The sequence below is a fragment of the Acinetobacter sp. 10FS3-1 genome, assembly GCF_013343215.1.
GTDB classification, from domain to species: Bacteria; Pseudomonadota; Gammaproteobacteria; order Pseudomonadales; family Moraxellaceae; genus Acinetobacter; species Acinetobacter lwoffii_C.
Window position 1 is genome coordinate 115,343 of the sequence record NZ_CP039143.1, and the last position, 230,686, is coordinate 346,028.

At 43.3% G+C, this 230,686-nt stretch carries 194 protein-coding genes, 14 tRNA genes, 13 pseudogenes and 2 other annotated features (2 of these 223 cut by a window edge); of the genes and pseudogenes, 124 read left to right on the forward strand and 97 right to left on the reverse strand.

The window, feature by feature from the left end; all coding sequences use genetic code 11:
* The 4 genes from lldP to dld all read left to right on the forward strand — a co-directional run.
* Positions 1 to 77, forward strand: the end of a protein-coding gene (gene lldP, locus E5Y90_RS00500) for an L-lactate permease (RefSeq protein ID WP_174659101.1). The gene continues 1,588 nt to the left of window position 1, outside the view; only the last 77 of its 1,665 coding nucleotides appear in the window; its start codon lies beyond the left edge, outside the window; it ends in the stop codon at positions 75 to 77.
* Positions 78 to 94: 17 nt separating this feature from the next.
* Positions 95 to 838: a transcriptional regulator LldR gene (gene lldR / locus E5Y90_RS00505; RefSeq protein WP_174659102.1), complete on the forward strand. Its 744-nt coding sequence runs from the start codon at positions 95 to 97 to the stop codon at positions 836 to 838.
* 3 nt (positions 839 to 841) lie between these two features.
* Positions 842 to 1,996, forward strand: coding sequence for an FMN-dependent L-lactate dehydrogenase LldD (lldD, locus tag E5Y90_RS00510; RefSeq protein ID WP_174659103.1), 1,155 nt, complete (start codon positions 842 to 844; stop codon positions 1,994 to 1,996).
* A 206-nt stretch (positions 1,997 to 2,202) separates the two neighbouring features.
* Positions 2,203 to 3,903 carry a D-lactate dehydrogenase gene (dld, locus tag E5Y90_RS00515; protein ID WP_174660532.1) on the forward strand — a complete coding sequence of 567 codons (1,701 nt, stop codon included), beginning with the start codon at positions 2,203 to 2,205 and terminating at the stop codon, positions 3,901 to 3,903.
* 249 nt (positions 3,904 to 4,152) lie between these two features.
* On the opposite strand, the gene E5Y90_RS00520 is transcribed toward dld, so the two are convergent.
* The 5 genes and pseudogenes from E5Y90_RS00520 to E5Y90_RS00540 form a co-directional block, all read right to left on the reverse strand.
* Positions 4,153 to 4,899, reverse strand: a complete 747-nt coding sequence (locus tag E5Y90_RS00520; protein ID WP_174659104.1) for an ATP-binding protein — start codon at positions 4,897 to 4,899, stop codon at positions 4,153 to 4,155.
* A gap of 10 nt (positions 4,900 to 4,909) precedes the next feature.
* Positions 4,910 to 5,482, reverse strand: a pseudogene (locus tag E5Y90_RS00525) (DUF1376 domain-containing protein).
* A gap of 68 nt (positions 5,483 to 5,550) precedes the next feature.
* Positions 5,551 to 5,799: a hypothetical protein gene (locus tag E5Y90_RS00530; RefSeq protein ID WP_004895356.1), complete on the reverse strand. Its 249-nt coding sequence runs from the start codon at positions 5,797 to 5,799 to the stop codon at positions 5,551 to 5,553.
* Positions 5,789 to 6,822 (reverse strand): annotated as a pseudogene (locus tag E5Y90_RS00535) (tyrosine-type recombinase/integrase); the annotation flags it as partial. The pseudogene E5Y90_RS00535 and the gene E5Y90_RS00530, both read right to left, overlap by 11 nt.
* A 38-nt stretch (positions 6,823 to 6,860) precedes the next feature.
* Positions 6,861 to 8,109, reverse strand: a pseudogene (locus tag E5Y90_RS00540) (IS3 family transposase).
* Positions 7,718 to 7,834: a sequence feature (AL1L pseudoknot), on the reverse strand. (Overlaps the previous pseudogene by 117 nt.)
* Before the next feature lie 206 nt (positions 8,110 to 8,315).
* Here E5Y90_RS00540 and E5Y90_RS00545 point away from each other — a divergent pair.
* The 4 genes from E5Y90_RS00545 (at position 8,316) to E5Y90_RS00560 (ending at position 14,598) form a co-directional block, all read left to right on the forward strand.
* Complete coding sequence (locus tag E5Y90_RS00545; RefSeq protein ID WP_174659105.1) at positions 8,316 to 9,407, forward strand: ATP-binding protein; 1,092 nt, start codon at positions 8,316 to 8,318, stop codon at positions 9,405 to 9,407.
* A gap of 94 nt (positions 9,408 to 9,501) precedes the next feature.
* On the forward strand, positions 9,502 to 10,794 hold the full coding sequence (locus E5Y90_RS00550; protein ID WP_174659106.1) for a type II toxin-antitoxin system HipA family toxin: 1,293 nt from the start codon (positions 9,502 to 9,504) through the stop codon (positions 10,792 to 10,794).
* Positions 10,787 to 11,065, forward strand: coding sequence for a helix-turn-helix domain-containing protein (locus E5Y90_RS00555; protein ID WP_174659107.1), 279 nt, complete (start codon positions 10,787 to 10,789; stop codon positions 11,063 to 11,065). Before E5Y90_RS00550 ends, E5Y90_RS00555 begins: the two co-directional genes overlap by 8 nt.
* A gap of 185 nt (positions 11,066 to 11,250) precedes the next feature.
* Positions 11,251 to 14,598: a DEAD/DEAH box helicase gene (locus E5Y90_RS00560; protein WP_174659108.1), complete on the forward strand. Its 3,348-nt coding sequence runs from the start codon at positions 11,251 to 11,253 to the stop codon at positions 14,596 to 14,598.
* A gap of 17 nt (positions 14,599 to 14,615) precedes the next feature.
* On the opposite strand, the pseudogene E5Y90_RS00565 reads toward E5Y90_RS00560, so the two are convergent.
* Positions 14,616 to 15,905: pseudogene (locus tag E5Y90_RS00565) on the reverse strand (type II toxin-antitoxin system HipA family toxin).
* A complete protein-coding gene (locus E5Y90_RS00570; RefSeq protein ID WP_004282130.1) occupies positions 15,902 to 16,210 on the reverse strand; it encodes a helix-turn-helix transcriptional regulator in 309 nt (102 codons plus the stop codon). Before E5Y90_RS00570 ends, E5Y90_RS00565 begins: the two are co-directional and overlap by 4 nt.
* Before the next feature lie 381 nt (positions 16,211 to 16,591).
* Between E5Y90_RS00570 and E5Y90_RS00575 the strand changes: the two are divergent.
* Positions 16,592 to 17,220 (forward strand): annotated as a pseudogene (locus E5Y90_RS00575) (aconitase family protein); the annotation flags it as partial.
* Positions 17,221 to 17,224: 4 nt separating this feature from the next.
* Here E5Y90_RS00575 and E5Y90_RS17420 read toward each other — a convergent pair.
* The 5 genes from E5Y90_RS17420 to E5Y90_RS00595 form a co-directional block, all read right to left on the reverse strand.
* Positions 17,225 to 17,485, reverse strand: a complete 261-nt coding sequence (locus E5Y90_RS17420) for a helix-turn-helix domain-containing protein (RefSeq protein ID WP_004647603.1) — start codon at positions 17,483 to 17,485, stop codon at positions 17,225 to 17,227.
* Between the two features lie 283 nt (positions 17,486 to 17,768).
* The gene (locus E5Y90_RS00580; protein ID WP_034684109.1) at positions 17,769 to 18,137 is read right to left on the reverse strand and encodes an MbcA/ParS/Xre antitoxin family protein; all 369 of its coding nucleotides are present in this window, start codon (positions 18,135 to 18,137) and stop codon (positions 17,769 to 17,771) included.
* Between the two features lie 130 nt (positions 18,138 to 18,267).
* The gene (locus E5Y90_RS00585) at positions 18,268 to 21,453 is read right to left on the reverse strand and encodes a tyrosine-type recombinase/integrase (protein WP_174659109.1); all 3,186 of its coding nucleotides are present in this window, start codon (positions 21,451 to 21,453) and stop codon (positions 18,268 to 18,270) included.
* Positions 21,437 to 23,713 (reverse strand): hypothetical protein, encoded by a 2,277-nt coding sequence (locus E5Y90_RS00590; RefSeq protein WP_174659110.1) that lies wholly within the window; start codon positions 23,711 to 23,713, stop codon positions 21,437 to 21,439. Before E5Y90_RS00590 ends, E5Y90_RS00585 begins: the two co-directional genes overlap by 17 nt.
* Positions 23,713 to 24,387, reverse strand: coding sequence for a hypothetical protein (locus E5Y90_RS00595; RefSeq protein ID WP_174659111.1), 675 nt, complete (start codon positions 24,385 to 24,387; stop codon positions 23,713 to 23,715). Before E5Y90_RS00595 ends, E5Y90_RS00590 begins: the two co-directional genes overlap by 1 nt.
* Before the next feature lie 363 nt (positions 24,388 to 24,750).
* On the opposite strand from E5Y90_RS00595, the gene E5Y90_RS00600 reads away from it, so the two are divergent.
* Positions 24,751 to 25,014, forward strand: coding sequence for a hypothetical protein (locus E5Y90_RS00600; protein WP_174659112.1), 264 nt, complete (start codon positions 24,751 to 24,753; stop codon positions 25,012 to 25,014).
* Between the two features lie 69 nt (positions 25,015 to 25,083).
* On the opposite strand, the gene E5Y90_RS00605 is transcribed toward E5Y90_RS00600, so the two are convergent.
* Positions 25,084 to 25,398: a hypothetical protein gene (locus E5Y90_RS00605; RefSeq protein WP_039909086.1), complete on the reverse strand. Its 315-nt coding sequence runs from the start codon at positions 25,396 to 25,398 to the stop codon at positions 25,084 to 25,086.
* Between the two features lie 100 nt (positions 25,399 to 25,498).
* A complete protein-coding gene (locus E5Y90_RS00610; protein ID WP_068543919.1) occupies positions 25,499 to 25,828 on the reverse strand; it encodes a DUF4236 domain-containing protein in 330 nt (109 codons plus the stop codon).
* A 151-nt stretch (positions 25,829 to 25,979) separates the two neighbouring features.
* On the opposite strand from E5Y90_RS00610, the gene E5Y90_RS00615 reads away from it, so the two are divergent.
* Positions 25,980 to 26,570 (forward strand): class I SAM-dependent methyltransferase, encoded by a 591-nt coding sequence (locus E5Y90_RS00615; protein ID WP_155861433.1) that lies wholly within the window; start codon positions 25,980 to 25,982, stop codon positions 26,568 to 26,570.
* Positions 26,571 to 26,572: 2 nt separating this feature from the next.
* The gene (locus tag E5Y90_RS00620; RefSeq protein ID WP_174659113.1) at positions 26,573 to 27,622 is read left to right on the forward strand and encodes an HNH endonuclease; all 1,050 of its coding nucleotides are present in this window, start codon (positions 26,573 to 26,575) and stop codon (positions 27,620 to 27,622) included.
* A gap of 8 nt (positions 27,623 to 27,630) precedes the next feature.
* Here the strand turns inward: E5Y90_RS00620 and E5Y90_RS00625 are convergent, their stop codons facing one another.
* Together E5Y90_RS00625 and E5Y90_RS00630 are read right to left on the reverse strand one after the other, a co-directional pair.
* Positions 27,631 to 29,085, reverse strand: coding sequence for an oxidoreductase (locus E5Y90_RS00625; RefSeq protein ID WP_174659114.1), 1,455 nt, complete (start codon positions 29,083 to 29,085; stop codon positions 27,631 to 27,633).
* 12 nt (positions 29,086 to 29,097) lie between these two features.
* Positions 29,098 to 31,038, reverse strand: a complete 1,941-nt coding sequence (locus E5Y90_RS00630; protein WP_174659115.1) for a DUF4407 domain-containing protein — start codon at positions 31,036 to 31,038, stop codon at positions 29,098 to 29,100.
* 175 nt (positions 31,039 to 31,213) lie between these two features.
* On the opposite strand from E5Y90_RS00630, the gene E5Y90_RS00635 reads away from it, so the two are divergent.
* From E5Y90_RS00635 to E5Y90_RS00655, 5 genes and pseudogenes are all read left to right on the forward strand, one after another.
* Positions 31,214 to 34,330, forward strand: a complete 3,117-nt coding sequence (locus E5Y90_RS00635; protein ID WP_174659116.1) for a helicase-related protein — start codon at positions 31,214 to 31,216, stop codon at positions 34,328 to 34,330.
* A complete protein-coding gene (drmB, locus tag E5Y90_RS00640; RefSeq protein ID WP_174659117.1) occupies positions 34,330 to 36,117 on the forward strand; it encodes a DUF1998 domain-containing protein in 1,788 nt (595 codons plus the stop codon). Before E5Y90_RS00635 ends, drmB begins: the two co-directional genes overlap by 1 nt.
* A gap of 7 nt (positions 36,118 to 36,124) precedes the next feature.
* Complete coding sequence (locus E5Y90_RS00645) at positions 36,125 to 37,486, forward strand: AAA family ATPase (RefSeq protein ID WP_217485908.1); 1,362 nt, start codon at positions 36,125 to 36,127, stop codon at positions 37,484 to 37,486.
* A complete protein-coding gene (locus E5Y90_RS00650) occupies positions 37,486 to 38,949 on the forward strand; it encodes a hypothetical protein (RefSeq protein ID WP_174659119.1) in 1,464 nt (487 codons plus the stop codon). The genes E5Y90_RS00645 and E5Y90_RS00650 overlap by 1 nt, the downstream gene beginning before the upstream one ends.
* Before the next feature lie 191 nt (positions 38,950 to 39,140).
* Positions 39,141 to 39,473, forward strand: a pseudogene (locus E5Y90_RS00655) (transposase); the annotation flags it as partial.
* Positions 39,474 to 39,505: 32 nt separating this feature from the next.
* Here E5Y90_RS00655 and tnpC read toward each other — a convergent pair.
* The 3 genes from tnpC to E5Y90_RS00670 all read right to left on the reverse strand — a co-directional run bounded on the left by tnpC (position 39,506) and on the right by E5Y90_RS00670 (position 41,921).
* Positions 39,506 to 41,131, reverse strand: a complete 1,626-nt coding sequence (tnpC, locus tag E5Y90_RS00660) for an IS66 family transposase (RefSeq protein WP_160255506.1) — start codon at positions 41,129 to 41,131, stop codon at positions 39,506 to 39,508.
* A gap of 74 nt (positions 41,132 to 41,205) precedes the next feature.
* Positions 41,206 to 41,541 (reverse strand): IS66 family insertion sequence element accessory protein TnpB, encoded by a 336-nt coding sequence (gene tnpB, locus E5Y90_RS00665; protein WP_174659120.1) that lies wholly within the window; start codon positions 41,539 to 41,541, stop codon positions 41,206 to 41,208.
* Positions 41,538 to 41,921 (reverse strand): transposase, encoded by a 384-nt coding sequence (locus tag E5Y90_RS00670; RefSeq protein ID WP_001055589.1) that lies wholly within the window; start codon positions 41,919 to 41,921, stop codon positions 41,538 to 41,540. The genes tnpB and E5Y90_RS00670 overlap by 4 nt, the downstream gene beginning before the upstream one ends.
* 80 nt (positions 41,922 to 42,001) lie before the next feature.
* Between E5Y90_RS00670 and E5Y90_RS00675 the strand changes: the two are divergent.
* The 6 genes and pseudogenes from E5Y90_RS00675 to E5Y90_RS00700 form a co-directional block, all read left to right on the forward strand.
* Positions 42,002 to 42,226: pseudogene (locus tag E5Y90_RS00675) on the forward strand (transposase); the annotation flags it as partial.
* A gap of 46 nt (positions 42,227 to 42,272) precedes the next feature.
* Positions 42,273 to 43,015 (forward strand): annotated as a pseudogene (locus tag E5Y90_RS00680) (IS3 family transposase); the annotation flags it as partial.
* Positions 42,548 to 42,664, forward strand: a sequence feature (AL1L pseudoknot). It overlaps the preceding pseudogene by 117 nt.
* A gap of 504 nt (positions 43,016 to 43,519) precedes the next feature.
* Positions 43,520 to 44,761: a group II intron reverse transcriptase/maturase gene (ltrA, locus tag E5Y90_RS00685; RefSeq protein WP_163169929.1), complete on the forward strand. Its 1,242-nt coding sequence runs from the start codon at positions 43,520 to 43,522 to the stop codon at positions 44,759 to 44,761.
* Between the two features lie 79 nt (positions 44,762 to 44,840).
* A pseudogene (locus tag E5Y90_RS00690) lies at positions 44,841 to 45,326 on the forward strand (IS3 family transposase); the annotation flags it as partial.
* A 28-nt stretch (positions 45,327 to 45,354) separates the two neighbouring features.
* A pseudogene (locus E5Y90_RS00695) lies at positions 45,355 to 45,759 on the forward strand (IS5 family transposase); the annotation flags it as partial.
* A 144-nt stretch (positions 45,760 to 45,903) separates the two neighbouring features.
* On the forward strand, positions 45,904 to 46,350 hold the full coding sequence (locus E5Y90_RS00700; RefSeq protein WP_168406777.1) for a very short patch repair endonuclease: 447 nt from the start codon (positions 45,904 to 45,906) through the stop codon (positions 46,348 to 46,350).
* A gap of 75 nt (positions 46,351 to 46,425) precedes the next feature.
* On the opposite strand, the gene E5Y90_RS00705 is transcribed toward E5Y90_RS00700, so the two are convergent.
* Complete coding sequence (locus tag E5Y90_RS00705; RefSeq protein WP_168406787.1) at positions 46,426 to 47,961, reverse strand: DNA cytosine methyltransferase; 1,536 nt, start codon at positions 47,959 to 47,961, stop codon at positions 46,426 to 46,428.
* A gap of 160 nt (positions 47,962 to 48,121) precedes the next feature.
* On the opposite strand from E5Y90_RS00705, the gene E5Y90_RS00710 reads away from it, so the two are divergent.
* From E5Y90_RS00710 to E5Y90_RS00735, 6 genes are all read left to right on the forward strand, one after another.
* Positions 48,122 to 49,054 (forward strand): IS5 family transposase, encoded by a 933-nt coding sequence (locus tag E5Y90_RS00710; RefSeq protein ID WP_174659121.1) that lies wholly within the window; start codon positions 48,122 to 48,124, stop codon positions 49,052 to 49,054.
* 270 nt (positions 49,055 to 49,324) lie between these two features.
* On the forward strand, positions 49,325 to 50,194 hold the full coding sequence (locus E5Y90_RS00715) for an IS982 family transposase (RefSeq protein ID WP_174660531.1): 870 nt from the start codon (positions 49,325 to 49,327) through the stop codon (positions 50,192 to 50,194).
* Positions 50,195 to 50,297: 103 nt separating this feature from the next.
* Entirely contained in the window at positions 50,298 to 51,767 is a 1,470-nt protein-coding gene (locus tag E5Y90_RS00720) for an ATP-binding protein (RefSeq protein ID WP_174659122.1), read from the forward strand.
* Positions 51,760 to 53,085, forward strand: a complete 1,326-nt coding sequence (locus E5Y90_RS00725; protein WP_174659123.1) for a Z1 domain-containing protein — start codon at positions 51,760 to 51,762, stop codon at positions 53,083 to 53,085. Before E5Y90_RS00720 ends, E5Y90_RS00725 begins: the two co-directional genes overlap by 8 nt.
* A 193-nt stretch (positions 53,086 to 53,278) precedes the next feature.
* The gene (locus E5Y90_RS00730) at positions 53,279 to 54,211 is read left to right on the forward strand and encodes an IS5 family transposase (RefSeq protein WP_130149031.1); all 933 of its coding nucleotides are present in this window, start codon (positions 53,279 to 53,281) and stop codon (positions 54,209 to 54,211) included.
* Positions 54,212 to 54,213: 2 nt separating this feature from the next.
* The gene (locus E5Y90_RS00735; RefSeq protein ID WP_174659124.1) at positions 54,214 to 55,755 is read left to right on the forward strand and encodes an AIPR family protein; all 1,542 of its coding nucleotides are present in this window, start codon (positions 54,214 to 54,216) and stop codon (positions 55,753 to 55,755) included.
* A 635-nt stretch (positions 55,756 to 56,390) separates the two neighbouring features.
* Here E5Y90_RS00735 and E5Y90_RS00740 read toward each other — a convergent pair.
* The 5 genes from E5Y90_RS00740 to E5Y90_RS00760 all read right to left on the reverse strand — a co-directional run bounded on the left by E5Y90_RS00740 (position 56,391) and on the right by E5Y90_RS00760 (position 59,422).
* On the reverse strand, positions 56,391 to 57,137 hold the full coding sequence (locus E5Y90_RS00740; RefSeq protein ID WP_034682254.1) for an ATP-binding protein: 747 nt from the start codon (positions 57,135 to 57,137) through the stop codon (positions 56,391 to 56,393).
* Positions 57,138 to 57,147: 10 nt separating this feature from the next.
* Entirely contained in the window at positions 57,148 to 57,702 is a 555-nt protein-coding gene (locus tag E5Y90_RS00745) for a DUF1376 domain-containing protein (RefSeq protein WP_174659125.1), read from the reverse strand.
* A 65-nt stretch (positions 57,703 to 57,767) separates the two neighbouring features.
* A complete protein-coding gene (locus tag E5Y90_RS00750) occupies positions 57,768 to 58,019 on the reverse strand; it encodes a hypothetical protein (protein ID WP_174659126.1) in 252 nt (83 codons plus the stop codon).
* Entirely contained in the window at positions 58,009 to 59,193 is a 1,185-nt protein-coding gene (locus tag E5Y90_RS00755) for a site-specific integrase (RefSeq protein ID WP_174659127.1), read from the reverse strand. The genes E5Y90_RS00750 and E5Y90_RS00755 overlap by 11 nt, the downstream gene beginning before the upstream one ends.
* A gap of 13 nt (positions 59,194 to 59,206) precedes the next feature.
* On the reverse strand, positions 59,207 to 59,422 hold the full coding sequence (locus tag E5Y90_RS00760) for a hypothetical protein (RefSeq protein ID WP_004985715.1): 216 nt from the start codon (positions 59,420 to 59,422) through the stop codon (positions 59,207 to 59,209).
* 110 nt (positions 59,423 to 59,532) lie between these two features.
* Here E5Y90_RS00760 and E5Y90_RS00765 point away from each other — a divergent pair, with 110 nt between their 5' ends.
* Positions 59,533 to 59,751: a helix-turn-helix domain-containing protein gene (locus E5Y90_RS00765; protein ID WP_010588955.1), complete on the forward strand. Its 219-nt coding sequence runs from the start codon at positions 59,533 to 59,535 to the stop codon at positions 59,749 to 59,751.
* A gap of 390 nt (positions 59,752 to 60,141) precedes the next feature.
* Here E5Y90_RS00765 and E5Y90_RS00770 read toward each other — a convergent pair.
* Positions 60,142 to 60,217 (reverse strand) — tRNA-Gly (locus tag E5Y90_RS00770).
* Between the two features lie 45 nt (positions 60,218 to 60,262).
* Positions 60,263 to 60,338, reverse strand: a tRNA-Gly gene (locus tag E5Y90_RS00775).
* A 230-nt stretch (positions 60,339 to 60,568) separates the two neighbouring features.
* Between E5Y90_RS00775 and E5Y90_RS00780 the strand changes: the two genes are divergently transcribed.
* The 5 genes from E5Y90_RS00780 to E5Y90_RS00800 all read left to right on the forward strand — a co-directional run bounded on the left by E5Y90_RS00780 (position 60,569) and on the right by E5Y90_RS00800 (position 63,374).
* On the forward strand, positions 60,569 to 60,877 hold the full coding sequence (locus E5Y90_RS00780; protein ID WP_151203599.1) for a BolA family protein: 309 nt from the start codon (positions 60,569 to 60,571) through the stop codon (positions 60,875 to 60,877).
* Between the two features lie 9 nt (positions 60,878 to 60,886).
* Positions 60,887 to 61,279, forward strand: coding sequence for a SirB2 family protein (locus tag E5Y90_RS00785; protein ID WP_174659128.1), 393 nt, complete (start codon positions 60,887 to 60,889; stop codon positions 61,277 to 61,279).
* 67 nt (positions 61,280 to 61,346) lie between these two features.
* On the forward strand, positions 61,347 to 62,183 hold the full coding sequence (locus E5Y90_RS00790; RefSeq protein ID WP_174659129.1) for a ParA family protein: 837 nt from the start codon (positions 61,347 to 61,349) through the stop codon (positions 62,181 to 62,183).
* Between the two features lie 13 nt (positions 62,184 to 62,196).
* Positions 62,197 to 62,589 (forward strand): hypothetical protein, encoded by a 393-nt coding sequence (locus tag E5Y90_RS00795; protein ID WP_151203605.1) that lies wholly within the window; start codon positions 62,197 to 62,199, stop codon positions 62,587 to 62,589.
* Between the two features lie 191 nt (positions 62,590 to 62,780).
* The gene (locus E5Y90_RS00800; protein ID WP_174659130.1) at positions 62,781 to 63,374 is read left to right on the forward strand and encodes a threonine transporter RhtB; all 594 of its coding nucleotides are present in this window, start codon (positions 62,781 to 62,783) and stop codon (positions 63,372 to 63,374) included.
* 16 nt (positions 63,375 to 63,390) lie between these two features.
* Here the strand turns inward: E5Y90_RS00800 and E5Y90_RS00805 are convergent, their stop codons facing one another.
* On the reverse strand, positions 63,391 to 64,029 hold the full coding sequence (locus tag E5Y90_RS00805; RefSeq protein WP_151207236.1) for a DedA family protein: 639 nt from the start codon (positions 64,027 to 64,029) through the stop codon (positions 63,391 to 63,393).
* 273 nt (positions 64,030 to 64,302) lie between these two features.
* Between E5Y90_RS00805 and E5Y90_RS00810 the strand changes: the two genes are divergently transcribed.
* Both E5Y90_RS00810 and guaA read left to right on the forward strand, forming a co-directional pair.
* Positions 64,303 to 64,665: a NirD/YgiW/YdeI family stress tolerance protein gene (locus E5Y90_RS00810; RefSeq protein WP_174659131.1), complete on the forward strand. Its 363-nt coding sequence runs from the start codon at positions 64,303 to 64,305 to the stop codon at positions 64,663 to 64,665.
* 201 nt (positions 64,666 to 64,866) lie between these two features.
* A complete protein-coding gene (gene guaA / locus E5Y90_RS00815) occupies positions 64,867 to 66,435 on the forward strand; it encodes a glutamine-hydrolyzing GMP synthase (protein WP_174659132.1) in 1,569 nt (522 codons plus the stop codon).
* Between the two features lie 455 nt (positions 66,436 to 66,890).
* On the opposite strand, the gene E5Y90_RS00820 is transcribed toward guaA, so the two are convergent.
* Positions 66,891 to 68,237, reverse strand: coding sequence for a GGDEF domain-containing protein (locus E5Y90_RS00820; RefSeq protein WP_174659133.1), 1,347 nt, complete (start codon positions 68,235 to 68,237; stop codon positions 66,891 to 66,893).
* 506 nt (positions 68,238 to 68,743) lie between these two features.
* Here E5Y90_RS00820 and E5Y90_RS00825 point away from each other — a divergent pair.
* Entirely contained in the window at positions 68,744 to 69,691 is a 948-nt protein-coding gene (locus tag E5Y90_RS00825) for a pirin family protein (RefSeq protein ID WP_174659134.1), read from the forward strand.
* A gap of 160 nt (positions 69,692 to 69,851) precedes the next feature.
* Positions 69,852 to 70,502 (forward strand): glutathione S-transferase family protein, encoded by a 651-nt coding sequence (locus tag E5Y90_RS00830; RefSeq protein ID WP_174659135.1) that lies wholly within the window; start codon positions 69,852 to 69,854, stop codon positions 70,500 to 70,502.
* Between the two features lie 47 nt (positions 70,503 to 70,549).
* On the opposite strand, the gene phoR is transcribed toward E5Y90_RS00830, so the two are convergent.
* The 3 genes from phoR to E5Y90_RS00845 all read right to left on the reverse strand — a co-directional run bounded on the left by phoR (position 70,550) and on the right by E5Y90_RS00845 (position 73,590).
* On the reverse strand, positions 70,550 to 71,908 hold the full coding sequence (gene phoR / locus E5Y90_RS00835) for a phosphate regulon sensor histidine kinase PhoR (RefSeq protein ID WP_151205193.1): 1,359 nt from the start codon (positions 71,906 to 71,908) through the stop codon (positions 70,550 to 70,552).
* Positions 71,909 to 71,932: 24 nt separating this feature from the next.
* A complete protein-coding gene (gene phoB / locus E5Y90_RS00840) occupies positions 71,933 to 72,643 on the reverse strand; it encodes a phosphate regulon transcriptional regulator PhoB (protein WP_151205194.1) in 711 nt (236 codons plus the stop codon).
* 260 nt (positions 72,644 to 72,903) lie between these two features.
* Entirely contained in the window at positions 72,904 to 73,590 is a 687-nt protein-coding gene (locus E5Y90_RS00845; protein ID WP_151205195.1) for a TetR/AcrR family transcriptional regulator, read from the reverse strand.
* A 219-nt stretch (positions 73,591 to 73,809) separates the two neighbouring features.
* Between E5Y90_RS00845 and E5Y90_RS00850 the strand changes: the two genes are divergently transcribed.
* Positions 73,810 to 74,658, forward strand: coding sequence for an SDR family NAD(P)-dependent oxidoreductase (locus tag E5Y90_RS00850; protein WP_174659136.1), 849 nt, complete (start codon positions 73,810 to 73,812; stop codon positions 74,656 to 74,658).
* Positions 74,659 to 74,879: 221 nt separating this feature from the next.
* Here E5Y90_RS00850 and E5Y90_RS00855 read toward each other — a convergent pair whose 3' ends face one another.
* The 6 genes and pseudogenes from E5Y90_RS00855 to E5Y90_RS00880 form a co-directional block, all read right to left on the reverse strand.
* Positions 74,880 to 76,244 (reverse strand): MATE family efflux transporter, encoded by a 1,365-nt coding sequence (locus E5Y90_RS00855; RefSeq protein WP_151205197.1) that lies wholly within the window; start codon positions 76,242 to 76,244, stop codon positions 74,880 to 74,882.
* A gap of 101 nt (positions 76,245 to 76,345) precedes the next feature.
* Positions 76,346 to 76,966: pseudogene (locus E5Y90_RS00860) on the reverse strand (aminotransferase class I/II-fold pyridoxal phosphate-dependent enzyme); the annotation flags it as partial.
* 45 nt (positions 76,967 to 77,011) lie between these two features.
* On the reverse strand, positions 77,012 to 77,944 hold the full coding sequence (locus E5Y90_RS00865) for an IS5 family transposase (protein WP_174659137.1): 933 nt from the start codon (positions 77,942 to 77,944) through the stop codon (positions 77,012 to 77,014).
* Between the two features lie 44 nt (positions 77,945 to 77,988).
* Positions 77,989 to 78,339, reverse strand: a pseudogene (locus E5Y90_RS00870) (transposase family protein); the annotation flags it as partial.
* Between the two features lie 125 nt (positions 78,340 to 78,464).
* Positions 78,465 to 78,620: pseudogene (locus E5Y90_RS00875) on the reverse strand (peroxidase); the annotation flags it as partial.
* A 223-nt stretch (positions 78,621 to 78,843) separates the two neighbouring features.
* Complete coding sequence (locus E5Y90_RS00880; RefSeq protein WP_174659138.1) at positions 78,844 to 79,704, reverse strand: IS982 family transposase; 861 nt, start codon at positions 79,702 to 79,704, stop codon at positions 78,844 to 78,846.
* Positions 79,705 to 79,715: 11 nt separating this feature from the next.
* Between E5Y90_RS00880 and E5Y90_RS00885 the strand changes: the two genes are divergently transcribed.
* Positions 79,716 to 80,162 carry a hypothetical protein gene (locus E5Y90_RS00885; protein ID WP_174659139.1) on the forward strand — a complete coding sequence of 149 codons (447 nt, stop codon included), beginning with the start codon at positions 79,716 to 79,718 and terminating at the stop codon, positions 80,160 to 80,162.
* 660 nt (positions 80,163 to 80,822) lie between these two features.
* On the opposite strand, the gene E5Y90_RS00890 is transcribed toward E5Y90_RS00885, so the two are convergent.
* The 3 genes from E5Y90_RS00890 to E5Y90_RS00900 all read right to left on the reverse strand — a co-directional run bounded on the left by E5Y90_RS00890 (position 80,823) and on the right by E5Y90_RS00900 (position 81,784).
* Positions 80,823 to 80,898: transfer RNA gene (locus E5Y90_RS00890), tRNA-Thr, on the reverse strand.
* A gap of 199 nt (positions 80,899 to 81,097) precedes the next feature.
* Complete coding sequence (locus E5Y90_RS00895; RefSeq protein WP_151205090.1) at positions 81,098 to 81,325, reverse strand: hypothetical protein; 228 nt, start codon at positions 81,323 to 81,325, stop codon at positions 81,098 to 81,100.
* A 368-nt stretch (positions 81,326 to 81,693) separates the two neighbouring features.
* Positions 81,694 to 81,784, reverse strand: a tRNA-Ser gene (locus E5Y90_RS00900).
* Between the two features lie 120 nt (positions 81,785 to 81,904).
* Between E5Y90_RS00900 and E5Y90_RS00905 the strand changes: the two genes are divergently transcribed.
* A complete protein-coding gene (locus E5Y90_RS00905; protein ID WP_174659140.1) occupies positions 81,905 to 83,785 on the forward strand; it encodes a potassium transporter Kup in 1,881 nt (626 codons plus the stop codon).
* A gap of 104 nt (positions 83,786 to 83,889) precedes the next feature.
* Here the strand turns inward: E5Y90_RS00905 and E5Y90_RS00910 are convergent, their stop codons facing one another.
* Positions 83,890 to 84,363 carry a hypothetical protein gene (locus tag E5Y90_RS00910; RefSeq protein WP_151207574.1) on the reverse strand — a complete coding sequence of 158 codons (474 nt, stop codon included), beginning with the start codon at positions 84,361 to 84,363 and terminating at the stop codon, positions 83,890 to 83,892.
* Positions 84,364 to 84,622: 259 nt separating this feature from the next.
* Between E5Y90_RS00910 and E5Y90_RS00915 the strand changes: the two genes are divergently transcribed.
* Complete coding sequence (locus E5Y90_RS00915; protein WP_174659141.1) at positions 84,623 to 85,714, forward strand: DNA/RNA non-specific endonuclease; 1,092 nt, start codon at positions 84,623 to 84,625, stop codon at positions 85,712 to 85,714.
* Between the two features lie 73 nt (positions 85,715 to 85,787).
* Positions 85,788 to 86,033, forward strand: coding sequence for a hypothetical protein (locus E5Y90_RS00920; RefSeq protein WP_174659142.1), 246 nt, complete (start codon positions 85,788 to 85,790; stop codon positions 86,031 to 86,033).
* 139 nt (positions 86,034 to 86,172) lie between these two features.
* Here E5Y90_RS00920 and E5Y90_RS00925 read toward each other — a convergent pair whose 3' ends face one another.
* Positions 86,173 to 87,183, reverse strand: coding sequence for a helix-turn-helix domain-containing protein (locus E5Y90_RS00925; RefSeq protein WP_174659143.1), 1,011 nt, complete (start codon positions 87,181 to 87,183; stop codon positions 86,173 to 86,175).
* 109 nt (positions 87,184 to 87,292) lie between these two features.
* On the opposite strand from E5Y90_RS00925, the gene E5Y90_RS00930 reads away from it, so the two are divergent.
* Positions 87,293 to 87,895, forward strand: coding sequence for a hypothetical protein (locus E5Y90_RS00930; RefSeq protein WP_151205410.1), 603 nt, complete (start codon positions 87,293 to 87,295; stop codon positions 87,893 to 87,895).
* 332 nt (positions 87,896 to 88,227) lie between these two features.
* On the opposite strand, the gene hisF is transcribed toward E5Y90_RS00930, so the two are convergent.
* Positions 88,228 to 88,986 carry an imidazole glycerol phosphate synthase subunit HisF gene (gene hisF, locus E5Y90_RS00935; RefSeq protein WP_151205411.1) on the reverse strand — a complete coding sequence of 253 codons (759 nt, stop codon included), beginning with the start codon at positions 88,984 to 88,986 and terminating at the stop codon, positions 88,228 to 88,230.
* Positions 88,987 to 89,099: 113 nt separating this feature from the next.
* Here hisF and E5Y90_RS00940 point away from each other — a divergent pair, with 113 nt between their 5' ends.
* From E5Y90_RS00940 to E5Y90_RS00950, 3 genes are read left to right on the forward strand one after another with little or no spacing between them, the layout of a single operon-like run.
* On the forward strand, positions 89,100 to 90,047 hold the full coding sequence (locus tag E5Y90_RS00940; RefSeq protein ID WP_174659144.1) for a homoserine kinase: 948 nt from the start codon (positions 89,100 to 89,102) through the stop codon (positions 90,045 to 90,047).
* Between the two features lie 25 nt (positions 90,048 to 90,072).
* Positions 90,073 to 90,699 (forward strand): DUF1294 domain-containing protein, encoded by a 627-nt coding sequence (locus E5Y90_RS00945; RefSeq protein ID WP_174659145.1) that lies wholly within the window; start codon positions 90,073 to 90,075, stop codon positions 90,697 to 90,699.
* Positions 90,700 to 90,718: 19 nt separating this feature from the next.
* The gene (locus tag E5Y90_RS00950) at positions 90,719 to 91,120 is read left to right on the forward strand and encodes a DUF4870 family protein (protein WP_174660533.1); all 402 of its coding nucleotides are present in this window, start codon (positions 90,719 to 90,721) and stop codon (positions 91,118 to 91,120) included.
* Positions 91,121 to 91,224: 104 nt separating this feature from the next.
* Here E5Y90_RS00950 and E5Y90_RS00955 read toward each other — a convergent pair whose 3' ends face one another.
* The 6 genes from E5Y90_RS00955 to hisB form a co-directional block, all read right to left on the reverse strand.
* A complete protein-coding gene (locus E5Y90_RS00955; protein WP_174659146.1) occupies positions 91,225 to 92,142 on the reverse strand; it encodes a DMT family transporter in 918 nt (305 codons plus the stop codon).
* A gap of 70 nt (positions 92,143 to 92,212) precedes the next feature.
* A complete protein-coding gene (gene hisA / locus E5Y90_RS00960) occupies positions 92,213 to 92,947 on the reverse strand; it encodes a 1-(5-phosphoribosyl)-5-[(5-phosphoribosylamino)methylideneamino]imidazole-4-carboxamide isomerase (RefSeq protein WP_151204946.1) in 735 nt (244 codons plus the stop codon).
* Between the two features lie 341 nt (positions 92,948 to 93,288).
* Positions 93,289 to 93,951: a 3'-5' exonuclease gene (locus E5Y90_RS00965; protein ID WP_174659147.1), complete on the reverse strand. Its 663-nt coding sequence runs from the start codon at positions 93,949 to 93,951 to the stop codon at positions 93,289 to 93,291.
* Between the two features lie 122 nt (positions 93,952 to 94,073).
* On the reverse strand, positions 94,074 to 94,553 hold the full coding sequence (locus tag E5Y90_RS00970) for a DUF805 domain-containing protein (protein WP_174659148.1): 480 nt from the start codon (positions 94,551 to 94,553) through the stop codon (positions 94,074 to 94,076).
* 130 nt (positions 94,554 to 94,683) lie between these two features.
* On the reverse strand, positions 94,684 to 95,301 hold the full coding sequence (hisH, locus tag E5Y90_RS00975; RefSeq protein WP_174659149.1) for an imidazole glycerol phosphate synthase subunit HisH: 618 nt from the start codon (positions 95,299 to 95,301) through the stop codon (positions 94,684 to 94,686).
* Positions 95,301 to 95,894, reverse strand: coding sequence for an imidazoleglycerol-phosphate dehydratase HisB (gene hisB, locus E5Y90_RS00980; protein ID WP_151204950.1), 594 nt, complete (start codon positions 95,892 to 95,894; stop codon positions 95,301 to 95,303). Before hisB ends, hisH begins: the two co-directional genes overlap by 1 nt.
* A gap of 97 nt (positions 95,895 to 95,991) precedes the next feature.
* Here hisB and E5Y90_RS00985 point away from each other — a divergent pair, with 97 nt between their 5' ends.
* The 7 genes from E5Y90_RS00985 (at position 95,992) to tehB (ending at position 99,928) form a co-directional block, all read left to right on the forward strand.
* The gene (locus tag E5Y90_RS00985; RefSeq protein ID WP_151204951.1) at positions 95,992 to 96,369 is read left to right on the forward strand and encodes a GNAT family N-acetyltransferase; all 378 of its coding nucleotides are present in this window, start codon (positions 95,992 to 95,994) and stop codon (positions 96,367 to 96,369) included.
* Positions 96,370 to 96,536: 167 nt separating this feature from the next.
* Positions 96,537 to 96,612: transfer RNA gene (locus E5Y90_RS00990), tRNA-Phe, on the forward strand.
* A gap of 137 nt (positions 96,613 to 96,749) precedes the next feature.
* Positions 96,750 to 96,825, forward strand: a tRNA-Phe gene (locus E5Y90_RS00995).
* Positions 96,826 to 97,030: 205 nt separating this feature from the next.
* The gene (locus tag E5Y90_RS01000) at positions 97,031 to 97,522 is read left to right on the forward strand and encodes a hypothetical protein (RefSeq protein ID WP_151204963.1); all 492 of its coding nucleotides are present in this window, start codon (positions 97,031 to 97,033) and stop codon (positions 97,520 to 97,522) included.
* A 197-nt stretch (positions 97,523 to 97,719) separates the two neighbouring features.
* Entirely contained in the window at positions 97,720 to 98,469 is a 750-nt protein-coding gene (locus tag E5Y90_RS01005) for a hypothetical protein (RefSeq protein WP_174659150.1), read from the forward strand.
* Positions 98,470 to 98,579: 110 nt separating this feature from the next.
* Positions 98,580 to 98,852, forward strand: coding sequence for a hypothetical protein (locus tag E5Y90_RS01010; RefSeq protein ID WP_174659151.1), 273 nt, complete (start codon positions 98,580 to 98,582; stop codon positions 98,850 to 98,852).
* 212 nt (positions 98,853 to 99,064) lie between these two features.
* A complete protein-coding gene (gene tehB / locus E5Y90_RS01015) occupies positions 99,065 to 99,928 on the forward strand; it encodes an SAM-dependent methyltransferase TehB (protein WP_174659152.1) in 864 nt (287 codons plus the stop codon).
* A 92-nt stretch (positions 99,929 to 100,020) separates the two neighbouring features.
* On the opposite strand, the gene E5Y90_RS01020 is transcribed toward tehB, so the two are convergent.
* Positions 100,021 to 100,446 carry a hypothetical protein gene (locus E5Y90_RS01020; protein WP_174659153.1) on the reverse strand — a complete coding sequence of 142 codons (426 nt, stop codon included), beginning with the start codon at positions 100,444 to 100,446 and terminating at the stop codon, positions 100,021 to 100,023.
* Positions 100,447 to 100,673: 227 nt separating this feature from the next.
* Here E5Y90_RS01020 and E5Y90_RS01025 point away from each other — a divergent pair, with 227 nt between their 5' ends.
* Entirely contained in the window at positions 100,674 to 102,233 is a 1,560-nt protein-coding gene (locus E5Y90_RS01025; protein ID WP_174659154.1) for an SIR2 family protein, read from the forward strand.
* A gap of 50 nt (positions 102,234 to 102,283) precedes the next feature.
* Here E5Y90_RS01025 and fadA read toward each other — a convergent pair whose 3' ends face one another.
* Positions 102,284 to 103,456 carry an acetyl-CoA C-acyltransferase FadA gene (gene fadA / locus E5Y90_RS01030; RefSeq protein ID WP_174659155.1) on the reverse strand — a complete coding sequence of 391 codons (1,173 nt, stop codon included), beginning with the start codon at positions 103,454 to 103,456 and terminating at the stop codon, positions 102,284 to 102,286.
* Between the two features lie 12 nt (positions 103,457 to 103,468).
* A complete protein-coding gene (fadB, locus tag E5Y90_RS01035; protein ID WP_174659156.1) occupies positions 103,469 to 105,619 on the reverse strand; it encodes a fatty acid oxidation complex subunit alpha FadB in 2,151 nt (716 codons plus the stop codon).
* Between the two features lie 492 nt (positions 105,620 to 106,111).
* On the opposite strand from fadB, the gene lpxO reads away from it, so the two are divergent.
* Together lpxO and E5Y90_RS01045 are read left to right on the forward strand one after the other, a co-directional pair.
* A complete protein-coding gene (gene lpxO, locus E5Y90_RS01040; protein ID WP_174659157.1) occupies positions 106,112 to 107,029 on the forward strand; it encodes a lipid A hydroxylase LpxO in 918 nt (305 codons plus the stop codon).
* A 110-nt stretch (positions 107,030 to 107,139) separates the two neighbouring features.
* Positions 107,140 to 107,574 (forward strand): PH domain-containing protein, encoded by a 435-nt coding sequence (locus E5Y90_RS01045; protein ID WP_174659158.1) that lies wholly within the window; start codon positions 107,140 to 107,142, stop codon positions 107,572 to 107,574.
* A gap of 11 nt (positions 107,575 to 107,585) precedes the next feature.
* On the opposite strand, the gene E5Y90_RS01050 is transcribed toward E5Y90_RS01045, so the two are convergent.
* On the reverse strand, positions 107,586 to 108,647 hold the full coding sequence (locus E5Y90_RS01050; protein WP_174659159.1) for an AAA family ATPase: 1,062 nt from the start codon (positions 108,645 to 108,647) through the stop codon (positions 107,586 to 107,588).
* Positions 108,648 to 108,868: 221 nt separating this feature from the next.
* Between E5Y90_RS01050 and uvrC the strand changes: the two genes are divergently transcribed.
* The 3 genes from uvrC to pgsA all read left to right on the forward strand — a co-directional run bounded on the left by uvrC (position 108,869) and on the right by pgsA (position 112,271).
* Positions 108,869 to 110,668, forward strand: coding sequence for an excinuclease ABC subunit UvrC (gene uvrC, locus E5Y90_RS01055; RefSeq protein WP_174659160.1), 1,800 nt, complete (start codon positions 108,869 to 108,871; stop codon positions 110,666 to 110,668).
* Between the two features lie 113 nt (positions 110,669 to 110,781).
* Positions 110,782 to 111,576, forward strand: coding sequence for a thioesterase family protein (locus E5Y90_RS01060; RefSeq protein ID WP_174659161.1), 795 nt, complete (start codon positions 110,782 to 110,784; stop codon positions 111,574 to 111,576).
* A 107-nt stretch (positions 111,577 to 111,683) separates the two neighbouring features.
* Positions 111,684 to 112,271, forward strand: coding sequence for a CDP-diacylglycerol--glycerol-3-phosphate 3-phosphatidyltransferase (gene pgsA, locus E5Y90_RS01065; RefSeq protein ID WP_151205447.1), 588 nt, complete (start codon positions 111,684 to 111,686; stop codon positions 112,269 to 112,271).
* Positions 112,272 to 112,932: 661 nt separating this feature from the next.
* On the opposite strand, the gene E5Y90_RS01070 is transcribed toward pgsA, so the two are convergent.
* A complete protein-coding gene (locus E5Y90_RS01070; protein WP_151205448.1) occupies positions 112,933 to 113,205 on the reverse strand; it encodes an oxidative damage protection protein in 273 nt (90 codons plus the stop codon).
* Between the two features lie 29 nt (positions 113,206 to 113,234).
* A complete protein-coding gene (gene argH, locus E5Y90_RS01075) occupies positions 113,235 to 114,665 on the reverse strand; it encodes an argininosuccinate lyase (protein WP_174659162.1) in 1,431 nt (476 codons plus the stop codon).
* On the opposite strand from argH, the gene E5Y90_RS01080 reads away from it, so the two are divergent.
* From E5Y90_RS01080 to E5Y90_RS01225, 30 genes are all read left to right on the forward strand, one after another.
* Positions 114,656 to 115,798 carry a sensor histidine kinase gene (locus E5Y90_RS01080; RefSeq protein ID WP_174659163.1) on the forward strand — a complete coding sequence of 381 codons (1,143 nt, stop codon included), beginning with the start codon at positions 114,656 to 114,658 and terminating at the stop codon, positions 115,796 to 115,798. The two genes, argH and E5Y90_RS01080, sit on opposite strands and share 10 nt — an antisense overlap.
* A gap of 69 nt (positions 115,799 to 115,867) precedes the next feature.
* The gene (locus tag E5Y90_RS01085; RefSeq protein ID WP_151207594.1) at positions 115,868 to 116,608 is read left to right on the forward strand and encodes a LytR/AlgR family response regulator transcription factor; all 741 of its coding nucleotides are present in this window, start codon (positions 115,868 to 115,870) and stop codon (positions 116,606 to 116,608) included.
* 105 nt (positions 116,609 to 116,713) lie between these two features.
* A complete protein-coding gene (hemC, locus tag E5Y90_RS01090) occupies positions 116,714 to 117,637 on the forward strand; it encodes a hydroxymethylbilane synthase (RefSeq protein ID WP_151207596.1) in 924 nt (307 codons plus the stop codon).
* On the forward strand, positions 117,637 to 118,419 hold the full coding sequence (locus E5Y90_RS01095; protein WP_174659164.1) for a uroporphyrinogen-III synthase: 783 nt from the start codon (positions 117,637 to 117,639) through the stop codon (positions 118,417 to 118,419). Before hemC ends, E5Y90_RS01095 begins: the two co-directional genes overlap by 1 nt.
* Complete coding sequence (locus E5Y90_RS01100) at positions 118,416 to 119,252, forward strand: hypothetical protein (protein WP_174659165.1); 837 nt, start codon at positions 118,416 to 118,418, stop codon at positions 119,250 to 119,252. The genes E5Y90_RS01095 and E5Y90_RS01100 overlap by 4 nt, the downstream gene beginning before the upstream one ends.
* Before the next feature lie 6 nt (positions 119,253 to 119,258).
* Positions 119,259 to 120,452 carry a heme biosynthesis protein HemY gene (locus tag E5Y90_RS01105; protein WP_174659166.1) on the forward strand — a complete coding sequence of 398 codons (1,194 nt, stop codon included), beginning with the start codon at positions 119,259 to 119,261 and terminating at the stop codon, positions 120,450 to 120,452.
* An 8-nt stretch (positions 120,453 to 120,460) separates the two neighbouring features.
* On the forward strand, positions 120,461 to 120,889 hold the full coding sequence (locus tag E5Y90_RS01110; protein WP_174659167.1) for an acyl-CoA thioesterase: 429 nt from the start codon (positions 120,461 to 120,463) through the stop codon (positions 120,887 to 120,889).
* 149 nt (positions 120,890 to 121,038) lie between these two features.
* Positions 121,039 to 121,365 (forward strand): H-NS family nucleoid-associated regulatory protein, encoded by a 327-nt coding sequence (locus E5Y90_RS01115; protein WP_171478826.1) that lies wholly within the window; start codon positions 121,039 to 121,041, stop codon positions 121,363 to 121,365.
* Positions 121,366 to 121,545: 180 nt separating this feature from the next.
* Complete coding sequence (gene gspN, locus E5Y90_RS01120) at positions 121,546 to 122,289, forward strand: type II secretion system protein N (RefSeq protein ID WP_174659168.1); 744 nt, start codon at positions 121,546 to 121,548, stop codon at positions 122,287 to 122,289.
* Positions 122,289 to 123,149: a type II secretion system protein N gene (locus tag E5Y90_RS01125; protein WP_174659169.1), complete on the forward strand. Its 861-nt coding sequence runs from the start codon at positions 122,289 to 122,291 to the stop codon at positions 123,147 to 123,149. The genes gspN and E5Y90_RS01125 overlap by 1 nt, the downstream gene beginning before the upstream one ends.
* Positions 123,150 to 123,190: 41 nt before the next feature.
* On the forward strand, positions 123,191 to 125,446 hold the full coding sequence (gene gspD / locus E5Y90_RS01130; RefSeq protein WP_174659170.1) for a type II secretion system secretin GspD: 2,256 nt from the start codon (positions 123,191 to 123,193) through the stop codon (positions 125,444 to 125,446).
* Positions 125,447 to 125,508: 62 nt separating this feature from the next.
* The gene (locus E5Y90_RS01135) at positions 125,509 to 126,168 is read left to right on the forward strand and encodes an FHA domain-containing protein (RefSeq protein ID WP_174659171.1); all 660 of its coding nucleotides are present in this window, start codon (positions 125,509 to 125,511) and stop codon (positions 126,166 to 126,168) included.
* 79 nt (positions 126,169 to 126,247) lie between these two features.
* The gene (gene gph, locus E5Y90_RS01140; protein WP_151207613.1) at positions 126,248 to 126,916 is read left to right on the forward strand and encodes a phosphoglycolate phosphatase; all 669 of its coding nucleotides are present in this window, start codon (positions 126,248 to 126,250) and stop codon (positions 126,914 to 126,916) included.
* Between the two features lie 110 nt (positions 126,917 to 127,026).
* Positions 127,027 to 128,520, forward strand: coding sequence for an anthranilate synthase component I (gene trpE / locus E5Y90_RS01145; RefSeq protein ID WP_174659172.1), 1,494 nt, complete (start codon positions 127,027 to 127,029; stop codon positions 128,518 to 128,520).
* A 98-nt stretch (positions 128,521 to 128,618) separates the two neighbouring features.
* Positions 128,619 to 128,694: transfer RNA gene (locus tag E5Y90_RS01150), tRNA-Thr, on the forward strand.
* 54 nt (positions 128,695 to 128,748) lie between these two features.
* Positions 128,749 to 128,832 (forward strand) — tRNA-Tyr (locus E5Y90_RS01155).
* Positions 128,833 to 128,869: 37 nt separating this feature from the next.
* Positions 128,870 to 128,945, forward strand: a tRNA-Gly gene (locus E5Y90_RS01160).
* A 21-nt stretch (positions 128,946 to 128,966) separates the two neighbouring features.
* Positions 128,967 to 129,041 (forward strand) — tRNA-Thr (locus E5Y90_RS01165).
* Between the two features lie 151 nt (positions 129,042 to 129,192).
* Positions 129,193 to 130,383: an elongation factor Tu gene (gene tuf / locus E5Y90_RS01170; RefSeq protein WP_151203694.1), complete on the forward strand. Its 1,191-nt coding sequence runs from the start codon at positions 129,193 to 129,195 to the stop codon at positions 130,381 to 130,383.
* 49 nt (positions 130,384 to 130,432) lie between these two features.
* Positions 130,433 to 130,508: transfer RNA gene (locus tag E5Y90_RS01175), tRNA-Trp, on the forward strand.
* 75 nt (positions 130,509 to 130,583) lie between these two features.
* Positions 130,584 to 131,024, forward strand: a complete 441-nt coding sequence (gene secE, locus E5Y90_RS01180) for a preprotein translocase subunit SecE (protein ID WP_151207427.1) — start codon at positions 130,584 to 130,586, stop codon at positions 131,022 to 131,024.
* A 7-nt stretch (positions 131,025 to 131,031) separates the two neighbouring features.
* The gene (gene nusG, locus E5Y90_RS01185) at positions 131,032 to 131,565 is read left to right on the forward strand and encodes a transcription termination/antitermination protein NusG (RefSeq protein WP_151204493.1); all 534 of its coding nucleotides are present in this window, start codon (positions 131,032 to 131,034) and stop codon (positions 131,563 to 131,565) included.
* Between the two features lie 116 nt (positions 131,566 to 131,681).
* A complete protein-coding gene (gene rplK, locus E5Y90_RS01190) occupies positions 131,682 to 132,110 on the forward strand; it encodes a 50S ribosomal protein L11 (protein ID WP_151204492.1) in 429 nt (142 codons plus the stop codon).
* Positions 132,111 to 132,113: 3 nt separating this feature from the next.
* Positions 132,114 to 132,809 carry a 50S ribosomal protein L1 gene (rplA, locus tag E5Y90_RS01195; RefSeq protein ID WP_151204491.1) on the forward strand — a complete coding sequence of 232 codons (696 nt, stop codon included), beginning with the start codon at positions 132,114 to 132,116 and terminating at the stop codon, positions 132,807 to 132,809.
* A 325-nt stretch (positions 132,810 to 133,134) separates the two neighbouring features.
* Positions 133,135 to 133,641 (forward strand): 50S ribosomal protein L10, encoded by a 507-nt coding sequence (rplJ, locus tag E5Y90_RS01200; RefSeq protein ID WP_151204490.1) that lies wholly within the window; start codon positions 133,135 to 133,137, stop codon positions 133,639 to 133,641.
* A gap of 48 nt (positions 133,642 to 133,689) precedes the next feature.
* Complete coding sequence (gene rplL / locus E5Y90_RS01205) at positions 133,690 to 134,061, forward strand: 50S ribosomal protein L7/L12 (protein WP_151204489.1); 372 nt, start codon at positions 133,690 to 133,692, stop codon at positions 134,059 to 134,061.
* Between the two features lie 310 nt (positions 134,062 to 134,371).
* Positions 134,372 to 138,460, forward strand: a complete 4,089-nt coding sequence (gene rpoB / locus E5Y90_RS01210) for a DNA-directed RNA polymerase subunit beta (protein ID WP_151204488.1) — start codon at positions 134,372 to 134,374, stop codon at positions 138,458 to 138,460.
* 171 nt (positions 138,461 to 138,631) lie between these two features.
* Positions 138,632 to 142,831, forward strand: a complete 4,200-nt coding sequence (gene rpoC / locus E5Y90_RS01215) for a DNA-directed RNA polymerase subunit beta' (protein ID WP_151207423.1) — start codon at positions 138,632 to 138,634, stop codon at positions 142,829 to 142,831.
* 180 nt (positions 142,832 to 143,011) lie between these two features.
* Entirely contained in the window at positions 143,012 to 143,551 is a 540-nt protein-coding gene (locus E5Y90_RS01220) for a hypothetical protein (RefSeq protein WP_174659173.1), read from the forward strand.
* 151 nt (positions 143,552 to 143,702) lie between these two features.
* The gene (locus E5Y90_RS01225) at positions 143,703 to 144,065 is read left to right on the forward strand and encodes a DNA transfer protein p32 (protein ID WP_151207419.1); all 363 of its coding nucleotides are present in this window, start codon (positions 143,703 to 143,705) and stop codon (positions 144,063 to 144,065) included.
* Positions 144,066 to 144,136: 71 nt separating this feature from the next.
* Here the strand turns inward: E5Y90_RS01225 and E5Y90_RS01230 are convergent, their stop codons facing one another.
* Positions 144,137 to 144,628 (reverse strand): DUF4442 domain-containing protein, encoded by a 492-nt coding sequence (locus tag E5Y90_RS01230; protein WP_174659174.1) that lies wholly within the window; start codon positions 144,626 to 144,628, stop codon positions 144,137 to 144,139.
* Positions 144,629 to 144,744: 116 nt separating this feature from the next.
* Between E5Y90_RS01230 and E5Y90_RS01235 the strand changes: the two genes are divergently transcribed.
* From E5Y90_RS01235 to htpG, 5 genes are all read left to right on the forward strand, one after another.
* Positions 144,745 to 145,647 carry an alpha/beta fold hydrolase gene (locus tag E5Y90_RS01235; RefSeq protein WP_174659175.1) on the forward strand — a complete coding sequence of 301 codons (903 nt, stop codon included), beginning with the start codon at positions 144,745 to 144,747 and terminating at the stop codon, positions 145,645 to 145,647.
* A gap of 78 nt (positions 145,648 to 145,725) precedes the next feature.
* Positions 145,726 to 147,093: a Na+/H+ antiporter family protein gene (locus tag E5Y90_RS01240; RefSeq protein WP_151207413.1), complete on the forward strand. Its 1,368-nt coding sequence runs from the start codon at positions 145,726 to 145,728 to the stop codon at positions 147,091 to 147,093.
* A gap of 319 nt (positions 147,094 to 147,412) precedes the next feature.
* Positions 147,413 to 148,018, forward strand: a complete 606-nt coding sequence (locus E5Y90_RS01245; protein WP_151205013.1) for an OmpW/AlkL family protein — start codon at positions 147,413 to 147,415, stop codon at positions 148,016 to 148,018.
* A 177-nt stretch (positions 148,019 to 148,195) separates the two neighbouring features.
* A complete protein-coding gene (locus E5Y90_RS01250) occupies positions 148,196 to 148,540 on the forward strand; it encodes a lysozyme inhibitor LprI family protein (protein ID WP_174659176.1) in 345 nt (114 codons plus the stop codon).
* Positions 148,541 to 148,693: 153 nt separating this feature from the next.
* Positions 148,694 to 150,613: a molecular chaperone HtpG gene (gene htpG, locus E5Y90_RS01255; RefSeq protein WP_174659177.1), complete on the forward strand. Its 1,920-nt coding sequence runs from the start codon at positions 148,694 to 148,696 to the stop codon at positions 150,611 to 150,613.
* 311 nt (positions 150,614 to 150,924) lie between these two features.
* On the opposite strand, the gene E5Y90_RS01260 is transcribed toward htpG, so the two are convergent.
* The 5 genes from E5Y90_RS01260 to E5Y90_RS01275 all read right to left on the reverse strand — a co-directional run bounded on the left by E5Y90_RS01260 (position 150,925) and on the right by E5Y90_RS01275 (position 154,153).
* Positions 150,925 to 152,040 (reverse strand): hypothetical protein, encoded by a 1,116-nt coding sequence (locus E5Y90_RS01260; protein ID WP_174659178.1) that lies wholly within the window; start codon positions 152,038 to 152,040, stop codon positions 150,925 to 150,927.
* 93 nt (positions 152,041 to 152,133) lie between these two features.
* Entirely contained in the window at positions 152,134 to 152,820 is a 687-nt protein-coding gene (locus E5Y90_RS17425; protein WP_228723966.1) for a hypothetical protein, read from the reverse strand.
* On the reverse strand, positions 152,774 to 153,529 hold the full coding sequence (locus E5Y90_RS17430; protein ID WP_228723967.1) for a hypothetical protein: 756 nt from the start codon (positions 153,527 to 153,529) through the stop codon (positions 152,774 to 152,776). The genes E5Y90_RS17425 and E5Y90_RS17430 overlap by 47 nt, the downstream gene beginning before the upstream one ends.
* A gap of 9 nt (positions 153,530 to 153,538) precedes the next feature.
* Positions 153,539 to 153,718 carry a hypothetical protein gene (locus tag E5Y90_RS01270; protein ID WP_151205004.1) on the reverse strand — a complete coding sequence of 60 codons (180 nt, stop codon included), beginning with the start codon at positions 153,716 to 153,718 and terminating at the stop codon, positions 153,539 to 153,541.
* A 267-nt stretch (positions 153,719 to 153,985) separates the two neighbouring features.
* Positions 153,986 to 154,153: a hypothetical protein gene (locus E5Y90_RS01275; protein ID WP_174659179.1), complete on the reverse strand. Its 168-nt coding sequence runs from the start codon at positions 154,151 to 154,153 to the stop codon at positions 153,986 to 153,988.
* 392 nt (positions 154,154 to 154,545) lie between these two features.
* Here E5Y90_RS01275 and E5Y90_RS01280 point away from each other — a divergent pair, with 392 nt between their 5' ends.
* Complete coding sequence (locus tag E5Y90_RS01280) at positions 154,546 to 154,746, forward strand: dodecin family protein (RefSeq protein ID WP_151205002.1); 201 nt, start codon at positions 154,546 to 154,548, stop codon at positions 154,744 to 154,746.
* A gap of 80 nt (positions 154,747 to 154,826) precedes the next feature.
* Here the strand turns inward: E5Y90_RS01280 and E5Y90_RS01285 are convergent, their stop codons facing one another.
* The 4 genes from E5Y90_RS01285 to ompR form a co-directional block, all read right to left on the reverse strand.
* Positions 154,827 to 155,519, reverse strand: a complete 693-nt coding sequence (locus E5Y90_RS01285; RefSeq protein ID WP_174659180.1) for a DsbA family oxidoreductase — start codon at positions 155,517 to 155,519, stop codon at positions 154,827 to 154,829.
* Positions 155,520 to 155,699: 180 nt separating this feature from the next.
* Positions 155,700 to 157,217, reverse strand: coding sequence for an acetyl-CoA hydrolase/transferase family protein (locus E5Y90_RS01290; RefSeq protein WP_174659181.1), 1,518 nt, complete (start codon positions 157,215 to 157,217; stop codon positions 155,700 to 155,702).
* Between the two features lie 205 nt (positions 157,218 to 157,422).
* On the reverse strand, positions 157,423 to 158,883 hold the full coding sequence (locus E5Y90_RS01295) for an ATP-binding protein (protein ID WP_174659182.1): 1,461 nt from the start codon (positions 158,881 to 158,883) through the stop codon (positions 157,423 to 157,425).
* Positions 158,884 to 159,212: 329 nt separating this feature from the next.
* A complete protein-coding gene (gene ompR / locus E5Y90_RS01300; protein WP_151207397.1) occupies positions 159,213 to 159,977 on the reverse strand; it encodes a two-component system response regulator OmpR in 765 nt (254 codons plus the stop codon).
* 334 nt (positions 159,978 to 160,311) lie between these two features.
* Here ompR and E5Y90_RS01305 point away from each other — a divergent pair, with 334 nt between their 5' ends.
* On the forward strand, positions 160,312 to 162,660 hold the full coding sequence (locus tag E5Y90_RS01305) for a Tex family protein (protein WP_174659183.1): 2,349 nt from the start codon (positions 160,312 to 160,314) through the stop codon (positions 162,658 to 162,660).
* A 56-nt stretch (positions 162,661 to 162,716) separates the two neighbouring features.
* On the opposite strand, the gene E5Y90_RS01310 is transcribed toward E5Y90_RS01305, so the two are convergent.
* From E5Y90_RS01310 to E5Y90_RS01335, 6 genes are all read right to left on the reverse strand, one after another.
* Positions 162,717 to 163,034 carry a hypothetical protein gene (locus tag E5Y90_RS01310; RefSeq protein ID WP_151205673.1) on the reverse strand — a complete coding sequence of 106 codons (318 nt, stop codon included), beginning with the start codon at positions 163,032 to 163,034 and terminating at the stop codon, positions 162,717 to 162,719.
* Positions 163,035 to 163,095: 61 nt separating this feature from the next.
* Positions 163,096 to 164,172: a patatin-like phospholipase family protein gene (locus tag E5Y90_RS01315; RefSeq protein WP_174659184.1), complete on the reverse strand. Its 1,077-nt coding sequence runs from the start codon at positions 164,170 to 164,172 to the stop codon at positions 163,096 to 163,098.
* 586 nt (positions 164,173 to 164,758) lie between these two features.
* Complete coding sequence (locus tag E5Y90_RS01320) at positions 164,759 to 166,378, reverse strand: ABC1 kinase family protein (protein ID WP_174659185.1); 1,620 nt, start codon at positions 166,376 to 166,378, stop codon at positions 164,759 to 164,761.
* Positions 166,379 to 166,390: 12 nt separating this feature from the next.
* On the reverse strand, positions 166,391 to 167,068 hold the full coding sequence (locus E5Y90_RS01325; RefSeq protein ID WP_151205387.1) for a ubiquinone biosynthesis accessory factor UbiJ: 678 nt from the start codon (positions 167,066 to 167,068) through the stop codon (positions 166,391 to 166,393).
* Positions 167,069 to 167,080: 12 nt separating this feature from the next.
* Positions 167,081 to 168,025 carry a bifunctional demethylmenaquinone methyltransferase/2-methoxy-6-polyprenyl-1,4-benzoquinol methylase UbiE gene (gene ubiE, locus E5Y90_RS01330; RefSeq protein WP_151205388.1) on the reverse strand — a complete coding sequence of 315 codons (945 nt, stop codon included), beginning with the start codon at positions 168,023 to 168,025 and terminating at the stop codon, positions 167,081 to 167,083.
* Between the two features lie 255 nt (positions 168,026 to 168,280).
* Complete coding sequence (locus E5Y90_RS01335) at positions 168,281 to 168,985, reverse strand: FFLEELY motif protein (RefSeq protein ID WP_174659186.1); 705 nt, start codon at positions 168,983 to 168,985, stop codon at positions 168,281 to 168,283.
* A gap of 205 nt (positions 168,986 to 169,190) precedes the next feature.
* On the opposite strand from E5Y90_RS01335, the gene E5Y90_RS01340 reads away from it, so the two are divergent.
* Positions 169,191 to 170,618: a phosphate--AMP phosphotransferase gene (locus E5Y90_RS01340; RefSeq protein WP_174659187.1), complete on the forward strand. Its 1,428-nt coding sequence runs from the start codon at positions 169,191 to 169,193 to the stop codon at positions 170,616 to 170,618.
* A 49-nt stretch (positions 170,619 to 170,667) separates the two neighbouring features.
* Here the strand turns inward: E5Y90_RS01340 and E5Y90_RS01345 are convergent, their stop codons facing one another.
* Positions 170,668 to 171,171 carry a hypothetical protein gene (locus E5Y90_RS01345; protein WP_151205391.1) on the reverse strand — a complete coding sequence of 168 codons (504 nt, stop codon included), beginning with the start codon at positions 171,169 to 171,171 and terminating at the stop codon, positions 170,668 to 170,670.
* A gap of 180 nt (positions 171,172 to 171,351) precedes the next feature.
* On the opposite strand from E5Y90_RS01345, the gene E5Y90_RS01350 reads away from it, so the two are divergent.
* From E5Y90_RS01350 to E5Y90_RS01375, 6 genes are all read left to right on the forward strand, one after another.
* Positions 171,352 to 175,059: an exodeoxyribonuclease V subunit gamma gene (locus tag E5Y90_RS01350; RefSeq protein WP_174659188.1), complete on the forward strand. Its 3,708-nt coding sequence runs from the start codon at positions 171,352 to 171,354 to the stop codon at positions 175,057 to 175,059.
* Positions 175,060 to 175,061: 2 nt separating this feature from the next.
* Positions 175,062 to 179,177, forward strand: coding sequence for a UvrD-helicase domain-containing protein (locus tag E5Y90_RS01355; protein WP_174660534.1), 4,116 nt, complete (start codon positions 175,062 to 175,064; stop codon positions 179,175 to 179,177).
* Between the two features lie 71 nt (positions 179,178 to 179,248).
* The gene (recD, locus tag E5Y90_RS01360; RefSeq protein ID WP_174660535.1) at positions 179,249 to 181,030 is read left to right on the forward strand and encodes an exodeoxyribonuclease V subunit alpha; all 1,782 of its coding nucleotides are present in this window, start codon (positions 179,249 to 179,251) and stop codon (positions 181,028 to 181,030) included.
* Positions 181,031 to 181,928: 898 nt separating this feature from the next.
* Positions 181,929 to 182,198, forward strand: coding sequence for a 30S ribosomal protein S15 (gene rpsO / locus E5Y90_RS01365; protein ID WP_151204808.1), 270 nt, complete (start codon positions 181,929 to 181,931; stop codon positions 182,196 to 182,198).
* A 248-nt stretch (positions 182,199 to 182,446) separates the two neighbouring features.
* Positions 182,447 to 184,534 carry a polyribonucleotide nucleotidyltransferase gene (pnp, locus tag E5Y90_RS01370; RefSeq protein WP_171478832.1) on the forward strand — a complete coding sequence of 696 codons (2,088 nt, stop codon included), beginning with the start codon at positions 182,447 to 182,449 and terminating at the stop codon, positions 184,532 to 184,534.
* Positions 184,535 to 184,670: 136 nt separating this feature from the next.
* Positions 184,671 to 185,927 carry a magnesium transporter CorA family protein gene (locus tag E5Y90_RS01375; RefSeq protein ID WP_174659189.1) on the forward strand — a complete coding sequence of 419 codons (1,257 nt, stop codon included), beginning with the start codon at positions 184,671 to 184,673 and terminating at the stop codon, positions 185,925 to 185,927.
* A 90-nt stretch (positions 185,928 to 186,017) separates the two neighbouring features.
* On the opposite strand, the gene E5Y90_RS01380 is transcribed toward E5Y90_RS01375, so the two are convergent.
* The 6 genes from E5Y90_RS01380 to E5Y90_RS01405 all read right to left on the reverse strand — a co-directional run bounded on the left by E5Y90_RS01380 (position 186,018) and on the right by E5Y90_RS01405 (position 192,987).
* Positions 186,018 to 186,281, reverse strand: coding sequence for a YdcH family protein (locus E5Y90_RS01380; RefSeq protein WP_151204805.1), 264 nt, complete (start codon positions 186,279 to 186,281; stop codon positions 186,018 to 186,020).
* Positions 186,282 to 186,372: 91 nt separating this feature from the next.
* A complete protein-coding gene (locus tag E5Y90_RS01385) occupies positions 186,373 to 186,702 on the reverse strand; it encodes a chaperone modulator CbpM (RefSeq protein WP_151207372.1) in 330 nt (109 codons plus the stop codon).
* A 493-nt stretch (positions 186,703 to 187,195) separates the two neighbouring features.
* On the reverse strand, positions 187,196 to 187,657 hold the full coding sequence (locus E5Y90_RS01390; protein WP_151204803.1) for a DUF2147 domain-containing protein: 462 nt from the start codon (positions 187,655 to 187,657) through the stop codon (positions 187,196 to 187,198).
* Positions 187,658 to 187,914: 257 nt separating this feature from the next.
* Entirely contained in the window at positions 187,915 to 188,790 is an 876-nt protein-coding gene (gene hslO, locus E5Y90_RS01395; protein ID WP_151204802.1) for an Hsp33 family molecular chaperone HslO, read from the reverse strand.
* Between the two features lie 50 nt (positions 188,791 to 188,840).
* Entirely contained in the window at positions 188,841 to 190,694 is a 1,854-nt protein-coding gene (locus tag E5Y90_RS01400) for a cation:proton antiporter (RefSeq protein ID WP_174659190.1), read from the reverse strand.
* 70 nt (positions 190,695 to 190,764) lie between these two features.
* Positions 190,765 to 192,987, reverse strand: a complete 2,223-nt coding sequence (locus E5Y90_RS01405) for a primosomal protein N' (RefSeq protein WP_174659191.1) — start codon at positions 192,985 to 192,987, stop codon at positions 190,765 to 190,767.
* A 150-nt stretch (positions 192,988 to 193,137) separates the two neighbouring features.
* Here E5Y90_RS01405 and gspF point away from each other — a divergent pair, with 150 nt between their 5' ends.
* The 3 genes from gspF to E5Y90_RS01420 all read left to right on the forward strand — a co-directional run bounded on the left by gspF (position 193,138) and on the right by E5Y90_RS01420 (position 195,510).
* Positions 193,138 to 194,343 (forward strand): type II secretion system inner membrane protein GspF, encoded by a 1,206-nt coding sequence (gene gspF, locus E5Y90_RS01410; RefSeq protein ID WP_151204799.1) that lies wholly within the window; start codon positions 193,138 to 193,140, stop codon positions 194,341 to 194,343.
* Between the two features lie 79 nt (positions 194,344 to 194,422).
* Positions 194,423 to 194,890 carry a type II secretion system major pseudopilin GspG gene (gspG, locus tag E5Y90_RS01415; RefSeq protein ID WP_373688391.1) on the forward strand — a complete coding sequence of 156 codons (468 nt, stop codon included), beginning with the start codon at positions 194,423 to 194,425 and terminating at the stop codon, positions 194,888 to 194,890.
* A 284-nt stretch (positions 194,891 to 195,174) separates the two neighbouring features.
* The gene (locus E5Y90_RS01420; RefSeq protein ID WP_174659192.1) at positions 195,175 to 195,510 is read left to right on the forward strand and encodes a hypothetical protein; all 336 of its coding nucleotides are present in this window, start codon (positions 195,175 to 195,177) and stop codon (positions 195,508 to 195,510) included.
* Positions 195,511 to 195,567: 57 nt separating this feature from the next.
* Here E5Y90_RS01420 and lnt read toward each other — a convergent pair whose 3' ends face one another.
* Both lnt and E5Y90_RS01430 read right to left on the reverse strand, forming a co-directional pair.
* Complete coding sequence (gene lnt, locus E5Y90_RS01425; RefSeq protein ID WP_174659193.1) at positions 195,568 to 197,127, reverse strand: apolipoprotein N-acyltransferase; 1,560 nt, start codon at positions 197,125 to 197,127, stop codon at positions 195,568 to 195,570.
* Complete coding sequence (locus E5Y90_RS01430) at positions 197,124 to 197,963, reverse strand: HlyC/CorC family transporter (protein ID WP_151204796.1); 840 nt, start codon at positions 197,961 to 197,963, stop codon at positions 197,124 to 197,126. The genes lnt and E5Y90_RS01430 overlap by 4 nt, the downstream gene beginning before the upstream one ends.
* Before the next feature lie 201 nt (positions 197,964 to 198,164).
* Between E5Y90_RS01430 and tusA the strand changes: the two genes are divergently transcribed.
* The 4 genes from tusA (at position 198,165) to E5Y90_RS01450 (ending at position 204,004) form a co-directional block, all read left to right on the forward strand.
* A complete protein-coding gene (gene tusA, locus E5Y90_RS01435; protein ID WP_151204795.1) occupies positions 198,165 to 198,422 on the forward strand; it encodes a sulfurtransferase TusA in 258 nt (85 codons plus the stop codon).
* Between the two features lie 249 nt (positions 198,423 to 198,671).
* Positions 198,672 to 201,488 (forward strand): type VI secretion system Vgr family protein, encoded by a 2,817-nt coding sequence (locus E5Y90_RS01440; RefSeq protein ID WP_174659194.1) that lies wholly within the window; start codon positions 198,672 to 198,674, stop codon positions 201,486 to 201,488.
* Between the two features lie 9 nt (positions 201,489 to 201,497).
* Positions 201,498 to 203,030, forward strand: coding sequence for a hypothetical protein (locus E5Y90_RS01445; RefSeq protein ID WP_174659195.1), 1,533 nt, complete (start codon positions 201,498 to 201,500; stop codon positions 203,028 to 203,030).
* A 23-nt stretch (positions 203,031 to 203,053) separates the two neighbouring features.
* Positions 203,054 to 204,004 carry a hypothetical protein gene (locus E5Y90_RS01450; protein WP_174659196.1) on the forward strand — a complete coding sequence of 317 codons (951 nt, stop codon included), beginning with the start codon at positions 203,054 to 203,056 and terminating at the stop codon, positions 204,002 to 204,004.
* A gap of 154 nt (positions 204,005 to 204,158) precedes the next feature.
* On the opposite strand, the gene E5Y90_RS01455 is transcribed toward E5Y90_RS01450, so the two are convergent.
* Complete coding sequence (locus E5Y90_RS01455; RefSeq protein ID WP_174659197.1) at positions 204,159 to 205,871, reverse strand: electron transfer flavoprotein-ubiquinone oxidoreductase; 1,713 nt, start codon at positions 205,869 to 205,871, stop codon at positions 204,159 to 204,161.
* Positions 205,872 to 206,057: 186 nt separating this feature from the next.
* On the opposite strand from E5Y90_RS01455, the gene E5Y90_RS01460 reads away from it, so the two are divergent.
* The 5 genes from E5Y90_RS01460 to E5Y90_RS01480 all read left to right on the forward strand — a co-directional run bounded on the left by E5Y90_RS01460 (position 206,058) and on the right by E5Y90_RS01480 (position 210,486).
* Entirely contained in the window at positions 206,058 to 206,669 is a 612-nt protein-coding gene (locus E5Y90_RS01460) for a DUF1285 domain-containing protein (RefSeq protein WP_174659198.1), read from the forward strand.
* A 49-nt stretch (positions 206,670 to 206,718) separates the two neighbouring features.
* Entirely contained in the window at positions 206,719 to 207,588 is an 870-nt protein-coding gene (murI, locus tag E5Y90_RS01465) for a glutamate racemase (RefSeq protein WP_174659199.1), read from the forward strand.
* Between the two features lie 122 nt (positions 207,589 to 207,710).
* Positions 207,711 to 208,739, forward strand: coding sequence for a DUF4062 domain-containing protein (locus E5Y90_RS01470; RefSeq protein WP_174659200.1), 1,029 nt, complete (start codon positions 207,711 to 207,713; stop codon positions 208,737 to 208,739).
* Positions 208,740 to 208,804: 65 nt separating this feature from the next.
* Positions 208,805 to 209,818 carry a ferrochelatase gene (gene hemH / locus E5Y90_RS01475; protein WP_174659201.1) on the forward strand — a complete coding sequence of 338 codons (1,014 nt, stop codon included), beginning with the start codon at positions 208,805 to 208,807 and terminating at the stop codon, positions 209,816 to 209,818.
* A 23-nt stretch (positions 209,819 to 209,841) separates the two neighbouring features.
* Positions 209,842 to 210,486 carry an MBL fold metallo-hydrolase gene (locus E5Y90_RS01480; protein ID WP_174659202.1) on the forward strand — a complete coding sequence of 215 codons (645 nt, stop codon included), beginning with the start codon at positions 209,842 to 209,844 and terminating at the stop codon, positions 210,484 to 210,486.
* A gap of 396 nt (positions 210,487 to 210,882) precedes the next feature.
* Here the strand turns inward: E5Y90_RS01480 and E5Y90_RS01485 are convergent, their stop codons facing one another.
* Positions 210,883 to 211,056, reverse strand: a complete 174-nt coding sequence (locus E5Y90_RS01485; RefSeq protein ID WP_174659203.1) for a DNA gyrase inhibitor YacG — start codon at positions 211,054 to 211,056, stop codon at positions 210,883 to 210,885.
* Between the two features lie 84 nt (positions 211,057 to 211,140).
* On the opposite strand from E5Y90_RS01485, the gene E5Y90_RS01490 reads away from it, so the two are divergent.
* Both E5Y90_RS01490 and E5Y90_RS01495 read left to right on the forward strand, forming a co-directional pair.
* Positions 211,141 to 211,785, forward strand: coding sequence for an SAM-dependent methyltransferase (locus tag E5Y90_RS01490; RefSeq protein ID WP_174660536.1), 645 nt, complete (start codon positions 211,141 to 211,143; stop codon positions 211,783 to 211,785).
* A gap of 5 nt (positions 211,786 to 211,790) precedes the next feature.
* Positions 211,791 to 212,987 (forward strand): TIGR03862 family flavoprotein, encoded by a 1,197-nt coding sequence (locus E5Y90_RS01495; RefSeq protein ID WP_174659204.1) that lies wholly within the window; start codon positions 211,791 to 211,793, stop codon positions 212,985 to 212,987.
* A gap of 72 nt (positions 212,988 to 213,059) precedes the next feature.
* On the opposite strand, the gene E5Y90_RS01500 is transcribed toward E5Y90_RS01495, so the two are convergent.
* Positions 213,060 to 213,638 carry a hypothetical protein gene (locus tag E5Y90_RS01500; RefSeq protein WP_151205667.1) on the reverse strand — a complete coding sequence of 193 codons (579 nt, stop codon included), beginning with the start codon at positions 213,636 to 213,638 and terminating at the stop codon, positions 213,060 to 213,062.
* A gap of 15 nt (positions 213,639 to 213,653) precedes the next feature.
* The gene (locus E5Y90_RS01505) at positions 213,654 to 214,430 is read right to left on the reverse strand and encodes a class I SAM-dependent methyltransferase (protein ID WP_174659205.1); all 777 of its coding nucleotides are present in this window, start codon (positions 214,428 to 214,430) and stop codon (positions 213,654 to 213,656) included.
* 113 nt (positions 214,431 to 214,543) lie between these two features.
* Here E5Y90_RS01505 and E5Y90_RS01510 point away from each other — a divergent pair, with 113 nt between their 5' ends.
* From E5Y90_RS01510 to E5Y90_RS01520, 3 genes are all read left to right on the forward strand, one after another.
* A complete protein-coding gene (locus tag E5Y90_RS01510; RefSeq protein ID WP_174659206.1) occupies positions 214,544 to 215,815 on the forward strand; it encodes a hypothetical protein in 1,272 nt (423 codons plus the stop codon).
* Positions 215,816 to 215,937: 122 nt separating this feature from the next.
* Positions 215,938 to 216,129: a hypothetical protein gene (locus E5Y90_RS01515; RefSeq protein WP_151205637.1), complete on the forward strand. Its 192-nt coding sequence runs from the start codon at positions 215,938 to 215,940 to the stop codon at positions 216,127 to 216,129.
* A gap of 95 nt (positions 216,130 to 216,224) precedes the next feature.
* Positions 216,225 to 217,178: a 2-hydroxyacid dehydrogenase gene (locus E5Y90_RS01520; protein WP_174659207.1), complete on the forward strand. Its 954-nt coding sequence runs from the start codon at positions 216,225 to 216,227 to the stop codon at positions 217,176 to 217,178.
* A 70-nt stretch (positions 217,179 to 217,248) separates the two neighbouring features.
* Here the strand turns inward: E5Y90_RS01520 and E5Y90_RS01525 are convergent, their stop codons facing one another.
* From E5Y90_RS01525 to glyQ, 5 genes are all read right to left on the reverse strand, one after another.
* On the reverse strand, positions 217,249 to 217,728 hold the full coding sequence (locus tag E5Y90_RS01525; protein ID WP_151205130.1) for a hypothetical protein: 480 nt from the start codon (positions 217,726 to 217,728) through the stop codon (positions 217,249 to 217,251).
* Between the two features lie 221 nt (positions 217,729 to 217,949).
* Entirely contained in the window at positions 217,950 to 218,339 is a 390-nt protein-coding gene (locus tag E5Y90_RS01530; RefSeq protein WP_151205129.1) for a hypothetical protein, read from the reverse strand.
* 133 nt (positions 218,340 to 218,472) lie between these two features.
* Complete coding sequence (locus E5Y90_RS17370) at positions 218,473 to 219,570, reverse strand: HNH endonuclease (RefSeq protein WP_201798519.1); 1,098 nt, start codon at positions 219,568 to 219,570, stop codon at positions 218,473 to 218,475.
* A 70-nt stretch (positions 219,571 to 219,640) separates the two neighbouring features.
* Positions 219,641 to 221,710, reverse strand: a complete 2,070-nt coding sequence (glyS, locus tag E5Y90_RS01540) for a glycine--tRNA ligase subunit beta (protein WP_174659208.1) — start codon at positions 221,708 to 221,710, stop codon at positions 219,641 to 219,643.
* A complete protein-coding gene (glyQ, locus tag E5Y90_RS01545; RefSeq protein WP_174659209.1) occupies positions 221,710 to 222,699 on the reverse strand; it encodes a glycine--tRNA ligase subunit alpha in 990 nt (329 codons plus the stop codon). The genes glyS and glyQ overlap by 1 nt, the downstream gene beginning before the upstream one ends.
* A 675-nt stretch (positions 222,700 to 223,374) precedes the next feature.
* On the opposite strand from glyQ, the gene E5Y90_RS01550 reads away from it, so the two are divergent.
* A complete protein-coding gene (locus E5Y90_RS01550) occupies positions 223,375 to 224,487 on the forward strand; it encodes an HPP family protein (RefSeq protein ID WP_174659210.1) in 1,113 nt (370 codons plus the stop codon).
* A 182-nt stretch (positions 224,488 to 224,669) separates the two neighbouring features.
* On the opposite strand, the gene E5Y90_RS01555 is transcribed toward E5Y90_RS01550, so the two are convergent.
* The 3 genes from E5Y90_RS01555 to E5Y90_RS01565 all read right to left on the reverse strand — a co-directional run bounded on the left by E5Y90_RS01555 (position 224,670) and on the right by E5Y90_RS01565 (position 227,349).
* Positions 224,670 to 226,079 carry an SLC13 family permease gene (locus tag E5Y90_RS01555; protein WP_151205125.1) on the reverse strand — a complete coding sequence of 470 codons (1,410 nt, stop codon included), beginning with the start codon at positions 226,077 to 226,079 and terminating at the stop codon, positions 224,670 to 224,672.
* Between the two features lie 87 nt (positions 226,080 to 226,166).
* Entirely contained in the window at positions 226,167 to 226,949 is a 783-nt protein-coding gene (locus E5Y90_RS01560) for a sulfite exporter TauE/SafE family protein (RefSeq protein ID WP_174659211.1), read from the reverse strand.
* A gap of 190 nt (positions 226,950 to 227,139) precedes the next feature.
* Positions 227,140 to 227,349: a PspC domain-containing protein gene (locus tag E5Y90_RS01565; protein WP_151205123.1), complete on the reverse strand. Its 210-nt coding sequence runs from the start codon at positions 227,347 to 227,349 to the stop codon at positions 227,140 to 227,142.
* 243 nt (positions 227,350 to 227,592) lie between these two features.
* On the opposite strand from E5Y90_RS01565, the gene E5Y90_RS01570 reads away from it, so the two are divergent.
* On the forward strand, positions 227,593 to 228,279 hold the full coding sequence (locus E5Y90_RS01570; RefSeq protein WP_174659212.1) for a hypothetical protein: 687 nt from the start codon (positions 227,593 to 227,595) through the stop codon (positions 228,277 to 228,279).
* 157 nt (positions 228,280 to 228,436) lie between these two features.
* Here the strand turns inward: E5Y90_RS01570 and E5Y90_RS01575 are convergent.
* From E5Y90_RS01575 to E5Y90_RS01590, 4 genes are all read right to left on the reverse strand, one after another.
* Positions 228,437 to 228,512, reverse strand: a tRNA-Lys gene (locus tag E5Y90_RS01575).
* A 56-nt stretch (positions 228,513 to 228,568) separates the two neighbouring features.
* A tRNA-Lys gene (locus tag E5Y90_RS01580) sits at positions 228,569 to 228,644 on the reverse strand.
* Positions 228,645 to 228,667: 23 nt separating this feature from the next.
* A tRNA-Lys gene (locus tag E5Y90_RS01585) sits at positions 228,668 to 228,743 on the reverse strand.
* 190 nt (positions 228,744 to 228,933) lie between these two features.
* Positions 228,934 to 230,686 carry the 3' portion of a long-chain-acyl-CoA synthetase gene (locus E5Y90_RS01590; RefSeq protein ID WP_174659213.1) on the reverse strand. Its footprint extends 89 nt past the window's final position, so only the last 1,753 of its 1,842 coding nucleotides appear in the window; its start codon lies beyond the right edge, outside the window; it ends in the stop codon at positions 228,934 to 228,936.

Here is a 230,686-nt window from a genome sequence, read left to right on the forward strand (position 1 = left end):
ACAGCATTATCTTTACGATCATGATTGGTATTATTGTGACCTTACAAGCTTATATTTTCCCGTGGATGATTCCGTAAACGGGTCAAGGAAAAGAATGAAAGTCTCTGACAAAGTAGTACAGCGTTTACGTCTATTGATTGAAAAAAATAATGTGCAAATCGGAGAGCGATTGCCTGCTGAACGCCAACTCTGTGAACAGTTGGGTGTGTCTCGTAGCTCTTTACGTGAGGCGATTCAACAGCTGATTGCCGCAGGAATTATTCAGAGCAAAGCGGGTGCAGGTACCTATTTAAAGCAGTTGCCTGCACATTGGTCACAGCATCAAATCGTTGAGCCATTATCCGGTTTGATGGATCAAGATCCTGAATATCGTTTTGATGTACAAGAAGCTCGTATGGTGCTTGAAGGTGGTACAGCATGGTATGCGGCACAACGTGCTACCCCCAGTGATTTGATCAATATTCGTCAGTGTTTTGAGCAGATTAGCCATTTTCAGGCTTTAGGTGATGATGCTCATGCAGCAATAGCGGATGCAAAGTTTCATCTGGCGATTGCAGAAGCATCCCACAATCTAGTGTTGATCCAAATGATGCGTAGTTTGTTTGATTTATTACAAGACAATGTGATGTTGGGGCGACGTAAAGTTTACACCACACCACAACATTTTGAACAATTGTATGACCAACACTTTGAGGTGATGGACGCAATTGAACGTCAAGACTCAAAGGCTGCTCGTAAGGCAGCTTGTGGGCATATTGAATTTGTTGTTCAACGCGTACGTATGATCGATGAGGAAGAAGCACGTCGTCAACGTTCGAGTCGATTAAATAGGACATAAATTATGATTATTTCTTCTGCAAATGACTATCGTGAAGCTGCGAAACGTCGTTTACCACCATTTTTATTTGAATATATTGATGGTGGTGCCTATGCGGAATATACCTTAAAGCGTAATGTGGAGGATTTATCAAAAATCGCTTTACGTCAACGTGTGTTAAAGAACATGTCTGAGCTGAGCTTAGAAACGCAATTGTTTGGTGAGAATTTGGCATTGCCAGTGGCATTGTCACCTGTAGGCTTAACAGGTATGTATGCACGTCGCGGTGAAGTTCAAGCCGCTGTTGCCGCAGATAAAAAGGGCATTCCCTTTACCTTATCAACAGTTTCAGTTTGTCCGATTGAAGAAGTGGCACCTGCGATTCAACGTCCAATGTGGTTTCAACTGTATGTACTACGTGACCGTGGATTTATGAAAAATGCCTTGGAACGTGCTAAAGCAGCAGGCTGTTCTACCTTAGTATTCACAGTAGATATGCCCGTTCCAGGTGCGCGTTACCGTGATGCACATTCAGGGATGAGTGGTAAAAATGCTGCAATGCGCCGTTACATGCAATCATGTATGCATCCACACTGGGCTTGGAATGTCGGTTTATTAGGGCGTCCACATGATTTAGGTAACATTTCAAAATATCTAGGTAAGCCGACAGGTCTTGAAGATTATATCGGTTGGCTGGGCAATAACTTCGACCCTTCAATTTCTTGGAAAGATCTTGAGTGGATTCGTGATTATTGGGAGGGTCCTATGGTTATTAAAGGAATTTTAGATCCTGAAGATGCTAAGGATGCAGTACGTTTTGGAGCAGATGGAATTGTGGTCTCCAATCACGGTGGTCGCCAGCTTGACGGTGTGTTGTCTTCTGTTCGTGCACTTCCTTCAATTGCAAGTGCGGTTAAAGGTGACATTAAAATTTTAGCAGATTCAGGAATTCGTAACGGTCTTGATGTAGTACGTATGTTGGCTATGGGTGCAGATATTTGCATGCTTGGTCGTGCATTTGTATACGCACTTGGTGCTGCCGGCGGTGCTGGGGTAAGTAATTTACTAGATTTGATTGAGAAAGAAATGCGTGTAGCAATGACATTGACTGGTGCAAGAACCATTGCAGATATTACATCGGATTGCTTGGTTAAGTTAGAAAAAGAGCAAGCAATTTAATTACCCACTTTAGTAAATTCCTGCCAAACTTCCTTGGAAAAAAGAGATTCTTATCCGAATAATTTAGGTGAAAAGCTTCCTTTTAAAAAGGAGGCCTTAATAGTTTAGAAAGAATCTCGCCCAATCGTCACTTGAGCTGAATTTTAAAAGATACCTAGGTGAGAAAATTAAATTATTTGGGCATTTATAAAATAGAAGACTTAAAAATGATAAACATTCAATCCTCTTCTCAACAAACAATTCAAAAACTGATTGATGTTGTTGGTAAAAAAAATGTAATGACTTGCGAGAAAGATACTCGTTTGTATCGCCAAGGTCGCCGTTACGGTGCAGGGAATGTCTTAGCTGTCGTTATTCCTGGGACATTGGTAGAACAATGGAAAGTACTAAAAATAGCGGTTGACGATGGTTGTATCGTAATCATGCAAGCTGCGAATACAGGACTTACGGGTGGCTCAACCCCATTCGGCGATGATTACGACCGTCCAGTATTATTGATGAGTACTCGTCGTCTAAGTGGTATTCAAGTAATCAATGAAGGTAAGCAAGTCATTTGTTTACCAGGTGCGACTTTGGATCGTTTAGAAAAAGAATTAGCAGTTTTTAATCGTGAACCTCATTCAGTCATTGGTTCATCTTGTATCGGCGCTTCAGTCTTAGGAGGCGTGTGTAATAACTCTGGTGGAGCATTGGTGCGTCGTGGACCTGCTTACACAGAACTTGCATTATATGCAAGGGTGAATGATCAAGGCTCGCTTGAATTAGTCAATCATTTAGGTGTTAATCTGGGGCATTCCCCTGAGGAAATCTTATCGAATTTGGAACAACGAAAATATCAAATTACCGACATCGAAAATGAGAGTCAGTGCTATGCATCAGACCATCGTTATATTAAAGATGTGGCAAAAATTGATGAAAACACACCGGCACGTTTTAATGCTGATCCATCTCGTTTATTTGAAGCATCTGGTTCAGCGGGTAAAGTCTGTGTGTTTGCGGTACGTTTAGATACGTTTGAGAGAATTTCAAGTCAAGTGTTTTATGTGGGGAGTAATCGCCAAGAAGATTTAACCGAAATCCGTCGTTTTTTACTGAAAGATTTACCGCGTATCCCTATTGCTGGTGAGTATATTCATCGTGTTGCTTATGACATTGGTGCTGAATATGGTAAGGATACTTTTATGTTTATCGAGAAATTCGGTACAGCCAAAGTGCCTGCTGCATTTGCAATGAAAGATAAAATAGATGCTTATCTTGAAAAACTTAAAATACGTGGTCTTTCTGATAAATTTTTGCAGTTGCTGACAAAGTTTCTACCCTCGCACTTGCCGAAGCGTATGAATGCATTTCGAAATTTATATGAACATCATTTGATACTACGTATTGAAGATCAAGATGTGGCTGCGGTAGAGGCATTTTTAGAAAGCTACTTTGATCATCACGAAACTGGTGATTATTTCCTTTGTGATGAAGATGAAGGGCGAAAAGCATTTTTACATCGTTTTGCGGTCGCAGGTGCTGCAATTCGTTATCGAGATACGCATCGATCAGAAGTCGAAGATATTGTTGCATTAGATATCGCACTTCGCCGGAATGATCGTGAATGGGTAGAAACCTTACCTAAAGAAATGGATGAGCAGATTTTACATAAATTGTATTACGGACATTTTTTATGTCATGTATTCCATCAAGATTACATTGTTAAAAAAAATGTTGATCCTTTAGCTATGGAACATGCAATGTGGCGTTTATTAGATAATCGTGGGGCTGAGTATCCAGCAGAGCATAATGTTGGACATTTATATGTAGCTAAGCCTGCATTGAAAAATCATTATAAAAAACTTGATCCAACAAATACTTTTAATGTCGGAATTGGGCAGACATCTAAGCTTAAATATTGGAAGTAATAGGAATGATTTTTAATGCAAAGCATATTGTTAGTAAATAATCCAAGATAATGGTATCTAAGATATATAGCCGTGAACCAATTTTAAGCCAATGATTTCTTAATCTGAATGTTTATGCAACAAAGCCATTCAAACTTAATAGGATATTGATTGTGGAAACCGAGAGTTATCTACTGGGTTAGATGTTCTGAATCTTTAGAAAGAAAGCCAATTATCTCGGAAGATAATTGGCTTGAGTAAAGAGTTTGGCTATCCGCTTATTCGTCGATCATCCCAATAACACGGTACGACAATCAAATTGTTTTCATGTAATCGTGAACATAATCGGACACCTAAATCCCGCTGCATATTTTGGACTGTGAAATTGGAAATCAGCAGGGTAGATTTCATATTGTCATAACGACTATATAAGACCTTATGCACCATCTCCAAGCGTTTTTCATGCCGGTCATGCAGGCCATATTCATCAATCACCAATAAATCAAAACTGGAGAAATGGTCGATGACTTCTTTCTCAGAGCGTGAAGTATCTGACCAAGTATCCATCATTTTTTGAGCAATTTCTGCACTGGTATAGTAGCGTGCAGATTTTGTACTGTTATGCAGAATGTTGCGAATAATTGATGCACTCAGATGGGTTTTACCTGTACCCGGTGTACCAATCATCAACATGTTCGGGGTGTGACCAGAAATAATCTGCTGTGCAAAGGCCTGACATAGTTTGATGGCATTGTCTTGTGCAGGGCATGCAACTACATAATTCTTGAAGCCACGATCCAGGTAGCGTTTATTGAGGCCTGAATTTTTAATTTTCTGTTGTAGCAATCGCTGTTGCAGTTCATTCTCATAAGCTGCATGTGAGTGATGGACGGTTTCTTTGGCACACAATTTACAGAGCCTGTGACCAGCAATTTCCATCAGGGGTATACGGTGGGTAGGGCAAAGTGTTTCCGTTGATTCTGCGTCAAAATGAAGCATTCTAGGCATAGTATTCATTAAAACTTCCTCAAATCCATTTGGAATTTTGTGAAAAATCCTCATTTTTTTCTTCAAAATTTGAAGATGAAGATGAAGATGAAGATGAAGATGAAGATGAAGATGAAGATGAAGATGAAGATGAAGATGAAGGGCATGGTTCAAGCATGACTTGAGTAATACTCGGGCTCTTCTCAGGAGCTGCTTGAGCATTTACTTTTCGTTGCTTGCTTGATGCTTGAGCATTACTTGCGGATTTCCCCCAACGTGCTTGAGCTGCATTTTTAGCTTTATCAGATTTCATTTGCTGATTTTGCAATGCCTGGCTTTTTAAACTGCTTAAGAAACTTGAATGAATCTACTTAGATTCGACTTCAAACAATTCCAGGGCTATCAGCGTATTCAACAAAGTTTTAGCCTTGGTATGTTGCGATAATTTTGTGATGCTACATACAGTAGCTAGGTCATGAGGAATGGCACCATTTTTCCAGAAATCCATCATTAACAGTAGGGTGGCACCAATTTGTTCTGCTGTCATTCGTGCAAATTTCGCCTGTAGGTCGCCAATATAGAGTGGCATCCAAATTGAAATATCTTTATGCATGTGTTCACCTTTTTATAGGTATAAAGGGGTTAAGGTCATCGATTGGATGACCTTCTATGTTGGTTGTATTAGTGAGCGAGACTCATTAAGCGGAGACGGGCCTGTTGGGCCAAGTCATCGTAATGGGCTTGCCCTTCATCCAGCATTCGCTGCAGCCAGAGTCTCAATGCTTGGTGATCATCGAAGCATTTATTGATTTCCAGCAAAAAGGCCAGATTATGCAGTTTGGGAATGTGTAGCTCATGGATTAATTCACGAGCGACCATATCTGCTTCTGGGCTAACGACTACGCCGCCAAAGAAAGCTTTACTGTTCATGGGCAAGCTCCTCTGTATTGAGTCTCTCCAGCATGGCTTCAAAAGCACTACCATCGCGGCGCGTAACATTGGGGATGTAACGGCTATAGACCCGGAATAGCATTTCAGTCGTTGAATGTCCCAGCTGGCGAGCAATCCATTCCGGGTTCTCGCCTGCCGACAGCCAGAGCGTTGCTGCTGTATGACGTGTTTGATAGGCTCTTCTAGGCTTCAATCCTAGAAAGCGCAAGATCGGATGCCAGACACGTTTATTCACCAAACGATAATCGAGAGGTCCACCATCACGATTGCAGAAAACAAACTCTGATTTGCCATTATTTAAGCTTTTCTGTTGGAGAAAGGCCTGATAAACCCGATCACTCATTTGGATGGTACGGTCAGAACCATAAGTTTTGGTTCCACCAAAATACCATTCACTAATGCTTCTCTGATATGGATTTCACGACGTTGTAAGTCGATATTGTTCCATTGCAGACCATCGATTTCACTGGTACGCATACCCGTAAAAAAGCGAATGGTGTAATAGGGCTTAAAATCATCACGAACTGTGGCTAAAATTGCATGGACTTCCTTTAATGAAAAAGGTGTGACTTCAATTTTTCCTTGCTTTAAGTTCTTGATATTCTTATAAAGGCTATCAAAGTCATATCGTTCGGCAGCACTATCGAGTATCATACGAAGTGCTATCATAATCTGGTTGATTCTTGATGGTGAAAGGCATTCTTGGTTTTTCCCGTGAGTCACTTTGGCGAGGGATGAACGGAATCCAAGGATGTCTGACTTTTTGATATTAATAACCGGAATTGTGCCAAAAAAAGGGATTAAGTACTTTTTGATCACAATTTGAATTTTCTCCTTATAGCTTGTACGCCATTCTATTTCTTTATCAGTGAACCAAATTTCACAGAACTTAGAAAATAGAGGTGTTTTTGAGCTGATTTCATTTACTCTGTTTTCTGCATTTTTGATTTCTTTCAAACGAGAACTTTTTGGAAAGTATTTAGCATAGTCAAAAATACCCAATGAACCGTACCGGGTTTGTCGGAGACTTTTTATTTAAGTTAGGCCACCTGACCTAACGGATTAATCTTATCATAGTAGATTGCTTCAAACTCAAAAGGTGATACATAACCCAGTGCACTATGTACACGTTCTTTATTGAACCAATCTACCCAGTTTAGTGTCGCAAGTTGTACATCTGCTAAACCTTGCCAATCTGCTTTTAAATATTCAATCACCTCTGTTTTGTATAAGCCATTCACCGTTTCAGCCAAAGCATTATCGTATGAATCACCAGTCGTACCGACTGATGCTCGTAAATTTGCTGCTTCTAAACGATTGGTATAACGAATGGAAAGATATTGCACACCTCTGTCGGAATGATGAATCACATTCTTTGGCATGCCTCGGTCATGCAATGCTTGCTCCAATGCATCGAGCACCATGTCTGTATTCATACGTGTTGATACTTTCCATCCAACAATTGCTCGTGAGAACACATCAATAATAAAGGCGGTATAGACCCAACCTGAATTGGTTTGAATATACGTGAAGTCAGCGACCTGAGAAGCACTGCTTCGCAAGGGTCAGGTCGATCAGCACTAAAATTCCGTTTCACCAAGTCATCCGCTCGTTTTTGATCATCTCTGCTACGGGTCGTTTGTTTATTCTTCCCACGCCAAACACCTTGTATACCTAGCTTTTGCATCAATCGAGCAACTGTACAGCGCGCAATAACATAGCCTTCACGTTTCAGTTTTTGCCAGACCTTACGCACACCATATCGACCTGAACTTTCTCTCCAAATTCGTTTAATTTGTTCAGCATGATGCAAGTCATGTAAATCTCGTTTCGCTCGATGTTCCCTTGCGAAGCAATGCTTCTCATCCGCGAGATCTAAAGTCCGGTAATAGGTTGAAGGGGCGATCGGTAAAATCCTACAAATCGCATCAACGCCATACAGCTCTTTATTATTATGGATAAAATCCACCATTATTTGTGTGGGCGGTCGAGCTCCGCCTGGGCGAAAAAAGCAGCTGCTTTGCGTAGAATTTCATTGGCACGCTTTAATTCTTTGATTTCACGTTCCATTTGCTTCATTTTTTCTTGATCTGAAAGCTGCTGTACTTTGATTGGATTTTGTTGAGCCAAATGCTTCTGATGCCAGGAACGTAGTGTTTCAGGCGTACAGCCAATCTTGGGTGCAATTGCTGTGATTGCAGCCCAATTCGATGGATAATCTTTTTCGGATTCAATCAATAATTGAACCGCTCTATCTCTGATTTCAGGGGGATATTTGGGTTTTTTCATCGGAACATTCTCTCAAGAAAGTTGGTCTCCGACAAACCCGGTACGGTTCATAATGGAGTTATAAAATAAACCAGTTGATCTGTAAGAAGGTGCTTTATTGGCCTGATTAGATCCTATTAGATTAAAGAAATCTAATTAGACATTTACAATCTAATGGAATCTAATACAATCTATGGTAATAAATAAATCATTGCCGAGTAATTAAAATGATGACCATCTCCAATGACCCTTGGCACTTTCCACGTACAGAACTGGCGAAACAAATTTTAGGCATGTTTGAGACTGGACTAGCTAGTTCTCTGACTTTTTTTGCCCCACGCCGGATGGGAAAAACTGAATTTTTACGAAAAGATATTACGCCTCTAGCTGAACAGCTTGGATGGCGCGTTTTTTATTTCAGTTTTTTAGATGCAGGCCTGCATAGTGAAGGGCAGTTTGTAAAAGCTCTTGATGAGTTTTCAAAACAAAATAGCTTAATGGGGAAAGCCACACATTGGATTAAAAATATTGGTTCTTTAAGTACAGAGGTGGCAGGGGTAAAAGCTGAAGTGACACTTTTACAAGGACAAGTGAATTCCAGTATTTTGTCTAGCATTACTAAACTGGCTCAGCAGGGGAAACCTATTTTACTGTTACTTGATGAGATTCAGGCTTTAGCTAGTTCAAAATATAAAACCACGATTGCCAGTTTACGTACCGCTTTAGATATGCATAAAGAAACAATAAAGGTGATTTTTACTGGTTCAAGTCGAGAAGGCCTGAGACAAATGTTTTCTGTAAGTAGTGCTCCATTTTTTCATTATGGACAGAATTTACCTTTTCCAAATCTAACAAAAGCATTTACAGATCATCTGGCAGATGTATTTAATCAAACAACAGGACGTAGTTTGAATAAAGAAATTTTATGGCATGCTTTTTTAGATATGAAGCAAAGTCCTCAACTAGCAAGATCATTAGTGGAGCGTTTAGCCTTAAACCCAATGCTGGCTATAGATTTTGCAAAGGAACAGCTTATAGCCGATACAATGGGGCATCGTGACTTTTCGGGATTATGGGGAGAGTTTAAGTTATTAGAACAGCTAATTTTAAAAGCCATAGCGGAATCACAAGTTGAACTTTATAGTAGTCAATTTAGACAACATCTGGCTGATTCCATTGGTGTAGATAACATTGCGGTATCAAGTATTCAATCGGCCCTACGTTCTTTATCAAAAAAACAAATTATTTTTAAACCAGAAAATGGTACTTATGAAATCGAGGATGCTCTTTTTAAAGAATGGATTATGGATGAAGCATAATTTTGAAAACTCACTTGGATAAAAATAATACTTTACCACTATAATAAGTATATAATAGGCAAAACCGCCCATACTTTACTATTTAAATAGAATTATGAATGATTTTTGCTCTGTCCAAATATTTCTGAATAATCAATGGATCGATTGTGCCACTATTGAAGTAATAGGTGAAAAAGCTAAAGGTTGGAAAGCTAGCTGCGGAACATATTATTCAATGGATTATGCAATTGAACATATGGGTTTACGAGATGGTCATGCTGTTTCAAACCATTATCCGATTAATTTAGAAAGCAATATTGAGCCTACGTGGCCAGCTTTTCTAGTTGATCTATTACCTCAAGGTTATGGTCGAAAAGAACTATTAAAAAAACTTGGCCGCCCCGAGTATGAAGAAGAGTCAGCAGATTGGCAATTGCTTAAAGTAGGAGCGAGCAACCCTATCGGTAACTTAAGAATAAAAGAAGCTCATGAATGGCTTTTAACTCAATATGCAGATCAGTTAGTACAAGGATTTGCAATACAGGAAATTATCGAACGTAGTGAAGAGTTTCTCGAGTCATTATCATCTTTTGGATTATTTATCTCTGGATCATCGGGTGTTCAAGGCGAGTGGCCAAAACTATTACTCACACAAGGTCATGATGAGCTATTTTATCTTGATCATACCTTACCTGATGAAATGGCTAAACAGCACTGGTTGGTTAAATTTAGCCGAGGAACAGATCAACGTCTAAACAAAATTTTGAATCAAGAACCCTTATATATGCAAATAGCAGCATATTTAGGATTGCGAGTATTTAGACCTCTAGAATTACATGGAAGAACTTTATTTATTCCACGTTTTGATCGGCAAGTGGTTGATAACCGTGTTGAAAGAATAGCCCAAGAAAGTTTAGCTTCTTTCAGTGGTAAAGCGGGCTTCGGAGTAAAAATGTCTCATAACGAAGTCTGCAAAATTATAATGAATTGCTGTACGGATCCAGAAACAGAAATTCTTGAATATGTAAAAAGAGATTTAGCCAATATCGCTTTAGGAAATAAAGATAATCATACCCGTAATACAGCATTTCAAAGGTTTAACAATGGCGATATTCGATTAACGCCTTTATTTGATTTTGCCCCTATGTGGTTACATCCAGATGGAATCGCAAGATCTACTCGATGGGAAAAAGACGATAATAACTGGGCTTCAATTGCTCATCAAATTGTAGAATGCAGTTCTTTAACCATAGAACAAATAAAATCTTTATTTTCTGAACAGTTACCTTTGTATCAAGGGCTTTTAACCAAGATGAAATCTATCGGGATAGATGATGAAATTCTAGAAAATTGTGCATATCGCATTGAAGGTATTTGCGCACAATTAAAGGAGATTTGCTATGGATAAACGTTTTATTCCACTCTCTCAAATAGAGCAAATTAAAAAAAGACAATATGTCTTAGAACAGATTCAACTGAATCCCGATTGGCCGATACATGTCATTGCAAAATTCATTAGAACAGAGTTGCATCTGACTTTAAATGAAATGTCCAAGATCACTAAAATTTCGCTTCAAACTTTACAGAAGCTAGAGCGATCCGATGCAAATCCAACCTTAGAAACAATGCTAAAACTTTTAACCCCATTTGGTTTAAAATTAACGGTCGTGAAGAAATGATAACTTTCTATCAGGATATTTTCGACCTCAATGATCTGTTTAACTTCTCGGATTTGATTGTCTTTACTCACAATATTCCTATTGAGTGAGTCGAATCTGTGCTCAGGTTGAGCAGTTCGGCTACTGTTCTGAAATGAGAGCTTTGTCCGTTATAATTGTATAAACATTTTTAGTGTCTGGTAATTATGTCCTCATTGATCAATTTTCTATCTCGTTTTAGTACCGCAACTATTCAGCGCAGTCTGAGCTATGCTAAACACATTGATAGGGAAACGGTTGAGTTCTTTGAGGAAAAAGACGGTGTCACGATGTATGCCCAAATTGAAGGGACAGATTATTACGATACTGCGATTACCTATAATCCCCAAAAAGACCGTTTAATTGATGACGACTGCACTTGTCCGGTTGGATATAACTGTAAACATGCTGCGGCTTTAGCGCGGTTATTCTTTCAGGAATATCGCCAGGAATTTCAGCAGCGTTATGCTGACTCTCAATCCCCGCAGGGAATCACAAAACGCCAACGGGGGGATGATCAGGCGCAGCGCTGGTTGAATGATTTTAAACGGTATTTACAACAGACTGAACCAGAGCAATCTGTCAAAACAAACAATTATTTAATTTACCTGCTAGATCAGTCGGTCAGCTTAAAGAAATTGACAGTTGATGTTCAGAAGGCCAGACGCAATAAAAACGGCTCAATTGCAGGGGAAAGTTATTATACCCAATATGAAAATATCACCAGAAAGCATCTGACTTTACCTGAACAAAAACGACAATTATTTAACCAGATTTATTATTACGCCAAAATAAACAGCGACGAGCGTTTTTATCAAAGCAATCTTGATATCTCCGGAATTTCATTGGAGCACTTTAAATCTTTTATTCAAAGTGGCGATGTGTACTGGCAAAAAAAGAGCTATGCTGCACTTCAATGGTCAGAACAAGGCTATCACATCGAATTGATCTGGGAACAAGGTGTCAACAAACAGACGGAGCATTTAAACATTGAATTGGTCAATGGCGATATTCGACTCGATTTAAAATCAAATCCACATATCCAGATTCTCGCGAGCCAGCCACCATGTTATGTGGATATTCAACAGAACACGGTGGGCCAGTTATATGGTGAATATACGGCAAATCTGCTCTACCATTTTTTACAGATGCCTGATCTTCCAGCTAAGCTCTTGCCAGAGTTTGAGAAACTGACTCATCAATATTCAGATGTGAAAAATCTGCCTCAACCCGAGTTTATTCAGCATATTGATGTCTTTGAGGGTAGTCCCCAGCCAATTTTACGCTTCGGTGTTTTAGATAAATTTGATTGGAAATGGGAAGAGTCTGTTTGTGCTGAAATTGAATTCTCCTATGCAGGTGGGCGAATTAAAGCAGGTACATCAGGTGACAGTTTTATTGGTGAACAGCATGGCAAAATGGTGCGACAGCTTCGGGACTTAGTTCAGGAACAACAGTCAATCCAGCGTTTACAGCTATTGGTCGAATCACTGAAGTGGGTGAAAGATCTTAGTTATGACCAGCAATTAAAACTGGATAAACAACGTCTTGATTCTATGGTTTTTGCTTTCTATGGAGACTGGATCAAACAGCTCATGCCCATCAATCAAATTGAGTTGATGGGCTGGCAGATAGAGCATTTGGAAAACAGCCCCTTTAACCTGCAATATGTCGAAAATTTAAATATTTCTATCACTGAATCTGAAGGTCAGCAGGACTGGTTCAATATCGGGGCGACGGTTCAAGACAGTGCAGGTAATTCTTATAATTTGCTTGATGCGCTCGTAGCTTTGGTGCGAGTAAATCCTGATTTACTTGATCCGCGGACGTTTATTCATCTGCATGACAGTCAAATTTTCACCGTGAAAACTGCAGTTGATCAACCTGATTTGGCTCTATCCGCTAGGGATATTAAGCCGGTATTGTTACATCTGCAGAGCATTTTACAGCAAGAAGAGCGCAGTATTGATCGCTATGATGCGAGTCAATTATTAGAATTGCAGCATAATCTTGGGATGACATGGCAGGTCAGTGATCGCCTGCAGCAATTTGTACAGAAATTCAAACAAGGCTATCAGCAACAACTGCCGACACCACAAGGTTTTCAGGGGGAGTTGCGTCCATACCAGCAGCAGGGCTTAGGCTGGTTACAGTTTTTAAGGGAAACCCAGCATGGCGGGATTCTGGCAGATGATATGGGCTTGGGGAAAACAGCACAAACTTTAGCCCATTTACTCATGGAAAAGCAGGCTGGATATTTGCAGGACAGTCCCGCCTTAATTGTTGCACCCACATCGCTGATGCATAACTGGTTCAAAGAAGCGGAGAAATTTACCCCTGAGCTCAAGGTATTGCTGCTACAGGGGCCCGACCGCCATCAGAATTTTGAGCAGATTCCGCACTATGATATTGTGTTAACCACCTATCCGCTTCTAGCGAGAGATGAAGAACAACTAAAGCAATATGAATATCATCAACTCATTTTGGATGAGGCGCAGAATATCAAAAATCCACGTGCCAAAGCTGCACAGGTAGTACGCCAATTAAAAGCACGACATCGTTTGTGTCTAACAGGTACCCCGATGGAAAATCATTTGGGTGAACTGTGGGCACTATTTTATTTCCTGATGCCAGGATTTTTATATTCACAAGAAATTTTTAATAAAAAGTACCGTCATCCGATTGAAAAACGCGGTGATCAGCAGTTAAGGCAAAAGCTGGTCAACCGGATTAAGCCCTTCATTTTACGTCGCTTGAAAACTGACGTAGCCAAAGAATTGCCAGAAAAAACCACGATTGAAGTCAATATTGATATGAATGACCAGCAATCCAAGTTATATGAGGCTGTTCGTGCCACGATGCAGGAAAATATTCAGAAAATTGTGGCAGAAAAAGGCTTTAAACGTAGTCAAATTCAAATTTTAGATGCCTTACTGAAGCTACGTCAGGTGTGCTGCCATCCTAGCTTACTAAAGCTGGATTCAGTGAAAACCGGGCAGGCACACTCTGCCAAACTTGAACAGTTGATGGATATGGTCGTTCCAATGGTGGAGGAGGGGCGAAAAATTCTGATCTTCTCTCAGTTTACCTCAATGTTGGAACTGATTGAGCAACAGCTCCATCACGCAGAAATTGGCTATGTGAAGCTGACTGGAAAGACCAAAAAGCGAGATGAAGTCATTACAGCATTTCAGTCTGGACAAGTGCCAGTATTTTTAATCAGTCTGAAAGCAGGAGGAGTCGGTCTGAATCTAACTGCCGCAGATACGGTCATTCACTATGATCCATGGTGGAACCCTGCTGCTGAAGATCAAGCTTCAGATCGTGCATGGCGGATTGGACAGGACAAGCCAGTATTTGTGTATAAGCTGATTACCAATAAAAGCATAGAAGAAAAAATTCTTGCCTTACAGCAAAATAAAGCAGAACTGGCACAGTCTATTCTAAGTACCGATCATGAGGGCGAAGCGAAACTGACGGAAAATGACGTGATGAACTTGTTTGAGAAATTTTAGTTTGGTTTCAGATTACCCTAATCATCTGTAAGTATCTGAAAGTCTGGATGCAATTTTTTCCAATGTTCTCTTAATTTTTCTTTATGAACAGAAATCATAGGTAAGTCTAGTAATAGCACTGGCCATACTGACCGTGCTTTGTCCATGATCGCGTGAAGTTGTTTTTCAATAACACGCCATGGAACACCGACTTTTTCAGCCCATTGTTCAAAGTGTTTCATCTCAGCTAAATACCAATCTTTATTTTTGGTAAGATTCAATGCGAAATGACGTTCATTTTCAACATATACACTAGTCATCAATATATCGTATGCGGGAGATAATCTTGGTGTTCTTTTGTCCTGATAAATCATACTCCAGTTTTTTAAGTGTGCATCTCCATTGGCGAGCAAAATGTTGACAAGTAAGCGGCTGGCAAATTGCTGAATATCAAAAATTTTGTTATCTGAAAATTGATAAATGATCTTTCCTATCTGCTCATAATTTGTGGTGCTGTATTTCTGATGTGGATATGCGCCGAAGATCTGAGCAAAATCTTCGATGTGAATAAGCTCTGTAGTATCAGCAGTACTCTGTCTATCAAATCTTTTGATTGCGAAAGCATATTGCTCTAGGGGTAAATTTAATGGTGGAAGGTCTTGTAAAAGGGCCATATCCACCAAGCGAATCTCAGGGACATCTATTCCGACCGTTTTGGCAAGGGTCATCATAGAATATTCATTTAGCGGAACAAAAGCATGTCTGGAAGAAGGAGTTTTGATAATCCAGTCCCCGAGTAGAGTCGTTTCCGTTGCCTGTGCTAGTGTAAAACGCCCATCTTTGGCTTTCATGGAAAACTTCATTTGGACGCCGGCCAAGGAAAACTTATTATCTGTTCGAATCTCTTGCTTTAAAATTTGATCTGGATTCGAGATCTGCAGTTTGAATTTTATTTCATCTGGAATTTCTTCTGGATCTAATGGAGTCGCAATGAGTGCTCCAGGTAAATCATGACCTAAATCTGCCAATAACTGAAATTCATTGTCTATATGTACTTTGAGGCTTTGTGCAATCAGTTCACGTAATGCCCCTTCTGGTAGCAAGTTTGATAGCAAGGGGTGTAAGCGCTGATGTGTAACATAGGTCTTTTCTAAAATTTTATCCGCTTAAGGATACAAGGGGGAAGTTAGCAGGCTCAAGGTCGGACGTTGCTGATCAAAGCGGAAAGAATCTGTAAAAACCAGAATATTTTTTCCGCTCTGAAATCCTGCCAAGTATCCAACGATACCGTGATGTAATGTTAATTTCAGGACGGCAACAGTATTCATGGTTCCTCTCCTCCTAGAAGACCCTTCCATGGATTAGTCATTAAGTCATCCTGATCTTCAATAGTGACTTTAATTTCATCATTCAATAATTGTCTGATCAAATGAACCTTATCATCAGGGATGAGCATCAGTTGAGCATTTAATCCTGCCGCTATAATTTCTAAGGTCTCTAATCGAGGGTTGCCCTGACTTTCCAGTTTTTGGTACTGCTGTCTTGAAATGCCTGTACGGGATTGCATATCAACTTGCTTTAAGCCCAATTGGGTTCGTCTTTTTTTGATTTGCTGAAGTAAAGACTTATTCATTGTAGATACATTTATTGCTTTTAGGTTCTGTAAGAAACATATTAGTTTCTTTTTTTTTGAAAAGCAATTTATGACTTTATCATTTCGATCTATAAAAGCCTTAGCTACGTAGTGATCTGAAATCACTCTGAAAATACAGTTAAAATACGCGGTTCAATTTACCTTAATCTCCTTACGTAATTGGCAGCCAGATCTGAACTGTTGGCAACTCTCTGGCAAAATTTCCTGGCAGCCCTGCATTTAACTGCCTAGCGCAATCTGATAATAAATAATAACAAACCCGCCGTGCAGTTAGCATACAGTAAGTAAAGGAATGGTTGACTGTGATCATAAAAATAGCATATCAAGCCGGAGGGAAACTAGACGGCTAAGTATAGTAATATCAATAGTTTTAATACTTTAGAAATATTAACCGTCGGTTCAGAACACTATCAGATTTTCAACCTGTCTAAATTGCAAGTGCAGTTAGGTGACCTGTCCCGACTACCAAAAACTTTAAAAGTCTTGCTGGAAAATTTACTACGTTTTGAAGATCAGCTCACGGTGAAAACCGAGCATATTCATGCCTTGGCAGGATGGCTTAACGATCGAACTTCAGAACAGGAAATCCAGTATCGTCCGGCACGGGTCCTGATGCAGGATTTTACCGGTGTTCCTGCAGTGGTTGATCTTGCTGCAATGCGTGCAGCAGTGGCCAAAGCCGGTGGTGATCCGAAAAAATTAATCCGTTGTCACCAGTGGATTTAGTCATCGATCACTGGGCGATGGTCGATTACTTTGCTAGCCCGCAAGCTTTTGAGTAGAATATCGCCATTGAGATGCAACGCAATGGCGAGCGCTACCAGTTTCTACGTTGGGGGCAGGCGGCGCTCAATCAGTTTCGCGTGGTGCCGCCAGGAACCGGAATTTGCCATCAAGTCAATCTGGAATATCTGGCACAAGTGGTCTGGAGCAATGAGGTCGATGGGCAGGGCTTTGCCTTTTCTGATACCTTATTCGGTACCGATTCACAATTTATTCATCATATTCTGAAAATATTTCTTCAATTTCATCCCACTGCGGCAATTTATGCTTTTTTTTATTCACTTCGAATTGTAAACCAACACCATCAAGCACACGTTCAAATATGTCAAATGAACCTGTAAAATGGCCATTTTCCATCTCTGAAATTGTTGTTTTATTGACTTGAGTTTTTTCTGCAAGGCTTTTCTGTGTATAGCCTAACCCTTTTCTTGCCAAACGTATTTCTTTACCTATTTCACCTCGTGTAGCCATTTTTTCTCCCGAAATTTGTTAGCCATATAGCAAACTTTTAACTAATTATGGTTAATATTCGCTATATAGCAAACTTTTATAATGATTCTTGAATAGCTAAATTGAACTTATAAGATTCAATTTAGCCTCAAATTAGGTTAATAGAATCCATATATGTATGGTAGTTCTCAATAATGAGGCAGTTGTATACCTCTTGAGAAGAGAAACTTCTTATACCTTGAATTTGAATTATTAGACAAAATTATGACTTTTAATTTTCTGTGTAATGAAGCTTTATATATTCTTAATATTTACCCTGAAGCCGAAGTCCTTCGACTACGTTTAATACTGTAGCTAATCCCTGAGTAGTCTGAATCTGTTTTATCGGAATGCCTTTGGTTAGCTTATTTGGTGACTTCATAAAATGCTGCATCCATTTAGCCTCTCCACCTGTTAGAGCATCTAGTGATATCGCAATACGAATTAAAATAATTGCGAGTTCTCCCTGACTTGAATCGGGATCTAACTCAAGCGAATTTAAAGTTTCCACTGAATCTAAATTGATAACGATAGCAAGCTGGTCCAGTGTCAAACCAAGTTGTTTTGCAGATGATAAAACAGCTTTAGTTAATACTTTTTTTTGTTTTGCAATTTTTTCTGACGTTTTATGCATGACTGATCTCAGTTTCAGACGTTGCTGATACCTAGAGTTTATACTATTTGATTATCGTTTCTCAGACATCCAATTTTTACTGAAGATATATTAAATTTGGCTTTAGATAAGGAAGCAACGGTTAAATTATTTAACAGCATGTGGTTATTTTTAGACCTTCAGCTTTAAGTTCAAGAGATCGAGGTCTGCCGATACATGCTAGATGTAAGCAAAATTTAAATGCAGCAAGAGCATGACCATCTTTTACTGAGTAGAGTTGTAGACGAGGAAATTCCTCTTGAGTTGATGGATGTTTATCTGTTGATGCTTTTGCTAATTTGAATAGTTGAGGCTGTTGTTTAGCATCTAACTTTGTTTGCAAATCTTGTCCAAGTAAGTGCCAAAATTTGGCAGGAAATAAAGCCTTAACCTGGGAGTAAAAATGTTCGAGTTGATTGATATCCTTCCAGCGATAATGGATACCTGTGTGTGATGCGGTCACTCGACTCAAAAATACATTCAAAATGAATTCAATTTGTATTGGATTTTTGCGAGTTATTTTCTGTAGATGTTCAAAAAAATAAGTCACAGCGTGAAGCTCTTCAGCGGTATCAAGCATCGCTGGCTTTAAAAGGGTTGAGCTATCAATACTAAATAAACGAGGATTCCCTTTTTTTGATTTAATGTCTGCTAAATTTAGGGCATTTTCATACCAATAATTTACGAGCTCTTCTGGTAAGCATATACGTTGAGCTGCACTTTTAGGATCGTGAGTAGTCTCTAATAAGTTGAGTGTTTCATAAAAGCGTTGAAGTGAAATTTTAGAATCTTCTGTGCCGGCGAAGAAAGCAAAAAAGTCATGGGGTTGATTTGTTTGTACTGACAGTTCGTTAAGAATGTCAGTAGCATTACTTTGGAGCCAGTTTGTTTGATCGTTCAATAATATAGTTGCTAGAACTACCTGATTTTTCTCAAAATTAAAGTCTTCTTCATCCGTTGTTATTTTCAAATTTTTAAACGTTGCATTGTAGCCTATGATTTTTTTAGCCAGTTCATTTGGCATATCTGGATGATGTTTCAGTAGTTTTTGACCAGCAATGAGATAACTTAAGTGAATATAACTTTTGAAAGTTTCAACGGGTTCTATATGCCCTAAAAGATGGGCGATAACAAACCAATGGTTTTGTCCATGTTGATTTTGAAGAAGTTCAGTTCGAATTTTTTCATATTCGTTTTCACTATAGTCAGTCAGCTCTTGCACAAGTGGTGCATATTCACAGTTCAGTAAAAGCGATAAATGATTCGCTGCCGTGTGACGAAAAGAGTGAAAGGAGTAATGATGCTCTTTAAAGACCTGATTCAATATCAGTTTTAGGGGCACAGTGACAGTGTGTTTATTCAGTTTTTTATTTTCATTCAAGTTGCTGAATAAATATAGACTTTTCTTATTCTCTAAACGTTTTTCAACAATAAAATCGCTAAAGAATTGGTACTCATCATCTTTAAGCAAAGCGTAGGCAGGCACAATCCGTTCCGCACTATCAGTTTTGAGCAGATGTTGATTCCCTTGTTTTTTTGAACCATAAGGTTGAACCCAGATAGAAAATTGATCTAAACCCTCGATATCTTTTACACGTAATCCCAGTATTTCATTGATACGCATACCAGTTCGGTAAGCTAAAATATAAATGATTTTTAATAATCTATATTGATGGTCTGAGATGGATTGATCATGTAAGAACTGATTTAACTTCTTTAATATGACTTGGAAGGCTGTGTGACCTATGATGCGTGCCCGTGGTCGACTTTGCGATGCAATAAATTCAAGTTCGAAATCTTCTGCTTGAAAAACAATTTGCTGGAAGGTGTGAAAACGTTTCAACATGCGGATCGTTTGGTCTTTAGATTTTTTAAACTCAGGTTGATCTGCTTCATCAGCAAGTCGTGTATTGCTAATGATTTGTTGATAGATTTTGTTCAGTAGATCATTAATGTCATCATCGGCATCGACGTATTGCAAGGCATGAGTTAAAAACGGTTCTGCAATCCGGGTGTAATATGTATAGATTGAACTATCTGCGAGTTTTTGATTGTCTTGAGATGCCTTCGTGTACTGAGTTGTATCAAAATCAAAAGTGGCTGATAATTTTTTTATTTGCTCTGAATTTGGTCGATACAGACTGATGAGCCATAAGATAATACGCTTAGAAAACTTATTAAACTGCTCTTGGTGAAGCAGGCAAAAATCAATAATAAGTTCAGCAATGGGGTGTTCCGTTGATGGTGTGCGAATAATTTTCAGCAAGTTTTTATGAATAAATATGATATTTTCTACTGCTTCAGACGTATTGAGATCTGGTAGGGCTTTGGCGGTAGAAGAGACATTTTGTTCGATTTCATCACTTAATTGAGTTTTGAGTTTTGGGAATGCAAAATTTTCAAACTCATGTTCAGATAAACCACACGTGAGCGTGTTTTCTAACAAACATTGTGAGAGGGCAGGATCAATATCTGCATTGTGCAGTTGTACCCAATTAAAATTGGCGTAGTCACGTAGAAATTTGAAAGTCTTTTGGGTGTATGGATGTTTTATTTTTTGAAAAATGAGGTGTAGATAAGCATCCACGTCTAGACTGATGTCACGAATTTGCCTTGTGTTGAAATGAATGAGCCAAAGTTGTGTGAGTTGATCTGGAACAAAATTACGCGATTTTCGAATTGTTTTCTCATCGACAAATAGATCGCCATAGCTTGGAGAAAATGGCTCTAAAAAGATGATATTTAAATCGCAAATTTTTTGGATTTTTACGGGATTCTTTAAATGTTCAAGTAATGCATTTAATGTTGCTGTTTGACTTAGTCCACCATATAGCATTGAGCAAAGCAGAATATTTGCAATAATTTCTTCATCAGAAAACGTCGAGCTATCTTGAGCAAGAATCCAGTAGTGCCACAGTTTTTCGAGGATGATGTCAATTTCATGACCGGCCTGGATCCAATCCAAAGTGAAAATTGGTTCATCACGTTTCATCTCGAAGGTAAGATAAGGTAGTGGGAGGTCTAGGTTATTGCTCTTATTGAGGTCTTTGATATATGTTCGGAAGAATTCATGTGCATATTTATTCCAAGCCAAATTTGGTGCTTTACGTTTAATAAACTCATAAATCGCAGGATAAGCTTGAATTAAGTCTTCAGTTGAGAATTTTTGTTCATCAAAGTATTGGCGGAGCTCATGTTCTGCATCAGCTCGTAGATTCTTTTCTAATTCATTACGTTGAAGTTGACGTCTGTCTTCTGCATAGAGTTTTTTTGAGATTTTTTTATTGCGTGAGGACATCAACTTCAACACCTGTAATTTTAAAATACGTTTTCATTTGCTCTAAAACATCTGCAATTTTGGAAAATTGAGAGAGCGATAAACTGGAAAATGGATGGGCTGCTTCTTGTTGCATAAGCTCATGTCCAAAAAGTGCCAAAATTTCAGGTTCAGAAACTTTATGAGTTAAAAATGCACGAGCTGTGTGGCGATGCCAGTTTGCATGATCAAGACCTAATTCTGGATGAAATTTTTTTACTGAAGATGGGCTTAACGGTATCCAGTCATTATTCTGAATGATTCCCAAGAGGGGGAGCTTACTCATTTTGATTTGTTGTATGACCTCACTTAAAGCGGGTTGACTCATCATGATTTGAATCAAAAAATATTCTAAAAAATTAAGGAATTTTTTTATCTCTTCAACTAAAAATGGGCAAAGTGGAATGAGGCGTCCAAATCCATTACGGCCGCCTACTTCTTTGTCTGAAACCATCAAAATTTGGCGTTTTAAATTAAAGTTTTTAAGAAATCCAGGGAATTCAGCAACGGGGCGTGCTGCTGTAAAAAGAAGAAGGATATGCCATAACCAGATGTTGTAATGATTAAAGATTGAAATTAGGTCATCTTCGGCTTGTGAAAAAATATTAAATTTCAATACAGCAAAAATTTCTGTAATGACCTGTGGCTTGGGAGCTTTACGACTACCAAAATAAAGTGTTGAATCAGATGGTGAAGTGGTAACACCACTTTCATATTTACGCACTATATCCGTACAGAGTGATTTTAAAATATCGAGATATTGTGCGTGTAAACGCGGGATATTCTGATGACAATAAGAAATAGACGATGACTGATTTGCATCAATCCCTGTAACTAGGTCTGCAAGTTGTTTATTACCTGTTTTTTCAAGAACCGTGTGATGCAGTAGAGAACTCACCTTTACGACAGACAGTTTTGGAATCAGTAATTCTTGTCTTAATTTGCGTAAATATTGCTGTATATCATCGATACTAACCGAATCCATTTTGCGAAGATCCTCTATGAATAGATTCGGAATTGGAATGTCTAAATAGATAGTCTGATTGAGCAAGCTGTCCGAATACTTAAAATTGCGGTTCTCAAATATATTAAATTTACTGCGTAAGAAGAACTGATCATTTTTATGGAGCAATTCTTGGCGGTTATTTAATTTTTTAGCTCGCTTGCTTTCTATATATAACCACTCATTCACACTATTGCCTGTTAAAAATGCGAGTATCAGGATCAAAGCACTTTTATTTTGATGTTCAGAGTAGTCCATATGAAGTCTTTTCAGTAGATGGTTCACGCTAGATGGATTTGGGAAAAAACTACTCGACGTGAGTAAATGTTCTTTGCGTTGAATATGTTTTGCAACAAGCGGTAGAACATAGCTTTGACTCGTTTCTGAATATGCTGCGAGTGGTGTGACGTCAGTTGGATTGACAACAATTTGCCGATTAATCGGCTCATCGATTAAGGTTTCTATATTCAGTGCTTTAGATTTAGCCCCTTTTTTGATTTCGATACTTTCTTCAATGAATTGTTCTTCATCAAGAAACTGATGTTGAAGCTGCGTATCGATACTTGCACGTGCAATCTTCGCTTTGTTTTTTAAAATGTAGTTAAAAGTAATCCGAATATCATTGAGTAGATTGCGATCAAACTCAGGCAATTCATGCGTATCTAATGTGATCAGATGTTGAATGAATTGTTCTAAGCTCTGTGTTGGATCTTGAAGATAGGTACTCCAGAGACGTTGATACTCTTGTGTATTTTGATATTTTTTTTCAGTATCTAAATTTTTATTTGCAGTCCTAAAGCGCTGGAATAAGCGCTTTACGGTATTGAAGTGTTCTGTGTGTGCTTGTTTAAAAAGCTCTGGTTTAAGCTCAGGAAGAGCAATTAAATAAATTGCCGCTTTTAAAACTAGAATATTCCAATTTTTTGCATGCGTGTGTGATGCAGGTAATTGCGCAATTGAATTGATGTATGACGTAATGGATAAATCACTAACCTTAACTTTTTTCGTGAAAGGGATTACCGGAGGTGTCGGCAGCTGCGAATCAAACTCTATATCGATATCAAAGTAATCGAGATTGAGACCAACCAGAAAATTGTCAGTCTGTTGAGAAGACAATAGTTTAAGCACAAAGTTGATATGTTGCGTACGTTCAAATTGCTCATCACCAAACAGTTTTTCTAGTGTTTTTTGCAGTGAAATAACTGGCAAATCAATATACTCGTTTAGAGAGTTCGACACTATGATCTCCAAATTTTTTCTGTACTTAGGCAACTATCAGAGTGACCCATGAGTTCTTTTACACAGCTGCTGTTGAGTGATAATTCATTAAAAATATGTGTGCGCTGTTGTTCGATATTTTTAGTACGCTGATTCAGTTGATTTCGAGAACATGAAAGTAGTTGTGCTAGCAGTTCCAGACTCATTTGATGATGTGGCTTTAAAGATGATTCTTTGTTAAGGGTCAATAGTGTTTGACGTGAAAGATGTGTGTTAATTAAATGCAATGTTTTTCGTGGATTTAACGAACGAATATCAAATTTTGTAGATTTGATGAATTGAATAAATTCACGACTGCATAACTCCATCAGAAATGCTAACTCATCCTCTGAAAAAGATTGTTGATGATGAATAATTAAAGTGACTTCTTTGATATCATTCTTTAAGTAGCTAAGATATAAGTGAATATTATTAAAAACGGTGTAGCTATCAAATTCTGGAGTTTTCCAGACATGAAGTTCTTTTATACGATTAGAAATATCTAAATCTACTGCGAGATTTTTCCACATATTTAAGTAGCATAGATTGAAACCATAAGCGTGTGGATGAATGGTGATTCTGCTTTTTTTGAAATTTTTTACAGTACTTATCTGTGTTGCTGGAAACTTTAAAAGTAGTTCAGATGTCAAATCCATAAATGCCATTGAATAAAAATAATATAGTAATATTCAAGGATATTTAGAGTTTTTGAATATGGCAGGAGGCATCATTTTTTTCTTAATTTTAAAGTTTTTTATTATCGAAGGTTTCAAAATTTCCTACTGGATAGGATACTCACTATTAGTTAGCTATATTTGTGAATTGGCAAAAAATAACATGTTTTTATTATGATGTTCACATAGCAGATTACAATGAATACAGTAGGGATGAGTACAGTTAAATTATTACAATAACAATGCTCAAATTTGACCTTTTTTAATGGTAACTAAAATCAAGCAGGAATCAATTTTTGATAAGTATGTAGACAAATTTAATTTGATTGATATCGGGAGCCGTATATGGAAATTAAACAACTGAAACAGGTAGAAGTCGTTACAGATGTTGTATGTGATGTATGCAACCAATCAACGGAACTACAGTTCGGAACGCTATCAGCGCATTGGGGGTATGGCTCCAGGCATGATGGTGAAAAATATGAGTTGCAGTTATGTGAAAAATGTTTCTTTTATGCCCTAGCGACATTAAAAAAAGAGCGAGCAGATGAGTTTATGTTTGATGAAAATTTTGACCCTTCAACACTAGATGGGTTTGGGTTGAAGTGAACCTATCATCGCGACAGGTTCTAAGAATCCAGAAAATACTGACTCAGATCCAAGCCAGCAGCTTCATTTTTAATGGCGAGTAAGGGATTCAGGAAAAATATTGTTCTTTGCTTCAAGGTCACTGAGCTCTGAAAAGGCCTGAATACCGCCTGCGGCTTTAATTCCATCTAAAGCGACAGATAGAGCTTCCTGATCTGACGGGAATGTTTCATCCCATACCGTAGAAGTACCATTTTGGTTTACCACTTCCAGTGTCCAGTCACTATCAGGTAATCGATAAATTAGAACTTCAATTTGCTCATTATCCTCTTGTAAAATTTGAGATAAGGGAGAATCGATTAAATCATTTTCATCATAATCCAGAGTATTGTCATTATCAGACATTAGCGGCAGCCTTTATTGTATTTAACATCCGTCCATAGTAATGAATGAATTAAATTTTGCCTAGCGGAATGAATGTTATGGGTACAAAGGACGGCTAATTCTAAAAAATAATAGCCCCGACAATAAAACAAAATAATCCAAAAATTACCCAAATCCAGACATTCGATTTGGGTTTCTCAGTATGTGATGTATAGAGTGGTTGTTGTTCCTGAGTAAGATTCTCTTGGTTGCCAGCTCTGTTCTTATAGGGTTGGTGCTTGGAATAGGATAGGCCTGTGCCTGGAATACCAACGCTGGTTCGGGTGCCTTTTTTGCCAATATTTAAAGAAGCACCAGGTTTGCCAATGCTTGCACTGCTGATGCCTTTATGCGTCAGATTGATTTTTAATCCAGGTAATATTTTAATACTCTTGCGAAATCTGAAGCCCATTTTTTTTCCATTTACAAGAACCAGTTTGGTTTCTATCTCAGTTGTCGGGATACAGTGAAATAAAAGTTTGATTCATTCATAGGACTGATCATTTGACTTATCTAGTGAAATATCAGTATGTTCTTCAACATAAGATATTGGCTTTTAGGCAATGAATCAAACATCAAATTATTACAATCAGCATGCTCAAGCATTTTTTGAAAATACCTATCAGGTTGAAATGGCAAGTCTTTACGCACCATTTCTAAGATATTTGCCGGAACAGGCATTGATCCTGGATTTGGGCTGTGGCTCGGGGCGGGACACTTTGGCATTTAAGAAAAAAGGCTATCAAGTTGAGGCAATTGATTATTCTGCCGAGCTGGTTGAAAAGGCGAGAGAACTGACAGGCATCAATGTACGTCAGCAAAGTTTTTACGAGCTGAATGAAGTAGCTAAGTATGATGGTATTTGGGCCTGTGCTTCTCTTTTACACTGTGAAAGAGATCGCCTGACTGAAGTGTTGGGGCGCTTATTTAAAGCATTAAAGCCAAATGGTGTGTGTTACATGTCTTTTAAATATGGCAATACAGACCGTGAGAAAGAAGGGCGTAGCTTTACTGACTTGAATGAGCAGCAAGCTTACGACTTACTCAAACAAATAGATCAGGCTTTACTGTTACAGCAATGGATTACTGTAGATAAACGTCCAGACCGTACAGAAGAGTGGATCAATATCCTGATTAAAAAAGAGCAGGCTTAGATATGTTCAGTACAGCTGACATACCAACACCCAACGAGCAGCTGAAATTTTTGAAGCATATTCAGCAGATATTGCATTCTGGGACTTTTACTTCGACATATAAGTTTGCTTTGCTGATAAGTATCACGCGTCTGGCGATTGAACAGGGGCAAGATACTGGTGCTGCCTTGCATTTAGAATATCAAGATATTGCTGAAAAGTTTATTAACCTATACTGGAAACAGTCACTGCCGTTTCAGTTTAACCAGTATGAGCCTTTTACTATTCATCAAAGCACTGGTAAGCAGGCAAAGATCATCAGTGAAATCCAGAATGCACAGCAACAATTCAAGACCTTGGCCGCGCTGAGAAAGGAGGTGCTTTACTGGAACAAGCTAAAGCGAACAGTTGCAACAACGGTTAAGCAAATGCCGGTGGTATATTTGCAGAATCTGAATGGTCAAACCATAGAGTTTCTCTATAGTCTTGAAGATTCCAAGCAGTCCCTCAACTTGTTGCCCAAGGTGATGTATTGCTTAAGACAATTTAGTGAAATCATTGAAGAGTTGTGCCAGAAGCGCTGGATTGATTTTGTTCGGCTAAACAAGCAGAACCTGGTGGTACTGGATGGTTTGCCTGACCTAGATGAATTCATGTTTGCTCCAAGTCGTAATCAATTGGGGCAGGTCGCGGACTTCTTAATTGACTTACAGCAATGCCAGTGTTTTTACTGTGGAAAAAGTCTCAAAAATTCAAAATATGCCGTGGATCATTTTATTCCATGGTCATTATATCCTGCCGATACCGGACATAATTTTGTCCTGGCGGATGAAAAATGCAACTCACAAAAAAGTAATTATTTAGCATCACAGCAATTCTTACATCAGTGGCAGGAACGTAATCATCTGCATGATCAATCTATTGTTCGGGAAATTTCCCAATTGGGTTTTTTAACCGATATGCAGCGTTCGCATCGGGTTGCCGACTGGGCATATAAGCAGGCAATAGAGAATGAGTATTTAGTTTGGTTGGGTGCAAAAGATAAGCAAATTTTTCGATCTATTGGTTTATAAGAAAGACCTTAGGTCCCTTGGTTATATAGTTTATTGTAGTTGATGATATCTTGGGTCAATGGAAATTGATCAGGATATAATTTGTACCTTTCAATATATATTTTACGTTTCTGGTCATAAATTTTTTTAATTTGCACCAGATCTATATGAAGGAAATCACGTAAATAAATGCTGTTTAAGACTAAGATTGCCAATGCTTTTGAGTTTTTCTGATTTTCTATAGCCATAAGTGTATTTTCGATATTTTGAAATTTGGTAGAAGACTTATCTAAGTTGTTCTTACCTATTTTTTTTAGCTCATCATAAAAAATAAAATTTAAATCGGGGAAAAAATAATGTTTCCATTTTTGTGATGTTAGATATTGACTGTATCTCTGTTCGATGAGTTGAAAGGCTTGCTGTTGCTTTTGTAAGGGTATACTAGCTTGGTGTTTTAATTTTTTAATATACGGTAAGTATTGAAGACCAAATTTATCCAGCATTTGTTCCAAACGAAGCTTTTCTTTTTGTAATTCTAACTCTTTGATCTTTTTACCAAAGCCACCTCCCACTTTTGAACCGATTAATGCGCCGACTCCTGCTCCTATAACACCTCCAATAACTGGCATAAACACAAGACTCCCTAAACCAAGCCCGATGGATGCACCAACTTTTGCCATGGTCAGACTCCCTACAGTTTTGGAAGAAAAGTCGATAAGAACGTTCTTATTTATGGAATTTTCGTCTCCACCAGCTTTTAATAAACGTTGTCTTTCATTGAATGCAGCTATTCCGCTTGCAATAGGCAAATGTAGGTCGAATGAATCTAAGGCAGCATTACCATTTGCCTGTTCTATGGTGGAATCAAATTGTTGTGATATATCGGCATGACTCAAATCGTCTAATACCTGTATATTATCTATTCCAATATTTTGATAGGTATCTTCAGGCACTAAATAAGTTACATCTGGATGTGCCAAAGCTGTCATTTTAATGCTGTCTATATCTAGAATGGTTTTGATATTTACGAGATCGCCGTCAATTTTTAAGTCCCAGACTTCTTGATTGGATGTGCTAGCCCAGACAATTTCATGGGTTTGTCTATCTAACAGATCACTCACTTTTTGTTCACCAATATAACCGATTAGACGATTTCTAAAGCCTGATAAAGAAGTTTCATCTTTCTCCAACATATTCAACATTAAATAGTTTGAGACATCTAATGCTGAATTTAACTCTTCCTGGCTACTAAAATCGACGGCTTTAATTACGCTTGGATCAATACTGTAAACTTGCCATAAATACTCACCGATAGCTAAGCCTGCTGGAAAAAAACCTGAATAATCATTTTTCTGATTTTCTGTAGGTAAATGTAAACTTGCACGGATATGCTCACAGCGACTACGATGCATTTTTATCTTTCTTATAAAAATAAAACTGCTATAGCCTAAAATTGTCACCACGAAAAAAATTAACCAAATCATATAAATTTATTCTTAAGGTATATACGACGGTACTTGAGTCGAAAGCTGGCTTTTCAGTTTCTCTACCAACATCGGTATCTCTTCATCATGGTGTGGTTCATATGGCGTATCAATTAAGCCCTCAGCTCCTAATAGCTCCATTTTTCGTGCTTCAATTTTGGAACGAGAAGTAGAAATAATTTCTAAAGGTTCCTTGAGCTCAGTTAATGTAGCCCTAGTTTTACTTAATTGCTCACGAATACGAGCCATACTTTCTTGAAAATACTTTTGATCTGTTTCAAAAGTTAGTAATGAAGATTTAATGTTTTTAATATAGGCCTTTTGCTCAACGACCGCAGATTCTGCAGTAGTAAATGCTCGTAGACTTTCAATGGTATGATTTTCTTCTGGGCGCTGAAGTTTACGTGCTAGGTCTTGCATATCAGATAAATCTGCTTCAGCAATACTAATTCGTTTGTTGCGAGCCTCGATATTATCTTCATGGTTCTTATAAGTACGTTCAATATCATGGAGCTCTTCAATTAAGTTTTTCTCATCAATTTCTAGTTGATCTATTTTTTTAGAAAATTTGTTTAAATATTCTATTTCAGCTTCTTCTACTTCATTTAATGCTTTTAGAATTTGCCCTTCATAAAAAACACGAGCTTTTTCACGCATTTCAATCTCAGCTTTTTCTTTAGCAAGACGTTCAAAATGAATTTGTTGTGCTTTTTTTAGTTCAGCTTCCACTAATTCTTGGCGTTCTTGTTCCTGTTTAGCTTTAGCCAGTAAACGCTCTTCCTCTAACAATTGTTTCTGCTGCTTTTCTCGAGTAATTCTTTCTTTTTCTTGAATCATTAATATTTCTTGTTTTTTCCGTTCACGTTGGTCTTGAGCATATTGAACCATGATCTCCTCAAATTCTTCAGGAATAGACTGATTAGTTTGTAGAATAAGATCACTGCGTTCCTGTTCTGGCAAGTATTTATCGAATGTTCCGAGTTTATATAGCGCCCATTTCTCTTGTAAGCGACTTGAGAAATACATCTGCAAAGTACGAGGTTGCATAAGTTTTGCAGAGATTAATATCGTTCCGAGAATAATTAAAAAAACATCTACAGCATATTTTGTTTGATTAAAAGCTTTTTGATTTTCAAATTCTTCAATGGCTTGTTGCCTAAATATTGGGCTATCCTTTGTAATGGTAATCCCATATTTTTTTAACTCTTCTTCATTGCCACGATCTACCGCTTGATCAAATTTGGCTAAAAAACTTTCTCTTTCTATACGAGTTGATTTTAAATCTGATTGTAATGTTTCTAATTGCCTTTCAATACTTTGAGCAACGTAACCACGACCATATCCAGTGCCACTTTTACCACTGATTTCTACCTGTAATTTTTCATTAGTATTGTTGACTAACTGTTCAAGTTCCGCAATTTTCTTATCACGATTTTCCAGTCCATTTTTTTTCGCTAGAGCAATATTGTCTTTGTATTGCTCCATCATTTTATTATCAATATCTGCTTTAAAAACTAATTGAGTTAAAAAAGGTGCAGTAATATATAAAGATAAACAGACAATTCCAATCCTGATAGCAAATGGAAAATATTTTGCTATGAATGATTTGATACCCGACCGTGAATAAAAAGGTTCTTTTGTTAATTGCAAACCATTCAAGGTTTTTTCATGTTCATCTTTTAATAGATCAGCAGATGCCATTGATCGGTCGAAAAACCACATTAGAAGAAAAACGAATCCACCTACGATAGTCCAGCCGACGTAAGGTGAATTAGGAGTAAAAGTACTACCTAAAAACCCCCATGCGAAACCTTCCGACAAAGCAGCAAGAATCATGATAAATGAAATAACTGTAAGATAAGTCGAACCACCACTTGTCAATAAATTTTTATGGTAGGTTTTGAGTGTCAAAAAATCCCAGAATTTAATAAAAATATTTGGTTCTTTATTCATAATGTGACGTAGTTGGATTTAATTTGAATAGAAGTGTATCTTATTGTAAGTTTTTTGTGCATTATTGTTTCAATTTAAGTTTGAATTTTTGGTAAAAACTTATAAGAACACTGTAATAAGTCTATTATAAATAATAATATAGTTAGCTATAAGAATTAGACGGTATTTTAATTTAATGGAAGAGTTTAATAAGGCGAGAGCAGAAATAGCTGAATATTTGAAAACTCAGTTAATGGGCCCTGCAAATGGTGAAGAAGAGAAAATAACAGATGTTCCTCATAAGCGTTATTTGATGGGTATACTTTTTCCTCCAGCAGCTTGTGTTGATGAAACAGATGAAAGTTCAGGTGAGGACTCCACAACAGAAGCTTTGAGTAATGATTTTAAGCCATCTTCTATGGCTTTTTCTTTTGCTGTCCAAAAGCATACAAAAGTAAAGTTAAAGATATGCGCGGCTAAGTATGAAAAAAAGGATCAAGATACGGCATGGCAAAGAAAGCCCTTTGAGTATCTTGAAGAGATTAAGTTTGAAGAAAACATCAAAAGAAATATATTTGAAGAAAGTGCAAGAGTTGATGTTACTGTTCGACCATATACTAAAGGTACAATGGTTACTATTGCCCTTTCAAATCAAGAGAAATCTGGTGACCGGTTAAATCCAGCCCAATGTCTATATCAATGTAGTCTTGAAGTGACAGTAGTTGAGGGCGGTATCAAAGAATATCCTACGAGTGATCGATTTAAATTAGATGATGAGCAAAAAGAATTAGATTTGATTTATCGTAAACGTGTTCCTTGGGCAGTAGGCCATGGCGTTGCTGTGGATTGGGAATTAGGTGAATATAAAGTTCCTTTCCTAATTAAAACTGAAGTTATGCCTTTTCATGAGGTTAAAGATTTCAGTACTGAATTGGATACGTGCAGGTATTCAAGTCTTAATGATGAAATTCTTAGCATTTCAAGAATTGCAGATGAAGGAACGCCTCAAGAAGACTTGCTAGGTGATTATGAAAAATTAATTAGTGCATATGATTGTTGGATAGATGAACTTGACAGTGAAAATCTACCTGAGCGTTATAGTGCTGCAAAAGTTAGAGTTATAAATCGATTAAAGATCGCCTCGCAACGTATGCAAAAAGGTATTGCTTTATTAAGAAGATCAGAAGATGCATTTACGGCATTTCGATTAGCTAATAAAGCCATGCTAATGCAAATGATTCATACAAGTAAAAGCTATGCAGGTCAATCTAAGGGAAGAAATTGGGGGTATGTAAAACCTGAATATGATAATGAAGACATAAGAAAAAATTATAAATGGCGCCCTTTTCAGTTGGCTTTTCAGCTTTTGGTTTTGGAGTCTATGATTCCAGATCCTGATACTAATAAGTTTTCAGACTCCCATGCTGATGTGGATTTGTTATGGTTTCCTACTGGTGGCGGAAAGACAGAAGCTTATCTAGCTATTGCAGCTTGGGAAATGATCTACCGTCGCCTTACAGCAGGGAAAAAAGGAGGGGGTACTGCAGTAATTAAAAGATACACTCTTCGATTGTTAACTTCCCAGCAATTTCAGCGTGCAGGAACGTTAATTTGCGCTCTCGAAACTTTAAGACAAGAAGATAAGCGTTTAGGTAACGAAACATTTTCATTAGGGTTATGGGCAGGTCAAGATAGTACACCGAATGATTATAAAACAGCGTATGAAAAATTTAGTATTGCACGTCAGGATCAAGAACCACAAAATATTTTTCAGCTACAATCTTGTCCTTGGTGTGGTACAGAAATCATGCCAAAAACACATGAAGAGGAAAGTTCGGCTTATGGGATTAAATGTAATGAATTCGATAATTTTTATTTTTTCTGTCCGAGTTTAGATTGTGAGTTTCATGAGTTATTACCAATCCAAGTAGTTGATGAAGCGCTTTATAAAAAACCTCCTTCTTTATTGATTGGAACAGTTGATAAATTTGCGCGATTAACATGGAAAGAGAATGCTTATGTTTTTTTTGGTAATGAAAAGACTTTGCCTCCCTCTTTAATTATTCAGGATGAACTACATCTCATATCTGGTCCTTTAGGCACTATTGCTGGTATATATGAAGCTGGTTTTGATTCAATTATAGAATTACGTGGACAGCCTCCTAAAGTAATAGCAGCAACTGCTACTATTCGAGCAGCTCAGCAACAGTGTCGGCGTATATTTGGCCGTAATGTAAATATTTTCCCTCCATCTGGCACAGACCAAGCTGATTCTTTCTTTTCTAAAGAGGAAGAAAATAAACCAGGACGTTTATATGTGGGAGTTATGCCATCAGGTCATACATCCTCTACAGCCTTAGTCCATACAGCTGCTGCGACATTGCAAGCACCAAATGATTTAGGCTTTCAAGATAAGATTCTAGATAGCTATTGGACGCTTCCAATTTATCATAATAGCCGTAGAGAGCTAGGTAAATCTATGACTTTAGCTCGGGATGATATTCCTGAACGTATTAGGGTAATTGCTAAAGAAGCAAGGAGAATTGACTGGGTTGAAGAGCTGAGTGCTGGTATAAAAGGTTCAAAAATTCCAGAAGTATTAGCTAACCTGAACAAGTCAGTGCCAAATACAGTAGATGTATTGCCATGCACAAACATGATCTCTGTCGGAGTAGATATTGGTCGGTTAGGTATCATGATTGTAGCAGGACAGCCTAAGGCTACAGCTGAATATATACAAGCCTCAAGTCGTGTAGGGCGTGATAAAAAACGACCACCAGGGGTAGTAATCACACTTTACTCTGCAACGAAACCACGTGACCGGTCTCATTACGAAACTTTTAAGAGTTATCATCAGGCCCTATATCGTTATGTAGAACCAACAAGTGTGACGCCATGGGCTAAACCAGCACTTGAACGAGCTTTACATGCTGCCTTAATCGCTGTAGTCAGAGTAAATGGTTATCTTAGAAAAAATGAAAGTGCAAAATTCTTTGATCCAAGCCAAGAACAATTTAAGAGAATACGACAAGTATTTGAAAAAAGAATTGTATTAGCTATGCAAGGATTATCAGAGTGGGATCAGCAAGAAGTTAAAGACTATTTGCAAGAGTTGATTGATACTTGGGAAATTCGTGTAAATGCGACAGAAAATAAGTTAACCCATTATGAAACACAGCGCGCAGGCAAGCAATTTCAGCCATTGATTCAACCCTTTGAAAAAAATTCTCATAGTGAAGCGTGGAAAACTTTGAATTCTATGCGTAACGTTGATACAGAAACAAAATTATATATTCGTGGTGAGTTGGAATAATGTCATCAAATAATAGAGCATATCGTAGTTCCCAGTTAATTAGTCCATTTGGTCCTGGTTGTATTATTGAGCTAGGAGAGGAGTCACTAATTTTAGTGGATCCACAGTTATGGCCGAAAAAATTAGAAGAAATTAAGCTCGATAGATTAACCAAAGAGGCAGGTGTTTGGGCTTTAAAGAAACCACCTGTAATTAAAGGTATATCTGAGAAACTTACAAAAGATAATTCTTTAATGGCTGTAAGATTTCCTAAATGGATGTTCTGTCCACGTTGTAGAAAATTAGAGCTATGGCGAAAAGATATAGGGAAGACAAACTACGATGGGGTTCCTGTCTGTTCGAATGAAAAATGCAAAGACAAAGTATTAGTTCCTATGCGGTTCGTTGCAGCTTGTGAACATGGACATTTACGTGATGTTCCTTGGAACATTTGGGCTCATAGAAATAGTAAAGAAAGTTGTTCAAGCCCAGAGTTATATTTTAAATCATCTCCAGAAAAAGGAAGTGGATTGGATGCTCTTTATATTGAGTGCACAAACCCTAACTGTGGTGCTAAAAATGATCTAAAAAATCTAATGAGCAAAGGAGCTTTAGCTGGAATTAAGTGTTATGGAAATCAGCCTTGGGAATATGATAACAAAGAGTGCTCTGAGGAATTAAAGGTGCTGCAACGTGGTGCTAGTAACCTCTATTACTCCATAATCAGATCCGCGCTGGATATTCCATACGATGAAGTAAGTGTGGGTAACCCTACATACGATTTAATAAAAAAGTCACAAGATTTTGAAGATTTATTGCGTGCGATAGATCAAAACAGTGATAGAAAAATACAAAAATTTGCTGAATGGATTGCAGAAGAGTTTGGGTTAACTGAACAAGAGGTTATTCGTGCAGCTACTAGTCAAGAAAAGGAGCAGAGGACATTTAAAATACCTCAAGATAAGGATCTTCGAATAGCAGAGTGGGATATATTATCTTCAACAAATATTGAGCAAAAAAAATCTAAAACTTTTAAAGCTGAAATATTAGAGTGGAATACTCCTATTACTTTTGGGTTTGAAAAAATTATAGATAAAGTAGTACTACTACATAAATTACGTGAAGTAAGAGCATTTTGTGGATTTGAAAGAATTTCACCTAGTGACAATATTGTTAAACCAGAATCCGCTCAACAATCTTCCTCTTGGTTACCTGCTACAGAAGTTTATGGGGAAGGTATTTTCTTACAGTTTGATCAAACATACCTTGATGATTGGGAGTCTAATCTTTCTATAGAAATGAAAAAAAGAATCGAGGACTTCCTGAATCGTCACGCTAACGCCTCGTCTAATTATTTACCTATCCCTACTGCTAAGTTTTTAGTCCTGCATACATTTTCTCATTTACTCATTAGACAACTTAGTTTTGAAAGTGGATATTCGAGCGGCTCTTTAAGAGAACGTATTTATGCTGATGAGGGGCAAGCAGGGCTTTTAATTTACACTGCAGATGGTGATTCAGAGGGAAGTCTAGGCGGACTAGTGCAACAAGGTAAATTAAAAACCTTATTGCCATTAATATTAGCCACATTAGAAAACTCTCATTGGTGCTCAAATGACCCGATATGTAGTGAAATGGAAGCTCAAGGAGTGATGAGTCTCAATAAGGCTGCGTGTCATTCATGTACATTAGTTTCGGAAACAAGTTGTGAACACAATAACTTACTGTTAGATAGGAAAATATTAATAGATGAAGAAGAGAAAGGATTTTTCAGTCAGATTCTGATGAAAGCTAGAGAGTTAGACTAAAATGAGAATGCCTAATGCCCGTGAAATAAGTGAAGAACAACAAGACATATTTGAAGAAGCCCCTCTAGAAGGCTGTATATTAGTTTCTGGACCTCCAGGAACAGGCAAGACCGTTATTGCTTTTTTACGTGCACAGCTTATAGCTAAGAAGAAAATAGATGTAACGGTATTAATGTTTAATAGAGTATTAAAACGCTATACCGAAAATGTAGCTGAAGATCTTGGAGATTTAGTTGCAACCAATACTATGCATACTTGGTTTCCAGAGTGGTGGAATAAGCACAAAATTCAAAATCATTCATTTATCTTTCCAATTATTAAAGATAATAAGGTGTATTTAAATTGTCCTTATGAAGCGAAGGAAAATATCAAACACCTTGGAGGCAAATGGCAAAGTACTCATCCTTTGACTAATAAAAAGCCAGGAATGTGGTATGTAGACAAGACAAAGTATGAGTCCTCACCAGATAGCTATGAACAGTGGTGTAAATCGTATGATCCTCTAAAATTAGATGAATGGAAGTTTGATTGGGGACAAATGAAGGATATCTATGTTGAGCTAGAAGAAGATAAAATGATTGACTGGGGGCATATTATTATTGATGAAGGCCAAGACTTTGAAGCAGGTTTCTACTCATTTTTGCATATGGCCAGTAGACAATTAGAAAAGGGCGGGATTACAGTTTTAGCAGATGAAAATCAGCGTTTAGAAGAAGAACATCATTCCAGCCTTCAAGATATAAGACAAGCTCTACGCATTGCCAACAAGCCAGAGCGACAGTTTGTATTAAATAAAAATTTCAGAAATACTACAGCGATCGCTAAGCTAGCTGGATATTTTTATGTAGGATTAGAAACTGGGATACCAGATCTTCCTAATAAAATTGGAGTTAATCCCTTACTCTTGAAAAATATAAATGTTGAAGAACAAATTAAATATATTTGTAATACTCTAAAGTTCAGAGGTGCTCTGGAGGTCGGAATTATTGTTGATAATGAATCTGATAGGAAATTATTTTTTGAAGGTCTAACTTCCCAGCTGACAAACTATAGTGTACAAACTTATACCAGCAGAGATCCTCAACTGAGTAGAAATCTTGTATTTGATAAGCAAGGTATTGTTAGCATTCTAAATCGAAAAAGCTGTAAGGGTTTAGAATTTGACATGGTATTCGTGCCACAATTACAAAAGATAAAAGTTGATGATTCCAATTTGACAACTTTTAAAATGAATATGTATGTGATTTGTTCTAGAGCCCGATCAGAACTAGTGTTTATGTGTGATAAAGGAGAGACCGGTTCTCCTGAGATATTAAATCATTTTCCTTCACAAGATTCGCAACTAATTGAATATAGAGAGCTAGCTTAATGGAACCACTCTTAAATTCTTCTTCATACATTCTAGTACCCAAAAAAAATTTCGTTCGTTATGCATTGCCATATGAAGTATTACCGACATTTATGTGTTGTGAAGTTAATCAGAAAAAAGTATTTGATAAAGAAATAGCAAAAAGCTTATTTTCTCAAGAATCAGTAGCGAATGAAAATCTTATTTTAGAAGTGAATACTGAAGATAATGATGAATATATTTCATTTTCAAATATCAAAAAAGTTTACTTTTCTAACCAAGAAAATTTAGATTTATTTTTAGAAAGAAGTTATGAAAATTATGATGTAAATTCTCTTGATTGTTATATTCTTGCTTTAGGTGGAAATGATATTAATACAAAAGTCGATATTATATATCCTTCAAAAATTAATAAAAGTCTTTTCACTAGGAAAATGGCACTAAGAGATTCTGTTATTGGATTAATTTATGAAAAATTAAAAAACAATACTAATTTGCAATATTTTTTTGGATTATTGAAAAGTCCAATAAAATTAAATGAAATAATAAATTTATTATTTGATTCTGATTTAAATAAAAGTATAGAAAAAGAAATTCAGATAGATTTTTTTAAAATATGTTCAGAATATAATTTAACAGAAGGATGGAATCCTATTAATATTGTTTCTGATTTTGAAAATAAAATAAGTGAAAATATTAAAACAAGTAGTGAATTTCAGGCATGGGTTTTGACTGTTAAGAAAATTATTAATGGAGATAATGTTAATATAGTTTTTGATGATAATGGTAATATTACATTGAGGGCTATGACTCTAGTTCTACTTAATCCAGAAATATTTCAACTTGAAAGTATTAAAAATAATTCTAATTTTGTAATAGGTGATAATGTATATAAACTTGCACTAAAATTTTTGAAAGCAAGATTGGGATATAGTTATTTAAGTGCTGACGATAGAATGTTAGTAGGTGAAAATCGAGAGTTACTTCAAGATATTATTTCCTATGTCTATAATTTGGACGAGACAAGTTGTGATAATTATCTTTCTGATAAGATAGAAATTAAAAATACTAATCAAGATAAACAATTTAATATTTTAAAACATGGATGGTTGAAAACTGTCTCTGAAGATCAGTTTAAGATAATCTTCAGTATAAAGGGTATTAAACCAATAGCTGGTTTTAGTTTGGACTTAATATATGAAAAGGAAGAAAAACTTTTATTAAGAATAATTGATCGTAATTCACCTAAAGGTATGACTAAATTTAAGGGGCAACTTGCTCTAAATATAATTGAATTACAAAAGGATTTGCCAGATAATTCACGATTTGAAGTTAATGACCAAGGTTTAGTTTTAATACTTCCTTTATTATGGATTAATGAAATAAATTTAAGTAATCATTTGAAAGAAGTATTTGATATTCTTAAGCCATTAGCTATTGCTCAAAAATCAAGTAAGTTAATAGATGATGTTTTGATTTCATAATATTGAAAATCAATAAATAATCATTAAAAATATTTTAGAATATATGTTATCGATGAGTCCCGTACCAATTTTTTATATTTTGGACGGGCTACCACTATGTGTTAGCAAGTTATTATTTAGTTGTATTAGTTCAGACTGGCTTTGTTGCACAAACCTATCTGTAAAGGCTTTTTCAGCGATATAAGTTTCAAATGAAGAAGCCTACACACAAAATCTACCGCACAACCAATTGGCCCGCATATAACCGAGCACTCATGAGTCGCGGAAATATTGCCCTTTGGTTTGATCCTGCTACGCAATGGTATGCTCCATCAAAAGGCAAACAAGGGCGAAATCAAACCTACTCCGACGCAGCTATCCAATGCTGCTTAATGATTAAATCCTTATTCCGTCTATCTTTACGTATGGTCACTGGCTTTGTGCAAAGTCTGATTAAACTTTGCGGATTAAATTGGACCGCACCAGATTACAGTACGCTTTGTAGAAGACAAAAGCATATTGATATTGCAATCAGCTACCAAAAAAGGTAAGCGTCCGCTGAATCCCATACCAATTTTTAATTCGATTTAGGTTTCCAGCAGTGTGGCAGTAACTCTTCAATCTGGGTCACTTTATGTGTCGGCAGCCTTTTCAGCACATCACTTAAATAGGCATACGGATCCAAGCCATTCAGCTTTGCTGACTGGATTAAAGTCATGATATTCGCCGCTCGCTGGCCGCTGCGCAGCGAGCCAGCAAACAGCCAGTTCTTGCGCCCTAAGGCCCAAGGTCGCATTTGATTCTCTACCCAATTATTGCAAATCGGTAGATTGCCATCATCCAAATAGCGGCTTAAAGCTGGCCAACGCTTCAGAGTGTAATTGATGGCCTTGGCGGTGGGAGAACTCGATGGCACCGTCAGATGATGTTGGTTGAGCCATTCATATAGTTGTTGCATCACTGGTTGACTATGCTGTTGTCGGTATTCGCGGCGGTCTTCCGCTGTACCATCGGTCTTTTTCCTGAGCTCTGCTTCTATCGCATACAGTTTCTGAATCAGCACTAATGCCTGTTCAGCGACCTGACTTTTCCCAGTTACATGCAGTTCATGGAATTTACGACGTGCATGGGCCATGCAGCCCACCTCAATGACCTGGCCTGATTTAAAGCGTGCTTTATAACCACTGTAATCATCACAGACTAGATAACCCTGCCAGCCTTTCAAGAACTCTGCAGCATGCTGGCCTGAACGACTATCCTGAAAGTCATAGATCACCGCCTGAACTGGATTGTACTGTGTAGTGGCATAGGCCCAGACATAACCTTTCTTCGGTTTTTTATCATTCTCACCCATCCGCATGATGGTGACCGGTGTTTCATCTGCATGCAGCACCTGCTGTTGTAGTACCACCTCTTTTAAGGCATTGGCCAGAGGCTCCAGTTCTACACCGCAGCGACCTATCCAGTCAGATAACGTTGATCTAGAAAGCTCGATTCCCGCCCGCTGATAGATCAGACGCTGACGGTACAGCGGTAAATGATCGGCATACTTCGATACCAGCACATGGCTGAGCAGTTCAGGTGAAGCAATGCCTTTATCAATCACATAGGCAGGCATCGCTTGCTGAGTCAGGGTGTCACACTGATCACAGACCCATTTGCCACGGACATGCTGTTCCTTGTAGAACTGTGCCGGTCTGAAATGCAGTTTTTCACTGATATCTTCGCCGATACGACGTAACTGGCAGCCACAACTGCATTGGGTTGATGCAGGTTCATGCTCAATACGGATGGTGTGTAGATGATCGGGCAGCAGTCGACGTTTAGGTTTATTTGCTTTGGCTTTGTGTGTCGCTGCATCGGTTTTATCTGCATTCAGCCGTTCCAGTTCCAGATCAACGGCTGCAATATCTTCTTCGACCGCTTCATCCCAAAGATGGATTTGTTTTGCAGTGAGATGTTCGTTTTTACTGCCGAATTTGTGCTGTTTAAATAGTGCGAGTTCATGCTCGTATTTTTGATTGAGAATAGAAAGATGTTGAACTTTAGAATCTAATTGCTGATTGGTGACTTCAAGATGTTGAACTCTGGCATCTAATTGCTGGTTTGATTGTGCTAGAGACTGATGCTGCAGCGCCAACTGCCTGGTGAATTCCAGCAGTTGTTCATGGGTCAGTTGGCTTAAGTCAGGCAGCGTATTCATGACCGCAGTATGCCTGAGGTCATGAGAAGAATGAAATAGAACGTTTGGAGAATAGCAGAATGGAACAGCCTGGTTTAAAGCATCGTCACCACCTGCTGTCGTCCAATGCGCTGCCAGGGCAAACCTTGGATCAGTGCCTGTAACTGTTCCGGGCTGAGGGCCACGCTTTCACCTTGGTGAACTTTAGCCCAGTGGAATTTTCCCTGTTCCAAACGCCTGGCACACAGCCAGATGCCCAGTCCATCATGTACCAGCACTTTCATACGATGGCCACGTTTATTACAGAACAGGTAGGCGCAATGCGGTTTGATTGAGCCAAAGGCTTTCATAATCTGCGCCATGACCGTATCCATCCCTGCTCGCATATCCAGAGGTTGGGTGGAGAGCCAGATTTCATCAATGCGGATCATGTTGCCAGTGCCTTGAGTAATTCTGCCAAGGCAGGTATTTCTGATGTCTGCCATTTTAGCTGAATATCATTATTCGTATGAGGCACGGTGATACACAACGTGATCCTCTCATCAATAGGTTGGCTGATTGCAGCAGTGTAAGGCAAAGCAATAAATGCTGGATTCACATGAGTAGGATCCTGCACGGCACCCTCATGATGGCTGAAGATCCTGATCCAACGACTGACAAGGTTGGCATTAATACTATGTTGCAGTGCGACCGAAGCGATCGAGGTATTAGGATTTTTGCAGGCATTGACAATACTGAGTTTGAATTCTTTGCTGTATGTTCTGCGTTTTTTAGCAACAGGAGGTGTTGCTGAATATATATCCATGTTCATGGATTAAGTCCCCACTTGTTTTTAGGTGGGAACTAAATTAAGGCTTATAGGATCGCTTGGTAAGGCTGTGTTAGCCGGATGCTTACCAAAAAAGTAGCGATGGGCTGCATCTACTCGTAGACTCTACAGGCATGAAGTTTCTAGGTGAGGGCGAATGGAAACGCAAGAAACATGGAGCTGAATATCGTCGCCAATGGCGTAAACTACATATTGGTATAGATGCCAAAACCCTACAAATACGCGCTATTCAGCTCACAACCAATAATGTCAGTGATTCACAGGTGCTTGGTGATTTACTTAATGAACCGTACCGGGTTTGTCGGAGAGTCAATATTCTGAGAGACTATCCCGATGACAAAATTAAAATATACCCCTGAAATCAGAGAAAGAGCGGTTCAATTATTGATTGAATCTGAAAAAGATTATCCTTCTACTTGGGCTGCAATCACAGCAATTGCGCCTAAGATTGGTTGTACTCCTGAAACACTTCGTGCCTGGCATCAAAAGCATTTAGATCAGCAAAATCCTATTAAAGTACAACAGATATCTGATCAAGAAAAAATGAAGCAAATGGAACGTGAAATTAAAGAATTAAAGCGTGCCAATGAAATTCTACGTAAAGCAGCCGCTTTTTTCGCCCAGGCGGAGCTCGACCGCCCACACAAATAATGGTGGATTTCATCCATAACAATAAAGACTTATATGGTGTTGATGCGATTTGTAGGATTTTACCGATCGCAGCTTCAACCTATTACCGGACTCTAGATCTCTGCGAAAATCCAGAACATCGAGCAAAGCGAGATTTACATGACTTGCATCATGCTGAGGAGATTAAACGAATTTGGAAGGAAAGTTCAGGTCGGTATGGTGTACGTAAAGTCTGGCAAAAACTGAAACGTGAAGGCTATATTATTGCACGCTGTACTGTTGCTCGATTAATGAAAAAGCTAGGTATACAAGGTGTTTGGCGAGGTAAGAACAAACAAACCACCCGTAGCCGAGATGACCAAAAACGAGCACCTGACTTGGTGAAACGGAATTTTAGAGCTGATCAGCCTAATCACTTGTGGGTTGCTGACTTTAGTGTGCCGCAGCAAGCGGCGTAAGAGATGAGGGTATGGCCCCTCGCTATCGGCTTGCAGGAGCAGGTAGCAAACCACCATAAGCGGCTTGGATCAAAAGTCCCGGTCGTGAGCGTTATGGAAAAGGCATCGTAGAGATGTCAGGTAAGAATTAGGAAGGCGAACAACAGTGAACTGCCGTTCAAGTGTCGAAAGTACTCAAATGACATCAAAACCGGGGATGGAAGTTACCCCGCGATTAGTTTGGCCGTTACCTGCTTACGGGCCATTCGGTGTCCGGCGTAGAGGCAGCGCGATCCTAATTCAGGCTCTTACGTTGAACTGCGGGAACCTTCGGTGGCGATGTCAAGCGAAAGGCACAAGCTCAAAAGGCAAGGCTGATAATAGCAATGCGTCACCAAGGGGCGGAGCAACTCGTAGTAGTGTTGAAGTTACTGTAATGGTAATGGAGCGAAGGGGTTGCATTATCCAGGTCTACGGATTTGTCAACTGTGCAAGCAGGAGGAGCAAAACTTTATGACCAAACCATTTAACATTCCTAAAGCGTTAATCTGGGAGGCATTTAAGAAAGTCAAAGAGAATGGTGGCGCTCCAGGCGTTGATCATGAATCTATTGAGCAATTCGAAAAGCATTTAAAGAACAACCTATACAAACTATGGAATCGACTTTGTTCTGGCAGTTATTTTCCACCGCCAGTTAAGGCTGTTCCGATTCCAAAGAAGTCAGGTGGCGTGCGTATACTAGGTATTCCAACAGTTGCAGATCGAGTCGCGCAAACAGCAGTTAAGCTCTTATTAGAGCCGAAAATTGATCCATTATTTCATCCAAACTCATATGGATATCGTCCGGGGCGTTCTGCCCATGATGCAATTGCGATAGTGAGGAGACGAAGTTGGGATTATGACTGGGTTGTGGAATTTGATATCAAAGGTCTCTTTGATAACATCGACCATGATTTACTCATGCGTGCACTCAAGAAACACTGTGAAATTCCATGGATTCTTTTATATGTGCAACGTTGGTTAAAAGCACCAATGCAACACATAAATGGCCATCTTTTAGAAAGGAATCGCGGCACACCACAAGGTGGTGTTGTGAGTCCTTTATTGGCGAATTTATTTATGCATTATGCTTTTGATATGTGGATTACGAAACATCTTCAAAGTGTACGGTTCTGCCGTTATGCAGATGATGGCGTAATTCATTGTCGGAGTTTATCTCAAGCCAAACTTGTTTTACAAAAGATCGATGCACGATTTCGTGAATGTGGACTCGAATTGCATCCAGACAAGACAAAGATTGTTTATTGCCAAGATATTAATCGTCGTAAAGCATATCCCGATGTTCAATTTACTTTTCTCGGGTACACGTTTAGGCCCCGTAAGGCTGTGGACAAGTATAAAAGAGTTTATGTAAATTTCTCTCCTGCAGTCAGTCGTGATGCACTTAAAACAATGCGACAGACTATTCGGAAATGGCATCTACATCTGATGTGTAATCGCGAATTAAGTGATTTATCTGCAATATTCAATCCAATTCTTCAAGGTTGGCAGCAATACTATGGTCGATTCCATGGTTCAGCAATGTCAGCGATCTGGCAACACATGAATGCTTATCTTATACGCTGGATGAGGCGTAAGTATAAAAACTTGGCCCGTCATAAAAGACGGGCTAGATATGCCTTAGGGCGACTTGCGCGTGATTTTCCAAATGCCTTTGTGCACTGGAAAATGGGATGTTTACCATCGGTTGGATAATGGGAGCCGGATGAGCTGAGAGGTTCACGTCCGGTTCTGCGAGGGGCTAAGGGTGAAATTCCCTTGGTCTACTCACCCCTATATTCAAACAAATTCAGGCTGGGTCTATACCGCCTTTATTATTGATGTGTTCTCACGAGCAATTGTTGGATGGAAAGTATCTACACGGATGAATACAGATATGGTACTCGATGCACTTGAGCAAGCATTGCACGATCGAGGCATGCCAAAGAATGTGATTCATCATTCAGATAGAGGTGTTCAATATCTTTCTATTCGCTATACCAATCGTTTAGAAGCAGCAAATTTACGAGCATCAGTCGGTACGACAGGTGATTCATACGATAATGCTTTGGCTGAAACGGTGAATGGCTTATACAAAACAGAAGTGATTGAATATTTAAAAGCAGATTGGCAAGGTTTAGCAGATGTACAACTTGCGACACTAAACTGGGTAGATTGGTTCAATAAAAAGCGTGTACACAGTGCACTGGGTTATGTATCGCCTTTTGAGTTTGAAGCAATGTACTATGATAAGATTAACCCGTTAGGTCAGGTGGCCTAACTTAAATAAAAAAGTCTCCGACAAACCCGGTACGGTTCATAATCAGATTCCACAAGATGAGCAGATTGACTCTGTTTATACCGATGGAGCTTATGACACCAAGCAATGCCGTCAGGTCATTGCAGATCGGCAAGCACATGCGGTGATTCCACCTAGAAAAAATGCGAAACCATGGAAAGATACAAAGAGTAGCTCGCTAGAGCGAAATGAATTACTTCGAACAGTTAAACGTTTAGGCAGGACATTATGGAAAAAATGGTCAGGCTATCATCGCCGCAGTTTGGTGGAAACCAAGATGCATTGCATCAAATTATTAGGCGATAAATTAATGGCAAGAAGCTTTCCTAGTCAGGTGAATGAAATTCATGCACGTGTAGCAGTCCTCAACAGATTTGCGGAATTAGGTCGACCACTTACCCAAGTTACGCCTTAAATTTGGCTCAATTAGGGGCGCTTTGCATTTCAAATCTTTGTGCAACAAAGCCCTTAAGACCTAAAACCACTTTAATAAAGAAACCGACTTAAATTATTAAATCAATCGGTAGAAAGTGCGAAGCAAAATAGTAGGGTGAAAAGTATGGTAGATATTGTCGATGTTTCTACCCGAAGTCGTATGATGGCGGGTATCAAAGGACGGAATACGAAACCCGAGATACTAATCCGAAAATTACTACATAAAAAAGGATTCCGCTTTCGTCTTCATGTAAAGAATCTACCAGGTAAACCAGATATCGTTCTGCCTAAATACAAGGCTGTGATTTTTGTAAATGGATGTTTTTGGCATGGTCATAAGGGTTGCCGTCTTTTTAAATTACCCGCCACCAGAACTGAATTCTGGCAGGAAAAAATAATAAAGAATCAAGCTAATGACAGTAAATCAATAAATTTATTGTTAGAGAATGGCTGGAGAGTAGGTATTGTCTGGGAATGTAGTATTAGAGGTGCGACCAAAGATCCAGATAGGGTAATCAATATTATTTCCGAATGGTTAATGAGTGAAAGCTCTTTTATTGAAGTAATTTAAGCTATCTTCAGAACTGATCATTCATTAGCAATTCTGATGTTCAGGCATTATTGACTGAACATCAGAATTTAATTTTTATAAATCGCTATAATGTTTTTTTAACAATGAGAAAACAATTGTACTGATCTGTCGAGCAAGAAATGGAGGTACAGCATTTCCGACCTGCGTATACTGATTAGTACGGTTTCCTTCAAATATATAATTGTCGGGGAATGTTTGTAATCTTGCTGCTTCCCTTACAGTGAGACTTCGACACTGCTTTGGATCATAATGAATGAAATAATGACCATCTTTTGAAATATGGCTTGTTATTGTAGTGGCTTCCTTATGAGCAAGCTGCACACGAAAACGGTCATTATAAGACCCAGAATTCCAGTTCTGGTGTTGTGGAGCAAGCTTAGTCGGGAAATTTTCAGCTTTAGGTGAGAACCCTCTCTGTTCACCATATAATGCACAAAAACTGTATCTGAGCAGATCTGACTCCATATGTCCTCTTGTCTCATGATTGAGAACTAGATTCAGTTCAGGATCAAGAATCCATTTCCTCAAATGATCTGGCAACTGGTTCGATGATTTATATTTATGAATAGTTTCTTTTCTTTTTAAATCTTTATATGGTTGGAGATCTGTTTTATTAACATCAACACCAATATTATTTAATGCGCTTAATGTCTCGGCATTACTTGATACAACTTGCTGCCAAGAATAATAAGAATCATCTTTTTTTGATAACCCGCTTCGTAGTTTTGGTAAATCACCAATAGCCTCTTTAACTGAAACTTTAGGATAAATATTTTTATCCAAGATATCAGGTATATGTTCAATATCCTCCCTCACTCCAAGCAGAATAACTCGGTGTCGAGCTTGAGGAATCCCGAATTCTTCGGATTTAATCAGGTAGTTCAGCTTGACTGGAGTAGAGTTATCAGCATCATCAGTTTTTTCCACAAGAGAATATATTCGATATGAAGGGCAATCTTCTGATCCCGTAATCTCTGAAGGATTTTGCAGGTCATTAAGAATTTGAGGAAATATGAGTTGATTCTCAACTTTGGCAGTAAGAATCCCTCTCACATTTTCCATAACAAACACATCAGGTTTTGCTATCGATAGAACCTTTAAATATTCTTTATAAAGGAAGTGGCGGTGATCTTCTTCAGGAACATAGTTTTTATTGCCGGCATTTCTAGAACGCCCAGCTAAACTATAGGCTTGGCAAGGGGGACCTCCGATTAAAATTTTAGGTCCGTAATGATTTTCTGTTAGCTCTTTTACTTTAGCATGAATGTGGTCATTATCTTTACCTAATTCAGAAGGACCTTTCAAGGTTTCCTGAAAAGCTGATTCATAAATTTCTTTATATGATTCAAACAGTTCATCTCTTGTAAGGTTGCCATTTAAATATTGATAGTAACCATCTAGACAGCCTGTTTGCTTTGCAAGTCTGTAAAACGCTCTTGTAGTTAGTGTCATATGAGCATGTGGATCTTTTTCAACAGACATGCCTATTTTAAAAGGATGCTTGTTATTATCTATGTAAGAGGCGAATCCTTCGCCGAGTCCACCTGGCCCAGAGAATAGATCAATTACTAAAATATCATTATCTTTCATAGTAGCCTGATAACTTAAAAAACACATGCATAATACCAGGTCTTGTCAATCGCACAAGACTTAAAAAACTTTAATCAGTAAACGCCTAGAAATATGAATTTTAAAAGGCTTTGTTGCACAAACCTATCTGTAAAGGCTTTTTCAGCAATATAATTTTCAAATGAATAAGCCCGCACCTAAAATCTACCGCACAACCAATTGGCCCGCATATAACCGAGCACTCATTAATCGCGGAAATATTACCATTTGGTTTGATCCTGCTACGCAATGGTATGCTCCATCAAAAGGCAAACAAGGGCGAAATCAAACCTACTCCGACGCAGCCATCCAATGCTGCTTAATGATTAAATCCTTATTCCGTCTGTCTTTACGTATGGTCACTGGCTTTGTGCAAAGTCTGATTAAACTTTGCGGATTAAATTGGACAGCACCAGATTACACCACGCTTTGTAGAAGACAAAAGCATATTGATATTGCGATAAGCTATCAGAAAAGTCGTGATGGGCTGCATCTACTCATGGACTCTACAGGCATGAAGTTTCTAGGTGAGGGCGAATGGAAATGCAAGAAACATGGACCTGAATATCGTCGCCAATGGCGTAAACTACATATTGGTATAGATGCTAAAACCCTTCAAATACGCGCTATTGAGCTCACAACAAATAATGTCAGTGATTCACAGGTACTTGGTGATTTACTTGATCAGATTCCACAAGATGAGCGGATTGACTCTGTTTATACCGATGGAGCTTATGACACCAAGCAATGCCGTCAGGTCATTGCAGATCGGCAAGCGCATGCGGTGATTCCACCTGGAAAAAATGCGAAACCATGGAAAGATACAAAGAGTAGCTCCCTAGAGCGAAATGAATTACTTCGAACAATTAAACGTTTAGGCAGGACACTATGGAAAAAATGGTCAGGCTATCATCGACGAAGTTTGGTTGAAACTAAGATGCATTGCATTAAATTATTAGGAGAGAAACTCAGTGCAAGGAGTTTTGATAGCCAAGTCAATGAGATTCATGCACGTGTAGCAGTCCTCAACAGATTTACGGAATTAGGTCGACCACTTACCCAAGTTACGCCTTAAATTTGGCTCAATTAGGGGCGCTTTGCATTTCAAATCTTTGTGCAACAAAGCCATTTTAAAATATCTTTAGGTTAGAAGGTAAATTTTAAAGTTAACTATTTAGCAGATTTATTGTGGATGAGGTCCTATAGGGTTTATTAAAAGATGGTTATTAAAGAAGATTTAAAAATATTAATTTAACCCGAATCGCGGATAAGAAATTAACTTGAAAAATAGGAGGACTAGAGCCATCAGTTGAGTTATCACACCAAACTCACAACTCTAGTCCCGATGTTCAATAGTACCGAATTATTCTGTGTAATTGATGATTTCTTTCTTAAATTTGAAGCAACCTACTGGAAATTCCTCAAGCAAAGCCATCACTGCTTAAGAATCCGAAAAGCGCAGCTGAGTATCTCTGAAATCATCTTTATCGCCATTTGGTATAAGTATTCTCACTTCAATAATTTCAAAGCCTTTTTCACCTGGTTAAAAGAAGATAAAAGCCATTTATTTAAGTACTTGCCTTGCTATCAAAGGATGATTCATCTGATCAATATGCACCAATTGGCCCTACACGCTTTACATGTGGCGCTGATGAAAGACCAAGCTACACAATATTTATGGATTGATTCAACAACTCTGCCAGTTTGTAAAAATCAACGTATTCAGCGTCATAAATCATTAGTCCAAATTGCATCACGTGGTAGAAGCTCAATGGGCTGGTTTTATGGCTGTAAATTACATATTGCGATGAATCAATTTGGTGAAATTGCCTGTTCTGCTTTATCAAATGGACATGTTGCTGACATTAAAATGGTTGAACAATTAGCTGAAGGTTTACAGGCGCAACTCTATGCCGACCGTGGCTACATCAGTCAACAATTAAAAAGCAGATTAAAAGAACAAGGTATTGATTTAATTACCTATCACCGAAAGAACATGAAGTCTATTAAATTATCTGCATCAGATGAATATCACTTAAAGCAGCGCAATAAAATAGAAACGTTATTCAGCTTATTGAAAGGACAATACAATTTAGTGACGAGTAGAGCACGTAGTGTTTGTGGATTTCTAGGAGGGATTTATGCTTCATTGTGCGCATATCAATTGAGCCACCGAAATAAGCCAACCATTCGAGTAATCGAATGGTTGGCTTAAACAGGATTCGGGTTAATTTAATAAAAACATGAAATGTATGTTTTAAAATTAAATTATTGGTATATTTGAATAAATAGTAAACTTTTTAAATTTTATAATAGAAATGAGTGATACCAGATTACTTCAGCCAAGCGCAGCTTCAATTTTGCAATCTATGCGCGATATAGGGTACACACTCGATACAGCAGTCGCAGATATTATTGATAATAGTATTGCAGCTTCAGCAGATAAGATCGAATTAATCTTTTTGGAAAATCCCACCCCACATTTTTTGATAATTGATAATGGGGTCGGGATGTATGATGAAGAATTATATGATGCTCTCAGGTTCGCTACAAAAAGTCCTGTTGCTGCAAGAGCAGATGAGGATTTGGGGAGATTTGGATTAGGACTTAAGACCGCTTCTTTTTCTCAATCACGTCGATTAACAGTAATCTCTTCAAAGAATAGCAAAATTTCTGCTGCCAGATGGGACTTGGATTACGTTGTTGAAAAGGATCAATGGTTATTAGAGATTTTGGATCCAAAGGATATCCGTTTGGATAAGGAATATCTGGAAAAAATCAAAGTACATGGAACTATTGTCATGTGGGAGAACCTTGATAGGGTTTTATCAGGTGACAAAGATACTTTTTCCCCACGCCAAGTTGCGGGGGTGCTTGGTAAATTAAGAGAACATCTTGAGTTGGTATTTCATAAATTTCTTGAAGGAAAAGTATTTGGGAAAAAAATATCCATATTGTTAAATAACATAGAACTTCAACCTTTTGATCCTTTTTGTTTACAAAATAGTTTTACTCAAAACCAAGCCCAAGAAAAAATAGTTATTAACGACTCTATTGTTACTATTCAGGCTTTTATCCTTCCTCATTTTTCTAAAATGGATAGAAGTGATTATGAAAATTTCAAAAAGAGAAGTGATTTTTTAAATAATCAGGGTGCTTATGTTTATCGAAATCATCGCCTTATGGTATGGGGTGACTGGTTTCGGTTAATTCCAAAATCAGAAGCAACCAAATATGCACGTGTTCAGATTAACTTTGATAAGAAGATTGATGATCTGTGGGCTATTGATATTAAAAAATCCAAAGCTACACCACCACTCGCAGTTTTAGAGAGGCTGAAACAGGTTATTGGTAGAATATCGGAAGCTAGCGTACGTTTATCATCCCGAAGGGTTAATAAAGCTTTAGAAACCAATGAAGTGCCTTGGAACAGGTTTTCGGGGGAATATATAAATTACAGAATTAACAGAAACTTTCCGGTTTATCAGAAGTTTAAAAATTCACTTTCAGAAGAACAGAGAAATAATTTTAATACTTTACTAGAAATTCTGGAAAGTAGTTTACCAGTTCAAAGCATTTATGCAGATATGACTTCTAATCCTAAGCAGATCTCGTTACATGAGAATTATGATCTGGAGGAGATGCAAGAAAAATTTATTGCTTTTGCAGATTTCATGGAAGCTAAACAAATGCAAAAGCATAGTTTCAAACAGGCTGCTTTAGCATGTGGTTTATTTGAAAAATACAGTAATAATTTAGAAGAGTGGTTGGAAGCATATTATGCTTAATTCAGAACAATATGATGTAGCACAATTTTCGATAGCTAAATGTACCAAAAAAAATGAGGAGTCTTATGAAATTCCTTATATTGAGGAGATTGTAAGAAAAACAGCTGATTTCCTAGATTATGAAGGTAATGTAGAGGGTATAGTTCGATATGTAGAATCTAAAGTAAATTGTCGAATGGATTTAGGGACATCAGTCGTTAGTGAAGAGGCTGAACATGATAAGGATTGGGTTAAGCGTATCGAAAGTAGTGAAAAAATTTACGCTACTGCATATGAAAATTATTTACGTGGGAAGGGTATGCCTCCAGGAGTAGTAAATTCGATCTCACGAGTTAACGACTCTATTTTGAGCCTTTTAAGTGATCCTAAAAAGAAAGACAAATCTTTTCAGAGAAGAGGCTTGGTAATTGGTGATGTGCAATCAGGAAAGACAAGCAACTATCTGTCATTAATCACAAAAGCTGCCGATGCAGGATATAAATTCATTATTGTTATTGCAGGCATCCATAACAATCTCAGATCACAGACTCAGCAACGTATTGATGAGGGCTTCATAGGACGTATTAGTGCCAAAGACAGTAAAAAAACTCCAATTGGTGTTGGTGCAGAATTTGATGGACAATTCCCACATCCAGTTTCGTTTACTACGGTTGAGCAGGACTTTAATAAAACACTTGCGACTAGTATAGCTACAGAAATTGGAGGCTTTAATAAACCTGTTATTCTGGTAATCAAGAAAAATGTAACAACCTTAAAAAATTTGTATGAATGGCTTGTAAACTTTAATATGAACGGGTTAAAAGCCAATGGTGTAATTAATAATGTGCCTTTATTAATGATTGATGATGAGGCTGATAACGCATCAATTAATACGAATATTCCGGATTTGGATCCTACTAAGACAAATAACTATCTAAGAACAATTCTAAAGTCTTTTAATCAGGCATGTTATGTTGGATATACCGCGACACCATTTGCAAATATTTTTATTGATCCTGATTCTTACGGGGAATGCGCTGAAGATCTTTTTCCAAAAGACTTTATCTATAATCTAGATGCTCCAACAAATTATTTCGGTGCCAGAAAAATATTTCTTGAACCTGATTACCGATATGTACATGTAATATTAGATCCACAGGAAATAGGTAAGTATATCCCATTAAAACATAAAAAAACTTTTGTGTTAAAAGACTTACCTGGGTCACTTAAAGAAGCTATAGCCTCTTTTTTGATAAGTAAATGTATCCGAAATATCCGACATGACGCTTATGAACATTGTTCAATGCTTATTAACGTTTCTACATTTGTAAATGTGTAAAACCAGATTAAAGATAAGGTGTTGGATTATATTGACGAGGTAAGTAATGAAATTCTTGCTTATTCCGCAATGCCTACAGCTTTAGAGCATGAAAATATAGCTTTACTTCATAGAGTATTTAATAAGCACTATGCAGAATGGCTTTGTTGCACAAACCTAGCATCAAAAGCTTATTCAGCAATATAATTTCAAAATGAATAAGCCTGCCTCTAAAATCTACCGTACAACCAATTGGTCATCCTATAACCGAGCCTTAATTAACCGAGGTAATATTTCCATTTGGTTTGATCCAAAGACTCAGTGGTATGCACAATCACAAGGCAAGCAAGGTCGAAATCAAACCTACTCCGATACAGCGATTCAATGCTGCTTAATGATCAAATTACTATTCCGACTCTCTTTACGTATGGTCACAGGTTTTGTTCAAAGTCTGATTAAACTCTCTGGATTAGATTGGACAGCTCCGGATTATTCCACCCTTTGTCGTAGACAAAAGCATATTGATATTGCGATTAGCTATCAAAAAAGTAGTGATGGACTGCATCTACTCGTAGACTCTACTGGTTTGAAGTTTCTTGGTGAAGGTGAATGGAAACGCAAGAAACATGGGGCTGAATATCGTCGCCAATGGCGTAAGCTTCACATTGCTATAGATGCTAAAACCCTGCAAATACGTGCAGTACAACTCACCACAAATAATGTCAGTGATTCTCAAGTACTCGAAGATTTACTTGCTCAAATTCCCTTGGATGAACCAATTGATTCTGTTTATACAGATGGTGCTTATGACACAAAGCACTGCCGACAAGTCATTTTAGATCGAGATGCACATGCGATCATTCCACCTAGAAAGAATGCAAAGCCTTGGAAGGATCAGCAAGCGAGGTCTATAGAGCGGAACGAATTATTAAAGACAGTCAAACGGCTAGGCAGATCGCTTTGGAAAAAGTGGTCTGGTTATCACCGTCGAAGTTTGGTTGAAACCAAGATGCATTGCATCAAATTATTAGGCGATAAATTAACAGCGCGGAGTTTTCCAAGTCAGGTAAATGAGATCCACGCACGCGTAGCGGTTTTGAATAAATTCACAGAATTAGGTCGCCCGCATACCCAAGTTGTCTCTTAAATTTGGATTACTTAGAGGAGTTCAGCCTTTCAAACCTTTATGCAACAAAGCCTCTACATGCTCATTTAGGTGATACAGCTTTACCTTCTTATCTAGTTATTTGTCCAGGTGATATTCTTGCTGATCTATATAATGATTATGGAGCAAGATTGCTAGAGCAAAATGTACGCAGTTTTTTACAAGCAAAAGGAGGAGTTAATAAAGGAATCAGAAATACTATTTTACATGAACCAGAATATTTCTTTTCTTATAATAATGGTATTACTGCTACAGCATCTGATATAGAAATTATTTATAAGGAAGGACGAAGCTGTATTTCACGAATAGTTGACTTACAGATAGTAAATGGTGGACAAACTACTGCTTCTTTAGCAAAAGCAAAAATAAAGGATAAGGCAGACCTTTCCAAGATATTTGTCCAGATGAAACTAACTATAGTTTCTGACAGTCAAAGTGAGAAAATAATTCCTAAAATTTCTGAATATGCCAATACCCAGAATAAAGTGAATATTTCAGACCTTTCTGCTAATCATCCTTATCATATTAAGATTGAAGAATTATCAAGAAAGTTATGGGCACCACCAACAAAAACAGTTCTGAGGGACTCGGGATGGTTCTATGAGCGTTCACGTGGGCAATATAATGAAATGTTGGCAAGTGGAAACCGTAATTTATTAAAAATTAAGTATCCCAAAACGCAGCTTTTTACTAAGACAGATTTAGCAAAATATATGATGATATGGGATAGCCCTGAACCTAAATGGGTAAATATGGGAGCACAAAAGAACTTTGCTAAATTCTCTGAATATATTTCTAAAAACTGGAAAAAAATGGAGGCAGAGGGGAAGGTAAATGATTATTACTTTAAAAAGATTGTGGCTCGAGCGATAATTTTTAAACAAACTGAAAAGCTAGTATCAGCTCAAGAATGGTATACAAATGGCTATAGAGCTAATATTGTTATTTATACCCTTGCATATCTATCTTATTTTTTAAAGAAAAATAGTAAAAAAATTGATTATTTAAGAATGTGGAAGGAGCAGTGTCTCTCAGCTAACTTCGAAAAAGTTTTAGTTGAACTAACTAGGGAGATAAATAATATTCTGACCAGCCCAAACCAAGCTCGTACAACAAATAATACTTCAGAATGGGCTAAGAAAGATGCTTGTTGGGGCACGATTATAGCTGAATCACAAAAACTTGATACATTTATTACCTCAGAGTTTATTAAGGAATTAATTGATAAAGAGAAGGCTGAATTAATCGTAGATGAGGCAAACCATAAACAGAAAATAGCTGATGCTATATCTATTCAGAACAAAATAAATTCTATAGATAAATATTTCTGGAGAGATTTTTTACAGTATCTAGAGAAAGAGCATCAAGTTGGATTTAAGGAAAAAGGTATTCTAAAAGCAGCAGGATTAAAGGTTAAGGATTTATCCTCAAAGCAATGTTTTGTATTGGAGAGACTACTTGAACAACATGGGGAAGAGTTTGAAAAAATTCAATCGTATGGAAAATTATCATTGCATGATTATTAAATATTAAATCTCTGAAATTAAAAGCCTCATATTATTGAGGCTTTTTTGACTCGAAAGTCAGAAAATAGTTTAATTAGATTCAATGTTTAATTTGTTTAAAGAATAATATTCCATTTTGTCAAGAAGCAAGGATATATGCCTTGATAATATTCGAAATTTCTTCACTGAGTACAATATCTACATCATTATTGCCATGAACATTTAAAGGCTTTTTCTCTATAGTAAACAGGTCTTTAAATATTTTTATAGTGAGAGTGTTTTGAGGTGTAAGCGTCCGCTGAGCCCCACTTTTTCTAACTCAATCTTGGATCGCCCGTTTCCATATAAGAGACTTTTTTAACTTCATAGGGATGACGATAGTTCTTAACTGGTATTAGCTTAAAAATTGGCTCTAACATAATGATTTCTTGGGAACTCTGAATTTTAATAGTGTAATTTAGGTAGGGTAGGTATCAACTTGATGGATGATCTGCATAATCCATAAGAGGCAGTATTCGTATAAAGAACCTTTTTACCCAATTTTATCAAATAAAACTACCATTTATCTAAAATATAATATTAATGCAATTTTGAAAAATCTGATTATAAAAAGCCAATTATTTCAGTGAGATAATTGGCTTAAGTAAAGAGTCGTATTATTTGGTTATCCGCTGATCATCCCAATAACATGGCACTACAATCAAATTGTTCTCATGTAATCGTGACCATAATCGGACACCTAAATCCCGCTGCATATTTTGGACTGTGAAATTGGAAATTAGCAGAGTCGACTTCATACTGTCATAACGGCTATATAAAACCTTATGTACCATTTCTAGACGTTTTTCATGCCGGTCATGCAGGCCATATTCATCTATCACTAATAAATCAAAATTGGAGAAATGGTCGATAACTTGCTTCTCAGAACGTGAAGCATCTGACCAGGTATCCATCATTTTTTGAGCAATTTCTGCACTGGTATAGTAGCGTGCAGATTTTGTACTGTTATGTAGAATGTTGCGAATGATTGATGCACTCAGATGGGTTTTACCTGTACCCGGTGTACCAATCATCAACATGTTCGGGTTGTGGTCAGAAATAATCTGCTGTGCAAAGGCCTGACATAGCTTGATGGTATTGTCTTGTTCAGGGCATGCAACTACATAATTCTTGAAGCCACGATCCAGGTAGCGTTTATTGAGCCCTGAATTTTTAATTTTCTGTTGTAGCAATCGCTGTTGCAATTCATCCTCATAGGCTGCATGTGAGTGATGGACGTTTTCTTTGGCACACAATTTACAGAGCCTGTGACCTGCAATTTCCATCAGGGGTATATGATGGGTAGGGCAAAGTGTTTCCGTTGTTTCTGCGCGAAACTGGAGTGTTTTAAGCATGGTATTCATGGCTGATCTCCTAAATCCATTTTGAATTTTCTAAAAAACTCTCATTTTTTTCTTCAAAATTTGAAGATGAAGATGAAGATGAAGATGAAGATGAAGATGAAGATGAAGATGAAGGGCATGATTCAAGCATGACTTGAGTAATACTCGGGCTCTTCTCAAGAGTTGCTTGAGCATTTACTTTGCGTTGCTTGGCTGATGCTTGAGCATTACTTGCGGATTTCCCCCAACGTGCTTGGGCTGCATTTTTAGCTTTATCAGATTTCATTTGCTGATTTTGCAATGCCTGGCTTTTTAAACTGGTTAAAAAATTTGAATGAATCTCCTCAGATTCGATTTCAAACAATTCCAGGGCCAACAGTGTATTCAACAAAGTTTTAGCCTTGGTATGTTGCGATAATTTCGTGATGCTACATACAGTAGCTAGGTCATGAGGAATGGCACCATTTTTCCAGAAATCCATCATTAACAGCAGTGCCGCACCAATTTGTTCTGCCGTCATTCGTGCAAATTTTGCCTGTAGGTCGCCAATATAGAGTGGCATCCAAATTGAAATATCTTTATGCATGTGTTCACCTTTTTATAGGTATAGAGGGGCTAAGGTCATCGATTTGATGACCTTTTATGTTTGTTTTATGAGTGAGCTAGGCTCATTAACCGGAAACGGGCCTGTTGAGCCAAGTCATCGTAATGAGCTTGCCCTTCATCCAGCATTCGCTGTAGCCAGAGTCTTAATGCTTGGTGATCATCGAAGCATTTATTGATTTCCAGCAAAAAGGCCAGATTGTGCAGTTTGGGAATGTGTAACTCTTGAATGAGTTCACGCGCGACCATATCTGCTTCTGGGCTAACGACTACGCCACCAAAGAAAGCTTTACTGTTCATGGGCAAGCTCCTCTGTATTTAGTCTCTCCAGCATGGCTTCAAAAGCACTACCATCGCGGCGCGTAACATTGGGGATGTAACGGCTATAGACCCGGAATAGCATTTCAGTCGTTGAATGTCCCAGCTGGCGTGCGATCCATTCCGGGTTCTCGCCTGCAGATAACCATAATGTTGCAGCGGTATGACGTGTTTGATAAGCACGTCGGGGCTTAAGCCCTAAAAAGCGTAGTAGGGGATGCCAGACACGCTTGTTAATAAGGCGATAATCGAGAGGCCCACCATCACGATTGCAGAAAACAAAACTGGATTTACCATTATTTAAGCTTTTCTGTTGCAGAAAGGCCTGATAAACCCGATCACTCATTTGGATGGTGCGGTCAGAACCATAAGTTTTGGTTCCACCAAGCTCTCCATTTACTAATGCTTCACGAATGTGGATTTCCCGACGTTGTAAGTCCACATTTTTCCATTGCAATCCATCGATCTCACTGGTGCGCATACCTGTGAAAAATCGAACAGTGTAATAGGGCTTAAAATCATCACGAACTGTGGCTAAAATTGCATGTACTTCCTTTAATGAAAAAGGCGTGACTTCAATTTTCCCTTGCTTTAAGTTCTTGATATTCTTATAAGGACTGTCAAAGTCATATCGTTCGGCAGCACTATCGAGTATCATACGAAGTGCTATCATAATCTGGTTGATTCTTGATGGTGAAAGGCATTCTTGGTTTTTCCCGTGAGTCACTTTGGCGAGGGATGAACGGAATCCAAGAATGTCTGACTTTTTGATATTAATAACCGGAATTGTGCCAAAAAAAGGAATTAAGTACTTTCTGATCACAATTTGAATTTTTTCCTTGTAGCTTGTACGCCATTCTATTTCTTTATCAGTGAACCAGATTTCACAGAACTTAGAAAATAGAGGTGTTTTTGAGCTGATTTCATTTACTCTGTTTTCTGCATTTTTGATTTCTTTCAAACGAGAACTTTTTGGAAAGTATTTAGCATAGTCAAAAATACCCAATAAGATTTCTGCCTCCATTCGTTCAATCGCTTTTTCAAGCTTTTTTCGATTTTGAGCATTGTCTTCAAGAGCGGTGGTTTCACGGCAACGGATACTTAAGTATCGAAAATCGACACATAACTTACCGTATCTAGTACGAATAGCAGCCATAATTATGTTCTCCTTACAGAAGTTGTAGGCTGTGTAGCGAGCCTAAAGTTGTTTTAGTCATATCTTCTTCAATACGCTCCCATACATATAAAATTTTGCGACCACCAAAAGGGCGAATGTAATGAATGCCTTCGATCAAAACGCTATCTTTTAACTGATTACGGATAGTACGTTCGTTATAATGGATTCGTTCCGCCAATTCTTTTGTAGTAATATAAGTAAGATTCATGTTTGTATCCTTTTATAAAGTATCACAATGGTGTTATTTAAGACCACAATGCGATAATAAATGCATTTAAGACACTATGCAAGTACTTTATTACACAATGGTGGTAATTAATGATAGTTTGTAACTTGCCAGTGCTTTTGGCAGAGCGAAGAATGAAAGTTGCGGATGTAGTTCGAGCGACTGGAATGAGTAAGACAACATTGCATAAGTTATATAATGGTCAATCGACTCGAATAGATTTTGAGACCTTAGAAAAATTGTGTGTATTACTTAATGTTGAAGTGGGTGATTTATTAAAATTTAAGAAAAATGAAGAGCAGAATGATTGATTAAAAGAGATTAAAATTGAGTTTTTTGATCATAAGTAAATGTTTTAACTATGTATTTTTGGTGACCAAATTTGGTCACCATCAAAATAAAGCATATAAAAAAATACTAAAATAGATGGAAAAAAGGGAAGTCAAGTGTATGGGGAAGGTGTTCTGATTATCTATACTGAAATTGATTAAAAAAATACCAGAATAGCGAATGAATTGATTCGTATATGATAAAGGGAAGGCACGTTTAGGGCACTTTTGGTCACGCAGCGAGCTTATACAATACTTTTTCTAAAATTTTTAGAGCTTCTTCCAAAGCTGGAACATATAGGTTTTAGAAAAAATATTATTAATAATCAACAAGAAAAAAGCCCCCATCTTTCGATGAGGGCTTTTTGAATCTGGAGCGGGAAAGGAGACTCGAACTCCCGACCCCAACCTTGGCAAGGTTGTGCTCTACCAACTGAGCTATTCCCGCATAGGCGATCAGTTTTTTACTACAAAAAATGAACAAAAAAGAATTTGGAGCGGGAAAGGAGGCTCGAACTCCCGACCCCAACCTTGGCAAGGTTGTGCTCTACCAACTGAGCTATTCCCGCATGCCGTGTATAATACAGCATGAAAAATCAGGGTCAATCACTTTATGAAAAATCTTGTATCAATTGCATAAAATAAAAGCAATATTAGGGTTGTAAGCAGATGGGTGTACAAAAGTTATGCTGGTTTTAATGAAAATTGGCCACAATCAAATGATTAGAGGTAAATCGTTCACCGAAATAGAGTAGAGAACAAGGTATACTGGAGACAGATTATCAATGGGAGTCAGGCCATGAGCTTAGAACAGCAACTGAAAGACCGTTTGGCACAATTGTCACCAAGTTATCTGGAAGTCGTCAATGAATCTTCGGGTCATGGGGGGTATTTTCCAGGTAAAGAATCGCATTTTAAGGCAGTTATTGTCAGTGAAGCGTTTGCTGGCCTGCGTGCGGTACAGCGTCATCAGAAAGTCTATGCTGCAGCGGGAGACTTGTTGGCTAAAGACAAGATCCATGCTTTAGCCATCCATGCTTTTCTACCTGAGGAATGGAAAGAACAAGATACCTCCAGCCCAGCCTGTGCACATGCACCCAAACACTAAGAGCGTATTATGGACACTCAACTTTTAGTTAAAATAATTCATATGTCTGTTGCAGGCGTGGCCCTAGTGGCCATCCTTGTACGTGCGTTCACCTTGTTTGTGGGTACACAGGGAAATTTACCTAATCCAGTGGCACAGAAATTTTTAGTGGCCTTACAGCATTTGTCCATGACCATCATTGCGATAACAGGCGTAATTGCGCTGGTTCTTAAAGACTTTGATGTGCAGCCCTGGTTCTATGCCAAAATCGTTCTGTTTCTAGTTTTGCTTTCATCTTTGGGGAAAGCGTATAAAAAAGATGATTCAATCTTGTTGGTGCAACGTCGGGCAGGTCTACTCATTGCAGTGGTTTCTTTGCTTGCGATTATCGGGTTGGTCATTAGCAAACCAACGTTTGGTTAAAAAAATGAATTAACTAACCGCAATATCATCTCAGTGAAATAAATACAAAAATGAAAAGGGGGTTCTTATGCGTACACGTGTGATATTTAATCAAAAAGGTGGGGTGGGCAAGTCCAGTATTGCAGTGAATCTGGCTGCAATCAGTGCGCACCAGGGGCTGAAAACACTGCTGATTGATCTGGACCCCCAAGCCAATTCCAGTCAATATTTACTGGGCGATGATGCCACCTATTCACATGATAAACCTGCATTAGAACCCAATATTGAGAACTTTTTTGCAGATGTACTCGGTCAGCAGCAAAGCAAGGGACTGCTTGGCAATGCGATAGGCTCTATTTTAAAGACCCGCGCCAAAGGGTTGGAAAGTTATGTGCATCAATCGCCTTTCAAGCATCTGGAGGTCATTCCCGCCAGCCCGAATTTGGGTGCTTTGGCGCATGGACTGGAAGCTAAACATAAAATCTACAAGCTACGTGATGCTCTGCAGACTCTGGCCGGTCAGTATGATCGGGTCTTTATTGATACGCCGCCAGCTTTTAACTTCTTTACCCTGTCTGCCCTGATTGCAGCAGATCGGGTTCTGATTCCGTTTGACTGCGATGTATTTTCCAAGCGTGCTCTGCATACTTTAATTGAAAATATCATCGAAACTCAGGATGATCATAATGCCGGTCTGGAAATTGAAGGGATTGTGGTCAATCAGTTTCAGGCGCAGGCAAAACTGCCACGCGAAGTCGTGCAGCAGCTCAAAGATGAGGGACTGCCTGTACTGAACAGTATGTTGCCACCTTCTATTATGATGAAAGAATCCCATCAAAAAAATCAGCCATTGATTCATCTCGCTACTGATCATAAATTGACTCAGGCCTATCAATCATTGTTCAATGAGATTGAGCAGAACTAAGATCGAGCTAACTATGAAACTTGTGAAACTAAGTCTGGGCCTTGGCATGTTGGTGCTGCTAAATGCCTGTGCAAGTACTATCAAGCCGACCTATGTCTCACCGACCCATTATCAGGCACTTAGCTGTCAGCAGTTACAGAGCGAATATAACCGAATTCAGCAGTATATTAATAATGGTGTGGAAGCACCTAAACGTACTGGAGTCGGGGTGGGAGTAGGCTTAGGTGGCGGCTGGGGCAGTCGGGGGGGCTGGGGCATTGGTCCAAGCGTATCCGTCAATATGGGGCAATCTTCCAATACCAAACGTACTGAAACGGCACGACTATTGGGTGAACAGGAAGCCATTGCTCAAGCAGCACGCTATAAAAACTGTCCGATGATTGCCCGGAAAGCTGTGGCGTCTTAACTATCTTTGTAATAATCAAAAATGCTGGCTTTAGGCTGGCATTTTTTATATCTGCACTGTGATATGCTAGAAAAATAAAAATATTTTGATGAAAAAATGACTCATCAGCATAAAAAATAAAAATTTGTGCGCTTGTTCTCGGGCTTTAAGATTGGTTAAGGTACGGCCTGAATTGAAGAGTTGCTCTGCCTATGATTGAAAACTGGTTGTTTGTGCTAGCCATTTTAGCGGTCCTGATGATTCCTGGGCCAGCCAATGCAATGGTCGCCAGCTCGGCCTATCAGCATGGCCCGTTAAAAACCAGCCTTTATATCCCGGCGATTCTGGTCGGCTATCTGTATGCCATTAATGCCTGGGCTTTACTGATTCATTTGTTCTCCCCAATCTGGCCCGGCTTTAGAGGGGGGGTGCATGTCTTGAGCTTGATCTGGGTAGGCTGGATGACCTTTCATTTATATCAGGCCCAACAATTACAACAGTATAACAAGGGCCATCCACATCTACATCCTTGGAAAATGTTTAGAATAACCTTGAAAAATCCCAAAGCAGCACTATTGGCTGCGGGGATTTTACCCACAGCAACCTGGCAAAGTCCGGTCAATTTTCTGCTAGTATTTTCAGCATTTATAGCGGTCGCAGTGCCGGTCACTTTTTTCTGGATATACTTCGGACAGGCATTACTTGCAAATCAGCTTAAACGCATCAGCAACAAGCTGATCTATAAGATCACCTTATTGCTGCTTTTACTGTGCCTGATTCCAGTATGGATCAAGCTTTGGGATTAATTCTAAGAAAACAGATTTAAGCCGGTTTGCTTTTTTTCAGCTTCTGCTGGATAAAGCCGACTATACCCGGCATCACACTCAGAATAATGATACCGAAAATCAGATAGGTAAAGTTGTCTTTGATAATCGGCATATTGCCAAACATATAGCCTAAAATCACAAAAGAGCTGATCCAGAGCAGAGCGCCCACCACGTTATACGTCAGGAAGTACTTATAGTTCATGCTGCCAGCACCGGCCACAAAGGGTGCAAAGGTGCGGGCAAATGGTACAAAGCGCGCAAATATAATGGTTTTACCACCATGTTTTTCAAAGAACTTCTGTGTATAGGTTAAATGCTGTTTATTAATAAAACGTGATTCAATCTCGAACACCCGTGGACCAATATATTTACCAATATGATAATTCAGGGTGTCACCCAAGACTGCCGCAGCAAACAGGAGCGGAATCAGCACCCAGGGGTCCATCGCGCCGGTAGAGGCAGCCAGTGCACCGGCAGCAAATAACAAGCTGTCGCCTGGCAGGAAGGGCATGACCACCAGACCGGTTTCCACAAAGATAATCAGGAAAAGAATGGCATAAATCCAGATCCCGTAATTGGTGATAAATTCAAGCAGATGGTCATCCACATGCAAGATAAAATCAATCAGTTCCATGAGCCGAGTACAAGCAAAAGTGTGCTGAAATCCTAACAGTGATCACCGTTAAAGTCAGTAATAAAAGTCGACTATTTTGCTGCTGGTGGTTTGGCTCGAGGGCTGATCCGGCCTGCTGCAAACTCATGACTGTCACACCATCGCCCGGTTTTTATGGCTATGGTTTTAAAACAGATGACAGGGGCTAATGTTGCTGTTACATAATCGCTGCGGAGCAGATGGCAACTTTCTGCTTAGATGGTAGCTTAATGATACTGCAAGGAAAGGGTGAGTATGAAGCAATATATTCTAGCAACACTAGTAGTGGCAGCAGCAAGTCCGACCCTTCAGGCCAAGTCCGATCAGGCGCTGATGGCAGAAGCCCAAAAGAATGTGGTCAGCATTGCCCAAGCGTATAAAATGAAAGATGAAACAGGCGTGACGGTAGTGGGCCAGATTGTAAAGCAGCGCTCGACAGACAGTGATGAATTTGAGCTGAAAGATCGAAGCGGCAGCATCATGATTGATGTCGATAATGATGACTGGAAAGTGTTAAAACTCAAAGCAGGTGATCGAGTAAAAGTCTGGGGTGAGGTTGATACTCATCGTTATAAACCGACCGATATTGATGTCATCAGGATTGAACGGGTGAAATAAACCCGGTTCTTATTTTTAAACAGGCAAGGCTGCAATGGGCTCTCCTGTTTTTAAGCCCAATACTGGCTTGGCGATTGTTTAAAAACAGCTCAAATATAATTTAACTGTTTAATCTTGATCCTGTTTGGAATAGTGTGCGTAAACTCAAGAAAAATGCTAGAATACAGCGCTTATTTCGTTTGCCTTTCATAGTTGTTTGTCATGACTACCAATACTCAAATTACTGAAGATCGTATCCTGATTCTGGATTTCGGTTCTCAATATAGTCAGCTCATCGCACGTCGTGTCCGTGAAGCTGGCGTATATTCTGAAATGTATGCCTATGATATGTCTGAAGAAGACATTCGTGCATTTAATCCAAACGGTATCATCTTGTCAGGTGGACCTGAAAGCGTTCATCTGGAAGGCAGCCCACGCGCACCGCAAGTAGTATTTGAGTTAGGTGTACCGGTACTGGGGATCTGTTATGGCTTGCAAACCATGTGTGAACAGCTGGGCGGTAAAGTTGAGCCAGGCACAGTCCATGAATTCGGTTATGCAGAAGTAGATATCTTGGTACGTGACCAGCTGATTGGGAACCTGCAAGACCGTGAAAACCAGCTGCATGTCTGGATGAGTCATGGTGACAAGGTTGCCCGTCTTCCTAAAGGCTTCCAGATTACTGCTCAGACACCAAGCTGCCCGATGGCAATGATTTCTGATGAAACTCGCCGTCTCTATGGTATCCAGTTCCATCCGGAAGTGACGCATACCTCGAAAGGCGCAGAAATTTTATCAAACTTCGTGCACCAGATTTGTGGTTGCCGTGGTCTTTGGACCCCAGAACATATTATCGATTTGCGTATTGAACAGCTACGTAAACAGATTGGTAATGAAAAAGTATTGTTAGGGCTTTCAGGTGGTGTGGACTCCTCTGTTGTAGCTGCACTGTTGCATAAAGCGATTGGTGACCAGCTGACCTGTGTATTTGTAGACAATGGTCTGCTTCGTTTGAACGAAGGCGATCAAGTGATGCAAATGTTTGCCGAAAACATGGGGATCCGCGTGATCCGTGCAGATGCTGAAGAGCGTTTTCTGTCTGCACTGGCTGGTGCAACTGATCCTGAAGTTAAGCGTAAAATTATTGGCCGTGAATTTATTGCAGTCTTCGCTGAAGAAGCACGTAAATTGGACGGGGTCAAATTCCTGGCACAAGGTACGATTTATCCAGACGTGATCGAATCTGCTGCTAGCAAACAAGGCAAGGCACATGTGATTAAATCGCACCATAACGTGGGCGGTTTACCTGCAGACCTGGCCTTTGAACTGGTTGAACCATTACGTGACCTGTTTAAGGATGAAGTACGTAAATTGGGTACGACGCTGGGCTTGCCACACAGCATGATCTACCGTCATCCATTCCCGGGTCCGGGTCTGGGTGTGCGTATTCTGGGCGAAGTGAAAAAAGAATATGCCGATATTCTGCGCCTTGCAGATGACATCTTTATGCAAGAACTGCGTGCAAGTGGCTGGTATGACAAAACAGCGCAAGCCTTTGCGGTATTCCAGCCGGTGAAATCGGTGGGTGTGGTAGGGGATGGTCGCCGTTATGCCTGGGTGATTGCGCTGCGTGCAGTAGAAACGGTTGACTTTATGACAGCCCGTTTTGCACATCTTCCATATGAATTGGTAGACAAGATTTCGACTCGCATCATGAATGAAATTGCGGATGTATCACGTGTGGTCTATGACGTGTCATCTAAACCACCTGCAACCATTGAATGGGAGTAATTTAGGGGTTTTGGACAGCACTGCTGTCCGCCTAAATTACGCCAAGCGCTATGCGCGCGGCAGTATCTGATTTATCAGATATAACCTAATAAAAAAGAGCGCTTCGGTGCTCTTTTTTATACTCTTAGATTCGCATTTGAAGTACAACAACCATGTTGTAGCCATAATATCTGACGGGGAATTTTAAAGCCGAACCCTTTTTCGGAGTGATGCTTCAAATCTTGAGTAATTTCTGAGAGATCTTCATTTGTATAGGCATTTAAATCACTGCTTTTTTAATATATTGCCTGATTCAGCCCTTGGTGGTTTTATTCATGTCTCGTTAGCAGATGCACGCATCAGTGAAATACCAGGCTATTTACGATTCTTGCGCAGCATGATTAGGCAGGCGGAACTGAAGGCTCTATAGAGTCTGATGTGTCATATCCGCTTTAGCTGTATAAGTTCATTCTAAGTTATAACGGTGACGAGGATTGTACCTGTTTATCACTGTTTTTAGCCGCCTGCTGCACAGCTTGAACTATGTTCCTGTGCTTAGAAGAAGAGGAGGTTGCCGGTTTAAGAATATCGGGATGATAGATTTTAATCCGGTTACGGCCAGCTTTTTTAGCCTGATACAGCGCAAGATCCGCTTTTTTGATCAGATCATCTAGAGTCTGTTCAGGTGATTCTAGCTCAGCAATACCGATTGAAATGGTGAACTGAATACTCTGGTCAGGGGTGATATAAAAAACTTGTTTTTGAATAATTTTTCGAATGCGTTCAGCAATCATTAAGCTGTCATATGGCTGAGTATATTCGAGTAACGCAATAAACTCCTCTCCGCCAAAACGAGCCAGCACATCAGTTTGACGCATTTCTTTACGGGTCACTTCGGCAATCAGTTGCAAAACCCGGTCTCCTACATCATGGCCATAATTATCATTAATCAGTTTGAAATGATCTACATCGAACATTAACAGGCAAGTACCGGCATGTTTAGGCCATTGCTGGATGGCCTGCTCGGCCAGATTGACAAAATGGCGACGATTGTAGAGCTTGGTCAGATCATCGGTATGGGCCAGATTTTTTAGGGTCTGATAGTTCCACTCATCCAGTAAATTACGCAGAAAGATACGGCGTACATTTAGGGTATTATTCCAGTTAATATAGATGCTAAAACACCATAAAGGGATAGAAACGACAGCAAAGATAAGACCTTGGGACCAAGTCAGTAAATGAATGGCTCCAATGGTCATAAACAGGGCAATAAATATCGAGCAATAGAGTGCGCCTTTGAACTGGGTTTTGATGCAAAGATTAGTGACCAGGATAAAAATAGCGGTAGCGTACAGATAGGTACTGACGTGCGGGCTATTAGAGAGCAACAGTAAACCAATCCAGATTCCGGCAGCGACTGTCGTACAAATGGGCAAGAACATCTCTAGAACCTGGATGTTTTTATAATGGTTAAACAGGTAAGAGCCGCAGAGCATGGCTACAATCACAAGCAGTACACGTGACACACCGGAGAGGAAAAATATATCTGGAATAATAAAGATATCGGCAAAGAAGTACAGTAAAAAGGCAATCTGCGCCATATAGTTTACCTGACGTAAGTCATGGTGATTATCCGCATACATATAATCATAAAAATATTGCCGGAATAGCGGGGGAATGCGTGCAGAACGGTCTGCCAGTGCCTGTTCAATCAGTTGACGGTTTTGCAGATCACATTCGGCCAGTTTGAGCAGTTGATACATTCTGGCATTCTGAAAATAGACATCCTTTGGAGAATGTAAATCTTCATGAGAAGATGACATTGTTATTATCCATTTATTATTTTGCCTAAGCAGTATTATGAATCATTGGAATGAAAAGCAACCTTCTAAAACGGGATTGTATAATTTTTCTCTGCTAAAAAGTAACAAAATTTATAGGCTTTAATCCAATATCGAGAATAATTATATTATTGATATTGTATATTTTTTATTATTTTGTGGGTTGTTTCACGTGAAATATATAAAACTATCTGGACCTGAGTAAAGTCTTTATTCATTGCAGCTAATTTTGAAGAGGGGCGGATTACTTTTTTTGCAGAACGTTAGAAAAATTAAACGGTAGAAACAGTTTTACAAAGTAAAACTGCAATAGATCAAAGCAAAAGGATGTATAGCTTGGCATGAAATAAGTATCTAAATATTTCTGTTGTTAGACTTTATGCGCAGAAGCGGTACATTGTTTCAATAGTGCAACTTCATACAGCGGGTAGCTGCGAGGAAGCTGGCAAAGGAAATCATATTTTTAAGGTGCTGAGGTAAGCCCGACCATGTCATATAATCAAGAAACTGAACTGTCTTATTCCGATGACTGTCAAAAATATATCAATCAGTTTATTCAGGAATTTCCTCTGCGACGGGCAGAAATTGGGCAGGGGACTGTGATTAAACGTGCCTTGCCTAGCCGGCATAAACGTATGATCGGCGCATGGTGCTTTCTGGATCATGCCGGGCCTGCCAGCTTTCCTCAGGGGAGTGGTCTGGATGTGGGACCGCATCCGCATATCGGTCTGCAAACCTTTACCTGGATGATCGAAGGTACCATGATGCATAATGACAGCATCGGTAGCCAGCAGCTCATCCGGCCTAAACAGGTGAATCTGATGACTTCCGGCTATGGGATTTCTCATACCGAAGTATCTCCCGATACTGAAACCCAGATGCATGCCGCCCAGCTCTGGATTGCCTTGCCGGATGACAAGCTCAATATGGCGCCTGCGTTTGACCATTATCCGGAACTGCCTGTGGTACAAGCACAGGGGATTGAGTTTACCGTGCTGGTTGGAGAATATTTAAATACCAGATCGCCGGTTAAAGTACATAGTGAATTGCTGGGGGTAGATCTGTTTGCTCAAGAAAGTACCTCCGCCCGCCTTAGCTTAAATCCTAAATTTGAATATGGCTTTATGGCCTTAGAAGGCAGCGCCAGCATTAATGGACATGAGCTGACAGAAGACAATATGGTAATTCTGGAGCCAGGACTGGAACATGTGGATATTCAGATTCATACAGGTGGCCGGGTTCTATTATTAGGTGGAGAACCTTTTGAAAGCCCGATTTTACTGTGGTGGAATTTTGTTGGCCGCACCACTGAAGAATTAAAAATGGCACGGGATCAGTGGAGTGAAGGGCATTCCCGTTTTGGCGCTATTCCCGATTATGACGGACCCCGCCTGGAAGCGCCGGCTTTTCCAGACCGGATGCGTCCTTCCAGATAAATCAGTAAGACTGCAAGTCTACTTGGAGCATTTTTGAATTAAACTCCATGAATGAAGCGGAAAAATAGAAAAGCTGTCACCACAGTCATCAAAAACTGAGTTACAGGACGCAGCTTTTGCTATGCTCGAAAAGCAAGAACAATAAAATTATGAGTCTCATATGCGTGTTTTACATCATCTCGAACAATCGCGATCATTTCGTATCCTGTGGGCCATGGAAGAATTAGGGCTGGATTATGAGGTTAAATACTATAAGCGTCAGCCCAATCTTGCTGCGCCACCGGCCTTAAAACAGATCCATCCATTGGGCAAGGCGCCGATTCTGGTCGATCAGGCTCAGGTACTGGCGGAATCTGCAGCGATCCTGGAATATTTACAGGAAACTTATGACCAACAGCAGCAGTTTCGTCCAGAAGATCCTGCCGACAAGGCCCAGTACCGTTACTGGATGCATTATGCGGAAGGTTCATTAATGCCGCTGCTGGTGATGCAACTGGTGATGACCACTGTGCCTAAACATACTCCTTTGCTGATTCGGCCTGTAGCCAAAAAAATCTGCGATGGAGTGAAGAAACAGTTTGTACAGAGCCGCTTAAAAGATCATATCCAGTTTCTGGAAAGTTATTTGAGCGAGCATGATTATTTTGCTGGGCACTTCAGTTTTGCCGATATTCAGATGAGTTTTCCTTTGGAGGCGATGCAGAGCCGGACAAGCCAAAGTTATCCGGCCATTCAAGCCTATCTTAAACGGGTGGCACAACGTGCAGCCTATGCGCGTGCACTGAGCAGAGAAAAACAGATCAGCTCTTAAATGCTTAAAAAAGGTGCAATATGCACCTTTTTCCTTGGCTGTACGGATTATTCTGGAAAGCTCAGACGTTCTTTAGGGAAAACCACTTTAAAGGTTGAGCCTTCATTTTCTTTAGACTCCACTTCCAGATGGGCTTGATGCTGCATCAGCACATGTTTGACAATGGCCAGACCTAAACCGGTGCCACCTGTGCGCCGGCTGCGGTCTGAATCGATCCGGTAAAAACGCTCGGTCAGGCGTGGCAAATGTTTCGGATCAATCCCGATCCCATTGTCTTCTACAATAAAGTAGGCCGACTCGCCATCATCATGCCAGCCCATGGTGATGCTCCCGCCCTTAGGCGTATATTTGATGGCATTGGTAATCAGGTTGCTAAAGGCGCTGGCCAGTTCCATGTCGGAACCAATCAGGTCACAATGACTGTCAATATCCAGATTCAGAGTATGACCATAATCAACATTATAGGCCTGTGCGTCATCAAACAGCTGATTCATCAAGCTTGGCATTTCAATAATCTGGTTCTTGGCAATATTTTTGTCATTTTCCAGACGCGACAGCAGGAGCAGATCATTGACCAGTGCATTCATGCGCCGGGTTTGGGACTGCATCTGGTCAAAGGCACGTTTCCAGCGGGGATTGATATCTTCCTGATCGGTGAAGGTTTCAATATATCCACTTAAAACCGTCAGTGGAGTGCGCAGCTCATGCGAAATATTATCGACAAAATCTTTGCGCATCTGCTCCAGATTATGCATCCGGGTGACATCATAAGCCACCAGCAGGCGGCTTTCACCACCAAAACGAGTCATTTTGACCTGTACATAATGATCTTCAAACAAGGAAGATCTCATTTTCAGGCCATCAGGGGCCTGATCAATATTGTGGTAATATTCGATAAAAATCGGCTGACGTAACAGCGTAAGAATATTACGGCGGCGATCATCCGGAGAGATGCCAAGCAGGCGTTCTGCTGCCGGGTTCCACCATTCGATCTGCTGGTTGTCATCAATCAGCACCACCGCTTCTTGTAAGGCCACCAGTGAGGATTGCGCCCGGTCAATCAGCTCGACCATTTCCGCCTGAACAATACGTTCCTGACGCTGGGCCCGATATACATTGAACAGCAAAGCCCCCCAGATTCCGTGAATATTAGGGGGGACATCATAGGGGCGATTTGAAATCCACTCATTGACCAGATACAGGGAGCGCATCTGGGTGGCAAAAAAAGCCACAAATGCCAGTACCAGACAAACCCAGAAATACCCAATCCCGAAGCCGATAAAAGCGGCAATGATCAGAAAAAATGCCAGTAAGCGTAAATCCTGCTTGGCAAAATCCCATAAGCTGCTGTAACGGAATTTCTTGTGGTCACGTGCCAGCTCGGGGACAGGGTAAGGTTCATACATAAAACTAGGGTTACCTAAAAGAAATTAACCAGCGGCAACATCGGCCCGTGTTGAGAAGCGGTAGCCGGTACCACGTACAGTCTGCACAAAACGGTCTGCCCCATAAGGCTCTAGGACCTTGCGCAAGCGGCGGATATGGACATCAATGGTCCGGTCTTCAATATAGACATTACCCCCCCAAACCTGGTCCAGTAATTGGGTGCGGGTATAGGCGCGTTCCGGATGCGTCATGAAAAATGCCAGCAAACGGTACTCGGTCGGACCCATTTCCAGAATCTTGTTGCCAAAATTCACCCGTTGGCTCACTGGATCCAGCACCAGACCATTGGCATCAATGGTTTTTTCTCCACTTAGCGCATTGGCACGGCGCAGAACCGCTTTAATCCGTGAGACCAGTTCGCGTGTAGAAAATGGCTTGGTCATGTAGTCATCAGCACCGGCATCCAGTCCCTGTACCTTATGATCTTCTTCACCACGGGCGGTCAGCATGATAACTGGAATTTCAGACAGGGATTCATCACGTTTCAAGCGACGGCAGAGGTCTACGCCGCTCACTCCACCTGGCATCATCCAGTCCAGTAAAATGAGAGCCGGACGCTGATCCACAATCATCTGATGCGCTTGTTTGGCATCTTCTGCCTGCAGACACTGAAATCCTGCCATATCCAAAGAGGTATGAATCATTTCCCTGATTGGGAGTTCGTCATCGACGATTAATATGTAGTCATCTTTCACAACGCAATACCCTATTTCATGCAAACGGTGGACCGTTTTATATTTATGACAGGCTTATTACAAAGACTAATTATGACAGTATCATTGCAGAAAGGGAAAATAGCCGAAGTTTCGCAAAGATTTGTGACAATTTTAATAAAAATTTAATTAGAAATCGGACATTTTTAACTCAGGTTATTTGTTTAAATTATTGTAAATAAATTAAAAATTAAAAATAAGTGGCGGCTGATCAAGATAAAAAACCTATTTCTCTATAAAAACTAGGCTTTGACTTTTTTCTCGGCAAAATGCTCCAGCAGGGCCAGAAAAATAATACTGCAGGAGGACAGCACTTCGTCCATCGACTGTTTAAAGCCGCTCATGACCCAGCGGATTGCAATCTGGGTAACATAGCCATTCAGTCCGGTCGACACTAAAGAAAGCTCCTGTTCAGAGCGGCTCAGGTTCGGCATCATCAGCATGACAAAGGCATGAATCATGCGGTCAAAGCGCAACATGGTTTCATGAATCGTGGCCTGATTATGCAGCTCCTGTACCAGCATGGCATCAATATAAATAATCCGTGCCATACGTGGATTATCTTTTAAAGTTGTTAGCAGGGCGGTCAAGCCGGCTTTAATCATGTTTTGCGGATCGGCTGAGGCTTGCAGCATGGCCTGCATGACATTTTGCTGCAACTCATCAATCAGCTGTAAAAAAATGGTCTGAAATAGGTGCTCACTTTTTTTAAAAGACTCATAAAAATAGCGTTCGGTGAGCTTGGCTTCATTGCAGATATCTTTGACCGTCACCGAAAAAAAACCATGGGTGCCATAAGCTTCGATACCGGCTTCGATTAGTTTTTCACGACGTAACTGCTGGCGCTCCGCCATCGACAGGCCTTTAAACTGACGCTCTTTAGCGCGGGTCGCTGGTGCTTTTGTGGTTGAAGGAGCTGAATTGGTCATAACTTTCAGTGGCAGTCTCGCTAAAGGTTGGGGCTATCTTATCAACAAATCTGCATTTGACCTATGCTGAAATTTCAGACTGAAACTTGGCCTGTAGAGACATTATAGAGTGATTGACAATACTTATTGTCAAAACTATATTGAAATGATGGGCTGCATCCTGAACAGACAAAAATACCGGCTGTCATGGACTGGCAGTATTTAATTCAAGGAATCTCAATGAAAAATTTTAACAATAAAGTTGCAGCGATTACCGGTGCCGGTTCTGGCATTGGCCAGCAGCTGGCTGTACTTCTGGCACAGCAGGGCTGTCATCTGGCACTGAGTGATGTTAATGAGCAGGGGCTGGAAAAAACACTCGGGCTGCTGAAAGGCAATGATGTCCGTGTCACCACTCAAAAAGTGAATGTCGCCAATCTGGCTGAAGTTCAGGCTTGGGCCAAGCAGGTCGAGCAGGATCATGGCAGCGTGAATATGATCTTTAATAATGCAGGTGTTGCCTTGGGCAGTACGGTTGAGGGTGCAAGCTATGAAGATCTGGAATGGATTGTAGGAATCAATTTTTGGGGCGTGGTCTATGGTACCAAGGAGTTCCTGCCGTTGATCAAAAAAACCGGTGATGGACATGTGATCAATATTTCCAGCCTGTTTGGTTTGACCGCCCAGCCCACCCAGTCTGCTTATAACGCGACCAAGTTTGCGGTACGTGGTTTTACCGAATCCTTGCGTCAGGAGCTGGATATGCAAAATTGCGGTGTAAGCGCGCTGTGTGTACATCCGGGTGGAATTCGCACCAATATTGCCAATGCAGCCAAAATGAATGATAGTCTTTTGAGCTTAGGGATGCATCCTGAAAAATCGGCACGTAATTTTAATAAACTGTTGCGTTGTCCGCCTGAAGAAGCTGCTCGCCAGATTCTGGATGCGGTGCAGAAAGACAAACGCCGTCTGCTGATCGGTAATGATGCCAAGGCCCTGGATATGATCCAGCGCATCTTGCCCACCGGTTATCAGCGCGTCACTGCTCTGGCTTCGCGTCTGGGTAAAAAAGGCAAAAAATCAGCTTAATCACCTTCCTCTACCTCGGCCCGCGAAAGCGGGCTTTTAACTTGATTGATGCGGTTTATTTTAATTGATTCCGAAGACAAGATAAGAAAATCAGCCAGTTCTCTATAAGCCGGAAAGTTACAGCTGGTTTAATTTATAAACCGGATGTCATCACTGTATCTGTCAGTTTTTAATATTAAAAATGCGTGGACTATGCAATAACATATTGATTTTTAAAACCCTCAGATCAAGGCCTGAATAGTTTTTTTCTTCCAGACCAACTGGTAATACAAGCCCTGCAAAATACACAAGCTTACGAAGGTCAGTGCGTAGGCATACCAGATGCCTTCCAAGCCCCACCACTGGCTAAACAGATAGGCACAAGGCACCTCAATAACGAGAATGGTCAGAATATTAATCAGCATGGGCACCGTCACTGTACCGCTAGAACGCATAATCGAGGCAAAAATCGCGCTGGCGCCAAAGAACAGGATCGACCACAGTACAATAAACAGGAGCTGCTGACCCAGCACCACCACCGCTGGATCGGTAATAAACAGAGCCATCAGATATTTAGAAGACAAATAAGCAAGAATTACCAATCCGCCAGTGAACAGGATATTCATACTTAAGGCGGTTCGGGTGACTTTATTGAGTAAATCCGACTTTCCTGCACCAATGGCCTGCGCCCCAAAGACTGAGGCAGCGATAGCGATAGATAAAGCGGGAAACTGGATATAGTTCAGGACCTGATTGACCGCACCATAGGCCGCCGTTGCTTCAGCTCCATGACGGTTGACCAGTCCTACAATCACTAATCCTGCCACGGAAGTCGTCACCATCTGCACTCCGGTAGGAATGCCTAGCCGTAAAATGATCTTGCTCAACTGGGGTTGATGGCGGATATTTTTAATTAAGGCCCAGTCCAGTTTCAGTGGATGCTGTTTATAATTTAAATACAGCACTAAAAAAACCAGTACGGCCAGATTGCCTAAAATAGTGGCGATAGCAGGCGAGATAATCCCCATCCGAGGAAAACCAAAATAGCCGGCAATCAGGACTGGCGTGACCCCCAGACCGATCCCAATCGTTAATGCTGAAGCGAACAGTGGGGTGGTACTGTCACCGACACCACGTAAAATGGAAGTATAAATAATATAAATAAAAATCAGGGGACTGCCAGCCAGCATCCATTGTACATAGGGCAATGATAAATGCATGACCTCAGGATCTGTGCCCAGCGCAAGTAAAATCTGCTCCGCAAAAATGACCCCCAACAGGGCAATCAGGCTTCCCCCAATCAGGGTCATAAATAAGGTAGAGCCCACCACACAGTGTACTTTTTCCAGGTTTTTAGCGCCCCAGGCCTGCCCAATCAGGACGGTCGACCCGGCAGAGAGCCCGATCACAAAAGCCATCAAACAAAACAGGATCGGAAAGAACACCGCAACAGCAGCAATCGCGTTGACCCCCAACATCTGCCCGACAAAGATAGTATTTACCGTACCGGACAGACTTTGCAGGATATTGGTCGCAATTAATGGCAACAGAAAGACCAGAAAGGTTTTCCACAGATTTTTTTGCTGAATTAAAGCCTGCTGCGCCATATAAGGTCCTGTTCTTGGTTTTTCAAATACTTATCTTAGCGAATTATGCTAGATCGGCAGTTAAAACGCCTTAGCTTTTCAGTAACGGCACAGCCTGTGTTTTAAACTTTGGCAAGAATATGTGCTGCTTCAATTAAGGTTTCATTTTTTTTGGCAAAACAGAAGCGCAGCAAATGTATATTTTGTGGAGGATCTTTATAAAATACAGAAACTGGAATGGCGACCACGCCATGCTGCTGGGCCAGATAATGACACATTGACAAGCCATCCAGATCGGGGCGAATCTCACGATAGTCCAGATTCTGGAAATACGTCCCTTGAGTAGGCGTCCATTGAAAACGTGTGCCTGCCAGTTCTGTATTAAACAAATCGCGCTTGGCCTGATAAAAACTGGAGAGCTGATGAATATGCTCGGGATGCAGTTGCATATATTCAGTCAGGGCAACCTGAATCGGGGTCACACCACAAAAGCTGACAAACTGGTAAATCTGTCTAAATAGCTGCATCAAAGGCGGAGGCGCTACACAAAAACCGGTTTTCCAGCCAGTGACATGAAAGGTTTTACCAAAAGATCCCACCACAAAGCTGCGTTCACGTAACTGCGGAAAGCTGGCTGCCGAAATATGGCGAACATCGTCAAAGACCAGATGTTCATAGACCTCATCAGACAGAATCACAATATTCCGGTCATGAACCAGTTCAATCAACTGTTGCCGGCTTTGTTGCATAAAGGTTTGAAAGGCTGAGTTCCCTTAAGCTACTCAAATTTAAGAGACAACTTGGGTATGAGGGCGACCTAATTCTGTGAATTTATTCAAGACTGCTATGCGTGCATGGATCTCATTCACCTGACTTGGAAAACTCCGCGCTGTTAATTTATCGCCTAATAATTTGATGCAATGCATCTTGGTTTCAACCAAACTTCGACGGTGATAACCAGACCACTTTTTCCAAAGCGATCTGCCTAGCCGTTTGACTGTCTTTAATAATTCGTTCCGCTCTATAGACCTCGCTTGCTGATCCTTCCAAGGCTTTGCATTCTTTCTAGGTGGAATGATCGCATGTGCATCTCGATCTAAAATGACTTGTCGGCAGTGCTTTGTGTCATAAGCACCATCTGTATAAACAGAATCAATTGGTTCATCCAAGGGAATTTGAGCAAGTAAATCTTCGAGTACTTGAGAATCACTGACATTATTTGTGGTGAGTTGTACTGCACGTATTTGCAGGGTTTTAGCATCTATAGCAATGTGAAGCTTACGCCATTGGCGACGATATTCAGCCCCATGTTTCTTGCGTTTCCATTCACCTTCACCAAGAAACTTCAAACCAGTAGAGTCTACGAGTAGATGCAGTCCATCACTACTTTTTTGATAGCTAATCGCAATATCAATATGCTTTTGTCTACGACAAAGGGTGGAATAATCCGGAGCTGTCCAATCTAATCCAGAGAGTTTAATCAGACTTTGAACAAAACCTGTGACCATACGTAAAGAGAGTCGGAATAGTAATTTGATCATTAAGCAGCATTGAATCGCTGTATCGGAGTAGGTTTGATTTCGACCTTGCTTGCCTTGTGATTGTGCATACCACTGAGTCTTTGGATCAAACCAAATGGAAATATTACCTCGGTTAATTAAGGCTCGGTTATAGGATGACCAATTGGTTGTACGGTAGATTTTAGAGGCAGGCTTATTCATTTTGAAATTATATTGCTGAATAAGCTTTTGATGCTAGGTTTGTGCAACAAAGCCCAGTTAAATTGTTCGTCTGCTGTGGTAATGCTGCGTTTTGGCAGGGTAAAACGTCTTGATTTCATTAATGCATCTTCAACCTTTTTAATAGTTCGATTCACATTACTTTCAGCGATATGGTAATTTGCCGCCAATTCCAATTGGGTGTTGTAGCTCCGTAAGTAATTGAGTGTTAATAATAATTGATCCTCTATAGCTAAAGTATGAGGACGCCCTAATTTCTTTTTAAGTGATTCTGCTTCTTTTAAAACTTCGACCATTTCACTAAAAACTGCTCGAGGTACACCAACCAAGCGCTGGAATTCAGAATCTGAAAAACGATTTAATTTCTGATATTTCATGCAATCTATATTGAGGCAGTTTTTACTTTCGCAAGAGGTCTAATATTTTGAAGGAAATAATAAAAAAGAATTCTCATTCTGATAGTAATTGAAATAAAAAGCCGACTTTCATCGGCTTTTCATTTTTACCCTTCCAACACCTCTTCCAGCAACTCCTCACTCGGTGCAAAGTAATAGGCGCCATCCAGAGGTGTTACGAAATGCAGTAGACGGTCATGGATTCCATCGCCAGACGTACCGAACATGCGCTCTAACATGGCATCAGTAATAGTTAATATTTTGGAATGATAAATCCATTTATGTGCAGTTAACGGTAGAAGAGCTAAAAAGACATATATCAAAACCATTTAAAATTATTTTACCTAAAAATTTTAAAGGAATTTAGAGAAATGAATAAGTGTTTAAATGTATTATTAATGATTTCTATGTTAAGTTTTTTAAATATTACTTATGCTGAAAAAAAATTATTAAATTGTAATTTAACCTGAATCCTGTTTAAGCCAACTATTCGATTACTCGAATGGTTGGCTTATTTCTGTGGCTCAATTGATATGCGCACAATGAAGCATAAATCCCTCCTAGAAATCCACAAACACTACGTACTCTACTCGTCACTAAATTGTACTGTCCTTTCAATAGGCTGAATAAAGTCTCTATTTTATTGCGCTGTTTTAAGTGATATTCATCAGATTCTTGTAGTTGAATAAACTTCATATTCTTTCGATGATAAGTAATTAAATCAATACCTTGATCTTTCAACCTACTTTTTAAATCTTGGCTGATATAACCACGATCCGCGTAAAGCTTTGCTTCTAAGCCTTCAACCAAATGCTCAACCATTTTTATGTCAGCCACATGTCCATTGGATAATGCTGAACAAACTATTTCTCCAAGTTGATTCATCACAACATGTAATTTACAGCCGTAGAACCAGCCCATTGAGCTTTTACCGCGAGAAGCAATTTTAGATAATGATTTATGGCGTTGAATCCGTTGGTTTTTACAAACAGGTAAAGTGGTTGAGTCAACCCATAAATATTGGCTCCGTTGACCTTTCATTAAGGCTACATGTAAAGCATGTAGTGCTAATTGATGCATATTAATCAGGTGAATCATGCGTTGATAACAAGGTAAGTTTTTAAATAAATGACTTTTATCCTGTTTCAGCCATGAAAAAAATGCTTTGAAATTATTGAAGTGAGAACACTTATACCAAATGGCGATAAAGATGATTTCAGAGATACTCAGTTGCGCTTTTCGGATTCTTAAGCAGTGATGGCTTTGCTTGAGGAATTTCCAGTAGGTTGCTTCAAATTTAAGAAAGAAATCATCAATTACACAGAATAATTCAGTACTATTGAACATCGGGACTAGAGTTGTGGGTTTTGTGTGGTAACTCAACTGATGGCTCTAGTCCTTCTGTTTTTCAAGTCCATTTCTTATCCGCGATTCGGGTTAATTTAATTAATGTTAATGAAAGCCTTCAGTGTGTTTTAAAAGAAAACAAAAATCTTTTATATCAATTAGATGGTTTAAATAATAAGAAGAAAGATGACTATAGAAACTGGAAAAGTAGAATTAAAAATAACTGTGAAAATAAGATTAGATATTCTATGGGAGAAGGAACGGCTTTAGAAAAAGAACAATGTTTAAGAGATGAATATATTATAAGAATAAAAAATATTTCTGTAAATTTTCATAAGAACAATAATATTGAAAAAAATGATGATGGATTTCCTGTTACGTCTCTTCCATATAACTCAGAGGATCATTTAAAATGTATTTTAGAAAATAATAAAATAGTTGTAGTAAGGTTAAATTAATTAATATTATAGAATTATCCAAAGTTTATAACTTTTTAGATGATAGTTTTGGTGCGTCTGTAGTATTACCTAAATCAAATAATGGATTGTTGATAATAGTTTCACCATTTTCCGAAGAAAGTGGAGAAAAATTTATTAACTTGGCTTTAGTAAATAGTCTAGGCGTAGTGAAAAATATTACTTTAAATGCTTCAAAAAATATTATTATTATTAATAATAATCATGAGGTGTTTTTTTACAAGGAGAATAATAAGTCTAAAGTTTTATTAAAATAAAGAAAATATTTAACCCGAATCCTGGTTATATGAATGATCTTCTAGCAGAATACCCCACGACCTACAAGGATTGAGCCTAGAAGTCCTGTACTAAACAGCGAATCCAAGAAATATCAAAAACTCCCCAAGTGTTCCATTTTCCACTCGTCATACGCCTCGATGGGATACCTAGATGCTTCATCTCTAACGTAGCCCGATTGGAGAAGTGGAGTGCTTGAAAATGGCTATAGAGAGGAAACTAGTTTGGATTATAGTTACTTATTCTTGATTTTAGACCACAAGACTATTGAATTGATGGACCACAAGATGAACCAAGAAAAGAATGCACTGGAAAACTATAGATAATAAAAAACCCCATAAATCTAAGACTTACGAGGTTTAATAATGGTGCCGGCACACGGATTCGAACTGTGGACCTACTGATTACAAGTCAGTTGCTCTACCAACTGAGCTATGCCGGCGATGTGGAGTGCATTCTACAGATTTTTTGGGTGGGTGCAAGCCAAAAAATAACCGGTTAATCTTTCAAAAAAGCGATGTGGAGTTGAGAGTAATCTGCAAGATAAGCGGTCATCATACTTTAAGCGGCAAATCGCCCATTTTTTATTATGGGCGAAGCTGAAATGAACTGGAAATAGATCACGGGGTGTAGCTAAAAAACTATTTATGTTTCAGGATTTGGGCGAGATCTTGTGCGCATTCCTCTAAAGTAAAGGCCATATCGAACTGCATTTGAGGTTTGAGTTCTTGAGCGAGGCTTCTCCACTGTTCGATAAGTTTGAGGGCTTTTTGAATTTTATGTTTGTTAATATCCTTGGCGATAGTCGGGGTATAACCACCACGTTTTGCATTTTTGATTTGTTTTATATAGTTTGCGCTGTTATTCATGTTCGCTCTCCGAATAGCAGTGTATCTACTTTTAACTTTGAGTTGAAATGGTGTACTTCGATCTAAGGTCTTTTTATTCTGGTCTTGGTTTTTCTCTCCTTTTTTTAAATATCCTGAACGAACCATAACATAGCTTTAATGACAATAAAATGAAGCGATTATTGTGCCAATTTTTGATGGGTTAATATAAATAAATTAAAGCAGAACACAATATTAAAGAAACGCAGGGTTTTTTTCGATAGTCGCTCTGAGCAGCTATGAACTTCTGGAAAGGGAGAGTGTGTAAGGAGAATGATGATAAAAATAATACGATTTTTTATTTTTAAGACAAAAAAAATCCGAATCATGTGATTCGGATTTTAAAATTCTGGCGGTGAGAGAGGGATTCGAACCCTCGATACGCTATTAACGTATACACACTTTCCAGGCGTGCTCCTTCAGCCACTCGGACACCTCACCATGGCCGAGGATAATATCGAAAAAAAACGCTGCTGCCAAGCTGAAACAATTGATTTGCAGAAAAACTTTTAACGTAATGCTATGATTTGCAAAAATGCTTGTTTAAAACGAAGACAATATATGCAAAGTACAGCAGAAAAAGCAGCTCTTCCCGTGATTACGCTGGCTGCACTTGGGGTCGTTTTTGGAGATATTGGTACCAGCCCTCTATACGCACTGCGCCAATGTTTCCTGACAGCACATCTTGCGATCAGTGAAGCCTCTGTGCTTGGCATTCTGTCCCTGATTTTCTGGTGCATGATGCTGACCATCAGCTTTAAATATGTCACGATTATCATGCGTGCCGATAATAATGGCGAAGGCGGCATCATGTCGCTACTGGCTTTAAATCTGCGCACTACACGAATTGCAGATCAGAAGAAAATTTTTCTAATTGCATTGGGGTTTATCGGGGCCTCGCTGTTTTTTGGAGATGGCATTATCACGCCAGCCATCTCGGTGCTTTCCGCTATTGAAGGCTTAAGTATTGCCACGCCTATCTTTGACCGCTGGCTGATGCCGCTGTCGATCGGGATTCTGGCCGGGCTGTTTATGCTGCAACGCCATGGTACAGGCACCATGGGGAAATTTTTTGGCCCCTTGACTTTGCTCTGGTTCCTGTCGATTGGGGCTTTCGGTTTGTGGAGTATTGCCCAGACGCCATTTGTACTTTCGATGGTGAATCCTTATTGGGCTTTTCACTTTGTTGTCGATCAGCCCTATGTCGCATTTCTTACCATGGGCGCGGTGATTCTGACCATGACTGGGGGTGAAGCAATCTATGCCGATATGGGCCATTTTGGCCGCTTGCCGATTCGTATGGCCTGGTTTGTGATTGTTTTACCTTGCCTGCTGCTGAACTATGCTGGACAGGGCGCATTGTTATTACGTCAACCAGAAGCGTTAGCCAATCCTTTTTATATGCTGATCCCGGACTGGGCACTTTATCCAATGATTGGACTCGCCACTGCGGCAGCGGTGATTGCATCTCAGGCTGTGATTACCGGGGTATTCTCCATGGTCAATCAGGCGATTCAGCTGCGTTATTTACCGCGTCTGAGTGTGAAGCATACTTCGGCGGTAGAGCGTGGCCAGATTTATCTGCCTTTTATTAACTGGATGCTGTTTATCTCGGTGTTAATCCTGATCTTGCTGTTTGAAAACAGTGCCAATCTGGCCAGTGCCTATGGCGTGGCAGTCACCATGACCATGCTTTGCGGGACTATTTTGATTAGTATTTTGGCCTATGGATTCTGGCGCTGGCCGGTCTGGAAAGTCATACTCTTTGCTGCTCCATTTTTAACGCTTGACCTGATTTTTGTTGCCTCTACCTCCTTAAAAATTGCTGCGGGAGGCTGGGTGCCGATTCTGATTGGTGCGGTGCTGTTTACCATTTTAATGACCTGGAAAGATGGGCGTGCACTGGTACTCAACCGTCTGGAGCAGGATGCCTTACCAATCGAACTGTTTATCAAAAGTATTTCGATGGGAGATGCGACCAAGTTTGTTCCGGGTGAAGCCATTTTCCTGACCGGAACCCCGAGCATTGTTCCGCATGCCATGTTACATAACATCAAGCACAACAAGGTGCTGCATGAACGCAATATTCTGGTGACCGTGATTACCCGGGATATCCCTTTTGTGGCGAAAAAAGATCGCATTCAGGTTGAAACGCTTAGCAAGCATTTTTATCGGGTCTATATGTATTATGGTTTTAAAGACCAGCCGAATATTCCGGAGGCTTTGCAACAAGCCTATGCCGAATGGGGCTTTGAATATGATCTGATGCAGATCAGTTTCTTTATTTCACGGGAGCGGATTATGCATACGGTAGGGGATGGCATGGCCGCATGGCGAGAAAAGCTGTTTGTTTCCATGCAGCGTAATACCAGTCCGGTCAGTGACTTTTACCAGATTCCGCCTAATCGAGTAGTAGAGTTAGGTAGTCAGATCGAAATGTAAAATTAAATAGAGGCCCTAGAGGCCATAAAAAAACCAGAACTGTATTCTGGTTTTTTTTATGCAAGACACGTTCGGAATAGCTGAATCAGGCATCCTTCATAGAATTATTGTGCTGGTTCTACTACTGCGGGCATATCAGGTGTCGCATTTATTGCAGCCTCCGCCATAGGAGCAGTCTCGGGCTGTGCTGAAATGTCAGCAGGAGCCGCTATGGCAGCCGCTTCAGGACTTGCTGGCTGTGGCTGTTCAGGGTTCATGCCGGGTGCAGCTTCAAGCTGGTTAGGCATGGGGTGAGGATGGTTGGCGTTCGGATCGGCCATCGGTGCCTCGGAAGAAGTGGCTGGCATCGGTTGCTGTGCAGGCTGTGGTGGTGCAGGCTGATTGACTAGGCGCACCTGCCCTGAATTGACCAGGCTTTCTAAAGAGCCTTGCTGGCCGTTGACGGTGGTACTAATTTTGGCTTTAGCTAGGCTTTCCAGAGTTTCACCTGGCTGTACAGGTGGCTCGGCAAAAGCAGCCGCACTTAGGACACTGGTAAATAAGCCCACACCTAAAATTTGAGTTAATTTGGAATTCATGCAGACTCCATGATTGTACGTAATTTAAATAGCTTTATACTGTTGCATAGTCATTCTGTTGCCGCAATGAAAGCTACTGAATACTCAGAAAACCCTATTTAAAAACCATCAAAAAATAGACAATTTGTTACAGGAAAGACCTGAATGAGCGGGGTTTGTTTAATTGTTAGGCGAATAACAGGGGCGAGATATACTTCATATACACAGCTTGTTAAGCTCGCCAAAAATCAATATTGATCGGAAAATAGCAGTTGTCAGCATGGCCAAGAAGCAATCTAAACCGAAGAGTGGTGTAACTCCGTTGTTAAAAGGAAATAGTGTCAAAATCATCTTGGGTGTAGTGGCCTCGGTCAGTTTTGCGATTGCATTTGGTCAAGAAAGGCTGGGTCAGTGGGTGTCTTTGGGAACGACGTCAAACTCATCTTGCCTGGCACAGTTTTATTATGATGCTCCACCTTATCTGATGAAAGACAGTCTGAAAAAAGACAGTTATTCACTGTGTTTTAATGGCTTTAATGTTGGATATTCTGGGGTGTCGAAAACTCCGCTCTGGGTGGCAGAGGTTTTAACGCCAGCACGGCTGAGCCAAAAAATTCCGCGTGAAGACAGCTTCCATGAAGAAGGACGTGTGAAGGCAGTGCATCGCGCAACGCTGGCGGATTATCGTGGTTCAGGCTATGACCGCGGGCATATGGCGCCTAATGCGGATATGCCAACCAAGGCAGCCCAGTATGACAGTTTTTCGCTGGCCAATATGGTGCCGCAAGCTCCTAAAAATAATCAGCAGGTCTGGCGCGAACTGGAAGAGGCAACCCGGGCAATAGTCATGCGACAAAAGCAGGATGTGTATGTGATTACCGGTCCGGTCTTTGCTGCGAAAAAACTGAAAACCATTGGTAATGGCGTCATTGTGCCAACCGCCGTCTATAAAGCGATTTATATACCAAAAACCGGGGCGATCGGGGCTTATTATGCGCCAAACGATAATTCACAAACGGTTCGAGTTGTGAGTGTCTGCTATCTGGAAGAAAAGCTGGGAATTAACCTGTTCTCGCAGTTAACCGAAGAGCAAAAACGTAATACCTACCATTTACCGTTGACGGCCAGAGCTGTGAAAGCCAGCCAGAAGATTGCCTATTCCCACTGGGATGCAGAAAGCCAGTGTGCCGAAGGCGTATCCAAGGAAAACTTGCAGGCCTTGCAGCGTGAATTTAAAGCGGTGACCAGCGATAGCCCGACGCAAAATAGAAACACCGCTGCAAGCAATATGACAGAAAGCAATACTCAGACGGCTTTGATCAGCCAGTTGACCGAAGCGATTCTTCAGTTCATTCTGCAACTGCTGAAATAGACTTGCTGTAAAAAGCCCGATTCGGGTAGCATGCAGAGAGTACTTTAGAATAAGCAGATAGGATGGGGCCACTATGTTTAAAGCCTATAAAGATGGCAATGAGTCGCATGCCATTCATGATCTGACAGTTGAAAATGATCTGGACTGTGTCAGCCTGTATGGTAATTTGCAAATTACCAAAGACCAGGCTGGGCTCAAGGCTGCCAAAGTCTTGCAGGCGCTGCTGGATGATATTGTTCAGGAACTGGAAAATACCCCTGATTTACCAGAAAAAATTGAGCATGATGATGCTCATGAAATCGAGAATCCGTTTTTATAAAGAAGTAAACCAGGATCTGGTTAAGGTCGCCTCTAAACTTTTTTAGAAAAAACTGAAGCTGCGACTGGGCTGTGATTGATATTTTTGCTTGAATCCTGAATTTTCCTTTTTTTAGCGCAGCATCCTCTTATCTACGCTGCTATTTTGCACTGGCTAAATAATTAGAACGCCATTGCTGCGGGGTCTGCGCCGTCCAGTGCTTGAAGGCACGCTGAAAAGCACTCTGTTCAGAATAGCCAAGCAGCAGGGCAATTTCTTGCAGGCTCAAGCGTGAGTCCTTTAAATATTGCTGCGCCATCATGCAGCGGATTTCCTGCATGCGCTGCTGGTAGGTTTTCCCCTGCTGCTGCAAATAACGCTGTAATTTGCGTACGGACAGGTTCATCTGCCGGGCAATCGCCTCAATCTGAAACATGTTTTTTTGCAGGCCAGCCAGTATGGCTTGCTGTAAACGTTGATCCATATCGGTGGCATGAGGTAATTTTTCTAACAGGGCTTCAGCCTGCTGTTTAAGCAGTTCCTGCAAGGTCTGATCACCTTGCCGCAGAGGCCGGGACAGCTCTGAAACTGTCAGTTGAATCTGGGCTTTATCCTGATTAAAACGTACCTTGGCGCGGAAATACTGCTCGTAAATCATGGTGTTTTTGGGTGGAGAGCGTTTGAAATGAACCTCATGCAGCCGAATATCATGGATATCCAGAATCGATTTGAGAAATTCCATTAACAGGGCAATCGCGACTTCATCGGTGATCTGGGAGGACAGGTTAAAGGGGATATCGTCCCAGCCAATGCTGAGGATCTCATTATGGATAGATATCTGCAAAGGTGTGCCGTCATAGATCAGACGGTGATAATCATGATAACGCATGAGCGCATCGCTCAGGGTTTCACAGGACAGGGCAATATAGGCCAGTATGCCTAAATATTTTGGTTGCACGAGTGCGGCAATTTCCAGGCCAAGTGCCGGGCGCTGCAACTGTTGTTCCAAGGTGGTTAACAGATCATGCCAGATGACATAATCAAAACGTTCCAGTGGCTGAACATCCAGCAATTTTTGTGGTGGCTTCAACTGATATTTATTATAAAAAGCCAGCAGCAAATGACCTAAACCACCATAGACTGAACCCGCATAATCTTTCTGAGTCTGCATGTTTAAAGTTTTTAGTATTTTGTCGTATTTTGTCAATCATATTGAAGTTTAGGGTCAATATCTAGTCTTTTACTTGATCTATAGTAGAAAGAAAAAGGAGAGTCTGATCATGTGGAAAGGTTTTTTGACAGGACTGGTCGTGGCCAATGGTTTTGAGTGGTTTGCCCATAAATATATATTGCATGGAACCCATAGAGCAGGGCAGGCACGTTATAGCCCGGTCCCGGAAAGTATGCGTTCGCATTGGGAGCATCATCGTGAAGTGCGTAAAACGGAATTCTCGGATATTGGTTATGTAGAGGGCTACAAGAACTGGCGTACCCGTAATGAAATCGGTTCGCTGGTGGTGGTGGCCAGTGTTTTTGGACTTGCATTTTATCCTGTGTCCAAAGGAATGGTTCTGGCGACCTTATATAGTGCGGGCAACTATTATTATATTCACCGCCGCGCCCATCTGGAGCCAGAATGGGCCAGAAAAAAAATTCCTTGGCATTATGACCACCATATGAACAGTAATCAGGATGCCAACTGGTGCGTGACCAAACCCTGGTTCGATTATCTGCTGGGTACCCGGGTCATTTCATCACCCGATTTGCAGGAAAAAAATCCTCTGGGTATTGCACTGCCTGAAGCCTTATCCACTCATTTGACCAGTCTGGCCAACCGTTATTTTCCGGCTAAATGGGCCAAAGTGCGAGACCAGCTGCAATAACATCTAAGTGGTGGATATATAAAATGACAAGCAGTTCTCACTTTTGAGGTGGCGTCGTGTTTTGTCAATAAATAGGGGATCTATTGTCAATATTGTGCTGGAAAATTAACCTATATTGGTGCCTGTCGATCTGCTTGATCTCTCCGGTAGGCACGGAGATAGATGAAGCAGGAGGTAGATGAGATACCAAGTGCTGTAGTTATTCTTGGTTTTATAGGGAGTCGTCAGACTCCTTTTTTTTAGCTGAAATGTGTACTGTTCCAGCCTAATAAGCAAAAAAAGAGCGCCATTCTACGCTCTTTTTTATTGGCTAGATTCTTGAATCAAGCAGATCACAGGCGCATTTCAATGCCCTGAGCGGCCATATAAGCTTTGGCTTCCGGAATGGTGTGCTGGCCAAAGTGGAAAATTGAAGCCGCAAGTACCGCATCTGCTCCGCCGTGAATAATACCGTCTGCCAGATGCTGTAAGGTGCCTACTCCACCTGAAGCAATGGTGGGAACCGTGACCCGGTCATTGATGGCACGCATGAGAGGAATATCATAGCCGGCTTTGGTTCCATCGGCATCCATTGAGGTAATCAGCAGTTCACCTGCGCCATAACTGGCCATTTTCTCGGCCCATTGCAGTGCATCGATACCCGTTGGTTTACGGCCACCGTGGGTAAAAATTTCCCATTTGTTTTCACCAGTTCTCTTGGCATCAATCGCCACCACAATACACTGGGCGCCGAAACGTTGCGAGGCTTCCTGAACAAACTCCGGATTAAAGACCGCAGCCGAGTTGATACTGACTTTATCTGCACCGGCATTGAGCAGCAATCGGATGTCTTCGACCTTGCGTACGCCACCACCGACGGTTAACGGCACAAAGACCGATTCAGCCATACGTTCCACTGTACGATAAGTCGTGTCACGTCCATGATGTGTAGCAGTAATATCAAGGAAAGTGATTTCATCGGCACCCTGTTCATTATAACGACGCGCCACTTCGACCGGGTCACCTGCATCACGGATATCAAGGAACTGAACACCTTTGACCACGCGACCGTTATCAACGTCCAGACAAGGAATAATACGTTTAGCTAGCATAAATTTTTCCAATTATTACAGCCGATTATGAAACTCACCCACGCAAGCGCTACACCTTGGCAGATGGAAACGGTATTCTAGCAAAAATATGTAGGTTTTTTCGCAGGTTTTCTATGTCGGTTTATACCACTTTGACTTTAAAGGAAGTTCAGGAGTTCGCAGCACCTTATGGATTGAAGGTGATCGACCTGATTCCTATTCAGGCAGGTATTCAAAACACCAACTATTTTCTGGTCTGCGAAAACCGGCAATATGTCCTGACCATCTTTGAAGAACTGGATGACAAGGCGGCAGGAGAACTGGTGCCTGTACTGGAATGTTTGGGGCAGGCCGGACTGGCGGTACCAGTTCCCTTATCGCACTCTGGCAAAGCGATTCACCGTATCAAGAATAAACCGGCCCAGATTGCACCGCGTCTGATGGGGGAGCATCCAATATCGCCTACCGTGGCTCAGGTTGAGGCGATTGCAGTGGCGCAGGCACAAATGCATATGGCCTTGCAAGACTTCGAACTGGAGCGCGCCTTTGTACGTGACCATGCCTATTGGTATGGTGTGGCGCTGGATCTCAAGTCCAGTTTAAGTCCGGCAGACAAGGTGTTACTAGGCAAACTTTTAGGTTTGTATGATGCTTTGACTGCGGTCTATCCAGACCGTCCACGCGGCTTTATCCATTCCGACCTGTTTCGTGACAATACCTTATTCCAGGGTGACGAGCTGAAGGGAATTCTGGATTTTTATGAGCTGAATAAAGACGAATTCCTGTTTGATATCGCGATTACCCTAAATGATTTCTGTAGCAATTATCCCGATGTTACTTTAAACGAAGAGAAGGCCCTGGCTTTTCTCACTGCCTATGAAGGTGTCCGTCCTTTAACTGAAGATGAAAAAGCCTGTCTGGAGCTGTATCTGGCCATGGCAGCCGGACGTTTCTGGATGATGCGTTTACAGGTGGCCCAGAAGAATACAACCGAGGGGCGTAGCGGGGCAGATATTTTGCAAAAAAATCCAATCGAGATGCGTAATATGCTGATTGAACGTTTAAAGTTCGTCACTGCTTAAGTTGATATAGAAAAGGATGGGGCACATGCGTGATCAGGGGCGTCTGGTGGAATGGTTTGATGATAAGGGTTATGGTTTTATTCAGCCCAATGATCAGGCCAAAGACCGCGTGTTTTTGCATATCAAGGATTTTGCACGCCCGGGACCGCGTCCAATTGTTGGCTGTGCACTGGATTATCTGGTAATTCTGGATGAGCGTGGACGTTATCGTGCCCAGCAGGTGATGTACCTAAAAGCCTCTCAAGCCCGAACAGCGTCTGCACGCAAGCCAGCAGCGACCACAGCGCCTTCTCAAAAATTACAGCGCATGCAGATTGCTTGTGTGGTTTATATTCTGGTATTGGCAGGGCTGACTCTGGCCGGTCTGCTCAGTGGCTTGGTGTTGTTATTCATCAGCCTGATCAATGCCCTGAGCTATTGGCTCTATGCTCAGGATAAGGAAGCCGCGCAACTCGGTAATCGCCGTATTCCGGAAAATACCCTGCATCTGGTGGCCTTTTTAGGCGGATGGCCGGCTGCCTGGCTGGCACAGCAAAAATTAAGGCACAAAACACAAAAACAACCTTTTAGGCAGATTTATTTTTGTACCATAGCCTTTAATATTATTTTAATGGTATGGCTGATTTCTCCCTTGAATAGTTTGAGTATTTAGGAGCAGCCTCGGGAGCATGATGAACTACTCTATTGATAAAGATCCGAATCGAAGCCTAACCCTGATTCTGTATATTTTATATATTGTGGCGATTTTTAGCGCGGGCTTGCTGGCAATCATTGCCCTGGTGATTAACTATGTAAAACGTTCTGCGGTGCGCGGGACAATTTTTGAAAGTCATTTTACCTGGCAAATCCGCACTTTCTGGTGGTATCTGATCTGGAATATCATCGCTTTCATTCCTTTCCTGCTGTTGTTCTTTACCCATGACGATCCGGATCTCTTTGCCGGTGTGGCTTTGGGCGCTTCAGCTTTTTGTATTGCCGTGATTGGTTTGTCCTGGATCTGGATTGTCTACCGGGCGATTCGCGGTATTATGCGCCTGAATGATAACCAGCCCATGTATCGTGCTGAACAGTAAATTTCTGGATTGAACTTTTAAATAAAAGCATATTTTTATTGTATTCAGGTTTGCACCTCCTGTACTTGAACTGGCTGAGGTGCAGCTCAAGTACAGAAGGCTGGCTATCCCAGCTTTTCCTTTTTTATTTTTCTGAGGAATTGGGGTTTCCATTCACTGACAATGACACCTAGTACTACCATCAGCCCACCCAGCAGAGCCAGTGCGGGCAGGCGTTCTCCGGCCAGACGGCCAAACAGGCCGGCCCAGATCGGCTCTCCAGCATAAATGATGGCTGCCTGAGACGGATCTACCCGGCGCTGGGCCCAGTTCATAACTAGCTGTATACACGCACTGGCTATTCCCAGCGCGACTAAAATACCAGCCAGATGCCAGTGAGACACTGGCAGGCGGGACTCTCCAAGCCAAGGTGCAACCAGAAAGCAGAATAGGGAGGCAAAAAACAGTTGCAGTACAGTCACCCGCCGCACATTCACCTGCTCGGCAAAATGGCTGATAAAAATAATTTCCAAAGCAATTGCAAATGAACCAAGCAAGGTCAGGATCTGGCCAAAATTCAGCTGAATTGCACCCCAGCCATTTCCGGTTAAAAACACCAGTCCCACAAAGGCCAACAGAACACCTACCCAGGTCATCACCTGCGGTTTTTTACCGAAGAGCAGCCAGAGCAGCAAAGGAACCAGAGGAACATACAGGGCAGTCAAAAAGGCCGACTCGCTACTGCTAATGCTCTGTAACCCCACTGTCTGGGTGGCATACCCTATGGCAATCACCGCGCCAATTACCGCACCGGCCCATACTTCTTTTAGCGTCATGCCCCGAAGATGCTGAAGTGAGATCAAACTTACCGCAATCGCAGCTGCCGCAAAACGCAAGCCCACAAACAGCACTGGACTGCTAAAATTCAGGCCGTATTGTACGGTAATAAAACTGCCACCCCAGATGATCGTGATCAGGACCAAGGCGATTTGAGGCGCTTTGGCTGTCCAGCCAGAGCGAAGATGATAAACAGATGTAGACATGGGGAGGAGATCAAAAAAATAGGACAATAAAAAAAGAGGCCCGCAGACCTCTTTCTTCAGCAGTGACGTATTATAGCGCTTCCTGCTCATCCAGCAATAATTGTGCTTCACGCAGGCTTAAAGTCCCTTCATAAATCGCACGGCCGGTAATTGCACCTAGAATACCTGGTTGATCTTTCAGCTGACGCACATCATCCATATTAGTGACCCCACCTGAAGCAATCACAGGCAACCCTGAATATTGTGCCAGAGTGACGGTCTGCTCGATGTTTACACCCTGCATCATGCCATCACGGGCAATATCGGTATAGACAATGCTAGATACGCCGGCATCTGCAAAACGTTTGGCCAGATCAGTGGCTTTGACATCGGTAATATTGGCCCAGCCATCGGTTGCCACCATGCCATTCATGGCATCAATACCGACAATGATATGTCCAGCGAATTTCTTGCATGCTTCTTCGACGAACTCAGGCTCCTGAACCGCTTTGGTGCCGATAATTACAAATGACACACCTGCTTCCAGATAATGCTCAATCGTTTCCAGCGAACGGATTCCGCCACCAATCTGGATAGGCAGCTCAGGTTGAGACCTGACAATAGCTTCGACCACCGGCTTATGTACCGGTGTACCTGCAAAGGCACCATTAAGGTCCACCAGATGCAGACGGCGAGCACCTTCATTGACCCAATGCTGTGCTGTTGCAACCGGATCATCAGAAAATACGGTATCGTCTTCCATACGACCTTGTTTTAAGCGGACACATTTGCCATCTTTCAGGTCAATTGCCGGGATGATCAGCATGCTTTCGCTCCTTGCTTAATCTTTAGAATGAATGTGTATCAGCTCATCTTAGCAAATAAAGTCGAAATTTCTAACTGATAAACCGTATGAAAAGAGAAAACCTGTCCGAAGATAAGGGAGAGTTCTGTAATTTATTTCCATTATTTTAGTGATTTATGTAGAGAGTGGTTTTCTGGCAGGCTGAATTTAATAGGGCAATTCCACAGGCACGCTGATTGGTATTGACCGGACTTTATTGGCTATTTTAGCTGCTGTTGGGCGTTCAAGGATTTTGGGGTATTGAAAAATAGAATGCTGAAAATACAGAGCACAGCTAAAGAGCGAATAACCTTTTTAAACAGCTATATTGTGGAGTTCGGCCGGATTTTGGGTTTGAGGGAGGTACTAGGAAGGTCTTTGGGTAATAATCCCCGCGCCAGTAGTTCTTCAAACACTAGACGCGGTGCATAGGCATCGGCTGTCGCATAGCTGATCTGGGCCGGACTGAGATGTTTTGTGGCCCAGTTTGAGGTGCTGATGTGTTTCGATTTGGGGAAATTGACCTGAAACAGCAAAGCCATGGCATTTTTCAGCCCTATCGGATTTTTTAGGCCAAAATCCCTAAAACATGTCGATAGCTCTATCACGTTGTTCAGTTCAATCCCTCTTTTACGAAAGAGATGGGCATCATTTTTCAGGCCGAAACCGACTTTAATCTGGTCACGGCTGGCAAAAATCGGTTTTAAAAACTGCCAGATCTGCTCGTGCATTTGAAAAAGATAGGCTTTGTCCAGAGTCGCCAGTTGAATCAGATGCGGGCCTGTAGACACTTCACCGGCCTTAAAGGTGGGTTTGGATTCCGAGTCAAAACCGAATACTGTCACCTGTTCAAGCTCCGAACGCAAGGCTTCACATTGCTGTAGACTGTTAATCACAAGGATGCGTTCAGGTACAAGATTTTGAAACCGAGGAAACGTTGCAATGTGTTCTTTGCTTGGTAAGACGGAATGTAAGCATTCATCCATGGCGGCGCTGTATATATCTGTAAAAAAACAGCTTAAAACTTTTTAGGATAAAGTGCAAAAAGTAGGGCGGGATGAAAGGCATGGGCAGTTAGAGGAGGCCCATGCTTCAATACTCGGATGATTTAGAGTTTTGGCAGAGAGTCACCCGATATCATAAAAGTCGCTATGAATAATAAAATAAGGACCAGAATATACAAAATAGCCAGTACATTTTCCCAGCCACGGGTAGTACGGGGTTGTCCAAACTGGTTCGCCTGTTGATCCCCAGGTGCAAACAGGAGATAAAGGGCAAATAAAATATTCACCACAGGCACCAGCAGCAGCAGGCTGAACCAGCCGCTATGATTGCGGTCATGCAGGCGGCGAATAGTAAAGACCATACTAAAATAAATAGCCACGCCGTACAGGAAAATAAACAGGATGATTACAGGAGAGGAGAGTGAGCTTCCCAGAGTATCCAGATTTATGCCTGGCAGCATCAAGGCGATAACACACCCGATGAGCAGAAAGAAAAAGCCCATGAGCATATTCCAGGCGAGATAAGAACGACGGCTAAAACGGCCAGCAGGTTTGAATCCAGAATCATGAATGGTATTAAGCATATTATTTCCTTTTATTTTCATTTGTTTTTTTTGGTGAGAGAATCATATAATTATTCTTTGAATCTGAAAAGCTTAAATCTTAGTCAATAAAAAAGCCCGCATCTCGCGGGCTTTGTTGACGGGGCAGGAATCAGATATTCCAGTCCACAAAGTTTTTCAGTAATTGCAGGCCTGCTGTATGACTTTTTTCCGGATGGAACTGAGTGGCAAACAGGTTTTCTTTATGAATCGCCGTACAAAATTCAAGGCCATAGGTACACTGCGCCGCCACAATAGCCGGGTCTTGCGGTTCTACATAATAGCTATGCACAAAATAGAAACGCGCGTCCTGATCGATATCTTTCCACATTGGATGATCGGGGTCCGCCTGATGTACCTGATTCCAGCCCATATGCGGCACTTTTAAGCCGGCCATCTCTGGGAAGTGCTTGACTGCACCTTCAAAAATACCCAGAGCCGGCGTACCGCCATTTTCCTCAGAATGTTGCATTAACGCCTGCATGCCGACACAGATTGCCAGCACCGGTTTATTAAACACGGCATTACGCACCACGGTATCAATACCGGCTTCATGCATGCCCTGCATACAATCACGCATTGCACCGACCCCTGGAAAGACAATCTTGTCTGCCTGTGCAATCAGCGTTGAATCATTGGTCACATCAACAGTGGCACCGACATGTTCCAGGGCTTTGGCTGCCGAGTGCAGATTTCCCATGCCATAGTCAAGAAGGGCAATACGGGGCATTACAGTGTCCCTTTGGTAGACGCCACTGTATTGGCAGCACGTGGATCAACTTCACATGCCATACGCAGTGCACGGGCAAAAGCCTTAAATACACTTTCAATCTGGTGATGGCTGTTTTTGCCTTTCAGGTTGTCGATATGTACCGTCATTAAGGCGTGGTTGACAAAACCCTGGAAGAATTCAGAAAACAGATCTACATCAAAACGGCCAATGGTTGCACGGGTAAAAGGAACATCCATAAACAGCCCCGGACGGCCTGAAAGATCGACCACGACACGGCTTAAAGATTCATCTAGTGGGGCATAGAAATGGCCATAGCGTTTTAAGCCTTTTTTATTACCGAGTGCCTGTGCAAAGGCTTGCCCCAAGCTGATGCCACAATCTTCTACCGTGTGGTGGTCATCAATTTCCAAGTCACCATCACAATGGATATCAATATCAAACAAGCCATGGCGCTTGATTTGATCAATCATATGATCTAAAAATGGAATCCCTGTGTTTAAGGTGCCTTGACCAGTACCGTCGAGGTTCAAACGAACGCGAATTTTGGTTTCGTTGGTATTTCTTACCACTTCACTGATACGATCTGTCATAGACACGTTCCTCAAATACGTCAAAATGATTGATGTAGAAAATATTTTTCGCCGTGACGACGTCACCGCATATTAGATTGCTCAGGAGGGTTTATCAATGCCTATCACCGTACATGCTTATACTTCTTTGGAAAATGATGAAGTGCGCAGCCAGCTTGAGCGACTGTATGACACCAGCCCTGAATTTAGTGATGGGGCAGATGCCATAGAACAACTAGAGCAAAACCTGGCACAGTATACCCTACTTTATACGGCAGAATTTAATACCAAAATCATTGGTGCAATTTGGGCCACGGGACAAGGTGAAAGCCGGATTCTGGAAAATATTGTGGTGCATCCGGCCAATCGAGGGCGGGGGGTGGCAGAAAGGCTGGTTGCAGAAGCCTGTCGAATGGAAGAAGAAAAAGGTGTAAAAACCTTTGTTCCGGGCTGTGGTGCTATTCACCGTTGTTTGGCGAATTTAGAAAAAATTTAACCAGTCTGCTGTTTGAGGTAAAAAGCTGCTGAAAGGCCGGTGTTAATCCGGTTTTAAGCCAAAATGCTCAATTTAAGCGGGGTATTGGTGGAAAACTAAACATTTGGTGGTTTTTCTTTATTTCGCTCTTGACGCTTGCGGCCTGAAACTGTTTAATACGCGACATTGGCGTGATAGCTCAGTCGGTAGAGCAACGGATTGAAAATCCGTGTGTCCCCAGTTCGATCCTGGGTCTCGCCACCATATTCAAAAACAAATTTAAAGTTTTCAATCCCTGATCCCATCAGGGATTTTTTTTAGATTAAAATTCACCCACTCAATCATTTTTTTCATAATTTTGATTGACTAATGGGTCCAGATACGGCTTAATACACCGCATCGGCGTGATAGCTCAGTCGGTAGAGCAACGGATTGAAAATCCGTGTGTCCCCAGTTCGATCCTGGGTCTCGCCACCATATTCAAAAAAATCCCCAAACCTAGTTTGGGGATTTTTTTTGTTTGTATGCATGGGTCTCATACGCACAGTCAGTTGGCTGGACTGTTTATAGACCTGTCATACTCAGTCGAATGACCGTTTATCAGACTTAACAATATCAAGGCATAAAGTTTGTAAGATAAAAGTCAGATATTTTTTACTTTTCTATCCGAGGGGTATGAATGATGACTCTCTTAAAAGCTTTAAACCTCAGCTTGCTTGCGCTTGTCGCAGGTACGGCTACATTCACCCAGGCTGCTCCTGTAAGTTCAGGTTCTGTGGTTCTTCCCACCTTAATTGTGATGGCAGAGCCAGAGCTACGCGCCATGACCGAAATTATTCCTTATCAGGAAGAGGCCAGTCAGCGGGATGCATTAAACCGTTATCTGATGAAAGTCGAACGTGATATTCAAAGTTATAGCGTCGATGCCGACTTTGCCGGAAGTATTGATGTGGTTCGTGCAGCGCCTAAGCCTGATCTTGACAGCCTACCTGTGGTGTTCCGGGAATATGTTCTGGTGGTGGCAGCAGGACTACAATCTGCCGATCCCAGAAAGGGCCTGTATACCATCTTGCAGCCTTTTGGAATTGATGCGAATGCCACTACGGTGCAGATTGTACGGGAGCAGTTTCATCCCAACCAGCTTAACATCAGCCTGCCGTTTACCTTTCGATAATCACTCAGGCCGCTTCCTTCAGCGGCACTGTGTTGCGTGAGGGATATAAAGGGAATTCTTTTCTTTTATCTCTCAAAATCATGCTGCCTAAGGGTCGTTGAACATACAAGAAAATTCATCGGTCTTGAATTCTGCCTGAAAAATGAGCATAGTGTATTGAAGAAACAAGATCTGAATCCCAGACCTGGAGCGTGTGCATGCCGCGTGTTTTTATGATTTTAGCCGGTGCGACCCTGGCTATTTTTATCGGGCTATTTTATCAATATTCAGTACAACAAAAAAATCAGGCTGAGCTGGCCGAATATGAAATGGTGCTGGAAGAAAAAACACAGCAGATTGCAGAGCAGGCACAAAACTGGTCTACACCCATCCAGCTGGAAATTGAAGATGAGCGGCTAGATGGTGATTATGCCATCATGGCTGAATTTGTACTGGGCCAACTGCGTGACAGTGCCGAGGAGCGCAACCAGTATTTGCGTGAACTGAAGGCAGCCAACTGGCAGAATTTTCTGAATATTGACCGCTTAGCCCAGGACCAGACGCAGGGGTATACAGACACTGAGGCGATGCTCAAGCAGGTACATCAGATCGTGAATGATTATCAGCAGAAAATTCAGCAACGTGATGCCGAGCTGATTGATAAGGCTCAGCAACTGGATATTAAAAATCGTTATCGCCAACAACTGACCCAGAATCTGAAAGATAGTCAGCAAAACAGTAATGCTCATGTGATTTTTGAAATAGAAAAACAGAGCCTAGCTAAGGCAGATGCGCTTTTTGCTTTATTAAAACAACATAAATGGCAAAAGAAAAATCAGACTTTTATGTTCTATGAGGATAAAGCGGTGAAAGAGTTTAATGCGCTGTACAAGGACATGCTGGACTTGAACAGGCAGATGCAACAAGTTGCGAGCGCCAATCAGAAAGCGGTTGAAAACAAGCTATAGCCCTGTAGGCGATCACAGGATTGCCACATGACTGTCATCTGCTGTTCAAACTCAGTGCTTAAATTGAATATGTCGCACAGATCACAACATAACATTTAAGCAGGTGAGTCATGCAAACAATTCAGGTTTTTGCTGATATTCAGCAGGTGTACAGTGAGTTTGTCGCAAATAAAATATGTCCAAAACTACAAAGTTTGAATAATGAAGGCAGGAGCCGATTTTTCTTGAATCAATATTTTAAGCTGATTGAGGACTGGCACTATACCGAACAGATTGTAATCCAGTTTAACCAGCAATATTTCAGTCTGGATCTGGGAGGCGCGCCGGATTTTATGGATCAGGAAAATTACATGCGCTGGCTACAGTCAGAACTACGGCATTAATCCAGTCGCCCTATTTATGAACTAACTACACCCAAGCTGTCGATCTAGACAGCTTTTTTATTTTTCAGGTGTGGTCTGTATCTTGCTGCTGTATGAATACAGCGTACATAAGCATGATTTTCATTCCGGACTGAACAGGCTATGCTGAACTCCATAAACCCGTCGCTAGAAGCATGACAGGCGGCGCATGCATGAGATGGAGAACGAGATTGATGCAAGAGCTCATTTGTTATAAGGAACTTCCGGTCTGGACACAGCAGAGTATTCCTCAGGGTTTCAAGAATCAGCACAACACCAAAGCAGGTACCTGGGCAAAACTGACAGTCTTAAAAGGTAAGCTACATTTTGCCATGCTGGAAGAGTCGGGTAAGGTGCAATCTGAACATGTGTTTACACCAGAGCAGCAACCAACATTTATTGAACCTGAGGCTTGGCACAAGATTATTTCTGCCAGCGAGGATGTCGAATGCCAGCTGCGTTTTTATTGCCGGCCTGATGATTATTTCAGCAAGAAATATCAGTTGAATCCTACCCATTCTGAAGTACTGGCTGCCATGCCTTATTTACAGGGTGGTCGTGCGCTGGATATCGGCTGCGGTACAGGACGTAATGCGCTTTATCTAAGCCAGAACGGCTTTAAAGTCGATGCCTGGGATGTTAACGAAAACAGTTTGCAGACCTTGAGACAAATTGTACAGACGGAGCAAATTGATCGCTTGCAGATCCAGCGTCGCGATCTCAACACAGATACCCGCATTACAGGCCAATATGACTTGATCTACTGTACTGTGGTGATGATGTTCCTTGAGGCAAAAACCATTCCGCCGTTGATCGCACAAATGCAGCAGGCCACCGTGCCGGGTGGTTATAACCTGATTGTCTGTGCCATGGATACAGACGATATTCCGGTACAGCCAGACTTTCCATTTAGTTTTAAACCGGGACAGCTCAGTGCTTATTATGAAGGCTGGAATCTGGTGAAATATAATGAAGATATTGGTGAATTACACCGTGTAGATGAACAGGGCCATCGGCTTAAACAGCGCTTTGCCACCATGCTGGCGCAAAAGGTTTAAATAAAATTAAGTTTTAATTCCTGAACATAAATTAAATCCTCCAAAACAAAAAAAAGATGTCAGGCAGACATCTTTTTTATGCTTAAAAATTCTTAAGCTGCTTTTTTAAACCAAGAGAACCAGCCTTTTTTCTCAGCTTTTACTTCGGCTTGAGTCGCTTCGGCTTTTTCAGTAGTAGTTTCTTTTACTTCAGCAGCAGTTTCAACAGTTGCGTCTTTTGCTTCTGCTACTTCTGTTTTTGCAGCTTCAACTTTTTGTTCTGCGGTGGCTTGTGCATTTTCTACTTGAGTAGTTGTTTCAGCTTTTACTGTTTCAACTTTCGCTTCAGTTGCTTGTTTTGCTTCTGTAGCAGTAGTTTGAACAGCTTCAACTTTTGCTTGCACAGGTGCAACAGTTTCTTTAGTAACAGTTTGAACTGTAGTTGTTGTAGCAGCAGGTGCTACTTGAGCTTCAGTTGCCATTGCAGATACAGAAGTTGCTACGATTGCAGTCGCAAGTACGGTTTTAAGCATGTTCATATAAACCCCTTAAAAGAAGTAGGAAAAAAGAGGCTTGATCATACGCGTATAAAATTTAAGTGATTCATAAATAGGTTTTTACTGGTTGATTATTCAACTAAAATTACAAATGGATAACACTCTAAAAAGTTAAATATAATTTGAATCTATAGGTGTTTTGATGGAAAGTTAAACTAACTACCATTACTATAATGATTTAAATACATATTTTATAATTTGGGGTCTTTATGGATATTACAGAAAGTTTAAAAGAAATAATTAAAGTAAGTCCAACAGCTCCATTTTTGTTTATAGGGTCGGGATTTTCACGACGCTATCTTGGTTTAGAAGATTGGAAAGGATTATTAGCAAGATTTGGATCTAAACTACCTTCTGGATTTATCCGATATGTTAGTGAAAGCAACGGAGATTTAGCTTTAGCTGCAGAAAAAATGGCAGGACCTTATTCTGAATATTGGTGGTCATTACCACAAGCAGAAGAAATAGCTAATCGACCTGAATGGCATACTCATATATCTTCCCCATTAAGGCATGATATCTGTGAATATTTAAAATCATGTGATATGACTAATAAGGATTTAGAGAATGAATTAGAGCTTCTTACTTCAAGAAAAACAATTATTGATGGAATTATTACTACAAATTGGGATCTACTTTTAGAAAATATTTTTGCTAAAGATCAGTATAAGATTTATATAGGACAAGGAAGCTTATTATTTTCAAATCCTCAAAAAATTGCAGAAATATATAAAATTCATGGTTGTTGCTCCGATCCAAAATCATTAGTTTTAACTAAAACAGATTACGAAGATTTTCATAAGAAAAATCCATATTTAGCCGCAAAATTACTTTCTATATTTATAGAGCATCCAATTATATTTATAGGGTATTCCTTACATGATGAGAATATAAAATCTATTCTTTGTTCTATTTCAGAAATGATGACAAATGATGAGTATAGAGCGAAATTAGCTAATAATTTGATTTTTATCAATTGGGAAAAAGATGTAGCAGATTCAATCTCTAAAACACATTTTAGTTTTAGTGAAAATAAAAGTATTCCTATAACAGAAATAAAAACTGATGACTTTTCTAAGATTTTCTTAGCTTTACAAGGAAATGAACGAAAAATTCCAGCATATATTTTGCGAATTTTTAGAGAACAATTCTATGAAATTGTTCAAGGTGAAACGCCGGAAAATAAATTATATTGCCCTACAGATATAGATGACATTATTCAGTCAGGTAAGGAAATTGAATTTGTAGCAGGGTTTGGAGTAGCAAAGGAAAGATATAGTAAGGTTGGCTTGAAAGGTGTTGATTTTAAAATGATTTTATCTGATGCAATATATGGGGATATTGAATTTGATAGAGTGCAGATTTTAAATAATACCTTATCAGATATTTGTAAATCAGCAGTTTATGTTCCTATTCAAAAGTTTATTAAGGCAGATCCTAACTTTAAACCACTAAAAAATGCTCCAGAAAATTTTAAAAACTTATTTAATTTTAATGAAAAAATATTTGTTTCGAAAATATCGAGTGGATATAGGAAATCATATAAAACCAAAAATCTTATATCTAAAGGTATCATTGAGCTTATTGAAAGTAATCAGTTTAGTGACTCAATTCGGGCTGACTACTTGGGTCAATATATAGTAGACAATAATTCAGTAGAAAATTTAAAAATTTTAGAAGATTATCTAAAAGAAAAATTTGAAGAAAGTTGGAATAATTCCAATTATAAGCGTTTGGTTTGTATTTATGATTGTCTAGTTAATAAATAAAAAGAAACCCCGCATTCAGCGGGGTTTTCTTTTATCTACGTATTTAAAAATTAAACACGTTCGATCACTGTTGCAATACCTTGACCCAAACCAATACACATCGTCGCAAGACCGATTTGAGTATCTTGCTGTTCCATGATGTTTAGGAGAGAGGTAGTAATACGCGCGCCAGAACAGCCCAACGGGTGACCTAATGCAATCGCACCACCATTCAGGTTCACGATGTTCTGTTTCTCGTACAGCCCTAAGCCTTTAAGTACAGACAGACCTTGCGCAGCAAAGGCTTCGTTCAACTCAACAGTTTGAATATCTTCAATCGTCAGACCAGCACGTTTCAATGCTTTTTGTGTTGCCGGAACCGGGCCATAACCCATGATCGCAGCATCACAGCCTGCCACTGCCATAGAACGGATCACTGCACGTGGTTTCAGACCCAAAGCTTGAGCACGTTCAGCAGACATCAGCAACATAGCCGATGCACCGTCTGACAATGCTGAAGACGTTGCAGCAGTTACTGTACCGCCTTTAGGATCAAATACTGGACGTAAAGCACGGAAAGTTTCGATGTTGGCATCCGGACGGATCACTTCATCAATATCGCACAGAACTTTATAACCGTCAGCATTATGACCTTCAATGCCTACGATCTCGTTCTGGAACAGACCTTCTTCAGTTGCAGCCCAGGCACGGCGGTGTGATTCAACACCAAACGCATCCTGTTCTTCACGAGTAATGCCGTTCATGCGACCCAGCATTTCAGCCGTTAAGCCCATCATGTTAGAAGCTTTTGCATAGTGCTTAGATGCAGCAGGGTTCAGGTCGATGCCGTGCATCATGCCAACGTGGCCCATGTGCTCTACACCACCAATGATGAAAATATCACCCTGGTTAGTGGCAATCTGAGCAGCCGCAGTATGGATCGCCTGCATAGAAGAACCACACAGACGGTTTACGGTCTGACCTGCAACAGTCTTCGGAAGGTCGGCCAACAATGCGATGTTACGCGCAATGTTCATCCCTTGTTCCAGAGTCTGGTTTACACAGCCCCAGATCACGTCTTCAACTTCATTCGGGTCGAATTCGTTACGAACCATCAACGCACGGATAAGTTCAGCTGACATGCTGTCGGCACGTACATTGCGGAACATACCGTTTTTCGATTTGCCCATGGCCGTACGTACGCCATCAACAATCACAACGTCACGTGGATTTAAAGTAGCCATTCACGTCACTCCTTAACCGTAGAATTTTTTATTGTTAGCCGCCATGTCACGCAACATTTGCGGCGCTTCATAAGCCTTACCAAGATGTGCATACTTGTCGCAAAGTGCCACGTATTCAGCAACACCTGTCTGGTCGATATAACGGCATGGACCACCACGGAATGGAGGGAAACCAATACCCATGATCATCGCCATATCCGCTTCAGCAGGGGTCGCCACGATGTTATCTTCCAGACAACGTACTGTTTCGTTGCACAGGGCCAGCATCATACGGTCAATAATTTCCTGAGCATCAAATTCGCGTTTTTCACCTGATACCACCGGAGCAATTACGTCATATGCTGTTGGATCAACAGTCTTAGCTTTTTTGCCTTTACGGTCGAGTTCGTATTTGTAGAAACCGACATCATTTTTCTGACCCAGACGTTTTGCTTCATACATGGTCTGGATAGAACCTTTGTAATCTGGCTTCATACGGTCAGGGAAACCTTCGGCCATGACTTCTGCACCATGTACGCCCGTGTCGATACCGACCACGTCCATCAGGTAAGCAGGACCCATTGGCCAGCCGAATTTTTCCATGACTTTATCGATTTGCTGGAAGTCTGCACCGTCTTTCAGTAACAGGTCAAACGCACCGAAGTAAGGGAATAGGACGCGGTTTACCAGGAAGCCCGGGCAGTCATTCACCACGATTGGCGTTTTACCCATTTTCTGGGCCAGAACGACAGTCGTTGCAATGGCTTCTTCAGAGGTTTTTTCACCACGGATCACTTCAACCAATGGCATCATGTGTACCGGGTTAAAGAAGTGCATACCAACAAAGTTTTCAGGACGTTGCAGCGCTTTTGCTAAACGCGTGATTGAAATCGTCGACGTGTTGGATGCAATAATCGTGTTTTCACGGACATGCTTTTCAGTGTCTGCGAGAACGATTTCTTTGACTTTAGGATTTTCAGTAACTGCCTCAATCACGATATCCACTTCTTTAAACTCTTCATAGCTTAAAGTCGGACGGATACGCGCCAGAGTTTCACCCATTTGCGCTGGCTTCATCTTTTTGCGTTCAACCTGCTTGGTCAGCAGTTTGTTGGCTTCAGACATACCCAGTGCCAGTTGCGGGTTACCAATATCCTTCATGATGATTGGCGTGCCCTTGCTTGCCGCCTGGTAAGCAATACCGCCACCCATGATACCAGCGCCCAGTACAGCAGCCAGATTGACCGGATGTGCACCTTTTTCATGTTGCTTAGAGGCTTTTTTCACCACTTGGTCATTCAGGAACAGACCGATCAATGCGCCTGCTTGTGGTGTTACTGCTGCTTTGGCAAAGCCTTGAGCTTCTATTTTTAGCGCGTCGTCACGATGCAGACTGGCACCCGCCTGAAGCGAGTCAAGCAATAATTTTGGCGCCGGATATTGAGCTGGATTCGCTTTCGCCAGTACTGCACCTTTAGCCGTGTTGAATGCCATCATTTGCTCAAGCATGTTCAACTTCACTGGGTCCAGTTTTTCCTGACGTTTTTCCTTCCAGTCCAGACGGCCATGAATCGCCTGTTTCACCAGGTCAATTGCTGCATCTTTCAGCTTGTCTGCGGCAACCACTGCATCCACGGCACCATCTTTGAGTGCTGCAGCCGGCTTTTTAGGAGTAGCCATTGCCATCCATTCAACAGCATTGTCGATACCGATCAGACGGCTTAAACGTACTGTTCCACCAAAGCCCGGGAAAATTCCCAGTTTAATTTCAGGCAGGCCAACTTGCGCCTGTTCTGACATCACACGGTAGTCACAGACCAAGCACATTTCGAAACCGCCACCCAGTGCCATGCCGTTAATGGCAGCCACCTTGGGAATATCCAGGTCTTCGAAGCTATTGAAGATTTCGTGAACTGGCATCGCCCAGTCAACAATTGCCTCTTCGCCCTGTGCGAAGTTAGCCCCGAATTCAGTGATATCAGCACCTACAATAAACGTAGATTTTGCTGAAGTCACAATCAGGCCCTGAATATCAGCCTGAGATACGGCCTCAATTGCAGCCTTAAAATCTTCAATCGTTGCACGGTTGAATTTGTTAACCGACTCACCTTGTAAGTCAAAGCGGAATTCTGCAATTCCGTCCTCAAGCATTTGGACGGTAATGGCATTGCCAGCGTGGATCATGCCCTGATCTCCTTTATTTTGGAGGACTTCTAAGTTGATGTTGTGAAGCAAGCGCGCATTTCCCGCACACTTTTATACTTCGCCAATCTTACGATAACTATAGCCAAAAAGAACATCACAAGTTGTATCAAGCCGTGACGCAAGGGTCATCAATTTTTAGCGACCAGTTCAGTTGCGGTTACAGTCAGGCTCTAGCGAACCGTCATTGTAGTGTAGTGAAGTTATTGTTTCAGTTTCACTTTTTTTATTGGGATGGCTGAATTTTTATAACCCAGAACGGGCTGCTTGCAAATACTCGCTCTGTGGTTTTTTAGTCAAAAAAGTCAATTCAGCTAGAAAATATGCAGTTCAGCTAAGGCAAATAGACGCGACACTGCGTTCCATTAGTGTAGTGCTAGCAGAGAGATCCGCTTTGTTATAATACCGACATTTTTTGACTCATGTGTTTTTTCCTGTGCCTAGTTGGGGGCCTAAAGTTTTCTGGATACTAATATGCTTAAGTGGATTATTTTGGCCATTTTCGTCATTTCAGCGTTATATATACAGCGCCGTGGCAAAGTTCGGCATTCATTTTACCGTCAGTTTTTTGATCATTCGACCCTGCTGGCACCCATCAATTTTTTAATGTACCTGTTTTCCAGGGTGCCCAATCAGCCTTATATCGATACCCAGCATTTTAAGGACTTGCAGGTTCTGGATGAACACTGGGAAATGATTCGTGATGAAGCCCGGGCTCTGTATGAACAGGGGGGCATCAAAGCCTCCAGCAAATATGATGATCTCGGCTTTAACTCGTTTTTCAAGACCGGCTGGAAACGCTTTTATCTAAAATGGTATGACTCGGCCCATCCGTCTGCAGCAGAGCTGTGTCCAAAAACCACCGCCTTGCTGCAAACCCTGCCCAGCATTAAAGCCGCTATGTTTACCGAACTGGCGCCAGACAGCCGTCTGGTACGGCATCGTGACCCCTATGCCGGTTCATTGCGTTATCATTTGGGATTAATGACTCCAAATGATGACCGCTGTTTTATTGATGTCGATGGCGAACGTTATTCCTGGCGCGATGGCGAGAGTGTGGTATTTGATGAAACCTATATCCACTATGCCGAAAATAAGACCGATCAAAACCGGATTATTTTTTTCGCCGATGTAGAGCGCCCTTTAAAAACCCGCTGGATGGAAGCTTTTAATCACTGGTTTGGTAAAAAGGTGATGACCGCGGCCAGCTCACCGAATGAGGCCGGAGACCAGACCGGTGGCTTAAATAAAGCCTTTGCCTATGTTTATCAGATTCGTATCCGAGCCAAAGCGTTAAAGGCCAAAAACCGCCAGCTCTACTATTTTCTGAAATGGTTCCTGATGCTGGGGATATTCTTCCTGATTTTTATCCGGCCTTATGTGTTCTCCTAAACCATAACTAAAAGATAAAAAACGCCCATCTGGGCGTTTTTTATTGATCGGGAAGCATCAGCACAGGACTCTGATTTTGTGTAAGATAGATACAGAAACAGGGGAAAGCGATGCACATATTTCGTTCCAAAAAAGACTGGTGGCTGCTGGCCTTTATCATCTGTATGAGTGGACTACTTATACAGCTATTACTGACCATGCAGGCCAAGGGTACGCTGCTGCAATATCCGCTGCATAGTGCTGTTTATATACTGACGATTGTCGTGATCTGGTGGCCGGTATGGAGTACCCGCTATATTGTTCAGGACGATATGCTGTCGATTAAAAGCCTGTGGTTGCGCTGGCAGATTCCACTGCATGCCATTCAGCAGATCCAGCCCACGGATTATTCCGAGGTAGCTCCGGCGCTATCTTTAAAACGTTTGAAAATTACTTATATGCAGGCAGATACGCAAAAATATGTGCTAATTTCGCCTAAAAAACCAGAACAATTTATGCAGGCGATTGCATCACATCAGGCAAAAAGCTCTGCTAAATCAGTTTGAGCGGTTGGCAATCAATTCTCCGAGGGGGCGGGTAGAATCCGCAGTTGTCCGTCATGACAATCTAAAAAAAGCTCGAACTGTTTTGGCTGTTTCAAGAAATACATGGCCAGAATCGGTTCCAATTCTGTGCGTATTTTACGGCCCAGATGGCGGGCGCCATAACGGATGTCATGACCCTGATAAAAATAGGCCTTGGCGGCGGGGCTTAAATGCACCTGACGCTGCTGATGTTGCAGACGTTTGTTGAGTTTTTCCAGTTCAATTTCAACCAGACGCGGCAAGGCATCCTGCTGTACCGCTTGATAGTGCAAGGTACGATCAATCCGGTTCAGGAATTCTGGATCAAATTGACGCTGCATGATGTGGTCAATAATACGCTGAGTCGGTAGCTTTTTCAGACAAAGCTGCTGCATTTTCTGTGGCAGATAAGCCAGTTTTTCCAGATATTGCTGGGCGGCCTGTGCTCCGACATTACTGGTCATAAAAATCATACAGTTACGAAAATCCATGGTTTTGGTCCCGGCCGTCAAGGTGAGGCGGCCGGTATCCAGTACATTCATCAGCCCGCGAATCACTTCGGTACTGGCTTTTTCCAGCTCATCAAACAGCATGATGCCCGGACGGGTATGACTGCCGGCAATCGCGATTTCATCAAACAGGCTATGGCCTTCTTTAGAGCCGACATAGCCCGGTGGTGCGCCAGTCAGGGCAGCTGCATAATGTTCCTGCACCAGCGTATTCATATCAATCCGGCAGAAGGCATCCGGACGGCCATAAATTGCTTCAGCAATCAGGCGTACGGTTTCCGTTTTACCGACACCGGTCGGGCCGAGCATTAACGTCACTGAAAGCGGCCGTTCCGGGCTGGAAAAATCAGCTTTGACCACATGCAGCATGTTCTCGATTTCAGTTAAGGCAGCATCCTGTCCAATAATGCGCTCGCGTAGGAATTGCATGACCGACTCAGGCTCAAAGTGAAAACGTGGTTTCCCGATCAGGCGGTCCCGTTCAGCGCGACTCTGGCTGGAGGTCGCAGGTTGCACAATACGAATACCGGATGGGGAACTGGTCATCTTGGATCATCTCGAGATAGAACAGCTTGAGCATAGCAAAGATCGCGCAGGCAAATTATAGCTTTTAGCAATCACCGCATGGCAGGGGACTTATAACTGTCCGCTCTGCCTCAATCTGTTGATTTAGCTGCCCCGTTCTGGCTAATTTTGTATTATTGCTTGAAAATGACACAAGAAACATCACATATATCTGCATATTGCAGGTGAAAAATAGGTTTTAGGTGAACGAGAACGCACGCCCTCATATTGAAAAAATCTTGGCCCATATGACCACCTTGCCCGGGGTCTACCGGATGTATGGCAAAGATGGTGAATTGTTGTATGTGGGAAAAGCCAAAAACCTGAAAAACCGGGTATCCAGCTATTTTGTCAAAACCATTGATCATCCGAAAACTCAGGCTCTGGTGGCGCGAATTTATGACATTCAAACCCTGATCGTGCGTTCGGAAACCGAAGCCTTGCTCTTAGAGCAAAACCTGATCAAGTTGCATCGCCCGCCCTATAACATCATGCTGCGCGATGATAAGTCCTATATTTATATTTTTGTCTCGGCGGATAAGCCCTATCCGCGTCTGGCCAGTGGGCGCGGCAAGGGGAAGCACCAGGTCGGCAAGTTTTTTGGGCCTTATCCGAGTGCCTATAATGCACGTGATACTTTGGTGATTCTGCAAAAACTGTTTAATGTCCGCTCCTGTGAAAACAGTTTTTTTGCCAACCGTACCCGGCCTTGTCTGCAATATCAGATCAAGCGCTGTTCGGCGCCCTGTGTCGGTTTTATCTCGCCAGAAGACTATAAGGAAGATGTTGATAATTCAATCCGTTTCCTGCGTGGTGATACCCGGGAGTTAAACCAGGAACTGATTGCCAAAATGGAAGCTGCGGCAGAAAATCTGGAATTTGAAAAAGCGGTATTTTACCGGGACCGCATGGCCTTGCTGCGTGATGTGCAGGCCCAGCAGGCGATTTATAAGGTCAAGGGCGAGGCCGATATTTTGGCGATTGCCTCTCAGGCCGGTGTGACCTGTGTGCAGATCATGCATGTGCGTAATGGCAAAATGTTGGGTGGAAAAGGCTATTTTCCGGACATGCTCAGTGATGATCTGGGGCAGATGTTGGCAGACTTTATTGCTAATTTTTATTTTCAGGTGGCCGATGAAATTCCGACAGAACTGATCGTCAATATTGAGGTGGCTGATCGCAAGGAGCTGGAAGCCGCACTGTCACAGCATTTTGACAAAAAAATCCAGATCAAGTCCAGAGTCCGGGAAACCCGGGCTGAGTGGCTGGAGCTGGCCGAAATGAATGTGCAGAATGCCATTCAGGGCAGGCTGGCCAATCATTTTGAACTGAATGAACGCTTCCATCAGCTAGAGCAGGTGGTCGGTCGTCCGGTAGACCGGATTGAGTGTTTTGATATCTCACATACGATGGGTGAGGATACCGTGGCCTCCTGTGTGGTTTTTGACAGTGGGGGTGCCCGGAAACGGGATTATCGCCAGTTTTCCATTCATGACATTACTGAAGGTGATGATTATGCGGCCATGCGTCAGGCCTTAACTCGGCGTTATAAAAAGGCCATGCTGCCGGATTTACTGCTGATCGACGGTGGCAAAGGTCAGCTGCATATGGCTATGGAGGTGATGCAGGAGCTGGGGCTGGATGCCTTCATGATCGGGGTATCCAAGGGCGAAGGCCGTAAGCCGGGTCTGGAAACCCTGCATTTTACCGATGGCAGCAAGATTCAGCTTCCAGAAGATCATAAGGCATTGCATCTGATCCAGCAGGTGCGCGATGAAGCACACCGTTTTGCCATTACCCGGCACCGGGCCAAACGTGACAAAAAGCGCGGCTCATCCGTACTGGAAGTAATTCCGGGCTTAGGGCCTAAACGCCGTCGTGATTTACTGACCCATTTTGGCGGGATTCAGGGGGTATTAAAAGCTTCAGAAAAAGACCTGCAACTGGTTCCGGGACTTGGCTCAGTGATGGCACGCATGATTTACAAGACCCTGCATGAATAAAAAAACCAGAACGACCCGGGCAAAAATGCTCACTGATCCGGGTGTCATCCGTCATTTCTCACGTGGCTTTTTCCAGGCAGAATAAAGAGAGATCAACGCACTAAGGAAGAACAATGTCTTTACATGGATTGTATGCACAAATTGCCGAGCAGGAATGGGTCGATTTCCCAGAAGGCTGGTTACAGGGACGCACTTTGTATGGTGGTCTTGCAGCTGCGATGATGATGCAAAAAGCGGTATTGGCCATTCAGGATCCAAGCCAGCGCCTGCTGAATGCCAGTGTGACTTTTGTAGGTCCGGTTAAGCAGGCCAAAGTCCGTCTGACTGCAGAAATCTTGCGACAAGGCAGGTCTGTCACCACCATTGAAGTGCGTTTATGGCAGGATCAGGCCGTACAAAGTATTTTGCTTGCCAGTTTTGGAGCGGCCCGGAAGTCGGAGATTCAGGTCCGGCAAATGCCGCAGGCCCCTGACTATCCAGCGCCTGAGCAACTGTTGCTGTTTCCGGGCGAGCAGGAGCTACCAGAATGTTATCAGCATTTTCAGCTGGCCTGGGCAGATGTCAATTTGCCTTGCAGTGCCAGTACAAGACCAGATTTTGGTGGATGGTTCCGGTTTCATCCTGAAAAGCATAGCAACCGTAAATTTCAGCTCGCTGATTTAATGGCACTTTTTGATATTTGGCCGCCTGGGGTACTGCCAATGTTTAAAAAACGGGCACCTGCCAGCAGTCTGACCTGGAATGTTACTTATGTGCATCCGTTGCAGCACCAGTTAAAGGATTGGTTTAAATATAAAGTATTTACAGACCATGCAGCAGACGGTTATGCAACTGAATATGCCTATCTCTGGGATAGTGAAAATCGTCTGATTGCGATCGCCAGGCAGACGGTGACCGTGTTTGCCTAGTGACACTGCACGCCAATTCGTATAAAGTGAGGCCTATCAATGATGGATCAAACCTCAGAAAAAGTGTGCATTTTCATCGTACATGAGGGGAACAATTGGCGGTGTCTATGACTACAGGTCGTATCCTGAATATTCCTAATATCTTGACCTTGGCGCGTATTGTCCTTATTCCGGTATTTTTATTGGTGGCCTATTGGCCCCCTGCAGTGGGGATTTATGGGGCTGAGCCGAATGTAACGCGGCATCTGATTCTTACTGCGATTTTTGTTATTGCGGCAGTAACAGACTGGTTTGATGGCTATCTTGCCAGGACCTTGAACCAGACCTCTGCATTTGGGCGTTTTCTGGACCCGGTGGCTGATAAGCTGATGGTAGCGGCTGCCTTAATTGTACTGGTCCAGTGGCAACCGACCATCTCTATGGCATTTGCAGCCATCGTGATCATTTCCCGTGAAATTACCGTCTCGGCATTGCGTGAATGGATGGCGGAACTGGGTGCGCGAACCAGTGTGGCGGTTTCGACAGTCGGAAAATATAAGACCGCTTTTCAGATGATTGCGATCAGTGTATTCCTGCTCAACTGGCCGCCTCTGGAAATGCTGGCCTATGCACTGTTGTATACGGCAGTAATTCTGACTTTATGGTCGATGTTTATTTATCTCAAAGCGGCTTGGCCGTATTTAAAACAGCCTTAAAAGACATAAATAATAAAGCTCCATTGATGGGGCTTTTTTATGGTTAATTGAGAAAGGTTTTATAAAAATAGCAGGCAAAAAAATACCCAGCCTTTGGGGGAAGAACTGGGATGAAATCGGGGTATTTCTCAGTTATTATTATAGTTATTCAAAGATATCTCATCTTCTTGTTAGCCATTATGACAGGAGTTTTCATAAAAACATGGGGTTTCTTGTTGCTGAATGTTGTGTTTTGTAGAGGCTCTGTATTGGGGTTTTACAATCCATTATTTTGATACAAAATTGATGGTTTTTTATGGGGGAAGGGGCTGCTTAAAGTCAGAAAATACGCTAGTAAAAAAGCTGCCTTGAGCTGCTTGCGAGATATTTTTCAAGCTACGCTGCTGGCTCGAAATAGCTTAGAAAAACGATATGACGAATTTTGCGTTTTAGAAATGAAAATAATTTTTCAGCACGACTTTAGGACTCACTAGAGCAGGGCTTTAAATCGCAAACACTCTTTTCTTAAAGGTGTTCAGCCCCACTTTCCTTGTTTGTCTTGCCTCATTTTCAGCCCTATAAAAAAAAAGAATCCCCAAAAAATATGGAGATTCTTTCAGGGTTTTCGTCTATGCAGACTGTGCCCTTGTGTTGTGGCTTAGTGGAGCAGTGCTCCACTTAATCACGCCTCAGGCTTAAGACCTTCGGCTTTTTCCAAAGTTTCATCATTATTGAAGAACTTCTCACGTTGTTCTTCCAGAAACTTTTTTGCATCCGGTTCAAACACGCTTAAACGCTTTTCATTGATCAGCGTGGTCTGGTGCTTTAACCATTCCTGCCAAGCCTGTTTAGACACGGTATCAAACAGTTCCTGTCCTTTGGCACCCGGGAAGGGTGCAAAGTCTAGACCTTCCATCTCTTGTTGATACTTACGGCAAAATACTTGTCGAGACATACCAATACTCCAAATTAAAGCGAAAGCAGTTAAGCATAAAGTTTTTCTAGGCGGGCATGGGCACGTTCGATTGCAGCTTCAACCTGAGCCGGTGCCGTGCCCCCAATGTGGTTACGTGCATTTACCGATGCTTCCAGAGTCAGGGCTTTTTCAAATACATCTGCCTGAATCAGATCCGAGAACTGTTGTAATTGTTCCAGGGTGAGCTCAGACAGGTCTTTGCCTTCCTGAACACCTAAGGCCACTGCTTTACCTACAATTTCATGCGCATCACGGAAGGCTACGCCATTTTTCACTAGGTAGTCTGCCAAGTCAGTGGCAGTCGAGAAACCACGTAAGGCAGCTTCACGCATTTCCGGAAGATTTGGAACCAGTGCCGGAATCATGTCAGCAAAGGCCATTAATGAACCCCGCACCGTGTCGATTGCATCAAACAACGGTTCCTTGTCTTCCTGATTATCCTTGTTATATGCCAAGGGTTGACCTTTCATCAGGGTTAACAGGCTCATTAGATCGCCATACACCCGGCCTGTTTTACCGCGAACCAGTTCAGGTACATCTGGGTTTTTCTTCTGTGGCATGATCGATGAACCAGTACAGAAACGATCTGGAATGTTCACAAACTTGAACTGTGCCGAAGTCCACAGAATCAGCTCTTCAGACATACGTGACAAGTGCATCATGATGAGTGAGGCCGCAGCATTGAATTCAATCCCGAAGTCACGATCAGATACGGCATCCAGTGAGTTTTCAGCAATCGCTTCAAAGCCTAAAAGCTCGGCCGTATAGGCACGGTCAATTGGATAGGTTGTTCCCGCCAGCGCTGCAGAACCCAGTGGCATACGGTTGACACGCTTACGGCAGTCAATCAGACGCTCGGAGTCACGTACCAGCATTTCAAACCAGGCCATTAAGTGATGGCCAAAAGTGACCGGCTGTGCAGTCTGTAAATGGGTAAAGCCCGGCATGATGGTATTGGTGTTCTTGGCAGCCAGCTCCAAAATACCTTTTTGTAATTTTTTCAATAATTCTAAAATGGCATCGATTTCATCACGCACATACAGACGGATATCCGTGGCGACTTGGTCATTACGGCTGCGGCCGGTATGCAGTTTTTTACCGGTGATGCCAATACGCTGAGTCAGACGTGATTCGATGTTCATGTGCACATCTTCAAGGTCAATGCGCCATTCAAAATTGCCTGCTTCAATATCTGCCTGAATGGCAGTCAGACCTTCAATAATGTCATCGCGTTCCTGTTCAGTCAGTACCCCGACTTTGGCAAGCATGGTCGCATGAGCCACCGAGCCTGCAATATCCTGTTTATAAAAACGTTGGTCAAATTGAACAGATGCTGTAAATTCAGCAACAAAAGCATCAGTCGCTTCAGAGAAACGACCGCCCCACATACCCGAAGTCTGGGCGTGTGCTGGATGAGAGGAATTAGAAGATGTGGTCATGTCGGCTCAATCAGATTAAAAGCAGTAGAACGAAAAAGAGTATAACAAATTCAAAGCCTATTGCCGAAATTCTATCTGATCAATCTTGCCTGTCCCGAACAGGGCAGGGATTGGGTTCCTATTTTTTTAGCCAGATGGGACAGTGGCAATATTTGCTCGAGCTGTTTATCGGTGGTAATACCCTGGCGCTGGCAGAAGCCCAGTCCTGGCAGGCTTTGAGTGTGCTACAGCTCCTGCAATATATGCTGTATATCAGCTGGATACTGTTATGTTTTGCAGCGCTGCTGGAGTTTTTTCAGCAGCAGTTTCAGCGAATGGGGATTAAACTGGCTTTAATGTCCGGATTTTTACTGTTACAGGTCATTGTGCTGCTGACTACTATCAGCTTGAATATTTTGATATATATTGGAACAAATTTAAGTTTTCAGGGCTTGAACTGGACTATTATTCTGGATCAGCTCAGTCTACACTTAAGTTTAGGAATATTGCTTGGGATGTTTTGTTTTCGCTATCTGTATCTGCGCGAGCAATGGCAGCAGCAGCAGCATAGTGAGCTGAAGGCCCGTATTCAGGCCATGCAGGCACGGATTCACCCGCATTTTCTGTTTAATAGCCTGAATAGTGTCATCAGCCTGATCAGTATTGATCCTGACAAGGCGGAACAAATGCTGTTAAACCTGTCGCGTTTGTTCCGGGCTAGTTTTCAGGAGTTAAAGCTGGTCAGCGTGCAGGAAGAAATTGATCTGTGCCAGCGTTATTTGCAAATTGAACAGATTCGGCTGGGCGAACGCTTGCAAGTTGAATGGAAACTGGAAAACAAGGAGCTATATTCTCAAGTCCAGATTCCCTTACTGACTTTACAACCCTTATTAGAAAATAGTATTTTTCATGGAGTTGAAAAAATCTTAACAAAGAGTACGATAAGCGTATTGATTGAAATATTACAAAATCAAATTAATATCATCATAACAAACCCTTATATGCAGGAAAATAAAACTTTAAAAAAGGGGCACGGTATTGCAATAGAAAATGTCAGACAGCGACTGGAGGCTTATTATGGCTCTACAGTCAGCTTACAGACATTTGCTGGCGAAGAGATGTTCACGACAGTGTTACGATACCGATATAAATAAAAATAAATCAAAAAGATCCGGGTTAAACTATTCATGAATGTGATGCTATGAGCCGGATAAGGAGGAGAAATGGACGTCCTGATTTGTGATGATGAGCCTTTGGCTGTCGAACGCTTATCGCGTTTGGTCTCTCAGCTGGGCCATCAGGTGATTGCCACCGCTAGCCATGGCCGCCAAGCCATTGATCTGGCTCACCAGCACGAACCTGATGTCATCTTATTAGATATTCAAATGCCTGAAATGGATGGCCTGATCTGCGCGCAGCATTTACGCCAGCTTGATCCGATGCCCGCCATTGTATTCTGTACTGCCTATGATCAGCATGCACTGGATGCTTTTAAGTCCAATGCAGAAGGCTATTTGCTCAAACCCGTGATGCAACAGGAATTAGCACAGGTGTTGGAGCATTTAACTAAATTTACCCAAGCTCAGATGAGCCAACTAAAACAAAAAGAAAATATGGAAGATATCAATACAAGCCGCCAGCAGATTGCGGCAAAGACCTATCGTGGTGTGGAGTTGGTGCCAGTTGAAAATATCTATTACTTTCTGGCGGATCAGAAATATGTCACTGTACGGCACAAAAATGGCAGTGTCCTGATTGATGAAACCTTAAAGGAACTTGAGCTGGAATTTGGTGACCAGTTTATCCGGATTCATCGTAATGCGCTGGTGTCTGTGCATTATCTGGATGGACTGGAAGTTGTGAGTTCTGGTCAGTATCAAGTGCGTTGCCGGGAACTGGAAGAGCGTCTGGCGGTCAGTCGACGCCATTTGCCGATTTTAAGGGATCGTATTCATAAGCTTTAACAGCTATATAGGCAATGTAATCTGAGGCTTGTGTAAATTCACTTGCATTTTCAAGTGAGCAGGTTAAGTTTAGACTATTGTTCTCATTGGCTGTTATTTAAATTTATGAAGACCCTAAAAATTGCAACTCGACAAAGTCCACTTGCACTTTGGCAAGCGGAACATATTCGTGCGCGTTTACAGGACCTGCATACTGGTTTACAGGTCGAGTTAGTCACTTTTGTTACACAGGGCGATAAAATCCTGGATACGCCATTGGCTAAAATTGGTGGAAAGGGATTATTTGTAAAAGAACTGGAAGCAGCTTTACTGGATGGACGTGCAGATCTGGCGGTTCACTCTATGAAAGATGTCCCGATGGCGTTACCTGAAGGTCTGGCCTTAGCAGTGATCTGTGAGCGTGAAGATCCGCTGGATGCTTTTGTTTCTAATCATTACGCCAGCTTTGATGACTTGCCACACGGTGCCAAGGTAGGAACTTCGAGTTTGCGCCGTAAGACTCAGATTTTAAAGCAGCGTCCGGATCTGGAGATTATTGACCTGCGCGGTAATGTAGGTACCCGTTTATCTAAACTGGATGCAGGACAGTATGATGCTATCATTTTAGCCAGTGCCGGTTTGAAACGCCTTGGTCTGGCAGAGCGTATCCGTCATACCCTTGCAGCTGAAGTCAGTCTGCCTGCGGTAGGACAGGGGGCTTTGGGACTAGAATGCCGTGAGGGCGATCAGGCGGTGCTGGATCTTATTCTGCCACTTTTACATGCGGAAACCGATGCTTGCGTCCGTGCGGAGCGTGCCTTTAATGCCTATCTGGAGGGTGGCTGTCAGGTACCAATTGCAGGTTATGCGACTTTAAATCAGGATCATATTTCGATTGAAGGTCGGGTGGGCAGTGTAGATGGGGCCGTGCTGTTACGTGCCCAGCATACCGGACATATCACAGAGGCTGAGCAACTCGGCGTGCAGTTGGCCAAAGACCTGCTGGATCAGGGGGCGGGCGATCTACTGAAGGCGCTTTATTCAAACTGATGTTGTTTATCAATACCCGACCCAGAGATCGTGCTGCAAAGTTGACTGAGCAGTTACAAAACGCACAGATTCCTGTTGTAGAATTGCCTTTACTGGAGCTGATCGCACAGCCTCTTTCAGAGGATCTGCTGGCTTTATATCGCCGGCTGGATCAGGCCGATATTATTGTGGTGGTCAGCCCAACTGCAGTGCAACTGGGAATGCGGTATTTGCAGCAGGCGGGTGTCGCCCTGCACAGCTTGCAGCATGTGCAGTGGGTGGCAGTCGGTCAGGCCACAGAAAAAGCGTTGGCAGCCTATGGTATTCACAGTCATGTGCCGGAGCTAGAAACCTCTGAAGGGATGCTGCAATTGCCAGTCCTGAAGCAGCTGGCGTTGCCAGCGACGGTGGCCTTCTGGCGGGGTGAAGGGGGACGCCAGTTCATGATGCAGCATCTGCATGAGCAGAAGGTTCAGGTATTGAATTTTGTACTTTACCGACGGCAATGTCCGGCCGAGAGTGCAGACATTCTAGAAAAAAAACGGGCTGTGATTCAGGCTGAACAGCCTTGCGTAGTATTAATCAGTAGTGAAGCCAGCTGGCTCAACTGGCTGGATCTGGCAGAAAAAAGCTGTCCACAACTGATTCATCAGGCGCATTATCTGGTTTTGGGGCCGCGTTTGGCAGTGCTCCTGGGGGAATATCAACAGCAGCATCAGGCAGGTTTTCAATTCGCGCAGCTCGATGACTTAAGCGGATCAACCATTCTGCACTATATGCTGACGACATTAGGGCATTCATGAAAAAATTTTTCATCCTGTTTTTGACTCTGGCTTTGGCATGGATTGTCAAACTGAGCTATGACCTCTATCTCTTGAATTCAGCCCAGACGGAATTAAATGGACGTTTAAATCAGATCCAGCAGCAGAATGCTAACCTGAATGATCAGCTGGTGGCTTTAAAGCGGTTAGTGGTCTCGAACTCATCTACAGCAGCTGTGGCGAGTGGTTCTGAGAATAGTCAGACCGTCGCGGTCGATACACATCAAAACCTGGAGCTGGTTGAACAATATCTGGATCTGATTGAATTTGCTCTGCAACAGCAACAACATGCTATGGCGGTAGAAAAATTGAACCGTTTAAAAAATGAAGTGGCTCAGCTGGGCCTGGCACCTGCGTTGGCTGGCAGTCTGGAACAGGCGATCGTCAAAGACCAGGAGACTTTGAAGCAGTGGACCAATGAACGGGTGATGCAACGGAACAGACTGAATGAATTATTAAGCCAGATGGATGCTGAAATTAAAAAAGAAATTCAGCTCCCCCATCAGGCCTCATCTACGCAAACTCGTTCATTTTGGCAACGCTGGATTCAAATTGAGCCGGTCGAACAGATGAGCAGTGTGCTGATGCAACGCCATCTGATTTTAAAAGAAGCACAACTACGCTTGCTGATTGCACAAAACACCCTGCAACAGGGGCAGCAAGTGGCTTTTCAGCAGGCATTGCAGAGCGTCATTGATGTGCTGGAGCAATTGCCGGATGAACGCAGTCAGCACTGGATCAAACAGTTGCAACAGATCAAGGCCACGCCACTAACGCCTGTTCCGTTGTTAAATACTCGTACCCTGCTGAGCTAAACGCTTATGAAACAGATTTTGCTTGCTTATTTATTGGCGTGTTTGTTTGGCATTGCGATCCTAAGCGTGATGAGTTATGGCCATGGCCCAGGATATGTCTATTTATACTGGCGTGAATGGCAAATTCAGACCACCTTCTGGTTTCTGGCTGCTATGCTGGCGCTGACCAGTTTGGTGATGCAAATGATCTGGTATGCCACCAAACGCTATTTGAGCCGTGAACAGCGCAAGCATGAAACAGTGTTTAGTTTTGCCCGTTTACATCCTTATGAGCAGTTGGCTGTGGTCTGGTTGCTGAATGCAGCACAGGATCAGCGCAATTTTATTCAGCAGTCTTTTAATACTTCAGGGCTACTCAAATATATTATTGAGGCGCGATTATCTTGGGGACAGCAGCAATATAGCGAAGCTTTGCAAGCCTTAAATCAATCTAACCCTATGGCATTTGAGCTGGCAGAATTACAGCGAATAGAAATTTATTTATCTCAGCAAGATGGCCAGCAGGCTTTAACCCATTTAGAGTTTTTAAACCAGCATGAATTATCACCTTGGTTAAATCAGGTGAAAACTGCCTATGAACAGCGTTTAAATTCATTATGGGGACAGTTTGCCTTACAGTTTCCGTGGTTATATCTGCGCTCGACCAAATATGGACACTTAGACCAAAAAGTCAAAAAGTCCTGGTTAGAACAGTTATTAGCGGACTATGATCAGGCCAGTGAAGAAGATTTAAAATATTTGCAGCAACGGTATCTGGATTTAAAACCCCAGTTATTTACGCGTGATTATGAGGTTAACCTCTTATGGCTAAAACTATTATTTAAAATGCCCGAAATGAGCGCCGAACATGAAAGTCTGGCTATGCAGTTACTGGAACAGCAATTTAATCAGGATGTCTTTTATTTGTGGTTCCAGCAGCAACTATTAAGACAGGCTCCAGATTATAGTTATATTGCTGAGCAAATTGCACTTTGGGAAAATAAATATATGACCCTGCCTATTCTGACCTTTGCCAAATGGCACGTGTTACGGGCCACAGGGCATACTGAGGAAGCTGAGCAATTGCTGGACTTATACCCGGATGATATTCGTATGGGTTATTTAAGAATTAAGTCGGTCTTGCAGGACAGAGAGGATTTGTTGCAACAGCTGCATAAGGTATTTGAATCGAATGTCAATTTTATAGAAATTAGAATTTAAGGATGATCATGTCGGAATTACAACAATATCCAATCATTTACTCACAGGTCGTGGCTTGGGGAGATATGGACGCTTTTGGTCATGTTAATAATGTTATCTATTACCGCTATATTGAAATTGCACGTCTGGCGTATTTAAATCAATTAAATGTTTTTGATGAAGATATTTTAACTGTAGTGGCTTCAAATCAATGCCGATATTTAAAACCGGTGGTCTATCCTGATCAGTTAAAGATTGCGGTGCGTATTGATGAACTCAGACATACTGCGATCAGAATGCATTATCTATTATGGAGTGAAGTACAACAGTGTATTGTGGCCACTTCAGAAGCAGTAATTGTCTGTCTCAATAAACACACTCTACAAAAAACAGTCATTCCGCCAACTATTCGAGAAAAAATCATCCAACTTGAATCAAGTGTGGGGCATATAATTTAATAAGTAGACTAATTATTTATTTTTTGTAATGAGTTTTCAATTAATTGTTGTAGACTTCAATTATATATTGAATATTTTTTTTAAAATAAATATGATGAAGCTGTTATTTAATAAAACAAATAATGTTATTGAAATATTTTTTGGAGAATATAATGCCGGATATCACAAATCTATCTGTTGAACAGTTAAAACGCCTGCAAGCTGAAGCTGAAGCCCTGATTGCCTCAAAAAAAGATCAAGAAATTGAAGAAGCTTATCGTCAAGTTTTAGAGATTGCGGAAAAAGTGGGATTAAGTATTGAACAGCTGATCGAGTTTGGCGCGTCGAAACGTAAAAAAACCTCACGTAAATCTGTAGAGCCACGTTATCGCAGTAAATCGAATACTGCAGATACCTGGACCGGTCGTGGTAAACAGCCACGTTGGCTGGTTGCAGAATTGGAAAAAGGTGCAAAGCTGGAAGATTTTTTAATTTAATTTTTAATTAATATTTCGTCATTAGCTCGTCATATAGGCGAGCTATGATTGATGAACCAAGCATGACTGCTTGGTTTTTTTATAGCTATGAATTGGCGCCATAGAAAAAGTGTGCATAATGGTCTGTAGAAGTAAAAATGATAAACGGGAATTCAGATTCGATATGTTGGTCGTGATGGAATGAGCAGTAAACCGAAAACTTTAAAGTGGTTAATACTTGCAATTGGGGCCTTTTTTATCTTTGTTGTACTGCAGGTGCCAGCAGCTTGGTTAGTTTCAAAATTTTATAAAAATAATCAGGTCTTACACAATATTAACGGGAATATCTGGCAGGGAAGTGCAGACTGGAAAAAAGGAAACTTAACTGGAAGCTTGAATTGGCAGCTCAGACCTCTGGACCTGCTATTGCTGAGATTGGGGGCTCAAGTCGATCTGCATAGCGGTAATACTCAACTTTCCGGCACCCTGGCATACGGCCTGAACAAAACTTTAAGAGTTAAAAATCTTGAAGGTCAGCTGGCACCAGAAAGCTTAAAAAAGCTGGCCGCCTGGCAATGGCCTAGTAATTCAATCCAGCTCAAAGAGCTGGACTTTAAGTATAAAAAAGAGCAGGGCTTTAGCCAGGTGACGGGTCAGCTACAGTGGGCAGGAGGAGAGTTGATCTATACTTTTGCCCAGCGTCAGGAACAGATCAATGTGCCAGCTTTAACTGGTCAGCTCTCGGATGAAAGTAACCAGCTGCTGCTGGACGTACGAGATGCCCGCGATCAGCGAATGCTAAATATAAAACTTGATCCTGATCTCATGCTGGATGTCCAGCTCACCCAGCGTTTCTTGATGAATGCACCTGCTTATACAGGTAAAGCCGGTCTGGACACCTATGTCATTAGTACCCGCCAACCGCTGATGGGAGGGCTAAACTGATGGCCTTCTCTCTAGATGACTTGAAGAACTTGAATCTGCAGCAAGCTAACCGGGCTGCACCTGTATTGCTCCTGTTTTTAATGCTGTATGTATGCTGGAAACTGGCTGCTCTATTCTGGTTGTTGGTGGCTCCTCCTCAGGCCATGCAGGTAGATCGGGTTGAACTCGGTTCACAACAGCCACAGGTGCCGAATATCAGTGCATTTTCGTTATTTCAGGAAAACACACAAACGGCGGCAACGACCGAGATTGCTAATCTCAGCTTGCAAGGGGTGGTGGTGGCCAGCCCGAGTTATAACTCTTCAGCAGTTTTTAAGATCAATGATCAGGTCGACCGTTACCGTGTGGGCGAAACGCTGGCCAATAGTGGATTTGAGCTGGCAGAAGTGTATTGGGATCGGGTTGTACTGCGCCGTCCTGGCGGGGCCACGCAGGAAGTATTCTTCAAAGGGCTGGAAAATGGTTTAAATCAGCCGATTGTTCCAGAACAGTCTCTGCTGTCTGCCAAGCCCTCTTCAGGTAATGAAGGTCGGGCTGAGCCTCAAGCTCCTGCCCCATCACCGCAAAATGAGATTGGTCGTGCCATTCAGCAGATGCAGGAAAATCGTGAACAATATTTACAAAATATGGGGGTTAGTGCAGCCGATGGCAGTTATGAAGTCACCTCTCGTACACCGCTTGCGCTGCGTAACCGCCTGGGTTTAAGACCGGGGGATCGGATTCTGTCTTTAAATGGCCAGACGCTCACACAGGGGCAGACTGAAGCACAATTACTAGAACAGGCTCGACGTGAAGGTCAGGTGAAACTCGAAATACAACGTGGTGATCAGGTGATGACCATACAACAAGATTTGAAATGATGTGTCATCACAACATATAGGGTTAGGAAGCACAAAAGTTTATGGCTTTATTTAATAATAATCGATCAGCTTGGGCGCTGTGCGCGGCTGCACCATTGGTGGCTATGGTCAGTACGGCCAGTTATGCACAAACCTGGAAAATTAATCTCCGGGATGCAGACTTAACCGTTTTCATTAATGAAGTTGCTGATATTACAGGTAAAAATTTTGCAGTAGATCCCCGGGTACGTGGTAATGTTACGGTGATTTCCAATAAACCTTTAAATAAAAATGAAGTTTATGACCTGTTTTTAGGCGTGTTGAATGTCAATGGGGTAGTGGCCATTCCTTCAGGTAATACCATCAAGTTGGTGCCTGATAGCAATGTCAAAAACTCGGGCATTCCCTATGATGCCCGTAGCCGCGCTCGTGGAGACCAGATTGTTACCCGGGTCATCTGGCTGGAAAATACCAATCCGAATGACCTGATTCCGGCCCTGCGTCCTTTAATGCCGCAATTTGCCCATCTGGCTGCTGTGCCGGGCACCAATGCCCTGATCGTGTCAGATCGTGCCAATAATATTTATCAGCTGGAAACCATCATCCGTAATCTGGACGGAACAGGGCAAAATGACATCGAGGCAGTAAGCCTGCAATCGAGTCAGGCTGAAGAAATGATCGAGCTGATTGAGTCGATGACCGCGACAGGTGCCGCCAAGGATCTGCGTGGTTCTCGTGTTCGGGTAATTGCCGATGTGCGAACCAACCGGATTCTGATCAAAGGTGATTTGGCCACCCGCAAACGGGTACGTCAGATGATTGAAACGCTGGATGTGCCGGCCGCCGACCGTCTGGGCGGATTAAAAGTCTTTCGCCTGAAATATGCGAGTGCCAAGAATCTGGCGGAAATTCTGCAAGGTCTGGTCACAGGGCAGGCCGTGAAAAGTAGTTCGGATCATGCGTCATCTGACTCATCTTCCTCCAATCCCATCAGTAATTTAAGCAATAGCAACAGTGCTGGCAGCAATTCAAATAGTAATGGTGCTTCCGGTATTCAGCTGAACAGTGGCATGAAAGCCGAGCAGGGGGGCATCAGTAGTTTTAGTGCCAATGGGGTTAGTATTATTGCGGACGCTACCCAGAACTCGCTGGTGGTCAAAGCAGATCCGCAGTTAATGCGTGAAATAGAATCTGCAATTAACCAGCTGGATGTTCGTCGCCAGCAGGTGCTGATTGAAGCTGCCATTATTGAGATTGAAGGCAATGACGCGGACCAGCTTGGGGTGCAATGGGCCCTGGGTGATCTCAATAGCGGTATTGGCTTGATTAACTTTGATAATTTTGGCAGCAGCCTGAAAAATATTGCCGCGGGTTATCTGACTGGCGGCCTAGCAGGGGCGGGCAGTGCGCTGGGTACAGGTGGCTCATTAATCCTGGGTGACTATAAAGAAGGGGCAGATGGGTCCCGCAAGCTGTATGGAGCCTTGATTCAGGCGCTCAAAGAAACCACCAAATCCAATCTGTTGTCTACGCCGTCTATTGTCACGATGGACAATGAAGAAGCGTATATCGTGGTAGGTGAAAACGTACCTTTTGTTACCGGTTCAGTATCGACGGGTGCTGCTGGTGTTGCCAATCCCTATACCACGATTGAACGTAAGGATGTCGGGGTAACCTTAAAAGTGATTCCACACATTGGGGAGGATGGTACGGTACGTCTGGAAGTCGAACAGGAGGTATCGGATGTTAAAGCCAATAAAGGACAGGCATCTGATCTGGTGACCAGTAAACGGGCCATTAAAACCTCGATTCTGGCTGAACATGGCCAAACCATTGTATTGGGCGGTCTGATTTCGGACAACACCAGTTATGGCCGTCAGGCTATACCGGGTCTGGGTGCCATTCCAGGTCTTGGCCGCTTATTCCGCTCCGAAGGAAAGTCTAATCAGAAACGTAACCTGTTGATTTTTATTCATCCGACCATTGTGGGCGACAAGAATGCAGTACGCAAACTGACCCAACAGCGCTATAGCCAGTTATATAGTTTGCAATTGGCTCTGGATGCAGATGGGAATTTCTCCAAATTGCCGGAAAATGTAGATGATGTCTATCAGCAGCGTATTCCAGTGTCTAAAACCCCATTAAAAAATTCGCCTTATCAGACTGTGCCAACGGCCCCTGCAACGAACTCATCTACAGTGACGACCACACCTGTTGCAATCGAGCCAGTCATTCCACAGCAGACTGTACCGCCTGTCGAGCAGATCGAAAAAAGTAAAAATACCGTTACAACCACTACACTTAGACCGAAAAGCTAGGATATTCGCATGGGCATGCAGCATGTTATGATAGCGGCAAAGAGAATAGAGAAGTGGATTTCATGACTTGGAAAATACATGCGATTACAGATGATCTCGCTGGACAAGATATTGCAATAGAGCGTGACATGCTGGTAGGGCGTCATCAGAGCGCCGATATTGTGTTGCAGGCAGCAGAGATTTCGCGTAAACATGCGGCTTTCCTGCTTAAAGAGGATGCACTGTGGGTGCAGGATTTGGGTTCATCCAATGGTACCTTTGTAAATGATCTGCGTATTGAGCAGGAAACCCTGTTAAAGCAAGATGATATCGTTCAATTCGCCAGCTTGAAGTTTTTGGTGCTTGAACCGGTTCGTGCGGTTGACGTTGCTGCAGACATTGAAGCAACTGCTGAAAAAGTGACTGAAGATGTAGAAGTGGTTGAAAAAACGCCAGCTCAACATATGAATGAGCAAGGTATACCAGAATTGAAAGAGCGTGATGCTTCAATCCAGTTAACACGTGATGGCATGCCAACCAATGTCGGTATTCCGAAACCGGCCCCGATTGCTGAAGGTATTGATCTGACCGCCGTCAAGCCTGAGCCTGCCCCGGTTTCGGTAGAGCAGCCGATTTCCCGTGTTGAACAGGAAAAACAGGCGCAGAAAAATGCTTCTGTAGGCTTGATTTCCCTGATTGTACTGGTGATTCTGGCGATTATTGCCTGGGTATTATTTAAATAGGCCGATGATTGGCTATACAATCAAGGCATGCAGAACGCATGCCTTTTTTGACAATGCATAACTAAAAACGAGGGTCAGGATGTCAATTGCACAGCTCGAACAGCGCCAGCTGATTTTATTTGATCTGGATGGTACCTTGGTGGATTCGGCTCATGATCTGTATCGCGCCATGAATATGAGTCTTAATATCATGCAACTGCCCTCGGTGACGGAAGAGCAGGTGCGGGTCTGGATTGGCAAGGGCAGTTCCCTCTTTTGCGAGAGCGTCCTGCGCCATTTGGTCGGTGAGGTGATGCCAGCGCAGCATCAGGAATTACTCAGTACCTTTCTGGAAATTTACAATGCCGATCCATGTATTGATACCGTGCCTTTCCCGGGGATTCTGGAATTTCTGGCTTGGGCCAAGGCCGAAGGTAAAACCCTGATCTGTGTTACCAATAAACCGGAGCGTCCGGCATGCAGTATTCTGGATACCTTGGAAATGTCACAGTATTTTACAGATACCATCGGTGGTGACCGGTTTGCCGAACGTAAGCCGCATCCACGTCAGCTATTACATTGTGTAGAGCACTATCAGGTGGCCAAAGAACAGGTCTTGCTGATTGGTGATTCTTGCAATGATATTGAAGCAGCACGTCGGGCCGGCATTGATTGTATTGTAGTCAGCTATGGCTATAATCATGGCGAGGATATTGCGGATTCGCAGCCACAGCAGATCGTGAGTGACTTAAGAGATTTGCTGAACTAGCACAAGGGAATAAAGGAAATAGAATGAATAGTGATACGGTTTTTCGATGGCGTCGCTCGGTTCACTTCAATTTGCAAACTAAGTAAACCCTATTAAAAGAGAAAAACCGAATGACCACTCAAGCCCAATTCCAGCAACTTGCAGCACAAGGGTACAACCTGATTCCTGTTTATCGCCAGCGTCTGGCGGATACAGAAACCCCATTGTCCGTATTTGCCCGTTTAAAACAGCATCAACATGCCTATTTATTTGAATCTGTTGAGGGCGGTGAAAACTGGGCGCGCTATTCCATTATTGGACTCGGTGAATCTACCGTATTCTCCTGTAATGCAGGGCAACTCACAATACAACATGCCGATGGCCGCCTTGAGCAGCAGGCATGTAGCGATCCATTTCAATATATCCGTGATTTTCAGGCCCAGTTTAAAGTTCCGACTCAGGCCGAACTTCCGGCATTGCCAAGTTTTACCGGCGGTCTGGTCGGTTACTTTGGTTACGATACGGTGCGTTATATCGAACCACGCCTGAACAATATGCCTGAAGCGGATCCTGTGGGTCTGCCAGACCTCTGGATGATGCTGTCTAAAACCGTTATCGTGTTTGATAATTTAAAAGATACCTTGTTCCTGATTGTACATGGCGATGCCACGGATCCAGTTGCTTATGAAAAAGCACAGGAACAATTAAATGAACTGGAAAATATTCTGGCAACCCCAGTCAGCTTAAAAGCAGAAAAACATACCCCTCCGCATTTCGAGTCGCTCACCGGAAAAGATAAGTTTTTGGAGTCGGTAGAGCAGGTTAAGGAGTATATCCGTGCTGGAGATGTCATGCAGGTGGTACCAGGCCACCGGATGGTGTCTGACTTTGATGGCGACCCGTTACAGGTTTATCGCGCATTGCGTCATTTGAATCCATCCCCTTATCTGTTTTTGGTACAAGGACAGACCCTGGACAACCAGACGCCGTTTCATATTGTCGGTTCTTCACCAGAAATTCTGTCCCGTCTGGAAAATGGTATTGCTACAGTCCGCCCGCTGGCAGGAACCCGTCCACGCGGCAAGAGTAAAGAAGAAGATCTGGCTTTAGAACAAGAGTTGCTTTCTGATGAAAAAGAGATCGCCGAGCATGTCATGCTGATCGACTTGGGGCGAAATGATGTGGGGCGGGTCTCAAAAACTGGAAAAGTGCAAGTGACAGATCAAATGGTGATCGAGCGTTATTCCCATGTCATGCATATTGTGTCGAATGTACAGGGTGAAGTCCGCGATGATGTCGATGCGCTGGATGTTTTTAAAGCCACTTTCCCAGCAGGCACACTTTCTGGTGCGCCTAAAATCCGCGCCATGGAAATTATTGATGAAGTCGAGCCGGTAAAACGTGGGATTTTTGGCGGTGCTGTGGGTTATTTAGGCTGGCATGGTGAAATGGACATGTCGATTGCGATTCGTACCTGCGTTATTCGTGAAAATAAGGTCTATGTACAGGCCGGAGCAGGTTTAGTTGCAGACTCAAATCCTGAGTCTGAGTGGAATGAAACCCAAATAAAAGCTCGCGCAGTGATCAAAGCGGTTGAATTATCGTCAAACGGATTGATTTTGTGAGTTTTTGGCATTTTTTTTGAAAAAAACACTTGCACGGATTTCAAGTTTTGCTAAACTGCACACCGTTCCGATACGAAACGTACGAAACACTAAGAAACGCCGGCATAGCTCAGTTGGTAGAGCAACTGACTTGTAATCAGTAGGTCCACAGTTCGAATCCGTGTGCCGGCACCATCTTAGAAAGTTTGGAGTACAAAGTAAAGAACGACACTGATGTAAGTGTAAAATGGTGGGATTCCCGAGCGGTCAAAGGGGGCGGACTGTAACTCCGCTACGAAAGTTTCGAAGGTTCGAATCCTTCTCCCACCACCAATTTTAAGACTTCAAAGTGGTTCAGTACCAACATCGTGCGGGAGTAGCTCAGTTGGTAGAGCGGCAGCCTTCCAAGCTGCATGTCGCGAGTTCGATCCTCGTCTCCCGCTCCATGAGTTGAAGTACTAATATTTGCTCTTATAGCTCAGTGGTAGAGCACTCCCTTGGTAAGGGAGAGGTCTCGAGTTCAAATCTCGATAAGAGCTCCAGATTACAGTTTGGCAACTTAAGTTGCAAAAATATTCCAAAAGCAGGCTATTTAGTCTGCTTTTCAAGTATTTGGTGTTCGGTTTTTTTAAACGATATGTCGGAGCTGGGTTTTACTCAGAATTGTGTTCGACGTAAACGAGGAAGATTAACATGGCTAAGGCTAAGTTTGAACGTAATAAGCCACACGTTAACGTGGGCACAATCGGTCACGTTGACCATGGTAAAACAACTTTAACAGCTGCGATTGCAACTGTATGTGCGAAGAAATTCGGTGGTGAAGCTCGTGACTACGCTGCAATTGACTCTGCACCAGAAGAAAAAGCACGTGGTATTACTATTAATACTTCACACGTAGAATACGATTCTCCAACTCGTCACTACGCTCACGTCGACTGCCCAGGTCACGCCGACTATGTTAAAAACATGATTACTGGTGCGGCTCAGATGGATGGCGCGATCCTGGTATGTTCAGCGACTGATGGTCCTATGCCACAAACTCGTGAACACATCCTGCTTTCTCGTCAGGTTGGTGTTCCATACATCATCGTATTCCTGAACAAATGTGACATCGTTGATGACGAAGAGCTGATCGAACTGGTAGAAATGGAAGTTCGTGAACTTCTTTCTACATACGACTTCCCGGGTGACGACACTCCGGTAATCCGTGGTTCTGCTCTTGCTGCACTGAACGGCGAATCTGGCCAGTATGGCGAAGATGCTGTAGTTGCACTTGTTGAAGCGCTTGATACTTATATCCCAGAGCCAGTACGTGCAATCGATCAAGCATTCTTGATGCCAATTGAAGACGTATTCTCTATTTCTGGTCGTGGTACAGTAGTAACTGGTCGTGTTGAGACTGGTGTTGTACGCGTTGGTGAAGAAGTTGAAATCGTAGGTATCAAAGACACCGTTAAAACAACTGTAACTGGTGTTGAGATGTTCCGTAAGCTTCTAGACGAAGGTCGTGCGGGCGAGAACTGTGGTGTTCTTCTTCGTGGTACTAAGCGTGAAGACGTACAACGTGGTCAAGTATTGGCTAAACCAGGTTCAATCAAGCCACACACTAAATTCGATGCGGAAGTATACGTACTTTCTAAAGAAGAAGGTGGTCGTCACACTCCATTCCTGAACGGTTACCGTCCACAGTTCTATTTCCGTACAACTGACGTAACTGGTGCGATCCAGTTGAAAGAAGGTGTGGAAATGGTTATGCCTGGTGACAACGTTGAGATGTCAGTAGAACTGATCCACCCAATCGCAATGGACCCAGGTCTGCGTTTTGCGATCCGTGAAGGTGGTCGTACAGTGGGTGCTGGTGTAGTTGCTAAAGTAACTGCATAATCATAGAATAGTAAAAACAAGCTGGGGTTTAGGCTCCAGTTTGTTTTACAGGCCAGTAGTTCAATTGGTAGAGCGTCGGTCTCCAAAACCGAATGTTGGGGGTTCGAGTCCCTCCTGGCCTGCCAAGTTTTTTTTAAAGACGCTTGATGTCGGCAAAACTGGTCATATAATAAGTCGCGAAACCTACGACGAGTACAAAAATGTCGAATGATAAATCACGCGACGCATTAAGCGAAGCGGCAATTCCTCAAAGAAATAATCCTGCTGTAGATGTAAGTTCAGGTTCTCCATTGGACGTGGTTCTGTGGATTATCGCCTTGATTTTATTGGTAGGTGCGATGATGGTAAACCAATATTTACCTGCATACTGGGCACCCGCGAATGATATTTGGGTGCGTGTTGGGGTAATTTTGGCTTGTATCGTTGTGGCATTCGGTTTATTATACGCCACCCATCAAGGCAAAGGCTTTGTTCGTCTTGTTAAAGATGCACGAATCGAGTTACGTCGAGTAACCTGGCCTACCAAACAAGAGACCGTGACCACATCTTGGCATGTCCTTGTAGTTGTAGTTGTAGCAGCCATTTTATTATGGTGTTTTGACTATATTTTAGGCTGGTTAATGAAGTTTATTATCGGGTAAGAGAGCTATGAAACGTTGGTACATTATTCATGCCTATTCAGGCTATGAAAAACAAGTGATGCGTTCGCTTAATGATCGAATCCAGCGTAGCGCTGTTGCCGATAGCTTTGGTGAAGTCCTTGTTCCTACCGAAGAAGTGGTAGAGATGAAGGATGGCAAGAAACGTAAATCAGAGCGTAAGTTCTTTCCAGGCTATGTATTGGTCGAAATGGAAATGAATGATGATACTTGGCATATCGTAAAAGAGTGTCCAAAAGTCCTTGGCTTTATTGGGGGTACGGCAGAAAAGCCAGCTCCAATTACGCAAAAAGAAGCTGATGCGATTCTGGCGCGTGTACGCAATACTGGTGAAGCACCTCGTCCGAAGACGATGTTTGAACCAGGCGAAGAATTACTTGTAATTGACGGTCCATTCACTGACTTTAAAGGCGTGGTGGAAGAAGTTCTTTACGAAAAGTCACGTTTAACGTTGACGATTAATGTATTTAACCGACCAACTCAAGTTGAATTGGAATTTCGTCAAGTCGAAAAAGCAATCTAGCTGGTCTTGGTTGAAAGCGCCCGACTTTTTTAAGCTCGGGCATTGTTGTTGTAACGGTAGCGTTGCGTAAATGTTGGGGAGCCTTCATCGGCGTTTGTACCCAGAGGTAATTTGAAATGGCTAAGAAGATTGACGGCTATATCAAGCTGCAAGTTCCAGCTGGTAAAGCGAATCCATCTCCACCGATTGGTCCTGCACTAGGTCAACGTGGTGTAAACATCATGGCATTCTGTAAAGAATTCAATGCTGCTACACAAAAACTTGAAGCTGGTCTGCCAATTCCAGTCGTGATCACTGTGTACAACGACAAGTCGTTCACATTCATCATGAAAACTCCACCTGCTGCGATTCTTCTTAAGAAAGCTGCGGGTATCCAGAAGGGTTCAGCTGTACCTAACAAAACTAAAGTTGGTAAGTTGACTCGTGCTCAAATCGAAGAAATTGCGACTACTAAAGAACCAGATCTTACTGGTGCTGATTTAGACGCACGTGTACGTACCATTGCTGGTTCTGCGCGTTCTATGGGCTTGGATGTGGAGCTTTAAGACATGGCTAAATTAACTAAACGTCAAAAAGCGATCGTGGCTGCTGTAGAAGCGAACAAGGTTTACACGCTAGAAGAAGCTGTTGCAGTTTTAGAGAGCCTTCCAGCTCCTAAATTCAAAGAATCTTTGGATATTGCAGTAAACCTGGGTGTTGACCCTCGTAAATCTGACCAGGTTGTGCGTGGTGCAACGACTCTTCCTGCAGGTACTGGTAAAACTGTACGTGTAGCTGTATTCGCTCAAGGTGCTGCTGCTGAAGCGGCTAAAGCTGAAGGCGCAGACGTTGTTGGTTTCGACGATCTGGCTGAAAGCATCCAGGCGGGTAACCTTGATTTCGACGTTGTGATTGCTGCTCCAGATGCAATGCGCGTTGTAGGTAAGCTGGGTACGATCCTTGGTCCACGTGGCTTAATGCCAAACCCTAAAGTGGGTACTGTAACTCCTGACGTAGCCACTGCAGTTAAAAATGCAAAAGCTGGTCAAGCACGTTACCGCGTAGACAAAGCAGGTATTATCCACGCTGCAATCGGTCAAGTAGGTTTCTCTGCTGAAGCGGTTCGTCAAAACGTTGAAGCTTTGGTTGCTGACTTGAAAAAGTTAAAACCTGCGACTTCTAAAGGCGTATACATCAAAAAGATCACTTTGAGCTCAACTATGGGTCCTGGTCTGATCGTTGATGTGGCAAACGTTACTGCTTAATCTCGCTGATTAAGAAAGAATTTTAAAGCCCTGAAGATGTCTCCTTCTCCCTCTGGGAGAAGGTCAGGAAGAGGGTTAAACCTCTCCCTAGCCCTCTCCTACAAGGAGAGGGGATAATTTAGGCAAACTTTGAATTGATAAATGAAAATTTATCAGCGTCAAAGACCGCGGGCGGGCGGAGTTTTATGCTCCGCTCTTAATAGCCCAGCCCGCGTAGACGCGGTGGTGTGATTTGTTCATCCTCCGCGTGTTAGTCCAGTGATGGGTTAACGAATTGGGAGTGTGCTTCGCGTAAGCACATAAATCACCGTTAGGAGGTTTTACAATGGCTCTTCTTATCGAAGGCAAAAAACAGATCGTAGCTGAAGTCGCTGAAGTCGCTTCTACTGCGTATGCTGCTGTTGTTGCTGACTATCAAGGTTTAACCGTAGGACAGTTAACTGCTCTACGTGTTGAAGCGCGTAAACTGGGTGTTGCTACACGTGTTGTACGTAATACTTTGGCTAAACGTGCTCTTCAAGATACTCAATTCAATATCTTGAATGACAACCTTGTTGGCCCAACGATCTTGGCTTTCTCAACTTCTGAAGACGACATGGGTGCTGCTGCTCGTTTGTTCGAAGAATTTGCTAAAACTAACAAAGCATTTGAACTTAAAGCTGCTGCATTTGACGGTAAGGTTTATGAAGGTGCTGAAGTTAGCGTTATCGCAAACCTTCCGAACCAAGAAAAAGCGCTTACTATGCTTGCAAACGTTCTTCAAGCTCCTATTTCGAAATTGGGTCGCCTTATTACTGCGCTCAAAGAGAAAAACGAGTCAGAAGCTGCATAAGCTTAAATCAATTTACACACCATTCAATTTCCATTTGGAGTTATTCTCATGGCTTTAACTAACGAAGAAATCCTAAACGCAGTTGCTGAAAAAACTGTTCTTGAACTTGTTGAACTTATTTCTGCTTTTGAAGAGAAATTCAACGTTTCTGCTGCTGCTGTAGCTGTTGCTGCTGCTCCTGGCGCTGCTGGTGCTGCTGCTGAAGAGCAATCAGAATTCAACGTTGAGTTGACTTCTTTCGGCGCGAACAAAGTTGCTGTAATTAAAGCAGTTCGTGAAGCAACTGGCCTTGGTCTTAAAGAAGCTAAAGATCTAGTTGAAGGCGCTCCTTCAGTGATCAAAGAAGCTGTTTCTAAAGAAGAAGGCGAAGAGCTTAAGAAGAAACTTGAAGAAGCTGGTGCTACAGTTACACTTAAGTAATTTCTTAAGGGAGTCGGGTTTTTTGTAATCGGCTCCAAAAATTGGCTGATGGCTATTGGGTCATCAGCCTTTTTGCGTTACAATAATCGGCTCGATTTTTGTTTGCATGATATAAAAATCATACAAATTAAAAATAAACATAATGTACACAAACGCTTAACAATATTTTTCGGTAAAAAAATATTGTTAAGCGTTTTAATACCACTAAAAATTGCAGCATTTGTAAACAGTGGTGGCCATATTGGCCGGCGTAATTCCTTCTAAGTCCGTTCTGCAGGCGGGCTTGGTTTACACTTTCCGAGGACTCCAGATGGCATACTCATATACCGAAAAGAAACGGATCCGTAAGAATTTTGGTAAATTGCCTAACATCATGGATGCTCCGTACTTGCTCGCGATTCAAGTCGACTCGTACAGAACATTCTTACAAGATGGCAAATCACCAAAAAACCGCGAAGATATCGGTCTCCAAGCCGCATTTCGTTCAGTTTTTCCTATTGAAAGTTATTCTGGCAATGCTGCTTTAGAATTTGTTGAGTATAGTCTTGGTAAGCCTGAGTTTGATGTACGCGAATGTATTCTTCGTGGCTCAACTTATGCCGCACCAATGCGCGTAAAAATTCGTTTGATCCTGAAAGATCGTGAAACGAAATCTATTAAAGACGTACGTGAACAAGAAGTCTACATGGGCGAAATGCCACTGATGACAGATAACGGTACTTTTGTGATCAATGGTACTGAGCGTGTCATCGTGTCGCAATTGCACCGTTCACCAGGTGTGTTCTTCGACCACGATAAAGGCAAGACTCATTCTAGTGGTAAGGTTCTTTATTCTGCACGTATTATTCCTTACCGTGGCTCATGGTTAGACTTTGAGTTTGATGCCAAAGATCTGGTCTATGTACGTATTGACCGTCGTCGTAAATTGCTGGCGACTGTCGTACTGCGTGCTTTAGGTTATAGCAACGAACAGATTCTCGACATGTTCTACGAGAAAGTACCTGTATATCTGGATATGGGCAGCTACCAGATTGACCTGGTTCCTGAGCGTCTGCGCGGTGAAATGGCTCAGTTCGATATCACTGATAATGATGGCAAAGTAATTGTTGAACAAGGTAAACGTATCAACGCGCGTCATGTTCGTCAAATGGAAGCTTCTGGCCTGACCAAGCTTTCAGTTCCTGATGAATACCTGTATGAGCGTATTACGGCTGAAGACATTGCCCTGAAAGATGGGGAAGTGATTGCTGCCAATACTGTACTTGGCCATGAAGTGATGGTCAAAATTGCTGAAGGCGGTGTGAAGCAGTTTAACATTCTGTTCACCAATGATATCGACCGTGGTCCTTTCGTCGCAGATACTTTGCGTGCAGATACCACAACCGGCCGTGAAGAAGCCCTGGTTGAAATCTATAAAGTGATGCGCCCAGGCGAGCCGCCAACAAAAGAAGCGGCTGAAAACCTGTTCAATAACCTGTTCTTCTCGTCTGAGCGTTATGACCTGTCTCCAGTAGGTCGTATGAAGTTTAACCGTCGTTTGGGTCGTCCTTACGAAGTCGGTACAGACCAGAAGTCACGTGAAGTTGAAGGCATTTTGTCGAACGAAGATATCACTGATGTATTAAAAACATTGGTTGAAATCCGTAACGGTAAAGGTGAAGTCGACGATATCGACCACTTGGGTAACCGTCGTGTGCGTTCAGTAGGCGAAATGACTGAGAACCAGTTCCGTGTAGGTCTGGTACGTGTAGAACGCGCGGTAAAAGAGCGTTTATCACAGGCTGAAACTGACAACCTATCTCCGCAAGACTTAATCAATGCGAAGCCAGTGGCTGCTGCGATCAAGGAATTCTTTGGTTCAAGCCAGTTGTCCCAGTTCATGGACCAGAACAACCCGTTGTCCGAGATTACCCACAAGCGTCGTGTATCCGCGCTTGGGCCAGGTGGTTTGACACGTGAACGTGCTGGCTTTGAAGTGCGTGACGTACACCAGACTCACTATGGTCGTGTCTGTCCAATTGAAACGCCTGAAGGTCCAAACATTGGTTTGATCAACTCGCTTTCAGTTTATGCAAAATGTAACAACTTCGGTTTCCTGGAAACACCATACCGTAAAGTCGTGGATGGTCGTGTAACAGAGGAAGTTGAATATCTGTCTGCAATTGAAGAAGTAGGCACTGTGATTGCACAGGCTGACTCTGCAGTAGATAAAAACGGTAACCTGACTGAAGAGTTCGTATCTGTACGTTACCAAGGTGAATTTGTACGAATTCCACCAGAAAAAGTGACACATATGGATGTCTCTGCCCAACAGGTCGTTTCGGTAGCCGCATCACTGATTCCATTCCTTGAGCACGATGATGCCAACCGTGCATTGATGGGTTCAAACATGCAGCGTCAGGCTGTTCCTACGTTAATCGCTGACAAGCCACTGGTTGGTACCGGTATGGAAGCGAACGTAGCACATGACTCTGGTGTATGTGTGATCGCGAAACGTGGTGGCCGTATTGAATTTGTTGATGCTTCTCGTGTCGTTATTCGTGTGAATGAAGACGAAATGGTGGCGGGCGAAGCAGGTGTAGATATTTACAACCTGATCAAATACACGCGTTCGAACCAGAACACCTGTATCAACCAGAAAGTTCTGGTGAGCCTAGGTGATAAAGTAGGCCGTGGTGATGTGCTGGCTGATGGTCCTTCGACGGATGGTGGTGAGCTTGCACTGGGTCAGAACATGCGTGTCGCGTTCATGACCTGGAATGGTTACAACTACGAAGACTCGATCTTGCTATCTGAGCGTGTACTTCAGGAAGACCGTTTAACGTCTATTCACATCCAGGAATTATCATGTGTTGCACGTGATACCAAATTGGGTGCGGAAGAAATCACTGCTGATATTCCAAACGTGGGTGAAGCGGCTCTGTCTAAGCTAGATGAGTCTGGTATTGTTTATATCGGTGCTGAAGTAACTGCAGGTGATATCCTGGTCGGTAAAGTAACGCCTAAAGGTGAAACACAGCTTACTCCGGAAGAAAAACTGCTACGTGCAATCTTCGGTGAAAAAGCAGCTGATGTGAAAGATTCATCACTCCGCGTTCCATCAGGCACCAAAGGTACCGTGATCGATGTTCAAGTGTTTACACGTGATGGTCTGGAAAAAGACGACCGTGCTCAAGCAATTGAAAAAGCACAGCTGGACGCTTACCGCAAAGATTTGAAAGAAGAATATAAAATCTTTGAAGAAGCGGCACGTGAACGTATTGTTCGCCTGTTGAAAGGTCAGGAATCGAATGGCGGCGGTACCACTAAACGCGGCGATAAACTGTCTGAAGATGTATTGTCTGGTTTAGAGCTGGTTGACCTGCTTGAAATCCAGCCGGTAGATGAAGCAATTGCAGAACGTTTAACCCAGATCCAGGTGTTCTTGAAAGAGAAGAGCCTCGAGATCGATGAGAAATTCGCTGAGAAGAAACGCAAACTGTCTACAGGCGATGAACTCACAACGGGTGTTCTGAAAGTTGTTAAGGTTTATCTGGCGGTCAAACGTCGTATCCAGCCAGGTGATAAGATGGCGGGTCGTCACGGTAACAAGGGTGTAGTATCTAACATCCTGCCGGTAGAAGACATGCCACACGATGCCAACGGTGTGCCTGTTGATATCGTACTGAACCCGCTCGGTGTACCATCTCGTATGAACGTGGGTCAGATTCTGGAAACTCACTTGGGTATGGCGGCGAAAGGTCTGGGCGACCAGATCGACAAGATGCTGAAAGAACAGCGTCAAATTGCCGAGCTGCGTGAATTCCTGGACAAGATTTACAATAAGGTCGGTGGTAAGCAAGAAGATCTTGATAGCCTAACCGATGATGAAATCTTGTTACTTTCTGGCAACCTGCGTGCAGGTGTTCCTTTGGCAACACCAGTATTTGATGGTGCTGAAGAAGGTCAGATCAAAGAGTTGTTGGAGCTGGCTGGCTTGTCACGTACGGGTCAAACTGTACTTTATGATGGCCGTACAGGTGAGCGTTTTGACCGTCCTGTAACAGTAGGTTATATGTACATGCTGAAACTGAACCACTTGGTGGATGACAAGATGCATGCACGTTCTACAGGTTCTTACTCACTTGTTACACAGCAGCCACTGGGTGGTAAAGCACAATTCGGTGGTCAGCGTTTCGGTGAGATGGAAGTCTGGGCGCTAGAGGCATACGGTGCAGCATATACGCTTCAGGAAATGCTCACTGTGAAGTCGGATGACGTTGAAGGTCGTACCCGCATCTATAAGAATATTGTAGATGGTAACCATTACATGGATCCAGGTATGCCTGAATCGTTCAACGTATTGACCAAAGAGATCCGTTCTTTAGGTATCAACATTGAACTGAAAAATGGTGACTAAATAACCATTAATCCTCCTGATCCCTTAAAAAAAGGGGAGTTCCGGCGCTTAATGCGCTCTGGAGCTTCCCTCCTGTAATAAAGGGGGGGACTGAAGGAGGATATTCAGTTAAAAACAATATTTGTGACCCAGTTGTGTAGTGAAAATCTCCACAACACACGGAGAAAAAAATTGAAAGACTTGCTCGATATCATGCGCAAAAAGACGGATTCAGACGGTCATGCTCCTGTAGAGTTTGACCGCATCCGTATTGGTCTTGCGTCACCAGAAATGATTAAGTCGTGGTCTCATGGTGAAGTTAAAAAACCGGAAACCATTAACTACCGTACGTTCAAGCCTGAACGTGATGGTTTATTCTGTGCCAAAATTTTTGGTCCAGTTAAAGATTACGAATGCTTGTGTGGCAAATACAAGCGTATGAAATACAAAGGCGTCATTTGTGAAAAGTGTGGCGTTGAAGTAACTACTGCTAAAGTTCGTCGTGAGCGTATGGGTCACATCGAACTGGCATCTCCAGTTGCGCATATCTGGTTCCTGAAATCACTGCCGAGCCGTATCGGTCTGTTATTAGATATGACACTGCGTGATATCGAACGTGTATTGTATTTTGAATCATATGTGGTCACTGACCCAGGTATGACGCCATTTGAGAAATACCAGCTTCTAAACGATGAAGAATACTTCAATGCGCTAGAAGAACACGGTGATGAATTCACTGCGAAAATGGGTGCAGAAGCTGTTCAGGATTTGTTGAAAGACATCGATCTTGAAAACGAAATTTCACGTCTGCGTGAAGAAATTCCAAACACAACGTCAGAGACCAAGCTGAAAAAAGCGTCTAAGCGTTTGAAATTGATGGAAGCGTTTAAAGAGTCAAACAACAAGCCAGAGTGGATGGTACTGACTGTACTTCCAGTACTTCCACCTGATCTTCGTCCATTGGTTCCGCTTGAAGGTGGTCGTTTTGCGACATCTGACCTGAACGATCTTTACCGTCGTGTGATCAACCGTAACAACCGTTTGAAACGTCTTCTTGACCTTGCAGCACCAGACATCATCGTACGTAACGAAAAACGTATGTTGCAAGAGTCTGTCGATGCTTTGTTAGATAACGGTCGTCGTGGTCGTGCCATTACTGGTTCAAACAAACGTCCATTGAAATCTTTGGCAGACATGATCAAAGGTAAACAGGGTCGTTTCCGTCAGAACTTACTTGGTAAGCGTGTTGACTACTCGGGCCGTTCGGTAATTACTGTTGGTCCAAACCTGCGTTTACACCAATGTGGTCTTCCGAAAAAAATGGCTCTTGAATTATTCAAGCCGTTTATTTTCGCGAAACTGCAAGCATCTGGCCAAGCCACCACCATTAAAGCTGCGAAGAAAATGGTGGAGCGCGAGACTCCAGAAGTTTGGGACGTACTGGCTTCTGTGATTCGTCAGCATCCAGTGATGTTGAACCGTGCGCCAACTCTTCACCGCTTAGGCCTGCAAGCATTTGAACCGATTCTGATTGAAGGTAAGGCAATCCGTCTGCATCCGCTCGTCTGTGCTGCGTTTAACGCCGACTTTGACGGTGACCAGATGGCGGTCCACGTTCCATTAACACTTGAAGCTCAGTTAGAAGCTCGTGCGTTAATGATGTCAACCAACAACATTCTGTCTCCAGCCAACGGTGAGCCGATCATCGTACCGTCTCAGGACGTGGTCTTGGGTCTTTACTACATCACTCGTGATGCAGTGAATGCCAAAGGTGAAGGCATGGTGTTCGCGGATACGCATGAAGTCAACCGCGCATTGGCAACAGGTCAGGTTGACCTGCACGCTCGTGTTAAAGCCCGTGTACACCAGACTGTAATTAATGAAAATGGCGAACGTGAACAACAAACAATTATTGTTGATACCACGCCTGGTCGCTGTCTGCTGTGGGAAGTGGTGCCAGAAGGTTTAAGCTTTGAGCAAATTAACGTGGAGATGACCAAAAAGAACATCTCTAAGTTAATCAACTCTTGCTACCGTAAGCTGGGTCTGAAAGATACTGTTATTTTTGCTGACCAATTGATGTACTTGGGCTTCCGTCAAGCGACGCGTTCAGGTGTTTCTGTAGGTATGGAAGACATGGTCATTCCGCCACAAAAAGAAATTATCATTGGTAAAGCTGAAGCTGAAGTTCGTGAAATCGAACAACAGTTTGAACAAGGTTTCGTCACTGCTGGTGAACGCTATAACAAAGTGGTCGATATTTGGGCGCGTACCAACGACCAAGTTGCCAAAGCGATGATGGACAACTTGTCATTCACTACCGTGAAAAACAAACAGGGTGAAGACGAGAAACAGAAATCATTCAACTCGATCTATATGATGTCTGACTCCGGTGCCCGTGGTTCCGCAGCTCAGATCCGTCAGTTGGCGGGTATGCGTGGTTTGATGGCGAAACCGGATGGTTCGATCATTGAAACCCCAATTAAAGCCAACTTCCGTGAAGGTTTGACCGTACTGCAGTACTTCATCTCGACGCACGGTGCGCGTAAAGGTTTGGCCGATACTGCATTGAAAACTGCGAACTCGGGTTATCTGACACGTCGTCTGGTTGACGTTGCACAAGACTTGGTCATTACGGAACCGGATTGTGGCACCTTGTCTGGTCTGGTAATGACTCCATTCATTCAGGGTGGTGACGTGATCGAGAACTTGGGGACTCGAGTTCTGGGTCGTGTGGTTGCGGAAGATGTGAAGAAAGCCGGTTCAGATGATGTGATTCTGCCGCGTAACACTTTGATCGACGAAAAGCTTGCAAACTTCCTAGAAGAGCAAGGTGTCGACGAAGTGAAAGTACGTTCAGTTGTATCTTGTGAATCGACTTTCGGTGTATGTGCGAAGTGTTATGGTCGTGACCTTGCGCGGGGTCATCTGGTGAATCCAGGTGAATCTGTAGGTGTTATGGCTGCTCAATCGATTGGTGAGCCGGGTACACAGTTAACGATGCGTACCTTCCACGTCGGGGGTGCGGCAAGCCGAACTTCTGCTGCGAACAGCGTACAGGTTCGTAACAAAGGTACTGTACGTTTCCACAACGTGAAAACTGTACAGCATGCCAAAGGTCACCAGGTATCGACTTCACGTTCAGGTGAAATCGGTATTGCGGATGATTTAGGCCGTGAGCGCGAACGCTATAAACTGCCATACGGTGCGTCTATTTTGCTGAAAGATGGCGAGACTGTGGAAGCAGGCGGTATCGTGGCGACTTGGGATCCGCATACACATCCACTGGTGACAGAAGTTGCTGGTAAGATTCGCTTCAGCCAAATCGCTGACGGTGTAACTGCAACATCGAAAACCGATGATGCAACGGGTATGACTACTGTTGAAATCCTGCCAGTGACTGCACGTCCAGTATCTGGTAAAGACTTACGTCCAGCAGTGGTATTAGATACTGTTGATGGTGCCGAGCAGTTCTACTTCCTGCCACAGAACACGATTCTTTCTGTCCGTGACGGCGAAACAATTGGTGTCGGTGATGTTATCGGTCGTGTACCACAGGAATCTTCACGTACCCGTGATATTACCGGTGGTCTGCCACGTGTTGCGGACTTGTTCGAAGCGCGTAAGCCGAAAGAACATGCGATCCTTGCAGAAGTGTCTGGTATTGTCAGCTTCGGTAAAGAAACCAAAGGTAAGAACCGTCTGGTAATTACACCGGATGATGGCTCTGAAGTATATGAAGAGCTGATTCCGAAATGGCGTCAAATCAACGTGTTCGAAGGCGAGCATGTGAACCGTGGTGAAACTATTTCTGATGGTCCACAGAACCCGCATGACATTTTACGTCTGAAAGGTGAAGTGGCGTTGACCAACTACATCGTGAACGAAGTTCAGGATGTATACCGTCTGCAAGGTGTAAAAATCAACGACAAGCATATTGAAGTAATCGTACGTCAAATGCTGCGTAAAGTAGATATTACAGATGGTGGCGATACCAGCTTCATCAAAGGTGAGCAAGTAGATTTCATCCGTGTAATGCAAGAGAACCAAGCTGTTCTGGCACAGAACAAGTTCCCTGCGAAGTATGAACGCCAATTGATGGGTATTACCAAAGCGTCGCTGTCTACTGACTCGTTCATCTCTGCTGCATCGTTCCAGGAAACAACTCGTGTGTTAACTGAAGCGGCTGTAACCGGTAAAGAAGATGATTTACGTGGTCTGAAAGAAAACGTAGTGGTAGGTCGTCTGATCCCGGCGGGCACAGGTTTGGCTTATCACCTCGAGCGTCGTCGTCAGGAAGCGGAAGCTGCAGAATTTGAACTGCACAATGACTTCTCTGATGTCGATCAAGCGCTAAGCCAAGCATTCAATGATGAATTTAACGGTCTGTAATTGGTCCTTTAAATAAATAAAAAAAGCCACCTCCGGGTGGCTTTTTTTATCCTTTTGTTACAAAACTCGCTTTAAGCTTTAATAAATTTCACATTTTTCCTATAGTGAAAATATAAGTACACAAATTCTTTCATTTTTCTAACGTAATAATTTACGAATATAACCTAGGGGAATTCATCTATGAAACTTATCCAAAAATTGCTGGCTCTCAGTGTATTTGTAGTGACCAGCCAAACGATGGCTGCACCGATGCCAAATACGATTGTGTTAGAAGACAAAGGTGTGGTGCCCATTGTTAAAACCCAGATTATTCGTACCATCAAAGGTCAGCAACCTGTACGCACCACGGAAGCCACGATTTTTGAAGTCTCAAATGGTGGTAAAGATCTGGTGGCGCGAGATGTAGTATTGGAAGACCAGGCTGGCCAATTTTCAGAGCAAAAAATGTCTATACCTGTGATTCAGCCGGGTAGCATAATTGTGCCTACCTCAAAAATTGAAATAAAATCAAAGGTTACTCAAGAGGGGGTCGTGCTTGCTGAAGCTAAGGCGATTGATGCTCAAGGGATAGAGTTAAAGAAAGGACAAGAGCCTGTGCGTAAAACGCTTCAGCTTGATCAATTCAAAGATCCGAACAGCACTGAGAGTATTACTCATGCGGTGGTTCAGGAGAATGGTACTACTACCAAGGATGTAGTTGTGCTGACAGAAGCAAAATAAGTCATCCCTACTGCTGTATTAAAAGCCTTAAATTAGTTGACGCTTTTTCTTTACAAATTTCAGCAATAGAACTTGTAATAGTAACATTTCACTGATTTTAAGTTCATTCTTATCATCTATGCTGTAAGAAATAGCCAAAAGGACAAATCTCATGAAAAAATATATGAGTATGATTGCAATTGCCTCACTATCTACCCTGATGTTGGCAGGTTGTGAAAGCATGAGTGCCTCTGAACAACGTATTGGGGCAGCGGCACTAGGCGGTGCTATTGGTGGTGGTGTAGGTAATAGTGTAGGTGGTGGTACTGGTGCAGCCATTGGCGGTGGTGCTGGTGCGGCCGTAGGAAGTAAATCTCAAAGTGGCTCGAACCGTAACGCGACTTATAGTGGTGTCGGTGGGGCAGTGGGCTCAGCTGTGGGTAAAAGTATCTTTGGTGGAAATGCCGGTGCTGCCATTGGCGGTGCAATTGGTGGCGGTGCAGGTGCTGCGATCGAACAGGAACGTCGTCGTTAAAACAGCGGTTGAGCAGAGCTAAAAGCGCCTTTATGGCGCTTTTATTTTATTTGGGCTTTGTTCGGGCCAGATCATTCAGCATGAGGTTTGGATTTGCTCTGCTTGCGCCGGATATAAACTGTTTTCTGGACTTCTGCAATGCGTACACCAGACTCATCATAAATATTGAGCTGGTAATGACGATAAACTGACTGGTGGTTGGCTGCCAGCTCAATAATTGCATTCACTTCTTCTGCAGAAATCCGGATATCGGCATGTACCGTGCCACGGCCTGGAGCCAAAAAACGAATCCAGGCTTCTTTATCCCAAACGATATATTTGGAGCCCAAATGGTGCATGAGCAGTAGCATATAAAAGGGATCCACCATGGAATACAGGCTACCGCCGAAATGGACCCCCACGATATTCTGGTTCTTGCCAGTTAAGGGCATTTTTACCCGGAGGTGATAATCCGCAAAGTTCATTTCATCAATCACAATGCCGGCACCCCGATAAGGGGGATAGTGATTCAGAATAAATTTGGAAATGAAAGGAAAACGCTGAATTTTTCGAAACAGGCTCATATTGATATTCATTTTTATTGTATAGCTCAGCATACTAGAACAACCCGCCTACGCTGGCAGTGATAAATTACATCAATTTGTAAATAGAATGATCAATAAAAATAAAGGAATTTGCTATGAATACATCAACCCATTGGGTGCAAACCAGTGATCAGCAACGCCTATGTGTCAAGACTTGGGGGCAGGCCGGGCAGCCCGCTCTGGTACTGATTCATGGTTATCCGGATCATCAGGCGGTATGGGAGCCGATTATTGCCTGTTTAAGCGAGAACTATTTTATTGTGAGTTACGATGTGCGTGGTGCAGGGGAGTCCAGTGTACCTGAAAAAATTCGTGACTATCGTTTGTCACGCTTAGCCCAAGACTTGCAAGAAATCGTCGATTCCGTTTTACCCGGACAGGCTTTTCATCTGGCAGCACACGATTGGGGCTCAATTCAGGCCTGGGAAGCAGTCACCAGCCCTGAATTTAAGGGGCGAATTCTATCTTATACAACCTTGTCAGGGCCTTGTCTGGATCATGCCGCTTTCTGGATGCGGAAGCAATTCAAGCAGAATCGGACAAATTTTTTAAAGCAGCTCAGCAAGTCCTGGTATATCGCTGCTTTTCAATTGCCTTGGCTGGCGCCTGCTGTCTGGAACTGTTTTAACCCGCAACGCTGGAATAAGGTCGTGAGCCATTTAGAGCATCGTCATGACTTGCCTTTAAATGAGAATATTGTCAAAGATGGCAAATATGGTATTAATCTGTATCGGGCCAATTTTTTACCCCGTTTAACCCGGCCTAGACAGCGTTTTGCTATTTGTCCTGTACAGGCCATCGTGCTGCAGTATGACAGCTTTGTGGGTCCGGATTTAGTCGATGAAATACAGGTTTGGGCAGAAGATTTCTCCCGGGTCGAACTGGCAGCCAATCATTGGGCGATTCTCAGCCAGCCAGAGAAAGTTGCTCATTATCTTGACCAGTTTATTCAGCAGAAATCGATTCAGGCCAATAAAATAGGGCGCGAAAAATCGTGACTGATGAAAGGATAAGGAGAGGAATTTTTATCCGGATTTTCTGATAAAATAGCCGTTTTCTCTTATTTTCAATTCATTATGTTCGCAATTCTTGCTGCTATTGGGGTCATGTTTGGACTCTCACTGGCGCGTGTGCCTGTGGTTTTTGCCTTGGTCATTGGTGCTGTTACGGGTGGTTTGCTGGCAGGCCTGGGTCTTCAGGGAACTTTAGATGCATTTAACAATGGTCTGGGTGGAGGCGCCAAAATTGCCCTGGCCTATGGTATTTTAGGTGCATTTGCCCTCGCTCTGGCACGTTCTGGACTGCCTGACTTGCTGGCTTATAAGATGATCAGCACCTTAAAAGGTGAGGTCTCCCTCAAGGCCCGAAACCGGGTGAAATATCTGATTTTCTGTACGGTCGCGATCTCGGCTATCTTCTCGCAAAATATGATTCCGGTACATATCGCTTTTATTCCGGTGCTAATTCCACCGTTATTGCTGGTATTTAATCATCTGAGTCTGGATCGCCGTTTAATTACCTGTCTGCTGACCTTTGGTCTGGTCGGTACCTATATGCTGGTTCCGGTCGGTTTTGGTGCCATCTTCCTGAATGATATTCTGGGTCAGAATATCAATACTTTTGGTAAGCCTTATGGTTTTGAGATCAGCTATGATCAGATCCCAAGAGCGATGGCGATCCCGGTCTTCGGGATGTTTGTGGGCCTTCTGGTGGCCATGTTTATCAGCTACCGCAAGCCGCGCTATTATCAGGATATTCATGTCGAAGAACAGCAGAGTATTTCGGGTGAATTGGGAATAGCAGAGCAGCAGGTCAAGCCGGAAATTTCAAAATTTACCATCTGGATGGCAGGCCTGGCTGTTGTTGCTACTCTGGCCGTACAGCTATATTCCGATTCAATGATTCTGGCGGGTCTGGTCGGTGTGGCGATTTTAAGCTGTGCCGGTATCTTTAAATGGAAAGAAGCGGATGATGTGATTATTACTGGTATGCGCATGATGGCGCTGGTCGGCTTTATCATGATTGCTGCACAAGGTTTTGCTGCGGTGATTGACGCGACGAACCAGATTCCCGCTCTGGTTGAAGCATCGGTCAACTGGATTGGTAACAGTCAGGCTCTGGCTGCCTTTTTGATGCTGTTGATTGGTCTGTTGATTACTTTGGGGATAGGCTCTTCATTTTCGACTGTGCCGATTCTGGCGATCATCTATGTGCCGCTGTGTATCCAGTTCGGCTTTAGTCCTGCTGCCACCATTGCTCTTATTGGCACTGCGGCTGCGCTGGGAGATGCAGGTTCTCCAGCCTCAGATTCGACTTTAGGACCAACCTCAGGCCTGAATATGGATGGTCAGCACGATCATATGAAAGACAGTGTGATCCCCACCTTTATCCATTTTAATATCCCTTTAATCATTTTTGGCTGGATTGCCGCCATGATCCTGTAAAGGGTTTAAATCTGCCCTAATTGATTTAGGGCAGATTTTATTTTAATTTTTAAAATGCATTTTAAATATATCTTTAAGTCTTTTTTAATTAAATCCTGAGTATTATAGTCTGAATAAAATCCTGTTTTTTATTATTGAAAATCTGAAAATATAAAACCAACCAATTTAGTCTATTTAAAATAAATTAATTTAAATAACAGTATCTTAGATAATATTGATTTTTTTGTATTATAATCACTATTGCATATTAATTCTCCTCGTGTTTATTATTAATTAATGATTGTTTTTTATAATTGATCTTCCAAAGGGGTGTTTTTAAATGTTAAAGCAAACTGCTCTAATTGTATTAATGGGTCTTTCTGCATCGGCAATGGCTGGCCAGTGGCAGGTCAAAGTAGGTGGTTCTGCAATTGCTCCAACTCAAGACAAACAGATCGCGAATGATACTATGACGGTAGAAGCTGATAGTGAGCTTGCTTTTACACCATCGGTAGAATATTTTTTTAATGATAACTTCTCGGCAGAGTTACTTTTAGCTACTCCAATTAGCCATGATGTAAATGTGACTGGTGCAGCAACAGCAGGTGTTAAATTAAAACATTTACCACCAACGATTACAGCTAAATATAATTTTAAAAATTCAACTGCTTTCACCCCCTATATCGGTGTAGGTGCGACAGCATTTATTCCTTGGGATGAGGAAGCTTCAGGAGATTTAGCGAATACTAAAGTTAAAGTTAAAGAGGACTTTGGCTATGCTGCTCAAATTGGTTTTAACTTTCAACCCGCAGATGCTAAAAATTGGGGTGTATTTGCAGATGTACGTTATGCAGACCTTAATCCAAAAGTTGAAACAGCAGTCGAAAATTTTAAATTAGATATTGATCCAGTAATCTATACACTAGGTTATAGCTACAAATTCTAAGCTTTCATAATTCGGATATGTTTTTCCAAAAGCCTCATCGTTGATGAGGCTTTTTTTTCAAAATAACAACGATTTATAACGAATTAAGATTGAGCAGATTGGCTATATCTAAATATATTAGAATCCATAAAGTAAATATTAATTGAATATGACTTCATAATAAGGAGAAAAATTGACATGAATTTTTTATTAAAGGGTCTTGTGATCGTAAGCTGTCTGATGGTCATGGAGAGCCATGCTGCCAGTTTTAATTGTAATAAAGCCGAGACAGTTACTGAAAAAGCCATTTGTCAGCATACTTCGCTCAATGATGCCGATGTCAAAATGAGTACAACTTATAATATTTTGCGCCGTCTGGTGCCGATGGGAACCCGTTCGGTAATTCAGAGAGACCAGGTGAAATGGCTGCAATTCCGTAATCGCTGTCGGGAATCGGTTTCCTGTTTAAGTCAGGTTTATACGATGCGCCAGCAGGAGCTGGATCTGCATTTTGAGCGGATTTACAGGTTGGGACCTTATTAAGATAAGGTCTAATTCAATTAAATTTATGCAAATGACTGCGCTAAAAGCGTTATGGCAGAAAAAATTTAAGTTTTTCTATTGAAAATTGGCCAACTCCCTCCATTCATATTGGCAACAGTTGTGATCTGTATTTAAAAATAAAAGGAGTGACCAATGAGCGAATCAAGCGCACAAAAACACAGCTTTCAGGCAGAAGTGGCCCAGTTACTACATCTTGTAACGCACTCCCTGTATTCCAATCCTGAAATTTTCCTGCGCGAACTCATTTCGAATGCTTCTGATGCCTGTGACAAATTACGTTTTGAAGGCATCAATCATCCTGAATATTATGAAAATGATCCTGATCTTCGGGTGCGTGTCAGTCTGGATGCAGACCATAAAACCATCACTATTTCGGATAATGGCATCGGTTTAAGCCAGCAGGAAGCCATTGATAACTTGGGTACGATTGCCAAATCAGGCACCAAAGACTTTATGTCCAAACTGACTGGTGATCAAAAATCCGATGCCCAGCTGATTGGTCAGTTTGGTGTGGGGTTCTATTCAGGTTTTATTGTGGCAGATAAAATCACGGTCGAATCACGCCGTGCGGGTGCAGACACATCTGAAGGCGTACGCTGGATCAGTGGAGGGACGGGTGAATTTGAGGTTGAGCAGATCACCAAAGAAAGCCGTGGTACTGATATCATCCTGCATTTGCGGGAAGATGCGCTTGAGTATCTGCAAAGCTATAAAGTGAAGCAGATTATCAATAAATATTCAGATCACATCAGCCTGCCAATCCAGATGCAAAAAGAAGTCTGGCAGGAAGAAGAGGCTGCTGAAGGTGAGACTGCTCAAGGCGGTCAATATGTGAAAACTGATGAATGGGAAGCGATTAACTCGGCCAGTGCTTTATGGACCCGTAACAAATCTGAAATTACCGAAGAACAATATATCGAGTTCTATAAAAACCTGACGCATGATTTCTCTGCACCTCTGGCTTGGGCGCATAACCGTGTAGAAGGCAGCACTGAATATACTCAACTGTTGTATATTCCAAGCAAGGCACCTCATGATATTTTCACCCGCGAAGCCAAAGCCGGGATCAAGCTGTATGTAAAACGTGTCTTCATTATGGATGAAGCAGATAACCTGATTCCCAACTACTTACGCTTTGTACACGGGGTGGTGGACAGTGCCGATCTGCCATTGAACGTTAGCCGTGAGTTGCTGCAGGAAAGCCGTGATGTCAAAACCATTCGTGAAGGCAATACCCGTCGCATCCTGACCACACTCGATGCTTTGGCGAAGTCTGAAGACGAAAAAGATCAGGAAAAATTCAAGACCTTCTATCAGGAATTTGGCGCCGTGCTGAAAGAAGGCTTAGGCGAAGATATGGGGAACCGCGACCGTATTTTAAAACTGCTGCGTTATGCCACATCGAATAATGATGAAGTAAGTACCTCATTGGCAGACTATAAAGCCGCTATGAAGGAAGGCCAGAAAGCGATTTATTATGTGACTGCTGATAGCTTGAATGCCGCGAAAAACTCTCCGCAACTGGAAGTGTTCAAGAAAAAAGGCATTGAAGTCTTGCTCATGACCGAACGTGTAGATGAATGGGCGATGAACTTCGTGCATGAATTTGAGGGTACACCGCTGCAAAATGTGTCTAAAGGCGCAGTTGATCTGGGTGATCTTCAGGATGCAGAAGAGAAAAAAGCACTGGAAGCAGCAGCAGCCCAGTTTAAGCCTGTGGTTGACAAGCTGACAGATTCACTCAAAGACAAGACCAAAGAAGTGCGGGTGACGACCCGTCTGGTTGACTCTCCAGCCTGTCTGGTCACCGGAGAAGGCGAACTCTCACCGCAGCTGATCCGCATGCTAAAAGATGCAGGCCAGCCGGTTCCTGATATCAAGCCAATTCTAGAAATTAACCCGGAACATCCATTGGTGAAAAAACTGGAAGCTTCCAAGCAGTTTGATGATCTGGCCAATGTGATCTTTGATCAGGCCGTGATTGCTGAAGGTGGTCTGCCTGAAGATCCGGCTGAATACGTTAAGCGTATTAACAGCCTGTTGCTGGCTTAAGTCGATCAGTTCATCAGGTTAAAATCCCTCTTCGGAGGGATTTTCTGTTTCGATGCCAGCTTAAGTGCTGGCATGATCGAGCAACAGGAGCGGCTAGAAAAATACCCCAGTTTGATGAGCTCAATGTAGGGGAGATTTGACCTCGGGTAGCGCTGGAAGGAAGAAATATGCCGCTAAAATAAATAGGGTACCGCCTTATTTTGCGAGCAGTTTGTCCTCAGGATCAGGCTACAATCCATGGTCTTAAGGGGCCGAGGTAGCCTTAAAAATTCGGTTCTGTCGGGTCATCAATAGATAAGGTGCTGGATATTTTAAAATAAAGCTTCCAGACGGACTGAGGCACCCGGATAATGGCTGCGGTTGTCGCGATGATCATTCAAGTAGTTGACATCAGTTTGGACAAAGAACCATTCACGTAAAAAAGGTTGTCTCCAGGACAGATAAGGTCCCCAGCGATTCAGACGCAGGTCATTGTCATTTAAATAACCTCCGCTATAGATTCCATAACTAAAACGATTGTCCTTGAAGAACTGATGCTGCCTAAATAGATAGTTATCCCATTTTAAATCATCATCTTGCTCATCTGCATAAGTCAGGCTGAATTGATTGGACAGAAAGGCCTGATTTGGACGGGCATGTGTCAGTTCAAGGTTGGTTCTTAAGTAGTTTTCACTTTGAATTCCATAACGGTAAATCTGTTCAGCATAGAAAAAATAATCGTTGTCCATGGTCCACTGTTTACTGACTTTGGCACGTGCATATAAGTCATCGCCTGAGCGCAGACCCAGATCCAGATCGGTTTCAAAAGGCAGACGCTCGGAAAATTCGGACCAGCGTAAAGCGAAGGAGGTATTTTCTTCCCGGCTACGTTTAGTATCCAGGCCGTGATTATCGGGATTACTCAAATTTTCGTTGGTAATGGCCACATTGCTGTCCAGCTCATTGTCCAGACTATCATCACCAAACACCAGACTCAGTTTGCGCTCCATGGTGGGCAACTTGATTTTTCCACGGATACGCGGCTTGATTTCATAATCTTCATATTTATCCCAGCTATTGTCCAGGATAACTCTCAAGCTGGCTTTGGCAGGCTGATCGGGATGGGGCTGACCAAACCAGTTATCAATTTTGAGCGCGGTACGATCAGCCCATTCTCGTACCGTTTTTTGTTTCTGGTCGGCCCAAGAGTTGTTTTCTGTCTGCTCTGTCGCGAGCACAATTGCGTCACTTGACTGTTCAGGAAGAAGAGTCGGTGTGGCATCAATCAGGCGTGGGATCTGGTTCAGTAAGCCCGAGGGTGCCGATTTTTCCGGGTCAGGGAGAGGATTTGAATCGCTAAGCGTAGTTGAATTTGCCCAGAGCGCAAAGCTGGCCATGCCCAAGCTAAATGAGACAAATAAGATTCGCGTAATTTTATTAATTTGCATGAGAGATTTTTTGCTCTTATATATTCTTGCTTCAATAATAGTTTTCTAAAAAATAAGGAAAAAAAGCAAGGTGAAACTACAAAATAACATCAATTATTCAGTGATTTGAGTAAGAATTTCAGTATACAGGGTGTGTACAGAGAGAGGTTGGGGCAGACTCAAAATAATCTGGTGGATCTTCTGCCAGTTGAGATGCTTACTGCGTTTCAGGAGTAAATATGGATAAGTTTTTTCTTGCGGGTTCAGGGACAGGCGTTGCTCACCATGAATGACCCGGATTTTTTGATGTTCCTGCAACAATAAAAGTGGAGTAGAAAAATCTGCCGGGGTTTCCTCAAACTGGATAAACTTAGAGGTATGGATTGAGGAAGCGGGGATAAAAGGCAGATAGGAAGCGTGGGTCCAGCAGGTTTCAGCCTGATCATGATAGAGGTTATATAAGAGATCAAACTGGGTAAAAATCTGCGCAATATCTGTCCATTGAATGGATTTAATGGCAATACAGTGTCGCTTGTATAAACTTTCCCAGTGTTCTATACACTGCTGTGCCTGTTGCAGGCTGGAAGTACCCAGAAGCATCAGGTATTTCAACCATTGCCCATGTTCATCTACCTGCTCAATTAAATACACGGGCTGGTTTTGCCACTGATCTTCGGCTGCATAATATAGGGCCAGATCGACATGCCACGGTGCGACAATAGGATCCAGCTCTAGTTTACATAAGCGCGCCAGATCAGAGATTTCCAGAGGCCGTACCTGCCTGCGCCTGCATATTAGCAAGTTGCAGGTTGAGTGGAAAGTTAACCTCTTCATACGACACAGCTGTATTCGGGTGTGGCAAAGAGGTTTGCTGCATGCTTAGGGGAGATGCCTGAGTTTCGGAGCTTTCCTGTACAACTTGTGAGAGCAGGGGAATAGTCTGTATCCCTCTGGTTAAAGCATGTACAGGTGATGGGGAATCGCTCAAATGATAAGAGGAAATTTCCTGGGTAGCAGGCTGTTCAGCGAAAGGAATGAGTAGGCCCGAAGGTATGCGCTGTTGATCTGGTTTTAAATCAAAGCGGGGGTGCTGCAATAGCCAGTGATAGCAGCTTTCCAGATCATTCCAAGGACTGTGCTGCGGCTCCATCTCGGCCGATGGCATAAACCAGAGCTGCCAGCCTTGCTGAGGATGATGTAAAAATGCCCAGCCTGCTACAGAAAAAGCCTTCAAACTGCGTATGAGCTCAGTGTCTTTGTGGAAATAGCCACGAAAACTGAGTTGATAAGAGGTGGTGGCCACAAACTGATAGGCGGCCAGTTCGGGTTGGGTACGGCTTTTGAAAGCAAAAATCTGGCTTTTAAAAATAGGTTCATCACACAAATTAAAAATGTCATGAATTCTTTTCTTGGCGCAGGCGGTTTCATATAGGCTGAGGGAGTCATGATCCAGTGCCTGTTCTAATTCATGTAATTCTTTAATCAGTTTTGCCTTTACTAAAGCATTCATTTTATTTCTCTAGACATGTTTCAGCGCTTGGTCCAAAGCCTGTGCTAGCAATATATTGGTGGCCAGTTCTATCAGTTTGTATTCTGCGGAATGAGGATCGTTATAACGTTTAGCCATTTCAATTAAATGATCAATAGAAATCATTTGAGGTGTGACTTTTCCTTGAACCAAAGCTTGAAGTGTATGCATGGCAAAATTTAAATAATAAAGTAAATTTATAAGAGTTGTAGATTCATTAAATCATACAATAACTCAGAACTGATGTTGAGTACTTTTCCTGCAATTTTAAATGAATATAAGTTAATAAAAGTGATAAAAATCAATAGAAAATATAAAAAGTGGGGAGAGGTTGATATTTTGAGAAAATTCTTCTTTTATTTGGGCATCATTTGCCCGGTTTGAGTATAAAAAAACAGGCTGAAAATTCAGCCTGTACACATGAAAAATACCTGAGTATTAAGCTGCTTTTTCATCTTCTGCAGGGGTAGGCTCTGTCTGCACGGTTTCAGTCTCAGCTTTTTTCACAGGAAAGTCTGGCAGATAAACCATTTGTGCAATTTGAGCTGAGGCTTGAATAGAAACAGCCATGATTGCAGTAGCCAAAGCAAATTTAAGCATGTTCATAAGTTGACCTTTAAGATAAGCATGTCCAACAGCGTGAACAGAATGAATGGGAGAGTGAAATAACGTAGAAATCATATCAAATGGCAATTATTAAAAAATGATCAATTCGGCAAAATGTAAAATTTTTTGAAAAATAATACTTTTAAAACAATGAATTAGAATGTTTGCTCTATACTTCAAGTCTGATTTTATAGGCTTTTTATACTTGTAAAGAGAGATAAAAGTGCAAGGTAATAGAGAGACTCTTAGAGAAGCTCCAAGTAGAAGCAAACCCGATTTTATTGTATTGTTTGAACCCTGTAAGCGTTTGCTATAGCTTGTTTAATAAACAACGTACAGCCTGAAAAACAGTCTAAGATAACCCTTCATTCATGTTTACAGTGAGTTTTATCATGGCAATTGCAAAGGTCGTTGAAGTCAACTCCAGTAGTAATAAGAGTTTTGAGGATGCCATCCAAACTGGCATTGCAAAGGTCACGGAAACCGTCAAGAATGTTCAGGGAGCTTGGATTAATGAGCAGAAAGTTGTAATTAAAGACAATAAAATTACCGAATACCGCGTCAATCTCAAGATTAGTTTTCTGGTTGATTAAATGTGAATAAAGCGCGGTACCATTGAATAATTATTATAAAAAATCCCCAGCTTGAATGGGGATTTTTTAGTGGAGCCTATTTATTCAGGCTGGTTGGGTAGGTCACAAGCGTCAGCAGAGCACTGCTCAGCAGAACCAGTGGATGGTGTTTCCAAGGCTTTGGCCAAAACCTGCAAGAAGACTTCTTTGGGCTGTGCACCTGCCAGGGCAATACGCTGATCAAAGACAAAGAACGGGACACCAGTCACTTTGAGCTGGTCACGCGCGATTTCCTGATCATACTGTACGAAGTCCGCATATTCATCTGAGTCTAGTAGATCATCGACTTCAACCGGGTTCAGGCCAATCCGGGCAGCGACATCTTCCAGGGTTTCACGCTCGCCAATCGCCAGACCTTGTGTCATATAGCTATAGAAGAAGGCTTCCTGGGCTTCATTGCCCAAACCTTTGCTTTGGGCCAGATGAATAATACGATGTGCATTCAGGGTATTGCCAGAATTGGCACCTTCCCAGTTAAATTCAATTCCTTCCGCCTTGGCCATCTCGGCGATATTACGCTGCATGTCTTCAACTTCGGCAACTGAACGGCCATATTTTTGGGCCAGACGCTCCGAGTTGGAAATTTCCTGACGAGGCGGTGCTTCCGGGTCGAGCTGAAAGCTGTGCCAATGTAGCTCAAGTTCAATCCCGGCTTCTTCGGCAGCGGCTTCCAGACGTTTTTTACCAATATAACAAAACGGACAGACTACATCTGACCAAATATCTACGCGCATAGCATGTCTCTGATTTGACTCTTGAGTTCAGTATGAGGGTGAAGAATCGGAATTTAAAGTCCTCCAGCAAAAGTGCCCGCATCTGTAGCTCAAATAACAGCACCAGCATGGCAGGGTTTAAACCTGGGGGGAATAAAAAAACGCCCCGCAGGGCGTTTTTAAATGGTTCGCTTCTTTAGCTTATGCTGTTTTAACTGCAACTTCTGCAGTCAGCATATGACCATATTCTTCAAAGTTAGAATGCCACGCCAATGCTTCACGAAGCAGATGAGGGGTATGGCCGCCTTTTGCACAGGCACGGTCGAAGTAGTCGTTCAGGGCATCACGGTACATTGGATGTGCACAGTTGTCGATGATCGCACGCGCACGTTCACGTGGAGCAAGGCCGCGCAGGTCAGCAAGTCCCTGTTCTGTGACCAGAATGTCTACATCATGCTCAGCATGGTCAATGTGAGAGGCAAATGGAACCACAGAAGAGATGTCGCCACCTTTTGCTACTGATTTGGTCACAAAGATCGCCAGGTGCGCATTACGTGCAAAGTCACCTGAACCGCCAATACCGTTCATCATTTTGGTACCACAAACGTGAGTCGAGTTGACGTTACCGTAAATATCAAACTCAAGCGCAGTGTTGATGCCGATAATACCTAAACGGCGAACCAGTTCAGGATGGTTAGAGATTTCTTGTGGACGAAGAACCAGTTTGTCTTTGTAGTGTTCCAGGTTGTTAAATACTTTCTCGCCGTATTTTGCAGAAAGTGTAATTGAAGAGCCTGAAGCAAATTTCATTTTACCTGCATCGATCAATTCGAAAGTACAGTCTTGCAGTACTTCTGAATACATCACCAGATCTTCAAAGTTAGATTCTTTCAGACCCGTCAATACAGCGTTAGCGATTGAGCCGATACCTGCCTGAAGCGGGCCAAGGTTTTTCGGTAAACGCTTTTCAGCCACTTCTTGTTCAAAGAAAGCGATCAGGTGGTTTGCAATAGACTGAGTCTCATCATCGGGTGCAGTCACAGTAGATGGAGAGTCATGGAATTCGCTGTTAAATACGATACCTACAATTTTTGAAGGATCGATGTTGATTGCATGTGTACCAATACGCTCGTCCACTTGAGTCAATGGAATTGCTTGGCGTGTTGGACGATATGTCGGAATGTAGATATCGTGCAAGCCTTCAAATGCCGGGCTGAGGTTGGTGTTGATTTCTACAATCACTTTTTCTGCAAAAATTGCAAAGCTTGCAGAGTTACCAACAGATGTTGTTGGAATGATGCCGCCATCTTCAGTAATCGCAACAGCTTCAATGACCGCAACATCCGGCTTTTTCAATTGCAGGTTACGCATTTGTTCAACAGTTTCAGACAAGTGCTGGTCAATGAACATGACTTCGCCATTGTTAATGGCTTTACGTAAGGTATTGTCTACCTGGAAAGGTAAACGGCGTGCCAATACGCCTGCTTCAGTCAGTTGTTTGTCAAGATCGTTACCGAGCGAGGCACCAGTAATCAGGGTGATTTTTAATGGATTGGTTTTTGCACGTTGTACCAAAGCCAAAGGAACTGCCTTAGCTTCGCCAGCGCGAGTAAAGCCACTCATACCCACAGTCATGCCATCTTCGATGAATGCAGCGGCTTGTTCTGGGCTGATGACTTTGTTGTGGAGGGAGGCTAAACGGATACGATCTAAAGACATTTCAACTCTCATTAATTCTTAAACTATGATACGGATTGTACCGATCAAAAAAAACATTTTGCATAGGTGTTAGGCTAAGGTCTAATTTTTTAACGAAATGTAGGTATAAGAATATTTGATGTTTTTTAAGTTGTTGAATTAAATGCATATAAAATACATTGTATAGAAAAGCTAAAAAATCAACTGATCATTTTTTATGCTAATCTTAAAAATGCTCAGTGAGCGTTTGTCGGATTTTATCGAGCGTACTCGCAGGGGTAGAAGCGTCTGAATCAGGTTTGTGCAAAGGAAGGGAAATAACAGCTTCCAGCCCCCCTTCGGGGCGATTATGGATATGCAGCTCACCGGCATGAATATCGACAATACGCTTTACAATGGCCAGGCCCAAGCCGCTTCCTTGTACAGTGCGGGCAGAATTACCCCGGACAAAAGGCTGCATAAGTGCTTCGATCTGATCTTCAGGAATTCCTTCGCCATGGTCTGCCACAGAAATGAGCAGACGGTCGCCTTTTGAAAACGCAGAAAGTTCGATCGGCTCGGCACCATAGCGTTTTGAATTGTTAATCAGGTTGCCAATCAAGCGTTTCAGGGACATGCTACGCACCTGAATCAGTGGAATGTCTTGAGGACTAAAATGGATGTCTAAGGGCTTAAACTGGGTGACCAGCTCCTGCAGCAGGGCGTTGACATTGGTATCTTGTAAATCTTCATCTGAGCCGTCGCGCATATAGGAAATAAACTGGTTCAGAATTGCATCCATGTCTTCGACATCGTAAATCAGGCCTTCTTTTAAAAAGTCCTCATCGGGCATCATTTCTGCACTTAGGCGAATGCGGGTAAGCGGGGTACGCAAGTCATGCGAGATGCCGGCCAGCATAATCCGGCGATCACGTTCGGTCTGATCCAGCGTATAAATCATCTGGTTAAAGGCATGGTTCACCTGGCGGATTTCGAGTGGTCCGTGATTGGTATCCAGATAGGGCGCCGATCCACTATTGCTATAGCTGTTGGCTGCTTCTTGCAAGCGGCGTAGCGGGCGGTTTAACTGGCGTACCAGGATCAGAATAATAATCCCGGCAATGAGCGGTGTTCCCAGCAGCCAGCCCCATATCAGCTCAGGACTATAGTTGGCATAGGTTTTTAAAGGCTCACGTACCCAATTGCCATCCATTTCAGGTGTTTGGATCCAGATCTGCGGACTTGGCTTAAACTGGAAATAGACGGTGGCCTGCTCGATTCTTAACTCTTTGGCCAGCTTTGTTTCAATCTGGTTGGTAAAAAACTCCGCAATGACTTTTTCCCTAATATTGGGATATTCCGCCGGATCAGTGATGTACTCGATACCAAGACGATTTTTTAGATAGGCATCAATATCCACTTGCTGATCATTATGATACAGGCGTAGATTCGGGTTGTTCAGGATTTCCAGTTCAACTGCCAAATAGCGTGCATGCTGCTGGATTTCAGGCAGATACAGGGTACGCCAGAAAAACCAGATCGACATAAACAGGCTGAACAGCACCACAAAAACCACCAGCACCGTGGTGCGCAGGGCGGCGGAACGGGGTTTGATTTTGTCTAAAAAGCGTTCCCAGCGGGTGCGTTTTTTTTCCGAGTAACGGACAAAGTCGGTAAATTCTTGCGGGTCGATGGGGTCGAGTTTCACTGAGCAATCCTGTGCTATGACTTCAGCAAATTATGATGAGTCAATTAAAAGTCCTTATCCTAGCGGAGTTAAACTGCCTGGAATTGAGATAAAGGTTGAAAGCTTCGGTTCAACCTACTGTTGTTTTGGCAAAAGTAGGCACAACCATCTTGCGGAGCAGTACTGCTCATCGCAAAACCCGTCAAATTGCAGCAAATCCTCACTGTGTCGTAGAAACATTAGAGATAAATACTTCCTGCTTTAAACAGTTGCGAATGAGTTTGTCACGCAATTCAAAATCAGAAATATAGCTACGGACAACTCATCCTGTTTTTTCTGATACGAAAAAATTACTCTGCACCATCTGGAACAAAGACATAACCTACCCCCCACACCGTTTGAATATAACGCGCACGGGCTGGATTCTCTTCCACCAGACGACGCAAACGGGACACCTGAACATCAATCGAGCGTTCCATCGCGCCCCATTCACGGCCACGCGCCAGATTCATCAGCTTGTCACGGGTCAAAGGCTCACGCGGATGTTGTACCAAGGCTTTGAGTACGGCAAACTCACCCGTGGTTAAAGTGACCACTTGACCTTCACGAGTCAGGGTACGAGTAGACAGATCCAGAGACCATGGACCGAAGCTCACCACTTCCATCTGCTGGCTTGGTGCGCCAGGAACCTCACGCACCTGACGGCGTAAAACCGCACGAATACGTGCCAGTAGTTCATTCGGGTTAAACGGTTTTGGCAGATAGTCATCGGCGCCGGCTTCCAGACCCGCAATACGATCTGAATCACTGCCACGTGCGGTTAGCATAATAATTGGCGTATCGATATTGGACTGGCGTAAACGACGACAGATACTCAGGCCATCTTCCACCGGCAGCATAAAGTCGAGCACAATCAGAGAAAATAATTCCCGCTGTAAAAGCCGATCCATTTGGGTTGCATCATGTGCGGTTTTGACTACAAAGCCTTTATCTTCCAAAAAGCGTTGTAGCAGGGTGCGCAGACGCACGTCATCATCGACAACCAGGATGCGTTCGACTCGGTCGGTTTCGCTTTGTACGGCATCGGTTTTTTCAGCAGGTACCACTAAATTCATGAGATGCTCCTTATTCTTTATTGTCGTCGTAAACAAAACTGAAAACAGGCGTTGAGTATACGATTCATAACTATTCATTGACTATGCTCTAAAGCACCAAATATTGCAGTTAAAATCAAGACATAGATACCAAATATATACATCTAAATTGAAAAAAAATGCGCTTGGACTCCAGATAAAAAACAAAGTTCATGCAAACTTTATCAGGAAAAGCAGAAAATGCAGCACTGCTTGAGATGGCTATTGCATAAATTAATGAAAACAGTTGTGGATTTTATAGTCTTGGTCTTTATAATCATGCCATTTAGTACTTATCCTTGTGGGATCAAACACGATGACTGACTTAGTTCAGCAGTTGGCAAAAGAGCTTGCCGTGCGTCCAAATCAAGTCGAAGCTGCCATCAAACTCATTGATGAGGGTGCCAGTGTTCCTTTTATTGCACGTTACCGTAAAGAAGTAACGCAGGGCCTGGACGATACACAATTACGCCAGCTCGATACACGTTTAGCGTATTTGCGTGATTTGTATGAACGCCGTGAAAAGGTCATTGAATCACTCAAAGAACAAGAGAAATTATCTGATGATTTGCTGGCACGGGTAAATGCGGCTGAAACCAAAAATGCCTTGGAAGAAATTTACGCGCCATACCGTCCAAAACGCACCAGCAGGTCGTTTAAGGCCAAAGAAGCCGGTTTAGGTCCTGTTGCAGAGCGCATCTTTACAGAGGAGCTTGATCCTACGGAAGCACTGGCCGGTTTTAGCCATGCAGATTATCCGGATACGGAAAGTCAGCTGGATGCAATCCAGCATATTCTGATTGATGACTGGGCACAAAAAGTTGCGCTGACGGCTGAACTGAAAGCCATGTTTGCACAAACTGCCGTATTGAAAAGCCTGGTCGCTTCGGATGAGAAAAAAGAAGTCGGTAAAAAATTCCGTGACTACTTCGATTTCTCTGAAAGCCTGAATAAAGTGCCTTCCCATCGTTTACTGGCGATGTTACGTGGCCGCCAGGAGAATGTCCTGGGTCTTAAGGTCGACGGTGAAGATGATGCGCCTTTGGCACGTATTGAAACCGAGTACAATCTGTACCAGATTCAGCCACCAGCCCGTCAGGACTTCCTGAAACAAACAGCCAAACTGTTCTGGCTCGGTAAAGTTCGCCCCACTATTGAGCACTCATTGCTGACTGAAAAACGTCTGGCAGCTGAAGCTGAAGCCATGCAGGTGTTTGCTGAAAACCTGCGTCATCTGCTGCTTTCCGCTCCGGCAGGTGCACGTACCACATTAGGTGTCGACCCTGGCATCCGTACGGGTGTAAAACTGGCCGTTGTAAATGAGTCTGGTGATGTACTGGCACATAGCACGATCTATCCATTTGCACCAAAAGAAGATAAAGAAGGTTCATTAACAGAGCTGGCGCGTTTATGCCGTGAGTTCAATGTTGACCTGATTGCAATTGGCAATGGTACAGCCAGCCGTGAAACCGAAGCCTTGGTTGCTGAAATGATGGCAGCGAATAGCGACTTGAAACTGACTCGCGTATCAGTTTCTGAAGCAGGTGCATCGGTGTATTCAGCTTCTGAGCTGGCAGCTCAGGAACTTCCTGATCTGGACGTGACCATTCGTGGTGCAGTGTCGATTGCACGCCGTTTGCAAGATCCTTTGGCCGAACTGGTAAAAATCGATCCTAAATCAATTGGTGTGGGGCAGTATCAACATGACGTCAACCAGACCGGCCTGGCCAAAACGCTGGAAGCCGTAGTTGAGGACTGTGTGAACTCGGTGGGCGTAGATGTCAACACGGCATCTGCGGCCATTCTGGGCTATATCGCAGGGCTGAACAAATCCATTGCCCAGCAAATTGTAGAATTCCGTAAGGAAAATGGCCGTTTTGATAACCGTCAGTCTCTGAAACAAGTGCCACGTCTGGGCGAGCGTACGTTTGAACAGGCAGCTGGTTTCTTGCGTATCCAGCAGGGTTCAGAACCATTAGATGCTTCTGCGGTTCACCCTGAATCTTATGCGCTGGTCAGCAAGATGGTGGAAGCAAAAGCCACAACTGTCAAAGACATCATTGGTAATACTGAAATCATTCGTCAAATTAATGCAGAGGAATTTGTCGATGAGCAGTTTGGTCTGCCGACTATTCAGGATGTGCTGGCTGAGCTGGAAAAACCGGGTCGTGACCCGCGTCCAGAGTTCCGCACTGCCAAATTCCGTGATGATATTACTGAAGTGGCGCAATTGACGGAAGGCATGCAGCTTGAAGGTGTGGTGACGAATGTGACCAACTTTGGTGCTTTCGTTGATGTCGGCGTACATCAGGATGGTTTGGTACACATTTCTGAACTTGCCAATAAATTCGTTGCAGATCCGCACAAGGTGGTGAAGCCCGGTCAGATTGTTCAGGTCCGTGTGTTAAATGTAGATGCTGAACGTAACCGTGTGAATCTGTCGATGCGTCCTGAAGGTTCTGAAGCGCCAAAAGCACCACGCCAGCCACGCCGTGACAATGAGCAGCGCGGTGAGCGTAAGCCACAAGGCAAACGTCCACAGCATGCACGTCCGCAAGCTGAGCGTCCTCAGGGCAAGAAACCGCAAGCGGCTAAACCGCAAGAGCAAAAGATCGGTGGTTTGGGTGCGCTGTTATTACAAGCCGGAATTAAAGGTTCGAAGTAAGCTTTAAGTTTGACCAAAAAACCTCCCCATCGGGAGGTTTTTTTATTGGAACATTGTTATGAATTAACCATCGGTACAATCCAGCTGGTAATAATCAATAAAATACCGAGATGGCCCAGCTTTCGGGTCACATAGACCAGCTTGGATGGCGGCTGTTCCAGCTGTTTGGCATACTCTTCCATGCTAATGCTTTGTTTACCGCGACTGGTAAATAAAAATACGCCCAGATCAATACAGATCAGAATCGTACCAATATCAGCCACCAGTTCCATCAGCTCAAATTGCTGGGTGTATAACGACATGCTAACGCTATAAATCAGATAAAGACCAAAAGCCAAACAGGCATATTGCAGGACCACTAAAAACTTCTGCATAAATCTCAACAGTTCAAAAAATTAAAGTAATTATACAAATAATTTGGGCAGACCGTGACCATTACAAGTTTTGGATCACAGTGGCAAAATTCTGCTTTTCCACCAGTTCCAGAAATTCATCTCCAAGTCGCTGACTTTCAACAATACATTGTTTCCACAGCTGAATCCGCTGGGCTTGGTCCAAACCTTTTAAGCTGAAATCTTTACGATCTGGCAGACGGCCGAGCGGTAAACTTTGCAGATATTCCTGAGAGGGTGAAATCAGCAAGGTGCGGGCCTGATTTTCCGGATGTGCAGTACGTTTAAACAGTTTATCGAACCAGCCCGGCGTAATACTGTCGGTAAAATGTGGATACAGCACAATCCCCTTGCTTTGGAAAGGCAGGTCAATGTGATAATCAATCAGACCACCATCGCGATAATAGCCTTGCGGTGCATCCGGAATATTGTTCACCGCTGCCATCACCCCCGGAATGGAGGCAGATGCCATCAGCCAGGGCAACACACTCTGTTCAGTCAGCGTATGATAGTGGGTGGTAAATCCATCATCGGCAATTTTAAACTGTTCTCCAAGATTTGGCTGGCTAATCACACGTTGCATAAAATGACGGCTATGCCTGCGTGCGACCGCCGTTGTGCCAACAATTCCAGCCACAGAAGCCAGCAGGGGCAAGGCTTTGTCACTCTGGAAAATGTGCTGGGCTTTAATCGACAAGACAGTCAGGTGATAGTCCGGATGATTGACCAGATCGGCCTCTTTGCCTTGGACCAGCTCTAGCAGCATGCCACGACAAATGTCACTGATCTCCTGACGGGTCATTTTCTTGTGAAAATACAGATGGGTATAGAGTTCTGCAAGACGCTCAGTGCCTGCTTTGGCTCCCCAGGCAGCTACACTGGCAAAACGCCAGCTGCCAATGGATGAACCAACCAAGGTTCTACGCTGTGGCGCCCGTGAAAAAAACTCACCAAAAATTGCCTGATCCAGCCCCTGAATGCCGATACCTTTCGGTCCACCTGCAGCACCTGGCACAATATCGACCTGTTCGGGTTGCAAACCTTCTTTCAGAATCAGCTCACGTGCCTGATGCCCAGCGCGGATTTTCAGGGCAGGCGCATGTTTTTGTAAAATCTGCATAGAGGTTCAACCCATGTTCGACCAGTGAGGGCTTATTTTAAGTCTCTACTGCTAGGACCCAATGGCAAGATATACCCTAAGGTGACTTTGCAGTCATGGTATCGGGTTAATGTCAGTCTGCATGAGTTCTTGATTGCATCAATGTAAAAAACGCAGGTTAAATGACATAATCAAAAGCGTGGTTATAGGATAGCTTGGCCAGTAAAAAGCCTGAATTAGAAATAAACAGCCTGCAATACCTATCCATATTTTTAAAGCCAGTATTAGCTGTGTTTGTCGTAGACAGGATAGAAATAATAACGGAAGCAGGTTAACGCTGACAATGAGCCAGAAATAGTCACTCTGAATCAGGCGGTAGAAGGTGGTATGGGCAGCAGGTGACCATGCAAGCCAATGGGCTGTCTGGTTGAGATAGAAAAAATCTCTCTCCATGTCGGGAAGCTGTAGAGGCGTGCAGTGAGAAAGGATTTTGGTCTATTCTGGCGATACAGTGCCCATAAAAAACTAGATTTCATTTGGATATTCTTGTTATATTTTTCAATGATTAAAGCATAAAAAAAGCCTGAATAATCAGGCTGTTTAAAAATTATTTCGCAATCCGCCAGACAGCCAGCACGCTGGCCAGCACAATCAGAATCACCGAAACGAACCAAGGCGAAATAATTGCAATTGACAGCAGAATTGCCATGATGCTGCCAAACATCCAGCTACGCTTTTGCTGATGTTCCATTTGCAGGCGCATACTTTGCAATTCATTGAGCTGTTTGGCATGCCAGGCCGACTGGTTTTTCAGACCATTCAGGCTGTCGATCATCAGGGTCGGTAAATCCTGTGCGCCTAATAGCAGATCCGGAATTTTCTGACCGAGTTCTTTCAGATTTTTCTGCGGATTCATCTGGGCCTTGATCCAGTCCGTCAGGATCGGTTTGGCCAGACTCCAGATATCCAGTTCCGGATACAGGTCAGTGCCTAAGCCTTCGACATGGACTAAGGTTTTGAGTAGCAGCATCAGTTGCGGTGGAATTTCCAGATGGAAACGACGGGCAATGTCCATCACTTCAATCAAAATACCGGCGAAATCCAGTTCATGCATTGGCTTGGACACCATTGGACCTACAGTACGGCGCATTTCACGGGCTAGCGCATCCTGATCAGTACCCGGTGGAATCCAGCCTGCCTGATGTACAATCTGGATCAGCTGCATAAAGTCACTATTCATGACGGCTAGCAGCATGCGCGCCACGGTCATCTGGTCATGCTTGGACAGTTCGCCCATAATCGCACAATCCAGGGCGATAAAGCGCGGATTGGCCGGATTAATGGTCTCTACAAAAACATTGCCCGGATGCATGTCGGCATGGAAGAAGTTATCGCGGAAGACCTGGGTAAAGAAGATGGTCAGGCCTTTACGTGCCAGATCAGCACGATCCATACCGAGTCGGTCAAAGGTCGCAATATCTGAAATCGGTACCCCGGTAATGCGCTCCGCCACCAGCACATCTTTACTATCCATATAGACTTCAGGCACGTACATCATGCTGGAGCCAGTAAAATAATGCCGCATGCGGCGGGTGTTGTCAGCTTCCAGCGTCAGATCCAGCTCATTTAAAATAATCTGGCGATAGTCCTGAATAATCTCGGACAGATGCAAGGCACGTGCTGCTTCGAGACGCTTTTCCAGTGCATCGCCGAGCCATTGCAAAATCTCAAAATCCTGTAAAATCTGCTGGCGAATATTGGGACGGGTAACCTTGACGATGACTTCACGGCCATCATGCAGGGCAGCGGTATGGACCTGTGCAATCGAGGCAGCTGCCAGTGGCTGGATATCAAAACGGGCGAACAGGGTATTTACATCCGCCTTTAAGGACTCCTGAATCCGCATCTTGGCGACTTCATTATCAAAAGGCTTGACCCGATCCTGCAGTAAAACCAGTTGTTGCAAGACTTCAGGCGGAATCAGATCACGGCGGGTTGACAGTAGCTGACCGAGCTTGATCGCCAGCGGCCCCATTTCTTCCAGTGCCAGTTTCAGCTTGAGCGGATTTTTACGCTCCTTGCTGGACCAGGCCGCCGGATGCATGCGGATGATTGACAGGACATGCCGGGCTTTTTCTGGAAGCTCTTCCGCAGGAAACAACGTGTCGAGTCTATAGTGCGCGGCGATGCGCCAAAGTTCGCGTAAACGTGAAACATGCGGAATCATAAAGCGGTGTACCTAGTCGGATGTAGAGTTATGTGGAGCATCAATCTGCTGTTGAAGCTGGCGAATCCTGGCTTCAACGCGATCTAAATTCTGATTCAGGATACGGGTATCCTGATTTAAGTCATCCATTTGCCAGCGTGGAGCAAATAAACCACTGTCTTCTTTTAATGTGTCTTCAGCAAAGAACAGCTTGCTCTGCAAGGCGCGTTTGACATATTGGGGCGCTAGTTGCAGTTTACCCAGTTCATGGGCCAGAGTCGGGCCAATCCAGGGACTCAGGTGAGCAGCGAGATCAGGTTCTGCCTGCTGCATGATGCGCTGGATTTCTTGCAGAAGTTTATAGTCGCCCTGTAGGGGAATATTGCCGATGTCATCGGATACCAGCAGGCTGAACAGTTCAACCATATTCTTGACGTTTAGCGTCGCTGTTGCCTCTACGAGGCTAGACGTTTGCGCGTCAAAAGGGCGCTGCTCAAAAATAGAAGGCTGTTCAGCATGTCCGGTTGCAGTGGCTTCCAGACGAACCTTGCCTTCATCAAAGCATACATCTACCGAAAGCTGTGGTGATGCAATGACCACACGCAGCATTTTACCGGCTAGCGCATTGGTCTGAATGCGGGTAATGCCATCCAGATCAATCATCTGATGAATCACGCGTTCAATTGCCCCTAGGGCGAGAATTGACCACATTGGCATAGCCTCTTAGAGTTTGAAACCACGGTGAACGGCCACAATACCGCCAGTCAGGTTGTGGTAATCACAGTTCTGGAAGCCGGCATTTTCCATCATGCCTTTCAGGGTGCGCTGGTCTGGATGCATGCGAATTGATTCAGCAAGGTATTTATAACTTTCCGAATCATTTGCCACGATTTTACCCATGATCGGTAAAGCGGTGAATGAATACAGGTCATACAGTTTTGAAAATGGCTCGAATACTGGTTTAGAAAATTCCAGAATCAACAGACGGCCGCCTGGCTTAAGCACGCGGTACATCGCTGCCAGTGCTGCATCTTTGTCAGTCACGTTACGCAGACCAAATGAAATGGTCAGCAGATCAAAGCTGTTGTCTGCAAAGGGTTCCAGAGTTTCAGCATTGGCCAGAACAAAGTCGACATTGGTACAGCCGGCATCGATCAGACGGTCACGGCCAACATTCAGCATGGATTCATTAATATCAGAGAGGACCACATGGCCGGTTGGGCCAACCTCGCGGCTGAAAACTTTAGCCAGATCACCCGTACCGCCTGCAATATCCAGCACATGCTGACCACGGCGTACCCCCGACATATTAATCGCAAAACGTTTCCACAGGCGGTGAATACCAAAAGACATCAGGTCATTCATGATGTCGTATTTGCTGGCAACCGAATGGAAGACTTCCGCCACTTTCTGGGCTTTTTCATCACTGTTAACAGTCTGATAACCAAAGTGCGTGGTCGAACCGACATTGCCGGTATTGGCGCCGCGTGGCAGATTGTATTTAGGTATCGTTGAGGTCACTGGCGTATCGGTCAGGCGTTGTTCGAGGGACTGTTGCTGACCTTGCGGGGTGCCTTGAGGAAGAGTTTCAGTTAAGAATGGACTCACTTTGTCTGTCTGTTGTGCCGACTCGGGGGTAGGGGCAGGTGTTGGATTTTCATTCGACATGGGAGTCACTCCTAACATAGTCATCGGGTTAATCTTATATTGACTGCATAATGACAGATTCTAAGATGTTATTCAGCATTCATCATGCAATTGTTATGAATAATATACAGAAAAATGAGCAAGTCAGCTGAAATCTTTCGGGTGCATGATCATGCTATCTTCTTGTAGGATGACGGCCTGCTCTGGGCAAAAGGATGACTTTTAGTCCGAGGGCAGACAAGTCTCAGTGCTGCTTGATCTGGTGAAAAATAACGCTTATTGAAAGGGCCGCAGATCGCCAGCATGCACCCGGTCAATGATATGACGTTCGCCCTGGGTAAAGTCACGGACAAACTGTTCAGCCGACTTTAACGGTTTCATGGCCAGGAAACCTTCCTGCATAAATTCATACATGACCTGGAAATTATATTTATTTGCTGCACCTTTACACATTTTAAAGGCCGTATAGACCATAAAGGAGCGCATGTATTTATCCAGGCTATGACCCAGCTGGTCCAGCAGTTCCAGCTGTTTTAAACGCGCCTGTGCCTGATCCAGCTTTATATAAGCCAATCGCATCATCTCATCATTCAGCGGGGTATCCGCCGGATAGTCTTTCAACAGCTGGATGGCCACCTGCTCATCTAGCTGTACCGCCAGAATCGCCAGTTCAACCCCCAATGTGCCAGTTTTAATGGCATTTTCCGGAATAACTTTTTCAGCTTTATGGGCATATTTCATCAGGCGTTTAATTTGTGTGGCCAGCGCATCAAAATCCGGTCCGCCATAAAGCCGGTTGAGAAAATAGTCGGCCATCAGCTGGTTCTGCTTTGCTGAAAAATGGGTTTGATGGCTACGCTGCATCCGGGTTTTCTGCCATGCCTGTACATCCTGTAAGCGGCTTAAAATTTTGGACTGGCGATGATAGCTCAGCTGATCATAACGTTCTAATAACTCATCAAGTGCGGCAAGTTTGGACATGATAGTTCAGATATTTTTTACGATGTCAGAATCTTAGAGGGTGTTGAAGGATCTCGCCATGACAAATTGACCAATGAAACCTGATTTACAGGTCAATTCGCTGTTTAAACAATCAAACTAATCGTGTGAAAAACGTTGCTGGCCCTGTTTGAGTGGAAAATTTCCCCGTTATACTGCCTATAAGAAGAAGAGAAAAGGGCTCAGTATGGATTTAGAACAATCGCCTTTTCAGCTTATGGATGAAGACCAGTTATCCCTCCAGCTGATTGATGCACAATACAATTTAAAAAATACCCAGGGCCGAAAAAATGCCAAAAGTGTACTGATCCTGGTGAATGGGATAGAGCTGGCCGGTAAAGGGGAGGCAGTCAAACAGCTGCGTGAGTGGGTCGATCCGCGTTATCTGGGGGTAAAAGCAGACCGACCCTTGATGCTGCATAACAAACAACCTTTCTGGCAGCCTTATGTACGCTTTATTCCGGCGGAAGGTCAGCTTATGGTGATGTTTGGTACCTGGTATAGCGACCTGATCAGTACGGCAATGCAGCCGACACAACCCATCAGCGAGGCCAAATTTGATGCTTATATTGATGAGATGCGCGCTTTTGAACAAGATCTGAAAAACAATCACGTGGATGTGGTCAAAATCTGGATTGACCTGTCGTGGCAGGTGTTGCAAGCCCGTCTGGATCAGATTGAGCCCAGCGAGTTGCGCTGGCATAAACTGCATGGACTGGACTGGCGTAACAAGAAGCAATATGACACTGTGCAGGAGCTGCGCCAGCGCTTTAGCGATGACTGGCTGATTATTGACGGTACAGATGAAAAACAGCGTGATCAGCAGTTTGCCCAGGCCATTTTGAATGCTTTAAAAAATTGTCCGGCGCACCCGAAGAGAGCCCTCGGCAGATGGCAGCAAGCTAAAATTCCAGAGCGGTTAAAATCACCTGAGCAACGCCTTGCCGAAGCGGAAGATTATAAGCCAGAACTTAAAAAGCTGACTTCCAGGGTTGCCAGTGCCTTACGTGATGATCCGCGCAATGTCCTGATCCTGTTTGAGGGTATGGATGCAGCCGGCAAAGGCGGGGCCATCAAGCGGATTGTAAAAAAACTTGATCCACGTGAGTATGAAATTTATACCATTGCGGCACCAGAAAAATATGAACTCAGCCGTCCATATTTATGGCGTTTCTGGACCAAGTTACAAACCGATGATGATATCTGTATTCTGGATCGTTCCTGGTATGGCAGGGTACTGGTCGAGCGGGTGGAGGGTTTGGCCAGTGCGCTTGAGTGGCAACGGGCCTATGGGGAAATTAACCGCTTTGAACAGAGTCTGGTTGAACATCAGACTGTCATTATCAAAATCTGGCTGGCCATTTCCAAAGAAGAGCAGGCGGCGCGTTTCAAGGCACGTGAAGAAACTCCGCATAAACGTTTTAAAATTACCGAAGAAGACTGGCGTAACCGGGAGCAATGGGAAAACTATCTGAAAGCCGCCGCAGACATGTTTGAGCGGACTTCAACCGAACTTGCGCCTTGGCATATTATTGCCACTGACGATAAAAACACCGCTCGGATCGAAGTCTTAAAGGCCATTTTAAAACAACTTCAGGCAGAATCGTCTGCCTGAAGTTGTAGGTGGGCAGGGAAATAATCCTTGCTCTTTCTCACCTTTCATTTTATTTATTTTGAGCAATCTGTTTTTGCTGGATATTTTTAGCAGTACGATAACAGTCGTTGACATGTGCTTCCGCAATTTTCTTCATGATGAGATAACCCAGACTGGCCGCAACCAGTTGACCCCCCAGGGGGATGAATTTTGTGACTTGCTTTGTGATCACTTTCGCTGCAACATTATTCAACGATTTTTTGACCGCGGTCCGTGCCACCACCAGACCGGAAAACTCAACTCCGCGTTTACGCAGTTCCTGCCAGTGGACTTGACGGGTTTTAGCATCATAGACACTGATCTGATCGGGTGCCAGGCCGAAACGGGCATTGATCTCGGGAATCAGTTGCGACAAGATACCGACATCAATCACCACATCCAGAAATGGAACGGGAATTACGGCTGCACCGGCCGAACAGTAGGCGCGTTTTTTGACGATCTCTAAACATTCATTGCGGATCCGGTCCAGATCGAGGCTCGGATCAATACGGTCAGGAATTTTATCTAATTTCATGGGGGCTACCTTAAAGCTGTATGTTGTTTTTTTCTATTCAAACATCAATAAGATGCTTTTTTCAAAGAAATTTTTGAGCAAAATATGGGTTTTAAAGTCGCATAGACCAGTCGCGAAGTATAGTAAATAATCTTTATTGTTTTGTACTAAGGCTGCATTTTTTTATATTCAGGGGAAGCCATGGCAATTCATGTTATTCAGAGTCAACGTATTGATGTACTTTTGGATAGTATGCTGCGTATTGTCAATCAGGCAGCACAAAATCCGTTCGAGGTGTTACAGCCGCGACATTTTATTGTGCCATCACCGGCGGTGGAAGCTTGGCTGACCCAGAAAATTGCCGAAAAAAAGGGGATCAGTGCCAATACCCAGTTTCATCACCGCATTCGTGCCTTTCAATGGAGTTCCTATCAGTGGGTGCTGAACAGTCCTAAGGAAGTTGAACAGGTGCGTGAGGCCAACATTCCCCGGATTATCATCAAGTGGCGGATGTTTCAGGCCCTACGTAAATATATTTTACCCGCTGAGATGTGTTTGGATGTAGACCATCCGCTGTATTCTATTATCAAGCGGATTTATGACAGTGCTGACCGTCTGGAGCAGGGCACCGAAAAACAGCTGAAAAAGCAGAGCATGTTGTACTGGGTGGCCGAACAGGTGTCGCGTCTGTTTAGCCATTATATGGACTATCGCGGTTATTGCGCACGTGGCTGCCCTCCCCAGCAATGTAGCTGCCCGACGAACTGGTTGCAGGCCTGGGGGCAAGATATTGCCCTGGATGTTGAACAGATGATCTATATGCCAAAGGATGAAAACGGGCAGGTCATTCCAGTCGGGGATTTTGTCAAAATCCAGGCACGTGAGCTGGAAGCCTGGCAGCGCTGGTTATGGCAGCATGTGTTTCAGGATGATTATGCCAAGATTCTGGACATTGAACAGCTGTACTGGGAACGGCTGGAAAATCCGGAATCTCAGGCTGAGGTATTGAAACGTTTGCCCGCTCAAGTGGTGGTCTTTAGTTTGCTGGAACTGCCGCCAGGCCAGCTGGATTTCTTGCGCCGTCTGGGCCAATACATTGATATTTATATTTTCCATTTTAACCCTTCACAGGAATACTGGGCTGATAGTGTTGACCCCGACTGGAAGGCGCGTTATGACCTCGGCGTGCAGGAACGCTTTATCCGTAAATATGAGCAGAGCCGGGGACACAAGCCAAGTGATGAAGAAATCCAGCATTTTTTTAGTGCATTTCAGTTGAATTTCAATGCCGAAGACCGTGAGTCCCGTCATCCCTTGCTGACCCGTTTTGGCAAGCAGGCCCGCGATCACTTCTCACTTCTGTCCAAACTGTCCTCGGGGGAAGAGGGGCTTTGGGCGGATGCCTTTGTGGATGAATATCAAGATTGCTTATTGGCCAAGTTACAGTCCGATATCCTGTATCTGCTGGAACCTGAAAAACATCAGTATCCGCTCAAACCTGACGATGATTCACTACAAATTCATGTCTGTCATTCTTCCTTGCGCCAGCTGGAAGTCCTGAAAGAGCAGATGATTCATTGGCTGGCTCAGGGAACGGAAGAAAAGCCGCGCCAACCGAGTGATATTCTGGTGCTGGCCCCTAATCTGAAAGAGCTGGAACCCGCGATTCGTAGTGTGTTTGCGCCACCACCGCGCGAACGTGAGCCAGGCAGTTCCAGACTGCAAAAAGACAGCCTGTATTTACCGATCCAGATTGCCGGTGTATCGCGTCTGGATGTCAGCAATGCATGGCGCGCAGTCTTAGGCCGGATTCAGCTGGTGCATCAGCGTTTTAGTATTGAAGATTTTGCCGACTGGCTGAGCTTGAACGCCACCCAGCAGCGTTATGCACTGGACTATAGTCAGGTCGAGCGCATGTTGCAGCTGCTCGCTGAGGCTGGTTTTAAGCGTGGGCTGGACCAGCAGCATTTACAGCAAAGTCTGAGCAGTGGGGATGAAGATTACCGTTACAGTTTTAAATTCGCCCTAGACCGTCTGGCTTTGGGTATGGCGATGCCCGAGCATCGCCTGTTTCAGGACACCTTGAGCTATGCTCGGGTGCTAAGCAGTGATTTCCCTTTAATTACAACGCTTATTCAGATTTATCAGGATCTGGTGCAGCGTCGGGACTGGCTGATGCTTCATGAGCAAGGGCAGCGTACGCCGGTGAAAACCTGGCTGGAATATTTATGGAATGATCTGAATGAATTTCGGGAGGCGGGGGTAGACGCGCTGAAAACCGTGGCCGAAATTATTGACAAGCAGCTGCGGATGCTGACCTTGGCAGATTATCACGATCAGGATGATTTATATGCCAGTCAGGAACTGGTCGCGCTCAGTCTGCCGCTGCCGTATGTACTGGAAGAAATCCAGAATACGCTCGACATGCAGCTGGAGCAGGCAGAACCCAGCGGGCAGATTACTTTTAGCCAGATCGGTCAAATCCGCCCCTTGCCTTATAAACTGGTGGTCATGCTGAATCTGGATAGCGGCAAGTTTCCGGGCCGGCATCAGAAAGTGCCTTTTGACCTGATGAGCATGCTCAAGCCGCAGCTTGGCGACCGTTCACGTCTGGATGATGAGCAGGGAGCTTTTTTAGATGCCTTGTTACTGGCACAGGAAAATTTATGGCTATTTTATAATGGCTTCGATGTAGATGATGGTGAAGCGCGTGATCCCTCCATGGCCTTGCAGGAGCTGATCCAGCATATTGGTCTGATCTGTGAGTCAGAGCAGCCGGATGCTGAAGTCGATGCTATGGTGGAACTCAATGGCCTGACTGTGGCCAAGCATATCCGGCAGCTGTATCATGTCCATCCTTTACAGCCTTTTGACCCGGCCGGATTTACCGTGGCCAGCACACCGCGCTTTCAGGACCAGTGGTTTGCTGTAGCAAAATATATCCGTAACGCTGCCGGCCAGCGCAGCAGCTGGATCAATGCGCACTATCCTGCGCTGGAGCCTCAGGAAGTTCGGGTGCTCAAAGGCGAGGAGTGGATTCGGGACATGATTTTCCCCGCACGCCTATTTTTAAAAAGTGTCGGGATTTCCAGTGTCAAATATGCCGACTTGCCGAGTGCCAGAGAGCCTTTGTTACTGAATAAACTGGAACAGTATCAGGTCCGGGATTTTCTGTTACAGCAAGAACAGGAAATCGAGCCGGAGCTAATGCTGGATCGTTTGCCGGTCGGCAAAACCCGTCAGGCTACCTGGCTGAGTAGCCAGCAGGAGCAACAGCGATTGCAGCAGCGTCTGCTTGAGCTGGATAAAGAGCTGACCCCGGTAACTCAGCAGACCTGGAAGTTGAGTTCTGAAATTTTGTTAAATATTACCGTACCGCAAGTGGCGCACAGTGCCTATTGGCTCAGTATGCAATCTTCTTCGGCATCGGAAAAACGCCGGGCACAGGTCTGGCTGGAATATCTGCTGTGGCTGGCTTTTATTCATGATGATGCGCGCGCCCCGGCGCTGGAGCGTATCGTTATTTTCAGCGATAAAACCCTGAAATTTTCCGGGCTAAGTTCGAGCAAGGCACGTGAGTATTTACAGTTCTGGTTCAAAGCCTGGGAAATTGGACAAAAACAGCCGCTGGTCTTGCCAGCTGAATTATTGATGAAAAAAAACTGGAAGTGGGCTGAAAACGAACACGGGCAGATGACGATTGTCGAAATGCAGGAATTGCTGAACGGTTGGAATAATCGTTATGAAAGTAGCAGGCCTTTGACCAGTGACGAATCTAACCAGCTGCATCAGGACTGGCAGTTTATATTGCAGGATCAGGACCCGGATCAGGCTCTGGAAACGTGCTGTCATCATTTTGCTCATGCCCTGTATGCGCCCATTCATGACCATCTGGAGTGGGTAAAATGAACATGTTGCTGTCAGAAAACCAGAAGCAGAGTGTTTCGACCAATCCAATTCAGGATATGCGTTTTCATGGTCTCCACTGGATTGAGGCTTCGGCGGGAACAGGCAAAACCTATACTTTATCCAGTTTGATGGTGCGGATTTTTCTGGACCAGTATTATCCGCATCAGGTGATTGCAACCACCTTTACCCGTAAGGCCACCGCTGAACTGAAAAACCGGGTGCGCTTAAGAGTCGAAGAAACCTTAGCTTATATTCAGCGCCATCAGCAGCTGAATTCGGTTCAGCTGGCTGCCCAACTGGAGCGTGAAAATGATCCGCTGTTCCAGCAAGTCTTGAAAGATTATGGTTCACGGATGGACTATGCCCGGCGCCGCTTGCGTCTGGTATTGAACCAGCTGGATGAGTTGTTTGTTGGAACGCTGGACAGTTTTAGCCAGAAGCTATTACGTGAATTTGCCTTTGAAAGCGGCAAGATTGAACGTGCAGAGCTGACGGAAGATCAGGATGCTTATATCCAGCAACTGCTGCATGATGGGTTAAGGGAATGGATTCAGCAGCAGCCACAATATCTCATTAATCATCTCTATTTACAGAACCTGCTAAAACCGGCAGAGCATTATATGGGGCTGGTGCGGGATGCCCTGAATTTTAAGGCCCAACATTTTCAAAAACTTGAAGCAGTCAAGTGGGATCTGGCCGAGCTTGAAGATTGTGTGGGAGGTCTGCTCAGCATCCATGAGGATGATCTGGCGTTATTGCGTCGCTATTGTCAGGACACACCGAAGTACTTTCATAAGAGTTTTTTCACCAAGTTAACAAGTATATGTGAAAACTTTATGACGTGGATGGCAGCGGTCCAGACCCAAGGAGCACTGAGCTTTTTTGATCCCGAGCTTGCGCAGGTATTGTTGGAATTATGCTATTTGCGCCGCAAGAAAACCGACTTTCAGCCCAGTACGCAGGTCTTTAACAAAAGCTGTCCGGAAGCAGAACAGCAGCAGATTCTGCAAAGTCGCCTGATTGTGGCGATTGATCATTTATGTGACATCAAGCAGAAGCTGGATCAGCAGCTCAAGCAGTTGACCCAATATCTGGAATTTCATCTGATTCAGAGCGTGCAGACCCGTTTACCGCAAAGCTTGCAGAAACAGGGGGAAACCACTTTTTCCCAGCAAATCCGCACGCTAGCCGAAGCCTTACAAGGACAGCAGGGCCAGCGCTTTGCCGAATGTGTGCAGGCGCGTTATCCGCTGATTCTGGTCGATGAATTTCAGGATACCAACCAGGATCAGGATGACCTGCTGGCCAAAATCTGGCGTGATGCCAAACGGGTGCAGGCCGGCTGCATGATCATGGTCGGCGACCCGAAACAGGCGATTTATGGTTTCCGCGGCGGAGACATGCTGACCTATAACCAGGCACGCGCGGATGTGCTGCAAAAGCAGGGCCGGATTTACACCCTGATGCAAAACCACCGCTCGGTGAAACCGCTGGTTGAGGTGGTCGATGCGCTATTTCAATGCCAGATGGATTTTGGTGAGCAGGTGCACTATACCCTGATTCAGGCGGGTAGCCGTCCTCATCCGGCGCTGGTTGAAAACCAGCTGGAAAATCCGCATCCCTTGCGCTGGATTCAGCTGGGAGAACAGGATGTAGAAGCCGATCAGGTGGTCTGGAAAATTAGGGAATTGCTGAATCGCTCGGCACAGAAGCAGCTTTATTTTCAGCAGGACCCGCTACAGCCACTGTCCGCTGATGACATTGCCGTGCTGTCTTTTGGTCACTTTCCGCTGGAGCAGGTCAAGCAGCGTCTGCAGCGCATGGGAATTCCCTGCTATAAGGAATCCAGACAAAGTGTTTTTGCCAGCCCGATTGCCCAGGATATTGCTGCGGTTTTAACCGCCATCATGGACCCGTTTAATGAGGCCAAAGTCAAACGCGCACTCTTGACCCGGCTGCTGGGATTTAATCTGAAAAAACTGATTGACCTGCAACAGCAGAGCGAGGGTTTAAATCGCTATATTGCCGATCTGGACAGTATCCGGGAGATGTGGTTCGAGAAAGGCTTTCTCACGGCCTGGACGTATGCGCTGAACCTGTTTCAGGTCTGGACCAATCTGGTGGCCAGTCAGAGTCTGGACAATGAGCGGGTGGTGGTAAATGTCCGTCATCTGACCGACATACTGTGTCAGCAGAGTGAATATTATCAGGGTGCGCAAAAGCTGTATCACTGGTATTTGCGCCAGTTGCAGTCTCCTTCCGGCAAAGACAATGAAAAAGAGCGCAAGCTGTCGGGAGATCATGGAGTTCAGTTAATGACCATTCATGCCTCCAAGGGACTGGAGTTCAAGGTGGTCTTTTTGCTGGGCGCGGATGCTGCGACTGATATGCATAAAGGAAACCTGAATTTTTCGCTTGCGACTGCAAGTCAGGACAATATACTGGAACAGTCCCGGGTCATTAGGGTCAATCACAAGGATTTGCATGCGCAGGCCATTCAGCAAAATGCTGCGCGTAATGCTGCCGAGAATCACCGGCTCTGGTATGTTGCGCTGACCCGGGCCAGCCATCGGGTCTATGCCCTATTGCAAGATCAAAGCGGACAGACTGAGGCAGGTCTGGCGTTCTGGCGTGGACAGGGCGAGGCTGCTTTTCAGCATCCTTACAGCCTGATCGAGCAGCCCTTAAGTCAGGAACCCGTCCGTATTCTGGCGCAGCAGCAAACGCCGCCTGAAATGCAGGCACAGGCTTTGCCGCAGCGGCACTTTTATCCCCGCAGCCGGACCAGCTTTACCGCTTTGGCCCAGCATCAGCTTCGACCTGCTGTGCTCCAAGATGATCTGGTGAACCATGCAGAAGTCGTCGACAGTGCGGCCGATGAAATAGAGATTAACCATCTGGATCAGCCGGCTCAGGAGCCACTGGACTGGCTCAAGCTGAATTTTCCCAAGGGCACCGTTGCCGGCACTTTCCTGCACAGCATTTTTGAGCATCTTGACTTTCAGGATCGCAGCTACTGGAATCTGGAAATTCGTCGCCGTTTTAAAAACACGGCACCGCAGATCTGGCAGGAACTCAAAGAAAAATTCCTGCAGGTATTTCAGCTGCCAGCTTTGCTGGAGCAGGCGTTTGCACAGGATTATCAGCATGCTTGTGTGAATCTAAAGACCTTGTTGACTCAGGTTGCGCAGCACTCGGAGTTTTCGGCAGAAGCCCTGCAACAGAGTATGCACCGTGTACTTTCCAGTCTGAACTATAAGATTCTGACCGGTATTCGCCTGCATGGCCAGCGTGACAGCTACCGACAGGAATTGCAGTTGTTTTTCAAGTCGGTACAGCATTTGCAACAGGCCGAATTTTTAGCTTTCCTCGGTCAGTTCCAGCCCTGTTTTTCCGAGCTGGATGATGAGCCTTTTATTCAGTTTTTTGAGCAGGAACTTGCACAGCTGAGTGCAGCGGCTTCAACCGTGCCGGTAAATGTTGAGGTTGTTTTTCAGGATGCCTTTCATGCCTTGATGGAGGAAGTTCTGGAGGATATGGTACTGAATCTGATGCATGGTTGGGTTAAGGAAATCCTGTCGACCCCCCTACAGGCTGATTTTGCCTTGGAGCAGTTGCAGGCAAAGGCGTATTTGTCAGAATTTCCATTTTATCTTTCCTTGACCGATGCACCCTTGCAAATCCGCCAGATTCATCAGCTGTTTGCCGAACAGGGCATTGCCATGAGCGAGTTCAATGAGGCCAAATCGGCCCGCTATCTGACCGGCTCAATTGACTTGGTGTATTTTGATGGCCAGCGCTATCATATTGCGGACTATAAAAGTAACTTTCTGGGGCCAGACCAGCAACATTACGCGGCAGAAGCCATTCAGCAGAATATGAGCCAGTCCAGTTACTGGTTGCAGGCCGCTTTATATCTGGTGGCGTTGCACCGTTATCTGTCAGCCAATATGCAGGATTATGCTATACAGCAGCATCTGGGGGGAGCGACTTATCTGTATCTGCGAGGGATGAATGGTCAGGCCGGACAGGGAGCTTATCATTGGCAGCCGGACATAGAATTCCTGTTAAAACTGGATCAAATTCTGGGTTACTTTGAACAGCAAAAACGGGCTTAAGGTAGCGATTTTGGAAAATTTATACAGTTTAAACAGAAAATTAGCCTGTGGATAACTTTGAGGATAACTGTGTGGAAAATGAGCAGATTCACGTGTTGCAGCCAGTCTCTTCTTTGAGGGGATGGATTGACTATCTATGTCAGCCCCCTTTTTGCGCGGCACCGCTGGAAGAAACTGCGAAACAGCTCATTCAACAGGTGCTGGATGCCATGCAGGAAGGGAACAGCTGTATACCAGCGAGCATGGAGCAGGTAGCGTCCTTACAGCATCTGGTCTGGCAGTGTGAATCCTCCGCTACAGGCGCTACGCCTTTTGTTTTTGAAAACCAGTCGTTGTATCTGTACCGTTACTGGCAGCTGGAGCAGTCTGTCGCTGCTCATATTGCCAGAATCAAGCTGCAGGCTGTTCCGACACTGGCCTTAACTGCGTGTGAGCGTAAGCTCTTAACGGATCCCCAGCAACAAAAAGCTCTAGAAATGGTGGCTCAGCAGGCGCTAAGCATTATCACCGGGGGGCCGGGAACCGGAAAAACTTATACTTTGGCGCATATTATTGCGGTCTTGCACGAAACTTTTCCAGATATCCGGATTGCCATGGCGGCTCCGACTGGAAAAGCAGCACAGCGTATGAAGGAAGCCTTGCAAAACGCCCTACAGAGTGAAGCCCTAAAGCAATTTGATCTGGCAGCATTGAAACAGGTACAACCTGTTACCTTGCACCGCCTGCTGGGGCTTGGACATCAGGGCCAGCCGCGTTTTCATGCCAGACAGCCTTTGCCTTATGATGTGATTGTGGTGGATGAAGCCTCCATGCTGGATCTGAACCTGTCGCAGATGTTGCTGGCAGCAGTTGCTGATCATGCCCGGCTGATTTTATTGGGGGATGCCGATCAGCTGGCTTCAGTGGATGTCGGCACCGTGCTGGCTGACCTGCAACGGGTTCCGGTCTTGCAAGAGAATCGGGTCCATCTGATCACCACACGCCGTTTTGCGCCGGGTGCCAGGATCGGTGCGATGGCCAATTTCATCCAGCAGTCACACCCGCCTTCAATGGTACTCAGCCACTTTGAGCAGGCCATTGTTGAGGAAGGCGAGCTTCAGGCCATTCAACCCGATCAGGTGCCTGTCGATCTGCTGCAATTGCAATATCTGCCAAAGCGTGAAGCGAAACCCAATCCGTTAATGTTGGAGCAGTATTATGCGCAGCTGATGTATGGCTATCAGGCCTATGTCGAGGCTGTTTTAGGTGATTCATCCACTAATTTTAAGGCCTATGTCCAGCAGGTCGTCAGCTGCTTTGATGATTACCGGATTTTAACGGCTATCCGGCATGGAGACTTCGGGCTAAACAAGATTAATCAGCAGATGGAGCAGCGCTTTTTACAGGCCTCAGCACAGCTAAAGCAAGGGGAGTGGTATACAGGCCGTCCGGTGATGATGACCTACAATGACTACCAGTTAGGTCTGTCCAATGGCGATATCGGTATCTGTTTCTGGCGAGAGCAGCAGGATCAGGCCCAGTTTGAAGTATATTTCCCCAGTCTGGAAAAATGGGTGCCTGCTACGCGTTTACCCAAAAATATCGAAACCGCATTTGCCCTGACCATTCACAAGTCACAAGGTTCAGAATTTACCCATACTGCGGTCGTGCTGGATCAGCAGGCCAAAAGTCTGCTCAGTAAGGAACTGATTTATACCGCGATTACCCGGGCAAAAAAAGTAGTGAGCTTGCTGGTTGATCAGGAAGCCTTTATACAGGCACTCTGTGTAAGAACCACACGGCACAGTGGTCTGAGTTTAAAGATTATTGAATGTTGTAGTAATTTGTTGGCAAAAAAGATGAAGTCTTTGTAGGTAAAAGCTTACAAGCATTCAGGAAATTGCCGCATAGAGCTTTTGCATAAGATTTGAGAAGATTGGTCACACAAAGAGTTCAACAAGGAAAGTTGAATATAAATCGCATAATAACAACAAGAATGTCTAACGACAGCGAACTTACAGTGAAGTAAGTGAATGAGGAAACTTACAGCCGCTAAGCCTTGTAGTTTTGGGAGAGACTACAGGGCTTTTTTATTGCCTGCTTTTAATGAATTTTGCTTTAAGTGAATTATTTAAGTACAGAAAATTACTCAATAAAATTTCGTAAGCCGGGTGATTAAATAGGTTATTAGTGTAACATTGTGCAAGCTTTGCGTAACTTATTGTATGAAATGGCTTACACGTACAGAGGATAAACACCTCTAGTTCTAATTCTCGACTATGGCAAAATCTACCACATCAGGACGATGATTGTTAAATTACAGGATGTATCTTTAACATAATAATAAGCCTAAAACGCAATAAAAAATACAATAAATAATATGATAAAGAAGAGACCACAGCGCGAAAAAGCCCGAGTTTACTCGGGCTTTTTTTTTATCGATGTTTATCACTGCATGCGCGGCTTAAAAACTTTTATATTAAATATTCTCGTTTTTGTATTTGACCTCATCAGGTTTATGGCATGTAAAGCCATTTCTTCTGGGCTTTATAAAAAATCACTGTAGGGTATGACTGCTTGAATTGAAGCAAAGATGACAGCAATAAGGAAAAATAGTCTGGCATCTATTGATAAAAGCTGGATCTATTTTTGCAATCTGGCTGAATTTCCCTTAAAATATGCAACTTGCTGTAGTGATGCACGGCAGTCAAGGTCTTGAATTCTCATTACTTTGATTTTTATCAAGATATATAAGCATCTCGGAGAAATCGAATGGCTTTAACAAACGCAGATCGCGCAGAGATCATCGCTAAATTTGCTCGCGCTGAAAACGACACGGGTTCCCCAGAAGTTCAAGTAGCTCTTTTGACTGCTCAAATCAATGACTTACAAGGTCACTTTAAAGAGCACAAACACGACCACCATAGCCGTCGCGGTCTGATCCGTATGGTTAACCAACGTCGTAAGCTTCTTGACTACCTTAAAGGTAAAGACACTACTCGTTACGGCGCTTTGATTGCTGCTTTAGGTTTACGTCGTTAATTCGATTTAAATCTTTATTTTCGGATTATTGCATTTTGAATGCCATATTGATGAAAACAAAGTTCGACCTGGCAAATGTCAGGTTAGAGGAAGGGGCGAATGTTTCGCTCCTTCTTTGTGTTTAAAAATCATGTTTATTTCTGGTGAGGTCGGCTTCTAAGCTTTGTCATTTACTCGGTTCTGTACTGTGAATGCCAAACCTTAGGGGTCTCCACTAGAATAAAATCAGGAAAAAATAAAACATGTCGATGTTTAATATTGTTCGTAAAGAATTTCAATTCGGTCAGCACACTGTAACTTTAGAAACCGGTCGTGTGGCCCGTCAGGCAAACAGTGTCGTAATCACCATGGGTGGTGTACAGGTGCTTGTAGCAGTTGTTGCACAACCTAAAGCAAAAGTAGGACAAGACTTCTTCCCTTTAACTGTTAACTACCAAGAAAAGCAATATGCTGCTGGCCGTATCCCGGGGGGGTATGGCAAGCGTGAAGGTCGTCAGTCTGAAGCTGAAACTTTAATTTCACGTTTAATCGACCGTCCAATTCGTCCGTTGTTCCCGGAAGGTTACTTCAACGAAATTCAGGTCACCGCAACCGTTATTTCTTCTGACAAAACGATGGATGCTGACATTGCTGCAATGTTGGGTACATCTGCGGCATTGTCTATCGCAGGTACACCGTTCCGTGGTCCAATCGGCGGCGCACGTGTAGGTTTGATTAACGGCGAATATATTCTGAACCCGAACCTAGAACAACTCAAAGAGTCTGATCTTGATCTTGTGGTTGCCGGTACAGAATCTGCAGTACTGATGGTTGAATCTGAAGCGAAAGAACTTTCAGAAGACCAGATGCTGGGTGCTGTATTGTTCGGTCATGACGAAATGCAGATTGCGATCCAGGCGATCAAAGAATTTGCTGCAGCTGCTGGTGCAGTTGAGTCAACTTGGGTGGCTCCGGTTAAAAACGAAGAACTTCTTGGCAAATTGAAAGAAGCATTCGAAGCGAAAATTTCTGAAGCTTATACGATTGCAATCAAACAGGACCGTTATGCGGCACTTGATGCACTTCAGCTAGAAGCCTTAGCTCAGTTCGTTCCAGAAAATGACGAAACCGGTCTGGCTGACGAAGTCAACGAATTATTTGAAGATCTTAAATATCGTACCGTACGTGACAACATCCTGTCTGGTAAGCCACGTATTGATGGACGTGATACCAAAACTGTTCGTGCAATCGACGTACAAGTGGGTGTACTGGACCGTGCTCACGGTTCTGCATTGTTCACACGTGGTGAAACTCAGGCACTGGTAACCACAACTCTGGGTAATACCCGTGATGCGTTGATGGTGGATACCCTTGCAGGTACGAAAACTGATAACTTCATGCTTCACTACAATTTCCCTGCATACTCTGTGGGTGAAACTGGTCGTGAATCTGGTCCTAAACGTCGTGAAATCGGTCATGGCCGTCTGGCGCGTCGTGGTGTTCAAGCCGTTCTTCCTGCCGCTGACCGCTTCCCGTATGTGATCCGTATTGTATCTGACATTACTGAATCAAACGGTTCGTCTTCAATGGCGTCCGTATGTGGTGCTTCTCTATCACTGATGGATGCAGGTGTGCCACTGAAAGCACCAGTTGCAGGTATTGCAATGGGTCTGGTGAAAGAAGGTGAGCGTTACGCAGTTCTTTCTGACATCCTGGGTGATGAAGATCACCTGGGTGATATGGACTTTAAAGTCGCAGGTTCTGCAAATGGTATTACTGCGCTACAAATGGACATCAAGATTGAAGGGATTACTGAAGAGATCATGGAGTCTGCATTAAACCAGGCTTATGCGGGTCGTATGCACATCTTGAATGAGATGAACCAAGTGATTTCACGTGCGCGTCCTGAAATTTCAATGCATGCGCCGACCTTCCAGGTCATCAATATCAACCCGGACAAGATCCGTGACGTGATTGGTAAAGGTGGTGCGACTATTCGTCAGATCACTGAAGAGACCAAAGCTGCAATCGATATTGAAGATAACGGGACAGTACGTGTGTTTGGTGAAACTAAAGCTGCTGCACAAGCGGCTATTGCCAAGATCCAGGCACTGACTGCTGAAATTGAACCGGGTACAATTTACACAGGTAAAGTAATTCGTATCGTTGAATTCGGTGCTTTCGTTAATATCCTTCCGGGTACAGATGGCTTACTGCATATCTCTCAAATCTCGAACGAACGTATTGCAAACGTGACCGATGTATTGAAAGAAGGTCAGGAAGTGAAAGTACAGGTTGCCGATGTTGACAACCGTGGCCGTATCAAATTGACGATGAAAGACATCGAACAAGCTTAATCTTTAAACATTCACATCAGTAAGCTGATGTGAATTGAAAAAATCAGCCTTGTGTATGACCTGAGTGATGACTTGGGTTTGCACAGGGCTTTTTTATGGCATGATGTAATAAAATCTGCAAAATAATAATTGAGATATGCAAGAGTATTATTTCTATCATCATTCCACTAGCCAGCATATTTATGTGCATGATCACCTAAATCCTGAGCTTGAGCCTGCTTTTATCTGGCTGGATTGTACCCGTGAAGATGTGGTCAACCGGGCCGAGCAATGGCAGCAGGAGTTGTATGCCAAAACCGGGCTTTGGGTCAATGAATACCATCTGCGTGATATTTTAAATCTGGAACATCCTTGCACTTTTGATACGCTGGAAGATTATGACCTGCTGATTTTCCGTAAGCTGATCAGTCCGCAGGACCAGATCAAGCTGGAATCCCAGATTCATGAAAAACACGAACGGGTGTTTGGTCTGGCCACCACTCCAGTGAGCCTGATCATGACACCGCAGGTGCTGGTCAGTATACGCGAACAGGGGAATAAAGAAGTCGAGAGTTATATCCAGCGCATTAGCACACTGCTGGCCCGCCCAGTTGAAGAGCATTATAAGCCACGGAAACTGCCGGCTACTCCGCTAGATTTAACCTTGCGTTTGCTGAATAACATGGTGGACGGTTATCTGGATCTGCGTACTCCGTTGACCAAGCGGGTAGAGTTCTGGCAACAGGAACTCTTGCAGGGGCATCGCCGCTTTACTAAATGGCATCAGCTGTTACAGGAAAATATGGCTTTCCAGCAGGTAGAAAATTTATGTGAAGAACAAATTGAAATTCTGCAGGAACTACGCGATGAGATTGTGGATAATTATCCGCATCTTAAAGGAAAAAAACGCAATGAAAAGCAGGAAATCATGCTGGTACGGGTGGATGACCTGACCAGCCATATCGAAAGAATTCAAAAACACACCACACGTTTGCGTGGAGCAGTACAAACGGCGATTGACTTACATTTTTCCGCAGTTGCCAACCAGACCAATGAAAATATGCGTATTCTGGCCATCATCACGGCGATCTTTGCACCGTTGACCTTGCTGACCGGTATTTACGGCATGAACTTTGAATATATTCCCGGACTCAAGTCGCCTACAGGCTTCTGGATCATGCTGGGGATTATGCTGATCACTACCGTCTTGCTCGTTTATTATTTTTATCGCCGGCATCTGGTGGGACGTGGTGAAAAAAGTGTGATTGATATGCTGGCGCAGGAACAGGTGAATCAGCAAATGAACTTACTCTGGTTTATCGGCTATGAGCCAATTAAACACAGCCTGACCGGAACCGTCAAAGGCACAGTGAAGACCATGAAAATGCTGGAAAAGTTTAGCCGCCTGAAATAGAAAAATGTATCTCTTGCCAGATCATCTTTAAAAATGCCGATTGCGCTTAATAGCTAAACCGGATGAAGCGCTATATTTTAAGGATGAGTCTTACTCCAGAGGATCAGCTTCTGCATTTTTCAGGAGACGGTAAATTTCATCTTTGAGTTTAAGCTTTTTACGTTTAATGACTTCAATGTCATTATTCACATGATTCACCGGATCGAGCTCAAGTTGGACAATCTTTTTGTCCAGCTCATTATGCTCTTCAAACAGGCGGGCGAAATGTGGATTTTCTTCGCGAAGCTGCACAATTAAATCGCGATATTCGGGAAACATATATTTCATTTTTTTATTGCAGTCTTTAGTCTTCATAGAAATTCAGGAACTCTCAAAATCAAAGAAAAACATACTATGCCCTGACTTTATTCAGCAATTTGAATAGGAACAGGGCATGAGAAAAGGCCTATTTAAAATGTAAGTGTTTAATCTCACGGCGCAATTCCTGTACCTCATCAATCAGGTCCAGCATCATTGCCACTGCACTGAAAGAAGCGTCAAAATCGCGCTGCAGACGGTAAGCACGTTGTGCACGCGAAATATCTTCACCTAAAAAGAAGCTCGTTTGTGTGGTGGAGCGATCCGGTAAAATGCCATGTTCTATCAGCTGCATGACCCATTCCGGACTTTGGCCGCAGACTTCAGAAAAATGAATCAAATCAAAGGTGCGATCATCCATAATTTCAGAAGGGATAGAACCGTGTGAGAAATTCTCTTGATACTGAATTGTAGTCATAGGTTTACTCCTTAAACAGCTAGGCGAGAGCTTCAACAGGAAATGATGCTGAAGAGTGAGATAAGCTTAAGTAGCTCAAATCTCGCTGCTCTGCCCCCAATGGCATGCTATAGCAGCTGCCAAAGCTTGGAAATGAAACAAGATGAAACCCGACAGGGTCTCCTCTGGAGCTTTGCCTTTAAAACGGTCAGACTTCATATGTTTAAGAGCAAGCTGTCGAGTTTCTATGCGGGTACTATGACCTGCGCTCCTGCATCCCTTCTTAGTCACTTGGTAGAAGAAACAGGTGCCAACTTTGAACTGTAATTGAACCATCCAAAGCAATTGAAGCCGAGACTGAAGCTTGATCATCATTTTTGAATAAAAATTAACCGCCTTCCAACCATTATTGTGATTTTCTGAATATTGAAACAGTTATTATTTGTACCTTATTGTTTCAAAACATGACCAATAAAAAAGCCCCTGCAAGAGGAGCTTTAAAAAGCTTAGAGAATTAGTATTTTACCCAAGTTACGCTACGACCAATAACTGAAACTCCGACATAGCCGCGTAAGGTTAGACGTTTACCGTTGGCACTTAAACGTGCCTTGCCCTTGTAGACTTTACCGCTGATTGGATCTAAAACCTTGCCATCATGGTATTCACGCGGTTTTTTTGGGTCTGCTTTAAAATCCCAGATAAATGGCAAACCTAGGAAAGGCTTGTTCTTGAGCTGACCTGGACACTTATGGCAGATCCCCATTTTTTCTGCACCCGGCAAACTGCGAGTTTCGACGATGATGCCTTCATAGCTGCCATCAGGTTTTTTACGGATTTCAACATCTGCACGTGAATATCCAGATTGATCATCAATCGTTTTCCATTTCCCCAGTAATGGATCATCGGCTGCAATACTTAAACTTGCCGCTGTTGCCAAGGTGAACCCCATTATTAAACGATTTAAATTTTTCATCATAACTTGCCTGTTGACTAATGATTATCCGTATTAGATTTATTACTCTAATTTATTTGCAATCATTAACAAAATCAATACCATGAACAGTGATAGATGTCTCGCTTATTTAAAATAAAGTGAATGGTGTTTGTTATAAGGTAATTAATTATTAACAAATCAAAAGGTCGGTTTTATTTAAAAGAGGAAATTTGCAACGATGTTATCGAAATATAAATAAAAAAAAGCATTCTTGACGAATGCTTTTTTTTGAAACTGATTTAACTTAAGTGTTCGCCAAACAGGCCTAATGCTTCTTCAGCGGTAAAGGTGTAATGGCTGTTACAGAACTGGCAGTCCATTTCAATCGGATTCTGAAATTCTAGGGTTTCACGTACTGATTCGACCCCAATCTGCTGTAAAGCAACTGCACAACGTTCTTTAGAACAGGTACAGCCAAACTTCAGCTGTTCTATTTCGGGCAGGCGAACTTCTTCTTCATTATATAAACGGTAAAGAATTTCGTTGGCTTCCAGACTGATCAGCTCTTCCAGCTTTAAGGTTTCGGTCAAGATGGTCAGACGCGGCCACAGGTCTTCATCTACACGGCGCTGTTCTTCTTCACTATTGCGGGGGAGAAGCTGGATCAACAAGCCGCCTGCACGCTGGTGATCACTGGCCAGGACAATGCGGGTCGGAATCTGGGCAGACAGGTCATAGTACTGCATCAGGCAGCCGGCCAGGTTTTCCTGATCCAGAGGAACAATCCCCTGATAACGCTCACCCAATTCAGGCTCAATATTAATAAACAGTACCGGATTGATCAGGGTTTTCAGTACCGTACTGCTGTCGTTCGCCTGCTGGAAATGTGGATCTTCTTCATAATCTGCCAGCGCACGCACTTCACCCAAATGGTTACATTCAGCCATGGCCCATTTAAACGTACCAGAGGCCTGAATTTGCAGACTGATCCGCCCTTTGATTTTTAAAGTGCTCGCCAGTAGTGCTGTCGCACTGAGCATCTCACCCAACAGGATTTTAACGGCAGGCGCATAGTCGCGCTGGGCTAAAATAGTTTGTAAAGCTTCTTCAAGATGCACCACTTCACCACGAACAGGGCTATCTTCAATAAAAAAGCGTTGGCGTAAATCAGACATAAAATTCTCCATAACCCTGCTTTAATGGTGACACTATTGTAAAACACAAGTTATGCCAGATCATCTCTTGTCGCATCAATTCCTGAGCGGTTGATGTCCTGTTGCTGCTGTGTATCTGGTTGCAGTGTGTGTAGCGGCTCCTGACTGAACAAATATTCCAGCTCTGCCAGATGATGCCGATGTCGGTCAGTATGCAGGGCATCTTCGCTGTCTAAAGTATACTGACGCCTGAGCAGGTTTTCATCATGTTGGCGAAAGGTCTGGATAAACTGCGAAAAGTCCGCTTCCGTTTCAGGATTTAAATCTTCCAGCAGGGCCTGGCCGAGTTCCAGTGCTGAGGCATAAGTTTCCCGCCAGATCCGTTCTACACCGAGGTCTTGCAGTAAATGTACATGATGACGGTCACGGGCACGTACCCATAAGGTCATATCTGGATAATTCAGCCGCAGATGCCGGACCACCAACAAATTGTCTTCAATGTCATCTATTGCCACGATAACATGCTGCACCTGCTCAATACCGGCCCGATGCAGACTGTGCGGTTCGGTGGCATTGGCCTGATAAAACGGAATATGATATTCAGACAGCACATGGCTGGCTTCGACATGACTGTCCATGACGCTGAAAGCTTGTTGTTGCTGTCTTAAAATTCGTGCGATGATCTGGCCAAAACGCCCAAATCCAATCAGCAGAACCGGCGTGGGTGGATAGGGCACACTCTCGGTATTAAAGGTAGCCGCCAGATGATTCTGCCGGTCCAGCCGTGGCAGAATTTGGCTATGCAGCAGCCGATAGCATAACGGTGTCAAGCACATCGACAGGCTGACCATCCACAGAAGGCTAGATACTAAGACCTGATCCATAAGCTGGTGAGTGCTTGCCATCACCAAGGCGATAAACGCGAACTCGCCACCTTGGGCAAGACTGACAGCCAGCAGGGCAGACTTGCGCCATGCTTGCTGATAATAACGTGCCAAGCCTAGCCCAAGCAGAAATTTGATCAGCATCAAGGCGGCCGTGCCAGCCAGAATGGTGAGGGGAAAATCAAATAGTTCCTGAACATCTAAGGACATGCCCAGTCCAATAAATGCCAGACCAATCACGATACCTTTAAAGGGCTGGATACTACTTTCTACCGTTTGACGAAAATCAGAGTCTGCTAGCAGAATCCCGGCAAACAGGGCACCGAGAAACAGGCTGAGCCCCAAGGTATGCATTAGGGCCAATAGAGCCAGCATGATGACCATAGCCACCAGCATATGTAAATCATGGCTGCCCGTTTTTATAATCCAGCGATAAAGAGGCCGCATCAGATAATGATTGAACAGGAACAGGCCGCTAAACGTGGTCATGATAGCGGCAAAATAAGCCACGCCATGTTCGGTCGAGTTGATGCCAGCAAATAAAGGAATCGCTGCCAATACTGGAATTGCCAGCAGGGCCTGAATCAATAAAATGGAATAGGTGGTTTGACCGGTACTGCTGGCCAACTGTTCCTGATCGTTCAGGTACTGGGTCACCAAAGTCATTGCAGACAGGCTGCCGGCCAGTCCGATGACTACACTAACCAAGAGCTGTTGCTGCCAGAATGCCCAGGCCATCAGGCTAAAAAACAGGGTGGAACCGAATACGAGTAAACTGGCCATGATCCAGCTGGACTGGGGAATTTGCAGGATACGCTGAGGTCGAAGTTGCAGCCCGATCCAGAACAGCAGCCCCAGCAGGCTCAGCTCTATAAAGCTGTGTAGGAGAGTGGGTGACTGGATCAGCGTGAAAACGCTGGGTCCCAGAATCAGGCCTGTTAACAGATAGCCCAGGACCTTGGGCAATTTGAGCATGTTACTCAGAGGCACGATAATCAGTGCCATTGCCAGGACCAGTGTTATTTGCAACAGTATCGACATTTTTCCGCCTTAAATTTTATTTTCATCCGATCCGCTTGAGCTTTTATTTATACAGACAGCTTCAATGGTCTTAACTGAGTTCCTGCGGATCAATATCCAGGGTCAGTTTCATGCTGGAAGGCTTTTCCTGCAACAGGTTCTGCCACCAGCTCCTGACATAATAATGCAAACGGGCACGATCTGCAGACAGCAGGACCATATGTGATTGATAGCGCCCGGCCTTACGTTCCATGGGAGCAGGAATCGGCCCCCAGATATCCAGTACCAGATCAGGATATTGCCTGAGTAGGGCCGCATGTTTCTGTAAGAATTCAGTATTTTGTGCCTGATCTCTGGATTCACAGCGGATCAGCACGGCATAACGAAACGGTGGCATCTGGGCAATTTGCCGTTCGGTTAACGTCTGCTTGGCAAAAGCGCGGTAGTTTTCATTGACCAGCGTATTCAGTAAGGCATGATCCGGTCTGAGCGTCTGTAAATAGACATCGCCCTTATGCTCACCACGTCCTGCCCGTCCTGCCACCTGGATGATCAGCTGTGCAGTACGTTCAGTGGCCCGGAAATCGACACTGAGCAAACCGGAATCAATATCCAGAATGGCGACCAGCGTGACATAAGGAAAATGATGTCCCTTGGCCAGCATCTGGGTGCCGAGCAGAATAGCCGGCTCGCTTTTTTGTATCTTGTCATAAATTTTTTGCCAGCTGCCCACCCGGCTGGTGGAATCCCGGTCGACCCGGATCACTTCAGAATCGGGAAAAAGCTCATTCAGATGTTCTTCAACCTTGCCGGTGCCCATGCCTAAAGTCACCAGTTCGGTATGCTGGCACTGCGGACATTGTTCAGGTAGACGATGAATGGTGCCACAGTGATGACAGTGCAAATGTTGATACGGTTGGCGGTGTACAGTGAAATTGGCATCACAGTGTGGACATTGGGCCTGCCAGCCACAACTACCGCAGATCAGTACCGGGGCATAGCCCCGACGATTAAGAAAGACCAGCACCTGCTCTTTTTTAGCCAGGCGTTTTTTAATTTCCTGAATCAGGTGCAGACTGATGCCATGCTGTTTTTGGGCGACTTTTAAATCCAGAATATGGATTTTGGGCATTAAGGCTGTACCGGCACGTTGATTGAGTTCCAGCACCTGCATTTTGCCTTGCTGAACCAGCGCATAACTGTCAATACTGGGGGTTGCTGAACCCAGAATCACCGGACATTGCTGTAAATGCCCCCGATACAGTGCAACATCACGGGCGTGATAGCGAAAACCTTCCTGTTGTTTAAAGGACAGATCGTGTTCTTCATCCAGAATGATAAGGCCCAGATTCGGCATTGGCGTATAAATGGCGGAACGTGTGCCCAGTATGATCGAAGCTTTACCAGTTTCAGCGGCCTGCCAGGCTTGCAAACGCTTGCTGTCATTCAGCCCGGAGTGTAGCAGGGCAATATGACAATGAAAACGGGACTGAAAGCGGCTAATTGTTTGGGGGGTAAGGCCAATTTCGGGCACCAGCACCAGCACCTGCTGGCCTTGCTTCAGCACTTGCTGCATAACCTGCAAATAGACCTCAGTTTTTCCGCTTCCAGTCAGGCCATCCAGTAAAAAAGCCTGATATTTCTTGCAGTATTTGAGGATTTGCTGAATCGCATGCTTTTGTTCAGGATTGGCTGTCAGTGGCATCTGTGCCAGCTGCATCGGCTGAGGACTGAAATCCTGCTGCTCCAGTACACAGCAACAAATGCCTTTTTTTTCCAGGGCTTTTAATGTGGCGGTTTCAATCCCGGCCAGATTGAGTACATTTTCAGTCGTACCGACCGGATGCAGTTTTAAAATCCGGTAAGCTTCCTGCTGTTTTTCAGAGCGGCGAATTTTGGCTTCGGCCTCATGCTCTAGAAGCTTCCAGGTCCGGGCCAGCAGATTGTAGGGTTTTCCCTGACGCAATAATGTCGGCAGCGCGGTCTGGATCACTTCACCGATCGGGAATTGATAATATTGTGCGGACCATGTCAACAAACTTAAAACTTTAGCATCTAAAATGGCGCGTTCATCCAGGAGCTCCGTAATCGACTTAAGCTTGAAACTGGGATCAATCGGCGCATCCAGCGGCAGCTTTTCGGTAATCACACCGACCAGATTCTGCCGGCCAAAGGAAACCGCCACCCGGGCACCGACTTCGGCCTGTTGATATTGTTCCTGACTTAAACTGTAGTCAAAACAATCAAACAGACGTACCGGCACCGCAACGCGAACACGGTAAACAGGTACAGAAGGGGGAGCAGAATTCGGCATAATGATGAAAGAGGTCCTGATGAAATTTCGTCGTGCTCAAAGTTCAGTTGTGTTAGAGTGAGCGGATAATTTATATGAAAGAATATGAATGATTTCGGTGGTCTGACGCAACCGCGTTAAGCAAAAATTTTGGAAAATTAGAGCATTACAATGCCTGCATATCAGTTTATTGCGCTTGATGCTTCAGGAAAGCAGCAAAAGGGCGTGCTTGAGGGAGATTCTGCACGTCAGATCCGGCAGCAGCTTAGAGATCAGGCACTGGTTCCGGTCTCTGTCGATCCGGTCGAGAAAAAAGACCAGCACTATCAGCGTAAATGGTTTGAAAAAAGTATCACAGCCTATGATCTGGCCTTGATGACCCGGCAATTAGCCGTGTTGGTGGCGGCTGCCATTCCGCTGGAAGAAGCCATTCGTGCCGTTGGTAAACAGAGTGAAAAAGTCCATGTGCAAAACCTGCTGATGTCGGTGCGCTCCAAAGTGCTGGAAGGACATAGCCTGGCTCAGGCCTTACAGCAGTCGGGACGTTTTCCTGAACTGTATACCGCGACGATTGCCGCCGGGGAGCGCTCCGGACATTTGGATCTGATTCTGGATCAACTGGCAGATTATACGGAAAACCGTTTCGCCATGCAGAAAAAAATTCAGGGTGCCATGATCTACCCGATTATTCTGCTGTTGATGTCTTTTGCGATTGTAATGGGTTTGATGACCTATGTGGTGCCGGATATTGTCAAGACTTTTGACCAGAGTAAGGATGCCTTGCCGTGGATTACTGTCGCTTTAATGAAAGCCAGTGATTTTATCCGGATTGCCTGGCCCTTTTTACTGATAGGCAGTATCACCAGTTTCTTCCTGCTGGTACGTTTTTTAAGAAGCACCGCCGGGCATTATGCCTTTGACCGCCTGACCTTAAAGTTGCCCTTGTTTGGAAAATTATCCCGGGGCATTAATGCCGCGCGTTTTGCCAGTACCTTATCCATTTTGACCCAGTCCGGTGTGCCGCTGGTCGATGCTTTGCGGATTGGTGCAGCTGTCAGTAACAACTGGGTGATCCGTGATGCGGTAAATCTGGCCGCTGAAAAAGTCACCGAAGGCGGCAACCTGGCAACCCAGCTGGATCGCAGTGGTTATTTTCCACCGATGATGGTACAAATGATCAAAAGTGGTGAAGCCTCGGGTGAACTGGACCGGATGCTGGATCGGGCTTCTCAGATGCAGGACCGTGAAGTCACTACCTTGATCTCAACCTTGCTGGCTTTACTGGAACCGCTGATGTTGGTGCTGATGGCCAGTATTGTTTTGGTGATTGTGATTGCAGTGATGCTGCCCATTGTAAATATGAATAATATGATTTAAACAGAAACCGGTTAAAATTTTCAGGTGCTTGACCTGAAGCCGAATATTCTGAACGATATAAACACATGCGAGAGATTAAATGAAAAGGAATCTGAACCAGAGTCGAGGTATTCCAAATACGATGCGAATGAAGAGGGCTGCAGGTTTTACCCTGATTGAAGTCATGGTGGTGATTGTGATTCTGGGAGTGCTGGCAGCACTGATTGTACCGAATGTGATGGGGCGGGGTGAAAAAGCCAAGGTCGATACCACCGTCATCAAACTGCAAAGTATTGCAGGTGCACTGGATCAATATAAGCTCGATAATGGTAAATATCCAAGTATGCAGGACGGGGGGCTGGATGCTCTGGTGAATCAGCCGGCAACTGCAAAAAACTGGCTACCGGGCGGTTATGTTAAAGGGGGCTATCCAAAAGACAGTTGGGAAAATGAACTGCAATATGTGATGCCGGGAACCGAGGGCCGTGCTTTTGATCTGTACTCATTTGGGGCAGATGGTCAGGCCGGTGGGGATGGAACGGATAGCGATATTTATTATCAGCCTTAATCGAGAATCATTATAAATTCTCACTGAATGGAATATATCACTTCACTTTATCGCTTATTTTTGTATTCAGTGAAGTGATAATAGGTATTAATTATAAAATATAATATAAGCTTTTGAAAATTATATAAATTAAATAATAGAAACGATATGCGAGTTATAATAAGAATTATTCCCATGTTTATCTATTACAATTCTCGTAAGATATGAATAAAGCTACACTTTCTATTTATTTGAAAAAGCTCATAATGCTCTGAAAGGCACCTGACTCGCCAACGGAGAAACATATGAAAGCATTTATCTTGAAAGATGAAATCAACCAATTTCACTGGTTGATGCTGAAATCTGTTCTTCTGGTTTTAAGCATGTTGCCGGTCAGTCAGGGAATCGTTCATTTATGGCAGAACACCGAAGGTAGCAGCCAGATTATGGTGGCTTTCTTTGCCATCAGTGTGATGAGCAGTTTAATGGCTCTCTGTTTCTGGTCAGCATTAAATGCGAGTGTTATTCGCATTCAGGCCGAGCAAAGCTCAGCATTTGAACAGGCAGTAGTTTACATTTATCGTCATGTACCGATGCTCACTCTGGCCAGTATGATCTCTTATTTGGCGACTCAACTCTAAATACTGAAATGAAAAAACCGGGACTATAGGTCCCGGTTTTTTGTTTTCTCATTTCAATTACCGTCTCGACTTGAAGCTGACATCTACCTTACGCGGACGGAAACGCCAGCCGACTAGCAATAGCAGAGCTGAGAAGATCATGACAGGCCAATCGCTGAGTTTCGTATACAGGGTTTGGCCCTGCATGGCTGGAAGTTCACCCCGTAATATGGCTTCCTGATCCATCGGGGCTTTTTTCACAATATGCCCCTTGTGATCAATAAACGCGGTTACCCCGGTATTGGTGGCGCGAATAAACCAGCGGCCATTTTCTTTGGCCCGCATTTGTACCATCTGTAAATGCTGCAATGGGCCTGCTGTGCCGGTAAACCAGGCATCATTTGAAACAGTGACCAGAAAATCGCTCTGGCTGGCATTACGACGGGTTAAATTGGGATAAGCCACTTCATAACAGATAGCCGAACCCAGATGCTGATTTTTCACATTCAGCGGCTGCTGGTTATCAGCACCACGTGAGAAACCACTCATAGACGGGTCATTTTGCAGGCCAGGCAAAACCCAGCTTAACCAGCCGGAGAGGGGGATATATTCACCAAACGGCACCAGACGCTGTTTCTTATAAAGCCCGCTAGACTCGTCACCTGTGGCCATAATACTGTTATAGTATTTTGGATAGCCTGCTGTCTTGGACTCTTCCAGATCCCAGTACGGGATTCCAGTAATCCATGCTGTACCTGACTTTTCTGCCTGTACTTTCATGGACTCTAAAAATTCCTGAATATCGGTCTGGAACATGGGAATTGAGGACTCAGGCCAGACAATCAGGTCACGTCCCCATTCGGTTTTGCTCAGATTGGCATAGATCAGCAGGGTTTTAACCTGGTATTCGGTTAACCATTTCAGATCCTGAGGAATATTGCCTTGAATCAGGGAAACCGTTAAAGGCTTCTGATTTTTTTGCTCGACAAAGCTCAATTGTGCTGCGCCCCATGCACCCAATAACAAGATGGCTGAAGGAATAGCCCAGAAAAAGCGTTTGTTTAGAATTTCGACCAGCGCACATGCCAGAACGATGACCACAAACGACACCCCGAATACCCCAAATAATGGCGCATAGGCATCCAGATAACGCTCGGTAAAGGCATAGCCGACAAAGAGCCACGGAAAACCGGTAAATACCCAGGTTTTTGCCCATTCAAAAAGTACCCACAATGGGGCAAACGTGAGCGGGGTTTCCGGGAAAAAACGGCGATAAACAAAGGTCTGAACCGCTGTAAATAAACCCATGACCATGGCCATGATCAGGATCATGACTAGACTCATAACCGCGCTGGTATCACCATAGACATGGATAGAGGTATATAGCCAGAACGCTCCCACAAACCAGAGGCCGATTCCATAAGCCCAGCCGATACCGAATGCTTGTTTGGCACTACGTCCGCGTACACAGGCATAGAGCAGTGCCGGTGACAAAATGGCCAGCCACCAGTAATGATAAGGTGCCAATGCTAAGCTGAATATGGCTCCTGCAAACAGGGCAATCAATAATGGATAAATCAGAGGTAATGGTTTTTGTGGCGATGAAGTATGCACTAACTTGTCAAAAGACGCTCTCATTGGCGTACTGCTCGAATCAGATGAATAGAACGGGAATCTGCTGCAAGAATGGTAAATTGCCAGTTATCCAGTTCAATCACCTGACCTTCCAGATCACTTACCAGACCAATTTCCTGTAGCAATAATCCGCCCATGGTTTCCACTTCATCATCTGAGAACTGGGTATCCAGCATCGTATTAAAATACTCGATCGGGGTCAGAGCCTGAACAATCCAGGTGTTGGCGGTCGCTGGATCTTGATCTGGTACGATATATTGTGATTCTTCATCCGCATTGTCATGCTCATCTTCAATTTCGCCGACAATTTCTTCCAGAATATCTTCTAGGGTCACCAGACCAGAGGTGGTGCCATATTCGTCGATGACGATGGCAATATGAGTCTGGGTATTTTTCAGCATGCGCAGAAGCTGATCCGAACGCGCACTTTCTGGTACAAACAGCGGCTGGCGCATCAACGCACGGATATCCACTTTTGCAGATGGCTCGGTCAAAAACGGCAATAAATCCTTGGCCAGCAGAATACCCACCACATTATCCGGCTGATCCGATGAAAAGACCGGGAAACGTGAGTGTGCGGACTCCACCAGAACATGCAGAATATCCAGCAACTCATCATCTTCTTGCAAGCTGATCATGGATGTTCTCGGCGTCATGACCTCGCGAACTTTGGTTGCAGGCAGATCAAGAACGCCTTCAAGCATGGCAACAGTATCGGGTTCTAAAAATCGACGTGAATCTTGTACTAGTTTTAGCAGTTCGTCGCGAGTTTCGGGTGCAGTTCCCAGCCATTTACGTAAGCCGCGCATACCCCACGACGGGCCTGATTCCTCGTGCATGATCTTTCCTAAAGACTCTTAATATCTAAAAAAACGTGATTTTATCATACCGCAGAAAATACACTTGTCTATTGTAATTGTGCTGTAAAATCCTGATCAGATGGGTCAACAAGTATTTCACTGTCCGACTAAAACCGGATGCTGCAATGCCTGAGTCACTTTATGCTAAAATAGCCCGATTTTAAACTCCTGAGTCTGCCCATGTCTGAAGCTGAAATGACGCCTAGTTTGCAATTAAATACCCGAGGTCTGCGCTGTCCCGAGCCGGTAATGATGCTGCATCAGGCGATCCGTAAATCCAAAGCCGGTGATGTGATTGAAGTTTTTGCAACGGATAATTCAACGTCTTGGGATATTCCAAAGTTCTGTATGCATCTGGGGCATGAATTGTTGTTGCAGGAAGAGCGTTTAGATGAAAATGGCAATAAAGAATTTCATTATCTGGTGAAGAAAGGCTAATTGGGTTTAGGCAGATGAACTTGATCATTTGCCTTTTCTATTTAAGTACATACAGGTTCTACGGCTGTGTAAACCCTCTGCATTTAAAATAGAAAACCTGCTTGAACTAAAACAAGAAGAATTAAATAAAAATTTTTTACTTTCAAGCTCAACTCATAAGGAAAGCAAATAAACAGGTCAGATAAAACAGGCTAGGCTTAATCAATTAAATTCATTATAATGCCGAAAAAATAGTCATAAAAATTAAAAATGATAAGAATTTCTATTGCTCAGGTACTTAAACAATTGGGTTTAAGTGCGCAGAAACGTGCTTTACATGTTCAATTTTCTCATCCGCAACTCAATACAGAAGTTTTCCTGCAACGCATTGATGGTCAGCATGTTCTGAATCGGGGCGTGAAGGTTGAGCTCATCTGTCTATCTACCAATGCCTTGATTCCGCTAAAAAAGTTTATAGGCACACAGGTCGCCGTCGATCAGGTGATAGATCAGGGGCAACTGTTTCGCAGTTCCGGGATTATCACCCAGGCTGCTCAGGGGCAGAGTGATGGAGCCTTAACACTTTATAAACTGACTCTAGAAGATGCAACCTCGCTCTGGCATAAACGCCGTAATAGCCGCGTATTTATGGACAAAAATGTCCGTGAGATTACTGAAGTTATCTTTAAAGAATGGCAGAGTAAAAGTCCACTATTTGCCGCGGCACTTAAGCTAGATTTATCCGGTTTACAGCAGACTTATGATGTGCGTCCTTTTAGCATGCAGTCGAATGAAACCGACTATGATTTTTTAACCCGTTTATGGCGCAGTGAAGGGATTAACTGGCTGATTGATGAGTCTGAGCTGATGGTCGTGCATTCTTCTGCACCGATTGCAGCGCAAAAGCTCAGACTGATTGATGACAATCGCCACTATCAGGCATTACGTCGCCGGGCAGTCCGTTTTCATCGTTCCAGTGCGACAGAGCAGGTAGACAGCATTACCAGCTTTATTGCCGAACGGCAGTTACAGCCAACCGCTGTCCATATCCAGCGCTGGCATGCCGATCGCCTGAGTCAGGAAGAAGGCGCCGGTTCAGTACAAAGCAAGCATCAGCATAGCCAGATGCAGAACAATGCCAGTCTGGGACTGGAACAAGCCTGGCATATTAGTCCAGCATGGGTGACCGACCTTCAGCAGGAAGATCAGGCCACCCCAGCCTCAGCTGCACAAATCGAGAAGGTCAACCAGAACTTACAACATTTTTATGCTGCACAGGCCAAGCAATTTCTAGCGACATCGACGGTACGCGATGCTCAGGTCGGTTACTGGTTCAGACTCGATCAGCATCCTGAAATTGACCAGCATGAGGCGGCAGATAAAGAATTTTTAATCATCTCCAAGCACTTCTATAACCAGAATAATTTGCCGAAAGACCTGAATGCACAGGTCAGTGCGTTAATCCAGCAAAGCCACTGGCAGGTGACAGCAGTTAAGGATGCTGATGAGCGGCAGGCCAATCAGTTAGTCTTGCAACGTCGCAATATTCCCGTCGTGCCTGAATATCAACCTATATTGCATCGACCCCAGGCCTATCTGCAGCGGGCAAAAGTCGTCGGGCCAGCAGGGGAGGAAATTCATGTCGATAAATGGGGGCGAATCAAAATCCGTTTTCTATTTACCCGTTCGGATGACCATGCCCATGACAGTGGCGCAGGTAGTAATGACAGCGATACCGATTCAGCCTGGGTGGATGTTCTGACCCCGTGGGCAGGTGAAGGTTATGGGGTCCGTTTTTTACCACGCATTGGTGAAATTGTGGTGATTGACTTTTTTGATGGCAATATTGACCGGCCTTTTGTAGTAGGCCGAATTCATGAAGGTCAACGTTCAGCGACCAGATTTGATCAGAAAGGACAGCTACCAGAGACTAAAAAACTCAGTGGTATTCGTTCACAAGAAGTGCAGGGGCAAGGTTTTAACCAGCTACGTTTTGACGATACCACCGGGCAGATCAGCGCACAGTTGCAGAGCAGTCATGCAGCCAGTCAGCTCAATCTGGGCAACTTGAGTCATCCGAAACAACAGGCTGAAAGTGAAGGACGGGGTGAAGGCTTTGAATTGCGTACTGACCAATGGGGCGCAATTCGTGCCGGTGAAGGTTTATTGATCTCGACTCATAAACAGCAAGCTGCAGATGGCTCACATATGAATGCTGAACCGGCAAAAAACCAGCTGGAATCAGGTCTGCAGGCGAGTCAAGCTCTAAGTGAGGTGGCTAAAAATCAGCAAACTGATCCGCTTGAAATCTTTGAGAATTTAAAAAGCTTTATTGAGCAAATTGAACAAAAGGATCAAGACAAAGCAGCTGCCTTTAAACAGGCGATTATGATTCTGTCAGCCCCACAATCCATTGCGCTGAGTGCCCAGCAGGATATTCATTTATCTGCAGATGGTCAGATCAGCCATCAGGCAGCAGACAGTATTAACCTGAGTTCGCAGAAAAAGATTATTGGCCATGCCGCTTCAAAAATAAGTTTATTTGCCGCTCAAGAAGGTGTAAGAGCGTATGCGGCAAAAGGTAAAGTTGAACTACAGGCGCAGAATAATGAGATGGACATTATTGCGCGTAAAGGCGTCAAAATTATCTCTACTGAAGATCAGATCGAAATTACTGCAGCCAAAAAGATTGTACTAACCGCGGGCGGGTCACAGATTGAAATCAGTAGTGCGGGAATTTTGTCAACAACGGGTGGCAAGTTTGAGGTAAAGGCGGGGCAGCATTTATTCGTTAATGGAAGTCAGGTAAATACTTCCTTGCCAGCTTTACCTAGCTTTAAAAATCAGAACTGGATTGCTTTAGAGCATTTGGATGCTGATAATCAGCCATTTTCTAGCGTAGATTATAAAATATTTTTTGAAGGTAATCAAATCATTGAAGGTCAACTCGATGATCAGGGTAAAGCTCATCATAATAATGTACCTGAAAAGGCGATTAGAGTGGAATATGAGCAGGCTGAGATAATAGATAAACCTTGGGATACTTATGATCTGGTATTAGATCGACTCGATAAAATAGAAGAATAAGTGATAAAAATGGCAGATTTTTTACCTTCGAGACAAGAATTATTAAATGCAATGGCAGCTATAGCTGCTCCTGTGAATAAAGCAATAAAAAAGGGACAAGAAACTTTAACTGATATTGCAGACTGGCTTTGGGTTGTGATTCAAGGGGATTTTGCTGAAGAGCAGAGTACTGCTCAGATTGTTACCGGTACTGTGATCTCTATGATTCCATTTGTAGATCAGATCTGTGATATACGTGACTTATGTGCAAATGCTAAAAAAATTAAAGACGATTTAAATAACCCATGGGCATGGATCGGGCTGATATTAACCCTTATTGGATTATTTCCTGTACTAGGTTCCTTATTTAAGGGCATATTTAAAGTACTTTTGGCTCCTATACGTAGATTTATGATGAGACCAGGAGCAAAATTAGTACAGTTAACTGGCACTAATATTTATAAGTTAGCTGAACCATCTATTGAAAGTGGGATTACTGAATTAAATAAATTTTTAGCACGTCCCGCAGTAAAAAAAGCTTTAAAAGATGCCAAGATTACCAATATTTATAAAGCAACAGCTGAAAAACTTAGAGAAATTAAAACTAAATTAACCAAACAAGCATTGCTTGAAGTATTTGATAAATTAATTGGATATTTAAGGCAAACAGTTAACTTTATTGATAAATACGGTAGCCAAATTATTGGACAGAAAGCTCGAAAAATGTTACAGGATGTATTGGATGTGCGTCAAGTTGCTAACCAAAAATTGGGTGAGTTTTTAAAACCTGTTCAAGATTTTTTAGAAAAGTTAGCTGCTCGAATAGATAAAGAAGCAGACCATGCGTATAAAGCAAAAACTAATATTAAAAATTTAACCCAATTTAGAAGAGTATCAGACGATGAAGAGTTAGATGCTTTTAGACAAAGGAAACCTAATTGGGTGCATAAAAAAATTAAAGGTGAAGAATTACCTTTTGAGCCTGCAAGCCAAGACCCTAAAACAGCAAATACTCCTTTGCATCCCAGCTTAGGAGATACCCAGTTAGCCTTAAAAAGCGGCTATTCTCATCCTCTCCAAGGAAAATATAATACTTTTGCTGAAGATATGATTGAAGCTGAAGTTTTTAAAGAAGGCGATGTACTAGTACGTGTAGTCGCACCTGGGAGTTTGGATAATAGTATCTGTTGGATGAGAAAATCTGAGTTTGATAAATTGAAAAGCCGTGAGGAATGGAGAGATAAGTTTGCAGTTTGGGCAAGCTGGAATAGTAATGGGGAATATCTTGAGTATACTGTTCCAAAAGGTCAGAAACTGTATGGTTGGGAAGGTCCAGCAGCCTCTCAACAGCGAGGTGAGTTTTATTTAAAAGGTGGGGGAATACAAATAGTCTTGGATCCTAAAAATTTGATCCCTTCCGGCTTAAGTAAACGTAAATTAACTGGATGGGGGTATGGTACAGATACAATAATTGGTGATTTTTCAATTGTAGGTGTGCCAGCTTTAGAAACACGATTAGGAGATTATACTTTGGCTCCTCGTTCGGAAAATAAATCAAAATAATATATAAATTCTAGGTTTTTAATATGAATAATAGCGTCCATCCTAAAGAAGTCTATTTATTGGAAGAATTTAGTTCTTTAGATTTTTTTGAAATAATGAGAAATAATTATCATAATTTTTTAACAGGATTAGAGGGATTATTTGAGCTTTATATTCATAATTTGCCTTATGACCTGAGAACCTTACCTTTTTCAGAGCAGGCAGATATTAATTGGGGAGAAACAGTATTGCCAAATCTAAGAAATACGATGGATCGTATTGATATTGCTTATACAAAAATTAAATCAGGCGATTTTACATATCTTGATTGTGCGGCAGAAATTCGATCAAATGATAAAGGTCTTAGTGAGTTTTCTTTCTATTGGATGAATAATTTACCTCATAACAAAGTTAAACAATGTTGGGATTATTACTTAATTTCGAAAAAATATGCTTTAATTATTGAAAAAACATATCCAACATATTGGGATAAAGGGTTTCTTAATAATGAGTTTCCAAAGGCAGAAATATTTAATGGAATAAATATAAAGTTGCCAGGTTCTTATCCTATTTATCGTTTAGATCCAAGAAATATAGTTAGATCTAAAGAAAAAATAAATAAAACAGGGGTTTATGTATGCAATGAACATGATAATAAATTGATATTCCTGGCAAGTAGTAAAGAAGATGATAATGGTTTTGCGCCTAGATATGCATGTAGAAATAAGGAAACTAGAGAAAAATTATATTTTGAAACCTCTTGGACTTTAATAGAAAGAATTTCAGATCAAGGGGGTACAGTAGAGTCTATTGTTATAGAAAATTTAAAAGCTTTAGCAGGCCAAAAATGTCCGAAAACAGGCTATTGGTGGAGTCCCGCAAATCAGTCTAATTCACGGTATTTTACAGAGGGAGATATTTTCCCTAAATTAGAAAGTGATTGGGGCGAAACAATTTGGTATTTAGAAGCAACAAATAAAGATTTAATTGGCTAAAATAAAACAATCGTAACTTGTTTAAATCTAAAAATATTTAGGTATTTAAAATATCCTATTAAAATAAACCCGCTTTTGAGCGGGTTTATTTTAATTCATATCAAATTACATATTTTGATATGAGAAGCACTGCTTCGCAAGAATTACCCTAACATTACATATTCGGATAATTCGGACCACCGCCACCTTCCGGTGTTACCCAGGTGATATTCTGGGATGGATCTTTAATGTCACAGGTCTTGCAGTGTACACAGTTGGCTGCATTAATCTGGAAGCGTTTTGAACCATCATCATTTTCCATAATTTCATACACACCCGCCGGGCAGTAGCGTTGAGCTGGCTCATCCCATTTCGGCAGGTTCACTTCTACCGGAATTGAAGCATCGGTCAGCTTTAAATGCGCAGGCTGGTTTTCTTCATGCACGGTATTCGATACAAACACTGAAGACAGACGGTCAAACGTCAGCTTGCCATCCGGTTTTGGATAGTTCGGCTTGAAGTTCACTGCATCAACAGTTTTCAACGTCTTAAAGTCTGGCACCAGGTCATGTAAAGTGAAGGGTACTTTAAACACGTTCTGGTCGATAAAGTTAAAGGCGCCCCCCATCCATTGACCGAACTTGTGCATTGCCGGGCCAAAGTTACGCGCATTGTAGAGTTCTTCTTTCAGCCAGCTGTTGTTGAACTTCTCGATATAGGCAGTCAGCTCTTTGATGAAGAAATCTTCACCTTCGCTCACACGGGCAACTGCAAGATCACCACCTTTTTCTACACCGGCCTGGATTGCTTCAAATACCGCTTCACCGCAAAGCATGCCAGATTTCATTGCCGTATGTGAGCCTTTGATCTTGGCAAAGTTCAGGAAACCTGCATCATCACCGATTAAAGAGCCACCCGGGAAAGTGAATTTAGGCAGCGAGTTAAAACCACCCTTGGTCACAGCTCGTGCACCATAAGAAATCCGCTTGCCACCTTCCAGATACTGTTTGATTAAAGGATGGGTTTTCCAGCGCTGCATTTCCATAAATGGATACATGTGCGGATTGGTATAGGACAGATCCACGATCATGCCCAAAGTTACCTGATTGTTTTCAGCATGGTATAACCACCAGCCGCCTGAAGAACCGGTTTCATTTAAAGGCCAGCCGGCCCCGTGCATCACCAGACCTGGCTTATGTTTGGCCGGATCAATTTCCCAGAGTTCTTTAATCCCGATCCCGTAGTGCTGTGGATCAGCATCTTTATCCAGATTGAATTTTTGAATCAGGCGTTTACCTAAATGGCCACGGCAGCCTTCAGCAAAGATGGTGTATTTGGCATGCAGCTCATAGCCCGGGGTGAAGTTATGCGTCGGTTCGCCATCTTTGCCAATGCCCATATCACCGGTTTGAATACCTTTCACCGTACCATCTTCATGGTAGAGAATTTCAGCAGCTGCAAAGCCCGGGAAAATGGAGACTTCCAGCTCTTCGGCTTTCTGGCCTAACCAGCGCACCACGTTGCCGAGGGAAATGACATAGTTGCCATCATTATGCATGGTTTTTGGCACCATCCAGTGCGGAGCCTGTTTGGAGGTGGTTTCAGACAGCAGGAAGAACGTCTTGTCTTCAGTGACGGGCACATGAAGAGGCGCTCCCTGTTCTTTCCAGTCAGGGAAGAGTTCATTGATGGCACGAGGTTCGATAATTGCACCGGACAGGATGTGGGCACCGACTTCGGAGCCTTTCTCTACGACACAAACGGACAGATCGTTCAAGTTGTTTTCAATTGCAAGTTGACGGATTTTAATTGCCGCAGAAAGACCCGCAGGGCCTGCACCTACGATGACTACGTCAAACTCCATCGATTCACGTTCGATGTGTTCCATGTAGGACTCCTCATATGTCTATTCGGTGGCAACCATAATCAGCTGATTGGGTGCTGCCATGAGTGTTCTGAATTCCTAGACACAAAAATGCTAGTGTCTTTCATAATCTGGGCTAGTATAGTTTTAAACCCAGTTTTAGCCAATTGGCTGAAACATATTATTTTTCCGTCATTAAGGTCTTCTTTTATGGATAAGCCAATGCCAAACACGAATCCGACGAAAAAATTAACTGATCGTGATGATAAAAACTTAATGGACATCGCACAATACTTAAAAGATGCACAGGGCAGTCACAAAAGGTCAATCCCCCCTCTGGAGCAGTGGCAGCCAAAGCATTGTGGCGCAATGGATCTCAAGGTTTTGGCCAACGGCGAATGGTGGCACGAAGGTCAATTGATCAAGCGTCAGCCGATGATTGACCTGTTTGCAACGGTGCTCTGGAAAGAAAACGATAAATTCTATCTAAAAACGCCGGTGGAAATGATTGAAATTGCAGTAGAGGACGAGCCTTTATTTGTCAATCAGGTCGATCAGGTCGAGATTGAAGGCAAAACCTATCTGCAGTTGAGCACCACGACCCAGGACCTGATAATTGTGGATCAAGCGCACCCGGTATTCATGCGGGAATATCAGGGCGAACTGCGTCCTTATGTGCATGTCCGTTTTGGAATCAATGCCCTGATCCAGCGTGCTGCCTTTTTACATCTGGTGGAAATGGGAGAGCTCAGTGAAAATGCTGCCGGTGAAACCGTTTTAAGCTTAAAAAGTGGTGATTTAGACTTGCATTTGAGTACCTGAGGTTTAAGCTTTGCTTCAGGTATTTTGACACATCAATCCATTATCCCTTATGAGCGCCATTCAACCAGTTTCTTCAGTTCTTCATCCCATGCCCGAAGCGAGTGCAGATGCACCGATTGGTATTTTTGATTCGGGTGTTGGCGGCTTGTCAGTCGCTGTAGAAATCGCCCGTTATCTACCGAATGAGCGTTTTATTTATTATGCCGATACTGCACATGTGCCTTATGGAGCACGGGATGATCAGGAAATTCGCAACCTGACTGCCAAGGCTGTGGACTGGCTGTATCGTCAGGGCTGTAAAGTTGTAGTGGTGGCCTGTAATACGGCATCGGCTTTCAGTCTGGATTATTTACGTGATTACTATGGGGAAAACTTTCCGATAATTGGTTTAGTGCCTGCTTTGAAACCTGCTGTGCTCAATACCCGCTCCAAAACTGTTGCTGTTCTGGCCACGCCTGCCACATTTCGCGGTCAACTGATTAAAGAAGTTATAACCCGGTTTGCCGAGCCTGCGCAGGTTCGTGTCCTGCCAGTAACCAGTCTGAAGCTGGTTCCTTTTGTAGAAGCAGGAGAGCAGCGAAGTGCGGCCTGTCTGGAAACTTTAAAACAGATTTTACAGCCTGTTGTCGATCAAGGCGCCGATTATTTAGTCTTAGGATGTACACATTACCCCTTCCTAAAACCCTCAATTCAGTATATTTTTGGTCATAAGCTGACACTAATTGACTCAGGATTGGCAGTAGCGAGACAAACCGCCCGTATTTTGATTAAAAATGGGTTACTATTTGAGCATGGTGATCAGCAAAACTTGAAAATTAGACTGGTTGTGAGTGGGCAGAATGCTGACCAGCTCCAACCTGTTTTACAGCGCCTGATTCCGGCTGACCTCAGCTGGCAACTTAGCAATATGGATACTTGATTCCAACCGGCGCAGTAAAAATTATTTCTATAAATTTGGAAAAGTATTTTTTAATACTGGGGGAGTCATAGGCTGCAAATGCGAAAGCTTTTTTGTGCCTATGCGGTAGAAGAGGATAACCCATGCTCGATAAACGCTATCAGGTATTCATTTCCACTTCTGGGGCAGACATGCGGCCAGAGCGGATTATTTTGTCTCAAACACTGGTGGGTATGGGGTTCTTTTCCTGGGGACTGGAACAGCGTACTCCGCTCAATACGGCATTTGCACGCCGCCAGATTGATGACTGTGATTATGTCGTGATCCTGCTGGGCAGCCAATATGGGGAGCAATCGGTTTCCGGTGTGGGCTATATGCACTTGGAATATATTTATGCGGTCGCGAAACAGAAGCCTATAATTGTCTTTATGCATGAGGACCCGGACTCACGTGATCCTGATCTGCATGATAGCAAGCCGGAATTAAAAGAAAAATTTAAGGAATTTCGTCAGTTACTCCAAAATGAAGCAGATCAGGTGTTTAGGTATCGCAGCCTGCGTGATCTGGAAATGGCGGTACGTCTGAACATGTCACAAATTCTGGAGCATTATCCGGTAGCGGGCTGGGTGCGTCCGCAAAATACCCAAGCCTTGCATGATGAAATTGACCAGTTGAAGACCAGACTGGCGCAACTGGAGCAGGAAATGGGAACACGCGAGATTGATCCATTTCTGAGCCTGCCTAAAGTCTCCATGCATGAGCTACTTTCTTTTGAATATCGTATGCATGCCTATCAGGATGGCAACTTTAAAGAATTGAAGGTCCAGAAGAAATTGACCTGGGCACAATTACTGCAGATCTTGGGCTCGACTTTTATCAATCCGACGCCTGAAGAATTTTTTTCCAAACGCATGAATGAATATTTAAATGAAACCGGACTGGAAGATGCCCACGCAGAAATGCCGCGTGCACATGCGGTGGCTCGCGCCCAAATCAATATCCGTGCGCTGCATAGCATAAAAATGCAAATGCGCCAGAATGACTGGATTATTCCTTCGGGTCGTGATGATCGCCAGCGTCTGCTTTGGCAGGTGACCCCAAAAGCACGTAAACTTCTGGACAGTCAGTTATTGGGTAAAGATCGTACTTTTCCATATAAGTCAGCCTACTAATCTATATAGAGAATAAGGCAAAAGCTGTTAAAGTAAGCGGGTTGATACCATGACGGATGCACTGAATGTTTTCTACAGCCAAACCTAAAGTCTCGATTATATTGGCAAATTTAGGCACGCCAGATGAACCGACCGTGCCAGCGGTACGCCGTTTCCTGAAACAGTTTTTGTCTGATCAGCGCGTGATTGAAATTCCCAAACCAATTTGGCAAATCATTTTGCGTTTATTCATTCTGCCTTTTCGTCCCAAGCGTGTTTCTCATGCTTATGCGCAGGTCTGGCAGCAGGATTCTCCCATGCGTGAGATTCTGTTGCAGCAGGTCGAGGCTGTAAAAGCCCAGCTGGCCGCGCGTTACCCACAGTTTGAGCTGAATGTGGTACCAGCCATGACTTATGGCAATCCAAATATTCAAGATGTGCTCCATCAGTTATCGGCCCAGCCCCAAGACCATATTATTCTGTTTCCCTTATTTCCCCAGTATTCGGCGACATCGACTGCGCCATTGTATGATGCGATAGCGAACTGGATTCCCAAACAGCGTAATCTGCCAGGTATCTCGATGATTCGGGACTATTATCAACACCCACTTTTTATTCGCTCTTTAGCGCAAAGTGTGCGGGATTATCAGGCAGTACATGGACAAGCAGAAAAGTTATTGATGTCTTTTCATGGTATTCCACAGCCTTATGCAGATAAAGGCGATCCCTATGCCGATCGTTGCCGGATTACCGGTCATCTGGTTGCGCAGGAACTGGGCTTGACTGAAGATCAATATGCGATCAGCTTTCAGTCGCGTTTTGGCAAGCAGGAATGGGTCAAGCCCTATACCGATGTACTGATTGAAGAGTGGGCCAGACAAGGGGTGAAATCCGTGCAGGTCATGAGTCCGGCTTTTTCAGCAGATTGTCTGGAAACCCTGGAAGAACTGGCCATCCAGAACGCCGAGCTGTTTAGCTCGCTAGGTGGTGGGCAGTATAGCTATATTCCAGCGCTGAATAATCGTGAAGATCATTTGCAATTGCTCAATACATTGTTAGAAGCTAATCTTGAGGCGTTGACTCAAACTCTCGCCCATTAAAATATCTCGAGGTATTTCGTTCTATGCTACAAGTCAAAATTGTTCCTGTAACGGCCTTTCAGCAAAACTGTTCGATACTTTGGGATACGGACACTCAAGAAGCCATTTTGATCGATGCAGGAGGGGAGCCGGAAAAGCTGATAGCTGAGGTGGAAGCACTGGGTGTAACGGTCAAAGCCCTGTGGCTCACACATGGTCATCTGGATCATGCCGGTGCAGTAGGTGCCCTACAAAAAAAATGGAATATTCCGGTTATAGGCCCGCATCGTGAAGACGCATTCTGGCTTGACATGATTCAGGAAGTTTCTGCACGTTATGGCTTTCCGATTCCTGAAAAAGTCGAGGTGACCCAATGGCTGGAAGGTGGGGAAGTCTTGCAACTGGGTGATGAGGAGTTTGAAGTACGCTTTGCACCAGGTCATACCCCGGGCCATGTCATGTTCTATAACCAGAATCATGGCTTGTTATGGACCGGTGATGTGCTCTTTAAGGGTTCAATCGGTCGCACGGACTTTCCACGAGGCGATCATCAGCAATTACTGGACTCGATTCAACGAGAATGTTTTAGCTTACCTGATGACACTCGCTTTATTTCGGGGCATGGGCCCATAAGTAGCATTGGTTTTGAAAAACAGCATAACCCTTTTGTGGCGGGAAAGGCGGGTTGAGATAGCAGGCTAATTGTTAAAAAGACCAGCATTCGCTGGTTTTTTTATCTGGAAAAAGGATTGTTAGGAAGCTGACGGGCTTGCATAGGCAAGAACCCGCTTAGAAAGGCAAATAAAAAGCCTACCACAATAAACAGAACAGCTTGCTGAAAAATTCCAATACTCAGGCAAAGAAGGGCCGAGAAAAACATCCCCATAAAAACAGCTTTTAAGAGGATATAGCCCATATGAATGCTCTAAAAATAATGTAATGGTTAAGTTCAGAGTAGGAATGTGATTAGGCGATCAATATGGTTAACTTGCGTGTAATTTTCGCTTAACTTGATCAGGTTTATATGAGTATGCCAGCTATATTTCTATCTAGGGATAAGGAAAAAAAGCAGACTTTCTCCGGTTTTAGTCTTCTGGAGCATCGGCTTGAGGCGCATCTTGGGTGGGCAGTTTATAGTCTTCATTGGCCCATGCCCCCAGATCAATCATTTTGCAGCGCTCTGAACAAAAGGGACGGAATTCATTATTTTCCCAAGTGGTGAGTTTGCCACAACGTGGACATTTTAAACTGGTAGACATGGTTAAACTCCCGATAAATATGCAGCTTCGATTAGGCAAATATAGCCGCAGTTGGTAGACTGATGCGGTTTTTATTAGTTTGATCTGATTATGCCGATTCGTCAATTTCAAGCACAGCGTATGCATGCGCCTCGTAATTTTCAAAGTATCAGTCCTGAGCCGATTTGTCTTGAAATCGGAGCGGGCAAGGGAAAACATGCTTTACTCTTTAGCCGGACACATCCGCAGAGTCAATTGATTGCGATTGAACGAACCCGGGAAAAATTTCTGGCCATGCAAAAACAGCACGCGCTTGAAGGTCAGGCCAATCTGCAACCGGTTCATGCCGATGCGCTACCGTGGATTGTACATGCCCTTTATCCACAGCAAGTGGAACAGTGTTTTATTTTATATCCCAATCCGGAGCCGCATAATCCGGCACAGCGCTGGTTAAATATGCCATTTTTTGAATTCTTGTTATCCCGTTTAAAAAGCGGCGGTATGATCACTTTGGCCAGTAATATTCCGGAATATATTGCGGAAGCAGAACAACAGTTAGTGCAAGTCTGGCACTTGCCATTTAAAAAAGAAGTGATTGCTCAGGATTCGGCGCGTACACATTTTGAAATTAAATATTTGGAGCGGGGGGAGCTGTGTCAGCAGTTAATCATTCGTAAACCAGAAGGTTATATCACCCGCTTTGACAAGTTTCAGCCTCTGCAAGGCCAGAACGCTCAAGTGATGGAATAATTTGCATGAGCCAGCGTATTGCAATTGTCGGTGCAGGTCCGGCTGGATTGATGGCGGCTGAAGTATTAAGCCAGTGGCATTATGAGGTGCATGTATATGAGCAAAAACCTTCGGCAGCGCGCAAGTTTTTAATGGCAGGAAAAACGGGGCTGAATATTTCCCATGCTGAACCTATTGAGCAGTTTATTCTGCGTTATGATCAGGCCGACTGGCTGGCGCCGTGGCTAAGACAATGGGATGCTGCGTGGATTCAGAACTGGATGAAAAATTTGGGGATTGAACCTTATATTGGCTCCTCAGGCCGGGTCTTTCCCACCGAAATGAAGGCTGCACCGCTACTGCGTGCCTGGTTACAGCGCCTGACCGAGCAAGGTATTCAGTTTCATTATCGGCATCAGGTGGAACAGGTACAGCAGCAATACCTGCAACTTCAGGATATGAAGACTAAGCAAAGCCGGACCGAAGCGTTCGATGCGATTATTCTGGCCTGCGGGGCAGTCTCGTGGTCGCAGCTGGGCAGTGATGGAGCATGGCAAAGCTGGTTAGCAGCTGAAGAAGTGGAGCCATTTCAGCCGAGTAATGCCGGGGTGGAGTATGTCTGGTCCCAGTTTATGCAGCCTGTGTTCGGGCAGCCGCTGAAGTGTGTGGCGGCTTGGGTAGGGCAGGGAGATAAAAGCACTGGCGATATCGTTATTAGTCACTATGGTCTGGAAAGTGGACTGATCTATAAACAGGGCCGGGGGCTGCGTGAGCAATTAAAGGCTGGCCAGCCGATGCTGCTTGAGCTGGATTTATTTCCGGATCAAACGGTAGAGCAGCTGGCCAAAAAACTGCAACCCGGCAAAAAACAGTCTCTGGCCAATGTCTGGCGTAAAGCGGGTCTGGAAGGAGCAAAAGCCGCCCTAGTGCGAGAACTGGTGGCGAAATCCATCTGGCAGGATGCAGACCAATTGGCCCAAAAAATCAAACAGCTGTCTATCACTTTAAGTGGCTTTCGGCCAATTGAAGAAGCAATCAGCTGTGCAGGCGGAGTGAAGCGTGAAGCGCTTTCGGAACAGCTGCAACTTAAATCCAATCCGCAGGTATTTTTTTGCGGCGAGATGCTGGATTGGGATGCACCGACTGGCGGCTATTTACTGACCGCCTGTTTTGCCACAGGCCGTGCAGCCGGAGAAGGAGTGCATCAGTTTCTGTCGAATTAAAGCCGGGCTGAATAGCTAAATCAGACCAGAAACGGCTCAAATCCCCGGCTTCCTGTAAAGATGAAAAATGGTTTATTTCTGGGTGCTTTTTGCTGGGGGTTGCGTATTTTGAGGATACTGCAAGCGCCAATGTTCTAACTGTTCCTGAGCATGCAGATATTTACCCAGTCCCTGTACATTCTTGCTGGCTTCAGTGACGGTGCTGGCCTGACGTTCTGAACGCTTCAGTAGCTGTTCCTGATGTTCCCAGTATTGATACATCAAGCCCTGAATATAACGGCCCTGTTCAGTTTTAAGCTCCAGAGCCTTGAGCATGTTCAGGGCAGAACGAATATGGTCACGCTGACGTTGCTGGATAAATTCTTCAGTCAGATTTTCGTCTTTGCGCATCTGGTTCATTTCTGCTTCCAGATCCGCACTCATTTCCTGAAAGCGTAGCTCATAGTCCGTTAATACAGCAATGTCATGAGGATCATCAGCCGTTTGGGGGAAGGCTTTGACCGGATCGGTTTGCAGTTCTTTCATTACCTGTTCTGAGGCAGATGAATCTGGACTCGGCTCAGTATTTTCTGTATTTTTCTGATCACAGGCCATGAGAAATATGGCACTGCTCAAAAGCACAGTGCGTGTCATCCATTGCATTTTATTCATGATCAAATCCCATTTTTAGTCACTTCGCTGAAATACATATACATAAGTCCGATAGGGAAAATCTATCAGATCGTGGGCTTGTTTGGTCGTATATTGTTCAATCATCTGTTCAAATTTTTGTTTAAGCTGCTGCCGCTGTGTTTCTGGCATCGCTGCAATAAAACTGGTCGATAGCAGACGCTTGGACACCACCTGTTCCACAGGACCATGCTGCACGTGCTGCATATGTGTTTCTGCATACGGCTGGAATAAGGTTTGTTGTTTAAATACCTCCTGCCATTGGCCATGATGAAAACGTGGCGTCTTGCCTTCCAGGGGTGCGATATAATCTGCGAGAGCTTTTACCCAGTCTATCTCAATATCATGCTGGTTCCAGACCAGAACCAGATAACCCTGCGGTTTAAGTACCCGATAAATGTCTTTTAAAGTATCCAGGTGGGCAAACCAGTGAAATGACTGTGCACAAAACACGGCATTCACGCTATGATCCGGCAAGGGAAGCTGATGGCTCAGACCTTCCAGGGTGTGAATATCTGGATGGGCCTGTTGCAGTTGGTTTAGCATTTCCGGCACAGGATCAATCGCTGTGATCCGGCTGCCGAGCGGGCGTAAGGATGGGATAAATTTTCCCGTCCCACTGCCGAGATCTAAAAGATGCGCATCCTCTGGCAAAGACAGGGTGGCGGCCAGCCAGTGGCTGAGATCTGCCGGATAGTCAGGCCGGACCTGCTGATAAAGCTCGGCCGCTGCACTAAACCCCTGTTGCGCTGCAGGATGTAATGATTGTGTCATATTTTGCGCTTTTTAATCTTTTTCATCGTTATAAAATAGCATATTCACTTTTTCGGCCGCATTCATTGACTGAATTGTTGCCGAAGGGTTCGATTAACCAGCACGGGAAAGTTATGGATAAGCAGATTGTTTTTGAAGATGAGCATATACGTGCGGTTTTTATGCCGGGATCATCTTCAGAATTGATTTTTTCATTTGGAGATTTGATTACCCGTGCGAAGGGCTTGAGTATCAATGCCGAGAAATCCTTGGCAAAATTTGAATTTAATGTACTCGGTATTATGCCTAAGCATAAATCCTGGTTTCCACAAGGTTCCATGTGGAACATGTTGCAGGCTATTGCCGAGCTGATTGCACCTTTTCAGCAGAGGATTGCCTATGGCGGCTCGATGGGCGGCTATGCGGCAATCAAATATTCCAATGCCTTAGATGTACAGCGCGTGGTGGCCATGGTGCCACAATATTCGATTGATCCTCAAGATGTCGAAGATCGCCGTTATAACATGTTCTATCAGCCGGAGCTTAATCAGGGCATGCGGATTGAAGTAGAAGATGTCAGTGCAGCGCGTGAATATATTATTATCTACGATCCTTATTGCGCCGAAGACCGTGCCCATTATCTGAAATTGCAGGCGGTCATTCCGCAGCACCATGTCTTGCATTTGCCTTTTACCGGCCATGATGCCATCGCTGTGCTGGCCAGTTCCGAGTTGCTCTATGACTTTTTGGTACGGGATTATGATGCCAGCTATTTTTACCAGAAAATGCGCAAGGTCAAGAAAAACAGCAAGTTCTATTATCGTAAGGTGATCGAAAATATCCTGCCGCGCCATCGTCAGGCCCTGGGACGCATTTTAAAAAATAACGATCTGCTGCTGGATACCCAGTTTTTTGATGCGGCCCAGAAACAGGTCATTTTGCGGGAATTACTCAGCAATAAACAGGTAGATCAGCAGGATCTGCTGAAACTGGGGATTCATTTGAATCTGCCGCAGGAAAACCGTCAGCTATTGCTGGATGCTTATGGTCATGGGCTGGTGTTTAATGTGATCAGTAATAAAATTGAGAGCTATGCGGATGGCGCGATTGCACTGAACCATAAATTCCTGATTCCGATTTATGCCAAAGGCAACGGCTTGTTAACGATTAGCCTGAATGATGAGCGCTATCTGGTGGTGATGAATGACCGGCATATCATGAAACTGGTCAAGGAACAGGATACGCTCAGTCTGGGTATGCATCCGATTTTAATGAAGCGCTATGAAGACTTTTATATCTTCAGCTATAAACAGCTTAATCTGAGTACCAATGAATATGGCGCAGCCAGCTTTGTCGATTCAAGTGACAAGAATGTGCAGTTTGTGACTAAAAATGAGCTGGATTAACCAAAAAAGTTAATCTAAAACAAATATTTGACATAAAGCTAAGGTGGCTTAAGATGTATTTAGGTGGCAGGCTAGGGGGGCTTGCCACTCCCGAAGCTGAAAACAGAAAGAGGGGATACAGAATGCAGTCTATGCCGATGAAGATTGGTTTGATCCTGACTGTGATGCTGCCAAATCTGGCCTATGCAGAAAGTGTGCATCCTAAAGTTATTTTATTCAGTGCATCTATTATTTTTGTGATTATTCTGGCGATTTATGTGATGTGCAAAATGCGGACTTCCTTGCGTAATTATATCGATAAGCCGCTCGACTAAAAAAACAGGCAGTGAAACGCCAGCACTAACTTGCTTTGTATGCCAATAGCGGTTAAATCATGAGGTTATTGTCGAACAGGAACAAGGGAATTTATATGAACGGCGTTTTTCTGGACTATACATCCTTAGATAAGCAAGATCTGGATATGCAGGCTCTTCGGGCCGCTTTTGATGCACTGACCCTTTATCCGCTGACTTCTGCCGATGTGCTGCTGGAACGTGTGGCCGATGCCGAAGTGATCATCACCAATAAGGTGGTCATCAATGCCGAGACGATCCGGCAGTGTCCCCAGCTTAAACTCATTCTGATTTCAGCCACTGGCACCAATAATGTTGATCTGGCTGAGGCCAGGGCACGCGGTATTGTGGTATGTAACTGTCAGGCGTATGGAACCTCGGCTGTGGCACAGCATACCTTAATGTTGATGCTGAATCTGGCCACTTCATTTTTAAGCTATCAGCGTGCGATACAGCAGGGAGAATGGCAAAAATCTACCCAGTTCTGTTTGCTGGATGCACCGATTGTTGAGCTGGCTGGAAAAACGCTTGGAATTGTAGGTTATGGTGAATTGGGCCAGGCGGTCGCCCGACTGGCCGAAGCCTTTGGCATGCAGATCCGGATTGCTGCCTTGCCTGGTCGTCCTGCGGATGAATCGCGTATTCCATTTGCAGCGCTTTTGCCACAGGTAGATTTCCTCAGTCTGCATTGTCCGCTCACTGAAGATACTCATCATTTAATCAGTCATGCTGAGCTGGATGCGATGAAGCCCGGTGCATTTTTGCTGAACTGTGCACGCGGCGGCATTGTGGATGAACAGGCACTGGCACAGGCCTTGCGTGAAGGCAAGATTGCAGGTGCAGCGACCGATGTGCTCTCGGTTGAACCGCCTAAAGAGGGCAATGTCCTGCTTGATGCTTCAATTCCGAACCTGATTGTGACGCCACATAATGCCTGGGGCAGTGTGGATGCACGTCAGCGAATCGTGGACCAGTTGCTGGAAAATGTCGAAGCCTTTAAACAGGGCCAGCCGATTCGGCAGGTGAATTGATTCTCGCCATTTGTGTGCAGCTAAAATTTTCCTGCTACACAAGATGTAAAAAGCCCATGAGGGGCTTTTTTTATAGATCAGTCACCGCATAACTGGTGGCTGCGCCTGCCTGCGGTTGAGCTTGTGGCATAGTTGGACTTTCGGTCACTGTTGACGACTGGCTTAAAGGTTGCTGTTGAATGGGTGCAGGCTGTTGAGGATTGCCACCCCACACCTCTTTAGTTTGCTGAATTTTTTGATTGGCCTGTTGAGCAGCCTGCTGGGCGCCCTGATCTACTTTTTGTACCGTATCAGAGGTTACGCTCTTGGTATTGTCCCAGGCACGATCGACCCCCGGCTTAATTTTGGCAATACCTTTTTCAGTCACTTCACCGACTTTTTCGGCAGTATGGATTACGCCTTCCTGCGCTTTATAGGCAAACACATGCAACAGGTTCGGGTTTTCACCATAGGGTTTAACCGGTTTAGCGGGCTGAGTCGTGGTCTGTGCAAATGCCGGTATAGACAGCATTAAAGCTGCGCTTAAAAGAAGAGGAGTTTTGATATTCATTATGGAGCGACCTCGAATTTGTCTAAGAATGGTCTGAGTTTGTTTTTAGTGTAGCGGATGAAGGGTTGAAAACAATGAATATCCTGTGAAGAAGATATTAAAATAGAGAGATCCAAAGCATTGTCATTTTTATACTAAAGAAAAAAGAGGAAGAAATAATTTTAAATTTTAGGCGGCTTAAAGAAATAGCCCTATTTTTTTATCAAAATAGGGCCATCCATTTACTCACATTGGCTCAGGGCATCTTTCGCGAAATGTTCTCTTAAGGTGACAAAGTTCTTTTGTACACCTGCGTCATGCAGATTGAATTTTTGCGCGGTGCTGGTGCCGTCGCGCTGGAAAGTTGCCGAACCGGCATCCATCAAGGTCATGCCTTTAAATGACCATTGTTCAATAATGCGGTTATTTTCAATATCGCCTGTAAATTCAATCACACACTTATCGAGGAATTTGGTCAGTTTTGCCTGATTGTTGGTGGTTTCAGGAGATACGTCGAGGTTTTGTACTTCCTGTAAGACGCCAACTTCAAGCTGCGGAACTTTGGGTGCAGATGTACACGCTGTAAGAGCAATACTCGCAAGACCCGTCAAAATAAGAGCTTTAAATTTCATATGATTCTTTCTTGTTGAGTGTTGTTGAGTTGAGTATAGGGAATATAAAGTGAAATGCCTATATGTTTTGCTATCTGCAAATGAAAGAGAAAAGTATTCAATATACTTTTCTCTATGAAAAAAAATATGTCTATTACAGCTCTTTAGATTTATTTTGCTCTAAAAAAAATTTAATTTCTTCAATTTCATAAGCTGGAATTTTACGATGAATCATAGCATGGCAATTTGCACAGACAGGTATTAAATCATTTATTGGATCTAACTCATATTCTTCTCTTATTTCGGAAAGAGGTTTTTTATGATGAACATGAATAAAGTTTTTTCCAATTTCACCGTAAGTCTTTTCAAAGTCAAAACCACAACATTGGCATTTATATTTCCAATGTTTTAAGCACTTTTTACGAGCCTCGGGGTTTCGTTCATAAGCATTAATAGTGATCTGTTTAATACTACCTTCTTTATAGACAGTATCGTTCGAAATAATTTCATCTTGAAACGGATTGAAGGCTAAGGAATAACTTAAACTTTCATTAGTATTAATTTGTTTTAATTTATACTTATCATGCCACTCTGAAACTATTTCTGAGTTTTGAAGCAATTCCTTTGAAAAATAATTCACCATATCTTCAGCAATAGATGAAATAGGCTTACCAGAATTTTTTGATATTTTTTCAAAGGTCGAATTATATTGATCTATCAATACTTTAACAATTTTATCTTGATGTACTGATTCCCGCTGTATCAATAAGGAGTCTATTGTCTCGGCAATAATTGGAAAGTAGATTTTCTTTTCAAATAAGATTGAGCTATTTTCTTTATTAATTTGACTTAAAATTTTGTGAAAAATCGAGGCTGGAATAGCATTTCCATTACCTTCTGGTGTCCAATGTATATTAGGATCAATCTTATCTAACTCTTCTAATGAAATTAGAGGATTTAGTGATAATTTTTCAAATTCAAGATCCACAAAATTAACTTGTTCTATATTTTTAATAACATCTTTATCTTTATAAACATTAGAAACAATTTTTCCAAAACCGATTATTCCCTTATCACTTTTTTCTAAATTGCCTAATTTTACTAATAAGAAATTATCTCCATATCCAATCTTATGTTTACGATTAGTTTTCCACTTATGGATAGGTTTTTTATCAGGAATTTGAGAGATCATTTCTTTAATATTTGGCCAATTCCAGCGATCCGGATTCCATGCGAATAAATATGTGTTCATACTTCATTTGATATTAAAAACCCCGCTAATGTTATAGCGGGGTTTCATGTATTTTACAACCAATTGGGCTTTAGTGTTGAAGCACCGAAATATCTGCAACTTTCGTGAACAGATCACGGAGCTGAGCAAGCAGACGTAAACGGTTTGCTTTTAGCTCAGCATCATCCGCCATGACCATGACACCGTCAAAGAATGCATCGACTGGCGCACGCAGGGCAGCCAATGCAGACAAGGCAGCCGTGTAATCCTTAGAAGCAAATAGCGGCTCAACCACTGGTGTGATTTTCGCAAGTTCAGCGAATAATGCTTTTTCAGCATCTTCCACCAGATTTGCTTCAACAACTTCACCAGCAGGAGCAGCCTCTTTGGCAAGAATATTCGCAACACGTTTGTTGGCAGCAGCTAGAGCAGCAGCTTCAGGCAATGTACGGAAGTGATTAACCGCATTGACACGCTTGTCAAAATCCAGCGGGGATTTTGGTGTCAACGCCTGAACCGCTTGAATCACGTCAACAGCAACGCCTTTGTCTTCATATTTGGCACGGTAACGACCTTCAAGGAAGGCAACAGCATCGGCTAGAGTCTTCGCCGGATCTTTCAGTACAGCGCCGTAGGCAGCCAAAGCCAGTTTGATCAGTTCTTCAATTGAAACATCCAGCTCATTTTCAGTCACCAGACGCAGGATACCAATCGCAGAACGACGCAGTGCAAACGGGTCTTTAGAGCCAGTCGGTGCCTGACCAATACCGAAAATCCCCGTCAAGGTATCTAAACGGTCCGCCAGGGCAATCGTCGTACCGGTTTTGGTTTTCGGTAAAACGTCACCTGCAAATTTAGGTAAATATTGTTCACCTAAAGCTTCTGCAACTTCATCATTTTCGCCTTCAAGACGTGCGTAGTAAGTACCCGCAATCCCTTGAAGTTCAGGGAATTCGCCCACCAGCTCAGAGGTCAAATCGCATTTTGCCAGCAGCGCGGCTTTTTCAGCATCAGCAGCATTTGCACCGGTAATGGGCGCCAGTGCCACAGCCAGTTTGGCGATACGTGCAGACTTGTTCCAAAGCGTCCCCAATTCTATCTGGAAGATCATATTGGCCAGTTTCTCTTTACGAGAAGCCAGTGGCTGCTTCTGATCTTGCAGGAAGAAGAATTCAGCATCAGATAGACGCGGACGAACAACTTTCTCGTTACCTTCAATAATCTGGGCCGGATCTTTAGATTCGATATTCGATACAGTAATGAAGTAAGGCTGTAATTTATTTTCAGCATTTACCAGACAGAAGTACTTCTGGTTGTCCTGCATGGTGGTGATCAGCGCTTCTTGCGGCACGGTCAGGAAGCGCTCTTCAAAGCTGGCACGTAAAGCCACCGGCCATTCAACCAGCGCAGTCACTTCATCACGAAGGTCGCTTGGTACAATTGCAATCGCATTCACTTCATCCGCCAGTGCTTTGACTTGCTGGTCGATAATGGCTTGGCGCTCTTCAAAAGACGCCACAACGTAAGCTGCTTTTAACTTTGGAAGATATTCTTCCGCATGGGCCAGAGTAATCGCTTCAGGCGCATGGAAACGGTGACCATAGCTCAGGTTACCGGCTTGGTGGTCCTGAATAGTCGCTTCAATCACTTGATCATCTTTGAGCAATACCACCCATTTCACTGGACGTACAAACTCGGTACGGCTTGCCGCAGAGCGCATACGTTTAGCGATAGGTAAGTTGTCCAGCGCATTTTGTAGAATTTGCGGTAACAGCGCATCCAGGCTTTGACCTTTGACATCTTTGTAGTAGCACACTTTTTCAACTTTACCGGCCTGAAAAGTAGAGACCTGATCAACGCTAATCCCTTGACCACGCATAAAGCCTTCTAGGGCTTTCGTCGGTTTGCCTTCTGCATCATACGCCGCCTGTACAGCAGGACCATCAAAACGTTTTTGTGTATCGGCTTGCGCAGCGTCAACATTGACAATTTTTAAAGCCAGACGACGGGGCGCTGCGTATGCTTCGATAGAATCAAAAGCCAGTCCAGCATCGTTTAAGCCTTTTACAGTTTCTGCTTGCAGCGCATCACGTAATTTTTTCAGGCTTTTTGGTGGAAGTTCTTCACAGCCAAGTTCAAATAAAATGGTATGTTTAGACATTATTTGTTCTCCGCTGATTTTTCTGCTTGGGCTGCTTCTGCTTCCACTTGGGCTTTTAATTGTGCCAAGACTTCATCACGCAGATGCGGTTCAGCCATTGGGAAGCCCAGTTTGGCACGTGCAGCGACATAACTTTGTGCAATAGAACGTGCAAGCGTGCGTACACGTAAAATATAGCGCTGACGCTCAGTCACCGAGATTGCACCGCGTGCATCGAGCAAGTTAAAGCAATGAGATGCTTTAATGACTTGTTCATAAGCAGGCAAGGGCAGTTCAGCTTCAATCAGGCGAGATGCTTCAACTTCATAAAAGTCGAACAGATCGAGCATCTTCTCGATCGGGGCATATTCAAAGTTATAAGTCGATTGCTCTACTTCATTTTGATGGAATACATCGCCATAAGTCACTGTACCGAACTGGCCTTTGGTCCAGACCAGGTCGTAAACCGAATCTACCCCTTGTAAATACATGGCCAGACGTTCCAGACCATAGGTGATTTCACCAGTGACCGGGTAGCATTCAACACCACCGACTTGCTGGAAGTACGTGAACTGCGTCACTTCCATACCGTTGAGCCATACTTCCCAGCCTAAGCCCCATGCGCCCAGTGTTGGCGATTCCCAGTTGTCTTCCACGAAACGGATGTCGTGTACCAATGGATCAATGCCAATCGCTTTTAAAGAATCCAGATAAAGCTGCTGGATGTTGTCCGGGTTGGGTTTTAGTACCACCTGGAACTGGTAGTAGTGTTGCAAACGGTTCGGGTTTTCACCATAACGGCCATCTTTGGGACGGCGTGAAGGCTGTACATAGGCCGCGTTCCAGGTTTCAGGACCCAGCGCACGCAGGAAGGTTGCAGTGTGGAATGTTCCTGCACCCATTTCCATGTCGTAAGGTTGTAACACAACGCAGCCTTGCTCCGCCCAGTAGTTTTGTAAGGCAAGAATTAAGCCTTGGAAAGTATCAATATGCGATATGGCGCGACTCATGGTCATCCACTTAAAATTAGAGAAAAATTGTGCTCAATTATAAGGACTTTGCCGGAGTGTGGCAAAGGTTTAAGCTCTGATCCCTGTTTTTAAATCGTTTATGCGCTACCTGATTTCAAATGCACAGTTGGGATGGTTTTTTAGCCAAATCGCTAAACATCCAGGTAAAATCCAATAGCGTTTTATCATCAAAAGGTTCTAGCTCGATAGTAACTTTTGGTTCATACATTAAGCTAAATCTCTGTGCAAATCTCAGTACAAGACGATGAAAATTCTGTAATTCTACATGAGTGATTGTGATTGACTCTTTGAACTTGTCCTCCATTCCACTATGACGAGTAGCTGTTCTTCAGCCTTCATCTGACAAAAACGCATAATTTTTTCAGTGAGATCCGGAACAGGCAGGCAGATAGTGAGGTCTTTTACTTGAGCTAAAAGATGGATCAGTTCAGCTTGAGATAATAGTTGCTGAGTGGAATAGAAAAGAATGATGAGACTTTTTAGCACTGATTCTATTTGATATGATTTTAAGTATTTGATATTTATTTGTTTTATTTTAAGCATTGTGGTATCAGTAAAAAAATCAATTTAGAAAAGATATAAAATGAATACATCTTCAATAACACTTGGTTTTATAATACGCAAAATTTGTAAAAAAATCAGACCAGGCAAAGCGTGTTTCACTCAAATCTCGAATGGCTTAATACCTTAAAACCCAATTTTAAAGTTCTTCCTTTTAAAGATCGTTTGTTATGTGGAATCGGTGCATTGCTGGGTCTTGGAGTATCCTCCCTGCTGAGTTACTGGATACTGGGAGACTTTGAGGCTTGGTATATTGCGCCGATGGGTGCGTCTTCGGTCCTACTTTTTGCTGTTCCAGCCAGTCCCCTGGCACAGCCCTGGAACATTATGGTGGGAAATACCATTGCTGCGGTGATTGGTGTGACCTGTGCCTTGTATATTGCCAATCCGACCGAAGCCTTTAGTCTGGCAGTGGCTCTAGCAATTATCCTGATGATGACCACGGATTCCCTGCATCCACCCAGTGGTGCGGTGGCTATTACAGCAGTACTGGGCGGTAGTGCGGTACATGAATTGGGCTATGCCTTTGTTTTTTATCCGGTACTGCTCAATTCGGTCTTGTTGATGGTGATTGCAATTATTTTTAACCGGATGATTGGCAAGCGTTATCCACAGCAACAGGCCCAGCTGAATACTCGCTCCAAAGACCCAACACCGACCCAGAAAGTGACAATTCGGCCGCAAGATATTCAGGACGTGCTGGACCATCAGACCGAGCTGCTGGACATTAGTGAATATGATTTGCAAAAGATTATTTTAGAGGCACAAGACCTGGCCAATGCGCGTGCAGTTACCCAGTTCAGCTGTCAGGATATTATGACCAAGGATGTGGTCACATTACATGAAACAGATAATATTCAGCATGCTCTGGACAAGTTTAAGCAGATGAACCTGATGAGCCTGCCAGTGGTCAATGCCAATGAAAAACTGGTCGGAACCCTGGCGATGTATGAGGTGGTGGAATGGTTGAAGCACGCTGGTGATCTTCGCAGCAGCTGGGAACATCCGGTCAAAAACATTATGACCCGTAAGGTGGTGACAGTGCAGCCCTTGCAACTGATTCAGGATCTGGTGCCTTATTTTGTTGAACGTTCTTTTAATTATATTCCAGTGGTGAGTGAGCAGCAGCTGGTGGGGATTATTAGCCGGGCCGATATTATTGCCGCCTTAAATCAGGAACTGAACCATTTTAAAATGAAAGCTTAGACACTCAATTGCCTATAGCAGGGATGAGGCCTGTATTTTATTGAGTCTGCTTATCAGCCAGTTTTATAGAATTTGAGGTGTAGAAAAAAACAGGGCTTATCTTTTTGCAGACTAGAACAATTTGGAGATTCCCATAAAAAAGCACACCGGAGTGTGCTTTGGTCTGTATTTGAAAAGATAGATTAAATAAAGAACCAGTAAATAAATAGGGAAATCAGGAAAATACACATGATGTTCAGGACAAAGCCTACTTTCATCATTTCACTTTGCTGGATATGACCGGTACCAAACACAATCGCATTTGGCGGGGTGGCTACAGGTAGCATGAAGGCACAGGAAGCACCGATACCAATTACAATCACCAGAATTTCTTTAGGCATACCCATTTGGGCAGCAATGGCGGCAAAGACCGGAACCAGAAGTGCGGCAGAGGCTGTATTACTGGTAAATTCGGTCAGGAAAATAATGAAGGTTGCTACCACGAAAATAATCAGTAGTGGAGAGGCATCCCCAAAGGCATTGGCCAGAGTCTGACCCAGCACCAGTGAACTGCCTGAATCTTTCAGAACGGCACTTAATGTTAGGCCACCACCGAACAGATAGAGCACGCCCCAGTCGGTATTCTCTGAAATCTGTTTCCATGTCGCGGTGCCCAGAATGACCACCATACAAGCTGCTAAAATGGCAATCCAGGTATCGGGCTGGCTGATCCCGAAATTTTCCGTCAGCTTCTTGCTGAAAATCCAGGCGGTTGCAGTACATAGGAACAGAATCATGGTGGCGATACGGGTGCCGGTCCAGGGAATATCTTCAGTGATAAACTGGACCTTATGATTCAGTTTGGGACGCAGCACCAGATACAGACTGACCAGCATGGCAGGTAGGATAATCAGCATCATCGGTAAACCGATTTTCATCCAGTCGGCAAAATCATAGTCGAGCGCCTTGGCCGCAATCGCATTGGGCGGTGAGCCAACCATGGTGCCAAGACCGCCGATACTGGCGGAATAGGCAATCCCGAGCAGAATAAAAACAAAGGTTTTGCGTTCATGCTGCACATCCAGATGTGCAAGTAAGCCCAGTGCCAGCGGTAACATCATTGCTGCTGTGGCAGTATTGGAAATCCACATGGAAAGCAAGGCGGTAACGATAAAAATTGCGAGCACCGAGACGCCAAGATGCCCACCGGAGAGTGAAATAATCCACATAGCAATTTTCTTGTCGAGTTTCTGGATATGCAGCGCCGTTGCCAAAGCAAAACCGCCGAAGAACAGGAAAATTACCGGATCAGCAAACGTGGCCAATGCTGCCTGAGTTGTGATGGGAACCAGTTCCTCACCCGAGGCCATGGGCATGCCCAGCAGTACCGCCAGCACGGGAACCAGTAGTGCAGTAATCGTAATATGTAAGGCTTCGGTCAGCCATAAAATACCAATAAAGATTAATAGGGCTAAGCCCTTATTGGCATTTTCATCATAGGGCAAAATGTTATACAGACCATAGGCAATCAGGGTGGAAAGAATAATCAGAATCCAACCCTTACGGCTTCCTTTGGGCATGACATTGGTCGGGGTGGTTAAATTAACACTCATACAATCTCCTTACTCCATATTTTATTTGAAAGAATTTGTCCTGGTTATTATCGATCTAATGTAATGGATATTGTCCTGAAAAATATACTACTTAATGAGTAGCGCAGAATGTTGTAATAGTGCAGTACTTTGCCAGAGTGCATGCAGGCCAAAGATCAGCAGCAGTCCTAAGACCAGAGATCTAAAATGTTGTAGTGATAGCCGATGGCGAATCTTTCCACCTATCCAGACGCCGGCCAGCGCAAATATTGTGATCCAGACTAAAATATACTGCTGTTGGGGATTGAGCTGTAGCAGAAGAGGGAAGAGCACACAGAGCTGCACCAGTTTACTGACAATAAAATTCAGGTTGCTGACCATCACGACTTCAGTGGTAGAAATCTTGCAGCTCAGCAGATACATCATTAAAAAAGGGGCCATGGCATTGGTGGCTCCACCAATTGTCCCTGCCAGCAGACCGAACCCGAGCATGCTGCATACAGTGGGGCTGGCCTGAAAAGGCTGGTGGCGCAGCTGGTCCAGCACATAAAACAGGATCACTGCGCCGAGTAATAATTTAAGATAGCCCTCATTCAGCCAAAGCAGTAATTTTACACCGAGCAGGCTGCCCAACAGGCTGCTCAGAATCAGTGGCCAGTATTTTTTAAAATGATAAGTGATGCTTGCGAGCATCCCCCGGGAAGGATCGGCTTTGAGTAAGATCAGGTTAAGCAGCAGGCAGGGCAGAATGACCAGAGCGATGGCCAGACTTAAGGAGTATTGCGTCGAGAGTAACGCCGTACTCATCATTGGAAAGCCAAAGCCACTTAATCCGTGTAACAGCGCGGCAAATGCACAAAGACATAAGATGATCCATTCTGCCTGCGTCATTGAATATCCATTTCTAGAAATACATGACTAAGTTATAGCGAATCTGCGGTAGGGTAAATAGCCAGCTTGAGATCGGCTTTAAAAAATAGAAAGAAAAATCAATAAAAAAACCGCAATAATTTGGGGGAATTATTGCGGTATAAAAGTTCACCACATTCAATCTGGGTGAAAAGTTAAAGGAAAATAAGGGTTATTCTTCCAGCATCAGGTTCTTTTTTGGAATCACCAGCCATAAGACCAGATACACCAAAATACCCGGAAAGGCTGCGCTCATCACCGAGAGCAAAACAAAAATAAGACGTAATAGGGTGACGTTCCAACCAAAACGTTCAGCAATACCGCCCATGACACCTGCAATCATATTGGAGCGGTTTGAGCGATATAAACCAACATTGGTCATACATATCTCCTGAAAAAAAATAAGCTTGAATCTTTACAAAATGATTCATGAATTAAAAGATGGAGCTTTTTTGCAAATTTTAAAGCGTATCCTCCCGATTAATTCGTTAAGTAATGTTAATAAAGATTAATTATTTAGGCTCCAGCCTCTAACATAATGAAAAATTCATTGATTTATGTCAAAAATTTATACAACTCTTATAAGCCCTATGGCATATATAGCCCTATTGCGGTGCGTGAAAAGATGAAATCAATTGTGTCAGTTTATGCATTCAATACTTTGAGTCGGCTGGGTCTGGTATTCGCTGGTATAGCGGGGTTGTTGGCCTGTGATCGTCATCAGGTTCAGCCTATGCAGGAAATTGGCAGATCGGAACAGGCCAGTGGGATCAGCATAACGGCGGCCAATACCGTGCCTACAGAGCCGGTGGTCGCCAAGTCCTTGACCCAGATCGCCTCCCAGACCAATTTTCGGGCCGAAACAGCCGGGGAGTCTCAGCCTGTACCTGAATATGCTCAGGATTTTGTAGGACGCTATTGCGCTAAAATTCAGTGTGATGGCCGTTTTGTACCCTGTCTCGAGGGAACAGCTGAATTTATTCTGACTTTATTGGCAGATGGTACAGTGCATCGCAGTATTGTGCAGCATGGTAAAATTTTTATTGATAATTCAAAGAACTCCGATGATGGCAATATCACCTATCGTAAAGATCGCTGGATCGTGAATCCGGAACGTACCGAGCTGATTATCCAGCGTAAAGAAGGTGCCAGCTTTTATTACATTATTAAAAATAGCAATCAGCTGGTGATGAATCTGGAAAAAATTCACAGTGAAAAAGAAACCATCAATCAGGAATTATTTGAGCGTGGCTATCCGGCACCCTCTAAAGCTTATGTGTTGAGCAAAAAAGATAATTTCCCGCCGCAATAAGCGATCAGACCTTGAATAAGGTCATGGGCATCGAAGGGTAAAAGCGGATTGGCTTGTTCGAACTTAGAATATACTTATAAAAATTAACAAGATAGGCGTTATGATCTAAATAGTAATGATCGGTTGATCAATAGAAAATTATTCTGAGGGGGGAGAATGGTGGGTCGTCCGCGATTCGAACGCGGGACCAACGGATTAAAAGTCCGCTGCTCTACCGACTGAGCTAACGACCCATTCAAGATATTGCTTTAAAAGCGAAAAGAGCTTCGTATCAGAAGCCTTTAAAAGATGGTGGGTCGTCCGCGATTCGAACGCGGGACCAACGGATTAAAAGTCCGCTGCTCTACCGACTGAGCTAACGACCCATCTCTAGGTACATCAAAATAAATGGTGGGTCGTCCGCGATTCGAACGCGGGACCAACGGATTAAAAGTCCGCTGCTCTACCGACTGAGCTAACGACCCTGAACCAACACTCAAACTTGGTCTGAATGTGCAGTGCAAGAAAAAGAGATTTCCTCAACACCACTTCGTTTTGATGGAGCGTATTGTAGCAAGTTATCAACTGAGCGCAAGTAAAAATTAGCAAACTTGTGGATGTTTGTTTATAAATGCAACAAATTCACTCAATCTCTTTAAAAAATACGCTTTGAAACTAAAAACGGTATTGATAGGCTTGAATATTGTTGAATATTTCCTGGGTCAATTCGCAATATTCTGTCGCATTTGGAAGCAAAACCAGCAAGCGTTCATCGGTTTTTTGAGGATCAAACGCCTGTTCTTTAAGCTGGTTTTTCTGGTATTTAAAGGTACCCGTAGTTTCCACTTGCTGCTGGATACGCAAGAACACCGGAATTGCATAAGCAGGCAAGCATTGCTTAAAGGTACTCACCATCTGTTTCAGGTCCTGTTCGTTCAGTTCACTGCCTGGCTGCAGGGTAATGGCCGCCATGCCGGCACGGCCATTGGTATTGGGAATTTCTACGCCATAGACCACTGCTTCAACGATCTTGTCATATTCGGTCAGCATGTTTTCAACTTCAGTAGTCGAGACATTTTCGCCTTTCCAGCGGAAAGTGTCACCGAGACGGTCTACAAACTGGGCATGCCGAAAGCCGATATCACGCACCAGATCACCGGTATTGAAATAGGCATCTCCCTTAGTGAAAACGTCGGTCATAATCACGGACTTGTTTTTTTCCGGATCGGTATAGCCATCAAAAGGCGAACGACGGGTAATCTTGCCAATTAACAGGCCAGTTTCACCTTTTTTTACCCGTTTGCAGTGACCCTTGGTATCACGGACTGGTTCATTTCTCTCTTTATCAAATTCGATAATTGCATAGGGCGTGGGCGAAAAGCCGACCGTATTGTCAAAATTAAACACATTACTAAAGCCGACATTGCCTTCGCTGGAGGCATATAGCTCGAGAACTTCTTTAATCCCAAAACGTGCCTTGAACTTGTCCCAGATATTCGGGCGCATGCCGTTGCCAATCATTTTGGTGACGCGGTGGCCGTGTTCCTGCTCCGAAGGCGGTGCATCCATCAGATAACGGCATAATTCGCCGACATACCCAATTGCGGATGCATCGAATTTTTTGACATCTTTCCAAAATGAGGAAGTCGAGAATTTACGCCGAATGGCCAGTGCGCTGCTTCCTGCAATCACGCCACACCAGCACACGACCATCCCCGTGGCATGATAAAGTGGCAGGGTGCAATACATCACATCCTCTTGATTCAGGTTCAGTACATGACCATAGGTGCCATAGGCCAGTGTCCAGCGTCCATTGCTAAAGATGACAGCTTTTGGCAAGCCGGTGGTTCCCGAAGTATAAATATAGAACAGGCCGTCTTTGCCCTGCACTGAGCCGGTGGTAGACGGGTTGAATTTCGGGAACAGGTCGATTTTTTCTGCTAGATTGACAAAGCCTTCGGGTGCCTGTCCAGCATCTGTTTGTGTATCTTGGTCTGCAAACCAGTGGAAGTGACCCGCAGCAATAGCCAGCTCATGCCGGATTTCATCAAGTGCGACACGGCACTCTTCCCCGGCGATCACAGCAAACGGCTTGACCAGGTTGATGCTATGCGCAAGGACTTTGCCAACCTGTGAGGTATTGAGCAGGGCAATGGTCACGCCAATTTTTGCCAGACCAATAACTGTCGCGATGAGTTCGGGGCGGTTTTCGATCATGACCGCCACCACATCACCTTTTTGTGCGCCTAAGGAAAGATAGAAATGAGCAATCTGATTGGCCCAGGCATTTAAATGCGCATAGCTATAACGCTGTTCTTCAAACAGTAAGGCGTTTCCGTCCGGATTACGCAGGACCGCTTTCTCAAAAGCCATACCTAGACCGGTTGGGGTATTGGGAGTACGTAAATAAGCCTGTTTTAGTCCATGC

Bases quoted from the DNA above. Each gene is read 5' to 3' on its own strand.
- E5Y90_RS01050 (WP_174659159.1), bottom strand. From the start codon at position 108,647: ATGACCAGTTCCCCATCCGGTATTCGTATTGTGCAACCTGCGACCTCC.
- E5Y90_RS01225 (WP_151207419.1), top strand. From the start codon at position 143,703: ATGAAAAAATATATGAGTATGATTGCAATTGCCTCACTATCTACCCTG.
- hisA (WP_151204946.1), bottom strand. From the start codon at position 92,947: ATGCTGATCATCCCGGCAATTGACCTGAAAGATGGCAAATGTGTCCGC.
- E5Y90_RS01400 (WP_174659190.1), bottom strand. From the start codon at position 190,694: ATGTCGATACTGTTGCAAATAACACTGGTCCTGGCAATGGCACTGATT.
- murI (WP_174659199.1), top strand. From the start codon at position 206,719: ATGAGCGCCATTCAACCAGTTTCTTCAGTTCTTCATCCCATGCCCGAA.
- E5Y90_RS00855 (WP_151205197.1), bottom strand. From the start codon at position 76,244: ATGGCGCAGCAGGCTTTAATTCAGCAAAAAAATCTGTGGAAAACCTTT.
- pnp (WP_171478832.1), top strand. From the start codon at position 182,447: ATGTTTAATATTGTTCGTAAAGAATTTCAATTCGGTCAGCACACTGTA.
- E5Y90_RS01385 (WP_151207372.1), bottom strand. From the start codon at position 186,702: ATGACTACAATTCAGTATCAAGAGAATTTCTCACACGGTTCTATCCCT.
- E5Y90_RS00635 (WP_174659116.1), top strand. From the start codon at position 31,214: ATGGAAGAGTTTAATAAGGCGAGAGCAGAAATAGCTGAATATTTGAAA.
- gph (WP_151207613.1), top strand. From the start codon at position 126,248: ATGTCAATTGCACAGCTCGAACAGCGCCAGCTGATTTTATTTGATCTG.
- E5Y90_RS00620 (WP_174659113.1), top strand. From the start codon at position 26,573: ATGTTCAGTACAGCTGACATACCAACACCCAACGAGCAGCTGAAATTT.
- E5Y90_RS01105 (WP_174659166.1), top strand. From the start codon at position 119,259: ATGAAACAGATTTTGCTTGCTTATTTATTGGCGTGTTTGTTTGGCATT.
- E5Y90_RS01010 (WP_174659151.1), top strand. From the start codon at position 98,580: ATGCAAACAATTCAGGTTTTTGCTGATATTCAGCAGGTGTACAGTGAG.
- E5Y90_RS01450 (WP_174659196.1), top strand. From the start codon at position 203,054: ATGAATAATAGCGTCCATCCTAAAGAAGTCTATTTATTGGAAGAATTT.
- E5Y90_RS00740 (WP_034682254.1), bottom strand. From the start codon at position 57,137: ATGAATACCATGCTTAAAACACTCCAGTTTCGCGCAGAAACAACGGAA.
- E5Y90_RS00955 (WP_174659146.1), bottom strand. From the start codon at position 92,142: ATGTCTACATCTGTTTATCATCTTCGCTCTGGCTGGACAGCCAAAGCG.
- E5Y90_RS01380 (WP_151204805.1), bottom strand. From the start codon at position 186,281: ATGAAGACTAAAGACTGCAATAAAAAAATGAAATATATGTTTCCCGAA.
- E5Y90_RS01270 (WP_151205004.1), bottom strand. From the start codon at position 153,718: ATGCATACACTTCAAGCTTTGGTTCAAGGAAAAGTCACACCTCAAATG.
- E5Y90_RS01555 (WP_151205125.1), bottom strand. From the start codon at position 226,079: ATGAGTGTTAATTTAACCACCCCGACCAATGTCATGCCCAAAGGAAGC.
- E5Y90_RS00745 (WP_174659125.1), bottom strand. From the start codon at position 57,702: ATGCATAAAGATATTTCAATTTGGATGCCACTCTATATTGGCGACCTA.
- E5Y90_RS01320 (WP_174659185.1), bottom strand. From the start codon at position 166,378: ATGATTCCGCATGTTTCACGTTTACGCGAACTTTGGCGCATCGCCGCG.
- E5Y90_RS01520 (WP_174659207.1), top strand. From the start codon at position 216,225: ATGAACGGCGTTTTTCTGGACTATACATCCTTAGATAAGCAAGATCTG.
- rplK (WP_151204492.1), top strand. From the start codon at position 131,682: ATGGCTAAGAAGATTGACGGCTATATCAAGCTGCAAGTTCCAGCTGGT.
- E5Y90_RS00905 (WP_174659140.1), top strand. From the start codon at position 81,905: ATGCAAAGTACAGCAGAAAAAGCAGCTCTTCCCGTGATTACGCTGGCT.
- E5Y90_RS01290 (WP_174659181.1), bottom strand. From the start codon at position 157,217: ATGTCTTTAGATCGTATCCGTTTAGCCTCCCTCCACAACAAAGTCATC.
- E5Y90_RS01025 (WP_174659154.1), top strand. From the start codon at position 100,674: ATGGATATTACAGAAAGTTTAAAAGAAATAATTAAAGTAAGTCCAACA.
- tuf (WP_151203694.1), top strand. From the start codon at position 129,193: ATGGCTAAGGCTAAGTTTGAACGTAATAAGCCACACGTTAACGTGGGC.
- nusG (WP_151204493.1), top strand. From the start codon at position 131,032: ATGAAACGTTGGTACATTATTCATGCCTATTCAGGCTATGAAAAACAA.
- tnpC (WP_160255506.1), bottom strand. From the start codon at position 41,131: ATGAATACGCTGCCTGACTTAAGCCAACTGACCCATGAACAACTGCTG.
- E5Y90_RS17430 (WP_228723967.1), bottom strand. From the start codon at position 153,529: ATGAATGCTTTAGTAAAGGCAAAACTGATTAAAGAATTACATGAATTA.
- E5Y90_RS00725 (WP_174659123.1), top strand. From the start codon at position 51,760: ATGCTTAATTCAGAACAATATGATGTAGCACAATTTTCGATAGCTAAA.
- E5Y90_RS00715 (WP_174660531.1), top strand. From the start codon at position 49,325: ATGTTCAATAGTACCGAATTATTCTGTGTAATTGATGATTTCTTTCTT.
- ubiE (WP_151205388.1), bottom strand. From the start codon at position 168,025: ATGTCGAATGAAAATCCAACACCTGCCCCTACCCCCGAGTCGGCACAA.
- E5Y90_RS00795 (WP_151203605.1), top strand. From the start codon at position 62,197: ATGAAACTTGTGAAACTAAGTCTGGGCCTTGGCATGTTGGTGCTGCTA.
- dld (WP_174660532.1), top strand. From the start codon at position 2,203: ATGATAAACATTCAATCCTCTTCTCAACAAACAATTCAAAAACTGATT.
- E5Y90_RS01505 (WP_174659205.1), bottom strand. From the start codon at position 214,430: ATGACACAATCATTACATCCTGCAGCGCAACAGGGGTTTAGTGCAGCG.
- E5Y90_RS01500 (WP_151205667.1), bottom strand. From the start codon at position 213,638: ATGAATAAAATGCAATGGATGACACGCACTGTGCTTTTGAGCAGTGCC.
- E5Y90_RS00915 (WP_174659141.1), top strand. From the start codon at position 84,623: ATGGCCAAGAAGCAATCTAAACCGAAGAGTGGTGTAACTCCGTTGTTA.
- E5Y90_RS00785 (WP_174659128.1), top strand. From the start codon at position 60,887: ATGGACACTCAACTTTTAGTTAAAATAATTCATATGTCTGTTGCAGGC.
- E5Y90_RS01125 (WP_174659169.1), top strand. From the start codon at position 122,289: ATGGCCTTCTCTCTAGATGACTTGAAGAACTTGAATCTGCAGCAAGCT.
- E5Y90_RS01340 (WP_174659187.1), top strand. From the start codon at position 169,191: ATGGATTTAGAACAATCGCCTTTTCAGCTTATGGATGAAGACCAGTTA.
- E5Y90_RS01315 (WP_174659184.1), bottom strand. From the start codon at position 164,172: ATGCAGATTTTACAAAAACATGCGCCTGCCCTGAAAATCCGCGCTGGG.
- E5Y90_RS00550 (WP_174659106.1), top strand. From the start codon at position 9,502: ATGAATGATTTTTGCTCTGTCCAAATATTTCTGAATAATCAATGGATC.
- E5Y90_RS00950 (WP_174660533.1), top strand. From the start codon at position 90,719: ATGAACTACTCTATTGATAAAGATCCGAATCGAAGCCTAACCCTGATT.
- rpsO (WP_151204808.1), top strand. From the start codon at position 181,929: ATGGCTTTAACAAACGCAGATCGCGCAGAGATCATCGCTAAATTTGCT.
- E5Y90_RS01250 (WP_174659176.1), top strand. From the start codon at position 148,196: ATGAATTTTTTATTAAAGGGTCTTGTGATCGTAAGCTGTCTGATGGTC.
- hisF (WP_151205411.1), bottom strand. From the start codon at position 88,986: ATGCTAGCTAAACGTATTATTCCTTGTCTGGACGTTGATAACGGTCGC.
- rplJ (WP_151204490.1), top strand. From the start codon at position 133,135: ATGGCTCTTCTTATCGAAGGCAAAAAACAGATCGTAGCTGAAGTCGCT.
- E5Y90_RS00805 (WP_151207236.1), bottom strand. From the start codon at position 64,029: ATGGAACTGATTGATTTTATCTTGCATGTGGATGACCATCTGCTTGAA.
- E5Y90_RS01440 (WP_174659194.1), top strand. From the start codon at position 198,672: ATGATAAGAATTTCTATTGCTCAGGTACTTAAACAATTGGGTTTAAGT.
- E5Y90_RS00850 (WP_174659136.1), top strand. From the start codon at position 73,810: ATGAAAAATTTTAACAATAAAGTTGCAGCGATTACCGGTGCCGGTTCT.
- pgsA (WP_151205447.1), top strand. From the start codon at position 111,684: ATGACTACAGGTCGTATCCTGAATATTCCTAATATCTTGACCTTGGCG.
- htpG (WP_174659177.1), top strand. From the start codon at position 148,694: ATGAGCGAATCAAGCGCACAAAAACACAGCTTTCAGGCAGAAGTGGCC.
- E5Y90_RS00670 (WP_001055589.1), bottom strand. From the start codon at position 41,921: ATGAACATGGATATATATTCAGCAACACCTCCTGTTGCTAAAAAACGC.
- gspD (WP_174659170.1), top strand. From the start codon at position 123,191: ATGGCTTTATTTAATAATAATCGATCAGCTTGGGCGCTGTGCGCGGCT.
- E5Y90_RS00755 (WP_174659127.1), bottom strand. From the start codon at position 59,193: ATGGCTGCTATTCGTACTAGATACGGTAAGTTATGTGTCGATTTTCGA.
- E5Y90_RS01310 (WP_151205673.1), bottom strand. From the start codon at position 163,034: ATGCAGAAGTTTTTAGTGGTCCTGCAATATGCCTGTTTGGCTTTTGGT.
- E5Y90_RS01095 (WP_174659164.1), top strand. From the start codon at position 117,637: ATGTTGTTTATCAATACCCGACCCAGAGATCGTGCTGCAAAGTTGACT.
- phoR (WP_151205193.1), bottom strand. From the start codon at position 71,908: ATGTATGAACCTTACCCTGTCCCCGAGCTGGCACGTGACCACAAGAAA.
- hisH (WP_174659149.1), bottom strand. From the start codon at position 95,301: ATGCCCCGTATTGCCCTTCTTGACTATGGCATGGGAAATCTGCACTCG.
- E5Y90_RS01080 (WP_174659163.1), top strand. From the start codon at position 114,656: ATGTGGTCATGTCGGCTCAATCAGATTAAAAGCAGTAGAACGAAAAAG.
- E5Y90_RS00560 (WP_174659108.1), top strand. From the start codon at position 11,251: ATGTCCTCATTGATCAATTTTCTATCTCGTTTTAGTACCGCAACTATT.
- E5Y90_RS00555 (WP_174659107.1), top strand. From the start codon at position 10,787: ATGGATAAACGTTTTATTCCACTCTCTCAAATAGAGCAAATTAAAAAA.
- E5Y90_RS00910 (WP_151207574.1), bottom strand. From the start codon at position 84,363: ATGAATTCCAAATTAACTCAAATTTTAGGTGTGGGCTTATTTACCAGT.
- E5Y90_RS01325 (WP_151205387.1), bottom strand. From the start codon at position 167,068: ATGTGGTCAATTCTCGCCCTAGGGGCAATTGAACGCGTGATTCATCAG.
- E5Y90_RS01060 (WP_174659161.1), top strand. From the start codon at position 110,782: ATGTCTTTACATGGATTGTATGCACAAATTGCCGAGCAGGAATGGGTC.
- E5Y90_RS01245 (WP_151205013.1), top strand. From the start codon at position 147,413: ATGTTAAAGCAAACTGCTCTAATTGTATTAATGGGTCTTTCTGCATCG.
- E5Y90_RS00965 (WP_174659147.1), bottom strand. From the start codon at position 93,951: ATGGATGAATGCTTACATTCCGTCTTACCAAGCAAAGAACACATTGCA.
- E5Y90_RS00895 (WP_151205090.1), bottom strand. From the start codon at position 81,325: ATGAATAACAGCGCAAACTATATAAAACAAATCAAAAATGCAAAACGT.
- E5Y90_RS01305 (WP_174659183.1), top strand. From the start codon at position 160,312: ATGACTGACTTAGTTCAGCAGTTGGCAAAAGAGCTTGCCGTGCGTCCA.
- E5Y90_RS01020 (WP_174659153.1), bottom strand. From the start codon at position 100,446: ATGAACATGCTTAAAACCGTACTTGCGACTGCAATCGTAGCAACTTCT.
- E5Y90_RS00585 (WP_174659109.1), bottom strand. From the start codon at position 21,453: ATGTCCTCACGCAATAAAAAAATCTCAAAAAAACTCTATGCAGAAGAC.
- E5Y90_RS00705 (WP_168406787.1), bottom strand. From the start codon at position 47,961: ATGAAAGATAATGATATTTTAGTAATTGATCTATTCTCTGGGCCAGGT.
- glyQ (WP_174659209.1), bottom strand. From the start codon at position 222,699: ATGAGTCGCGCCATATCGCATATTGATACTTTCCAAGGCTTAATTCTT.
- E5Y90_RS00720 (WP_174659122.1), top strand. From the start codon at position 50,298: ATGAGTGATACCAGATTACTTCAGCCAAGCGCAGCTTCAATTTTGCAA.
- E5Y90_RS01335 (WP_174659186.1), bottom strand. From the start codon at position 168,985: ATGTCCAAACTTGCCGCACTTGATGAGTTATTAGAACGTTATGATCAG.
- E5Y90_RS01510 (WP_174659206.1), top strand. From the start codon at position 214,544: ATGGATAAGCAGATTGTTTTTGAAGATGAGCATATACGTGCGGTTTTT.
- E5Y90_RS01405 (WP_174659191.1), bottom strand. From the start codon at position 192,987: ATGCCGAATTCTGCTCCCCCTTCTGTACCTGTTTACCGTGTTCGCGTT.
- E5Y90_RS01525 (WP_151205130.1), bottom strand. From the start codon at position 217,728: ATGAATATCAAAACTCCTCTTCTTTTAAGCGCAGCTTTAATGCTGTCT.
- E5Y90_RS01235 (WP_174659175.1), top strand. From the start codon at position 144,745: ATGAATACATCAACCCATTGGGTGCAAACCAGTGATCAGCAACGCCTA.
- E5Y90_RS01390 (WP_151204803.1), bottom strand. From the start codon at position 187,657: ATGATGAAAAATTTAAATCGTTTAATAATGGGGTTCACCTTGGCAACA.
- E5Y90_RS00710 (WP_174659121.1), top strand. From the start codon at position 48,122: ATGAATAAGCCCGCACCTAAAATCTACCGCACAACCAATTGGCCCGCA.
- E5Y90_RS00750 (WP_174659126.1), bottom strand. From the start codon at position 58,019: ATGAACAGTAAAGCTTTCTTTGGTGGCGTAGTCGTTAGCCCAGAAGCA.
- E5Y90_RS01240 (WP_151207413.1), top strand. From the start codon at position 145,726: ATGTTCGCAATTCTTGCTGCTATTGGGGTCATGTTTGGACTCTCACTG.
- E5Y90_RS01515 (WP_151205637.1), top strand. From the start codon at position 215,938: ATGCAGTCTATGCCGATGAAGATTGGTTTGATCCTGACTGTGATGCTG.
- E5Y90_RS00615 (WP_155861433.1), top strand. From the start codon at position 25,980: ATGAATCAAACATCAAATTATTACAATCAGCATGCTCAAGCATTTTTT.
- E5Y90_RS00580 (WP_034684109.1), bottom strand. From the start codon at position 18,137: ATGCATAAAACGTCAGAAAAAATTGCAAAACAAAAAAAAGTATTAACT.
- E5Y90_RS00820 (WP_174659133.1), bottom strand. From the start codon at position 68,237: ATGTCATCTTCTCATGAAGATTTACATTCTCCAAAGGATGTCTATTTT.
- rpoB (WP_151204488.1), top strand. From the start codon at position 134,372: ATGGCATACTCATATACCGAAAAGAAACGGATCCGTAAGAATTTTGGT.
- E5Y90_RS00600 (WP_174659112.1), top strand. From the start codon at position 24,751: ATGGAAATTAAACAACTGAAACAGGTAGAAGTCGTTACAGATGTTGTA.
- hslO (WP_151204802.1), bottom strand. From the start codon at position 188,790: ATGTCTGATTTACGCCAACGCTTTTTTATTGAAGATAGCCCTGTTCGT.
- E5Y90_RS00630 (WP_174659115.1), bottom strand. From the start codon at position 31,038: ATGAATAAAGAACCAAATATTTTTATTAAATTCTGGGATTTTTTGACA.
- E5Y90_RS00780 (WP_151203599.1), top strand. From the start codon at position 60,569: ATGAGCTTAGAACAGCAACTGAAAGACCGTTTGGCACAATTGTCACCA.
- E5Y90_RS01000 (WP_151204963.1), top strand. From the start codon at position 97,031: ATGACTCTCTTAAAAGCTTTAAACCTCAGCTTGCTTGCGCTTGTCGCA.
- E5Y90_RS01570 (WP_174659212.1), top strand. From the start codon at position 227,593: ATGAAATCAATTGTGTCAGTTTATGCATTCAATACTTTGAGTCGGCTG.
- E5Y90_RS01485 (WP_174659203.1), bottom strand. From the start codon at position 211,056: ATGTCTACCAGTTTAAAATGTCCACGTTGTGGCAAACTCACCACTTGG.
- E5Y90_RS01070 (WP_151205448.1), bottom strand. From the start codon at position 113,205: ATGTCTCGACAAGTATTTTGCCGTAAGTATCAACAAGAGATGGAAGGT.
- E5Y90_RS01110 (WP_174659167.1), top strand. From the start codon at position 120,461: ATGTCGGAATTACAACAATATCCAATCATTTACTCACAGGTCGTGGCT.
- lldD (WP_174659103.1), top strand. From the start codon at position 842: ATGATTATTTCTTCTGCAAATGACTATCGTGAAGCTGCGAAACGTCGT.
- E5Y90_RS00880 (WP_174659138.1), bottom strand. From the start codon at position 79,704: ATGTTCAATAGTACTGAATTATTCTGTGTAATTGATGATTTCTTTCTT.
- E5Y90_RS01495 (WP_174659204.1), top strand. From the start codon at position 211,791: ATGAGCCAGCGTATTGCAATTGTCGGTGCAGGTCCGGCTGGATTGATG.
- E5Y90_RS01260 (WP_174659178.1), bottom strand. From the start codon at position 152,040: ATGCAAATTAATAAAATTACGCGAATCTTATTTGTCTCATTTAGCTTG.
- E5Y90_RS00865 (WP_174659137.1), bottom strand. From the start codon at position 77,944: ATGAATAAGCCTGCCTCTAAAATCTACCGTACAACCAATTGGTCATCC.
- hisB (WP_151204950.1), bottom strand. From the start codon at position 95,894: ATGACAGATCGTATCAGTGAAGTGGTAAGAAATACCAACGAAACCAAA.
- E5Y90_RS00970 (WP_174659148.1), bottom strand. From the start codon at position 94,553: ATGCTTAATACCATTCATGATTCTGGATTCAAACCTGCTGGCCGTTTT.
- E5Y90_RS01480 (WP_174659202.1), top strand. From the start codon at position 209,842: ATGCTACAAGTCAAAATTGTTCCTGTAACGGCCTTTCAGCAAAACTGT.
- hemC (WP_151207596.1), top strand. From the start codon at position 116,714: ATGAAGACCCTAAAAATTGCAACTCGACAAAGTCCACTTGCACTTTGG.
- E5Y90_RS00790 (WP_174659129.1), top strand. From the start codon at position 61,347: ATGCGTACACGTGTGATATTTAATCAAAAAGGTGGGGTGGGCAAGTCC.
- E5Y90_RS00645 (WP_217485908.1), top strand. From the start codon at position 36,125: ATGCCTAATGCCCGTGAAATAAGTGAAGAACAACAAGACATATTTGAA.
- E5Y90_RS01375 (WP_174659189.1), top strand. From the start codon at position 184,671: ATGCAAGAGTATTATTTCTATCATCATTCCACTAGCCAGCATATTTAT.
- E5Y90_RS00985 (WP_151204951.1), top strand. From the start codon at position 95,992: ATGCCTATCACCGTACATGCTTATACTTCTTTGGAAAATGATGAAGTG.
- E5Y90_RS01420 (WP_174659192.1), top strand. From the start codon at position 195,175: ATGAAAGCATTTATCTTGAAAGATGAAATCAACCAATTTCACTGGTTG.
- gspN (WP_174659168.1), top strand. From the start codon at position 121,546: ATGAGCAGTAAACCGAAAACTTTAAAGTGGTTAATACTTGCAATTGGG.
- E5Y90_RS00830 (WP_174659135.1), top strand. From the start codon at position 69,852: ATGCGTGTTTTACATCATCTCGAACAATCGCGATCATTTCGTATCCTG.
- E5Y90_RS01530 (WP_151205129.1), bottom strand. From the start codon at position 218,339: ATGAAATTTAAAGCTCTTATTTTGACGGGTCTTGCGAGTATTGCTCTT.
- E5Y90_RS00700 (WP_168406777.1), top strand. From the start codon at position 45,904: ATGGTAGATATTGTCGATGTTTCTACCCGAAGTCGTATGATGGCGGGT.
- gspF (WP_151204799.1), top strand. From the start codon at position 193,138: ATGCCTGCATATCAGTTTATTGCGCTTGATGCTTCAGGAAAGCAGCAA.
- lldR (WP_174659102.1), top strand. From the start codon at position 95: ATGAAAGTCTCTGACAAAGTAGTACAGCGTTTACGTCTATTGATTGAA.
- E5Y90_RS01345 (WP_151205391.1), bottom strand. From the start codon at position 171,171: ATGAAATTAGATAAAATTCCTGACCGTATTGATCCGAGCCTCGATCTG.
- E5Y90_RS01085 (WP_151207594.1), top strand. From the start codon at position 115,868: ATGGACGTCCTGATTTGTGATGATGAGCCTTTGGCTGTCGAACGCTTA.
- E5Y90_RS01355 (WP_174660534.1), top strand. From the start codon at position 175,062: ATGTTGCTGTCAGAAAACCAGAAGCAGAGTGTTTCGACCAATCCAATT.
- E5Y90_RS01135 (WP_174659171.1), top strand. From the start codon at position 125,509: ATGACTTGGAAAATACATGCGATTACAGATGATCTCGCTGGACAAGAT.
- trpE (WP_174659172.1), top strand. From the start codon at position 127,027: ATGACCACTCAAGCCCAATTCCAGCAACTTGCAGCACAAGGGTACAAC.
- E5Y90_RS01460 (WP_174659198.1), top strand. From the start codon at position 206,058: ATGGATAAGCCAATGCCAAACACGAATCCGACGAAAAAATTAACTGAT.
- drmB (WP_174659117.1), top strand. From the start codon at position 34,330: ATGTCATCAAATAATAGAGCATATCGTAGTTCCCAGTTAATTAGTCCA.
- E5Y90_RS01350 (WP_174659188.1), top strand. From the start codon at position 171,352: ATGGCAATTCATGTTATTCAGAGTCAACGTATTGATGTACTTTTGGAT.
- E5Y90_RS01565 (WP_151205123.1), bottom strand. From the start codon at position 227,349: ATGACCAATGTTGGTTTATATCGCTCAAACCGCTCCAATATGATTGCA.
- tehB (WP_174659152.1), top strand. From the start codon at position 99,065: ATGCAAGAGCTCATTTGTTATAAGGAACTTCCGGTCTGGACACAGCAG.
- ompR (WP_151207397.1), bottom strand. From the start codon at position 159,977: ATGAATTTAGTGGTACCTGCTGAAAAAACCGATGCCGTACAAAGCGAA.
- E5Y90_RS00800 (WP_174659130.1), top strand. From the start codon at position 62,781: ATGATTGAAAACTGGTTGTTTGTGCTAGCCATTTTAGCGGTCCTGATG.
- E5Y90_RS01280 (WP_151205002.1), top strand. From the start codon at position 154,546: ATGGCAATTGCAAAGGTCGTTGAAGTCAACTCCAGTAGTAATAAGAGT.
- E5Y90_RS01275 (WP_174659179.1), bottom strand. From the start codon at position 154,153: ATGAACATGCTTAAATTTGCTTTGGCTACTGCAATCATGGCTGTTTCT.
- E5Y90_RS01470 (WP_174659200.1), top strand. From the start codon at position 207,711: ATGCTCGATAAACGCTATCAGGTATTCATTTCCACTTCTGGGGCAGAC.
- E5Y90_RS00940 (WP_174659144.1), top strand. From the start codon at position 89,100: ATGTCGGTTTATACCACTTTGACTTTAAAGGAAGTTCAGGAGTTCGCA.
- fadA (WP_174659155.1), bottom strand. From the start codon at position 103,456: ATGGCTACTTTAAATCCACGTGACGTTGTGATTGTTGATGGCGTACGT.
- E5Y90_RS00595 (WP_174659111.1), bottom strand. From the start codon at position 24,387: ATGGATTTGACATCTGAACTACTTTTAAAGTTTCCAGCAACACAGATA.
- E5Y90_RS00570 (WP_004282130.1), bottom strand. From the start codon at position 16,210: ATGAATAAGTCTTTACTTCAGCAAATCAAAAAAAGACGAACCCAATTG.
- E5Y90_RS00945 (WP_174659145.1), top strand. From the start codon at position 90,073: ATGCGTGATCAGGGGCGTCTGGTGGAATGGTTTGATGATAAGGGTTAT.
- ltrA (WP_163169929.1), top strand. From the start codon at position 43,520: ATGACCAAACCATTTAACATTCCTAAAGCGTTAATCTGGGAGGCATTT.
- E5Y90_RS01445 (WP_174659195.1), top strand. From the start codon at position 201,498: ATGGCAGATTTTTTACCTTCGAGACAAGAATTATTAAATGCAATGGCA.
- gspG (WP_373688391.1), top strand. From the start codon at position 194,423: ATGAAAAGGAATCTGAACCAGAGTCGAGGTATTCCAAATACGATGCGA.
- E5Y90_RS00625 (WP_174659114.1), bottom strand. From the start codon at position 29,085: ATGATTTGGTTAATTTTTTTCGTGGTGACAATTTTAGGCTATAGCAGT.
- rplL (WP_151204489.1), top strand. From the start codon at position 133,690: ATGGCTTTAACTAACGAAGAAATCCTAAACGCAGTTGCTGAAAAAACT.
- E5Y90_RS00530 (WP_004895356.1), bottom strand. From the start codon at position 5,799: ATGAACAGTAAAGCTTTCTTTGGCGGCGTAGTCGTTAGCCCAGAAGCA.
- hemH (WP_174659201.1), top strand. From the start codon at position 208,805: ATGTTTTCTACAGCCAAACCTAAAGTCTCGATTATATTGGCAAATTTA.
- tusA (WP_151204795.1), top strand. From the start codon at position 198,165: ATGTCTGAAGCTGAAATGACGCCTAGTTTGCAATTAAATACCCGAGGT.
- E5Y90_RS00930 (WP_151205410.1), top strand. From the start codon at position 87,293: ATGTGGAAAGGTTTTTTGACAGGACTGGTCGTGGCCAATGGTTTTGAG.
- E5Y90_RS00650 (WP_174659119.1), top strand. From the start codon at position 37,486: ATGGAACCACTCTTAAATTCTTCTTCATACATTCTAGTACCCAAAAAA.
- E5Y90_RS17420 (WP_004647603.1), bottom strand. From the start codon at position 17,485: ATGGCTACACGAGGTGAAATAGGTAAAGAAATACGTTTGGCAAGAAAA.
- E5Y90_RS00825 (WP_174659134.1), top strand. From the start codon at position 68,744: ATGTCATATAATCAAGAAACTGAACTGTCTTATTCCGATGACTGTCAA.
- E5Y90_RS01560 (WP_174659211.1), bottom strand. From the start codon at position 226,949: ATGACGCAGGCAGAATGGATCATCTTATGTCTTTGTGCATTTGCCGCG.
- E5Y90_RS01045 (WP_174659158.1), top strand. From the start codon at position 107,140: ATGCACATATTTCGTTCCAAAAAAGACTGGTGGCTGCTGGCCTTTATC.
- E5Y90_RS01100 (WP_174659165.1), top strand. From the start codon at position 118,416: ATGAAAAAATTTTTCATCCTGTTTTTGACTCTGGCTTTGGCATGGATT.
- E5Y90_RS00520 (WP_174659104.1), bottom strand. From the start codon at position 4,899: ATGAATACTATGCCTAGAATGCTTCATTTTGACGCAGAATCAACGGAA.
- glyS (WP_174659208.1), bottom strand. From the start codon at position 221,710: ATGTCTAAACATACCATTTTATTTGAACTTGGCTGTGAAGAACTTCCA.
- E5Y90_RS01455 (WP_174659197.1), bottom strand. From the start codon at position 205,871: ATGGAACACATCGAACGTGAATCGATGGAGTTTGACGTAGTCATCGTA.
- guaA (WP_174659132.1), top strand. From the start codon at position 64,867: ATGACTACCAATACTCAAATTACTGAAGATCGTATCCTGATTCTGGAT.
- E5Y90_RS01005 (WP_174659150.1), top strand. From the start codon at position 97,720: ATGCCGCGTGTTTTTATGATTTTAGCCGGTGCGACCCTGGCTATTTTT.
- lpxO (WP_174659157.1), top strand. From the start codon at position 106,112: ATGCTTAAGTGGATTATTTTGGCCATTTTCGTCATTTCAGCGTTATAT.
- E5Y90_RS00730 (WP_130149031.1), top strand. From the start codon at position 53,279: ATGAATAAGCCTGCCTCTAAAATCTACCGTACAACCAATTGGTCATCC.
- fadB (WP_174659156.1), bottom strand. From the start codon at position 105,619: ATGATCCACGCTGGCAATGCCATTACCGTCCAAATGCTTGAGGACGGA.
- tnpB (WP_174659120.1), bottom strand. From the start codon at position 41,541: ATGATCCGCATTGATGAAATCTGGCTCTCCACCCAACCTCTGGATATG.
- E5Y90_RS01285 (WP_174659180.1), bottom strand. From the start codon at position 155,519: ATGCGCGTAGATATTTGGTCAGATGTAGTCTGTCCGTTTTGTTATATT.
- E5Y90_RS00545 (WP_174659105.1), top strand. From the start codon at position 8,316: ATGATGACCATCTCCAATGACCCTTGGCACTTTCCACGTACAGAACTG.
- lnt (WP_174659193.1), bottom strand. From the start codon at position 197,127: ATGAGAGCGTCTTTTGACAAGTTAGTGCATACTTCATCGCCACAAAAA.
- E5Y90_RS01430 (WP_151204796.1), bottom strand. From the start codon at position 197,963: ATGCACGAGGAATCAGGCCCGTCGTGGGGTATGCGCGGCTTACGTAAA.
- E5Y90_RS00605 (WP_039909086.1), bottom strand. From the start codon at position 25,398: ATGTCTGATAATGACAATACTCTGGATTATGATGAAAATGATTTAATC.
- rplA (WP_151204491.1), top strand. From the start codon at position 132,114: ATGGCTAAATTAACTAAACGTCAAAAAGCGATCGTGGCTGCTGTAGAA.
- E5Y90_RS00845 (WP_151205195.1), bottom strand. From the start codon at position 73,590: ATGACCAATTCAGCTCCTTCAACCACAAAAGCACCAGCGACCCGCGCT.
- E5Y90_RS00925 (WP_174659143.1), bottom strand. From the start codon at position 87,183: ATGCAGACTCAGAAAGATTATGCGGGTTCAGTCTATGGTGGTTTAGGT.
- E5Y90_RS01230 (WP_174659174.1), bottom strand. From the start codon at position 144,628: ATGAGCCTGTTTCGAAAAATTCAGCGTTTTCCTTTCATTTCCAAATTT.
- E5Y90_RS00810 (WP_174659131.1), top strand. From the start codon at position 64,303: ATGAAGCAATATATTCTAGCAACACTAGTAGTGGCAGCAGCAAGTCCG.
- E5Y90_RS01220 (WP_174659173.1), top strand. From the start codon at position 143,012: ATGAAACTTATCCAAAAATTGCTGGCTCTCAGTGTATTTGTAGTGACC.
- E5Y90_RS17370 (WP_201798519.1), bottom strand. From the start codon at position 219,570: ATGAACACATATTTATTCGCATGGAATCCGGATCGCTGGAATTGGCCA.
- secE (WP_151207427.1), top strand. From the start codon at position 130,584: ATGTCGAATGATAAATCACGCGACGCATTAAGCGAAGCGGCAATTCCT.
- E5Y90_RS00920 (WP_174659142.1), top strand. From the start codon at position 85,788: ATGTTTAAAGCCTATAAAGATGGCAATGAGTCGCATGCCATTCATGAT.
- argH (WP_174659162.1), bottom strand. From the start codon at position 114,665: ATGACCACATCTTCTAATTCCTCTCATCCAGCACACGCCCAGACTTCG.
- E5Y90_RS00760 (WP_004985715.1), bottom strand. From the start codon at position 59,422: ATGAATCTTACTTATATTACTACAAAAGAATTGGCGGAACGAATCCAT.
- E5Y90_RS00765 (WP_010588955.1), top strand. From the start codon at position 59,533: ATGATAGTTTGTAACTTGCCAGTGCTTTTGGCAGAGCGAAGAATGAAA.
- E5Y90_RS00610 (WP_068543919.1), bottom strand. From the start codon at position 25,828: ATGGGCTTCAGATTTCGCAAGAGTATTAAAATATTACCTGGATTAAAA.